At 75.1% G+C, this 172,302-nt stretch carries 164 protein-coding genes, 1 pseudogene and 1 riboswitch (1 of these 166 only partly in view); of the genes and pseudogenes, 86 read left to right on the top strand and 79 right to left on the bottom strand.

Translation table 11 applies throughout. From position 1 onward, the window contains the following. The 6 genes from FB380_RS16025 to FB380_RS16000 form a co-directional block, all read left to right on the top strand. Positions 1-941: heavy metal translocating P-type ATPase (locus FB380_RS16025; protein ID WP_166755912.1), on the top strand; the 941-nt coding region annotated here is incomplete at its 5' end. Between the two features lie 113 nt (positions 942-1,054). After that, positions 1,055-1,327, top strand: coding sequence for a hypothetical protein (locus FB380_RS16020; protein ID WP_208383650.1), 273 nt, complete (start codon positions 1,055-1,057; stop codon positions 1,325-1,327). Then, positions 1,324-2,340, top strand: a complete 1,017-nt coding sequence (locus tag FB380_RS16015; RefSeq protein WP_229681917.1) for a CobW family GTP-binding protein — start codon at positions 1,324-1,326, stop codon at positions 2,338-2,340. Before FB380_RS16020 ends, FB380_RS16015 begins: the two co-directional genes overlap by 4 nt. Then, positions 2,337-3,371: a WD40 repeat domain-containing protein gene (locus FB380_RS26020; RefSeq protein WP_166755911.1), complete on the top strand. Its 1,035-nt coding sequence runs from the start codon at positions 2,337-2,339 to the stop codon at positions 3,369-3,371. Before FB380_RS16015 ends, FB380_RS26020 begins: the two co-directional genes overlap by 4 nt. Further along, positions 3,368-4,531: an FAD-dependent oxidoreductase gene (locus FB380_RS16005; protein WP_166755910.1), complete on the top strand. Its 1,164-nt coding sequence runs from the start codon at positions 3,368-3,370 to the stop codon at positions 4,529-4,531. The genes FB380_RS26020 and FB380_RS16005 overlap by 4 nt, the downstream gene beginning before the upstream one ends. A 41-nt stretch (positions 4,532-4,572) precedes the next feature. Beyond that, positions 4,573-5,286 carry a class I SAM-dependent methyltransferase gene (locus FB380_RS16000; RefSeq protein WP_166755909.1) on the top strand — a complete coding sequence of 238 codons (714 nt, stop codon included), beginning with the start codon at positions 4,573-4,575 and terminating at the stop codon, positions 5,284-5,286. Positions 5,287-5,330: 44 nt separating this feature from the next. Here FB380_RS16000 and FB380_RS15995 read toward each other — a convergent pair whose 3' ends face one another. After that, positions 5,331-6,137 carry a class I SAM-dependent methyltransferase gene (locus tag FB380_RS15995; protein ID WP_166755908.1) on the bottom strand — a complete coding sequence of 269 codons (807 nt, stop codon included), beginning with the start codon at positions 6,135-6,137 and terminating at the stop codon, positions 5,331-5,333. A gap of 79 nt (positions 6,138-6,216) precedes the next feature. Next, entirely contained in the window at positions 6,217-6,561 is a 345-nt protein-coding gene (locus FB380_RS15990) for an ArsR/SmtB family transcription factor (protein ID WP_229681916.1), read from the bottom strand. A gap of 63 nt (positions 6,562-6,624) precedes the next feature. Here FB380_RS15990 and FB380_RS15985 point away from each other — a divergent pair, with 63 nt between their 5' ends. Next, positions 6,625-8,661 (top strand): heavy metal translocating P-type ATPase, encoded by a 2,037-nt coding sequence (locus tag FB380_RS15985; protein WP_166755907.1) that lies wholly within the window; start codon positions 6,625-6,627, stop codon positions 8,659-8,661. Here FB380_RS15985 and FB380_RS15980 read toward each other — a convergent pair. The 6 genes from FB380_RS15980 to FB380_RS15955 are packed head-to-tail and all read right to left on the bottom strand — an operon-like array spanning position 8,568 to position 15,525. After that, positions 8,568-10,331, bottom strand: a complete 1,764-nt coding sequence (locus FB380_RS15980; RefSeq protein WP_208382880.1) for an ABC transporter permease subunit — start codon at positions 10,329-10,331, stop codon at positions 8,568-8,570. The genes FB380_RS15985 and FB380_RS15980 overlap by 94 nt on opposite strands. After that, a complete protein-coding gene (locus FB380_RS15975) occupies positions 10,328-11,806 on the bottom strand; it encodes an ABC transporter substrate-binding protein (RefSeq protein ID WP_208382879.1) in 1,479 nt (492 codons plus the stop codon). The genes FB380_RS15980 and FB380_RS15975 overlap by 4 nt, the downstream gene beginning before the upstream one ends. A gap of 23 nt (positions 11,807-11,829) precedes the next feature. Then, on the bottom strand, positions 11,830-13,143 hold the full coding sequence (locus FB380_RS15970) for an MFS transporter (protein ID WP_208382878.1): 1,314 nt from the start codon (positions 13,141-13,143) through the stop codon (positions 11,830-11,832). Then, positions 13,140-13,907, bottom strand: coding sequence for an ABC transporter ATP-binding protein (locus FB380_RS15965; protein ID WP_229681915.1), 768 nt, complete (start codon positions 13,905-13,907; stop codon positions 13,140-13,142). The genes FB380_RS15970 and FB380_RS15965 overlap by 4 nt, the downstream gene beginning before the upstream one ends. A gap of 11 nt (positions 13,908-13,918) precedes the next feature. After that, complete coding sequence (locus tag FB380_RS15960; protein WP_166755904.1) at positions 13,919-14,716, bottom strand: ATP-binding cassette domain-containing protein; 798 nt, start codon at positions 14,714-14,716, stop codon at positions 13,919-13,921. Further along, positions 14,713-15,525 carry a TauD/TfdA family dioxygenase gene (locus FB380_RS15955; protein ID WP_166755903.1) on the bottom strand — a complete coding sequence of 271 codons (813 nt, stop codon included), beginning with the start codon at positions 15,523-15,525 and terminating at the stop codon, positions 14,713-14,715. The genes FB380_RS15960 and FB380_RS15955 overlap by 4 nt, the downstream gene beginning before the upstream one ends. A gap of 233 nt (positions 15,526-15,758) precedes the next feature. Here FB380_RS15955 and FB380_RS15950 point away from each other — a divergent pair, with 233 nt between their 5' ends. Genes FB380_RS15950 through FB380_RS15920 form a run of 7 tightly spaced genes read left to right on the top strand, consistent with a single transcriptional unit; the run spans position 15,759 to position 23,289 of the window. Next, a complete protein-coding gene (locus FB380_RS15950; protein ID WP_208382877.1) occupies positions 15,759-16,508 on the top strand; it encodes an ATP-binding cassette domain-containing protein in 750 nt (249 codons plus the stop codon). Next, positions 16,505-17,305 carry an ABC transporter ATP-binding protein gene (locus FB380_RS15945; RefSeq protein WP_166755901.1) on the top strand — a complete coding sequence of 267 codons (801 nt, stop codon included), beginning with the start codon at positions 16,505-16,507 and terminating at the stop codon, positions 17,303-17,305. The genes FB380_RS15950 and FB380_RS15945 overlap by 4 nt, the downstream gene beginning before the upstream one ends. A gap of 39 nt (positions 17,306-17,344) precedes the next feature. Continuing rightward, the gene (locus tag FB380_RS15940; protein WP_166755900.1) at positions 17,345-18,853 is read left to right on the top strand and encodes an ABC transporter substrate-binding protein; all 1,509 of its coding nucleotides are present in this window, start codon (positions 17,345-17,347) and stop codon (positions 18,851-18,853) included. 22 nt (positions 18,854-18,875) lie between these two features. Next, positions 18,876-20,648: an ABC transporter permease subunit gene (locus FB380_RS15935; RefSeq protein ID WP_208382876.1), complete on the top strand. Its 1,773-nt coding sequence runs from the start codon at positions 18,876-18,878 to the stop codon at positions 20,646-20,648. A gap of 60 nt (positions 20,649-20,708) precedes the next feature. Further along, positions 20,709-21,734: a metal ABC transporter substrate-binding protein gene (locus FB380_RS15930; protein ID WP_166755898.1), complete on the top strand. Its 1,026-nt coding sequence runs from the start codon at positions 20,709-20,711 to the stop codon at positions 21,732-21,734. Beyond that, a complete protein-coding gene (locus FB380_RS15925) occupies positions 21,725-22,429 on the top strand; it encodes a metal ABC transporter ATP-binding protein (protein ID WP_208382875.1) in 705 nt (234 codons plus the stop codon). The genes FB380_RS15930 and FB380_RS15925 overlap by 10 nt, the downstream gene beginning before the upstream one ends. Further along, positions 22,423-23,289 (top strand): metal ABC transporter permease, encoded by an 867-nt coding sequence (locus FB380_RS15920; protein WP_229681914.1) that lies wholly within the window; start codon positions 22,423-22,425, stop codon positions 23,287-23,289. The genes FB380_RS15925 and FB380_RS15920 overlap by 7 nt, the downstream gene beginning before the upstream one ends. Positions 23,290-23,412: 123 nt before the next feature. On the opposite strand, the gene rpsR is transcribed toward FB380_RS15920, so the two are convergent. The 4 genes from rpsR to rpmB all read right to left on the bottom strand — a co-directional run bounded on the left by rpsR (position 23,413) and on the right by rpmB (position 24,457). Further along, on the bottom strand, positions 23,413-23,637 hold the full coding sequence (gene rpsR / locus FB380_RS15915) for a 30S ribosomal protein S18 (RefSeq protein ID WP_166755897.1): 225 nt from the start codon (positions 23,635-23,637) through the stop codon (positions 23,413-23,415). 79 nt (positions 23,638-23,716) lie between these two features. Further along, positions 23,717-24,004, bottom strand: coding sequence for a 30S ribosomal protein S14 (gene rpsN / locus FB380_RS15910; RefSeq protein ID WP_444543263.1), 288 nt, complete (start codon positions 24,002-24,004; stop codon positions 23,717-23,719). A gap of 16 nt (positions 24,005-24,020) precedes the next feature. After that, complete coding sequence (gene rpmG / locus FB380_RS15905) at positions 24,021-24,188, bottom strand: 50S ribosomal protein L33 (protein ID WP_166755895.1); 168 nt, start codon at positions 24,186-24,188, stop codon at positions 24,021-24,023. Further along, positions 24,188-24,457 carry a 50S ribosomal protein L28 gene (gene rpmB, locus FB380_RS15900; protein ID WP_166755894.1) on the bottom strand — a complete coding sequence of 90 codons (270 nt, stop codon included), beginning with the start codon at positions 24,455-24,457 and terminating at the stop codon, positions 24,188-24,190. The genes rpmG and rpmB overlap by 1 nt, the downstream gene beginning before the upstream one ends. Positions 24,458-24,542: 85 nt before the next feature. On the opposite strand from rpmB, the gene mrf reads away from it, so the two are divergent. The 4 genes from mrf to FB380_RS15880 are packed head-to-tail and all read left to right on the top strand — an operon-like array spanning position 24,543 to position 26,664. Continuing rightward, the gene (gene mrf, locus FB380_RS15895; RefSeq protein ID WP_166755893.1) at positions 24,543-25,853 is read left to right on the top strand and encodes a ribosome hibernation factor-recruiting GTPase MRF; all 1,311 of its coding nucleotides are present in this window, start codon (positions 24,543-24,545) and stop codon (positions 25,851-25,853) included. After that, positions 25,850-26,101: a type B 50S ribosomal protein L31 gene (locus FB380_RS15890; RefSeq protein WP_166755892.1), complete on the top strand. Its 252-nt coding sequence runs from the start codon at positions 25,850-25,852 to the stop codon at positions 26,099-26,101. The genes mrf and FB380_RS15890 overlap by 4 nt, the downstream gene beginning before the upstream one ends. A 3-nt stretch (positions 26,102-26,104) precedes the next feature. Further along, positions 26,105-26,266 carry a 50S ribosomal protein L32 gene (rpmF, locus tag FB380_RS15885; RefSeq protein ID WP_166755891.1) on the top strand — a complete coding sequence of 54 codons (162 nt, stop codon included), beginning with the start codon at positions 26,105-26,107 and terminating at the stop codon, positions 26,264-26,266. After that, a complete protein-coding gene (locus FB380_RS15880; RefSeq protein WP_166755890.1) occupies positions 26,263-26,664 on the top strand; it encodes a hypothetical protein in 402 nt (133 codons plus the stop codon). The genes rpmF and FB380_RS15880 overlap by 4 nt, the downstream gene beginning before the upstream one ends. Before the next feature lie 38 nt (positions 26,665-26,702). Here the strand turns inward: FB380_RS15880 and FB380_RS15875 are convergent, their stop codons facing one another. Then, positions 26,703-28,127, bottom strand: coding sequence for an NADP-dependent succinic semialdehyde dehydrogenase (locus FB380_RS15875; protein ID WP_166755889.1), 1,425 nt, complete (start codon positions 28,125-28,127; stop codon positions 26,703-26,705). A gap of 199 nt (positions 28,128-28,326) precedes the next feature. Between FB380_RS15875 and FB380_RS15870 the strand changes: the two genes are divergently transcribed. Beyond that, positions 28,327-30,120 carry an alkaline phosphatase D family protein gene (locus tag FB380_RS15870; protein ID WP_166755888.1) on the top strand — a complete coding sequence of 598 codons (1,794 nt, stop codon included), beginning with the start codon at positions 28,327-28,329 and terminating at the stop codon, positions 30,118-30,120. A 140-nt stretch (positions 30,121-30,260) separates the two neighbouring features. After that, positions 30,261-31,778, top strand: coding sequence for an acetyl-CoA hydrolase/transferase family protein (locus FB380_RS15865; RefSeq protein WP_166755887.1), 1,518 nt, complete (start codon positions 30,261-30,263; stop codon positions 31,776-31,778). A gap of 93 nt (positions 31,779-31,871) precedes the next feature. Here the strand turns inward: FB380_RS15865 and FB380_RS15860 are convergent, their stop codons facing one another. Together FB380_RS15860 and FB380_RS15855 are read right to left on the bottom strand one after the other, a co-directional pair. After that, positions 31,872-32,222: a hypothetical protein gene (locus FB380_RS15860; protein WP_166755886.1), complete on the bottom strand. Its 351-nt coding sequence runs from the start codon at positions 32,220-32,222 to the stop codon at positions 31,872-31,874. A 220-nt stretch (positions 32,223-32,442) separates the two neighbouring features. Continuing rightward, a complete protein-coding gene (locus tag FB380_RS15855; RefSeq protein ID WP_166755885.1) occupies positions 32,443-32,667 on the bottom strand; it encodes a hypothetical protein in 225 nt (74 codons plus the stop codon). 105 nt (positions 32,668-32,772) lie between these two features. Between FB380_RS15855 and FB380_RS15850 the strand changes: the two genes are divergently transcribed. Continuing rightward, complete coding sequence (locus tag FB380_RS15850) at positions 32,773-33,864, top strand: DUF3616 domain-containing protein (RefSeq protein WP_166755884.1); 1,092 nt, start codon at positions 32,773-32,775, stop codon at positions 33,862-33,864. Position 33,865: 1 nt separating this feature from the next. Here the strand turns inward: FB380_RS15850 and FB380_RS15845 are convergent, their stop codons facing one another. Further along, positions 33,866-34,717 carry a hypothetical protein gene (locus FB380_RS15845; RefSeq protein WP_166755883.1) on the bottom strand — a complete coding sequence of 284 codons (852 nt, stop codon included), beginning with the start codon at positions 34,715-34,717 and terminating at the stop codon, positions 33,866-33,868. 137 nt (positions 34,718-34,854) lie between these two features. On the opposite strand from FB380_RS15845, the gene FB380_RS15840 reads away from it, so the two are divergent. After that, positions 34,855-36,579: an amidase gene (locus FB380_RS15840; protein WP_166755882.1), complete on the top strand. Its 1,725-nt coding sequence runs from the start codon at positions 34,855-34,857 to the stop codon at positions 36,577-36,579. Positions 36,580-36,653: 74 nt separating this feature from the next. On the opposite strand, the gene FB380_RS15835 is transcribed toward FB380_RS15840, so the two are convergent. Further along, positions 36,654-37,484 carry an HDOD domain-containing protein gene (locus tag FB380_RS15835; protein WP_229681913.1) on the bottom strand — a complete coding sequence of 277 codons (831 nt, stop codon included), beginning with the start codon at positions 37,482-37,484 and terminating at the stop codon, positions 36,654-36,656. Continuing rightward, the gene (locus FB380_RS15830) at positions 37,481-39,589 is read right to left on the bottom strand and encodes a putative bifunctional diguanylate cyclase/phosphodiesterase (RefSeq protein WP_166755881.1); all 2,109 of its coding nucleotides are present in this window, start codon (positions 39,587-39,589) and stop codon (positions 37,481-37,483) included. Before FB380_RS15830 ends, FB380_RS15835 begins: the two co-directional genes overlap by 4 nt. Positions 39,590-39,834: 245 nt before the next feature. On the opposite strand from FB380_RS15830, the gene FB380_RS15825 reads away from it, so the two are divergent. From FB380_RS15825 to FB380_RS15805, 5 genes are all read left to right on the top strand, one after another. Then, a complete protein-coding gene (locus FB380_RS15825; RefSeq protein ID WP_166755880.1) occupies positions 39,835-41,010 on the top strand; it encodes an acyl-CoA dehydrogenase family protein in 1,176 nt (391 codons plus the stop codon). Between the two features lie 7 nt (positions 41,011-41,017). Then, entirely contained in the window at positions 41,018-42,154 is a 1,137-nt protein-coding gene (locus FB380_RS15820) for an acyl-CoA dehydrogenase family protein (protein WP_166755879.1), read from the top strand. Positions 42,155-42,329: 175 nt separating this feature from the next. Further along, complete coding sequence (locus FB380_RS15815; protein ID WP_166755878.1) at positions 42,330-43,475, top strand: LLM class flavin-dependent oxidoreductase; 1,146 nt, start codon at positions 42,330-42,332, stop codon at positions 43,473-43,475. Continuing rightward, complete coding sequence (locus FB380_RS15810; RefSeq protein WP_166755877.1) at positions 43,475-44,095, top strand: FMN reductase; 621 nt, start codon at positions 43,475-43,477, stop codon at positions 44,093-44,095. Before FB380_RS15815 ends, FB380_RS15810 begins: the two co-directional genes overlap by 1 nt. A 102-nt stretch (positions 44,096-44,197) precedes the next feature. Continuing rightward, the gene (locus FB380_RS15805) at positions 44,198-45,064 is read left to right on the top strand and encodes an alpha/beta fold hydrolase (RefSeq protein ID WP_166755876.1); all 867 of its coding nucleotides are present in this window, start codon (positions 44,198-44,200) and stop codon (positions 45,062-45,064) included. On the opposite strand, the gene FB380_RS15800 is transcribed toward FB380_RS15805, so the two are convergent. From FB380_RS15800 to FB380_RS15775, 6 genes are all read right to left on the bottom strand, one after another. Continuing rightward, positions 45,049-46,188, bottom strand: a complete 1,140-nt coding sequence (locus FB380_RS15800; protein ID WP_166755875.1) for a serine hydrolase domain-containing protein — start codon at positions 46,186-46,188, stop codon at positions 45,049-45,051. The genes FB380_RS15805 and FB380_RS15800 overlap by 16 nt on opposite strands. Before the next feature lie 84 nt (positions 46,189-46,272). Further along, complete coding sequence (gene mftD, locus FB380_RS15795; protein WP_166755874.1) at positions 46,273-47,505, bottom strand: pre-mycofactocin synthase MftD; 1,233 nt, start codon at positions 47,503-47,505, stop codon at positions 46,273-46,275. Positions 47,506-47,654: 149 nt separating this feature from the next. Further along, positions 47,655-48,254, bottom strand: a complete 600-nt coding sequence (locus FB380_RS15790) for a YceI family protein (protein ID WP_166755873.1) — start codon at positions 48,252-48,254, stop codon at positions 47,655-47,657. A gap of 149 nt (positions 48,255-48,403) precedes the next feature. After that, complete coding sequence (locus FB380_RS15785; protein ID WP_166755872.1) at positions 48,404-49,303, bottom strand: aggregation-promoting factor C-terminal-like domain-containing protein; 900 nt, start codon at positions 49,301-49,303, stop codon at positions 48,404-48,406. 16 nt (positions 49,304-49,319) lie between these two features. Then, positions 49,320-49,467, bottom strand: a riboswitch (cyclic di-AMP (ydaO/yuaA leader). 204 nt (positions 49,468-49,671) lie between these two features. Continuing rightward, the gene (locus FB380_RS15780) at positions 49,672-50,319 is read right to left on the bottom strand and encodes a class I SAM-dependent methyltransferase (RefSeq protein WP_229681912.1); all 648 of its coding nucleotides are present in this window, start codon (positions 50,317-50,319) and stop codon (positions 49,672-49,674) included. Positions 50,320-50,323: 4 nt separating this feature from the next. Next, positions 50,324-50,878 carry a universal stress protein gene (locus FB380_RS15775; protein ID WP_166755871.1) on the bottom strand — a complete coding sequence of 185 codons (555 nt, stop codon included), beginning with the start codon at positions 50,876-50,878 and terminating at the stop codon, positions 50,324-50,326. Between the two features lie 215 nt (positions 50,879-51,093). On the opposite strand from FB380_RS15775, the gene FB380_RS15770 reads away from it, so the two are divergent. Both FB380_RS15770 and FB380_RS15765 read left to right on the top strand, forming a co-directional pair. After that, entirely contained in the window at positions 51,094-51,486 is a 393-nt protein-coding gene (locus tag FB380_RS15770; protein ID WP_036335220.1) for a cupin domain-containing protein, read from the top strand. Between the two features lie 33 nt (positions 51,487-51,519). Next, complete coding sequence (locus tag FB380_RS15765) at positions 51,520-52,431, top strand: Dyp-type peroxidase (protein WP_166755870.1); 912 nt, start codon at positions 51,520-51,522, stop codon at positions 52,429-52,431. A 309-nt stretch (positions 52,432-52,740) separates the two neighbouring features. Here the strand turns inward: FB380_RS15765 and FB380_RS15760 are convergent, their stop codons facing one another. Both FB380_RS15760 and FB380_RS15755 read right to left on the bottom strand, forming a co-directional pair. Continuing rightward, positions 52,741-53,034 (bottom strand): hypothetical protein, encoded by a 294-nt coding sequence (locus FB380_RS15760; RefSeq protein WP_166755869.1) that lies wholly within the window; start codon positions 53,032-53,034, stop codon positions 52,741-52,743. A gap of 198 nt (positions 53,035-53,232) precedes the next feature. Continuing rightward, a complete protein-coding gene (locus FB380_RS15755; RefSeq protein WP_166755868.1) occupies positions 53,233-54,003 on the bottom strand; it encodes an SDR family oxidoreductase in 771 nt (256 codons plus the stop codon). 60 nt (positions 54,004-54,063) lie between these two features. Here FB380_RS15755 and FB380_RS15750 point away from each other — a divergent pair, with 60 nt between their 5' ends. Together FB380_RS15750 and FB380_RS15745 are read left to right on the top strand one after the other, a co-directional pair. Then, the gene (locus FB380_RS15750; RefSeq protein WP_166755867.1) at positions 54,064-54,660 is read left to right on the top strand and encodes a hypothetical protein; all 597 of its coding nucleotides are present in this window, start codon (positions 54,064-54,066) and stop codon (positions 54,658-54,660) included. Between the two features lie 84 nt (positions 54,661-54,744). Continuing rightward, on the top strand, positions 54,745-55,581 hold the full coding sequence (locus FB380_RS15745; protein ID WP_166755866.1) for an HpcH/HpaI aldolase/citrate lyase family protein: 837 nt from the start codon (positions 54,745-54,747) through the stop codon (positions 55,579-55,581). A gap of 78 nt (positions 55,582-55,659) precedes the next feature. Here FB380_RS15745 and FB380_RS15740 read toward each other — a convergent pair whose 3' ends face one another. Then, on the bottom strand, positions 55,660-56,430 hold the full coding sequence (locus tag FB380_RS15740) for a putative protein N(5)-glutamine methyltransferase (RefSeq protein WP_166755865.1): 771 nt from the start codon (positions 56,428-56,430) through the stop codon (positions 55,660-55,662). Positions 56,431-56,513: 83 nt separating this feature from the next. Here FB380_RS15740 and FB380_RS15735 point away from each other — a divergent pair, with 83 nt between their 5' ends. Further along, a complete protein-coding gene (locus FB380_RS15735; protein ID WP_166755864.1) occupies positions 56,514-57,497 on the top strand; it encodes a SigE family RNA polymerase sigma factor in 984 nt (327 codons plus the stop codon). Beyond that, positions 57,494-58,543 (top strand): hypothetical protein, encoded by a 1,050-nt coding sequence (locus FB380_RS15730; RefSeq protein WP_166755863.1) that lies wholly within the window; start codon positions 57,494-57,496, stop codon positions 58,541-58,543. Before FB380_RS15735 ends, FB380_RS15730 begins: the two co-directional genes overlap by 4 nt. A 6-nt stretch (positions 58,544-58,549) precedes the next feature. On the opposite strand, the gene FB380_RS15725 is transcribed toward FB380_RS15730, so the two are convergent. Further along, positions 58,550-59,335, bottom strand: coding sequence for a putative hydro-lyase (locus tag FB380_RS15725; RefSeq protein WP_166755862.1), 786 nt, complete (start codon positions 59,333-59,335; stop codon positions 58,550-58,552). Next, complete coding sequence (locus FB380_RS15720) at positions 59,332-60,045, bottom strand: GntR family transcriptional regulator (RefSeq protein WP_166755861.1); 714 nt, start codon at positions 60,043-60,045, stop codon at positions 59,332-59,334. Before FB380_RS15720 ends, FB380_RS15725 begins: the two co-directional genes overlap by 4 nt. A gap of 141 nt (positions 60,046-60,186) precedes the next feature. Here FB380_RS15720 and FB380_RS15715 point away from each other — a divergent pair, with 141 nt between their 5' ends. The 6 genes from FB380_RS15715 to FB380_RS15690 are packed head-to-tail and all read left to right on the top strand — an operon-like array spanning position 60,187 to position 65,737. Next, a complete protein-coding gene (locus FB380_RS15715) occupies positions 60,187-61,434 on the top strand; it encodes an NRAMP family divalent metal transporter (RefSeq protein WP_188959526.1) in 1,248 nt (415 codons plus the stop codon). 14 nt (positions 61,435-61,448) lie between these two features. Further along, the gene (locus tag FB380_RS15710) at positions 61,449-62,216 is read left to right on the top strand and encodes a LamB/YcsF family protein (protein ID WP_166755860.1); all 768 of its coding nucleotides are present in this window, start codon (positions 61,449-61,451) and stop codon (positions 62,214-62,216) included. Continuing rightward, a complete protein-coding gene (locus FB380_RS15705) occupies positions 62,216-62,830 on the top strand; it encodes a 5-oxoprolinase subunit B family protein (RefSeq protein WP_166755859.1) in 615 nt (204 codons plus the stop codon). Before FB380_RS15710 ends, FB380_RS15705 begins: the two co-directional genes overlap by 1 nt. Continuing rightward, the gene (locus FB380_RS15700) at positions 62,827-63,663 is read left to right on the top strand and encodes a 5-oxoprolinase subunit C family protein (protein WP_166755858.1); all 837 of its coding nucleotides are present in this window, start codon (positions 62,827-62,829) and stop codon (positions 63,661-63,663) included. The genes FB380_RS15705 and FB380_RS15700 overlap by 4 nt, the downstream gene beginning before the upstream one ends. Before the next feature lie 56 nt (positions 63,664-63,719). Then, on the top strand, positions 63,720-64,415 hold the full coding sequence (locus FB380_RS15695; RefSeq protein WP_166755857.1) for a polyamine aminopropyltransferase: 696 nt from the start codon (positions 63,720-63,722) through the stop codon (positions 64,413-64,415). Then, the gene (locus tag FB380_RS15690) at positions 64,412-65,737 is read left to right on the top strand and encodes a DUF2254 domain-containing protein (RefSeq protein WP_166755856.1); all 1,326 of its coding nucleotides are present in this window, start codon (positions 64,412-64,414) and stop codon (positions 65,735-65,737) included. The genes FB380_RS15695 and FB380_RS15690 overlap by 4 nt, the downstream gene beginning before the upstream one ends. A gap of 22 nt (positions 65,738-65,759) precedes the next feature. Here FB380_RS15690 and FB380_RS15685 read toward each other — a convergent pair whose 3' ends face one another. Both FB380_RS15685 and FB380_RS15680 read right to left on the bottom strand, forming a co-directional pair. Further along, complete coding sequence (locus tag FB380_RS15685) at positions 65,760-67,109, bottom strand: MFS transporter (protein WP_166755855.1); 1,350 nt, start codon at positions 67,107-67,109, stop codon at positions 65,760-65,762. Between the two features lie 94 nt (positions 67,110-67,203). Beyond that, the gene (locus FB380_RS15680) at positions 67,204-68,520 is read right to left on the bottom strand and encodes an alpha-amylase family glycosyl hydrolase (protein ID WP_166755854.1); all 1,317 of its coding nucleotides are present in this window, start codon (positions 68,518-68,520) and stop codon (positions 67,204-67,206) included. A gap of 122 nt (positions 68,521-68,642) precedes the next feature. Here FB380_RS15680 and FB380_RS15675 point away from each other — a divergent pair, with 122 nt between their 5' ends. Further along, positions 68,643-70,088, top strand: a complete 1,446-nt coding sequence (locus tag FB380_RS15675) for an MFS transporter (protein WP_229681911.1) — start codon at positions 68,643-68,645, stop codon at positions 70,086-70,088. Positions 70,089-70,140: 52 nt separating this feature from the next. Here FB380_RS15675 and FB380_RS15670 read toward each other — a convergent pair whose 3' ends face one another. Further along, positions 70,141-73,263, bottom strand: a complete 3,123-nt coding sequence (locus tag FB380_RS15670; protein ID WP_166755853.1) for an efflux RND transporter permease subunit — start codon at positions 73,261-73,263, stop codon at positions 70,141-70,143. A 114-nt stretch (positions 73,264-73,377) separates the two neighbouring features. Here FB380_RS15670 and FB380_RS15665 point away from each other — a divergent pair, with 114 nt between their 5' ends. Next, positions 73,378-73,881 carry a MarR family winged helix-turn-helix transcriptional regulator gene (locus FB380_RS15665; RefSeq protein WP_166755852.1) on the top strand — a complete coding sequence of 168 codons (504 nt, stop codon included), beginning with the start codon at positions 73,378-73,380 and terminating at the stop codon, positions 73,879-73,881. Between the two features lie 10 nt (positions 73,882-73,891). On the opposite strand, the gene FB380_RS15660 is transcribed toward FB380_RS15665, so the two are convergent. The 4 genes from FB380_RS15660 to FB380_RS15645 all read right to left on the bottom strand — a co-directional run bounded on the left by FB380_RS15660 (position 73,892) and on the right by FB380_RS15645 (position 76,053). After that, the gene (locus tag FB380_RS15660) at positions 73,892-74,308 is read right to left on the bottom strand and encodes an ankyrin repeat domain-containing protein (RefSeq protein WP_166755851.1); all 417 of its coding nucleotides are present in this window, start codon (positions 74,306-74,308) and stop codon (positions 73,892-73,894) included. A gap of 43 nt (positions 74,309-74,351) precedes the next feature. Then, on the bottom strand, positions 74,352-75,104 hold the full coding sequence (locus FB380_RS15655; protein ID WP_166755850.1) for a dienelactone hydrolase family protein: 753 nt from the start codon (positions 75,102-75,104) through the stop codon (positions 74,352-74,354). A 43-nt stretch (positions 75,105-75,147) separates the two neighbouring features. After that, positions 75,148-75,750 (bottom strand): hypothetical protein, encoded by a 603-nt coding sequence (locus tag FB380_RS15650; protein WP_166755849.1) that lies wholly within the window; start codon positions 75,748-75,750, stop codon positions 75,148-75,150. Between the two features lie 90 nt (positions 75,751-75,840). Then, the gene (locus tag FB380_RS15645) at positions 75,841-76,053 is read right to left on the bottom strand and encodes a hypothetical protein (RefSeq protein WP_166755848.1); all 213 of its coding nucleotides are present in this window, start codon (positions 76,051-76,053) and stop codon (positions 75,841-75,843) included. Between the two features lie 74 nt (positions 76,054-76,127). Here FB380_RS15645 and FB380_RS15640 point away from each other — a divergent pair, with 74 nt between their 5' ends. Further along, positions 76,128-77,672 carry a helix-turn-helix domain-containing protein gene (locus FB380_RS15640; RefSeq protein ID WP_166755847.1) on the top strand — a complete coding sequence of 515 codons (1,545 nt, stop codon included), beginning with the start codon at positions 76,128-76,130 and terminating at the stop codon, positions 77,670-77,672. Positions 77,673-77,742: 70 nt separating this feature from the next. Here the strand turns inward: FB380_RS15640 and FB380_RS15635 are convergent, their stop codons facing one another. The 3 genes from FB380_RS15635 to FB380_RS15625 form a co-directional block, all read right to left on the bottom strand. After that, positions 77,743-78,264 (bottom strand): hypothetical protein, encoded by a 522-nt coding sequence (locus tag FB380_RS15635; protein ID WP_166755846.1) that lies wholly within the window; start codon positions 78,262-78,264, stop codon positions 77,743-77,745. Then, complete coding sequence (locus FB380_RS15630) at positions 78,261-78,845, bottom strand: RNA polymerase sigma factor (RefSeq protein WP_166755845.1); 585 nt, start codon at positions 78,843-78,845, stop codon at positions 78,261-78,263. The genes FB380_RS15635 and FB380_RS15630 overlap by 4 nt, the downstream gene beginning before the upstream one ends. A 75-nt stretch (positions 78,846-78,920) precedes the next feature. Beyond that, the gene (locus FB380_RS15625; protein ID WP_166755844.1) at positions 78,921-79,379 is read right to left on the bottom strand and encodes a PPOX class F420-dependent oxidoreductase; all 459 of its coding nucleotides are present in this window, start codon (positions 79,377-79,379) and stop codon (positions 78,921-78,923) included. A gap of 111 nt (positions 79,380-79,490) precedes the next feature. Here FB380_RS15625 and FB380_RS15620 point away from each other — a divergent pair, with 111 nt between their 5' ends. The 3 genes from FB380_RS15620 to FB380_RS15610 all read left to right on the top strand — a co-directional run bounded on the left by FB380_RS15620 (position 79,491) and on the right by FB380_RS15610 (position 83,287). Then, entirely contained in the window at positions 79,491-80,801 is a 1,311-nt protein-coding gene (locus FB380_RS15620) for an AI-2E family transporter (protein ID WP_166755843.1), read from the top strand. 95 nt (positions 80,802-80,896) lie between these two features. Beyond that, positions 80,897-81,850 carry a proteasome assembly chaperone family protein gene (locus FB380_RS15615; RefSeq protein WP_166755842.1) on the top strand — a complete coding sequence of 318 codons (954 nt, stop codon included), beginning with the start codon at positions 80,897-80,899 and terminating at the stop codon, positions 81,848-81,850. 177 nt (positions 81,851-82,027) lie between these two features. Further along, entirely contained in the window at positions 82,028-83,287 is a 1,260-nt protein-coding gene (locus FB380_RS15610; protein ID WP_208382874.1) for a globin domain-containing protein, read from the top strand. Positions 83,288-83,371: 84 nt separating this feature from the next. Here the strand turns inward: FB380_RS15610 and FB380_RS15605 are convergent, their stop codons facing one another. The 8 genes from FB380_RS15605 to FB380_RS15570 form a co-directional block, all read right to left on the bottom strand. Next, positions 83,372-85,039 carry a catalase gene (locus FB380_RS15605; protein WP_166755841.1) on the bottom strand — a complete coding sequence of 556 codons (1,668 nt, stop codon included), beginning with the start codon at positions 85,037-85,039 and terminating at the stop codon, positions 83,372-83,374. Continuing rightward, complete coding sequence (locus tag FB380_RS15600) at positions 85,036-85,518, bottom strand: Fur family transcriptional regulator (RefSeq protein ID WP_166755840.1); 483 nt, start codon at positions 85,516-85,518, stop codon at positions 85,036-85,038. The genes FB380_RS15605 and FB380_RS15600 overlap by 4 nt, the downstream gene beginning before the upstream one ends. Positions 85,519-85,622: 104 nt before the next feature. After that, on the bottom strand, positions 85,623-86,498 hold the full coding sequence (gene purU, locus FB380_RS15595; protein WP_166755839.1) for a formyltetrahydrofolate deformylase: 876 nt from the start codon (positions 86,496-86,498) through the stop codon (positions 85,623-85,625). 70 nt (positions 86,499-86,568) lie between these two features. Further along, the gene (locus FB380_RS15590) at positions 86,569-87,207 is read right to left on the bottom strand and encodes a DUF6518 family protein (protein WP_166755838.1); all 639 of its coding nucleotides are present in this window, start codon (positions 87,205-87,207) and stop codon (positions 86,569-86,571) included. A gap of 124 nt (positions 87,208-87,331) precedes the next feature. Beyond that, on the bottom strand, positions 87,332-88,249 hold the full coding sequence (gene ligD / locus FB380_RS15585; protein ID WP_166755837.1) for a non-homologous end-joining DNA ligase: 918 nt from the start codon (positions 88,247-88,249) through the stop codon (positions 87,332-87,334). Positions 88,250-88,322: 73 nt separating this feature from the next. Further along, on the bottom strand, positions 88,323-89,807 hold the full coding sequence (gene ligD / locus FB380_RS15580; protein WP_166755836.1) for a non-homologous end-joining DNA ligase: 1,485 nt from the start codon (positions 89,805-89,807) through the stop codon (positions 88,323-88,325). 6 nt (positions 89,808-89,813) lie between these two features. Then, positions 89,814-90,830, bottom strand: coding sequence for a non-homologous end joining protein Ku (ku, locus tag FB380_RS15575; protein WP_166755835.1), 1,017 nt, complete (start codon positions 90,828-90,830; stop codon positions 89,814-89,816). Between the two features lie 195 nt (positions 90,831-91,025). Further along, the gene (locus FB380_RS15570) at positions 91,026-91,616 is read right to left on the bottom strand and encodes a DUF1360 domain-containing protein (RefSeq protein WP_166755834.1); all 591 of its coding nucleotides are present in this window, start codon (positions 91,614-91,616) and stop codon (positions 91,026-91,028) included. Positions 91,617-91,791: 175 nt separating this feature from the next. Between FB380_RS15570 and FB380_RS15565 the strand changes: the two genes are divergently transcribed. Beyond that, positions 91,792-92,310: a hypothetical protein gene (locus FB380_RS15565; protein ID WP_166755833.1), complete on the top strand. Its 519-nt coding sequence runs from the start codon at positions 91,792-91,794 to the stop codon at positions 92,308-92,310. Between the two features lie 249 nt (positions 92,311-92,559). Further along, positions 92,560-92,958, top strand: coding sequence for an STAS domain-containing protein (locus tag FB380_RS15560; RefSeq protein ID WP_166755832.1), 399 nt, complete (start codon positions 92,560-92,562; stop codon positions 92,956-92,958). A gap of 124 nt (positions 92,959-93,082) precedes the next feature. On the opposite strand, the gene FB380_RS15555 is transcribed toward FB380_RS15560, so the two are convergent. Next, positions 93,083-94,090 (bottom strand): DNA topoisomerase IB, encoded by a 1,008-nt coding sequence (locus FB380_RS15555; protein WP_229681910.1) that lies wholly within the window; start codon positions 94,088-94,090, stop codon positions 93,083-93,085. A 273-nt stretch (positions 94,091-94,363) separates the two neighbouring features. On the opposite strand from FB380_RS15555, the gene FB380_RS15550 reads away from it, so the two are divergent. Beyond that, positions 94,364-94,861: an ATP-binding protein gene (locus FB380_RS15550; RefSeq protein ID WP_166755831.1), complete on the top strand. Its 498-nt coding sequence runs from the start codon at positions 94,364-94,366 to the stop codon at positions 94,859-94,861. Continuing rightward, positions 94,858-95,838, top strand: coding sequence for an RNA polymerase sigma factor SigF (locus FB380_RS15545; RefSeq protein ID WP_166755830.1), 981 nt, complete (start codon positions 94,858-94,860; stop codon positions 95,836-95,838). Before FB380_RS15550 ends, FB380_RS15545 begins: the two co-directional genes overlap by 4 nt. 82 nt (positions 95,839-95,920) lie before the next feature. Here the strand turns inward: FB380_RS15545 and FB380_RS15540 are convergent, their stop codons facing one another. Both FB380_RS15540 and FB380_RS15535 read right to left on the bottom strand, forming a co-directional pair. Beyond that, positions 95,921-97,168, bottom strand: a complete 1,248-nt coding sequence (locus tag FB380_RS15540; protein ID WP_166755829.1) for an SPFH domain-containing protein — start codon at positions 97,166-97,168, stop codon at positions 95,921-95,923. Between the two features lie 99 nt (positions 97,169-97,267). Then, a complete protein-coding gene (locus tag FB380_RS15535; RefSeq protein ID WP_166755828.1) occupies positions 97,268-97,699 on the bottom strand; it encodes an NfeD family protein in 432 nt (143 codons plus the stop codon). 112 nt (positions 97,700-97,811) lie between these two features. On the opposite strand from FB380_RS15535, the gene FB380_RS15530 reads away from it, so the two are divergent. Further along, positions 97,812-98,552: a hypothetical protein gene (locus tag FB380_RS15530; RefSeq protein ID WP_166755827.1), complete on the top strand. Its 741-nt coding sequence runs from the start codon at positions 97,812-97,814 to the stop codon at positions 98,550-98,552. Positions 98,553-98,620: 68 nt separating this feature from the next. Here FB380_RS15530 and FB380_RS15525 read toward each other — a convergent pair whose 3' ends face one another. Genes FB380_RS15525 through fabG form a run of 3 tightly spaced genes read right to left on the bottom strand, consistent with a single transcriptional unit; the run spans position 98,621 to position 101,269 of the window. Continuing rightward, positions 98,621-99,790, bottom strand: coding sequence for a ferrochelatase (locus FB380_RS15525; protein WP_166755826.1), 1,170 nt, complete (start codon positions 99,788-99,790; stop codon positions 98,621-98,623). Between the two features lie 7 nt (positions 99,791-99,797). Further along, on the bottom strand, positions 99,798-100,565 hold the full coding sequence (fabI, locus tag FB380_RS15520; protein ID WP_229681909.1) for an enoyl-ACP reductase FabI: 768 nt from the start codon (positions 100,563-100,565) through the stop codon (positions 99,798-99,800). Further along, positions 100,565-101,269 carry a 3-oxoacyl-ACP reductase FabG gene (fabG, locus tag FB380_RS15515; protein WP_166755825.1) on the bottom strand — a complete coding sequence of 235 codons (705 nt, stop codon included), beginning with the start codon at positions 101,267-101,269 and terminating at the stop codon, positions 100,565-100,567. Before fabG ends, fabI begins: the two co-directional genes overlap by 1 nt. Positions 101,270-101,378: 109 nt before the next feature. On the opposite strand from fabG, the gene FB380_RS15510 reads away from it, so the two are divergent. The 5 genes from FB380_RS15510 to FB380_RS15490 all read left to right on the top strand — a co-directional run bounded on the left by FB380_RS15510 (position 101,379) and on the right by FB380_RS15490 (position 105,653). Further along, complete coding sequence (locus FB380_RS15510; RefSeq protein ID WP_229681908.1) at positions 101,379-101,687, top strand: hypothetical protein; 309 nt, start codon at positions 101,379-101,381, stop codon at positions 101,685-101,687. A 197-nt stretch (positions 101,688-101,884) separates the two neighbouring features. Next, a complete protein-coding gene (locus FB380_RS15505) occupies positions 101,885-103,141 on the top strand; it encodes a vanadium-dependent haloperoxidase (protein WP_166755824.1) in 1,257 nt (418 codons plus the stop codon). A 202-nt stretch (positions 103,142-103,343) separates the two neighbouring features. Further along, positions 103,344-104,504: a hypothetical protein gene (locus FB380_RS15500; protein ID WP_166755823.1), complete on the top strand. Its 1,161-nt coding sequence runs from the start codon at positions 103,344-103,346 to the stop codon at positions 104,502-104,504. 367 nt (positions 104,505-104,871) lie between these two features. After that, entirely contained in the window at positions 104,872-105,312 is a 441-nt protein-coding gene (locus FB380_RS15495; RefSeq protein ID WP_166755822.1) for a hypothetical protein, read from the top strand. A 152-nt stretch (positions 105,313-105,464) separates the two neighbouring features. After that, the gene (locus FB380_RS15490) at positions 105,465-105,653 is read left to right on the top strand and encodes a hypothetical protein (protein WP_166755821.1); all 189 of its coding nucleotides are present in this window, start codon (positions 105,465-105,467) and stop codon (positions 105,651-105,653) included. Here FB380_RS15490 and FB380_RS15485 read toward each other — a convergent pair. Further along, entirely contained in the window at positions 105,646-106,833 is a 1,188-nt protein-coding gene (locus tag FB380_RS15485; protein ID WP_166755820.1) for a S8 family peptidase, read from the bottom strand. The genes FB380_RS15490 and FB380_RS15485 overlap by 8 nt on opposite strands. A 140-nt stretch (positions 106,834-106,973) precedes the next feature. On the opposite strand from FB380_RS15485, the gene FB380_RS15480 reads away from it, so the two are divergent. Continuing rightward, positions 106,974-109,709 (top strand): CHAT domain-containing protein, encoded by a 2,736-nt coding sequence (locus tag FB380_RS15480; protein WP_166755819.1) that lies wholly within the window; start codon positions 106,974-106,976, stop codon positions 109,707-109,709. Between the two features lie 13 nt (positions 109,710-109,722). Here the strand turns inward: FB380_RS15480 and FB380_RS15475 are convergent, their stop codons facing one another. Continuing rightward, positions 109,723-110,199, bottom strand: coding sequence for a hypothetical protein (locus tag FB380_RS15475; RefSeq protein WP_166755818.1), 477 nt, complete (start codon positions 110,197-110,199; stop codon positions 109,723-109,725). Then, positions 110,168-110,806 carry an RNA polymerase sigma factor gene (locus FB380_RS15470; protein ID WP_166755817.1) on the bottom strand — a complete coding sequence of 213 codons (639 nt, stop codon included), beginning with the start codon at positions 110,804-110,806 and terminating at the stop codon, positions 110,168-110,170. Before FB380_RS15470 ends, FB380_RS15475 begins: the two co-directional genes overlap by 32 nt. A 201-nt stretch (positions 110,807-111,007) precedes the next feature. Between FB380_RS15470 and FB380_RS15465 the strand changes: the two genes are divergently transcribed. The 6 genes from FB380_RS15465 to FB380_RS15440 all read left to right on the top strand — a co-directional run bounded on the left by FB380_RS15465 (position 111,008) and on the right by FB380_RS15440 (position 117,223). Further along, positions 111,008-111,577, top strand: coding sequence for a DoxX family membrane protein (locus FB380_RS15465; RefSeq protein WP_166755816.1), 570 nt, complete (start codon positions 111,008-111,010; stop codon positions 111,575-111,577). A 103-nt stretch (positions 111,578-111,680) separates the two neighbouring features. Next, on the top strand, positions 111,681-112,316 hold the full coding sequence (locus FB380_RS15460) for a LysE family translocator (protein WP_166755815.1): 636 nt from the start codon (positions 111,681-111,683) through the stop codon (positions 112,314-112,316). A 171-nt stretch (positions 112,317-112,487) separates the two neighbouring features. Further along, positions 112,488-113,996, top strand: coding sequence for an esterase/lipase family protein (locus tag FB380_RS15455; protein ID WP_166755814.1), 1,509 nt, complete (start codon positions 112,488-112,490; stop codon positions 113,994-113,996). A gap of 111 nt (positions 113,997-114,107) precedes the next feature. Beyond that, complete coding sequence (locus tag FB380_RS15450; protein ID WP_166755813.1) at positions 114,108-114,602, top strand: LysM peptidoglycan-binding domain-containing protein; 495 nt, start codon at positions 114,108-114,110, stop codon at positions 114,600-114,602. Positions 114,603-114,634: 32 nt separating this feature from the next. After that, positions 114,635-116,221 (top strand): hypothetical protein, encoded by a 1,587-nt coding sequence (locus FB380_RS15445; protein ID WP_166755812.1) that lies wholly within the window; start codon positions 114,635-114,637, stop codon positions 116,219-116,221. Between the two features lie 3 nt (positions 116,222-116,224). After that, on the top strand, positions 116,225-117,223 hold the full coding sequence (locus tag FB380_RS15440) for a hypothetical protein (protein ID WP_166755811.1): 999 nt from the start codon (positions 116,225-116,227) through the stop codon (positions 117,221-117,223). Here FB380_RS15440 and FB380_RS15435 read toward each other — a convergent pair. The 5 genes from FB380_RS15435 to FB380_RS15415 all read right to left on the bottom strand — a co-directional run bounded on the left by FB380_RS15435 (position 117,177) and on the right by FB380_RS15415 (position 124,430). Then, on the bottom strand, positions 117,177-118,319 hold the full coding sequence (locus tag FB380_RS15435; RefSeq protein ID WP_166755810.1) for an NAD(P)/FAD-dependent oxidoreductase: 1,143 nt from the start codon (positions 118,317-118,319) through the stop codon (positions 117,177-117,179). The genes FB380_RS15440 and FB380_RS15435 overlap by 47 nt on opposite strands. Beyond that, positions 118,301-120,559: a hypothetical protein gene (locus FB380_RS15430; protein WP_166755809.1), complete on the bottom strand. Its 2,259-nt coding sequence runs from the start codon at positions 120,557-120,559 to the stop codon at positions 118,301-118,303. Before FB380_RS15430 ends, FB380_RS15435 begins: the two co-directional genes overlap by 19 nt. 13 nt (positions 120,560-120,572) lie before the next feature. Next, complete coding sequence (locus tag FB380_RS15425; protein ID WP_166755808.1) at positions 120,573-122,144, bottom strand: peroxidase family protein; 1,572 nt, start codon at positions 122,142-122,144, stop codon at positions 120,573-120,575. 127 nt (positions 122,145-122,271) lie between these two features. Continuing rightward, positions 122,272-123,006: an AfsR/SARP family transcriptional regulator gene (locus tag FB380_RS15420; protein WP_166755807.1), complete on the bottom strand. Its 735-nt coding sequence runs from the start codon at positions 123,004-123,006 to the stop codon at positions 122,272-122,274. Positions 123,007-123,302: 296 nt separating this feature from the next. Continuing rightward, positions 123,303-124,430 carry an RNA polymerase sigma factor gene (locus FB380_RS15415; RefSeq protein ID WP_229681907.1) on the bottom strand — a complete coding sequence of 376 codons (1,128 nt, stop codon included), beginning with the start codon at positions 124,428-124,430 and terminating at the stop codon, positions 123,303-123,305. 315 nt (positions 124,431-124,745) lie between these two features. Between FB380_RS15415 and FB380_RS15410 the strand changes: the two genes are divergently transcribed. After that, the gene (locus tag FB380_RS15410; protein WP_166755806.1) at positions 124,746-125,243 is read left to right on the top strand and encodes a hypothetical protein; all 498 of its coding nucleotides are present in this window, start codon (positions 124,746-124,748) and stop codon (positions 125,241-125,243) included. Between the two features lie 191 nt (positions 125,244-125,434). Here FB380_RS15410 and FB380_RS25530 read toward each other — a convergent pair whose 3' ends face one another. Next, positions 125,435-125,569, bottom strand: coding sequence for a hypothetical protein (locus FB380_RS25530; RefSeq protein ID WP_268237712.1), 135 nt, complete (start codon positions 125,567-125,569; stop codon positions 125,435-125,437). 236 nt (positions 125,570-125,805) lie between these two features. Between FB380_RS25530 and FB380_RS15405 the strand changes: the two genes are divergently transcribed. From FB380_RS15405 to FB380_RS15385, 5 genes are all read left to right on the top strand, one after another. Beyond that, entirely contained in the window at positions 125,806-126,768 is a 963-nt protein-coding gene (locus FB380_RS15405) for an MBL fold metallo-hydrolase (RefSeq protein ID WP_166755805.1), read from the top strand. 7 nt (positions 126,769-126,775) lie between these two features. Further along, positions 126,776-128,437 carry an FAD-dependent monooxygenase gene (locus FB380_RS15400; protein ID WP_166755804.1) on the top strand — a complete coding sequence of 554 codons (1,662 nt, stop codon included), beginning with the start codon at positions 126,776-126,778 and terminating at the stop codon, positions 128,435-128,437. A gap of 76 nt (positions 128,438-128,513) precedes the next feature. Continuing rightward, a complete protein-coding gene (locus FB380_RS15395; protein ID WP_166755803.1) occupies positions 128,514-129,719 on the top strand; it encodes a homogentisate 1,2-dioxygenase in 1,206 nt (401 codons plus the stop codon). Then, positions 129,716-130,933 carry a fumarylacetoacetase gene (gene fahA / locus FB380_RS15390; RefSeq protein ID WP_188959525.1) on the top strand — a complete coding sequence of 406 codons (1,218 nt, stop codon included), beginning with the start codon at positions 129,716-129,718 and terminating at the stop codon, positions 130,931-130,933. Before FB380_RS15395 ends, fahA begins: the two co-directional genes overlap by 4 nt. An 84-nt stretch (positions 130,934-131,017) precedes the next feature. After that, the gene (locus FB380_RS15385) at positions 131,018-131,710 is read left to right on the top strand and encodes an IclR family transcriptional regulator (RefSeq protein ID WP_166755802.1); all 693 of its coding nucleotides are present in this window, start codon (positions 131,018-131,020) and stop codon (positions 131,708-131,710) included. Positions 131,711-131,720: 10 nt separating this feature from the next. Here the strand turns inward: FB380_RS15385 and FB380_RS15380 are convergent, their stop codons facing one another. Further along, positions 131,721-134,105, bottom strand: a complete 2,385-nt coding sequence (locus FB380_RS15380; RefSeq protein ID WP_166755801.1) for an ATP-binding cassette domain-containing protein — start codon at positions 134,103-134,105, stop codon at positions 131,721-131,723. A 260-nt stretch (positions 134,106-134,365) separates the two neighbouring features. Between FB380_RS15380 and FB380_RS15375 the strand changes: the two genes are divergently transcribed. Next, on the top strand, positions 134,366-134,656 hold the full coding sequence (locus FB380_RS15375) for a hypothetical protein (RefSeq protein ID WP_166755800.1): 291 nt from the start codon (positions 134,366-134,368) through the stop codon (positions 134,654-134,656). Positions 134,657-134,668: 12 nt separating this feature from the next. Here the strand turns inward: FB380_RS15375 and FB380_RS15370 are convergent, their stop codons facing one another. Then, positions 134,669-135,886, bottom strand: coding sequence for a 3-deoxy-7-phosphoheptulonate synthase (locus tag FB380_RS15370; protein WP_166755799.1), 1,218 nt, complete (start codon positions 135,884-135,886; stop codon positions 134,669-134,671). Positions 135,887-136,109: 223 nt separating this feature from the next. On the opposite strand from FB380_RS15370, the gene FB380_RS15365 reads away from it, so the two are divergent. Beyond that, positions 136,110-138,383, top strand: coding sequence for a diguanylate cyclase domain-containing protein (locus FB380_RS15365; RefSeq protein ID WP_166755798.1), 2,274 nt, complete (start codon positions 136,110-136,112; stop codon positions 138,381-138,383). A gap of 3 nt (positions 138,384-138,386) precedes the next feature. Here the strand turns inward: FB380_RS15365 and FB380_RS15360 are convergent, their stop codons facing one another. Beyond that, the gene (locus FB380_RS15360) at positions 138,387-140,900 is read right to left on the bottom strand and encodes a SpoIIE family protein phosphatase (protein ID WP_166755797.1); all 2,514 of its coding nucleotides are present in this window, start codon (positions 140,898-140,900) and stop codon (positions 138,387-138,389) included. 237 nt (positions 140,901-141,137) lie between these two features. Between FB380_RS15360 and FB380_RS15355 the strand changes: the two genes are divergently transcribed. Next, the gene (locus FB380_RS15355) at positions 141,138-141,578 is read left to right on the top strand and encodes an ATP-binding protein (protein ID WP_166755796.1); all 441 of its coding nucleotides are present in this window, start codon (positions 141,138-141,140) and stop codon (positions 141,576-141,578) included. A gap of 112 nt (positions 141,579-141,690) precedes the next feature. Further along, positions 141,691-142,140, top strand: coding sequence for an ATP-binding protein (locus tag FB380_RS15350; protein ID WP_166755795.1), 450 nt, complete (start codon positions 141,691-141,693; stop codon positions 142,138-142,140). 18 nt (positions 142,141-142,158) lie between these two features. Here FB380_RS15350 and ppsA read toward each other — a convergent pair whose 3' ends face one another. The 4 genes from ppsA to FB380_RS15330 form a co-directional block, all read right to left on the bottom strand. Next, positions 142,159-144,576, bottom strand: coding sequence for a phosphoenolpyruvate synthase (gene ppsA, locus FB380_RS15345; RefSeq protein ID WP_166755794.1), 2,418 nt, complete (start codon positions 144,574-144,576; stop codon positions 142,159-142,161). Next, positions 144,573-145,490: a pyruvate, water dikinase regulatory protein gene (locus tag FB380_RS15340; protein ID WP_166755793.1), complete on the bottom strand. Its 918-nt coding sequence runs from the start codon at positions 145,488-145,490 to the stop codon at positions 144,573-144,575. Before FB380_RS15340 ends, ppsA begins: the two co-directional genes overlap by 4 nt. 191 nt (positions 145,491-145,681) lie before the next feature. Beyond that, positions 145,682-145,942 carry a MarR family winged helix-turn-helix transcriptional regulator gene (locus FB380_RS24805; protein WP_166755792.1) on the bottom strand — a complete coding sequence of 87 codons (261 nt, stop codon included), beginning with the start codon at positions 145,940-145,942 and terminating at the stop codon, positions 145,682-145,684. Positions 145,943-146,132: 190 nt separating this feature from the next. Continuing rightward, positions 146,133-147,785: an FAD-binding protein gene (locus FB380_RS15330; protein WP_166755791.1), complete on the bottom strand. Its 1,653-nt coding sequence runs from the start codon at positions 147,783-147,785 to the stop codon at positions 146,133-146,135. A gap of 52 nt (positions 147,786-147,837) precedes the next feature. Between FB380_RS15330 and FB380_RS15325 the strand changes: the two genes are divergently transcribed. The 6 genes from FB380_RS15325 to FB380_RS15300 all read left to right on the top strand — a co-directional run bounded on the left by FB380_RS15325 (position 147,838) and on the right by FB380_RS15300 (position 153,989). Next, positions 147,838-148,392 carry a TetR/AcrR family transcriptional regulator gene (locus FB380_RS15325; RefSeq protein ID WP_166755790.1) on the top strand — a complete coding sequence of 185 codons (555 nt, stop codon included), beginning with the start codon at positions 147,838-147,840 and terminating at the stop codon, positions 148,390-148,392. Positions 148,393-148,825: 433 nt separating this feature from the next. Further along, entirely contained in the window at positions 148,826-150,970 is a 2,145-nt protein-coding gene (locus FB380_RS15320) for an MMPL family transporter (RefSeq protein ID WP_208382872.1), read from the top strand. Between the two features lie 95 nt (positions 150,971-151,065). After that, positions 151,066-151,533, top strand: coding sequence for an ATP-binding protein (locus FB380_RS15315; RefSeq protein WP_166755788.1), 468 nt, complete (start codon positions 151,066-151,068; stop codon positions 151,531-151,533). Continuing rightward, positions 151,530-152,705 carry a sensor histidine kinase gene (locus FB380_RS15310; RefSeq protein WP_166755787.1) on the top strand — a complete coding sequence of 392 codons (1,176 nt, stop codon included), beginning with the start codon at positions 151,530-151,532 and terminating at the stop codon, positions 152,703-152,705. The genes FB380_RS15315 and FB380_RS15310 overlap by 4 nt, the downstream gene beginning before the upstream one ends. Further along, positions 152,702-153,364: a response regulator transcription factor gene (locus tag FB380_RS15305; protein ID WP_166755786.1), complete on the top strand. Its 663-nt coding sequence runs from the start codon at positions 152,702-152,704 to the stop codon at positions 153,362-153,364. The genes FB380_RS15310 and FB380_RS15305 overlap by 4 nt, the downstream gene beginning before the upstream one ends. Positions 153,365-153,494: 130 nt before the next feature. Beyond that, positions 153,495-153,989: a GtrA family protein gene (locus FB380_RS15300; protein WP_229681906.1), complete on the top strand. Its 495-nt coding sequence runs from the start codon at positions 153,495-153,497 to the stop codon at positions 153,987-153,989. 86 nt (positions 153,990-154,075) lie between these two features. Here the strand turns inward: FB380_RS15300 and FB380_RS15295 are convergent, their stop codons facing one another. After that, positions 154,076-156,283: an ABC transporter permease gene (locus tag FB380_RS15295; RefSeq protein WP_166755785.1), complete on the bottom strand. Its 2,208-nt coding sequence runs from the start codon at positions 156,281-156,283 to the stop codon at positions 154,076-154,078. 186 nt (positions 156,284-156,469) lie between these two features. Between FB380_RS15295 and FB380_RS15290 the strand changes: the two genes are divergently transcribed. Then, positions 156,470-157,129, top strand: a complete 660-nt coding sequence (locus FB380_RS15290; protein WP_166755784.1) for a TetR family transcriptional regulator — start codon at positions 156,470-156,472, stop codon at positions 157,127-157,129. A 90-nt stretch (positions 157,130-157,219) separates the two neighbouring features. Here the strand turns inward: FB380_RS15290 and FB380_RS15285 are convergent, their stop codons facing one another. Genes FB380_RS15285 through FB380_RS15275 form a run of 3 tightly spaced genes read right to left on the bottom strand, consistent with a single transcriptional unit; the run spans position 157,220 to position 159,553 of the window. After that, on the bottom strand, positions 157,220-157,990 hold the full coding sequence (locus FB380_RS15285) for a MerR family transcriptional regulator (protein WP_166755783.1): 771 nt from the start codon (positions 157,988-157,990) through the stop codon (positions 157,220-157,222). Positions 157,991-158,015: 25 nt separating this feature from the next. Next, on the bottom strand, positions 158,016-158,780 hold the full coding sequence (locus FB380_RS15280) for an ABC transporter permease (protein WP_166755782.1): 765 nt from the start codon (positions 158,778-158,780) through the stop codon (positions 158,016-158,018). Then, on the bottom strand, positions 158,777-159,553 hold the full coding sequence (locus FB380_RS15275; RefSeq protein WP_166755781.1) for an ABC transporter ATP-binding protein: 777 nt from the start codon (positions 159,551-159,553) through the stop codon (positions 158,777-158,779). Before FB380_RS15275 ends, FB380_RS15280 begins: the two co-directional genes overlap by 4 nt. Before the next feature lie 154 nt (positions 159,554-159,707). Here FB380_RS15275 and FB380_RS15270 point away from each other — a divergent pair, with 154 nt between their 5' ends. Further along, positions 159,708-160,103, top strand: coding sequence for a DoxX family protein (locus tag FB380_RS15270; protein ID WP_208382871.1), 396 nt, complete (start codon positions 159,708-159,710; stop codon positions 160,101-160,103). 31 nt (positions 160,104-160,134) lie between these two features. Here the strand turns inward: FB380_RS15270 and FB380_RS15265 are convergent, their stop codons facing one another. After that, entirely contained in the window at positions 160,135-161,385 is a 1,251-nt protein-coding gene (locus tag FB380_RS15265; RefSeq protein ID WP_166755779.1) for a PucR family transcriptional regulator, read from the bottom strand. Positions 161,386-161,493: 108 nt separating this feature from the next. Between FB380_RS15265 and FB380_RS15260 the strand changes: the two genes are divergently transcribed. From FB380_RS15260 to FB380_RS26335, 4 genes are all read left to right on the top strand, one after another. Then, complete coding sequence (locus FB380_RS15260; RefSeq protein WP_166755778.1) at positions 161,494-163,005, top strand: flavin-containing monooxygenase; 1,512 nt, start codon at positions 161,494-161,496, stop codon at positions 163,003-163,005. Then, entirely contained in the window at positions 163,002-163,937 is a 936-nt protein-coding gene (locus tag FB380_RS15255) for an alpha/beta fold hydrolase (RefSeq protein ID WP_166755777.1), read from the top strand. Before FB380_RS15260 ends, FB380_RS15255 begins: the two co-directional genes overlap by 4 nt. After that, on the top strand, positions 163,934-164,776 hold the full coding sequence (locus FB380_RS15250) for an SDR family NAD(P)-dependent oxidoreductase (protein ID WP_166755776.1): 843 nt from the start codon (positions 163,934-163,936) through the stop codon (positions 164,774-164,776). Before FB380_RS15255 ends, FB380_RS15250 begins: the two co-directional genes overlap by 4 nt. Before the next feature lie 245 nt (positions 164,777-165,021). Then, positions 165,022-165,396 carry a helix-turn-helix domain-containing protein gene (locus tag FB380_RS26335; protein WP_229681905.1) on the top strand — a complete coding sequence of 125 codons (375 nt, stop codon included), beginning with the start codon at positions 165,022-165,024 and terminating at the stop codon, positions 165,394-165,396. A 68-nt stretch (positions 165,397-165,464) separates the two neighbouring features. Here FB380_RS26335 and FB380_RS15240 read toward each other — a convergent pair whose 3' ends face one another. After that, a complete protein-coding gene (locus FB380_RS15240; protein WP_166755775.1) occupies positions 165,465-166,739 on the bottom strand; it encodes a HupE/UreJ family protein in 1,275 nt (424 codons plus the stop codon). A 172-nt stretch (positions 166,740-166,911) separates the two neighbouring features. Here FB380_RS15240 and FB380_RS15235 point away from each other — a divergent pair, with 172 nt between their 5' ends. Both FB380_RS15235 and FB380_RS15230 read left to right on the top strand, forming a co-directional pair. After that, positions 166,912-167,523, top strand: coding sequence for a hypothetical protein (locus FB380_RS15235; RefSeq protein WP_166755774.1), 612 nt, complete (start codon positions 166,912-166,914; stop codon positions 167,521-167,523). Between the two features lie 130 nt (positions 167,524-167,653). Continuing rightward, positions 167,654-169,009, top strand: coding sequence for an amidase family protein (locus FB380_RS15230; protein WP_229681904.1), 1,356 nt, complete (start codon positions 167,654-167,656; stop codon positions 169,007-169,009). Positions 169,010-169,075: 66 nt separating this feature from the next. On the opposite strand, the gene FB380_RS15225 is transcribed toward FB380_RS15230, so the two are convergent. From FB380_RS15225 to FB380_RS15210, 4 genes and pseudogenes are all read right to left on the bottom strand, one after another. Then, on the bottom strand, positions 169,076-170,578 hold the full coding sequence (locus tag FB380_RS15225; protein ID WP_166755773.1) for a gluconokinase: 1,503 nt from the start codon (positions 170,576-170,578) through the stop codon (positions 169,076-169,078). Between the two features lie 40 nt (positions 170,579-170,618). After that, positions 170,619-171,905: an MFS transporter gene (locus FB380_RS15220; protein WP_166755772.1), complete on the bottom strand. Its 1,287-nt coding sequence runs from the start codon at positions 171,903-171,905 to the stop codon at positions 170,619-170,621. 36 nt (positions 171,906-171,941) lie between these two features. Next, positions 171,942-172,118, bottom strand: coding sequence for a hypothetical protein (locus tag FB380_RS15215; RefSeq protein WP_166755771.1), 177 nt, complete (start codon positions 172,116-172,118; stop codon positions 171,942-171,944). A 171-nt stretch (positions 172,119-172,289) separates the two neighbouring features. Continuing rightward, a pseudogene (locus FB380_RS15210) lies at positions 172,290-172,302 on the bottom strand (CocE/NonD family hydrolase) (its annotated part continues 1,406 nt past the right edge of the window); the annotation flags it as partial.

Genomic DNA, 172,302 nt, shown 5'->3' with positions numbered 1-172,302 from the left:
CGCTGACCATCGGCCGTCCGGTGGTCACCAACGTCGTCTCCTTCTCCGACGACTGGACGCCCGAGCGGGTGCTCGGCTACGCCGCCAGCTCCGAGGTGCACTCCCGCCACCCGCTGGCCCAGGCGGTGATCCGCTCCACCGAGGAGCGGCACGTGTTCATCCCGCCGCACGAGGAGTGCGAGGTGCTGCTCGGGTTGGGCATGCGCACCCAGGCCGACGGCCGCGTGCTGCTGCTGGGCAGCGAGCCGCTGATGGCCAGCGAGGGCGTGGCCGTGGGCGACGCGGCCCAGGGCTGGCTCGACCGGCTGCGGGCCGCGGCGGAGACCCCGCTGCTGCTGGCCGTCGACGGCGAGCTGGTCGGGCTGGTCAGCCTCCGCGACGAGGTGCGGCCGGAGTCCCGGGAGGTGCTGGAGACGCTGCGGGCCACCGGGGTGCAGCGGATCGTGATGCTCACCGGCGACCACGAGAGCACCGCTGCCGCCGTCGCCGCCGAGCTCGGGGTGACCGAGTGGCGGGCCGAGGTGCTGCCCGAGCACAAGCAGGACGTCGTCGCGGCACTGCAGGCCGAGGGGCACACCGTCGCGATGGTCGGCGACGGCACCAACGACGCCCCGGCCCTCGCCGCGGCCGACATCGGCATCGCGATGGGGGTCTCCGGCACCGACGTGGCGGTGGAGACCGCCGACGTGGCGCTGGTCGGCGACGACCTGCGGCACCTGCTGGACCTGCGTGAGCTGGGCCGGCAGACGCTGGGCGTGGTGCGGCAGAACTACGGCATGTCGATCGCGGTCAACGGGGTCGGGCTGGCCGTCGCCGGCGGCGGGGCGCTGTCCCCCGTGCTCGCTGCCGTGCTGCACAACGCCTCGTCGGTCGCCGTCGCGGTCAACTCGGCCCGGCTCGTCCGGCACCGGGGCGCCGGACGACCGGAGCCCGCCCGGTAGCCGGCAGCGCCGCTGCACGGGGACGGTCGGGTGGTGGCCGGACGGCGCCACCCGGCCACCCCTCCGGTCGGCCTCTTGTTGAGAATGATTGTCATCATGGCTAGTCTCCGGCCATGCAACCCCTCGCCGCGCGTCCCGCCCCCGTGCCCCCCGACGTCCTCGACCGGCTGCGCCGGTGGGTGCGCACGACCCTGGGGCTCGGCGCGGACGAGACCGTGCTGGTCTCCCAGCTCCGCTGCCGGGACGCCGGCTGCGCGCCGGTCGAGACCGTCCTCGCCGTCCTGCGCCCGGGCGACCGGCTGAGCCGGACCGTCCCGCTGCCCGCCGACTGGATCTCGGTGGCCGACGTCCAGCGCGCCTTCGCCTCGCCCGGGAGCGACTCGTGACCGGCGGGGTGGTCGGGGCGGCGACGGACAAGGTGCCGGTCACCGTGCTCACCGGCTTCCTCGGCTCGGGCAAGACCACGCTGCTCAACCGGATCCTCACCGAGCAGCACGGCCGCCGCATCGCCGTCATCGAGAACGAGTTCGGCGAGATCGGCATCGACGACGCGCTGGTCATCGACGCCGAGGAGGAGGTGTTCGAGATGAACAACGGCTGCATCTGCTGCACCGTGCGCGGCGACCTCATCCGGATCCTCGGCACGCTGATGCGGCGCAAGGACAGGTTCGACCACATCCTCATCGAGACCACCGGCCTGGCCGACCCCGCCCCGGTGGCCCAGACCTTCTTCATGGACGACGAGATCGGCAGCCAGCTCCGGCTGGACGGGATCATCACCCTCGTCGACGCCGCGCACCTCATCCAGCACCTGGACGACGAGCGGCCCGAGGGCGTGGAGAACGAGGCCGTCGAGCAGATCGCCTTCGCCGACCGGATCGTGCTGAACAAGACCGACCTGGTGGACGCCGACCAGCTGGCCGAGGTCCGCCGGCGGATCGGTGAGATCAACCGGCTGGCCGACGTGCACGAGGCCGTCCAGGCCGCCGTGGACCTCGACGCCGTCCTGGACGTCGGCGGCTTCGACCTGACCCGGGCCCTCGACCTGGACCCGGCGTTCATGACCGACACCGAGCACCAGCACGACCTCACCGTCACCAGCGTCGGCATCGAGCTGCCCGGGGAGCTGGTCATCGAGCAGCTCAACGACTGGCTCGGCGAGCTGCTGGCGGAGAAGGGCGTGGACATCTTCCGCAGCAAGGGCATCCTCGCCGTCCGCGGCATGCCCGAGCGGTACGTCTTCCAGGGCGTGCACATGCTCTTCGACGGCACCCAGGGTGAGCCGTGGGGCACCGCGGAGCGGGTCAGCCGCGCGGTCTTCATCGGCCGCGACCTGGACCGCGCCGAGCTCGAGGCGGGCCTGCGCGGCTGCCTCGCCGTCCCGGTGCCGGCGGCGTGACCACCACCACCGGCGAGCGCACCGCCTGGCGCACCGAGGTGCCCGAGTCGGTCGCCGCGGTGAGCTGGTCGGCCGATGACCGGGTCGCGGTGGCCGACCTGGGCGGTCAGGTCAGCCTGCTGGACGGCCGGGACGGCGGAACGCTGGACCCCGGGCCGGTGCACGAGGGCGGTGCCTTCGCCCTGGCCTGGCAGCCGGGTGGGGACGTGCTGGCCACCGGGGGCGCCGACGGGCGGGTGGGGCTGGTCCGCACCGACCGGGCCGAGCCCGGCTACGTGACGGTCGGCGGCTGGGTGCAGGCGCTGCGCTGGTCGCCCAGCGGCCGCCACCTGGCCGTCGCCGCCGGCCGGGACGTGGTCCTGCTGGACGCGGCCGGCTCGGTGCTGGCCCGATGGGTGCGGCAGCCCAGCACGGTCACCGACGTGGTGTTCAGCCGCGACGGCAGCCGGGTGGGCTGCGCGTCCTACGGCGGGCTGCGCTGGTTCGCCGTGCCGGCCCCGGGCCGGTCGCCGTCCCTCGAACCGGTCCGCGTGCTCGCGTGGCAGGGCTCGCTGCTGCTGGCCCGGGTCACCCCGGACGGTCGCTGGGTCGCCTCGGGCAACCAGGACGCCAGCGTGCACGTCTGGCGGCTGTGGTCCGGGGAGGACGCCGAGATGGCCGGCTACCCGGAGAAGGTGGACGCGCTGGCCTTCGACCGCACCAGCCGGTGGATGGCCAACGGCGGCACCACCGAGGTGCACCTGTGGGACTTCTCCGGCAAGGGGCCGATGGGCCGGGCTCCCCGCACGCTGCCCGGGCACGACGCCCAGGTCAGCGCGCTGGCCTGGCAGCCCACCGGCGACCTGCTGGCCTCCGCCGGCCGGGACGGCGGGCTGGCGGTGTGGGCGCCGTCCGCCGCGGGTCCGGCCCGGCACCGGCCCCGCACCCGGCTGGACGCCGGCGCGCGGGTCACCGGGCTGAGCTGGAGGCCCGACGGCAGCCGGGTGGTGGCGGGGACGACCGGCGGGGACGTCCTGGCGGTGCCCGCATGACCGCACCCGAGGTGCTCGTGGTCGGCGCGGGTCCGCACGCCCTCACCGCCGCCTGCTACCTGCTCGCCGCCGACCCGTCGCTGGCCGGCCGGATCGCGGTGGCCGATCCCCGGCCGTGGCTGTCGGCGTGGGACGCCCGGTTCGCCGCGCTGGAGCTGGCGAGCCTGCGTTCGGCGTGCGTGCACCACCCCCACCCGCGGCCCTACGCCCTGGTCGAGTGGGCCGAGCGGGTCGGCCGACGGGAGCAGTTCTCCGGACCGCTGAGCGCCCCGGCGGCCGGGGTGTTCGCCGACTTCTGCCGGGTCCTCGTCGACGCCTCCGACCTGGCCGCCGCGCGCCTCCCACAGCAGGTGCGGGCGCTGCACCCCCGCGACGACGGGCGGGTCGACGTGCAGCTGACCGACGGCGCCCTCGTGGCCGGTGCGGTGGTGCTGGCCACCGGCGGAGCCCGGCCGCACGCGCCGGTGACCGGCGGCCGGCACAGCGAGGCCGTCGACCTCTCGGTCGTCCGGCCGGGGGACGACGTCGTGGTCGTGGGTGGTGGGCTGACCGCCGCGCACCTCGCGCTGCGCGCCGCCGCGCGCGGCGCCGACGTCGTGCTGCTCACCCGGGCGCCGCTGCGACCGCGGATCATGGACGTCGAGGCCGGCTGGCTCGGCGCCGACCTGCCCGACTTCTTCGTGCAGCCCCCGGCGGACCGCGCCCGGCTGGTGCGGGACGCCCGGCCCGGGACGGTGCCCGAGCCGGTCTGCGCGGCGCTGCACGACCACCCGCGGGTGCGGCTGGCGGTCGCCGACGTCCTACGTGCCGTGCCGGGCGGGGTGGAGCTCACGGACGGCCGCACGCTCGACGCCGACCACGTGTGGCTCGGGACCGGGTACTCGCACGACGTCCGCACCGACCCGCTGACCGCCGGGCTGCTCGCCGAGGCCCCGGTGGAGGTGGTGGCCGGGCTGCCGGTGCTGGCGCCCGACCTGTCCTGGGGTGGGACGTCGGTGTTCCTCAGCGGTGGCCGGACGGCGCTCGGGATCGGCCCCGCCGCCCGCAGCCTCGCCGGCGCCCGGATGGCCGCCGAGCGCTACACGGCGGCCCTCACCGGTGTCGAGCCCGGCCGACGGCAGTACCCGGTCCCCGACGTGCTGACCGGTGCCGGCCGATGACCGGGCACCTGGGGTGGGAGCAGCCGAGGGTCCAGGACTGGGTGGACAGGTTCGACGCGGTGATGCGCGCCCACGTGCCCTGGCGCGACGCAGCGCACCGGACGGCACTCGACCTCGTGTCCGAGTTCGGTGCGACCGAGTCGATCGTCGACCTCGGCTGCGGCACCGGCGCGCTCTGCGCCTGGCTGCTGGAGCAGCTGCCGGACTCCCGAGTCACCGGTCTCGAGCGGGACCCGGTGATGATCGCGGTCGCGCAGGCGCACCTGCGGGGCCGGGCGACCGTCCGGGAGCAGGACCTGACCCGCTCCGGGTGGGGTGCGGCCGGTCCGGCCCGGTTCTCCGCCGCGATCGCGAGCTCGGTCCTGCACATGGTCGACGCCGCCGGCTACGCCGCGGTCGCGGGCGAGCTGGCGGCAGTCCTGCGCCCCGGCGGCCTGTTCGTCGACATCGACGAGATGGCGGTCGACCCGCCGGTCCCCCGGCTGGCGGCGGCGTGCGCCGGGCTGCGTCAGCGCACCCTGGCCGCCCGCGTCGCCGGCGCGCGTGAGGACCACGACGCCTGGTGGGCGGCGCTCCTCACCGAGCCCGAGCTGGCCGCGGCCGTCCGGCAGCGGCAGGAGCGGTGCAGCACCGGCCCGAGCGGACCGCCGGCGTCCGTCGCCCAGCGGACCGCAGCCCTGCTCGGTGCCGGTTTCACCGAGGTGGCCGTGGTGGAGCGACGGCTGGACGTCGCCGTCCTCGCCGCCCTCCGCTGAGCCCCGCCGTCCCACGGCGCACTGCTGGGCCCGCGACCGGCCGGTCAGTCCGGGCGCTGCCCGAAACCGACCAGCGTGGTGGCGTCGATGGCGGGCCCTCCGACCAACTGCTCGAGGTACCGGCCGCGCACCCGGTCCACGGCGGCGTCGTCCAGCTCGGTGAGCAGACCGCGGAAGCCGGACCCGAGGACCAGCAGCCACAGCGCCTCCTCGGTCGCCTCGACCGCGTGCGCCGCCACGGAGACGGCGACCTGCTCCAGCCCGCGGGCGGTGAGCCAGGCGCCGAACGCGTCCGGGTCGCCGAGCTGCTGCACGGCGCTGGAGGCCCGCGGCACCTGCGCCCGCTCCCCGCGTTCGGCGGCCGCGGCGCCGGCGATCGCCCGGCCCGCCGCCACCATCGCGTCGCGGTGCCAGATGGTCACCGCCACCCGGCCGCCGGGGCGGACGCGGCCCACGAGGTGGTCGGTCCCGGCGGCCATGTCGGGGAAGAAGAACGCACCCAGCACGCACTGCACCACGTCGTAGCCGGTCCCCGGCCAGCTGGTCACGTCGGCCTGATGGGCGGTCAGCTGCGGGAGGCCCGCGGCCCGCTCCCGGAGCAGCCCGACCATCGGACCGGAGAGGTCGACGGCGTCCACCGCGCCGGTGCCGCCCACCCGCCGGGCGGCGGGGATGGCCGAGGCGCCGTCCCCGCAGCAGGCGTCGAGCACCCGTTCCCCGGCCGCCGGCGCGCTGACCGCGACGGTCGCTGCGCCCACCGGGTCCCAGAGCAGGGGGGACAACCGGGAGAAGTCGACCGCGGCCCGGTCGAAGGCCGCGGCGGTGACGTCCGCCTCCCGCTCGCCCGCCATGGCACCCCCCGTCCTGGGAACGATTCTCGTCTCTACCAGAGACTAGCCAGGCCGGCCCGGCCCCGGCCAGCCGTCCCGCTCAGCGGGTGGGCGTGCTGTCCGCGGTCTCGGGGTGCCCGGCGTGCGAGAGCGCCTGGCGCAACAGCGCGCCGACGTGCGGGTCGGCGAGCTGGTAGTAGACGAACGTGCCCTCGCGCCGGTTGGTCACCAGGCCGGCCAGCCGCAGCTTGGACAGGTGCTGGCTGACCGCGGTGGGCGAGGTGTCGGCCAGCTCGGCCAGGCAGGCGACCGACGTCTCCCCCTGCATCAGCGCCCACAGCACCTTGAGCCGGGTGGGGTCGCCGAGCATCCGCAGCGCGTCCGCGGCACGCCGGGCCTCGTCGCCGGACGGCATGGAGAAGCCGTCGATGCCGGTGTGCGCCACCCCTGAACATTAGGCCACCTCGCGACCTGCATGCCTGCGCATCTGCGCAGATAGGGTGATCCGGTGACCGTCGCGCAGGCCCCGCACTCCGCCCCGCCCTCCGCTGCTCGACGACCTCTGCTGCCCGGCTGGGCCGAGGTGCCCGAGGTCCGCTGGGCCGCGGCGTCGCTCGCGTTCTTCCTGGCCGGTGGGCTCGTGCAGCTGCTGGACGGGCCGCAGTTCGTGGCGTGGGCCCTGTACCTCTGCTGTTACGGCACCGGCGGGTGGGAGCCGGCCTGGGCCGGGGTCACCGCGCTGCGCGAGCGCACCCTGGACGTCGACCTGCTCATGGTGCTGGCCGCGATCGGCGCGCTGGCGCTGGGTCAGGTGTTCGACGGCGCGCTGCTCATCGTCATCTTCGCCACCTCCGGCGCGCTGGAGACCGTGGCCACCCGGCGCACCGCCGAGGCGGTCCGGGGCCTCACCGACCTGACCCCCGAGCAGGCCACCGTGCTGGCCGACGGGCGGGAGCGGGAGGTCGCGGTCGCCGACCTCGCGGTCGGCGACGTGGTGCTGGTCCGCCCCGGCGAGCAGGTGCCGGCCGACGGCACCGTGCTCGACGGCGGCTCCGACGTCGACCAGGCCTCGATCACCGGCGAGCCGCTGCCGGTGGACAAGGCGCCCGGCGACGAGGTCTGGGCCGGCACGGCCAACGGCACGGGAGCGCTCACCGTCCGGGTCGACCGGCCGGCGGCCGACGCCGTCGTCGCCCGGATCGCCTCGCTCGTCGACGAGGCCAGCGCGACCAAGGCCCGCACCCAGCTGTTCATCGAGAAGGTCGAGCAGCGTTACTCGGTGGGCGTCGTCGTCGCCACCCTCGCCGTCTTCGGCGTGCCCCAGTTGCTGGGCGAGCCGGTGCGGGAGGCACTGCTGCGCGCGATGACCTTCATGATCGTCGCCTCACCGTGCGCGATCGTGCTGTCCACGATGCCGCCGCTGCTGTCGGCCATCGCCACGGCCAGCCGGCACGGCGTGCTGGTGCGCTCGGCGGTGGTGCTGGAGCGGCTCGGGGTGACCACGGTGGTGGGTCTGGACAAGACCGGCACGCTCACCGACGGCACGCCCGCGGTGGTCGCCGTCCGGCCGCTGCCGGGCCGTACCGCCGACGAGCTGCTCGCCCTGGCCGCCGCCGCCGAGGGGCCCAGCGAGCACCCGATCGGCCGCGCGATCGTCGCGGCAGCCCGTCGGCCGCTGGACCGGGCCGAGGACTTCCGGGCCGCGGTCGGTTCCGGGGTGAGCGCCACCGTCGCCGGCCGGCAGGTCACCGTGGCCGCCCCGACGCCGGCGGACGGCGCGGTCGCGGCCCTGGTCACGGAGGAGCAGGCCGCCGGCCGCACCGCCGTCGTCGTCGGCGTCGACGGCCGCCCGGCCGGCGTGCTCGCCCTCGCCGACCGGGTGAGGCCCGAGGCCGCGGCCGCCGTGGCCGCACTGCGGCGGCAGACCGGGACCGAGCCGGTGCTGCTCACCGGCGACAACGCCGGAGCCGCTCGGAGCCTGGCCGACCAGGTGGGGCTGGTCGACGTCCGGCCGGGGCTGCTGCCGGAGGACAAGGCCGCCGCGGTCACCGAACTGCAGCGGGCCGGGCACCGGGTCACGCTGCTCGGCGACGGGGTGAACGACGCCCCCGCGCTGGCCACCGCGGACGTCGGGGTGGCGATGGGCGGGATCGGGTCGGACCTGGCGCTGCGCAGCGCGGACGTGATCGTCGTCCGGGACGACCTGGCGGCGCTGCCCACGGTGATCGCACTGGCCCGTCGGGCCCGGCGGCTGGTGGTGCAGAACCTGGTCATCGCCGGCACGGTGATCACGGTCCTGGTCGCCTGGGACCTGTTCGGCTCCCTGCCGCTGCCGCTGGGCGTCGCCGGGCACGAGGGGTCGACGGTGCTGGTCGCCCTCAACGGCCTGCGGCTGCTGCGCTCCTCGGCCTGGCAGGCCGCCGCCCGGGAGGCCGCCGGCGACCCGCCCGGTCAGCGGCCGGTGCGGACCAGCCCGGCGGCCACCCCGAGCAGCACCAGCCCGGCCGCAGGCACCGCGACCAGCCACGGCGCCCGCTCCAGGTAGGTCACCCCGTCGGCGAGGCTGCGCCCCCACTCCGGTGACTCGGCTCCCGCGCCGAGGCCGAGGAAGGACAGCCCGGCGAGCGCCAGGGCGGTGTGCGGCACGCGCAGCAGCGCGTGCCGGCTCACCGGGGGCAGGACGGCCGGGAGCAGGTGGTGGCGCAGCAGGTGCCAGGAGCCGGCGCCGCTGGTGCGCGCGGCGAGGTGGGAGCCCGAAGCCCGCACCTCGGCGGCCAGCGTGCGGGTGTGCACCGCCAGCGGGATCCAGGCGACCAGGCCCACCGCCACCGCCGCTCCGGCCAGGCTGGGGCCGGCGACCGCGGCCACCGCGATGCCCACCACCACCGCGGGCAGCGCGTTGAGCACGTCGGCCAGCCCGGCCCGCCCGCGCCCGGCCAGCCCGGCCGCGACGCCCACGCCGAGCACAACCGCGCTGATCCCCAGCGCCAGCCCGACCGAGGGCAGCGCGCCGGCGCCGAACCGGGCGAGCACGTCGCGGCCGAGGGCGTCCGCGCCGAGCGGGTGTGCCCAGGACGGCGCGGCCAGCCGGTCGCCGAGGTCCTGGGCGCGCGGGTCGCGCAGCAGGCCGGCGGCGACGACCAGCAGCAGCACGCACAGCAGCCCGACCGCCCAGCGCCCGGTGCCCGGTGCCGGGGGCGGGAGCTCCGGGGAGAGCCCGCCGTCCGTCGCGGCCGGCCCGAGCAGCGCGCGGTGCACCAGCACCCCGGCACCACCGGCGGCCAGGCCGAGCAGCACCAGCAGGGCGACGGCGGCCTGCACCACCGGCAGGTCCTGGGCCAGCGCGGCGGCCAGCGCCACCCGGCCGAGCCCGGGCACGTCGAACACCGCCTCGATCACCGCGCCGGCCCCCAGCAGCCCGACCAGGAGCAGCAGCACCTGCGGGACGAGGACGGTCAGCGCCCGCCGGGTGACCGCGCGCTGCACCGCGGCACGGGAGACCCCGGCGGCCCGCCAGGTGCGCACCCACCCCTCCCCCGCGGTCTCCCGCACGGCCCCGGCCAGCACCCGGCCCAGCAGCCCACCGGCCGGCAGGGCGAGCGCGAGCACGGGCAGCACCAGGTGCTCGGGGCCGGTGAACCCCGAGGTCGGCAGCAATCCCCAGCCCACGGCCACCACCGCGACGCCGACGACGGCGAGGACGAACTCCGGCAGCGCGGCCAGCGCCGCGGCCAGCACCCCGGTGGCGGCACCGCCGTCCACCCGACCGTCGGCGGCCCGGCGCACGGCGGGCAGCGCGAGCAGCACGGCCAGCCCGATCGCCACCACCGCCGCGGTCCCGGCCAGGGTCGCCGACACCCCCAGCGCCGGCGGGACGACGTCGGTGACCGGCTGACCGCTCACCCAGGAGGTGCCCAGGTCGCCGGTGGCGGCGTGCCCGAGCCAGGACAGCGTGCCGCGCACCGGGTCGGCGGGGAGGTCCAGCTGCGCGCGCACCGCGTCCAGCACGGCCGGGTCGGGCTCGCGCTCCACCTCCCGGGCGTGCAGCACGGTGCGGGCCGGGTCGTCGCCGGACAGCCAGGGCAGCGCGCCGACGAGCAGCCCGGTGCCGGCGACGGCCGCTCCCCCGGTGAGCACGGATCGGAGCAGTCCCCGCCCCGGAGCTCGCCGCCGCCGGGCCGGGGCGCTCACCCCGGCCCGGTCGACGGCGGTCACCCCTGGACCGTCGTCTCGACGGTGAGCAGCCGCCGGTCGAACGGGTCGCCGGCCAGGCCGCTGACCCCGGGCGCGTACCCGGTGTGCGTGCGCTCGTGCAGCACCGGGACCACCGCGCCGGTGGACAGCACCCGGGCCTCGGCAGCCAGCGCCGCCGCCCGACGCTCCTGCGGGTCGGCCAGTGCCGCGGCCTCGGCCACGGCGGCGTCGACGGCCGGGTCGCAGAGCCGGGCCAGGTTGTAGCTGCCCTCGCAGGTCAGGTCGGCGGCGAGGTAGCCGACCGGGTCGCCGGTGTCGCCCAGGTAGAGCCGGCTGCCCAGCACCGCGTCGTAGGTGCCGGCGAGCAGGTCGGTCTCCAGGGCGGCGTACTCGGCGACCACGACCTCCACCGTGAAGCCGGCCTGCCGCAGCTGCTCGGCGAGCACCGCGGCCGCCTCCGGCAGCTCCGCCCGGTCGGAGTAGGTGGCCAGCCGGATGCTCGTCCCGGCCGGGTCGGTGGCCGGGGGCAGGCTGACCGCCGGCCGGGACGCCCCGCCGACGGTGTCGTCGGTGAACAGCCCCTCGGCGACGTCGGCCCGGCCCTCGAAGACGCCGTCGACCACCGGCTGCGGGTCGATCGCCGCCGCGGCGGCCGCGCGCAGGCCCGGGTCGGCGAACGGACCGTCCGCGGTGTCCAGGGAGAGGGAGACCAGCCGGGGCAGCGGGACCGAGAGCACCTCCGTGTCGGTCAGGGTGGGCAGCTGGGCGATCGGCAGGGTGACCGCCACGTCCAGCTCGCCGGCGCGCAGCCCGGCGGTGCGGGCGGCCGCGTCGGCGGGGAAGGTGACATCCACGCCGTCCAGCTCGGGCGCCCCGGCCCAGTGGTCGGGGTCGGCGGTCAGGGTGGCGCCGGATGCGCCGCGCAGCTCGGTGAGCTCGAACGGCCCGGTGCCGGTGCCGACCGGGTCCGGCGCCGTGGGGTCGGTGTAGGCGGCCGGCGCGAGCACCACCATGCCCGGGGCGGCCAACCGCTGCACCAGCAACGGATCGGGCTCGGCCAGCTGCACCTGCACCGTGTCCTCGTCCACGGCGGTGGCGGTGAGGCCCAGGCCGTCGATCGACCGCGGGGCGGGGCTGGCGGCGGCCGCCGTGGTCAGCGCGCCGGCAGCGGCCTCGGCGTCCAGCGGCGTCCCGTCGTGGAACCGGACGCCGTCCCGCAGGTCGAGGGTGACGGTCCGGTCGTCGACCCGGTCCCAGCTCTCGGCCAGCAGCGGGGTCGGCGCGCCGGTCTCGTCCAGGCCGACGAGGGTCTCCGCCACCCCCATCCGGGTGAGCAACAGGGCGTCCTCGGTGAACGGGGACAGCGCGGCGACCGGCGGGAAGGCCAGCGCCAGCGCGAGCCGCTGCCCGCCGTCGGTCGGCTCCTCCGCGGCCGGGGCGAAGCAGCCGGCCAGCAGGAGGGGCAGCGCGAGCAGTGCACCAGCGGCGCGGGACACGGTTCCTCTTCTCGGTGGGGTGGTCACGGGTGCGCCGGTTCCTCGGCCGGGACGGCGGGGGCCGGCGGCCGTGCCTTCGGGGTGCGGGCGATCCGCCGGGTGAGCACCGCCAGGCCGACGGCCGAGGCAGCCGGCAGGGTGGCGAGCACCAGCCACGGGACGGCGGCGGCCGGCTGCGGGCGATCGGCGAGATCGAGCAGGGCGCCCACGCCGGTGCTGCCGACGAGCACCGCGGCGCCGCCGGCGGAGGCGAGGAAGCCGAAGTGGGCGCCCAGCCGCCGCTCCCCGGCCAGCCGGGGCACCAGGTCCTGGGCGAGCGGGACGGCGACCATCTGGCCGGTGTAGAGCAGGAGCACCATGCCCACGGCCGGCGCCAGCGCCCAGATCCCGGACGGCGGGGCGAACGGGGCGCACAGCGCGACCAGCAGGAACGAGGCGCTCATCAGTGCGAAGCCGAACGGCAGCGCCCGGTGCGCCCCGGCCCGCCGGGCGCGGGCGGTGACCCGCAGCTGGAACAGCAGCACCGACACCGCGGCCAGCACGAACAGCCAGCCCAGGGCCCCCTGGCCGCCGGTCGCCCGGGACAGCTCCACGGGGAGGGCGAGGTAGAGCTGGTTGTAGCTGAGCAGGTAGGTGCAGTAGCAGGCGGTGAAGGCCAGGAAGGTGCGGTTGCGCAGCACGTGCCCCCAGCCGGCGAGCACGCTCTCCTCACCGCTGCCCTCGGTGCGCAGGTCGCGCGGCAGCCAGCGCAGGTGGGCGGCGAGCACGACGCCGAAGACCCCGGCGGAGATCCAGCAGGTGAGGCTGAACGGCACGGTGAGCAGGACGGCGCCGAGCGCCGGGCCGGTGACCGAGCCGAGCTTGCTGGCGATCGCATCCAGGCCGAACACCTCGGCCCGGGTGACCACCCCGGCGGCCTCCAGCCGGTGCCCCTGGTCGGCGAGCGCCGACTCCACCGCCGGGGAGAACAGCGCGGCCGCGAAGCCGACCAGCACGGTGCCGGCGAGCACCGCGGGCAGCGAGGTGGCTCCGGCGAGCACGCCGAACCCGGCGATCCGGATCAGGCAGCCGATGACCACGACCGGTTTCACCCCGAACCGGTCGGCCAGCCCGCCGCCGAGGAAGAACAGCCCCTGCTGGCTGAAGGTGCGCACGCCGAGCACCAGGCCGACCAGCCCGCCGGCCAGCGCCAGGTCCTCGGTGAGGTGCACCGCGAGGAAGGGCACCACCAGGTAGAAGCCGACGTTGAAGGCCAGCTGGGACAGCAGGAGCAGGCGGGGCACGGCGGGCAGCCGCCGGAAGAGCACGAACGGCGCCCAGCTGATCCGGCCGGTCACGCCAGCACCAGCCGCGGGACGGCGGCGACCAGCGCGTGCGCCTCGCGGCTGACCGGGTCGGTGAGCACCCGGTCGGTCGGCCCGGCCTCGGCGACCCGGCCGCCGGCGAGCACCACGACGTCGGAGCAGAGCGCGGCGACCACGCCCAGGTCGTGCGAGACGACCAGCAGCGCCACGCCCTCGGCGTCGCTGACCTCGCGCAGCAGGTCGACCACCTGGAGCCGGACGGCGGCGTCCAGCGCGCTGACCGGCTCGTCGGCGATCAGCACCTCCGGGCGCGGGGCGAGCGCGCGGGCCAGCGCGATCCGCTGGCGCTGGCCGCCGGAGAACTCGTTCGGCAGCCGCGTCGCGGCGTCCGGGTCGAGCCCGACCGCGAGCAGCAGCTCGGCGACCCGGGCACGGTGGTCCCCGGCCACCCGCAGGCAGCGCAGCGGCTCGGCGACGGCCTCCCCGACCCGCATCCGCGGGCTCAGCGAACGGCCGGGGTCCTGGGGCACCACCTGGACCGCCCGGCGGAACCAGTGCAGCGAGCGCGGCCGGCCCGGGTGCACCGGCCGTCCGCGGTAGGTGACCTCCCCGGCGTCGGGGCGCTCCAGCGCGAGCAGCAGCCGGGTGAGGGTGGACTTGCCGGCACCGGACTCCCCGACCACGGCCACCCGCCGCCCGGCGCCGACCACCAGGTCGACGCCGTCCAGCGCCGGGACGTCGCTGCCCCGGTACCGGCGGGTCAGCCCGCGGGCGGCCAGCAGCGGCTCTGCGCTCACCAGCTCTGGGCTCACCGGGCACCCACCAGGGCCGGCGGGCTGAGCGCGGCGGTGGCCTCGACCAGCGCGCGCACCGCCGGATGGGCGTGCCCGGCCAGCACCTCGCGCAGCGGCCCGTCGGCGAGCAGCCGGCCCTCGTCGAGCACCAGCACCCGGTCGCAGGTGGTCGCCGCGGCGGCCAGGTCGTGGGTGACCAGCAGCAGCCCGGCGCCGCGCTCACGGGTGGCGCGGCCGAGCACCGCGAGCACGCCGTGCTGGGCGGTGGCGTCCAGCGCGGACGTCGGCTCGTCGGCGACCAGCAGCCGGGGTGCCCCGGCCAGCGCCATGGCGAGCGCGGCCCGCTGCCGCTGCCCGCCGGAGAGCTGCACCGGGAACCGCCGCCCGGTGCCGGCCGGCAGCCGCATCTCCGCCAGCAGCTCGTCTGCCCGGGCCGCGGCCGGCCGGCGACCCACGCCGGCCCGGCGCAGCGGCGCGGCCACCTGCCGGCCCACCCGCACCTGCGGGTTGAGCGACGTGCCCGGGTCCTGCGGCACGAGGGCGGTGACCGGCCCGCGCAGCGGACGCAGGTCCCGCTCGGCGGCGCCCACCACCTCGGTGCCGGCCAGCTGGACACTGCCGGACACCTCGGCGTCGGGCGGGAGGAGCCCGAGCAGCGCCAGCGTGGTCAGCGTCTTGCCCGAGCCGGAGGCGCCGACCAGGGCGACCCGTTCCCCCGCGGCGACGTCGAAGGAGACGCCGGCCACCACGGTGCGCCCGGCGAAGCCGATGGTGAGGTCCCGCACCCGCAGCAGAGGGAGGCCGTCGGTCACCAGGCGTCCGCGGTCAGCACGGTCAGCACGTCGACGTCCCGCTGGCCGGTGAAGGGGTCGCGGCCGTGCAGGCAGCGGTAGTTGTCGACGACCAGCACCTCGCCGGCCTCCAGCCGGAAGTGCGGCACCACGTCCACGGCGGTGGCCAGCACGTCGGCCCACAGGTCCAGGTGCGCCTCGTGCTCGGCGGCGCACGGCTCGCGCGGCACCGGGACGGCGGTCTCGCTGGCCCGCACCACGCGGCGGCCGGCCCGGGTGTGCTCGACCAGCCGGCGCACCAAGGGGGTGCGCGGGACCTCGTGGGGTGCGGTCTGCCAGCCGCCGAAGTAGTCGACGTCGGTGCCGGTCAGGAAGGCGTGCAGCTCCGGGCACCCGGTGGCCAGCGCGTCGACCAGGGCGTACCCGTCGACCAGGAAGGAGTCCCCGCCCTCGGGTGCCGGCCGGACGCAGCGCTGCAGCAGCCCGTCCTCGTCCGGGTCGCGCAGGCTGACCGTGCGGCCGTGCACGTCGACCACCACGTACGCCCCGTCACTGTGCAGCCCGAGCAGCTCACCGGCCTGCTGGCGCAGCGGGCGGACGGCGAACAGCTGCCGCAAGCGGTCGCCGTAGACCTGCGCGGCCACCACCGGCAGCGCCTCGGGCCCGGGGCCGGGCTCGGCCACCACGACCGCGCCGTCCCGGGCGAGCAGCTCGCGCGCCTCGGCGACGCTGCCGGCCGACTGCGGGAGCACCCCGGTGGGACGGAGCAGGTCGGCCAGCTCGGGGCGGACGGCGCCCACCCGGCGACCGGAGGGGGTGCGTGCGGCCAAGGGGTTCCTCCTGGTGGGGTCGTGCCGGCGGCGTGGGAGCGCTCGAGCCGGGCCGCGAGGGGGTCTCGCACCGGGAACCGTATTGCAAGCCGTTTGCAGGAAGGCGACCGGCCCGGGGAGGGCAGCCGGCGACCGGGCGAACGTCATCGGCTATCTTGACGACAATGATTGTCGCTCCAGCTTCGTCGCAGGGCCGCTCACCGGCCCTCCTCGTCGACGGCCTCACGGTCGCCGTGAGCGGCCGCCGGCTGGTGCACGGGGTCCGGCTCGAGGTCGCGGGGACCGAACGGGTGGCGCTCATCGGCGCCTCCGGGTCCGGGAAGTCGCTGACCGCCGCGGCGGTGCTGGGCACCCTGCCCGCCGGCGCCGAGGTCGGCGGCAGCGTGCACGTGGCCGGCGTCGACGTCACCGGGCGGGCACCCGCCCGCCGGCCGCCCGCCGCCCGCGTCGCCGGGGTGGGGCAGGACCCGGCGGCGGCCCTGAACCCACTGGTCGCCGTGGGCGCGCAGCTGGCCCTGCCGCTGCGCGCCCACCGTGGGCTCCGCGGCGCCGCGCTCGACCGGGAGCGCGCCGGGCTGCTCGCGACGGTCGGGCTGACCGACTCCCGTCGGGTGCTCGCCAGCACGCCGGGGGAGCTGTCCGGCGGCCAGCGGCAGCGCGTCTGCATCGCCCTGGCGCTCGCCTCCCGCGCCGGGCTCGTGGTCGCCGACGAGCCGACCACCGCGCTCGACCTGGTCACCCAGGCGCAGGTGGTCGCCCTGCTCCGCGAGGCCACCCGGGACACGGCCCTGCTGTTCATCACCCACGACCTCGCGGTCGCGGCCGCGCTGTGCGACCGCGCGGTGGTGCTGCACGAGGGGACCGTGGTCGAGGACGCCCCGATCACCCGGCTGCTGAGCGACCCGCAGCACGAGCAGACCGCCGCGCTGGTCCGCGCCGCCCGCGCCGGCGCACTCCCGACCCCGGTCGGAGCGACGTCGTGAGCGTTCCGGCCGTCGACCCGGTCCTCTCCGCCACGGGCATCGAGCGCAGCTACGCGCTGCCCCGTGCCCGACCCTGGGGCCCACGGGACGTCGTCACCGCCCTGCAGGCCGTCGACCTGCGGGTCGGCGCCGGCGAGCGGGTCGGCCTGGTCGGCACGTCGGGCTCGGGCAAGTCGACGCTGCTGCGCTGCCTGCTCGGCCTGGAGAGCCCCGACCGCGGCACGGTCACCTTCGCCGGCCGCCCCGTCCGGCCGGGCCCGACGGCGTCGCTGCGCTGGTACCGCCGACTCGTCCAGTACGTGCCCCAGGACCCGGCCGGCTCGCTGGACCCGCGCGCGACCGTCCGCGACCTGGTCGCGGTGCCGCTGCGCCACCTGCAGGTGCCCGGCGACCACGACGCCACGGTGGCCACCGCCCTGCGGCGCGTGGGCCTGGACCCCGAGCTCGCCGGTCGGCGGCCCGGGGAGCTCTCCGGCGGGCAGGCCCAGCGGGTCGCCCTGGCCCGGGCACTGGCCCCCGGCCCGGCGCTGCTGCTGGCCGACGAACCGGTCAGCGGGCTGGACCTCCCCGTGCGCGACCAGGTGGTCGAGGTGCTCGCCGAGCTGTCGGCCCGGCAGGGGCTGGGCCTGCTGCTGGTCTCCCACGACCTGGCCGTCGTCGCCCGGCTGTGCGACCGCACGGTGGTGCTGGGCGATGGCCGGGTGCTCGAGGACCGGCCCACCGCCGACCTGCTCGCCTCCCCCGACCACCCGAGGACCCGCGAGCTGCTCGCCGCCGTCCCCACCCTCCCCGTCTGACCCGCACCGCCCCGGCACACCCCAACAGAGATCGGACCGATGTCCCCCTCCCGCACCACCCGCGTACTCGTCCTGGGCGCCTCGGTCGCCCTGCTCACCAGCGGCTGCTTCAGCAGCTCCCCCGCCGGCGGCGGCACCGATGCCGCCGGCGACGCCCGCATCTCCCTGGCCATGCTGCAGCCACCGCGCTCGGGGCTGAACCCGCTGACCGACGACGCCTTCAAGCTGTCCCGGTGGAGCACGGCCGAGACGCTGGTGGTCCTGGACCCCGACGGCGACGCCCAGCCGGCGCTGGCCACCGAGTGGACCCAGATCGACGACCTGACCTGGCGGTTCACCGTGCGCGAGGGGGTCGAGTTCCACGACGGCACCGAGCTGACCGCGGAGCAGGCCGCCGCAGCGCTGACCGCTGCCGACCAGGCCTCGCCCCGGCCGCGGATCCTGGACGGCGTCGAGCTGACCGCCGAGGCCGACGGGCAGGACGTCGTGGTGACCACCGGCGAGGCCGACCCGCTGGTCCCGCAGCGGCTGTCCAGCCCGCAGCTGGCGGTGCTGGCCGCGGCCGCCTACGGCACCGACGGCCGGGTCGACCCGGTCGGGCACGGCACCGGACCGTTCGAGCTCGTCGCCGTGGACGGCACCTCCGGCGCGACCCTGGACCGCTTCGACGGCTACTGGGGCGACCCCGCCGCGGCCGCCGGCATCGACGTCTCCTTCGTCCCCGACGGCACCGCACGGGCCGCCTCGCTGCGCACCGGCACCGCCGACATCGCCGAGGCGGTGCCGGTCTCGCAGGCCGGGCTGATCGACGAGGAACTGGTGCACGAGGTGCCGATGCCGCGCACCAACACCCTGTACCTCAACACCACCTCCGGACCGTTCGCCGACCCGGCGGTGCGCGCCGCGGCCCGGGCCGCCGTCGACCGGGCGACGATCGTGGACACCGTCTACGAGGGCCGCGCCGACATCGCCGAGGGCCTGCTGGGCCCGGCGATCCCCTGGGCCGCCGAGCTGCGCGAGGACCGGGCGGACCCGTCCGCGCCCGCCGTCCCGGCCGGCACCACGATCACGCTGGGCACCTTCACCGACCGGGCGGAGCTGCCCGAGGTCGCCGTGCTGCTGGAGCAGCAGCTGGAGGCCGTCGGGTTCACCGTGGAGCAGGACGTGCGGGAGTACGCGTTCATCGAGGCCGACGCCCTGGCCGGGGCGTTCGACGCGTTCATCCTGTCCCGGGCGACGGTGCTGGACTCCGGCGACCCGGTCGCCTACATGTACAGCGACTTCGCCTGCGAGGGCTCGTTCAACATCGCCCAGCTGTGCGACCCCGCCGTGGACGCCGCCCTGGAGGTGGCCGCGGCCGCGGAGCCCGGCCCGCAGCGCCAGCAGGCGGTGATCGACGCCGAGCGGGCGATCCTGGACACCGGTGCCGCCGTGCCGATGCTGCACGAGCGGGTCATCCAGGGCGAGGCCGCCGGGGTGTCCGGCGCGGTCCGCGACCCGCGGGAGCGGGCGCTGATCACCAGCGAGACCACCCTCGGGGAGGGCTGACCCGGTGCCGCGCCGGGGATGGGTGACCGCTGCGTCCCGGGTGGCCACCGTCCTCGGCGTGGTCGCCCTGGTCGGGGTGCTGCCCTGGCTGTCCGGGCGCAGCCCGGAGCTGTCGATCCTCCGGGCACGCTCGGCCGAGCAGGAGGCGACCCCGGAGGCGCTGGCGGCGATCCGGGCCGAGCTCGGTCTGGACGCCGGGCCGCTGGGACTGCTCGGGCACTGGCTGTCCGGGCTGCTGCGCGGCGACCTGGGCACCTCCTGGATCTCCGGCGGACCCGTGGGCCCGGGCATCATCCGCGCCCTCGGGGTGTCGGTGACGCTCATGGGCTCCGCGCTCGTGGTGGCCCTGGTCACCGCGGCACTGTTGTGCGTGCCCCCGTTGCGCCGGGTCGCCCGCGGCCGGTCCGGGCGGACCGGTGGTGCCGCGGGCGCCGCGCTCACCGCGCTGCCGGAGTTCCTGCTGGCCTCGGTGCTGCTCCTGGTCGGGGCGGTGTGGCTGGGCTGGTTCGAGCCCTACGGCTGGACCGGGCTGCCCTCGGTGGTGCTCCCGGCGCTGGCCATGGGCCTGCCGGCCGGCGGGCTGATCGGCCGCCTGGTGGCCGACGGGCTGAGCGTCACCGGCACCGAGCGCTGGGTGGCCACCTGGCAGGTGGCCGGCGCCTCGACCGGGCAGCTCGCCCGGGCCCTGGTGCGCCGCACGCTGCCCGCGCTGACCACCCAGGTGGCGCTGGTGCTCGTCGGCCTCACCGGTGGGGCCGTCGCCGTCGAGGAGGTGTTCGCCGTCCCCGGGCTGGGACGGGCGGTGCTGGGTGCCGCGCAGGCGCAGGACCTGCCGACCCTGCAGGCGGGCATGCTGCTGCTGCTCGGGGTGTCCGCGGTCCTCGGCGGCCTGGCCGCGCTCACCCGGGCGCTCTTGCTGGGGCGGGCGCTGCGCAGCGGCAGCGTGCCGGTGCCGGCCCGCGCCACCCCGTCCCGCCGCCGCGACTGGTTGCTGCCGGCCGGTGCCGCCGCGCTCCTGGCGGGCGTCGTCGCCGCCGGACTGGGGCGCGACCCCTTCGTCTCCGCACATCCCCGGCTGGCCGCGCCCAGCGCCGCCCTGCCCTTCGGTGCCGACGCGAGCGGGCGGGACCTGCTGGCCCGCGTGGCGCACGGTGCGGTGCAGACCGTCGGGACGGCGGCGCTGGTGGTCGTGGCCACCCTGGTGGTCGGCGTCCTGGTGGGGCTGGTCCCCCGGGCGTCCGTCGGGCCGGTGGAGGTGGCCAACGCCGCTCCCCCGGTGATCGTCGGCGTGCTGGTCGCCGCGGTGCTGGGCACGTCGCAGTCCGGAGCGGCCCTGGCCGTGGCCCTGGTGGCGTGGGCGCCGATCGCCGCCTACGTGGCGGCCGCATCGGAGGAGGTCCGGCGGCAGCGGCACGTGACCGTGCTGCCGGTGCTCGGGGTGGGGCCGGCGGCGATCACCTGGCGCTACGTGGTGCCCGCGGTGCTGCCCGCCGCCGCCCGCAACGCCGTGCTGCGGCTGCCGGGCATCGCCCTGGCGCTGGCCGCGCTGGGCTTCCTCGGCCTGGGGGCGGCGCCGCCGACCCCCGAGTGGGGTCTGCTGCTGGCCGAGGGGATGCCCTACGTGGAGCGGGCGCCGTGGGCGGTGCTCGCCCCGACCGGCGCGCTGGTGACCGCCGCCGTGCTCGCGGTGTCGCTGTCCGGGCTCAGCCGCAGGCAGCGGCGGCCGGCCACACCGGCACCGGTGGCGACCGGGACGACGGCCCCGTCCCCGCAGCAGCCCGCTGCGGTGGGTTGAGCGGCCCTTCCCATGATCGCCTTATTTGACAATGATTCTCATCATGGCGACGATCGGGCCATGCCGTCCTCCTCCCGACGCACCACCTCCCGCTCGCTGTCCACGGTGACCCTCGCCTGCGCCACGGCCGTGGCACTGGCCGGCTGTTCCGGCACCGCCGACGCCGACGCCGGCACCGACGACGGCGGGCTGACGGTCGTGGCGGCGTTCTACCCGCTCGCGTGGCTCAGCGAGCAGGTGGCCGGGGACCTGGCCGACGTCACCTCCCTCACCCCGGACGGCGCCGAGCCGCACGAGTACGAGCTCACCCCACGGGACGTCGCCGCCGTCGCCGAGGCCGACGTCGTCGTGCACCTGCCGACGTTGCAGCCGGCCGTGGACGCCGCGATCGAGCAGCAGGCCGCCGACTCCGCCTTCGACGCCGGCGAGCCGGCCGACCTCTCGCTCACCTACCAGGCCCACGACCACGAGCACGCCGACGAGGACGCCGACGAAGACGCCGACGAAGACGCGCACGCCGACGAGGAGGAGCACGTCGACGAGGAGGGGCACGCCGACGAGGTGGTGACCGACCCGCACTTCTGGCACGACCCGATGCGGATGGCCGACGTCGGTGACGCGTTGGCCGAGCGCCTGGGCACCGTGGACGAGGCCAACGCCGAGGAGTACACCGCCAACGCCGCGGAGCTGCGCGCCGAGCTCGAGCAGCTGGACGAGGAGTTCCGCACCGGCCTGGCCGACTGCGCCAGCCGGGAGCTGGTGACCAGCCACACCGCCTTCGGCTACCTCGCCGGCTCCTTCGGCCTGGAGCAGTTCGGCATCAGCGGGCTGGCGCCGGACGCGGAACCCTCCACCGACGCGCTGACCGAGGCGACCGAGTTCGTCCGGGAGCACGACGTGGCGACCATCTACTTCGAGACGCTGGTCAGCCCGGCCGTCGCGGAGACCGTCGCGCGGGAGACCGGCGCGCAGACCCGGCAGCTGGACCCCATCGAGGGGCTCACCGACGCCTCACGGGGCGAGGACTACCTGGAGATCATGCGGGCCAACCTGGCCAGTCTCCGCGAGGGCCAGCAGTGCTCCTGAGCGCCAGCGCCCCGGCCCGGCCTCACGCGCCCACGTCGGACGCCGTCCTGTCGGTGCGCGGCGGCGCGTTCGGCCACGGCAGGCAGCCGGTGCTCACCGGGGTCGACCTGACCGTCACCCCCGGGGAGGTGGTCGCCGTCCGTGGCCCCAACGGGTCCGGCAAGTCGACGCTGGTCCGCGGGCTGCTGGGCCTGTGCGAGGTGCACGCCGGAGAGGTGCGGTTGTTCGACCGGCCCCGCGCCCGGTTCCGCGACTGGCACCGGGTCGGCTACGTGCCGCAGCGGCACACGGTCGCCGGTGGGGTGCCGGTGACCGTGCGGGAGCTCGTCTCCACCGGGCGGCTGAACCGGCTGCGGCCTTGGCAGCGCTTCGGCGAGGCCGACCGCTGCGCGGTCGACTGCGCCCTGGAGGGCACGGCGCTGGCCGGGTTCGACCGCCGGCCGCTCGCCGAGCTCTCCGGCGGCCAGCAGCGCCGGGCGCTGGTGGCCCGGGCGCTGGCCGGCGACCCGGAGCTGCTGCTGCTGGACGAGCCGACCGCCGGCGTCGACGCGGCCAGCCAGCGGGTGCTCGCCGCGACCCTCGCCGGGCTCGCCGAGGCCGGCACTGCCGTCGTCGTGGTGCTGCACGAGCTGGGCCCGCTGGCCGACGTCGTCACCCGCGTGGTCACCCTCCCGGGTGCGGCGGCCCCGTGCTGAGCTACGAGTTCATGCGGCTGGCGCTGGCGGCCGCGGTGCTCGTCGGTCTCACCGCGCCCACGGTGGGCGTCTACCTGGTGCAGCGCCGGCTGTCCCTGATCGGCGACGGCCTCGGGCACGTCGCGCTGCTGGGGGTGGCGGTCGGCCTGGTCACCCGCTCCGCGCCGGTGCTCACCGCACTGCTGACCACCGTGGTCGGCGCGGTGACGGTCGAGGTGCTGCGCGCGCGGCGGTCGGCCAGCGCCGACGTCGCGCTGGCGATCATGTTCTACGGCGGGCTGGCCGGGGGCGTCGTCGTGGTCACCCGCGCCCCGGCGGGCACGCCGATCACGCTGGACAGCTACCTGTTCGGCGCGCTCACCACCACGACCCGGGCCGACCTGGTGGTGTTCGCCGTGATGGCCGCCGTCGTCCTCGGGGTGACGGTCGGGCTGGGCCGGTCGCTGTTCACCGTTGCGCTCGACGAGGAGCACGCCCGGGCCAGCGGCCTGCCCGTGCTGCCGCTGAACCTGCTGCTGGCCGTGGTCACCGCCACCACCGTCACCCTGTCGATGCGGGTGCTGGGGCTGCTGCTGATCAGCGGGCTGATGGTGCTGCCCGCCGGCTGCGCCCAGCTGGTCGCCCGCAGCTTCCGGTCCAGCCTGGCCGTCGCGGTGCTGATCGGGGTGTCCGTATCGGTGAGCGGCACGGTGGTCTCCTACTACGCCGACACCCCTTCCGGCGGCACCATCGTGCTGATGGCGGTGGCCGCCTACGCCGTCCTCGGCGTCGCGCGGATCGCCCGCCGCCGTTCCCCCGCCCACGCCGGGACCGTCGTCCACGACCGCCCCGCCGCCCTGCCCGCGGAGTCGCTCCCCTGACCCGCCCCCGTTCCACCAGGATGGCCATGTCGGTGGAACGAGGGCAGAGCCGGAACGGGGAGCCGGGTCAGCGGAGGGCGAGCAGCATCCGGTCGTCGCGGTCCCGCCACACGGTGACGGTGGTCAGCGACCGGTGCCCGGGTAGGGCAGCAGGGCCATCTCGCGGGCGTTCTTGATCGCCCGGGCCACCTGCCGGTGCTGCTCAGGGGTCAGGCCGGTGACCCGGCGGGCACGGATCTTGCCGCGGTCGGAGATGAAGGTGCGCAGCTGGCCGACGTCCTTCCAGTCGACCGGGCCGTCGAGCCGGAGCTTCTTGCGGGGCCGCACCGGTCGCGGGGCAGGACTCATCGCTCGACTCCGGAGTCGTTCCGCTCCTCGGTCGCTGGCGCTCCCTGCGATGCTCGCTCCCCCGCCGTCATCGCGGGGCTCACCAGGAGCTCTTCCGGATGCCCGGCAGCTCGCCGGCGTGCGCCATCTCGCGGAAGCGCACGCGGGACAGGCCGAACTTCCGCAGGTGACCCCGCGGCCGGCCGTCGGCGACGTCGCGGTTGCGCAGCCGGGTCGGGCTGGCGTCGCGCGGGAGCCGCTGCAGTGCGGCCTGCGCCTCGGCGCGGGCCTCCGGGGTGGCCGCGGTGCGGGCGGCCTCCTTGAGCTCGGCGCGGCGCTCGGCGTGCCGGGCGACGACCTCCCGCCGCTGCCGGTCCTTGGCGATCATGGACTTCTTGGCCATCTCAGCGCTCCTCGCGGAAGTCGACGTGCTTGCGCACCTTCGGGTCGTACTTCCTGAGCACGAGCCGGTCGGGGTCGTTGCGGCGGTTCTTCCGGGTCACGTACGTGTAGCCGGTGCCGGCCGTGGACGTGAGCTTGATGATCGGGCGGATGTCGTTGCCGCGGGCCATCAGCCGTTCCCCCGCCCCGCACCCAGCCGACGGCGGGCGGCGGGGTCGGTCGCCCGGATGCGGGCCACGACGGCCTCGATGCCCTGGACGTCGATGGTCTTGATGCCCTTGGTGGACACGGTGAGCCGGATCCAGCGGTTCTCACTGGCCAGGAAGAACCGCTTGGACTGCAGGTTCGGGTCGAAGCGGCGGTTGGTGCGGCGGTGCGAGTGGCTCACGGACTTGCCGAAGCTCGGCGTGCGTCCGGTCACCTCGCAGTAGGTGGCCATCGTCGGCTGCCTCCGGGGGTCGATGGGCGGGAGCAGCTCCAGACACTAGATGAACATGATTGTCGTGTGCAGCTAGGGTGTCGGCATGAACACCCGCCGCACCCCCCTGGTGCTCGTCAGCGGCCTGGACCGGCACCTGATCGCGCAGGCCGCCGCCCCCCTGCTGGACCGGCCCGGCACCGTGGTGGTCCACCACGACGTGCGGGCCCTCGGCCAGGGCGTCGTCGTCCGCACCCTCCGCGAGCAGCGGGACACCGGCGTCGTGGAGTCCACCGCCGCGATCGAGCTCGCCCACGGCTGCCTGTCCTGCACGCTCCGGCTGGACCTGCTGCCCCTGCTGCGCACCCTGGCCCGCCGGGACGACGTCCACCGGATCGTGCTGCAGCTGGACCCCGCGCTGGAGCCCGAACACCTGTGCTGGGCGTTCGAGGAGGTGCTGCTGGACGAGGACACCGAACTGGACGGGAGCACCGGGCCGGACGCCGACGGCGAGACCGCCGGTGACTGGGTCGAGGTGGCCGGCGTGCTCGTCGCCGTCGACGCGGGCAGCTGGCTGGACGCCGCCACCGGCGAGGAGACGATGGACGACCGCGGGCTCGCCGCGACCGTCGACGACGAGCGGACGCTGGCGCAGGTCGCCGTCGGCCAGCTCACCGCCGCCGACGCGGTCCTGCTCGCCGGGGCGCCGGACGACGGCTGGGCCGCGGTCCGGCTGACCGCCGTGCTCGACCGCCTCGTGCCCGGCGCGCCCCGGGGCCGGCTCGGCAGCACCCACCCCGACGAGCTGCTCACCGCGCTCCCGGTGACGGCGAAGCGCGGCCGGATGCCCACCCCGCACGACGCCCTGCTGGCCGGTCAGCCACCGCTGGACGCGGTCGCCGACGTGCAACTGGTGCGCTTCTCCGCCACCCGCCCCTTCTCCCCCGAGCGGCTGCACGAGGCGATCGACGTGCTGATGACCGGCGTGGTCTGCAGCCGCGGCCGGCTGTGGCTGGCCAGCCAACCGGACCGGGCGATCTGGCTGGAGTCGGCCGGCGGAGGCCTGCGGATCGGCGACGCCGGCCCGTGGCTGGCCACCCTGGGCGACGACGCCGAGCTGTGGAGCCAGGTCGACCCGGCGCGTTCGGCGGCCGCAGCGCTGCGCTGGGACCCGCTGCACGGCGACCGGGACGTCGAGCTGGTCGTGCTCACCCACGGGCAGCCGGCCGAGTTGATCACCGCCGCGCTCACCGCCGCCCTGCTCACCGACGAGGAGCTGGCCGCCGGTGAGGAGAGCTGGCGCACCCTGCCCGACCCGTTCAGCGCCTGGCATGAGGACCCCTGCGAGGCCGCCGGCCCCGCGGACGCCGCTGACCTGCACACCAGCACCACCGACCGAGAGGACCACTCCCGATGAGAGCCGGCATCCACCCCGAGTACCGCACCGTGGTGTTCCGCGACACCGCCAGCGGCGCCACCTACCGCACCCGCTCCACGATCAGCACCGAGCAGACGATCGACCTGGACGGCGAGACCCTGCCGGTGGTCAACGTGGAGATCAGCGCGGCCTCGCACCCGTTCTGGACCGGCAACCAGCGGGTGCTGGACACCGCCGGCCGGGTCGAGCGGTTCAACCAGCGCTACGGCGCCCGGAAGCGGGGCTGACCGATGGCCGTCCCGAAGCGGAGGACGTCGCGCTCCAACACCCGCTCGCGCCGGTCGCAGTGGAAGGCGACCCCGGTGCCGCTGGTGCCGGTGACCGTGGACGGCGTCGTCCGGCTCGTGCCGCAGCGGCTGCGCACGGCCGCCGAACGCGGGCTGTTGCCGTGACCCGCCGCCCGGTGCCGGGCGGGGACGCAGGTGGGCCGCTGGTCGCCCTGTGCATCGGGCACCGGTGCGCCGCGCTGCGCCGGCTCGCCGGTACCGCCGACGGCGTCGACCAGGTGGCCGAGGCGGTCCGGCACACGACGGGCGCGGTGCTCGTCACCGCCGGCTGCGTCGGCGCCTGCGACCGGGCGGCGGTCGCCGGGCTGGCCTGGCGAGAGCCCGGCACTGGCCGCCCCGGCCCCGCGGTCTGGCTGACCGAGGTGCAGACACCGGAACGGACCGCCGGCCTGGTCGCCTGGGTCAGCGCCGGCGGGCCCGGGGTCACGGGTACGAGCGCCGGGCTGCCGGAGTGCCTGCGCACCGTCGTGGCCGGCGTCGGCCCGGCTCCCCGGCTGAGCTGACCGGAGGGGCCGGGGTCGCGACTCCGGCCCCTCCGGGGTCACTCGTTGGCCGAGCCCGCGGAGTCGCCGGCGCGCTGCTCGCTGCTGGGCGCACCGACCCAGACGGTCTTGGCGTTCATGAACTCACGCATGCCCCGCTCGGTGAGCTCCCGGCCGTAGCCGCTCTGCTTCACCCCGCCGAAGGGCAGCTCCGGGTAGCTGGTCGTCATGCCGTTGACGAAGGCCATGCCCGACTCGATGTCGCGGACGAACTGCGCCCGCTCGGCCTCGTCCTCGCTCCACAGGTTCGAGCCCAGGCCGTAGGGGTGGCTGTTGGCGATCTCGATCGCCTCGTCGAGGGAGTCGACGGTCCACAGCGCCGCGACCGGCCCGAAGACCTCCTCGGCGTAGAGGTCCATCTCCGGGGTGATGCCGGTGAGCAGGGTCGGCTCGTAGAACCAGCCCGGCCGGTCCACCCGCGAGCCGCCGACCACGACGGTGGCGCCCTTGGCCCGGGCGTCGTCCACGTAGGCCTCGACGTCCTGGACACCGGACTCGGTGGCCAGCGGACCGACCTCGGCGCCCTCCTCCATCGGGTCGCCCACGGTCAGCGCGCCGATCCTCTCGGCGAACAGCCGGGTGAACTCCTCGGCGACGTCGCGGTGCACGAAGAACCGCTTGGCCGCGATGCAGCTCTGCCCGTTGTTCTGGTTCCGCGAGGTCACCGCGACCCCGGCCGCAGCCTCCAGGTCCGCCGAGGGCATCACGATGAACGGGTCGGAACCGCCGAGCTCCAGCACGGTGGGCTTGAGCGCGTCCCCGGCGATGGAGGCCACCGACTGGCCGGCCGGCGCGCTGCCGGTCAGCGTCGCGGCGACCACCCGGTCGTCCCGGATGACCCGCTCGATCGTCGAGGACCCGATGAGCAGGGTCTGGAAGACGTCGTCGGGGAAGCCCGCCTTGCGGAACAGCTCCTCCATGTACAGCGCGGTCTGCGGCACGTTGCTGGCGTGCTTGAGCAGCCCGACGTTCCCGGCCATCAGCGCCGGGGCGGCGAACCGCATCGCCTGCCAGAGCGGGAAGTTCCACGGCATGACCGCCAGCACCACGCCCAGCGGCTGGTAGGAGACGTACGCCTGCCGGGCGCCGACCGCGTCGGAGTCCAGCTCCTGCGGCTCGAGCATCGCCGGCCCGTGCTCGGCGTAGTACCGCAGCGCCTTCGCGCACTTGCCGACCTCGGCCTTCGCCGCGGCCAGCGGCTTGCCCATCTCGGTGGTCATCAGCTCGGCGACGGCGTCGGTGTCGGCGTCCAGCACGTCGGCCGCGGCCCGCAGCCAGCGCACCCGGTCCTGCACCGAGGTGCGCCGGTAGCTTCGGTACGCGGCGGCCGCGCGAGCGATCTTCCCCTCGAGCGCGTCGTCGGACAGCGGCTCGTAGGTCTTCAGCGTCTCCCCGGTGGTGGGGTTGATCGTGGCGATGGCCATGGGGTCTCCCGTCGTCGTGCTGGTCGCGGGTCGGTGCCGGACGGCGGCGCCCGCGGAGGGGGCGCTCGGGCGGTCCGGCAGAGCTCGCCTGCCGGTCTCACCTGCCCGTCACCCCCGGAGGGGAAACGGCCGAGCGGGAGACGCCGGGCGTTCACGCAGGCACCGCCCACTCGTCGCCCGGTGCAACCACAGTGCCGGCATGCCCCTCGACGCCCCCCTGTCCCGCCGCACCGTGCTGAAGGGCGGCGCGGTCACCGCCGCCGCCCTGACCTTCGGTGGGCTCACCAGCGAGGCCGCCCGCGCGGCCGTGGCCGAGACCGCCCGCTCCGGCGTCTTCGGCTTCGGCGTCGCCAGCGGCGACCCCACCGCCACCGAGCTGCTCCTCTGGACCCGGGCGACGCCCACCCCCGAGTCGCTGCCCGGCAGCCGCCGCGGGCCGGCCGTCCCGGTCCGCTGGGAGGTCGCCGCCGACGAGGCGTTCACCCGCGTCGTGCGCAGCGGGAACGTCGTCGCCGACGTCAGCCGCGACCACACCGTCAAGGTCGTGGTGAACCGGCTGACCCCGTACACGCGGTACTTCTACCGGTTCACCTGCGCCGGCCAGACCTCCCCGGTCGGCCGCACCCAGACCGCCCCGGACGAGCCCGGGCAGACCCACGCGCTGCGGATGGCCTTCGCCTCCTGCAGCAACTGGACCGGCGGGTACTTCACCGCCTACCGCGGGATCGCCGCCCGCGACGACCTCGACTTCGTGCTGCACCTGGGCGACTACCTCTACGAGTACGGCAACGCCCCGCGGGTCGCCGGCGCCGCCGGCTCCGGCGACCGGTACGGGCCCAACGCGCTGATCGGCATCCGGGACCACGAGCCGGTCCACGAGATGGTGTCGCTGGAGGACTACCGGATCCGGCACGCGCTGTACAAGACCGACCCGGACCTGCAGCGGGCGCACCAGCAGCACCCGTGGATCGTGATCTTCGACGACCACGAGATCACCAACGACGCCTATGACTTCGGGGCGGAGAACCACGAGCGGGACGACGACCCGGACACCCCCTACACCGAGCCGGGCAAGCCCGACGGCATCAAGCCCGAGGGCGACTTCCTCTTCCGCCGGGCCAAGGCGTTCCAGGCCTACCTGGAGTGGATGCCGATCCGCGAGCCCGCGATGTGGCAGCCACGCCCCAGCAAGGGCCGGCAGTTCTTCCGCCGCTTCGGCTTCGGCGACCTGGCCGAGCTGTCGGTGGTCGACACCCGGCAGAACCGCAGCGAGCAGGTGCCCGGCACCGTCGACGGCGCGGTCAACCCGGCGCTGGCCGACCCCCGGCGCCACCTGCCCGAGCCGCCGCAGCTGGACTGGCTGACCAGGGGCATCCGCACCGGCCGCACCGACTGGCACCTGGTCGGCAACCAGACCGTGTTCGCCCGGGTGTTCGCCGTCCCGCGGCCGGGCACCGTGCCCGGCTCGGTGTTCAACACCGACCAGTGGGACGGCTACCAGGCCGACCAGCGCGCGGTGCTGGACGCGATGGCCGCCGCCGGCACCGACCCGGTCGTGCTCACCGGCGACATCCACTCCTCCTGGGCCAACGACCTCCCGACCGACGTCGCCGGCTACCCCACCGACGGCAACTCCGTCGGCGTGGAGTTCGTCTGCCCGTCGGTGACCAGCAACGGGTTCAAGGAGGCCGTCGGCTCCGCGGCCGCGGCGACCGCGACCACCGCCGCGTTCCAGTCGGCCAACCCCTGGGTGCGCTACCTGGAGGGCATCGGGCACGGCTTCGTCGTCCTGGACGTGACGCCGCAGCGGGTGCAGGCGGACTACTGGTTCATCCGCAGCAACGGCGACAAGGGGCTGGCCGTCGACCCGCGGCTGGACCCGCAGGCGACGGTCGGCTACGAGACCTCGTTCGCCACGGTGAAGGGCTCGCGCAGGGTCAGCGGCCCGACGGCCGAGCTGGGCCCGCGCTCGGACACCCCCCGGGGGGCCTGAGCCCGCCAGGCCCGGGCAGCGGGTCCGGCGTGCCCGGACCCGCAGCCCGGGCCCCCGACCTCCCCGGGCAGGACCGTCGTCCCGCCCGTAGCGTCGGGCGCATGGGCCGGACCGGCCCGGGACGACGAGGTCGGAGGACGATGGACACCGGTCGCATCCGCAACGCAGCGCTGGCCCGCAAGGTGGTGCCGGCCGACGCGGCGGCCGCGCTCATCCGGCCCGGCGACACGCTCGGCATGAGCGGGTTCACCGGCGCCGGCCACCCGAAGGCGGTCCCGGAGCTGCTGGCCCAGCGGATCACCGCCGCGCACGCCGCCGGCGAGGAGTTCCGGGTCGACCTGTGGACCGGGGCCTCCACCGCACCGGAGCTGGACGGCGCGCTGGCCGCCGCCGACGCCATCGGGCTGCGACTGCCCTACCAGTCCGACCCGGTCGCCCGGCAGAAGATCAACGCCGGGGAGATCGACTACGTCGACGTCCACCTGTCCCACGTGGCCCAGCTGGCGTGGGAGGGCTTCCTCGGCCCGCTGGACGTCGCCGTCGTCGAGGTCAGCGGGATCACCGAGGACGGGCACCTCGTCCCGTCGTCCTCGGTCGGGAACAACAAGACCTGGCTGGACCTCGCCGACCGGGTCGTGCTGGAGGTCGACAGCTGGCAGCCGGCCGGGCTGGACGGCATGCACGACGTCTACTACGGGACGGCGCTGCCCCCGAACCGCCGGCCGGTGCAGCTCACCCGGCCCGGCGACCGGATCGGGGTGCCGCACCTGCGGGTCGACCCGGACAAGGTCGTCGCCGTCGTCGAGACCCACGCCCCGGACCGGAACACCCCGTTCAGCGAACCCGACGACGTCGCCCGCTCCATCGCCGGGCACCTGATCGAGTACCTGGAGCACCAGGTGGCCCGCGGCCGGCTGCCGGCCGAGCTGCTGCCGCTGCAGTCCGGCGTCGGGAACGTGGCCAACGCCGTGCTGTCCGGGCTGCAGGAGTCCCGGTTCGAGCAGCTGACCGCCTACACCGAGGTGGTGCAGGACGGCATGCTCGACCTGCTGCGCTCGGGCACGCTGGTCTCCGCCTCGGCCACCGCGTTCTCGCTCAGCCCCGCGGCGATCACCGAGTTCGAGGCGCAGATCGACGAGTTCCGCGACCGGATCCTGCTGCGGCCGCAGGAGATCAGCAACCACCCGGAGATAGTCCGCCGGCTGGGGGTGCTGGCGATGAACGGGATGATCGAGGCCGACCTGTACGGCAACGTGAACTCCACGCACCTGATGGGCAGCCGGATCCAGAACGGGATCGGCGGCTCGGGGGACTTCGCCCGCAACGCCTACGTCTCGTTCTTCCTCACCCCGTCGACGGCCAAGGGCGGCGCGATCTCCTCGATCGTGCCGATGGTGTCCCACGTCGACCACACCGAGCACGACGTGTCGGTCGTCGTCACCGAGCACGGGCTCGCCGACCTGCGGGGCCTGCCGCCGCGCAAGCGGGCGCAGCTGGTGATCGACGAGTGCGCCCACCCGGACTACCGGCCGCTGCTGACCGACTACTACGAGCGGGCCGAGCGCAGCGCGTACGGCCGGCACACCCCGCACCTGCTCACCGAGGCGTTGAGCTGGCACACCCGCTACCTCGAGACCGGCAGCATGCTGCCCGGCTGACCTCCGTCCGGCACGGCGCCGAGACCGGGCTGCTGGCGGCCTCCCAGGCCGGGTGACCGCCACCAGCCCGATCTCGGCGGGGGCAGTGCTCGGTCAGCCCCGCTTGGCGTCCAGGCGCTGCAGCAGCTCGTCGGCGGCCTTCTCGATCTCCGGGTGGTCGTTCTGGCTGGCGCGCTGCTTGGCGTGGATCAGCGCCGCCCGGTTGACCTTCGAGAAGTCGCCGTAGGGGAACCGGTAGCGGCCCTTGGTGCCCTCGCCCTTGTCCGGGTCGACGGCCAGGTGCCACTGCGCGTAGCCCTCCTGGCCCTCGTCCTCCCGCTCCTCGTTCTCCTCGTCGGTCGACGGTGCGGCGTCGGACCACTCGGTCTCGTCGTCGTACTCCCCGGCGTCGATCAGCTCCCGGGCGTGGGCGACCCCGGCCTCGTTCACGTCGTAGTCAGGCATGCCGCTCCCCTACCCCGCCCGGACCGGTCGGGCAACACTCTGCGGGACGGCGGGGCCCACCCCGGTTGCGTCGCCGAGATCGGCCTGGTGGTCGTCTCGTCGGCCGGGTGACCGCTCCCAGGCCGATCTCGGCGCGCGCCGCTCGGTCTCCAGGCGGCGTCCGTGCCCGACAGCGGGCCGGCGCACCGGTCAGCGACTGTGGTGCTCGACCAGTTCCGGGTCAGCGCTTGCCGCGCCGCTCGGCCGGGCGGGGCCGGGCCGCCTCCTCGCAGCGTTCCCGGGACCGGGTCTCGGACAGGTAGTGCTGCACCGTCCCGAAGCTGGGCCGGGAGCCCCGGGCCGCGACGTCGTGGCGGGCCTCCCACTCGGCGATCACCTTCTCCGCCGGGGTCATGGTGAGCGGGTCGGGGTGCGGCCGGCGGGCGCGGTCGGCAGAGCTGCTCATGGCACTGTCCTCCCAACAGGGTCCGTGCCCTCCCATGGTCACCCCGGGTGGCGGCCGTGAGAAGACCCCCGTGCGCGGGGTCGCGCCCGTGCCAAGGTGGCGGGCGTGAGCATCGAGCGGACCGTCCTGCTGTCCTTCACCTCCGGGGCCCGGGAGGCCGGCACCCACACCAACCTCTCCGCCGTCCGCAGTGACGGCCCGGTGCTCTGGGTCGCCGGCGACGAGACCGCCACGATCGAGCGGCTGGTCGCCGACGACCCGCACGAGCCGCGGGCGTACGCCGACCAGACCAGCTGCCGGCTCGCCGACCTGGTCGAGCTCCCGGGCGAGGACGCCGACGAGGAGGCCGACATCGAGGGCATCGCCCGGGCCGGCGACTTCCTCTGGGCCGTCGGGTCGCACAGCCTGCGGCGCAAGCGGATCAAGGCCCGGCACGACGGGGACAAGGCGCTGCGCCGGCTCGCCCGGGTGACCGGCCAGGCCAACCGGCAGGTCCTCGTGCGCATGCCGGTCACCGACGTCGACGGGCTGCCCACCCCGGTGCGGGAGGCCACCGTGGCGGGCCGGACCCAGCGGGCCGCCGTCTTCGGGGCGCACGGCCCGGACCTGCGCGACCTGCTCGCCGACGACGAGCACCTGGCCCCGTTCCTGCCCATCCCGGGCAAGGACAACGGCCTGGACGTCGAGGGCATCGCGGTGGCCGGGGAGCGGGTGTACCTGGGCCTGCGCGGCCCGGTGCTGCGCGGCTGGGCGATGGTGCTGGAGCTCCGCCCCGCCGTCGACCCGGCCGATCCCGGACGGCTGGTGCTCGAGCCGTTCGAGGACGGCCGCCGGTACCGCAAGCACGTGCTCGACCTCGCCGGGCTCGGGGTGCGCGACCTGTGCCCGCACGGAGCCGACCTGCTGGTGCTCGCCGGCCCGACGATGGACCTCGACGGCCCGGTGCACGTGTACCGCTGGCACGGTGCCCTGACCGCGGACACCCCGCAGGTGGTCCGGGGCGACCTGCTGACCCGCGAGGTCGACCTGCCGTTCGGCGTCGGGGTCGACCACGCCGAGGGCATTGGCCTGCTGGACGACGACACGGCCGGCCCGCGGCTGCTGGTCGTCTACGACAGCCCGGCGCCCGAGCGGCTGCACGAGCACGGGGTGACCGCCGACGTCGTCCGGCTGCCCCCGCCGGCCACCGCCGGCTGAGTCACGCCCCCTGCCCGAGGGCGGCGATCGTCGCCCGCAGCTCGGCCGCCGTGGCCGGCTCCACCGGGAGGTGCGGCAGCAGCGCGGGGAGCTCCTCGGGCAGCAGTCCCTCGGCCAGCAGCACGTCGAGCAGCCGGTCGGCGGCGGACACCGGGACCGGCAGCGGGAGGCCCGAGGTGCCGATCGCCGCCTCGGCGAGGAACAGCGCACCCGCCAGCTCGTCCGCCGCCGGCCCGGTCTCCGGGACGGCGGGGGGCGCCGCGGCCCGGGTGACCGCCTCCGCCGCCCGCACCAGGGACAGCGGCAGGCCCTCGGCCTCCACCTCGACCAGCGGCACCGTGCCCAGAGCCGCCAGCACCAGGTGCTCGGCGTCGATCCGCAGCGGCGCCTCCCACTCCCCCACCCGGACCACCTCGACCAGGTCGCCGCCGTCCTCGCCGAGCTCGTCGAGGAGCTCGGCCCAGTCGGCGGGCCGGGTCGCCCGGGCGCGCTCTGCGGCGGCGACGCAGGTGGCGAGCACGAACGGCTCGACGACCTCGCGGTCGAAGTGCTCGGCGTAGAGGGTGCCGTCGGCGGTGACCGCGTTGAGCGCGTCCTGGAAGCTGCCGGGCCGGGCGTCCCCCAGCTCGAGGCGGCCGTCCTCCTCCCCGCTCAGCGGCTGCCCGGTGACCGCCCGGGCGCCGAGGGTCAGCCCGGTGGTCGTCACGCGGCCGCGGACCCGCAGGTGGTGGTCGTGGTCGGAGAGCCCGACCGACCAGGCGCAGGCCTCCGCGATCAGGGCGCCGGCGCGCTCGCGGAGCACCTCCCGGCTGAGCAGGGCGATGAGGTCCGGGCCGAAGTCGCTGTCGAACACCCCTCCACCATGCCCTCCCGGGCGGTCCCGGGTGACCCGACGGCGCGTCGCGCGAGTGTCCCCGCGTTGACCGAGCGGGCTCCGGGCGACGGGCCTAGCGTGCACCTACCCCGGCCATGGCCCACTCGGAGGAACCCATGCGCGTACCCGCCCTGCCCCTGCGCCGGAGGGCCGCGGTCACCGCCGCGCTCGCCGCCGCCCTGCTGGTCCCGGCCAGCGCGACCGCTGCCGCCCCGTCGGACCCGGGCCAGCCCGGCACCGGCACCGGGGTGGACGCGGCCGGCTCCGGGACCCTGCCGATCCGCGGCCTCGACCTGAACGCGCTGACCATCCCCGAACTGCAGGCCCGGATGGACGACGGCAGCCTGACCGCCGTCCAGCTCACCACGGCCTACCTGGCCCGGATCGCCGCCGTCAACGACGACCTCGGTGCGGTGCTCAGCATCAACCCCGAGGCGCTGCGCGACGCCGCCGCCAGCGACCGGACCCGGCAGCGCAACCAGGCGCGCGGTCCGCTCGAGGGCATCCCGATCCTGCTGAAGGACAACGTCGACACCGAGCAGCTGCCGACCACCGCGGGTTCCCGGGCGCTGCTGGACAGCCGCCCCGACGACGCGGAGATCACCCGGCGGCTCCGGGACGCCGGGGCGATCGTGCTGGGCAAGGCCAACCTCTCCGAGTGGGCCAACTTCCGCGGCGAGGCCTCGTCCAGCGGCTGGAGCGGCGTGGGCGGGCAGACCGCCAACCCGTACGTGCTGGACCGCAACCCGTGTGGTTCCTCCTCCGGCTCCGGCGCAGGGGTGGCCGCCTCGCTGGCCCAGGTGGCGATCGGCACGGAGACCGACGGCTCGATCGTCTGCCCGGCCGGGGCCAACGGGGTGGTCGGGTTCAAGCCGACCCTCGGCCTGGTCAGCCGGACCGGCATCGTGCCGATCTCGGCCGAGCAGGACACCGCCGGCCCGATGGCCCGGCACGCCGTCGACGCGGCGCTGATGCTGGAGGTGCTCGCCGGCACCGACGACGCCGATGCCGCCACCGCGGAGATCCCCGCCGACCTGGCCACCGACTTCGCCGACCTGGACCTCGACGCGCTGGAGGGGGCCCGGATCGGCGTCTGGACGCTCACGGCCGAGCAGGCCGCGGTGGTGGACGACCGGACCGAGGAGGTGTTCGCGGCGGCGGTGAAGCAGATCGAGGCCGCCGGTGCGACCGCCGTCCCGGTGCAGCTGGCCTACCAGGAGGAGATCGGCGCGGGCGAGTTCCCGGCGCTGCTGGCGGAGTTCAAGCGGGACCTGAACGCCTACCTGGCCGCCACGCCCGGTGACCACCCGGCGGACCTGGCCGGCATCATCGAGTTCAACGAGCAGGACCCGGTCGAGCTCGCCTACTTCGGCCAGGAGCTGCTCGAGCAGGCCCAGGCGACCACCGTGCCGGAGGAGGACGCCGCGATCCGGGAGACCCGCGATCGGATCCGCACGCTGGCCCGCGCCTCGATCGACGAGGTGCTCGCCCAGGGCGCCGGCCCCGAGGACGACCTGGACGCCATCGTCGGCCTGACCAACACCCCGGCCTGGCAGACCCGCTACGAGTACCTGGACGGGGAGGCCGACGCGTTCGTCTACGCCACCTCCACCCCGGCCGCGGTGGCCGGCTACCCGAACGTCTCGGTGCCCGCCGGCTTCGCCGGCCCCCGGGACTCGCTGCCGATCGGGGTCTCCTTCTTCGGGGCCCGTTGGGACGACGCCCAGCTGCTGGACATCGCCGCGGACTTCGAGGACCAGACCGCGGCCCGCGAGGCTCCGGGCTACCTGCCCACGGTCGGTGCGGACCCGCAGCCGGACAACCCCGAGCCCGCCACCTGACGGAGGACCCCTCCTCCCCACCGCTCGCGAGCTCGTGGCGGGCCCCTGGAGGGGGGCCTGACGCGCCGCCCTGCTCACCCGAGCAGGGCGGCGCGCAGCTCCTCCGCATCGGTGCGGACCTGGGCCAGCACCGGGGCGACGTCCCGCTCCCGGAGCTGACCGCAGCTGACCCGCTCGATCGCGGTCTCGGCGTGGTCGCCGTCGGTGAGCCGCCCGGTGACCTCGAAGGCGGACCGGAGCAGGGCGCCGGAGAAGGACGCGTCGTCGTCCACCTGGGTGAGCGGGACGAGCATGCCCGCCGGGAAGCCCCACTGCTCCAGCGCCACGGAGGTCAGCCGCAGCGCCGAGATGCCGTACCGCTGCACCTCCGCCGTGCGGCGGGCGACCGCCGACCGGTGGGTGCTCCACAGCTCGGCGTAGCCGGCGGGGTCGTTGTGGTGCAGCAGCGCCACGCCCATCTGCGCCAGCAGCCCGAGGCAGAGGGCGTCCTGCGGGCGCTCGGCGAACCGGGGCGCCAGGGTGGAGGCGGCCAGGGCCAGGGTCGTGCAGACCTCCCAGAAGTCCTCGGGCAGCAGCGACTCGTCGTCCAGGTCGGTGAGGGCGACCGTGGCCATCGTGCGCACCGTGCCGAAGCCGACGACGGTGACCGCGAACTGCAGCGAGGTCACCCGCCCACGCATCCCGTAGAAGGCGGAGTTCGCCAGCTTCATCACCCGGCCGGCCAGCGCCACGTCGGCGCCGAGCAGCCGGGACAGCTCCTTGGCGCTCGCCCGGTCGGAGTTGGCCTCGGCGACGACCTGGGCGGCGACCGGCCGCTGCGCGGCCATGCTGTCGATGCTGCCCAGCACCCGCTCCAGGTCGAAGACCGGGGCGACGGTCAGGGACGGTGCGGCGGACGGGGTCACGTCAGCTCCAGGTCAGGGGTGTCGGTGGGGGTGGCGGTCCGTGTCCCGGCGAACCAGGCGGCGGCGTCGGCACCAGACAGCGGTGCGGCGAGGCTGAAGCCCTGCAGGTAGGTGGCGCCCAGCCGGGCGAGCTCGTCGGCCTGCTCCTGGGTCTCCACGCCCTCGGCGACGGTGGACAGGCCGAGGCTGCGGGCCAGGGCGATGACCGCGGAGGTGATCTCGGCGTGCCCGTCGGCCAGCTCGGCGACGAAGGACCGGTCGACCTTGAGGCAGTCGACCGGCAGGCGCCGCAGGTAGGCCAGCGAGGAGTAGCCGGTGCCGAAGTCGTCGATGGAGACCTGCACGCCGAGCTCGCGCAGGTCCAGCAGGACGGCGCGGGCGGTGGCCGGGTCGGTCATCAGGGCGGACTCGGTGATCTCGATGGACAGCCGGCGCGCCGGCAGGCCGTGGCGCTGCAGCGCCGAGCGGACGTGGCCGGGCAGGTTGACGTCCAGCTGCAGCGCGGAGACGTTGACGTTGGCCCGCTGCGGGGCGCGGTCGCCCAGCCGGCGGTCCCACTCGGCCAGCTGCCGGCAGGTCTCGTCGAGCACCAGCAGGCCCAGCGCAGACACCAGCCCGCTCTCCTCCGCCAGCGGGACGAACGTGCCGGGCGGGATGGCCCCGCGCTCGGGGTGCTGCCACCGGGCCAGCGACTCCACGGCGACCGCGCTGCCGTCGGCGGTGCTGAAGATCGGCTGGTACATCAGGGTGATCTCGCGGCGGCCGATCGCCTCGCGGAGGTCGGCGACCAGCCGCAGCTTGTCCCGGGCCTGCGCCCGCGCCTCGGCGTCCAGCACGGTGACCCGGCCCTTGCCGCCGGCCTTGGCCTGGTACATCGCGATGTCGCAGTCGCGGATCAGCTCCTCGGCCGCGGCGTGCTCGGCGGTCTGCACGGTGACCCCGACGCTGGCCCGGGGGTGCAGCTCGACCCCGGCGAGGGTGAGCGGCCGGTGCAGCGCCTCCCCGATCCGCTCGGCGAGCGCCACGGCGCCGTCCTCGGAGACCTGCTGGCAGACGACGACGAACTCGTCGCCGCCGAAGCGGGCCACCAGGTCACCCGGCCGCACCGTCGCCCGCAGCCGGTCGGCCACCTCGACCAGCAGGGCGTCGCCGACGGTGTGCCCGAGCGAGTCGTTGACCACCTTGAAGTTGTCCAGGTCCAGGAAGATGCACGCCAGGCCCCCGGCGCCGGGGCGGAAACGGGCGGCCACGTGCTCGGACAGCAGCGTGCGGTTGGGCAGCCCGGTCAGCGGGTCGTGGTTGGCCTGGTGGGCCAGCCGGGCCTCGAAGGCCAGCCGGTCGGTGATGTCCTCAATGGTGCCGATGAAGCCGGCGCCCGCCCCCGGGGTGAACACGTGCGCGAAGCGGATGACGGTGCTGCGCTCGCTCCCGTCCTGCCGGACCAGGCGGGCCTGCGCCTCGCGGTCACCGCCCTCCAGCACCGTGATCGCCTGTTCGACCACCGTCTCGAGGTCGTCGGGGTGCACGGCGTCCAGCCAGCCGGTGCCCAGCAGCTGCTCGGCCTGGCGGCCCACCAGGGCGCAGAACGCGTCGTTGACGTGGGCGAGCCGCATGCCCTGCTCGGACAGCAGCGTGGGCACCGGGGACCGCTCGGTGAGGGTCGCGAACCGGCGTTCGTGCGCGTCGGCGGTCGCCCGCAGCGCCCGCTCGGCCTCGGTGGCGGTGGAGGTCACCCGGAGGGTCCAGCGCCGGCCGGCCGGTGGCGGGACCGGCACCGCGGCGACCACGCACTCCAGCAGGGCGCCACTGGCGCACCGCACCGGCAGCGTCATGTGCACGGTCCGCTCCCGGCGGAGCAGCAGCTTGAGCTCCCCGCCGCCGAGGGTGGGCAGCAGCTGCTCGACCGCCACCGCCCGGAGGTCCTCGGGGCCGTAGCCGAGCAACGTCGCGACCTGCTCGTTGCTCCAGCCGACCCGCGGCACGCCGTCCCGCTGCTCCACCACGAGCACGGCGACGGCGTCGCTGACGGCCACCCCGTGGAAGACAGCGGCGACGATCTCGAGGGTCACCGGTGGCCCGCTCACCGCCTGGGCCCGTGCTGACATCTGGTTCCTCTCCCCGCCGACCACCCGGACGCGTCGGCGCGGCCTTGCCCACAGCGTCGTCCCGCCGGGAGCGGCTCTCCAGCCGAGCGGACCGACTTCCCTCCTTCGGGGCGAGTGGCCCGACCGCGACCACGGCGGGTGACGCCGGGCGTCCGGACCGACCCCCGGTTACTGCCCGGTAGCGGATGTGGGATCTTCGACACCCCACGTCGAGACGGCAGGGTTGCCGTCAGGAATGAGGTCCCATGCGCTTGCACCTGTCGCCGGAGGACCGGGCCTTCCGGGACGAGATGCGCACCTTCTTCACCACCGCGGTGCCGCAGTCGATCCGGGACGCGGTCGCAGCCCACCGGGAGCTGACGAAGGAGCAGTTCATCGAGGCCCAGCGCGCGCTCAACGCCGCCGGTCTCGCCGTGCCGCACTGGCCGGTGGAGTGGGGCGGCCGGGACTGGACGCCGCTGCAGCGCCACATCTGGCGCGAGGAGATGCAGCTGGCCGGCGTCCCGGAGCCGCTCGCCTTCAACACCAGCATGATCGGCCCGGTCATCGCGACCTTCGGCTCGCAGGAGCAGAAGGAGCGCTTCCTCCCCGCCACCGCCAACCTCGACATCTGGTGGTGCCAGGGCTTCTCCGAGCCCGACGCCGGCTCGGACCTGGCCTCGCTGCGCACCACCGCGGTGCGCGACGGCGACGACTGGGTGGTCAACGGCCAGAAGACCTGGACGACGCTGGGCCAGCACGCCGACTGGATCTTCTGCCTGGTCCGCACCGACCCCACCGCGGAGAAGCGGCAGCGCGGCATCTCGCTGCTGCTGTTCCCGATGGACACCCCCGGGGTGACCCTGCGGCCGATCGAGCTGCTCGACGGCGGCTTCGAGGTCAACGAGGTCTTCTTCGAGGACGTCCGGGTGCCGGCGGAGAACCTGGTCGGCGAGGAGAACCACGGCTGGGACTACGCCAAGTTCCTGCTCGGCAACGAGCGGGTGGGCATCGCCCGGATCGGCTCCACCAAGCGGATGCTGATCGACGCCAAGGAGCACGCCCGCGGCATCACGGTCAACGGGGCCCCGCTGTCGGAGGACACGTACATGACGGCCCGGATCGCCGAGCTGGAGAACGAGCTGCTCGCCCTCGAGCTCACCGCCCTGCGGGTGGTGGCCAACTCCGCCGGTGGCCGCCCGCACCCGGCGTCCTCGGTGCTCAAGCTGCGCGGCTCGGAGCTGCAGCAGGCGGCCACCGAGCTGCTGGTGGACATCGCCGGCCCGCTGTCGGTGGCCTCGTTCGCCGACGACGACTCCGACGTGCCGGAGTGGGCTCAGGTGGCCACGCCGTCGTACCTGAACTACCGCAAGGTCTCCATCTACGGGGGCTCGAACGAAGTGCAGCGCACCATCATCGCCGGCTCGATCCTGGGGTTGTGAGGTCACCGTGGAGTTCAGCTACGACGACGAGCAGAACGGTCTCCGGGAGGCGGTGAGCGCACTGCTGTCCCGGGCGTACGGCGACAGCGAGCAGCGCCGGCGGGTGGTCGGCACCGACCCGGGCTTCGACGAGAAGACCTGGGGCCAGCTGGCCGAGATGGGCGTGCTCGGGCTGCCGTTCGCGGAGTCCGACGGCGGCATGGGCGCCGGCCCGGTCGAGGTGTCCATCGTGGCCGAGGAGATCGGCCGGGTGCTGGCACCGGAGCCGTTCGTGGAGGCGGTCGTCCTCGCCGGTGGGCTGGTGGCCGACCTCGGCACCGACACCCAGCGCGCCGAGGTGCTCGGGGCGCTGGCCGAGGGCACGCTGCTCCCGGCGTTCGCGCACACCGAGGTCGGCTCCCGCTGGCAGGCCTCGGCGCAGGCGGTCACCGCGACCGAGGACGGCGGCACCTGGCGGCTGACCGGGGTGAAGGAGCCCGTGCCGCACGGTGCGCGCGCCGACCTGCTGGTCGTCAGCGCACGCGTGGACGGCGCGACCCGGCTGTTCCTGGTGCCGGGCGACGCCGAGGGGCTCACCCGCACCGGGCACCGCAACCACGACGGCACCCGCTCGGCGAAGGTCACCTTCGCCGGCACCCCGGCCCAGCCGCTGGGTGAGGGCACCGCCGACCAGAGCGCCGCCATCGAGAAGGCCCAGGCACGCGCGCGGGTCGCCTACGGGCACGAGGCGCTGGGTGCGATGGAGACGGCGCTGACCACGACGGCGGAGTACCTCAAGGCCCGCAAGCAGTTCGGGGTGCCGCTGAACAAGTTCCAGGCGCTGACCTTCCGGGCGGCGGACATGTACGTCTCCCTGGAGCTGGCCCGCAGCACCGTCATGTGGGCGACCCTGGTCGTCGACGCCGACGGTGACGTGGTCGCCGCGGCCGACCGGGCCCGGCTGCAGGCCAGCCGGGCGTCGCGGCACATCGGCAAGGAGGCCATCCAGCTGCACGGCGGGATCGGCGTCACGGCCGAGTACAAGGTGGGCCACTACACCAGCCGGCTCACCGCGATCGACCACCTCCTCGGCGACGGCGACTGGGCCCTGGCCCGGCTCGCCCGCTCGGTCGACGAGCACGAGACGGTCGACGCACTCCAGTAACCAGGAGGACCCCCGCAGCGCACCGCTCGCACGGGGCCAGTACAGCGCCCCCCGGCCCACCCGGCCGGGGGGCGCTGCCGCGTCCGGGGCGGGGAATGCACCGGGGTGCCGTACGGTTCTCCGTAGCAGTAGTTGCGCTCTCAACCAGTGCGGCTCAGACGAGAGGGAGCACGAGATGCAGTTCGGGATCTTCAGCGTCGGCGACGTCACCCCCGACCCGACCACCGGCCGGGCCCCCACCGAGGCCGAGCGGGTCAAGTCGCTGATCACGATCGCGCTCAAGGCCGAGGAGGTCGGGCTCGACGTCTTCGCCCAGGGGCAGCACCACAACCCGCCGTTCGTGGTCTCCTCCCCCACCACCACGCTGGGCTACATCGTGGCCAAGACCGAGAAGCTGGTCCTGTCGACGTCCACGACGCTGATCACCACCACCGACCCGGTGAAGATCGCCGAGGACTTCGCCACCCTGCAGCACGTCGCCGACGGCCGGGTCGACCTGATGATGGGCCGGGGCAACACCGGCCCGGTCTACCCGTGGTTCGGCAAGGACATCCGGGACGGCATCCCGCTGGCCGTGGAGAACTACCAGCTGCTGCGCCGGCTGTGGCGGGAGGACGTCGTCAACTGGGAGGGGAAGTTCCGCACCCCGCTGCAGGGCTTCACCTCCACCCCTCGCCCGCTGGACGGCGTCCCGCCGTTCGTCTGGCACGGGTCGATCCGCAGCCCGCAGATCGCCGAGCAGGCGGCGTACTACGGCGACGGGTTCTTCCACAACCACATCTTCTGGCCGCCGGAGCACACCGAGCGGATGGTCGAGTTCTACCGCCGCCGGTTCGAGCACTACGGCCACGGCAGCGCCGACCAGGCCATCGTCGGGCTGGGCGGGCAGGTGTTCATGCGGAAGAACTCCCAGGACGCCGTCCGGGAGTTCCGCCCGTACTTCGACTCCGCCCCGGTCTACGGCGGTGGCCCGTCGCTGGAGGAGTTCACCTCCCAGACGCCGCTGACGGTGGGCTCCCCGGAGCAGGTGATCGAGCGGACCCTGGGCTTCCGCGACTACGTCGGTGACTACCAGCGGCAGCTGTTCCTCATCGACCACGCCGGGTTGCCGCTGAAGACGGTGCTCGAGCAGCTGGACATCCTCGGCGAGGAGGTCGTGCCGGTGCTCCGCCGCGAGTTCGCCGCGCTCAAGCCGGCCCACGTGCCGGACGCGCCGACCCACGCCAGCCTGGTCGCCGCCGCCGGCTGCGCGAAGGACGCCACGGTGCCCGCCCCGGCCGACGCCGTCACCGGCCGCACCGTGGAAGGAGCGCAGGCCTGATGGCCACCCGCACCCTGGCCGTCGTCAGCGCCGGGCTGAGCACCCCCAGCTCGACCCGGCTGCTGGCCGACCGGCTCACCGCGGCCACCGTGGACGCGCTGCGTGCCCGCGGGGACGACACCACCGTGGAGGTGGTCGAGCTCCGCGGGCACGCCCGCGACCTCGCCGACGACCTGACCAGCGGCTTCGCCAACCAGCCGCTGCAGACGGCGATCGACACGGTCGTCGGCGCCGACGGGCTGATCGCCGTCACGCCGGTGTTCTCCGCCTCCTACAGCGGCCTGTTCAAGACCTTCTTCGACGTGCTGGACAAGGAGGCGCTGACCGGCAAGCCCGTGCTGCTCGGCGCCACCGCCGGGACGCCCCGCCACTCCCTCGTCGTCGAGCACGCGATGCGCCCGCTGTTCGCCTACCTGCGCGCGGTCGTCGTGCCCACGGGCGTCTTCGCCGCCGCCGAGGACTGGGCCGGCGGTGGGATCGACCGCTCGCTGGCCGGCCGGGTCGAGCGGGCGGCCGGCGAGCTCGCCGGCCTGGTCACCGGGCGTCCGGTGGCCGCCCGCCCGGCCGACCCCTTCGCCGACCCCGCCACCTCCTTCGAGGAGCTGCTCAAGGGCCGCTGACGCCCGCTCGGCTCGACATCGGGCTGGGGGCTGCCTCCGACGTACCGGAGGCAGCCCCCAGCCCGTTCTCGTGGGCCCGGGGCCGTCGGGCAGGATCCGGGGATGACCCCGCCGACGTGGTTCACCCAGGCCCTCGCCCAGCAGCCGGACCACCGGGACGTCGTCGTCGCCGGTGCCCGGGTGCACTACCGGGCCTGGGGGCCGGCCGGGGCGCCGGGTGTGGTGCTGGTGCACGGCGGGGCGGCCCACTCCGGCTGGTGGGACCACGTCGCCCCGCAGCTCACCGGCCGCCGGGTGGTCGCCCTGGACCTGACCGGGCACGGCGACAGCGACCGGCGCGAGCAGTACGACCCGCTGCTGTGGGCGCGGGAGGTGGTCGCCGTCGCGGCCGAGGAGGGCCTGGACCGGCCGGTCGTCGTCGGTCACAGCATGGGCGGCTGGGTGTCGGTGACCGTGGGCGTCGAGCACCCGGCCGAGATCGGCTCGGTCGTCGTCGTGGACTCCCCGCTCAACGACCAGCCCCCGGACGAGCGCCGGCTGCGGGAGCGCCGCCGGCCGCACCGGGTGTACGCGGACCCGGCAGAGGCCCGGGCCCGCTTCCGGACGCTGCCGCCGCAGGACGTGCTGCTCCCCTTCGTCCGCGAGCACGTGGCCGCCGGCTCGCTGCAGGCGGTCGAGGGCGGCTGGACGTGGAAGTTCGACCCGGACTTCTTCGGCACCCGGCTGCGGCTGCGCGACCTGCTGCCGGGCGTCGCCGTCCCGCTGACCTTCCTGCGCTGCGAGCACGGCCTGGTCAGCCCGGAGATGGCGACCGACATGGCCGGCCTGACCCGGGCCGGGATGCCCGTGGTCGACCTGCCCGACAGCGGCCACCACCCGATGCTGGACCAGCCACTGGCCCTGGTCACCGCGCTGCGCACGGTCCTGGCGCTGGGCGCCGACGGGGCGCGCGGTCAGAGGCAGCGGTAGAGCGCGCGCCAGAACCAGTCCAGCCCGTCCTCCGGACCGGCCATGCCGGCGTTGGTCAGCAGCACCCCGACCAGGTCCCGGTCCGGGTCGGCGTAGCCGGTCGTGCCGGTGCCGCCGTCCCAGCCGAACCGGCCCGGCTGGGCCCACGGCGGGCCCGGTTCGACCTGCACGCCGACCTGGAGGCCCCAGGAACAGCCGGGGCCGAGGAACTCGGCGGCCTCCGCCCGCTGCGCCGTGGTGAGCGCGCCGGTGGTCATGGCGGCGACCGAGCCGGGGCCCAGCAGCGGCCCGCCCCCGTCGGCCAGGGCGCTGAGGAGGGTCAGCACGTCCGGCGCGCTGGAGACCAGCCCGGCCGCCAGCCCCTCGAACTCCGGTGGCCGGGACGACCGCCCGTCCGCCGGGTCGAGGAGCTCGACGCCGTCGCCGGCCGGCAGGTACGCGGGCCCGAGCCGGGCGGGGTCGGCCGCCCAGAAGCCGGTGTCGGTCAGGCCCAGCGGGCCGGTGACCCGGTCGCGCAGCAGGTCGTGCAGCGGGCAGCCGGCGACCCGGGTCAGCAGCACCGACAGCACCTCGGTGCTGAGCTGGTAGAGCCAGCTGGCGCCCGGCTGCGCGGCCAGGGGCAGCTCCCCCAGCCGGGCCAGGTACTCCTCGTGCGTCAGCTCCGGCGGCAGGGGCCCCGCCCCGAGGCCGGCCGCGACCACGGCCCGGTCCAGTGGCGAGTCGTCCCAGAGGGCGCCGAAGCCGGGTGTGCTGGTCAGCAGGTGGCGCACGGTGATCGGGCGTTCGGTGGGCACCGTGTCCGCCAGCGCGCCGGCCCGGTCGCGCAGCACCCTCGGCTCGGCGAGCTCGGGCAGCCAGCGGTCGACCGGGGCGTCGAGGTCCAGCAGACCGTCCTCGGCCAGGGACAGGGTGAGCACGCCGGCGAACGGCTTGGACAGCGACGCCAGCCGGTACAGCGAGTCCGGGCCCACCCGCGTGGCGCCCGCCGGGTCGAGGCACCCGCCGGTGCGCACCTCGACCTCGCCGCGGTACCGCACCGCGGCGGCGTAGCCGGGCAGCCGGCCGCTCTCCACCCGGGCCTCGAGCAACGACCAGACGGTGACGAACCGGGACAGGTCCGACATGGGGTCCTCCTGCGTCCGAGGGGTGCACTCAGCAGGGAGGACCGCGGCGGCCGGTCGAAGTCATCGCACCGGCCGCCGGCACCGTCAGGCGGTGGTGCCCTTGCCCGCGGACCGCTGCGCCTCCGGGGCGTCGGCGCCGTCCTCGCCGAGGTGGCGCTCGAAGTGCGGCGGGACGACGAGGTCGGCCGGGCTGAGCTCGTCGATCGAGGTGTGGCCCAGGCCGACGAGGGCCGAGCCGAGGCCGTCGCGCAGGAGGTCCAGCACGTTGCCCACCCCGGCCTCGCCGTTGGCGGCCAGCCCCCACAGGTAGGCGCGGCCGATCATCACCGCCTTGGCGCCCAGGGCGAGGGCCTTCGCGACGTCGCCCCCGCGGCGGATGCCGCCGTCCATCAGCACCTCGACCTGGTCGCCCACGGCCTCGGCGACCGCGGGCAGCGCGCGGATCGCGGCCGGGGTGCCGTCGAGGTTGTTGCCCCCGTGGTTGGAGACCGAGATCGCGGTGACCCCGGCGTCCACGGCGCGCTTGGCGTCGTCCACGCGCATGACGCCCTTGAGCATGAACGGCTGGTCACCCCACAGCTCGCGGAGCCACGCGACGTCCTCCCAGGTGGGCATGGGCGACTGCATCCACTGGCCGTAGGCCTCGAAGAAGGTCGGCGCCTTCTCGCCGGGGGTGCCGACCATGTTCGGCACGGTGAGGTCGGGCAGCTTCCTGGTCTTGGCGAACTCCCACAGCCAGCGGGGCTTCAGCGCGACCTGGGGCGCGTACCGGCGCACCGCCTCGAGGTCGATCCGCTCGGGGATGAAGGGGCTCCCCCAGTCCCGGCCGTAGGCGAACGACCAGTCCAGGGTGGCGATCAGCCCGGCGGCCCCGGCCCGGCGGGCGCGCTCGACCTTGGCGGCCATCAGGTCGCGGTCACCGACCCAGTACAGCTGGAAGAAGGTCTGCGGGTTGGCCGCGATGACCTCCTCCATCGGCTTGCTGGCCATCGAGGACAGCCCCATGGCGGTGCCGCGGGAGGCCGCGGCCCGGGCGACGGCGACCTCACCGTCGGGGTCGACCGCCTGGACGCCGGTCGGGCTGATCAGCACCGGCAGCGCGACGTCCTGCCCCATGACGCGGGTGGCCATCTGCTTGTCGTTGCTCAGCCCGGCGGTGTGCGGCGCGAAGCCCAGCTCGGCGAAGGCGGCGAGGTTGTCCTCCGCGGTGAGCCCCCGTTCGGAGCCGGCGACCAGCGCACCGTAGACGCCCTTGGGCAGCCGGCGCTTCGCCCGCCGCTGTGCCTCCGCCACCGACTCGAACCACGCGTTCGCCATCTGTGGACCCCCTGCTGCTCGACCCGTCCCGGCCGACACCGTCGTCGGCCGGGGTCGCCGCCGCAGGCGTCGTCCGGGACGACGGCACCCTGCGTGGCACTGAGTGCCACCCTAGCGGCAGGGAGTGTGCTGGGACACAGCCCGCGGGGTCAGGAGTCCTTGATCGCCGAGACGTCGAACTCCACCTGGACCCGGTCGCTGACCAGCACGCCACCGGTGTCGAGCATCGCGTTCCAGGTGAGGTCCCACTCGCTGCGCTTGATCGCCAGCGCGCCCTCGAAGCCGACCCGCATGTTGCCGAACGGGTCCAGCGCCGAGCCGGTGAGGGTGAAGTCGATCGAGACCGGCCGGGTGACCGCCTTGATCGTGAGGTCGCCGGTGACCCGGTAGACGTCCCGGTCGACCTGCTCGACCGCCGTGGAGACGAACACCATCTCCGGGTGCTGCTCGACGTCCAGGAAGTCGGCCGAGCGCAGGTGCGCGTCCCGGTCCGGGGTGCCGGTGTCGATGCTCGCGGTCGCGATCCGCAGCTGCACGCTGCTGGCCGCCGGCGTCGCGACGTCCAGGTGGGCGGTGCCGGAGAAGTCGGTGAAGGCACCCCGCACGGTGGTCACCATGGCGTGCCGGGCCCGGACGCCGATCCGGGTGTGCGTGACGTCGACGGTGTAGTCGCCGGTCACGTCTGCCAGGGCGCTGGTGGCGGCGTCGAAGTCCGTCGCGGCGCCCTCGGGTGCGCGGTGCTTGCCCACGGGTCAGCGCTCCTCTTCTCGGTGGTCGAACTGTTCGATCCTCCCCGATGGTCCCGCGCCGGCGCACAGGTGGGCCACCGGTACGCGGCCCGGGCGCAGCGAGGCCCGGGTCCCGCGGGACCCGGGCCTCGCTGCGGAGCGCCGGTGGCTCAGTACCAGCCCTTGGCCTTCGAGTGCGCCCACGCGCCGCACGGCGAGCCGTAGCGGTTCTCGATGTAGATCAGCCCGGCGTCGATCTGCCGGTAGCCGTCGGAGGTCTTGGCGATCCCGGTGCTCGCCCAGGTGGAGTCCAGGAACTGCGGGATGCCGTAGGCGGTGCTGTTCGGGTTCTGGGCGTTGGGGTTCCAGCCGCTCTCCTTGCCCCAGAGGCTCTCCAGGCAGGAGAACTCCGCCTGGTCACCCCCGAGCTTGCCCAGGGCGTAGTCCTGGAAGGAGCCGGAGCCGGACGACGCGGCCGGGGCCGCCGCCGGCGCGCGGGCGGGGGCGGGCGCGGCCGGCGCGGGCGCGCGGGCGGCGGCCCGCTCGGCCGCAGCCGCCTCCTCCGCGGCCTGGGCCTCCGCGGCGGCCTGCGCCTCGGCGGCGATCCGGGCCTCCTCCGCGGCCTGGGCCTCGGCGGCGAGCCGGGCGGCCTCGGCGGCCTGGGCGTCCAGCACCGCCTGGTCGGCGGCGGCCTGCGCCTGCGCGGCGGCGACCTGCGCGGCCTCGCGCTGACTGCGGTTGGCCGCCAGCTGGCCGAGCCGGTCGGTCAGCCGACCGTCGGCGACGGCGGTACCGGTCTGCTGCGAGCCCAGGTCGAGCTGGGAGGCGATGCCGGCGGGCTCGACGGCGGCCTCGGCCCGGGCGTCCGGCTCCGCGCCGACGAGGACGTTGACCAGGATCGCGCCGGCGGCGGCGACGCCGAGGTACAGGGTGGGCCGGCGGAGGCCACCGGGGGGCTGACGACGGGTGCGCCGGGCGATCGGCGCCTCCTCGGCACCGGCCGGGAGCGGGAGCACCTCGGTGGCGGGCAACTGCTCGTCCGACGAGGACACGGTGGTGCGACGGGACATCGAGAGAGGGGCTCCGTGGGTCTTCCGCGGCCGCCTACCGGGTCAGCTGACGGGTTCGGGCGGGAAGGCGCCCTACCCGGCCGGGCGGTGCCCGGGCGGGATTCACCCCAGTGGTGCGGTGGGTCCCCGGTTCGCTGCGAGCAGCGACTCGGCGGCATCCGGTGCGGGCTCCCCGGGTGGGGACGAGACGTCCGACCGGACCCGGCCAAGGTAGAGGCCGTGACCCGCTCGTGACAATGCCCGGCGCCGGACTCGTCGACATCTGCCACGTTCGCCCTGGTCACCGCCGAACCAGTGGGGCACATGTGACGGAGCACCCAGGACAGCCGCCCCGCTGGAGCACCAGGGCGGTCGCCCCGTGGGTGCTCTCAGGGGAGCCGCCACACCGTCGTCCGGCGCACCCCACCCCCGGCGGCGTCGGGCACGTCGTACTCCGCCTGGGCGAGCAGCCCCTCCTTCGGGACGTACGCGCGCCCGGGGTCGCCCAGCAGCACGGTGGCCCCGCGCAGCCAGGCCGCCCCGAGGAAGGGCAACACCCGCGCGGTCATCTCGCGGTCGTAGCAGACGTCGCCGGCCAAGACGACGTCGATCTCCGGCAGCTCCTCGTCGAGCACGTCGCCGACGACCTCGACGCCGGTGACCCCGTTCACCTCGGCGTTCAGCCCGACCGCCGCGTGCGAGTACGGGTCGACGTCGCTGGCCAGCACCCCGCCGGCGCCGGCCAGCAGCGCGGCGACGGCGACCAGGCCGCTGCCGGCCCCCAGGTCCAGGACCCGGCGGCCGGCGACGAGCTCCGGGTAGTCGAGGACGTGCCGGGCCAGGGCCTGCCCGCCCGGCCAGGCCGCGGCCCAGAACGGCGGGTCCTCGCCGGCGCCGCCGCCCTCGGTCTCCATCGCCTCCCACAGGGCGACGACGTCGTCGGCGACGTGCAGCTGCACCTCGGGGACGAGGGAGGGGCGGTCCAGCCGGGTGTGCGCCCGCAGGAAGGCCGGTGGGACGGGCTGCTGGACCACCACGCGGTCAGGCCTTGTGCTGGGTGCGCACGACGGTCACCGGGCACGGGGCGTGCCGGGTGACCTGGTCGCTGACCGAGCCGAGCAGCAGCCCGGCGAAGCCGCCCCGCCCGCGGGCGCCGACAACGAGGAGGTCGGCGTGCTGGGCCGCCTCGATCAGGGAGCGCACCGGCGCGGCGTGCACGACGTGGCAGCTGACCGCACGGGCGCGCTCCGCGCCCAGCGCGGCCCGGACGTCGGCCTCCAGGTCGGCCTGCACCGCCTGCTCGTACTCGCTGATCGGCGGGACGTAGCCCGGCTCCCAGCTGGCCGGCTGCGGTGCGGTGGCGATCCGCCAGCCGCGGACGACGTGCAGCGGCCACGAGGCGCGCTCGGCCAGGCCGGCCGCCCACTGGAGCGCCTCCTGGGCGCAGTCGGAGCCGTCGTGCCCGACGACGACGCCGCCGTCCACCACGGCACGCGTCGAGACCTCACCCTCGACCCCGGCCAGTTCGGTGGCCGCCTCGTCCCGCTCGGCCGTGAGGGCTGCGTCCCCCGGCTGGTCTCCTGGCTGCTGCGTCAACGCCGTCCTCCTGTGCTCGTCCGTCCGTGCTCTGCCGGTACCCGGCACCGGACAGCCTCTCCCACCGGCCGGGAGAACGGCAGGGTCGGAGGGCCTGACCGGCTCGTGTCGCCCGACCGGCGGGCTCGGATCGCGCCGGAGGCCGCACTGCTCTTCACTTCTCCTGGGCCGGCGCACGCCGGCAGGAACGACTGGATCGAGGAGGAACGGCAGCCATGGAGCACTTCACCATCGCCACCGTCGCCGAGGAGAGCGCCGACTTCCGTCGGGTGCTGTGGACCGGCGAGCACACCCAGCTGGTGATCATGACGATCCCGCCGGGCGGGGAGATCGGCGAGGAGGTGCACGAGGAGATCGACCAGATCCTCACCTTCGTCAGCGGCACCGGCCAGGCCGTCGTGGGCGGGCAGAAGAAGAACGTCGCGCAGGGTGACCTCGTCGTCGTCCCCGCCGGCAAGAAGCACAACTTCCTCAACACCGGCGTGAACCCGCTGGTGCTCTACACGGTCTACGGCCCGCCGGAGCACGCCGACAAGGCCGTGCACAAGACCAAGGAGGAGGCCGACGCGCTCGAGGAGGCCGGCAAGGACGAGCCGCCGACCAGCTGAGCCCGGGGTGTGCCGATCGGGCAGGCTGACCGCGTGACGACGCAGCCGGGCATCTTCGCCCTCGGCACCCCCGAGCACTGCTACCTGGAGCTGGACCTCGAGCCCGGCTGCTCCGCGGCGGACCTGGTCCGCGGGGTGGCCGGGCTCACCGGTCCGCTGTCCTCCACCGGCGGGGTGAACCTGGTGGTCGGCTTCCGGCCGGAGCTGTGGGCCGCGGTCGCACCGGACGACGCCCCGGCGGACGCCGCGGGCTGGACCGAGGACCTCGTCGGCGCCGGCCGCTACCGGATGCCGGCCACCCAGCACGACGCCTGGCTCTGGGTCGCCGGCGGGGACCGGACGGCGGTGTTCGACAACGCCCGCGCCGTGCTCGCCGCGCTGGCGGGCGTGGCCCGGGTGGGCGCGGAGGTCACCGGGTGGCTGTACCGGCACGACCGGGACCTGACCGGTTTCATCGACGGCACGGAGAACCCGTCGCTACTGACCGCCGCCGAGGTCGCGGCGGTGCCGGCGGGTGAGCCGGGCGCGGGGGCCAGCATCGTGCTGTACCAGCTGTGGCGGCACGACACCGCGACCTGGGAGAGCCTGGGCGTGCACGGCCAGGAGATGATGATGGGCCGGACGAAGCCCGACAGCGTCGAGCTGCCCGAGGACGTGATGCTGCCCAGCGCGCACGTCGCCCGCACGTCCGTCGAGGTGGACGGCGAGGAGAAGCAGGTCTTCCGGCGCAACGTGGCCTACGGCGGGGTCACCGACCACGGGACGGCGTTCGTCGGGTTCGCCCGCGACCAGTGGCGGCTGACCGAGATGCTCCGCCGGATGGCCGGGGCGACCGACGGGATCCGCGACGGGCTCACCGGCTACCTGACCCCGCTGACCGGCGCCTACTACGTCTGCCCGTCGATCGACGCCCTCGCGCGCTTCGCGCCGCCGGACGAGGACTGAGAGCGGTCGTGCCCACGGAGCCGGCACGCCCCGAGCCGGCGCGACGTGATCCGGAGGGTGGCGACCCCGCGTGCTGGCTGGACCAGGTGTGTCCGGCCTGCGGCCGGCTGGCCGAGCGGACGGCGGCCGGCCGCTGCGCCTCCTGCGGCGAGCCCTGGGACTGACCGTCCACGGCTGGCGCACCGGCCCCGGGCAGCTGTCCGGTGGGCGGCGGTCCGCTGCGCGGCCGTCCGGTGTGCGGCCGTCCGGTGTGACGCGCGGGCACCGGGGCGCCCAGGTCGTCGCCGGCCTGGTGGGCCGGCGCCCAGGTCAGGCGGCTGAGCTCCGGGCGACCTGACTGCCGTACCAGCTGGTCAGCAGGTGCGCGCGCACCGAGCCCGGCAGTGCGCCCCAGCGCAGCAGCGCCGCGCGGGCCGGGAGCGCGCTGGCCGCTGCCAGCTGACCCAGCTCGCGGACCCGCTCCGGCCGCGGGCTGTTCGGCCCGCGATCGTGCAGGCCCGCGGCGAGCTGGCTGTCGAAGGCCGCGAGGATGTCGGCCTGGTGCTCCGGGTCGAACCACTGAGGGCTCCGCGCCGAGCTCGCTGCGAGGTGATGACGGATCACGATGCGTCTATCGGTCCGTCGTGCGCCTGCTGTGACTCGAACCGGGCCACTCGATCCCCGGGACTGCAGTCCTCCCCCTCTGGGCACGCCTGCCCCACCTGCACCAGAGGTCTCGCCCGCCCCTCGCCGCCGGCGAGCCGACCGCGCGGCAACCGGCGGGAGTCCGACCGCGCGACTCGACGGTCCCGACCTGGTGACCTACAGCCCGCCGGCCACCCGCAGCACGGCGCCGGAGACGTAGCCGGCCTCCGGGCCCAGCAGCCAGGCGATCGCCGGGGCGATCTCGTCCGGCTCCCCCGGGCGGCCCATCGGCACCCGGGCGCTCACCCGCTCCAGCCGGCCGGCGTCGCCGGCTCCGGCGTGGATGCCGGTGCGCACCAGGCCCGGCGCCACCGCGTTGACCCGGACCCCGTCGTCGGCGAGCTCCTTCGCCAGCCCCACGGTCAGCGCGTCCACCCCGGCCTTCGCCGCCGCGTAGTGCACGTACTCGTGTGCCGACCCCAGCGTCGCCGCGCTCGAGGAGACGGTGACGATCGCGCCGCCCGGTCCGCCCCGCCGCCGGGACATCACCTGCGCGGCCCGGCGGACGCAGAGGACGACGCCGAGCAGGTTCACGTCGATCACCTGCCGGACGACGTCCACCGGGGTGTCGGCCAGGTCGCCGAGGTGGGCGGTCAGCCCGGCGTTGGCGACCAGCCCGGTGACCGGCCCCAGCTGCTCGGCGGCGGCGGCGAACAGCGCGTCGACGTCGTCGGGGTCGGCGACGTCGGCCCGGACGGCGACCGCCCGCACCCCGTGCGCCCGCGCCGCCGCCACCACCTGCGCCGCCTCGTCGACCCCGGACCGGTGGCCGACGACCACGTCGTGGCCCTGCCGGGCGAGGTGGTCGACGGTGGCGGCACCGATGCCCCGGCTCCCACCGGTGACGACGGTGACCGGACGACCAGCGGGCGACTGTGGGGAGGACACCTGCTGATCCTGCCGCCCGGCGCCGGGGGACTGTCACCCCCGCCCGGCAGACTGCTCGACGTGGACAACAGCCCCGAGGCCGCCTTCCGGCGTCTGCAGCCGCTGCTGGTCGAGGTGCGCGACGCACTGCTCGGCGGCCTGACCGTCAGCCGCGAGATCCACGCGGCGCACGGCTGGCAGCCGGCCGCCGACCGGCACCTGGACCACCAGCTGGTCCGCCGGGAGGCGATGGAGCGGCTGCGCCCCTACGCCGAGCACGACGACCACCCGTTCGGCACGCAGCTGGAGCTGGTCGACCCGGGCAACGAGAACCTCGGGCTGCCGATGAGCGGGTTGATCCTGCGCACCCCCAGCGAGGTGCTGCGGGTGTGGCACTCCGACGACGGCGAGCTGCCGGCCGCCGACACCCAGGGCCTGCGCGACTTCTACCGGCAGGCGCCGGTCGCCCAGCAGCGCCTGCAGCTGGCGATCGACGGTGCCCCCGACCTGCGCCGGCGCGACCACCTGGCGCTGCTGTGGGCCGATGCCCGCACACCCGGCCGGGCGCCGGAACTGGTCCGGTTCGACCTCGTCCGTCCGCGCGATTGGGCCGGGCGGCGGGTGGACGTCGACTGGCGGGTGGGCCTGCTCGACCTCCTCGGCCGGCGCGCAGCCTGACCGGCCGGCGGTGGGCACCGCGACCGACACCCCGGCGGGGACCCCGCGCGGCACGTCCGTGAGCCCGGACACCACAATGTCCCGGTGCACAGAGGCAGGAACGTAGACCCCGGAATCGCGCGCTCGTGGCTGCTCGTCAACGGCGCCCGCACCGAGCTGTTCGACGAGGCGCACCAGTCGCGCGCCGACCAGATCGTGCTGGACATCGAGGACGCGGTCGACCCGGCCCGCAAGCCCGATGCCCGGGCCGACGTCGTCGAGTGGCTCTCCGCCCCCGGCAACCGGGCGTGGGTGCGGATCAACGACCACGCGACCCCCTTCTGGGCCGACGACGTCGCCGCGCTCGCCGGGCTCCCCGGTCTGGCCGGCGTCATGCTCGCCAAGACCGAGGCCGCCGAGCACGTCACCGAGACCTACGACCGGCTGGGTGGCGCCACCCCGGTGCTGGCGCTGGTCGAGTCGGCGCTGGGCATCGAGGAGGCCGTGCGGATCGCCTCGGCCCGCGGTGCGTTCCGGCTCGCCTTCGGCAGCGGTGACTACCGGCGCGACACCGGCACCAGCGCCGACGACCTGGCGATGGCCTACCCCCGCAGCCGCCTGGTCATCGCCAGCCGGGTCGGCGGCCTGCCCGGCCCGATCGACGGCCCCACGGTGGGCACCAGCCACCCGATCCTGCGCGAGCAGTCGGCGCTGACGGTCTCCCTGGGCCTCACCGGCAAGCTGTGCCTGCAGCTGGACCAGCTCCCGGTGATCAACGAGGTCATCAGCCCGGCGCCCTCGGACGTCGCCTGGGCCCGGGACTTCCTGGCCGACTTCGACGCCCGCGGCCAGGTCATCCGCGACGGCAGTGACCTCCCCCGCCTCGGCCGGGCCCGCAAGATCGAGAAGCTGGCCACCGCCTTCGGCGTCGAGCCCGCCTGACGAAGGACCCTCCTGCCCCCGCAGGAGGCCCCAACTGCGAACGGCCCCCTCCCGCACCGGGAGGGGGCCGTTCGCATCTCAGGCCCCGCGGACGGCGACGACCACGGTGGCTGCCAGGTCGTCGTCCTCGACCACCCGGCCGGTCAGCCCGGCGCCGGTGCACGCGGCCAGGGTCGCGGGAGCCTGCTGCCGGCCCGTCTCGATGAGCAGCGCACCACCGGGCGCCAGCCAGTCCGGCGCCCCCGCCGCCACCCGGCGCTGCACGTCCAGCCCGTCAGCCCCGCCGTCCAGCGCGGCCCGCGCCTCGTGGTCACGCGCCTCCGGCGGCATCAGGGCGATCGCCTCGGTGGGCACGTACGGCGCGTTGGCCACCAGGACGTCGACCCGGCCGCGCAGCGCGTCCGGCAGCGGCCCGTACAGGTCGCCCTCGTGGACCGGGCCCGGCACGTTGCGCCGCGCGCAGCGGACGGCGGCCGGGTCGAGGTCGGCGGCGTGCAGCTCGATCGAGGGGACCGCGGCCGCCACCGCCGCCCCCACCGCGCCGACCCCGCAGCACAGGTCCAGGACGACCGACCCCGGGCCGGCGAGGGCCACCGCCTCCCGCACCAGCAGCCGGGTGCGCTGCCGCGGCACGAACACCCCCGGCTCGACGGCGAGCCGCAGGCCGCAGAACTCCGCCCAGCCCAGCACCTGCTCCAGCGGCTCGCCCGACACCCGCCGCGCGACCAGACCGTCGAGCTCGGCAGCCGACGCGGCCTCGGCCAGCAGCAGCACCGCCTCTTCCTCGGCGAACACGCAGCCCGCCGCACGCAACCGGGCGACGACGGCAGGATCCGGGTCCGGGGACATCAGCGGCCAGTGTGCCGCCTGCTGACGGAACACGATCGCCCCGATACGGTGCCGCCATCACCGGCGGGCCGGGAGGGGTGGGCGTGGACCAGCGGCAGGACGGCTTCGCCGCCTTCGTGGCCGAGCACGAGCAGGAGCTGCGCGGGACCGCCCTGCTCCTCACCGGCGACCCCGTCGCCGCCGACGACCTGCTGGTGGCGGCCCTGGCCCGGACCCACCGCCGCTGGCGGCGGCTGGACGCACCGGCCGACGCCCTCGCCGACACCCGCGACGCGCTCCTCTCCGCCACGCTGGGCCGCACCCCCCTCCCCGCGACCGGTCGGGACGGCGTCCTCGTGGCAGGGCCGGCGGACGACCCCGACGACCGGTGGCTGGCGGCGCTCGCCGGGCTGGACCCGCGCGCCCGCGCGGTGACCGTGCTCCGGCTGCACGAGGGCCGGGACGAGGCCGAGGTCGCGACCCTGCTGGACTGCTCCATGGCCGAGGTGGGCGCCGCCCTGGCCGACGCGCTGGAGACGCTGGCGCCCCTGCTGGCGAGCGACCCGGCCGAGCCGGACACCGCGCCGGCACCGTCGGCTGCGGTGGCGCAGGACAGGCCGGTCCCGCACGACGTCACCGCCGACGCGACCCACCGTCGACCGGGGGTCTCCGTCGTCGTCACCGACCCCGCTGCGGTCTACCGCCGCCCGGGGACCTCCGTCGCCGATGGCACCGACCCTCATGCGACCCACCACCGACCGGGGACGACCGACGTCGTCACCGACCCCTACGCGGCCTACCGCCGCCCCGGTACCGCGGACGGCGTCGACGCCTCCGCGACGCATCGCCGACCGGATCCCGCCGACCCCTCCGCGATCTACCGCCGGCCGGGGACCCCAGCCGCCGACGGCGGTGCGATCCACCGCCCCCCGATCACCTCCGACGCCGCCACCGACCCCTACGCGATCTACCGCCGCCCGGGGACCCCGCCGCCCCCGCCCGTCCGGCCGCCGACGCCGCCGGCGCCGGTCGCCGTCCCGCCCTGCCAGGACGACGACCCGGACGCGATCTACCGGCGGCCGACGTGACCGGGGACGTCGCCCAGGCCGTGGCCGCCCGGCTGCACCAGCTCGCCGGGCGGGCACACCCGGTGGACGGCAGCACCGCGGCACGGGCCGTCGCCGTGGACCGTCGCCGCCGTCGGCGCGCTGGGCGCTGGGGCGCCGGCGTCCTCGCCGTCGTGCTGCTGGGCACCGGCGCCTCGCTCGCCCGCTCGGCGGTGACCGACCCGTCGACCGCAGCCCCGTCCCCGTCCCTGTCCCCGGCTCCCCGCACCAGCAGCTACGCCGCGCCGGCGCCCACGCTGTACGACTCCCCCGTCCGCGGTTCCCTCGCCGACGACGAGGAGTTCCTGGCCGCCATGGCGGCCACCCCCTGGACCGGTCCGGCGGGACCGGACGGCGAGATCGGGTACTGGGGTGGACCGACGCCGGACCTGGACACCAGCCGCGTGGTGTACGCCGCCGACGTCCCCGGGGGCCACCGGTGGGCCGTGGTGGTCGCCCGGTCCGGCACGGGCTGGGCCTGGGGGTGGTTCACCGGCGCACGGGGCGCGGAGCCTGCGGAGATGACCCTGGTCTTCGGCTCGATGCCACTCGGCTCCCGGGAGCGGCTCGCGCTGATCGACGCCTCGGCCGAGACGGGCACGCTCGTGGTGCTCGGCGAGCCCGGGCTGGAGGCCGAGTACTCCCCCAGCCTGGACCGGGCGCCCAGCGGCGAACTGGTGCGCGACTTCGACCCGTTGCCGATGATCGACGGGGTGCCGGTGGGCGTGGTCCCCGTCCCCGTGATCTGGAGCGCCGGGGAGGTACGGGTCATCGTCGGCGGTGTCGCCTCGGAGCCGCTGTTCCCGATGCTGGACGGGCAGCCGCCGTCCTGGCCGGAGTACCCGACCGGCCCGGTCGACAACGCCCTCGTCGCGCCCTGCCTGGAGTCGCTCGGGCTCCGCGTCGAGCTGCAGGAGAACGGCGCCTACCTGAACTACGAGGACCCGTCGTACTCCGACAGCAGCAGTGCGGAGCTGGCGGCCCGGGAGCACGAGATCGCCGCCTGCTTCCGCGCCGGCGAGGGTTGAGCCCGCTCAGGGCTGCCGGTACACCGCGTCCGGGACGTCGGTGACGAACATGTGCCCCGGGGCGTGGGTGATCGCGAACGGCGGGCGGGAGGCCATCAGCGCGGCCTGCGGCGTCACCCCGCACGCCCAGAACACCGGGACGTCGCCGTCCTCCGCCTCGACCGGGTCGCCGAAGTCGGGCCGGGCCAGGTCGGCGATGCCGAGCGCCGCCGGCGACCCGACGTGCACCGGCGCCCCGTGCACCTGCGGCATCCGGGCGGTCACCTGCACGGCGGTGGTCACCAGGTGCGCGGGCACCGGGCGCATCGACACCACGAGCGGCCCGGACAGCCGCCCGGCCGGCCGGCACTCCCGGTCGGTGCGGTACATCGACACGTTGCGGCCCTGCTCGATGTTGCGCACCGGCACCCCGGCGTCCAGCAGCGCGGTCTCGAAGCTGAAGCTGCAGCCGATCAGGAAGGCCACCAGGTCGTCGGTCCACAGACCGGTGACGTCGGTGGGCTCGTCGACCAGCTCGCCGTCCCGCCACACGCGGTAGCGCGGCAGGTCGGTGCGCAGGTCGGCGTCCGGGGCGAGCACGGTGCGGTACGAGCCGGCGTCGGTCACGTCCAGCAGCGGCACCGGCTGCGGGTTGCGCTGGCCGAACAGCAGCATGTCCCAGGCCCAGTCCCGGGGCAGGACGACGAGGTTCGCCTGGGTGTGCCCCGGCGCCCAGCCCGACGAGGGCACGGCGAGCCCGGCGCGGAACGAGGCCCGGGCGGCGGTGGGGTCGGCGGCGGGGACGAGGGTCACGAGCTCCTCCGGAGACGGTCGCGGTGGGCGGCGCGCAGCTCGGCCTCCGAGTCGTGCAGGTAGGCCTCGAGCTCCTTGGCGGCCTGCTCGACCTCCCCGGCGGTCAGCAGGTCCAGCAGCGCGCGGTTGCGGCTGACGTAGGGCTCGTGCAGCCGCTGCGGCACCGCGATGGCGGAGAAGGCGAGCCGCAGCTCGGCGAGCACGCGGGCCGTCGTCTCGTCGATCCGCCGGCTGCCGGCCAGCGCGACCAGGTGCTGGTGGAAGCGCATGTTCGCGGTGCCGGCCGCGACCCAGTCGCCGCGCCGGGCGGCGTCCTCCCCGGCGGCGACGGCGTCGTGCAGCGGCCGCAGCCGGACGGCGTCCAGGCCCTCCAGCCGCCGGACGACGTCGCACTCGATCGTCCGCCGCAGCCGGTACAGGTCGACCAGGTCGTCCTCGTCCAGCTCGGGCACGAAGACCCCGCGGTGCAGCCGGTGCACCAGCAGCCCCTCGTGGGTGAGCAGCCGGAACGCCTCGCGGAGGGTGTTCCGGCTGACGTGCAGCACCTCGACCAGCTGCTCCTCCGACAGCCGGGTGCCCGGCGGCAGGTCGCCCTCGATCACCCGGGAGCGCAGCAGCTCGGCCACCCGCTCGGCCGTGCTGGAGCGGTCGAAGCTGCGCACCTCGTGCGCCACGGTGCGCAACCAGGCGGTGTCCTCGGGCTCGGGCATGCCGTCATCCTGCCGTCTCCTGATGTGTCCGCGCAGTTAAATGTCGTCCGATCCCCTTGAGGGATTGTTCAACAACTCCCTAGGTTCGTCGGCCAAGGGCTCCTCCCACCGGCGCCCACCCCACCCGACCCGGGAGCAGCCATGGCCGCCGAACCGCACCGCACCCCCGCCGAGCCCTCCACCGCACCGAACGGGCGGCTGGCCACGAGCACCCGCTCCACCCTGCTCGGCGCGATGTTCCTGATGGCGACCTCGGCCATCGGCCCGGGGTTCATCACCCAGACGACCGCCTTCACCGTCCAGCTGGGCGCCGCGTTCGCCTTCGCGATCGTCATCTCGATCCTGATCGACATCGCGCTGCAGCTGAACGTCTGGCGGGTCATCGGCGTCAGCGGCCGGCGCGCGCAGGAGCTGGGCAACCTGGTCGCCCCCGGGCTCGGCTGGGTGATGGCCGCCTTCCTGCTGATCGGCGGGCTGGTGTTCAACATCGGCAACGTCAGCGGTGCGGGCCTGGGCACCAACGCCATGCTCGGCCTGGACCCGAAGCTCGGCGGGGCGCTGTCGGCGCTGATCGCCATCGGCATCTTCCTGAGCAAGCGGGCCGGGGTGGCGGTCGACCGGATCGTCGTCGTCCTCGGGCTGGTGATGATCGTGCTGACCAGCTACGTCGCGATCACCTCCGGGCCGCCGGTCGGCGAGGCACTGCGCAACGTCGTGCTGCCCGAGGACATCGACGTCCTGGCGATCACCACGCTGGTCGGCGGCACCATCGGCGGCTACATCGTCTACGCCGGCGCCCACCGGCTGCTGGACTCCGGCATCTCCGGCCCCGGCCGGGTCCGGGACATCACCCGCGGCTCGGTCACCGGCATCCTGATCACCGCCGTCATGCGGGTCGTGCTGTTCCTGGCGATCCTCGGCGTGGTCACCGGCGGCGCGGCCCTCGACCCGACCAACCAGGCGGCGTCGGCGTTCGAGCAGGCCGCCGGCGAGGTGGGCCTGCGGGTGTTCGGCATCGTGCTGTGGGCCGCGGCGATCACCAGCGTCATCGGCGCCTCCTACACCTCGGTCTCGTTCGTGACCTCCCGGACGACGACCTCCGATCGCACTCGCAGCCTGCTGGTGGTCGGCTTCATCGCGTTCACCTCGCTGGTCTACGTGCTGATCGGCACCGCACCCACCACGCTGCTGGTGTTCGCCGGGGCGTTCAACGGCCTGCTGCTGCCGATCGGGATCGCCGTCCTGCTCTGGGTGGCCACCCGCCGCACCGACCTGCTCAACGGCTACCGCTACCCGCGCTGGCTGCTGGTGATCGGCTGGGTCGCCTGGCTGCTGACCCTGTACCTGGCCGTCCGGTCGATCCAGCCCGTCATCGACCTGTTCTCCTGAGGAGGATGCACACCATGACGCCAGCACGCGTGGACCTCAACTCCGACCTCGGTGAGGGCTTCGGCCAGTGGACCCTCGGCGACGACGACGCCCTGCTGGGGCTGGTCACCAGCGCCAACGTCGCCTGCGGTTTCCACGCCAGTGACGCCACGATCATGCGGCGCGTCTGCGCCAGGGCCGTCGAGTCAGGGGTGGCCATCGGCGCCCAGGTCGGCTACCGCGACCTGCCCGGCTTCGGCCGCCGGTTCATCGACGTCGAGCCCGAGGCGCTGACCGCCGACGTCGTCTACCAGATCGGCGCGCTCGAGGCCTTCGCCCGGATCGCCGGCGACCGGGTGCGCTACGTCAAGCCGCACGGCGCGCTCTACAACGCGATCGTGCACCACGAGGAGCAGGCGGCCGCGGTGGTGGCCGCCGTCGTCGCCTACGACCGGACCTTGCCGGTGCTCGGCCTGCCCGGCTCGGCGTGGCTGCGGCTGGCCGGCGAGGCCGGGCTCACCGTGGTGCACGAGGCGTTCGCCGACCGCTCCTACACCCCGGAGGGCACGCTGGTCTCCCGGCGGCTGCCCGGCGCGGTGCTGCACGACCCGGCCGAGATCGCCGCCCGGTGCGTGGCGATGGCCGCCGGCGAACCGGTCCGGGACGTCGAGGGCGGCGAGCTCACGATCCGGCCGGACTCCATCTGCGTGCACGGCGACACCCAGGGCGCGGTGGAGATCGCCCGGCAGGTGCGCGCGGCGCTGACCACGGCGGGGGTCGAGCTGGCCCCCTTCGCCGGCTGATGCGCCTGCTCCCCAGCGGGAGCGCCGCCCTGCTGGTCGAGCTCGACGGGCTGGACGACGTCCTGGCGCTGTACGCCGCGCTCAGCGCCGAGCCGCCGCACGGGGTGGTGGACGTCGTCCCGGCCGCCCGCACGGTGCTGCTGATGACCGACCCGGCGGTCACCACGCTGGACGCGGTGGCCGACGCCGTCCGGGCGACGACGCCGCGGCCGGACGCGCAGGCCGTCGGCGACCGCATCGAGCTGCCGGTGCACTACGACGGCGCCGACCTGGCCGAGGCCGCCGAGCTGCTCGGCCTCACGCCGGAGGGGCTGGTCGAGCGGCACACCGGCGCGGAGTGGACGGTGGCCTTCTGCGGTTTCGCCCCCGGCTTCGGCTACCTCACCCAGCCCGGCGAGCAGTGGGACGTGCCCCGCCGGGCGAGCCCGCGCACCAAGGTGCCCCCGGGCTCGGTCGCGCTGGCCGGGGAGTTCAGCGGCGTCTACCCGCGCGAGTCCCCCGGCGGCTGGCAGCTGATCGGCCGCACCGACGTCGCGGTGTTCGACCTGCACCGCGAGCCCGCCGCGCTGCTGCGGCCGGGCACCCGGGTGCGGTTCGTGGTGGCCGGCCGATGAGCCTGACCGTGCTGGCCACCGGGCCGCTGACCACCGTGCAGGACCTCGGCCGCCCCGGGCAGGCCGCCCTGGGCATCGGCCGCTCCGGCGTCTGCGACCGGGCGTCGGCCGGGCTGGCCAACCGACTGGTCGGCAACCCCACCGACGCCGCGGTGCTGGAGGTGACCTTCGGCGGGCTCGCCGTCCGGGCCGAGGCCGACCTGCTGGTGGTCACCACCGGCGCCCGCTGCCCCGGCGCGCCGCACGCCGCGCCGACGGTGCTCCGCCGGGGGCAGGAGCTGCGGCTCGGCCCGCCGGCCAGCGGGCTGCGCAGCTACCTCGCGGTGCGCGGCGGCATCGACGTCCCGCCGGTGCTCGGCTCGCGGGCCACCGACCTGCTGGCCGGGCTGGGGCCGGCGGTGGTCGCCACCGGGGACGTGCTCCCGGTCGGCACCCCCGTCGACCCGGCTCCCGGCGTCGACCTCGCACCGGTGCCCGAGCCGGCCACCGGCGAGGTCGCGGTGGCCGTGCTGCCCGGGCCGCGGGCCGACTGGTTCGGCGACCCCGGCTGGGCCGCGCTCACCGGGCAGGCCTGGACGGTCACCAGCGAGAGCAACCGGGTCGGCCTGCGGCTGGATGGCGCGCCGCTGGAGCGGCTGCGCACCGGTGAGCTGCCCAGCGAGGGGATGGTCCGCGGGGCGCTGCAGGTGCCGCCGTCCGGGCTGCCGGTGCTGTTCCTCGCCGACCACCCGGTGACCGGCGGCTACCCGGTGATCGGGTACGTGAGCGACGCCGACGTCGACACCTGCGCCCAGCTGCGCCCCGGCCAGACCCTGCGGTTGCGCGCCCGCTGACCCGGCCCGCCGGGGTCCGGGTCGCTGCCGGACCGGCGCTGCCGCAGACTCACGCGGTGTTCGACGACGGGCTGGTGGAGCTGGGGAGGGCGTCCGGCGCGCACGGTGAGGTGGTCCTGCGCCGGCGCACGCACCCCGACGGCACCGCGGTGACCGAGCTGATCGTCGACGGCGTCTTCGCGATGGACGACGTGGACACCGCCACCGAGCGGGCGCTGGCCACCGAGGCGCTCGCCCGCTGCCCCGGCGAGCGGCTGCGGGTGCTGGTCGGCGGGCTCGGCCTGGGCTGGACCGCGGCCACCGCCCTGGCCGACCCCCGCGTCGCCGAGGTCGACGTCGCCGAACTGCAGGGCCCGCTGGTCGAGTGGGCCGGCCGGGGCCTGCTGCCGGTCCTGCCGGCGGACGACCCGCGGCTGGCGCTGCACGTCATCGACGTGGCCGACCACCTCGCCGCCTCCCCCGGCCGGTACGACGCCGCGCTGCTCGACGTGGACAACGGCCCGGGTTTCCTGGTGCACCGGACGAACGCCGGGCTCTACTCCCCGGCCGGCCTGACCACCGCGATCGCGGCCCTGCGGGTCGGCGGCGTCCTGGCCGTCTGGTCGAGCGACCCCGCGCCCCAGCTGGCCGACCGGCTCGCCGGGCTGCCCGGCGTCGCCGACGTCGAGCACCTGGCGCTGCCGGTCGAGCGGGACGGCCGCCGGTTCGACTACGCGATCGTGCTCGCCCGCCGCGCCGGAGCGCCCCGGTGACCGGCCGGGGCAGCGCCGAGGGCTCGCGGTCACCGCTGTGGGTCTGGCCGTCCGCGGCCGGGGTCGTCGCGGCGGGCGCCGCGCTCTGGCTGACCACCATCCGGCCCACCAGCGGCTGGCTGACGCACCTCTGGCCGGGTGACCAGAGCGCCGCCGACACCGTGTTCCAGGTCGTCGTCACGTCGGTGATCACGGTGACCACGCTGACCTTCAGCTTGACGGTGGTCGCCCTGCAACTGGCCTCGCAGCAGTTCTCCCCGCGGTTGCTGCGCGAGGTGACCCGGGACCGGGTCTGGAAGGGCGTGCTCGCCGTGCTCACGGCGGCGTTCGTCTACAGCATCGTGGCGATCCGCCAGCTCGACAGCACCTCACCGGTGCCGGTGGTCAGTGCCCTCGTCTCGATGCTGCTCGGCATCGCCGCGTTCGCTGCCGGGCTGACGTTCATCACCCACATGACCCGGCTGCTGCGGGTGGACACCCTCATGCTCAAGGTGCACGACGAGACCCGGACGGCGATCGCGAAGTTCTACCCCCGCCACGACGAGCCGCTCGACGACCCGGACCAGCTGGACCTGGACCCGGCACGGGGCGAGCTGGTGGCCGCGCCGCGGAGCGGGTACGTGCGCCGCGTCGACGTCGAGCGGCTGGTCCGGGCGGCTCGCCGGCACGACGCCGTCGTCCGGATCGAGACCCGGCCGGGCGACCACGTCGTGCAGCACACCCCGGTGGCGACGGTGTGGGCCTGCCGCGGTGGTGAGGTGGCCGGCGCGCTGGCCGGCGAGGTGCGGGCGGCCGTCGACCTGGGGTACGAGCGCACCCTCGACCAGGACGCCGGGTTCGGGTTCCGCCAGCTGGCGGACATCGCGGTCAAGGCCGTCTCCCCGGCGATCAACGACCCGGTCACCGCGAGCACCGCGCTGGGCCACATGGGCGACCTGCTGACCCTTGTCGTGGGCTCGCACACGGGACCGACGCTGCACCGGGACGCCGACGGCGCCGGCCGGGCGATCGTCCCCGACCGGGACCTGCGCTACTACCTGGAGCTGTGCTGCGGGCAGCTGCGCCGGTACGGCGGCAGCGAGCCCAGCGTCCTCGGCTCGGTCCTGCAGATGCTCCGCGACGTCGCGGTCTCCTGCCGGGACGACGCCCAGCGGGCCGAGGTGCGCCGCGCGGCCGACGAGACCCTGGCGCAGCTGCCCGAGCAGGCGGCCGGGGCCGACGCCGAGGCGGTGCGGGACATGCGCCGCCGGGTCGAGCTGGCGTTGACCGGGGAACTCGTCGCCGCCTTCGCCGACCGGGCCGGCGAGACCCGCTCGATGTGACCGGTCAGCCCTCGCGGGGCGGTCAGCCGTCCTCGCGGGGCGGTGCCGGGTAGGCCGACCGTCCCCGCAGCCGGGCGTTGACCGCGGTGACCAGCGGCACCAGGACGACGCCGTCCCGGGCCATCCGCGCACGCAGCTGCCGCCGGTGGGTCAGCACCCCGACCAGGCCGATCGCCCAGAAGACGTACTGCACCGCGAACGCCGCCCGGAACGCGTCCAGCGAGTAGTCCGTGGAGCTGCCGGGGGTCATCGCGTCCAGCACGAAGCCGATCGCCAGCACGGTGCACAGCGAGGCGAAGAACCCGCCGACGTTGACGAAGCCGGTGGCGCTGCCCGACCGCTCGACCGGGTTCTCGGTGCGGGCGTAGTCGAAGCCGATCATCGACCCGGGGCCGTTGGTGCCCAGCACGACCACCAGCACGACCAGCAGCCACATCGGTGCGGGGCCCGGCCACAGCAGCACGACCGTCCAGACCGCCGCCGTGGCGGTGAGGATGCCGAAGACCAGGTTGGACCGGCGCAGCGGCCACTGCCCGACCAGCCGGCCCAGCAGCGGCCCGAAGCCCATGCCGACCAGCACCAGCAGGGTCAGCAGCCCGGCCGCCGTCGCCGGCGCCAGCCCCTGGCCCACGGTCAGGAACGGGTAGCCCCACAGCAGCGCGAAGACGGTGCCGGAGAACTGGGTGACCAGGTGCGTGTAGAGGCCGATCCGGGTGCCCGGCTCCCGCCAAGCGGCGGCCAGGTTCGCCCGGACGGCGGCCATCCCGGCGACCGTCGGGGCCGGCGTGCCGGGCGGGGCGTCGCGCAGCGCGACCAGCACCAGGACGCCGACCAGCACGCTGACCGCCGCGGCCCCCAGGAAGGTGGGCGTCCAGCCGGCGCTGTGCAGCAGCGCGACCAGCGGGTAGGCGGCCACGATCTGGCCCACCTGCCCGAGGATGCCGGTGAGCTGGGTGACCACCGGGACGGTGCGCCCGGGGAACCACAGCGGCACCAGCCGGAGCACGCTGATGAAGGTCATCGCGTCACCGGCGCCCACCAGCACCCGGGCCGCGACGGCGGTCGGCACGTCGCTGGCCAGCGCCAGCACCAACTGCCCGACCGCCATGGTCAGCGCACCGGCGACGATCATCCGGCGGGAGCCGAACCGGTCCAGCAGCACGCCGACCGGCACCTGCAGCCCCGCGTAGACGGCCAGCTGGAGCACCAGGAACAGCGAGATCGCCGACGCGCCGGCGGAGAACCGCTCCTGCGCCTCGATGCCGGCGACACCCAGGGACGCCCGGTGGAAGATCGCGACCGCGTAGGCCACCAGGCCGATCAGCCAGATCACGTAGGCGCGGGACGGCGTCCGGACAGCTGGCTGGGTCACGTACAGGGACGACGCCGTCCCGCCGCCCGTCCTTCCCGGATCGGGCTGTGCACTTGCTCACCCGGAGTCCGGGCGGGGCTCACCCGGTCGGTGCTCACCCCGCCAGGATGGCCCACCCGTGCGCCGGGAGCGAGACGGCCGCGCGGTCGGTGCCCGGCTGCCGGACGGTGCCCACGCCGGCGAGCAGCTCCCCCGCGCCAGCGGCCGGCACCGTCGCCTCGCCGTCGGCCAGGTTGAGGGCGACGACCAGCCGCTGCCCGTCCCCGGCGACCGCGTAGCTGAGCTGGCGGTTGTCCCGGTGCAGCGGCGTGCTGCGGGCGGTGTGCAGCCAGCGGTGCCGCCGGCGCAGCCCGATCAGCTCCTGGTGCAGCCTCCGGGTGGGCTCGCCGAAGGGCGCCAGCTCCGCCGGGGAGCCCGGGAAGGGCGGCCGGACGGCGTCGTCCCCGCCGGCCCGGTCCTCCTTGACCCCGGTGAACGCCTGCTCGTCGCCGGCGTAGACCGACGGCGTGCCGCCCACGGTGAACAGCACCACCAGCGCGTGCGGCAGGTGCGCGGCGTCGTCCAGCCGGCTGGCGATCCGGGTGACGTCGTGGTTGCCGACGAAGGTCAGCGGCACGAACGTGTCCAGGAACCCGTCGTGCCGGCCCAGCGCGTGCGCCAGCTCGTGCAGGTTGCCGTCGTTGAGCGAGCTCCAGATCGCCTTCCACAGCTCGTACTGGGTGACCGCGTCCATCCCCGACTCCCGCACCACCTGCGCGTAGTCGCCGTGGATGACCTCGCCGACGACGTAGGCGTCGGGGTGCCGCTCGCGCACCCGGGGCAGCACGGTGGCCCAGAACGAGCTCGGGACGGCGTAGGCGGCGTCCAGCCGCCAGCCGTCGGCGCCGCGGTCCAGCCAGTGCGTCATCACCTCGGCCACCTGGTCGGCGACCGCCGGCGCGGAGTGGTCCAGGGCGACCAGCTGGCCGTGGCCCTCGAAGGTGTCGTAGTCGGGCTCGGCACCGGGGCCGTGCGGCCAGCGCAGCCGGAACCAGTCGGCGGTCGGGGCGTCCGGCCCCTGCTCCAGCACCGCCCGGAAGGCCGGGTGGTCACGGCCGACGTGGTTGAAGACGCCGTCCAGCAGCACCCGCAGGCCACGGTCGTGCGCGGCCGCGACCAGCGCGTCGAAGTCCGCGTCGTCGCCCAGCCGGGGGTCGATGCGCAGGTGGTCGACGGTGTCGTAGCCGTGCGTGCTGGAGGCGAACACCGGACCCAGGGCCAGGCCGTTGGCGCCCAGCTCGACGGCGTAGTCCAGCCAGGCGGTGATCCGGTCGAGCCGGTGCGCCACGACGTCGGTCGCCTCCCGCTCCGCGCCCACGAAGCCCAGCGGGTAGACGTGCCACCACACCGCGTCCTGCACCCAGTCCGGCATCCCGCTCCCTCGTGATCGACCTGCACCAGCACCGGCGACGCTACCCACCGGCCGGTGCCGGTCGGCCGCTGGGCGGAAGCGGCACCCCCACCCGGGTGCAGACCGCAACTACCGTCGTCGGCGTGAGCGCTCCTCCCGCGTCGCCGGCCCGGCCGGCCCTCGTGCCGGTGCTGATCTACCTGGCCATGCTGGTCGCGGTCATCAGCAGCCTGGGCGCGCCCCTGGTGCCGGCCATCGCCGCGGCCAACGACGTCTCGGTCACCAGCGCGCAGTGGGCGCTGACGATCACCCTGGTGGTCGGTGCGGTGGCCACGCCGGTGATCGGGCGGCTCGGCGACGGCCGGCACCGGCGCACCGTGGTGCTCGTCGTCCTCACGGTGGTGCTGCTGGGCAACGTGCTCGCCGCCCTGCCGCTGGGCCTGGGCTGGCTGGTCGCCGGCCGCGGGCTGCAGGGGCTCGGCCTCGGGTTGACCCCGCTGGCGATCGCCACCGCCCGCACCGCGCTGACCGGGGAGCGGTCCCGGACGACGGTCGCCGCGCTGTCGGTGACCGTCGCCGCGGGCGTCGGGCTGGGCTACCCGCTGACCGGGGCCATCGCCGAGGTCGGCGGGGTGCACGCCGCCTTCTGGTTCGGCGCCGGGGCCAGCGTGCTCGCCCTGGCCGCCGCCGCACTGGTGTACCCGCCCTCGCCGGACGTGCCGCCCCGGCGGCTCGACGTCGCCGGTGCGGTGCTGCTCGGGATCGCCCTGTCCACCGGCCTGCTGGCCCTCGGCGAGGCCGGCACCTGGGGCTGGACCTCCCCCTCGGTCCTCGGGCTGGCCGCCGTCGCCGTCCTCGCGCTGGCCGCCTGGGTGTGCTGGCAGCTGCGCGCCGCGGCCCCGCTGGTCGACCTCCGGCTGGCCCGCGGCCGGGTCCCGGCGACCGCGCACGGCGCCGCCCTGCTCGTCGGCCTGGCCAACTACCTGCTGTTGTCCTCGGTGCCCCGGCTGGCGCAGACCCCGGAGTCCTCCGGCTACGGCTTCGGCACCTCGATCGTGGTCGCCGGGCTGGTCCTGCTGCCGTTCTCGGTCGCCAGCTTCCTGGCCAGCCGGGTGGGCCGGCCGCTGGACCGGGCCGCCGGGCCGCGGGTGGTGCTGCCGGTGGGCGCCCTCGTGCTCCTGCTCGGCACGGTGCTGTTCGGCCTGGTCCGCGACGAGCTGTGGCAGCTGTTCGTGGCCATGGCGGTGGCCGGCTTCGGCGTGGGCCTCACCTTCGCCGCGCTGCCCGGGCTGATCGTCGGCGCCGTGCCGGCCGGGGAGACCGGCAGCGCGATGAGCCTGAACCAGGTGCTCCGCTACGTCGGGTTCGCGCTGGGCAGCGCGCTGAGCGCCACGGTGCTGGAGGCGCTCACCCCCGCCGGTGCGGATTTGCCGCCGTCCAGCGGCTACACCGCGCTGGCCGCCGTGGGCTGCGCGGCGTGCCTGGCGCTGGCGGTGCTCACGGCCCTGCTGCCCCGCCGCGCCGGGGGCCCACCGCCCCCGGCGCCGTCCTCCCCGGCCACCTCCCCCGCCTCCTCCGCCGCCGAGTGAGCGGTCCCGGGCGGAGCCGCCGCCCCCGGCGACCGGGACCGCGCACCGGGCGTCAGGCCGGCTGCAGCTCCTCCGCCGCCGGCTCCGGCTCCCGGGCGGCCGCGCGCTTGGCCGCCCGCCGCTCGCGGCGGGTCTCCAGCGAGGTGTAGAGCACCGGCACCAGCAGCAGGGTGAGCAACGTGGAGCTGATCAGCCCGCCGATCACCACCAGGGCCAGCGGCTGGGAGATGAACACCCCGCCGCCGGTGAGCCCGACGGCCATCGGGGTCAGCGCCAGCACCGTCGCCGCCGCGGTCATCACGATCGGCCGCAGCCGCTGCCGGGCCCCCTCGCCGACCGCCTCGGCCAGCGGCAGCCCCTGCTCGCGGTACTGGTTGACCAGGTCGATGAGGACGATCGCGTTGGTCACCACGATGCCGATCAGCATCAGCACGCCGATCAGCGCCGGCACGCCCAGCGGGGTGCCGGTGACCAGCAGCATCAGCAGCGCACCGGTCGCAGCGAACGGCACCGAGACGAGCAGGATGAACGGCTGGGCGAGGCTGCGGAAGGTCGCCACCATCACCAGGTAGACGATCACCACCGCGATCACCAGCGCCAGGCCCAGGTCGGCGAAGGCCTCGCCCTGGTCGGCGGCGACGCCGCCGACCGACACCTCGGCGCCGGCCGGCAGGTCCAGACCGTCGATCGCCGCCTGCAGCTCGGCGGTGAGGGCGCCCAGGTCGGTGCCCGCCGGGGTCGCCGAGACCGTCGCGCTGCGCTCGCCGTCCACCCGGGTGATCGAGCTCGGCGCCTGCACCTCCTCGATCGTCGCCAGCTGGGTCAGCGGCACCGGGCCCCCGGCCGTCGGCAGGACGACCGCGCGGAGCTGCGCCACCGTCTGCGGGGCCTGCACCGGGTCCAGGTAGACCGGGGTGCTCGCGTCGTCGACGTCGATCTCCCCCAGCGGGACGGCGTTGGTCAGCCCGGCCAGGGTGCGGGTCACCTGCGCCTCGGTCAGCCCGGCCTGGGCCGCTGCCAGCGGGTCGACGTCCACCTGCACCACCGGCAGCCCGGCGGACAGGTCGTTGGTCACGTCGGTGGCCCCGGGCACCCCGGACACCGCCTGCTGCACCTGGTCGGCGGCCTCGGCCAGCACGTCGGCGTCGGCGGCCTGGACCAGCACGTCGACCGTCGAGCTGCCGAACCCGGAGCCGGCCGCCGCCACGGTCACCTCGCCGACGTCGGGGAGCTCCTCGGCGACCGTGCGGATCTCCGCGCGGGTCTGCTCCGGGTCGCCGTCCTCGGCCAGGGTGAGCGAGAACGTCGCCGTGGGCGTGCCGCCGCCCCCGCTGAAGGCGGCGAACCCGCCGGCCGAGCCGACGGTGGTCTGCACGGTCTGCACCCCGGCCACCTCGCCGAGCGCCTCCTCGAGCGCCCGGGCCCGCTCGTCCTGCGCCGCCAGGCTGGTACCGGCCGGGTAGGCGGCGGTGACGGTGACGGTGTCCTCGCCGGCGTCGCCGATGAAGTTGGTCTGCAGCAGCGGGGTGAGCGCCAGGGTGCCGACGAAGACGACGAGCGCGCCGGCGACGGTCCACCGGCGGTGCGCCAGCACTCCGCGCAGCGCCGGCACGTACAGCCGCTGCAGCCAGGTGCGGCGCTCGGCCGCCTCGGCCGCCTCCCGGTCGCGGGCCAGCTCGGCGGTGTCCTCGCGGTCGGTCTCCGGTGCCGTGAGGAACGCCGAGGCGATCACCGGGACGATGGTCAGCGAGACGACCAGGGAGGCGAGCAGGGCGATCGCGACGGTGAGCGCGAACGGCCGGAACAGCTCGCCGACCAGGCCCCCGACCAGTGCGATCGGCAGGAAGACCGCCGCGGTGGCGATGGTCGAGGAGGTGATCGCCCCGGCCACCTCGCGGACCCCGCCGAGGATCGCCCGGGTGCGGGCCTCGCCGTAGGACAGGTGCCGCTTGATGTTCTCGATGACCACGATCGAGTCGTCGACCACGCGGCCGATCGAGACGGTCAGCGCGCCCAGGGTGAGGATGTTCAGCGAGAAACCGGCCACCTGGAGGCCGATGAAGGTGACGCACAGCGACACCGGGATCGAGACCGCCGAGATCAGCGTGGAGCGCACCGAGCCCAGGAACACCAGGATCACGATCAGGGCGAACAGCAGCCCGAGCCCGCCCTCGGTGGCCAGGCCCTCGATCGACTCCTCGATGAAGGGCGCCTGGTCGAACACGACGGCGACCGTGCTGCCCTCGCCCAGCAGCTCGCGCACCTGCGGGAGCAGGTCCGCCACGGCGTGCGAGATGTCGACGGTGTTGCCGTCGGGGGTCTGGGTCAGCCCGACCGAGAGCGCCGGCTGGCCGTCGACCCGGGAGTAGGACGTCGCCGGTGCCGCACCGAGCTCGACCGTCGCGACCTCGCCGAGCGTGGTGACCGCACCGCCGGCGCCGGTCAGCGGGAGCGCGCGGAGCTCCTCGACCGAGGTGAGCCGGTCCCCGGCCTGCACGGAGAGCGCCTGCTCGCCCTCGGTCACCGTGCCGGCGGGCAGCACCACGCCGTTCTCCTCCAGCACGGTGGTCACCGCGGCCGGGCTGACCCCGGCCGCCGCGAGCGCGGCCGGGTCGAGGGTGACCTGCACCCGGGGCTCGCTGGCTCCGGTGACGGTCACGTCGCGGACGCCCTCGACCTGCTCGAACAGCGGGACGACGGCGGCGTCGATGCGGTCGGACAGCGCGGCGGTGTCACCCGGCGCGGCGATCGCCAGCTGCACGACCGGGAGGTCGGCCAGCGACCCGGCGAGCACCTGGGGCTCGACGTCGGCGGGGAGCTGGGCCTGCACCCTGCTGACCGCGGTCTGCAGCGCGGCGGTGGCCCGGTCCAGGTCGGAGCCGTACTCCAGCTCCACGGTGACCGTCGCCAGCCCGGTGCTGGCGGTCGAGGTGGTGGCGACCACGCCGTCCACGGTGCCGATGGCCTGCTCCAGTGGCTGCACCACCTGGCGCGCCACCACGTCGGGCGAGGCGCCCGGCTGGGCGGCGACGACGGCCGCGGCGGGGATCTGCAGGCTGGGGATGAGCTCCTGCTTCAGCGAGCCCGCCGAGATCAGCCCGAACACCAGCACGGCGACGGTGGACAGGGCCACCAGGGCGCGGTTGCGCAGGGACAGGACGGCGAGACGGGACACGCGTTCCTCCACGGCCGGAGCCGGTGACGGGAGTGGACCCGGTCAGCTTGCCCCGAGTACTTAGCGTCGAGCAAACTACCCGTCCCGGCCCACGCCCGTCAGGAGGAGGCGACGATGACCACCGAGGCCCCCCTGCCACACCCGGAGGACGTGCCCGACGACTGGCCCGAGGGGTGGCGGGACCTCCCCGCCGAGGTGCTGGCGGTCCTCTGCCTGGGTGCGGAGATCGGCGACTACGGCATGCGCCACCGTCTCGGCCCGCTGCTGGACACCCCGCTCACCGTGCAGCAGCTGCGCGGGCTCACCTTCCTGGTCATCGAGGGGGCGACGACGCCGCTGCGCCTCAGCGAGCTGCTCGGGGTCAGCGCGGCCACCACGACCGGGCTGGTCGACCGGCTGGTCCGCGCCGACATGGTCGAGCGGACGCCGGACAGCCGGGACGGCCGGGGCCGCGTGCTCACCCCCACCCGGGCCGGGGTCCGGGTGGTCCGGCGGCTGATGGCCTCGGACGTGGAGACCGACGCCGCCGTCCTGCAGGCGCTGCGCCCGGCCGAGCTGGCCGCGCTGCGGCAGGGTCTCGCCGGCGTCCTGCGGGTCCTGCGCGACCAGGGCGACTGACCCCGCCGGCTCAGGCGGTCCGGCCCTCCAGCAGCGCGGTCATCTCGGGCAGGTCGAAGAACTGGGCCGTGGCGCGGGCACTGGGCTGCCCGTCGTCGGGGTCCGCGCCGGCGGCGAGCAGGCTGCGCACCGTCTCCGCCGACTGCTTGAAGACGGCGGCGGCCAGCGCCGTCTGGCCCCGGTCGTTGGCCCGGGTGTGGTCGGCCCCCCGCTCCAGCAGGGCGGCGACCGTGGAGGCGCGGCCCTGGTAGGCGGAGAGGATGAGCAGCGTGTCGCCCTTGTCGTTGGTCAGGTTGGCCGGCACGCCGGCGTCGAGGTAGGCCACCAGCTGGTCGGTGTCGCCCTCGCGCGCCAGGTCGAAGACCTTCGCGGCCAGGGCGATGACGCCGGGGTCGATGGGCTGCGGGGACGGCTCCGGGTCGGTCACGGCACCGAGGGTAGGAGCCCGGCACCGCGACCCGGCCGGCAGCTCAGGCGCGGCTCACCCGATCGGTGAGGGCGAGCACGTGCCGCCAGGCGTCCTGGCAGGCCTCGGCCCACTCGTCGAACGACCGGTCGAAGAAGGAGTGCGGCGCCCCGTCGTAGACGACCTCGTCGACGTCGGCGCCGGCCGCGCGCATCCGGGCGGCCAGCTGCCGCTGCTCCGCGACCGGGGTGGCGCTGTCCGCACCGGCGATGATCATCACCACGGGCCTGCGGGCCCCGTCCGCGGCGTCACCCACCAGGCTCGGGCGACCGTAGAAGCCGGCACTGCCGGCCAGGTCGAGGCCGCCGGCCGACTGCCGCCAGGCGTGGCTGCCGCCGAAGCAGAACCCCACGGTCACCACCGGCAGCGCCGGGTCCGTGCGGCTGCGCAGGTACTCGATCCCCGCGGCGGTGTCCGCGTCGACCCCGGCCGGCGTGGTCTGCGGGATGTGCGCCTGCCAGTCGAAGTCCTCCTCGCGGGTGCCGTCCTCGGCGATCCCCGCGGTGCGGCCGAACCAGTCGATGGCCACCGCCGCCAGCCCGGCCTCGGCGAACCGCTCGGCGAGGGCGACGTAGTACGGGTGCAGGCCACGGACGTCGGGCAGCAGGACGACCCCGGCGCGCGGTGGGGTCGCCGGCGCGGCGTAGGCGGCGGAGAACCGGGTGCCGTCGGCCGCGGTCAGCGTGAGGGTGCCCCGCTCGGCGACCGCCCCGACGGTGGGCGGGGCGGGCGGGCGGCTGTCGTGGTCATGACACATGCCGACGTGTCTACCGCCGGCCCGCCCGCCGCGCAGCGGCAGCTCAGCCCTGGCGGTCCCCCGCCCCGCTGTCGTCGCCCCCGCCGTCGTCACCGTTGCCGCCGTCGGCAGCGGAGTCCGGTGCGGACGGGTCGCCACCGAAGACGCTCGCAGCCACGTCCCGGCGGACCTCGGTGACCCAGTCGTGCTGGCGGTTGGCCTGCCGGATCAGCCGGTCGAGCAGGTCGGCGTCGATCCGGCTGTCGACGGTGGCGGCGATGCGCAGGGTCTCGAAGCCGCTGCGCTTGCCCCGCACGGCAGAGGCGAGGAACTCGAACTCGACCAGGTCGCTGGACGGGGACCGGGTGAGCAGGTGCCCGTTCAGCTTCGCCCGGCTCGCCTTCTCGGCGACCCAGGTGGCCACCTGCTTGTACTGGCGCACCGGGAAGTCCAGGGCCTGCGCGATCCCGGTGATCGCGGCCTTCTCCTCGCGCAGCTCGTCGAGCAGCTGGCGGAGGGGCTGCTCGCGGTCGGTCCCGCGGTGCACGCCGATCATCCGGGAGACGAGCTCGATCCCCCCGGCGGCCGCGGCGAGGTGGTCGTTGACGTAGACGGCCAGCAGCTCCGGGTGGGACACGGAACCGGTCGGCACCGGGGCTTGGGTCACGGGTTCTCCTCGCAGGCATGGGCCGGTCTCCGGCCTCCCCATCATGTCCGGTGACCACCCGTTCGACACCCGCCCCCCTCGATGGAGGGGTCAGCGGCGGTTCCGCCGGTTCCAGCTCGTCCACGAGTTGTCCCGCACGAAGGGGCTGACCACCTCGGCGTCCCGGCGCCCCTCCCGGACCTCGCGCCAGACGTCGGAGTGGTGCAGCGACCGGGACCCGCGGCGCCGGGCCGAGTGGTCCATCCACCAGGACACCGCGAGCAGGACGGTGAGCACGACGCCGATCGCGACCCAGAAGACCATGGCTCATCGTGGCGGACGCCCCACCTCCGCGCCACGATCGTCCGGATATCACTTGTGAGATAGCGTGACCCGCGATGACGCTGACCGAGGACACCACGACCCAGTCCCTGCGCCAGATCGGTGCCCTCGTCCGGGACGCCCGGCGGCACCACGGCCTCACCCAGCTCCAGCTGGCCGAGCGGCTGGGCACCAGCCAGAGCGCCATCGCCCGGATCGAGCAGGGCAACCAGAACCTCACCCTCGAGCTGCTGGGCCGGCTGTCGGCCGCGCTGGACAGCGAGCTGATCAGCGTCGGCCGCAGCGGCCCCACCCACCTGCGGGTCCGCGGTGGCACGCCCCTGTCGGGCAGCGTCACGGTGAAGTCGTCCAAGAATGCGGCCGTGGCGCTGCTGTGCGCCGCACTGCTCAACCGCGGCCGGACGACGCTGCGCAACGTCTCCCGCATCGTCGAGGTCGACCGGATCCTCGACGTGCTCACCTCGATCGGCGTCTCGGCCTCCTGGGACGCCGCCGGCCGGGACCTCACCCTCGTCGTCCCCGAGCAGCTCGACCTGTCCGCGATCGACGCCGACGCGGCCCGGCGCACCCGCAGCATCATCATGTTCCTGGGGCCGCTGCTGCACCGGGCCGAGGACTTCCGGCTGCCCTACGCCGGCGGCTGCGACCTCGGCACCCGCACCGTCGAGCCGCACATGATCGCGCTGCGCCCCTTCGGTCTGGAGGTCGAGGCGCACGCCGGGGAGTACCGGGCGACCGTCGCCCCGCCGGTGGCCCGGGACCGGACGATCGTGCTGACCGAGCGCGGGGACACCGTGACGGAGAACGCCCTGCTGGCCGCCGCCCGCCACGACGGGACGACGACCATCCGCAACGCCAGCCCGAACTACATGGTCCAGGACCTCTGCCTGTACCTGGAGCTGCTGGGCGTGCGCATCGAGGGCTTCGGGTCCACCACCCTGGTGGTCACCGGCAAGCCGGTGCTCGACGCCGACGTCGACTACCCGCTGTCGGAGGACCCGGTCGAGGCGATGAGCCTGCTGACCGCCGGGATCGTGACCTCCTCGGAGCTGACCGTGCGCCGGGCCCCGATCGAGTTCCTGGAGATCGAGCTGGCCATCCTCGCCGAGATGGGCCTGTCCTTCGACCTGTCAGCGGAGTACCCGGCCGACAACGGCCGCACCCGGCTGGTCGACATCACCCTCCACCCCTCGCAGCTGCGGGCGCCCATCGACAAGGTGCACCCGATGCCCTTCCCGGGGCTGAACATCGACAACCTGCCGTTCTTCGCGGTGATCGCGGCGACGGCCACCGGCAGCACGCTGATCCACGACTGGGTCTACGACAACCGGGCGATCCACCTCTCCGACCTGACCCGGCTGGGCGCCGACGTGCGGCTGCTCGACCCGCACCGGGTGCTGGTGGAGGGGCCGACGCGCTGGTCGGCGGCGGAGATCGTCTGCCCGCCGGCGTTGCGCCCGGCGGTCTGCATCCTGCTGGCGATGCTGGCCGCCAAGGGCGACTCGGTGCTGCGCAACGTCGACATCATCGCCCGCGGCTACGAGCAGCTCTACGAACGCCTGGTCGAGATGGGCGCGCAGATCGAGACCTTCTCGGACTGATCGAAGGACCCCCGTGCCCCCCACCACTCGCAAGCTCGCGGCGGGGCCCTGCACGGGGGCCGAAGGACGGCTACACGCTCAGGAGCTGGGCGACGCCGACGCAGGCCAGGGCCCACAGGCCGCTGGCCAGCGTGCCGATGATGAACCGCTCGGACGCCACCGGGGCCTTCAGCTCGTTGAACCGCCCCAGCCCCTTCACCGCGATCAGCACGGCGAGCCCCTCGGCGAACCCGGCGAGCACGGTGACCGCGATGGCGGTCCGCTCCAGCACGCCGATCCAGGCGCCGCCGCGGAGCACCTCCGGGTCCGAGGCGCGACGCCGTCCCGGCACGCGGTCCGGGTCGGCGGCCCGGAGGACGGCGGTGGCCACCGGGCCCCCGCCCAGCGCGGCGGACGCGACCGCCAGCAGCTGGCCGGCGACCGCCACCTCGTCACCCACCCGGCCCGCCCGCCAGGCCAGCGCGGCCGCCGCGGCCAGCAGCAGCACCAGCGCCACTCCCCCGAACCGGCTGCCCCGCCGGTCGGTGTGCGGGGTCAGCGCGGCGCCGACCACCGCCAGCACGCCGAGCACGACCAGCGCAGCGACGCTCATCCGGCCGCCCGGGCCAGCAGGCGGGCCGCCGCGGGGTGCAGGTCCCGCTCGACGTCCCACAGGCCCGCTGCCAGCCGCTGCCCCACCGCCTGGCGGGTGACCCCCAGCTCGGTGGCCGCCTCGGCCTGCGTGCGCCCGGCCTCCACCAGCTCGATCGCCTCCCAGGCCTGGTCACTGCGCCGCTCGACCAGCGCGGCCAGCGCGGTCAGCACCGCCTGCGCATCCGCCGCCGGCTCGGGAGCCACCCCCCGCACGGCGAGCCGGACGGGCCGGCGCTTGGCCGCCTCGACAGCGGCGCGGGCCGCGACGAACGCCGGGCCGGCACCCGCCCGGGTGCTCGCCGGGAGCGGCGTGTGCACCGGGCCGGCCCCGATCCCGACGCTCCACCCGCCGTCGCGCACCAGCCGGCGGACGACGGCGACCACGACGGCCGGGTCGTCGAGCAGGCCCTGGACCTCGTCACCCACGGTGCGCTCGAAGCGCAGGACGGCGGGCACCCCGCCGAGCGCGGACAGCACCTCGGGCACCCGGTCCGGGGAGCTCCGGCTGTCCCGCTGGTCGACCGTCAGCACGTAGGGCATGACGCAAGTTCAGCACCTTGCGCAGCCCAAGGCAAGCTCATGCCCTTGTTGAACTGACCGGACCGTCGCGCCAGGTCAGGACGACGCCGGCGGGAAGCCCCCGGTGGCCACCGGCCCCCAGCGTTCGATGGTGACCCGCAGCAGCGACTTGCCCTGGCGCTGCATCGCCGCGCGGTACTCGTCCCAGTCGGGGTGCTCGCCGCTGATCGACCGGAAGTAGTCGACCAGCGGGTCGAGGGCGGCGGGCAGGTCGAGCACCTCCGCCTGGCCGTCCACCTGCACCCAGGCGCCGTCGAAGTCGTCGGAGAGCACGCAGAGCGAGACCCGGGGGTCACGCCGGGCGTTGACCGCCTTGGCCCGCTGCGGGTACGTGGAGACCACGACCCGCCCCTGGTCGTCGATGCCACAGGTCACCGGGGACATCTGCGGGCTCCCGTCGCTGCGGCGGGTGAGCAGGAGGGCCTTGTGCCGGGGGCGGAGGAAGGCGAGCAGCTCCTCGCGGTCGACCCGGTCGGCGGTGGCGGTCTTCGGCATGCCGGGAACCTACGACGCGCCTCCGACGATCCGCGCGGTGACGGGCGGGACGCCGCACAGATCACGTCCTGTCGCCCGGTGGGACCCGCGCGGGTGTGTTGGGATCACCACATGCCCGACGAACGCCCCGCCGACGCCGCAGCCGAGACCGACGAGGGGCACGGCCAGGACACCGGCGCCCGCCGGGCCGACATCAGCGCCAGCACCGACACCAGCACGGGCACCGACGAGCACGAGATGGCCACCACCCGGGCGCCGGCCCCCGGGCCCGAGCGCGCCCGGCGGCTGCAGGCCGCCACCCGGCGGGTGGCCGTCCTGTCGGCCGAGCTGATCCTCATCGTCATCGCCCTGATCATCGTCGGGCGGCTCATCGGCGAGCTGTGGGTGGTCCTGCTCCCCGTCGTCCTCGGGCTGCTCTTCACCACCGTGCTCTGGCCGCTCGTCCGCTTCCTCCGCCACCACTCCTGGCCACCGGCGCTGGCGTCGCTGGTCGTCCTGCTGCTCTTCCTGGGCGCGTTCGGCGGCATCATCGCCGTCATCGCGCCCCAGGTGGTCGGGCAGGTCGAGGAGGTCGCCGACGGCGTGACCCAGGGCCTGGAGCAGGTGCAGGACTACCTGGCCGGTCCGCCGTTCAACATCGACGACCAGCAGGTCGGCAACGCCGTCGACTCGATCATCAACTCGGTGCAGAGCAACGCCCAGAACATCGCCGGCTACGCCGTGACCACGGCGACCACGATCGGCGGGCTGCTGATCAACGTCCTCCTGGCGCTGGTGCTGACCTTCTTCTTCCTCAAGGACGGCCCCAAGTGGGTGCCGTGGCTGGCCGCGCAGACCGGCCCGCAGGCCGCCCCGCACGTCGCGGCGCTGTCGCTGAAGACGTGGCGCACCCTGTCGGAGTTCATCCGCCAGCAGGCCATCGTCGGGTTCGTCGACGCCTTCTTCATCGGTGTCGGGCTGCTCGTCCTCGGCGTGCCGCTGGTGCTGCCGCTGGCCGTGCTCACCTTCTTCGGTGCGTTCATCCCGATCATCGGCGCCTTCACCGCCGGCGGTTTCGCCGTCCTGATCGCACTCGTCGACAGCGGCCTCACCACGGCGCTGATCGTGCTGGGCCTGATCATCGTGGTGCAGCAGATCGAGGGGAACGTGCTGCAGCCGATCCTGCAGGGCCGCGGGCTCAACCTGCACGCCGCCGTGGTGATCCTCGCGGTGACCGCCGGCGCCAGCCTGGCCGGCATCATCGGGGCGTTCCTGGCGGTGCCGGTGGCCGCGCTGATCGCGGTCGCCTACCGCTACGGCCGGGACGTGCTCGACGGCAACAACCCCGAGGTCGCCGACGACGGCACCCGAGGGCAGCTGACCGGTGACGCCACGGGGTCCCAGCTGGTGCGGGAACCGGCCGACACCACGCCCGGCACCTGACCGAGCTCCTCCGGTGGGAGGACCATGGGAATGCACCGGCCGCCCGCGCGGCTGGTGCTTCCGTGCAGCCCCACCAGCCGTCAGGAGGACGCCCCGTGCCGCAGCGACCGGAGGACCTCGTCGAGGTGCTCCCCGAGGCCGAGCCCTTCCTCACCCGTGAGGCGGCGGTGTCCGGCCCCGAGGAGCGCCGCGGACTGGTGCTCGTCCACCACCTGGCCGGCGACTTCGACGCCGCGCACGCGGGCGCGCTGACCGGCGCCCACCTGCTCGACGCGCTGCCGAACCGGCTCATCGCCCGGTTCGACGTCGACGCGCTCGTCGACTACCGGGGCCACCGGCCGCGGATGACCTTCTCCGGCGACCGCTACGTGTCGATCGCCTCCCCCGAGATCGGGCTGTACGCCCTGGAGGACGACGCCGGGACGCCGTTCCTGCTGCTGCACGGCGCCGAGCCCGACTTCGCCTGGGAGCGGTTCGTCGCCGCCGTGCTGCAGCTGGTCGACCGGCTGGGCGTGACCTCGGCCGTCGCGCTGCACGCCATCCCGATGCCGGTGCCGCACACCCGCCCGGTGACCGTGACCGCGCACGCGACGCGGCGGCAGCTGATCGAGTCCTATCCCCTCTACTGGGGGGAGATGCGCATCCCCGGCAGCGTCGGCGCGCTGCTGGAGCTGCGGCTCGGCGAGGCCGGGGTCGACGCGCTCGGCATCGCCGCCCACGTGCCGCACTACCTGACCCAGGCCACCTACCCGGCGGCCTCGCTCACCCTGCTGGAGCACCTCACCCAGCTCACCGGTCTGCTCGTGCCGACCGAGACGCTCCGTGAGGCGGCCGAGGCGCACCGCACCGAGGTCGACGAGCAGATCGCCCGCTCCAGCGAGAACACCGCCGTGGTCAGTGCCCTGGAGGAGCAGTTCGACTCCTTCGCCGCGTCCCGCGAGGAGACCGGCCTGCTCGGGTTCGGCGGCGAGATGCCCAGCGGCGAGGAGCTCGGCGCGCAGTTCGAGCGGTTCCTCGCCGAGCAGGACGGCGACCGCCCGACGGACTGACGGGCCGACCGGGCCGCTGGTCCGCCGCAGCACGAGCGGGCGTCCACGGGCGAGGTGCCCGCGGGACCAAAGCCCTCCTGCGCTCCTGCAGCCCAGCACGCAGACTCGGGGACGGCCCCCCGCCGGTCGCCCCGCGCACCGGTGGAGGAGGGGAACGTCCACCACTGCAAGGAGCCCATGGTGCTGTCCGATCGATCACGTCCGGTCATCGAGGCGACCCTGCCGGTCGTCGGCGAGAACATCGAGGAGATCGCCCGGCGCTTCTACGCGCACCTCTTCGATGCCCACCCCGAACTGCTCGACGGCACGTTCAACCGCGGCAACCAGGCCGAGGGCACCCAGCAGGTGGCCCTGGCCGGCTCGGTCGCCGTCTTCGCCAGCGCCCTCGTCCAGGACCCCGAGCAGGTGCCCGAGCACCTGCTGGCCCGGATCGCGCACAAGCACGCCTCGCTGGGCATCACCCCCGCGCAGTACGACGTCGTCCACGACAACCTGTTCTGGGCGATCGTCGACGTGCTCGGTGACGCCGTCACCCCCGAGGTCGCCGCGGCCTGGGACGAGGTCTACTGGCTGATGGCCTACGCGCTGATCAACATGGAGCGCGGGCTCTACAGCTCCCGCGGGGTGCGGCCGGAGACGGTCTGGCGCGACTGGGAGGTCGCGGAGAAGACCGCGGAGACCGCCGACGTCGTCACCTTCCGGGTGAGGCGGATCGACGACCGGCTGGTGAAGACGTCTCTGCCCGGTCAGTACGTCTCGGTCAAGGTGCAGATGCCCGACGGCGTCCACCAGCCCAGGCAGTACAGCCTCACCCGGGCCGACGACGGCGAGCACCGCCAGTTCTCGGTCAAGCGGGTGCGCGGCGGGGAGAAGCCCGACGGCGAGGTGTCGAACCTGCTGTGCGACCAGACGCAGGTGGGCGACGTGCTCACCCTGTCCCTGCCCTTCGGGGACGTCGTGCTCGACGACAGCGGCCGCCCGGTGGTGTTCGCCAGCGCCGGCATCGGGATCACCCCGATGGCCGGGATGATCTCGCACCTGACCGCCGCCGGGTCGCGGCTGCCGATCACCCTGCTGCACGCCGACCTCGACGAGGGCTCCTTCGCGCTGCGCGAGCAGGTCAGCGCCGACGTCCGGCAGCTGCCCCACGCCTCGATGCACGTCTGGTACGAGCGCGGCACGGACAGCTCGCTGCCCGCCGACGGCGTGCACGCCGGGACGATGGACCTCGACGCGGTCGACCTGCCCGAGGGCGCGGCGTACTACCTGTGCGGTCCGCTGCCCTTCATGCGCGCGGCGCGCAACGCGCTCATCGACCGCGGCGTCCCGGCCCGGGACATCCAGTACGAGGTGTTCGGCCCCGACCTGTGGCAGGCCGACCTGGCCACCGAGCCGACGCCGGACGCCACGGCCCACCCGGTCGCCGCCCAGGCCTGACCGTCCCGCACACAGCACTGCGGGCCGCGACCGTGGTCGGTCGCGGCCCGCAGTGTGGTGCGGTGGGGCGTCAGCCCCGGTGGCTCACTTGGCCAGGACGACGTGCTCGTTGGGCACGCAGTGCGTCATGGTCAGGCCCGAGACGTCGCGCGGGCCGTTCTTGCCCAGGTTGGCGGCGCGCTGCAGCTCGGCCTCGGTCAGCGTCTGGGTCTGCAGCGGCGGCATGCCCCGGACGTCGTCCGCGCTGATGCCCAGGCCGTCGCCGACCCGCTGGCCCAGCTCGTCCTCGACCATGAAGAGGTGCCACATCATCCGCTCCTGGATCGGCCGGTCGCACTGCGACAGGTTGGCGATCAGGTTGGCGACGAGGTCGTCCTTCTCCCACTGCTCGGACAGCAGGTAGCGCTGGCCGGCCTGGGTGTAGTCGTCGGTGCGCTCGATCCGCTTGCGGGTGAGCCGGCCGTTGATCTCCGGGCCCTGCTCGTCGTGCGTGGGGTACTCGGCCTCACGCAGGCCGCCCAGGATCGACGGCTCGTAGTTGACGTGCGGGTTCTGGCCGGGGCCGAGGTCCACGCCGTAGGCCATCGCCCCGTCGCGCTGGTTGGTGGCGACCTTGGCGCCCTTGGGCTGGTTCACCGGCAGCTGCAGGTAGTTCGGGCCCACCCGGTAGCGCTGGGTGTCGGAGTAGGAGAACGTCCGGCCGACCAGCATCTTGTCGTCGGAGAAGTCCAGCCCGTCGACGAGGACACCGGTGCCGAAGGCGATCTGCTCGCTCTCGGTAAAGAAGTCCTGCGGCGTGCGGTTCAGCGTCATGGTGCCGACCTTGCGCAGCGGGAACTCGTTCTCCGGCCACACCTTGGTGTCGTCCAGCGGGTCGAAGTCCAGCTCCGGGTGGTCGTGGTCGTCCATCAGCTGGACGTGCAGGTCCCAGGACGGGTGATCGCCGCGCTCGATGGCCGCGTAGAGGTCCTTGGTGTGCACGCCGAGCTCCTGGCCCTGCGCCACCGCGGCGTCGGCCTCGGTCCAGGACTTGACGCCCTGCTTGGGCAGCCAGTGGTACTTGACCAGCTTCGTCTCACCGGCGGCGTTGACCCACTTGTAGGTGTTCACGCCGAAGCCCTGCATGGTGCGGTAGCTCGCCGGCAGGCCACGGGGGCTCAGCACCAGCGTCATCATGTGCAGCGCCTCGGGCGACTGCGACCAGAAGTCGAAGACCCGGTTGGCGACCTGGCGCTCGAAGGTCACCGGGTCGGGCTTCTGCGAGTGGATGAAGTCGGGGAACTTGATGGCGTCCCGGATGAAGAAGACGCCCAGGTTGTTGCCGACGAGGTCCCAGTTGCCGTCCTCGGTGTAGAACTTCACCGCGAAGCCGCGCGGGTCACGGGCGGCTTCGGAGGAGTCCCGGCCACCGGCGACGGTGGAGAAGCGCAGCGCGACCTCGGTCTCCTTGCCCTTCTCGGAGAAGAGCTTGGCGCGGGTGTACTTCGCGATCGGCTCGTCGCCGACGGTGCCGTCGGCCACGAAGACACCGAACGCGGTGGCGCCGCGGGCGTGCACGACGCGCTCCGGGATGCGCTCCCGGTCGAAGTGGCTGATCTTCTCGAGGAACTGGTAGTTCTCCAGCGTGGCCGGGCCACGCGAGCCCACCGTGCGCTGGTTCTGGTTGTCGTAGATCGGGTGGCCCTGACGGTTGGTCAGGACGGCCCGGTCCGCCTCGCTCGCTGCGGGGCCCTGCGATGCGACGTCGGTCATGCTGTCACTCCCTCTTCGATGGCACTGCTCGTACCGTGCACGTGCGTCCTGCGCGCGACCGCCGCGTCCTGCTGGCAGTTCGCGCAGAGTCCCCAGAAGACGACCTCGGCCTCGTCGACGGCGAAGCCCGCCGCGTCCGACGGGGCCAGGCAGGGCGCCTGGCCCACGACGCAGTCGACGTCGGCGATCAGCCCACACCCCCGGCAGACCAGGTGGTGGTGGTTGTCACCGACCCGCAGCTCGTACAGGGCAGGCCCACCGGCCGGCTCGATGCGGCGGGCGATCCCGGCACCGACGAGCGCCTTGAGCACCCCGTAGACCGCCTGCGGCGAGATCGAGGGGTGGACGGTGCGCGCGGCGGTGGCGATGGTCTCGGCGTCCACGTGCGGGTGCTCGGCGAGCACCCCGAGGACCGACAACCGCGGCCGGGTGACACGCAGCCCCGCCGTCCGCAGCTGCTCTGCCCAGGTCGTCTCCATCAGCAACCAGTCAACCGGCTTGTCTTGACTCAGTCAAGAGAAAGACCCCGTGCCCCCCACCACTCGCAGGCTCGCGGCGGGCCCCTGCACGGGGCCGTCGAGAACTACGCGAAGACGATGGTGCGGTCGCCCTCGACGACGACGCGGTCCTCCACGTGCCAGGTGACCGCCTGGGCCAGCACCTGGCGCTCGACGTAGCGGCCGATCCGGCGCATGTCCTCGACGGTGGCGCGGTGGTCGACCCGGGCCACCTCCTGCTCGATGATCGGGCCGGCGTCGAGCTCTGCGGTGACGTAGTGCGCGGTGGCCCCGATCAGCTTCACGCCCCGGTCGTGGGCCGCCCGGTACGGGTTCGCACCCACGAAGGCCGGCAGGAAGCTGTGGTGGATGTTGATCAGCCGCTCCGGGAAGCGGCTGCAGAAGTCGGCCGAGACGATCTGCATGTACCGGGCCAGCACGACCAGGTCGACGTCCCCGATCAGCTCCAGGGCGCGCGCCTCGGCGGCGTCCTTGGTGTCGGGGGTGACCGGTACGTGGTGGAACGGCACCCCGTGCGCCCGGGCGACGGGCTCCAGGTCGGGGTGGTTGGAGACGACCGCGGCGATCTCGGCCCGCAGGTCACCCGCGTCGACCCGGTAGAGCAGCTCCTGCAGCACGTGGTCGGCCTTGGAGACGAAGACCGCCAGCCGCGGGGTGTGCGCCGCCTCGGTCAGCCGCCAGGCGAACTGCCACTCCCCCGCCAGCCCGGCGAGCGCCGCCTCCAGCTCGGCGCGGCGGGTGGCCAGGTCGGCGAGGACGAACTCCAGCCGCAGGGTGAACGTGCCGCCCAGCGGGTCCGAGGAGTGCTGCTGGGACTCGGTGATGTTGGCCCCGGCCTCGGCCATCAGCCCGGAGAGCACCGCGACGATGCCCGGCCGGTCGGGACAGCGGACGACCAGCCGTCCGACGTCGGTGAGGCGGGCGTCCTGGGGTGCAGACATGCGCAAGATCGTCCCAGAGCACGCCCGGCCGGCCCCCACCCGGCCCGGCGAGGGCCAGGGCGGCCTGCCGTCACACCGCCGCGAACGCGCCGTTGACCAGGTGCACGCCCAGCCAGCCCAGGGGGACGACGAGGACGAGCAGCCCGAGGACCTGGGCGCGCTGCCGCCAGGTGCGGCCGAGCAGGAGGGCCAGCACCGCACCGGCGACGGCCATCACCACCCCGGAGGCGCCCTGCCACGGGAAGGCCTGCGCCCGGTAGCAGCCCTCCATCACCAGGACCCCGCTGATCAGCGCGGCCCCCACCGTCGCGCCCGGGACGTCGCCGCGCCGCCACCAGGCCCCCGCCGTCCCGAAGACGGCTCCGGCGAGCACCCCGCCGACCAGCCAGATCCCGACCACCGAGCTGCGGACCGGCAGGTCCTGCACCAGCTGGGCGGCGTAGTAGCTGCCGACGAGCAGGAACTCGGTCGCCACCGCCGCCGCCACCGCCGTCCCGGGACGGCGGGCGAGCGCGCCGACGAGGAAGGCCGGCAGGCACCAGGCGGCGATGGAGTTCGCCCACATCGCCCACGGGTCGTCCAGCACGCCCTGCGCCCACTCGGTCAGGACGCCGCCGCCGGCGCCCACGACCAGCACCACCACCAGGAGCAGCCACCACCGCGGGCGGGGGGAGGCGAGGTCGGTGGGCGCCGGTGCGGTCTCGATCATGGGAGCAGGGTCCCGCCCGGGGGCGTGCGCACGCATCGGCCGGCGAGCTGATCCCGGCGTCCACCCACAGGACGATGCCGGCGCCGCCCGGTCGGTCACCAGCAGCGCCGCCGTCGCGCCTCGGTCAGACGGCGGGCAGGACGGCGCGGGTGCGGTCGGCGACGTCGAACAGGTCGCCGTGCTCGGCCACCCGGGTCAGGACGTCGTCGGTGCGGAACCGGACCGACTCCGGGTCGGCGCCTCCGCGCAGCGCGTCGACCTCCGCCCAGCGCAGCGGCGTGGAGACCGTGGCGAGCGGCCGGGCCCGCAGCGAGTAGGGCGCGACCGTCGTCTTCGCGGTGTTGTTCTGGCTCCAGTCGACCAGCACCTTGCCCGGCCGCAGCGCCTTCTCCATCCGCCAGACGACCTCCTCCGGCGTCTGCCGGGTGAGCTCCTGGGCCAGCGCCTTGGCGTAGCGGCTGGGGTGCTCGCGGTCGGCGCACTCGATCGGGGCGTAGACCTGCAGGCCCTTCGAGCCCGACGTCTTCACCACCGGGTCCAGCCCGTCGGCGACCAGTTGGTCCCGCAGCCGGTGCGCCACCTCGGCGCACTCCACGACCCCGGTCCCGGGCCCCGGGTCCAGGTCGAGCACCAGCAGGTCCGGCAGCTGGGCGACGCCGGCGCCGTCCACCTGCCACTGCGGCACGTGCACCTCCAGCGCGGCCAGGTTCGCCGACCAGGCCAGGTCCGGGACGGCGGAGAGCAGGACCATGTCCAGCGTCTCCCGCCCCCGCGAGGAGCCGGGTGAGGGCACCGTCACCGACCGGACCCACTCCGGGGCGTGCCGCGCGCTGTTCTTCTCGAAGAACGCCTGCCCGTCGACCCCGGAGGGCCAGCGGGTGAAGGTCACCGGCCGCTGAGCCACGTGCGGCAGCAGCACCGGCGCGATCCGCACGTAGTAGTCGATCACCTGGGCCTTGGTGAACCCGACCTCCGGGAACAGCACCTTGTCCAGGTTCGACACCTCGAGCTGCCGCCCCTCGATCTGCACCCGCTGCCTCACGCGATCTCCTCGCTGGCGCTCGTCGAACGCCTTCGGCGGGCCGCCCTGCTCATCGGTTCGCTCGCGAGCTCGCTCACCCGGGCTCCACCACGACGTCCCCGGGCCGGACGTCGTCCCGCAGGCCACGCCAGGCGGGGTGGCGCAGCCGGCCCTCCCGCGTCCACTCGCCGTAGCGGACCTCGCCGACCAGCCGCGGCTCGACCCAGTGCGCGTCCCGGGTGACCTCGCGGGGCAGCGTGTCGGTGAACGGTGGGTCGGCCCGCGGGGTGAGCAGGGGCTCGAGGTCGGCCAGGGCCTTCGCCGTGAAGCCGGTGCCGACGTGGCCGGCGAACACCAGCGCCCCGGTGTCGTCGTGCACGCCCACCAGCAGCGAGCCGATGCCGCCGGCCCGCCGGCCCTCCCCCGGCCGCCAGCCACCGACGACGACCGACTGGGTGCGCAGGTTCTTCACCTTGCGCCAGTCCGGCCCGCGGCCACCGGGCCGGTAGGGCGCGTCCAGCCGCTTGACCACCACGCCCTCCAGTCCGTTCTCCCGGCTGGCCGCCTGCACCTGGGCGCCCACCCCAGGGGCGTCGCCCGGGAACCAGGGGGTGGTGACCCAGCGGTCCGAGGCGGGCGCGAGGGCGTCCAGCCGCGCCCGCCGCTCCCGGTAGGGCAGCCCGAGGAGGTTCTCCCCGTCCAGCGCGAGCAGGTCGAACAGCAGGTAGCTGACCGGTGCCGCGGCGGCCCGCCGGGCGACCTCGGGGCCGGTGCGGTGCATCCGCCCCTGCAGCAGGCCGAAGTCCGGCCGGCCACGGGCGTCCAGCGCCACCACCTCGCCGTCCAGCACCGCGTCGTGGCCGGCGAGCGCGGCGGGCAGGGCGTGCAGTTCGGGGTAGGTCGCCGTGACGTCGTTGCCGCTGCGCGCCCGCAGCCGCGCCCGCCCCGACCGCACGTGCGCCAGCACCCGGACGCCGTCCCACTTGAACTCGTAGCCCCAGCGCGGGTCGTCGTCCCGGGGCAGCTCCCCGATGGCGGCGAGCATCGGCACCAGGTCCTCCGGCACCCCGTCGGCCACCGGCGCGTCGGTGACCGGGTCGGCGTCCAGCTTGCGCAGCGCCCAGCTGCCGTCGGGCAGCCGGAAGAGCACGAAGCGGCCGGAGAGCCGCTGCCCGTCGAAGGCCACGGTGACGTGGTCGTCGGTCCACGTCTCGGTGGCGTAGCGGCCGGCGTCCCAGATGGTCGAGACGCCGGCGCCGTACTCACCGGCGGCGATGGTGCCGGAGAAGGAGGCGTACTCCAGCGGGTGGTCCTCGGTGGGCACGGCGAGCCGGTTCACCCCTGGCTCGGTGGGCGGGCCCTTCGGCACCGCCCAGCTCTTCAGCACCCCGCCCCGCTCGAGCCGCAGGTCCCAGTGCACCCGCTCGCCGGTGCGCCCGCGCGGCGTGTGGTGCTCGTGGACGACGAAGGTGTCGTCGTCCCCGGTGGGCAGCGGCTGCCCGGCCGGTGGCACCGGCTCGGCCGTGCGGGACGGGTCCCGCTTGGCCCGGTAGGCGGCCAGCGGGTCGACGGCGGCCACCCCGGGTCAGGCGGTCTTGCGCGGGCGGGAGGTGCGCTTGGCGGGCTTCGCCGGCTCGTCGCCGGCCCCCGCACCCTCCGACGTCTTCGCTGTGGCCTTCTTCGGCGCCGCCTTCCGGGCCGGCGCCTTCTTCGCCGGGGCCTTCTCCCCCTCGGCGGCCTTGGCCGGCTTCCGCGCCGTCGTCTTCTTCACCGGGGCGGCGTCCGGCTCGTCGTCCGCGGTGTCGTCCGGGCCGGCGGCCGGGGCGCTGCCGCCGGCGCGCTCGACGCTGCGCCGCAACGCGCTCATCAGGTCGACCACCGCACCACCGCCGTCGTCGGCGGCCTCGGGCGCGGGCTGCACGTCACCGCCGGACTGCTTGGCCTCCAGCAGCGCGGTCATCGCCTCGCGGTAGTCGTCGGTGAACTGGGTGGCGTCGAAGTCGCCGGCCATCGTGGAGATCAGCGACTCGGCCATCGCGAGCTCCTGCGGCCGGACCGGCACCTCCTCGTCGAGGAAGCTGAAGCCCGGGCGGCGGATCTCGTCGGGCCAGCGCATGGTGTGCAGCACCAGCACGCCCTCGCGCACCCGCAGCGCGGCCAGCGACTCCCGCTGCCGGATGGCGATCTTGGTGATCGCCACCTGGCCGGCGTTCTCCAGCGCGGTGCGCAGCAGCACGTAGGGGCGGGTCGCGACGCCGTCCGGCTCCAGGTAGTAGGTCTTCTCGAAGTGGATCGGGTCGATCTGCTCCTGGTCGACGAACTGGAGCACCTCGATCTCGTGCGTGGTGCCGAGCGGGAGCTGGTCGAAGTCCTCGTCGGTCAGCACGACCAGCTGGCCGTCGGGCAGCTCGTAGCCCTTGGCGATGTCGCCGTACTCGAGCTCCTCGCCGTCGACCGAGCAGACCCGGCGGTACTTGACCCGGCCACCGTCGGCCTTGTGCACCTGGTGGAAGCGGATGTCGTGGTCCTCGGTGGCGGAGTACAGCTTCACCGCGATGCTGACCAGCCCGAAGGAGACCGCGCCGCGCCAGATCGACCGCATGACCGCCTCCTGTCCGCGGGGTCCGGTGACGCCCGCCGCCTCGACAAGATCACAGGATAGGTGCCCGGACGCCGCCGCGGCAGCCCGAGACGGTCACCCAGCGCAGCGCCCCACCCGGTCGAGGGACCCGCTGCCGCCGCCACGCCGCGGGCCGTCGGCAGCCGACGGCCACGCAGCGTGACGCGGAGCTCGCGGTCAGACCTCCTGACCGGTGAGGCTCCCGGCCTCCTCGCCGCCGTCGGACCGCAGCCCGCCGTTCTGGATCGCGTCGTAGACGAACTGCAGCACGTCGGAGCCGGCCACCATCGTCATGGTCAGCGCGGCCAGCCGGGTCGCCCGGGGCGCGGCCACGTAGCCCAGCACGAATCCCGTGCCGACCCACTGGGCCATGCAGAACGGGCAGGTCAGCAGCTCCCCCACGGCGTGCTTCACGCCCCCGTGCTCGCGCACCTCCTCGGCGACCTCGGCCTCGCCCGACGTGCCCTGGTAGCTGACGAACGGCGCGCGCACCGGAGCGGTCACCGGGTCCTTGGCGATCCGCCGGGCCAGCCGGAAGGTGCCGACGGTGAGCAGGACGGCGTCGCCGAGGGGGATCCGGCTGGGCAGCTCCCGCCCGGACGCCCGGACGGCGGTCGCCGCGGCCCCGACCAGGCCCAGGTAGACGCCCATCGCCCCCAGGTCCGCGCCGAGCGGCCGGGCCTCGCCCTGGGTGTACTCCTCCTGCTGGGTGCGTGCCCAGCGACGGACCGGTCGCCCGATCCGCTGCACCTCGTCTGTGATCGCCATGTCGCGCCGGTACCCGGGGCGCCCGGTGCCATGCGGCGGCGGGAGCTGGATCACGCATGCCCGGCACCGGGCCGGGTAGGGCCCGACCACGACGCCGGTCACCCGACCGGCTCCCGCCGTCCACCGGACGGACGAGCGCGCCCACCGCCGAGGCGCGCAGAACGGAGGCACTCCCATGACCGACCCGGACCGCGCTGCCCGCGACTCCGCACTGAACGACGCCGAGTTCCCCGACGACGAGCGCGGGCTCACCGGCACGGCGGACGGCTCCCGCGGCGACGTCGGCCCCGAGGGCCAGACCGCCCGGGACGTCTTCCCCGAGGACAACGGCATCCCCGAGGTCTCCCAGGACGACAGCCCGACCATGGCCCGCGCCGAGGACCCGGAGTTCGCCCCCGAGCCCGGTGACCGCCAGCACCAGGACGTCGACTTCGGCACGACGGCGCGCGAGCAGTCCGAGGGCGAGTCGCTCAGCGGGCGGCTGGAGCGCGAGATCCCCGAGGACGCCCCCGACGTGCGCCCCGCCGAGGACCCCGATCGGGCCTTCGCGCAGCTCGACCAGGACGAGGACACCGATCGGCTGAGCGACTCGGGCACCAACCGCACCGGGGACGACGTCGAGGCGTTCGCCGACGCGCCGGTCGGCGGCGAGGGCCCCGAGGAGAGCGCCGTCCACGTGGTCGAGGGCACCTGAGCCCCGCTGCGCGTCGACCGCCCGGCCGCGTGACCGGGCGGTCGGGCACTGGATTGGTGCCGCGATCATGACCCGACTAGGTTGGGCGCCACGGTTGAGCAGCCAGCCGTGGCCTGCCCGAGAGCTCCTCGGGAGGCGTGTCCGGAACCTCGATGTCCCGGGTCGCGTCGGGTTCGGCGGTGTACCGCAGTACATTGTCCGGGCACCTGCGCACCCGCCAGGCATCGCCGCTGAGAGGAGCTGCAGTCCGTGACCTCACCTGACTCACCCGCCGAGGGCTCGCGCGACGTGTCAGCCCCGGCTGACTCGAACGACGCACCCTTCGACGACGTGATCACGCTGTCGACGTCCACCGACGGCGACGGCACGGTCACCGTGACGGTCGTCGGCGAGGTCGACACCTTCACCGCCCCCGTCCTGCGGGCGTCGCTGGACACCCAGCTCGAGCAGCAGCCGACCGCGCTGGTGATCGACCTGTGCGGTGTCCAGTTCCTCGGCTCGGCCGGCCTGGCCGTGCTCGTGGAGACCCAGAAGTCGGCCCGCTCGCGCGACGTCGGCCTGCGACTGGTGGCCAACACCCGCGCCGTGACCCGGCCGCTCGAGGTCACCGGCCTCATCGACCTGTTCACGATCGCCGAGAAGGCCTGAGCAAGACCCCTCTCGCACACACGACGACGGCGCTCCACCTCCGGGTGGGGCGCCGTCGTCGTTCGGCCCCGCTGCAGGGTCCCGCCACGAGCTTGCGAGTGGTGGGGGGCAGCGGGGTCCTTCATCAGGCGCTGAGCAGTGAGCAGACCGCCGTCTCGATGGTGCGCTGCGCCGTCCGGTCGTCGGGTGCCTTCGCTGCCTCGGCGAGGGCCTCGACGACGGTCTCGCCGTGCTCGTACCGGTCGACCACGCGCGGGTCGACGTAACTGTTCTTGCAGACCGTCGGGGTGTTGCCCAGCTGCTCGGAGACCTTGACGTAGGCCTGCCGCACCAGCTTCTGCCGTGCCGTCTTGCTGCGGGGCGGCGGAGCCTCGGCCAGGGTGGCGGCCATCATCACCGTCGCCGTCCAGGTGCGGAAGTCCTTGGCGGTGATCTCGGCGCCGCTGACCTCCTTGAGGTAGGCGTTCACCTCGTCGCTGGTCACGTCGTGCCAGCTGCCGTCGGCCAGCCGGTAGCCGAGCAGCTCCTGCCCCTCGTCCGCCGGGCGCTCCAGCAGCTGCCGGACGACGGTGGCGGTCGGCCGGTCCAGCAGCTCGACCTCCCGGTCGATGCCGCCCTTGGCGGTGTAGTGGAAGAAGACCCGCTCCCCGCGCACGGACACGTGCTCGCGGCGCAGCGTCGCCAGCCCGTAGGTGCCGTTGTCCTCGGCGTACTGCTCGCTGCCCACCCGGAACGCGCCGAGGTCGAGCAACCGGACAGCGCAGGCCAGCACCCGCTCGCGGTTGAGCCCCCGGGTGCGCAGCGCCGCCACCACCTCGTCCCGGACGTCGGGCAGCTGGTGGGAGATCTCCAGGACGCGCTCGTGCTTGGCGGCGTCCCGCTTGACCCGCCACTCGTCGTGGTAGCGGTACTGCCGCCGGCCGGCGGCGTCGGTGCCGACCGCCTGGATGTGGCCGTTGGGCCACGGGCAGATCCAGACGTCCTTCCAGGCCGGCGGGATGGCCAGGGCCCGCAACCGGTCCAGCCGGTCGTCCTTGATCAGCGCCCCGTCCTCGTCCTGGTAGGAGAACCCCTTGCCCGCGCGACGCCGGGTCCAGCCGGGGGCGTGCACGTCACTGCGCCGGAGTCTCACGCCGGAGGGATGTGCACGACCGGGTGGGCTCAAACACGAGCGGTCACCGGATCCCCCTGGCGGGTGCCGCGGGCCACGTCGCCGGGACATCGGTGTGTGGGGGCGCGCCCCGCTGGGCACCAGAGCCAGGCCGTGCGTCTACCGTCGGACCCGACACCTGACGAGCGACCGCGCGTGGTCCGTGCTCCGAGCGGGCCGCGCGGCGGGTGCGCTGAGAACGGACGCCCGCGCTCTCGTCCGAGGGCGCGGGGACGACGAAGGAGCGAACGACGCATGGTCGACACGACGGGCGCCGCCACCGGCGAGCGGCGCACCGAGCGGCTGGAACTGCGGGTCCCCACCTCGCCGACCCAGCTGCCTGCGGTGCGGGCGATGACCGGTGACCTGGCGATGCGGATGGACTTCGACCTCGACGCGGTCGAGGACCTGCGGCTCGCGGTCGACGAGGCCTGCGCCACGCTGTCCTCCGTCGCCCTGGGCGACGCGCCTCTCACGGTCGTCTTCGAGGCCGCCCGCGACGGTCTGCGGATCGACGCCTGGGTGCCGACGGCGGCCGGTGTCGACGTCCCGCGCGACGGCTTCGGCTGGGCGGTGCTGCACACCCTGGTCGACACGGTCGAGGCCGGGCCGAGCAACCAGGCGACGGTCGCGGCCGGCAGCGGCGAGTCCACGCCGGTCGCCTGCATCACCCTGGTCAAGAAGCTGCGGCGCTACAGCGCGATCGACGCCCTGACCGAGCAGTCCGACCCCGACGTGTCGGTCGCACGGTGACGCGGTCGGCTGCCCCGGACTCCCCGGCTGCCGACGACGCCGTCCTCGGCTCGGGTGAGCCCCTCGGGTCCCCGACCCCCGCCGCCGACGCCCCTCCGGTCGCCGGCGCCGCCGAGGGGTCCGAGACGACGACCGGACCCACCGGCACCACGGAGTCCTCCCCCGAGTCCTCGGCGGCGACGCCGGAGCCCGTTGCCGACCCGGTGCCGATGTCGGACAACCGGAAGCGGGCCGAGCGGACCGCGCCGCTGTTCGCCGAGCTGGCCACCCTGGACAAGGGCGACCCGCGGCGGGAGCGACTCCGCGAGATCCTGGTCGAGGAGCACTTGCCGCTGGTGCGGCACTTCGCCCGCCGGTTCAGCAACCGCGGCGAGCCGTTCGACGACCTGCTCCAGGTGGGCACCCTCGGTCTGATCGCCGCCATCGACCGGTTCGACCCGAGCCGCGGGGTGGAGTTCCTCTCCTTCGCCGTGCCGACGATCACCGGTGAGATCAAGCGGCACTTCCGCGACCAGGGCTGGTCGGTGCGGGTGCCCCGGCGGCTGCAGGAGCTGCACCTCTCGCTGAACGCGGCGGTCAGTGAGCTGTCGCAGAAGAACGGGCACGCCCCGACGCCGTCCGAGCTGGCCGAGCACCTCGGCATCCCCCGGGCGGAGGTCCTCGAGGGCCTGGCGGTGGCCAACGCCTACCGCAGCAGCTCGCTGGACGAGCGGCTCTCCGGTGAGGAGGACTCCCCCACCCTGGCGGCCACCCTCGGCGAGGAGGACGCGGCCCTGGAGGGCGTGGAGTACCGGGAGTCGCTGCAGCCGCTGCTGGCCACCATCCCGCCCCGCGAGCGCCGGATCCTGATCCTGCGGTTCTTCGGCAACATGACCCAGTCGCAGATCGCCGCGGACATCGGCATCTCCCAGATGCACGTGTCCCGGCTGCTCAGCCAGACCCTGGCCAAGCTCCGCGAGGGCCTGCTCAAGGACTAGGCGACGCCTGCCCCGCCGAGGGGGGACGAGACGCCGATGGCCCAGGACTCGATGAGTCCTGGGCCATCGGCGTCTCAGCGCATCAGGACGGCGGCAGCTGCAGCGGGTCGTCGTCCGCGGGGCGGTTGCGCGGGTCGGCGGCGGGGCCGCTCTCCTGCACGTCCTGCTTGACCTGGGACAGCGGTGGCGGCGTCGGGATCTGCGGGGTCGTCTCGCTCGCCGTGTCGGCGATGCTGGACAGCGAGATCTTGGCCTCGGGCTGCTCGGCGGCCGGCGGCAGGTTCGAGTCGAACCAGCTGCTGGTGTCCAGTGAGGACGCCGGCGGCTGGGTCGCCCCGGCGCCCTGCCCGCCGGAGGACGCGTCGACGTCGAGCCAGCTGCGGGCCCCGTCGCCGTCGTCGCCACCACCGAGCTTGGACAGCCCCTCCAGCGCCTTGCTGAACTCGCTGGGCACGATCCACATCTTGTTGGCGTCGCCCTGGGCGATCTTCGGCAGCGTCTGCAGGTACTGGTAGGCCAGCAGGCCCTGGTCGGGCTTGCCGTCGTGGATGGCCTGGAACACCGTCTCGATGCTCTTCGCCTGGCCCTGGGCCTGCAGGAACAGCGCCGCCCGCTCACCCTCGGCCCGCAGGATCCGGCTCTGCCGCTCGGCCTCGGCGTCCAGGATCGCCGCCTGCTTCTTGCCCTCCGCGGAGAGGATCGAGGCTGCCTTCTGGCCCTCGGCGGTGGTGATCGCCGACTGCCGCTGGCCCTCGGCGGTCAGGATGACCGCGCGCTTGTCGCGGTCGGCGCGCATCTGCTTCTCCATCGAGTCCTGGATGGACGGCGGCGGGTCGATCGCCTTGATCTCCACCCGGGCCACCCGCAGGCCCCACGGCCCGGTGGTGCCGTCGAGGACGGTGCGCAGCTGGGAGTTGATGCCGTCCCGGCCGGTCAGCGCGCCCTCCAGGTTCAGCCCACCGACGACGTTGCGCAGCGTCGTGGTGGTCAGCTGCTCCATGCCGGTGATGTAGTTGGCGATCCCGTACACGGCCAGGCGCGGGTCGGTGACCTGGAAGTAGACGACGGTGTCGATGCCGACCTGGAGGTTGTCGGCGGTGATGACCGGCTGCGGCGGGAAGGAGATGACCTGCTCGCGCAGGTCGATCGTCGCGCGCACCCGGTCGACGAACGGCACGAGCAGCGCCAGGCCGGGCGAGAGGGTGCGGCTGTACCGGCCGAGGCGCTCGACCACCTTCGCCTGCGCCTGCGGGACGATCGTCACGCTCTTGGCCAGCACGAAGGCCACGAGGACGGCGATCACGATCAGAGCGATCAGGGCGGGTGTCACGAGGGCGGTGCTCCGTTCCTGGGAGTGGTGCGGGGATCCGATCCTGCCCCGTCCGGAGCCGGACGGGCACCCCTGCGGCGTCCGGTCACCCGGATCGGGTCAGAGGTGGCTGACGTAGGCGATCGGTCCCTCGATCTGCACGATCCGGACCTCGGCGCCGATCTCGTACGCCTCGTCGTCGAGCTGGGTGCGCGCGGTCCACTCGTCGTGGCCCAGCCGGATCCGGCCCGCGCTGTTGTCCACGCGCTGGCTGACCACCGCCTCCCGGCCGACGTAGGTCGCGACGCCGTCGATCTGCTCGGGGGTGCGGTCGACCAGGTGCCGCTTGGCGACGGGACGGACCAGGACCAGCAGCCCGGCCGAGACGACGATGAAGGCGATCACCTGCAGGAGCAGGTCACCGCCCAGCAGGGCGACGCCCATGCCGCCCAACGCGCCGCCGGCGAACATGAGCAGGACCAGGTCCAGGCTGGCGACCTCACCGGCCGCGAACAGGCCTGAGGCGATCAACCAGAGCAACCAGGCGGGCACGTTCCGAGTCTGGCACGCGAAGGCCCCGTCCGGCCGTCGTCCCACGCCCGCGGGACCTCTCCCGGTCGGTCGCGCTCCGGCCGGTGGCGGGGCCGTCGTAGCCTCGTTCACCGTGCACGACATCGCCGCCGGCCGGTTCGCCGTCTGGTCCACCGCCTGGCTCACCGGCCGCAGCTCCTACGACGAGGCGCTCGACGTCCTGCTGGGCGAGACCGCCCATCGGGTGGTCGGGCTGCCCGGCACCGACGAGGCCGTGCCGCTGGGCTGGGCGCTGAGCGCGCTGCGCGGCCTGGGCGAGCAGCGGCTGCGGCTGGTGCTGCCGGTGCCCGGGGACACCCGGGGCCTGCCGGCGGTACCGGAGCTGGTGGCGCTCGGCCTGGAGGCCGGGCAGGCCGCCGTCGGCAGCCGGCTCGCCCTCGTGCCGGAGGCGCTGGGCCCCGAGGCGGTCTCCTGGACGGCCGTCTCCCTCGACGGTGCACCGCCCGTGGCACCCCCGGTGGAGGGCAACCTGCGGGCGGTCTCCGGGGCGCTCGACCTCGCCGTCGGCGACTCCGCCCGCACGCTCGCCTCGCTGGACCTCGCCCGGTGGAACCCCGAGGTCCCCGGGCTGCTGGCCGGGCTGGCCCGGACCGTGCACGCCCCCGGCCTGCCCGCCGACCACGACCCGGTGGCCCTGTCGGTGCTCGGCCGGGCGCAGCGGCTCTCCCAGGTGCTGGACCTGGCGATGGCCGACGCCCCGGGCGCCGCGGTCACCACCGCCCAGGCAGCGGCCCGCGACGAGGCGCTGCGCCCGCTGGCGACCGCCGTCCGCGAGGCGACGGTGGCCGCCTACAACTGGGTCCCGCGGGGCTGAGGAGCGGCGCTCCCGCGCCGTCCCACCCGCGCTGACCTGGCGTCCTCGCGGGTGGGATCGTGCGGGGCTCAGGCCGTCGGGCGGGCCGGGCGCTGGACGAAGCAGCAGGACGCCGGGCAGTTGGTGCCCAGCCGGGGCTCCCCGCCCGCACGCCGCTCGACCAGCAGCTCCCGCAGCGAGGCGACGAACGCCGGGTGCGTGCCGGCGGTCGCCGCCCGGGCGAAGGCCAGGCCCAGCTCGCCGGCGGTCTCCTCGGCCTCGTTGTCCAGGTCCCAGATGACCTCGAGGTGGTCGGAGATGAACCCGACCGGGAAGACGACGACGGCGGTCTCGCCGGACTCGGCCAGCGCGCGCAGGTGGTCGTTCACGTCGGGCTCCAGCCACGGCACCGACGGCGGCCCGCTGCGGCTCTGCCACACCAGGTCGAAGTCGCGGCCCGGTGCCGCCGCCTCGACGACGAGCTGGGCGGCCCGCTGCAGCTCGGCCTCGTAGGCACCGCCCTGCGGCCCGGCCACCGCGGCCATGGCGTTCGGGATGCTGTGCGCCGTGGCCACCAGCCGGGCGGTGTCCCGGACCTCCTCGGGCAGCGAGGCGATCGCGGTGGCCAGCGCCTCGGCGTTGGCCTGGACGAACCCCGGTGCGTCGAAGTAGTGCGGGAGCTTCTCCGCCGTGGGGCCCTGCGGCGCGGACGGGTCGAGCTCCAGCGCGACCCGGGCCCGGGCGACGTCCTCGTGGTACTGCCGGCACCCGGAGAAGGAGGCGTAGGCCGAGGTGGCGAGCACGTAGGCGTGCTCGACGCCGTCGGTGGCCATCTGCCGCCAGGCGTCCTCGACGTAGGGCGCCCAGTTGCGGTTGCCCCAGTACACCGGCAGGTCGATGCCGGCGCCGGCGAGCTCGGCCTCCAGGGCGGCGACCAGCGCCTTGTTCTGGTCGTTGATCGGGCTCACGCCGCCGAAGTGGTGGTAGTGCTCGGCGACGGCCTCCAGCCGCTCGCGCGGGATGCCGCGGCCGCGGGTGACGTTCTCCAGGAACGGCATCACGTCGTCGTGGCCCTCGGGGCCGCCGAAGCCGAGGACGAGCAGCGCCTCGCGACGCCCGGCGGGCGCCGGGTCACGCGAGGGCTCGACGCCGCCGTTGTTGCGGACCGCCAGCGACGGGTCCTGGTCCGGCTGCTGGTCGGGAGGGGTCAGGGAGGCACCCGCGGGGAGGGGGTGCCGAGGGCGCGCGAGGTCGGTCACCAGACCGTCATACCCCCACGGCGTGGAAGCCGCCGTCGACGTGCACGATCTCTCCGGTCGTCGCCGGGAACCAGTCCGACAGCAGGGCGGTGACGGCCTTGCCGGCGGGCTCGGTGTCGGTGACCGACCAGCCCAGCGGTGCGCGACCCTCCCAGGCCTCCTCGAACTGCGCGCTGCCCGGGATCGACTTCATCGCCATGGTGCGCAGCGGGCCGGCGGCGACCAGGTTCACCCGGACGCCCTCGGGGCCCAGCTCGCGGGCCAGGTACCGGGAGGTCGACTCCAGCGCCGCCTTGGCCGCGCCCATCCAGCCGTAGACCGGCCACGCGACGGTGGCGTCGAAGGTCAGCCCGACCACCGAGGCGGTGTCGCCGAACAGCGGGCGGCAGGCCTGGGTCAGCGAGGCCAGCGACCAGGAGGACACCTGGAACGCCGTCGCCGCGTGCTCCCACGCGACCTCCGGGAAGCCCTCGCCCATCGCCTCCTGCGGCGCGAAGCCGATCGAGTGGACGACGCCGTCCAGACCGTCGACGTGCTCGCGCAGCCGGTCGGCCAGCGTGGCCAGGTGCTCCGTGTTCGTGACGTCCAGCTCGACGACCGCCGCCTCCTGCGGCAGCCGCTTGGCGATCCGCTGGCACAGCGACAGGGCGCGGCCGAAGTTGGACAGGACGACGGTGGCGCCCTGCTCCTGCGCGAGCCGCGCGACCGAGAACGCGATCGACTGCTCGGTCAGCACGCCGGCGACCAGGATCTTCTTGCCGTCCAGAATGCCCATCAGTGCCCCATCCCCAGTCCTCCGTCGACCGGGACGACCGCCCCGGTGATGTACCCCGCCTGCTCGCCCGCCAGGAAGCGGACGACGCCGGCGATCTCGTCTGCCTCGGCGAGCCGCCCCAGCGGCACCTGCCCGAGGATCTCCTGCTGCCGCTTCTCGGGCAGCTCCGCGGTCATGTCGGTGGACACGAACCCCGGCGCCACCACGTTGGCGGTGATGTTGCGGCCGCCCAGCTCCCGGGCGATCGAGCGGGCGAGCCCGACCAGGCCGGACTTGCTCGCCGCGTAGTTGACCTGCCCGGCCGAGCCGAGCAGCCCGACCACCGAGGAGATGAAGACCATCCGCCCGGCCCGGGCGCGCACCATCTTCGGCGCCGCCCGCTTGGCGACCCGGTAGGCGGCGGTCAGGTTGGCGTCGATGACGTCGGTGAACGCGTCCTCGCCCATCCGGAGCAGGAGCCCGTCGCGGGTGATGCCGGCGTTGCTCACCAGCACCTCGACCGGGCCCTGGTGCTCCTCGACCTCGGTGAAGGCCCGGTCGACGGCGGCGGCGTCGGTGACGTCGCACTGCACCCCGAACAGCCCCTCCGGCGCCCCGCTGCCGCGGTGCGTCACCGCCACCGAGTCACCCGCCTCGGCGAACGAGCGGGCGATCGCCAGCCCGATCCCCCGGTTGCCACCGGTCACCAGCACCGACCTGCCCACTGCGCCCACCTCATCGAGCCGACCGTGCGTTTCGTCGTGGTGAACCTAGTCGGTGGGCACAGGTCACACCGGGCGAGCCCCGGAGGGCATCCCGTCGCACACTGGCCGGGTGCCCCCCTCCCCGGCCGACCTGCGGCCCACCACCGGCCCGCACGGGGTGGTCCGGTTGCTCAACACCGCCGGTGGGCGGGCGCTGTGCCTGGCCGGTGCCGTGGACGCCGACGTCGTCGACGCGTTCCGGCGCCGCTACGGGCGGGAGCCGGTGCGGGTGGACGTGATCGACGCCGGGTCGGTGACCTCGCTGTCCGGCGCCGCGCTCGAGCTGGTCCGGGACCACCTCGACGTCGCAGCGCTCGGCGGCCGGACGGTCCGGTTGCGCCGGTCCCCCGCCTTCGGCCGGCTGTTCGCGCAGGCCTGACCGACCCGACGCGCGATACGCACGACGGAGACGACCGGGTCGCGGCCCCCTCGTCGGACGACGACGCGCCGGCCGCTGGGGGGGCGGGTCGCCGGTCACGGCACGCCGGACCTCCGCGTCCGCGTATCACGGCACGGCTGCGCTGCTCTTCCCGACGAGCCCGCCCCGCCCGGGCGGGTCCGACAGGAGGAGTGGTCATGGCCGATGCCGTCACCCGGTGGAACGACGTCCTGATCAAGGTCATCAAGCAGGTGGGCGGTCCCCCCGGGCCGATCGCCCGCGGCGGCGCGATGATGCACGCCGCCGTGTACGACGCCGCGATGTCGATCGTCCCGACGCACGAGCCGTACCTGGTGCGCGTGCCCGCCACCGAGTCGGCGTCGCTGGACGCGGCCATCGCCCACGCCGCGCACGACACGCTCGCGGCCGCCTTCCCGGACACCGCGATCGACCTGACCGCGGAACGGGACAAGGAGCTGGCGCTGCTGCCGCCCGGCACCAGCGCCACCCAGATCGCCGCCGGCGCGGCGGTCGGCCGGGCCGCCGCGCGGGCCATGATCGAGGCCCGCCGGCACGACGGCGCCGACCACCAGCAGTACCACGTCCCCGGCAGCCAGCCGGGCGACTGGCGGCCCACGGACTCCACGCGGGCGGCCGCCACCCCCCAGTGGCCGGCCGTCACCCCGTTCTGCATGGCGTCGGGCGCCCAGTTCCGGCCGCCGCGGCCCGGCGGCTACCTGAACAAGCGGCAGATGCTGCGCAGCCCCGAGTACGCCGCGCAGTACGACGAGGTCAAGGAGCTGGGCGGCGCGGACTCGACCGCGCGCACCGAGGAGCAGACGCAGATCGCGCTGTTCTGGGCCAACGACGTCGACGGCACGTACAAGCCGCCCGGCCAGTTGTTCGCCCTCACCCACGCGGTGTCCGCCGACCGCGGCCTGGACGTGCTGGAGAACGCCCGGCTGTTCGCGCTCGTCGGGCTGGCCCTGGCGGACGCGGGCGTGGTCGCCTGGGACGCCAAGTACGCCACCGACCTGGACCTGTGGCGGCCGCAGACCGCGATCGCCCTGGCCGACGACCCGGTCGACGGCGACGACAACCCGGACACCGAGGCGGACAGCGACTGGCTGCCGCTGCTCCAGGACGGGGAGGAGCACTTCTCCCCGCCGTTCCCCGCCTACGTGTCCGGGCACGCGACGTTCGCCGCCGCGCACGCGGCGGTGATGCGCCGGTACTTCGGCACCGACAACGTCTGCTTCGACGCCGTCACGGACGACCCGGAGGTGCCGGCCGGCACCACCAGGAGGTTCAGCAGCTTCACCGAGGCGGCCCGGGAGAACGCCCGCAGCCGCGTCTACCTCGGCGTGCACTTCCAGTGGGACGGCGACCACGGCTTCCTGTCCGGCACCGCGCTGGGCGAGCACGTCGTCGACACCCGGCTCCGGCCGATGTGACCTGAGCCGACCCGGCACGTCCGGCCCCCGGCGACCCGTCCACCGCGGGCCCCGGGGGCCGGACGTCGACCAGCCGGGCACGAACCGTCCCCGCGCCGCCGGCCGGCGGCGCACACTCGCCGCACGCGCCGCGACGGGGTCCCGGGCAGGACGGGCGCAGCACCGGCGGCGCGACGATCCCGGCGGACCGTGGGAGTGGGTCATGCAGGAGCCGATGGGCAGCGGGCAGGACGGCCTGCTCGACGCGATCCGGGCCAGGCGTGCGGGCGTCGACGCCTACGTGCAGGAGCAGGGACCGGCCAGCTCGCGGCTGTCCACGATCAGCATCGTCAGCAGCGCCGTCGCGGCCGCACTCACCGCCGGACCGGCGCTGGGCGGGACGGACTTCGCCGAGACGGTGCAGGACGGGCTGGCCCTGGACCGGTCGCAGACGGTCTGGCGGGTGCTGTGCTTCGCCGCGCTGGCGGTGTCCCTGACGGCCGCGGTGTCGGTGAACCTCCAGAAGGCCAACGACCTGCCCGCCCGGCTCGCCGCGGCCGGCACGGCCGGTGCGCTGCTGGACGGCCTGGAGGCCCGGCTGCGGTTCGGCGGGATGGCGGTCGCCGACGCCGCCGCCGAGTACCGGGAGATCGTGGCCACGGTCCCGTTCGTCCCCCGGGTCCGCCTGGACCGGGAGGGCGGCACGTCCGAGGCCGGGGGCGGCGCTGCGCGGGCCGGCCGGCGGTGGACGGACTCCGCGGTGCGGCTGGCGGTCGTCCCGGTCCTGGGCGCCGTCCTGCTGCTCGCCGTGCTCGTCGGCCTCGCCCGCGGGATGTCCGCGGCACCGGAGCCGGGGGCGGCGGCGCCACCGGCGGCGACCGCCCCGCCGGCCGCGGAGCCCAGCCCCTCAGCGACGGCCGTGGTGGGCCCGGCGGTGTTCGGTGGCCGGACGACGGCGGGCGGCATCAGCCTGGCCATCGTCACCGGCGACGGGGAGGCGGCCGCGTACCTCTGCGACGGCCGGGCGATCGAGGCCTGGCTGTCGGGCCCGGTCGTCGGCGACGGGATGGAGCTCGCCGGGCAGGACGGCGCCACCCTGACCGGCACCGTCCGCGGCGACCTGGTCTCCGGTGAGGTCAGCACGCCGGCGGTGACGACCCCCTTCGTGGCCCGGGCGGCGGAGGAGCCGACCGGGGTCTACCGGGCCGACGTCCAGGTCGGCGGAGCCGATGCCCGGGTCGGCTGGGCCGTCCTGCCGGACGGCAGCCAGGTCGGGATCGTGAACGTCGACGGCGAACTCGATCCCGCCCCACCCCTCGACCCGGCCGACCGCACGTTCCGGTTGGACGGCGAGCTGCACGAGGCCCAGCGCCTGGCCCCCTGAGCGCATCACCGGGCTGCCGGTGGCGCCGCGGCCTGGGTGACCCGGTCGACGGGGCCTGGAACAGGCGCGCGGTGGTGCCGGCCGGGAGCAGCACCTGACCGACGGGGAAGGACGTCCGGCGGGGGGGCTCTCACCTCCCGCTTCTCCCTGCAGCGGACCGAACGGGACGCGACGGGCGCAGCACGGCCGGCTGCTGGCGGGTCACGCCGGTGTGGAGTCGCCGGTGTGCCCCTCGAGGGGAGGAGGCGGCCGGCGCGCCGCTGATACCCCGGGCCACCGGGTCGGGGCCACGAGCACGGCGGGCGTATCTGCCGTCCCCGCCAGACCTCTGGAGGTCCACAGCGTTCCCCGACCGCGGAGGTGCACCATGGACGACCACATCGAGCGCGTGCCCGGCTTCCCGGCGTGCCGGCTCTTCGCCCTCGTCGACTCCGACGCCGCCCTGCGCGGTGCGCTGTCGGCACTGGCACCGTACGTGCAGCCCGGTGCTGCGCGGGTGCTGAGCGGCGAGCCCGGCATCCGGGCCCTGGACGTCGACGGCCGCGCCCGCGGGACCCGGGGCCGGCTGCTGCGGGCCGTGCAGGACGTCTCCCACGGCCGCGGTGCACTGGCGCTGCACGAGGAGCACCTGCGCCGCGGGGGTCACCTGCTGCTCGTCCCCGCCCGTGACTGGGCGCAGTGCCGTCGGCTGGTCGACGTCCTCGGCCCCTGGCGCGCGCACGGGCTGGTCTGGTTCGCCCGGTACAGCGTCGTCGACGTCACCCCGCGCTACTGCGCGCACGACGGCCGAGCACTCGTCGCGGCCTGACCTGCTCCCCCACCCGGCCGGGCCGAGTCGCTGAGAGGCGGCTCCGCCCGGCCGCTACGTGCGCGGGCGCCGTCCGACGATGACCTGGGCAGACCGGTCCGCCGTGCCGGGGTGGGGCGGTATCTGCCCGCCGCAACGGCGCTCCTGACGACATGGACATCCGGCTGAGCACCACGATGGACGACCTCGACAGGCTGGCGCACCAGGAGAAGCTGGCGCTGCTGCACAGCCTCGCCGAGCTCGTCTGGGACATCGAGGACGAGCTGGCACGGGCGAGGGCCGTGCGGGCGGAGCTGATGACGAGCGTGCAGGAGGACCTGCGCCACGCCGGCGTCAGGTGATCCGTGGTACCCCGTCGTCGCCGCGGTGGCACTCCAGCAGCCCCCGCAGCGCGGTGGCCGCGTCGATGCGGCCGGGCACCGTCGCGGCGGCGACCTCACCGGTGAGCCTGGCCGCGGCGAACGAGGTGCCGCTCCAGGACGCCAGGCCGTGGAAGTCCTCCGGCCCGTCGGGGAGCTCGACCGGGCCGGTGACGTAGGTGCTGACGACGTCCTCCCCGGTCGCGAGCACATCGACCCACGGCCACCCGGAGGGTTCCGGGCTCCACGGTGGGACCCCACCTGCTCCGTCGATCGCCCCCACGGCGACGACCCGGGGCAGCGCGGCCGGCCAGAGCGGACGACGCCGGTCCCTCATCTGTGCGGCGTGGTTGCCGGCGGCAGCGATGACCACCAGGTCGGGGTCGAGCCGCTCGAGGGCGGCCTGCAGCACCAGCGGCGGCTTGTCGTCCCCGGTGAAGCAGCCGAGCGACAGGTTGAGCACGTGCACCCCGAGCCGCTCGAAGCGGACCAGTGCCTTCGCCACGTCCCAACTGTCGGCCAGACCGTCGTCGTCGAGCAGACGCCGCACCTCGACGTGCGCTCCCGGCGCCGCCTGCAGGATCGTGCCGACCACGAAGCCGGCGTGGCCGGTCTGGTAAGGCACGGCAGCCGAGCCGCCGGTCCAGAGGGCGGCCGGCGGCGCGTGGTACGAGCCTTCCAGCCACAGGTGCGGGTGCAGGCGCGTGTCGCCGACCGCGACACGGACCTCGGTACCGGGGTCGCCCTCCCGGGGGGCCAGCTGCCGGTCCGTCACCGCGGTCGGCGGGCCCTCGTCCCCGACGCCGATCGTGTGGTTGCCGCCCACCTCGTCGACGGCGCGGTTCTTGCCCATCGTGGGGGTCCACCCGCCGTAGCGGGCCCGGAACTCCGTGTACAGCTGCTCGAGGAGCTGGGACAGCCACGCCCCGTCGTCGGCCTGCTGGGCCGTCGCCCGCCCGGTGGCCCAGGCCTCCAACGGAGCCCGGTGCAGCGTCACCCGGGCCAGCCCCAGGTCCTCGCTGCGCTCCACCTCGGCGGCCGGGTCGCCGCCCCCCAGCTCCGCCGCCAGCTCCGCCAGCACGAGCCGGAGGTGGGGCAGCGCCACCACGACCTGGTCGTCCTGGAACCGGGCCTCACCGAACTCGCGCGCGGGCGTCAGCATCTCGTCCCCCTCCGCAGCCGGTCGCGGCAGATATGGGATAGCGCACCCGCGGGCGTGAGGGGAAGACTCCCGGCACGAGCCGATCGAGCGCGCGGCGAGTCCGCCGCGACACACCGGGCGCACCCCGGGAAGGGGCCGGCATGGGCGCAGCGGAGGACCGCCGGGAGGCAACGGCGGCGCTGTCCCTGGTGCAGGTGGACCCCCGCCGCGCCGGGCAGCTCGCCGCGGCGCTGCTCGACCGCGCCCGGGCCCGGGGAGACCACGCGACCGCCGCGGTCGCCGGCCGCGCCGCCGGTCTGGCCGCGCTGCACACCGCCGACCTGGACACCGCCGCCCAGCACCTGCGCGGGTCGGTGCGCAGCGCTCGGCTGGCCGGGTCCCCGCAGCTGGCCGGGGAGGCCCGGATGAGCCTGGCCGCGGTCCTCCTGCGTCGGGGCGAGGGCCGGGCGGGCCTGCGGACGCTGGACGGCGCGCTGACCGAGCTCAGCGGGGTCGAGCACGCCCGCGCCCTGGCCCAGCGCGGGTCGCTGCACCAGCAGCTGGGCCGGCTCGACGCCGCCCTGGCCGACTACCGGCTCGCGCTGCCCGCACTGCGCCGTGCGGGCGACTGGGTCTGGGTCCAGCGGGTGCACGGCAACGTCGCGGTGCTGGACGTCTACCGATCCCAGCTCACCGCCGCGGCGGCGGAGCTCCGGGAGGCCGAGCAGGTGTGCCTGCGGCACGGCCTCGACCTCGACCTGGCGTTCGTCTGCGACAACCTCGGCTTCCTGCACCTCCGGCGGGGCGACGTCCCGGCGGCCCTGCACTGGCAGGCCGAGGCGGAGCGGCGGCTGGGGCACCTGGGGGCACCGGTCGGGACCGTCCTGGTCGACCGCTGCGAGCTGCTGCTGTCCCTGCGCCTGGTGACCGAGGCCAAGGAGCACGCCACCCGGGCGATCGAGGAGTTCCGCCGGCTGCACCGGGAGATCTCCGTCCCGGAGGCGCAGCTGCTGCTCGCCGAGGCCAGCCTGCTCGACCGGGACCTGGCCGGCGCGGAGTCGGCGGCGCGGGCGGCCCTGCACGCCTTCACCCGCCAGCGCCGGCCGGAGCGGGCGGCGCTGGCCCGGTACGTCGTGCAGCGGTGCCGGCTGGCGCGCGCCGGCGGGCAGGTCTCGGTGGCCGAGCTGGCGCGCACGGCGGCCCGGCTGGACGACGCCGGCTGGACCGCCCAGGCGCAGGACGCCCGGATCAGCGCAGCGAGGCTGGCGCTGGCCCGGGGCCGGGTCGGCCGGGCGGAGGAGCTGCTGCGCACCGTCGCGCCGGGGCACCGCCGGGGCCCCGTCGAGCTGCGGGCGCGCGCGTGGCACGCCCGGGCACTGCTGGAGCTGGCGGCGGGCCGACGGGCCCCGGCGCTGGCGGCGCTGCGCACCGGCGTCCGGCTGGTGGAGGAGCACCAGGCCACGCTCGGGGCCGCGGACCTGCGCACGTCGGCGTCGGTCCACCGCACCGAGCTCGTCGACCTGGGTCTGCACGAGGCGCTGGCCGGCGGGCGCCCGCGGCAGGTGCTGGCCTGGGCGGAACGGGGCCGGGCCACCGCGCTGCTGATGCGCCCGGTCCGGCCACCCGAGGACCCGGACCTGGCCCAGCTGCTGGCCGAGCTCCGGGCCACCGCGCACGCCGTCCAGGAGCACCGGGGTGACCCGCGGGTGCTCGACGGCCTGACCCGCCGGCAGGGGGCGCTGGAACGGGCGGTCCGGGACCACGTCCGCGCGGCGGGCGGGGGGACGCGGACCCAGCACCGGCCGGGGCCGGACCGGCTCGCGGCCGCGCTGGGCGAGGCCGCGCTGGTCGAGTTCGTCGAGCACCGCGGTCAGCTCGCCGCCGTCACCCTGGCCGACGGGCGGGCCCGGCTGACCCGGCTCGGCAGCACCGACGCGGTCCGCGAGCTCAGCCAGCACGTCCCGCACGCGCTCCGGCGGCTCAGCCGGCACAGCGGGACGGCGCTGCGCGAGGCCCGGGACGCCGCGGCGCTGACCGTGCTGCGGGAGACCGCCGGAGAACTGGACGAACGCCTGCTCCGGGCACTGCCCGCCCAGGTCGCCGGACGACCGCTGGTGGTGGTGCCCACGCCGTCCCTGCAGTCGGTGAACTGGCCGAGCCTGCCGTCCTGCGCTGGGCGGGCCGTCACGGTGTCCCCCTCGGCCGCCCTCTGGTACCGGGCCGCGACCGCGCCGCCCCGGCACGGCGGCGTCCTGGTGGCGGCCGGGCCCGGGCTCCCCGCCGCCCCGGCGGAGGCGGCCGCGGTGGCCGAGCTGCACCCGACGGCGACCCTGCTGGTCGGCCCGGGCGCCACGGTGGCGTCGGTGCGGGCGGGGATCGGCCGCAGCGCGGTCGCGCACGTCGCCGCGCACGGCCACCTCCGGGCCGACAACCCGCTGTTCTCCTCGCTGCAGCTCAGCGACGGCCCGCTGACGGTGTACGACCTGGACTCCCTCGCCGAGGTCCCCCGCCTGGTGGTGCTCGCCGCCTGTGACGGGGGGTCGTCGGCGGTGTGCGCCGGGGCGGAGCTGCTCGGGCTGGCCGCGGGGTTCCTCACCCTCGGGACCAGCGCGTTGATCGCCCCGATCGGACCGGTGTGCGACGGCGCGGTGGCCGACCTGATGGTCGAGCTGCACGGCCACCTGCGGGACGGGCTGCTGCCGGCCGCGGCCCTGGCGCGGGTGCAGCAGGACGCCGCCGGCGGGTCACCGGGGACCCTGGCCGCCGCCGCGGGGCTGCTGTGCCTGGGTGCGGGCACGTCCCCCAGCTCGCTGCCGCGGGCCGTGTCCGGTGGTCCTGCTGCCGGCGGCGACGGCACACCCCGTGCCGGGGTCACCCCGGTCGCCGCCGGCGCGTGACGGGAGGCTGCCGCTACAACGGCAGCCACTCGGTGGTCACGCCGGCCCCTGGCGTCCGGCAGGTCAGCCGGAACGGCCCGCGGTCGGGCAGGGGCAGGCGGAAGCAGCCCCGTGGATCGGCGTCCACCTCGACGACGACGCCTCCACCAGCCGTCAGCACCACCGAGCCGGGCTGCGGCGGGATGAGCTGGCCGACGATCTCCCCGGGCCCCTCCCCCTCGACCTCGAGTTCGACCTCGACGGACAGGTCGGTGCCCTCGAACACGAGGGTGCGGGGGCCGGCCGGTGCGGCGTCCCGGACCAGGACGCCGTCCTGCGAGGAGTCGTGCGTGAGGACCAGCAGCTCCAGCTCCCGGTCGACGTCCCGCCAGGCGAAGGCCCCGCGCGCGGCGTCCACCGTGGCCTGCGGCGCCGGTCCCGGGCCGGTCAGCGCCGCCCGGAGCTCGGCGAGGAGCTCGTCATCGTCGTCGTGCCACGACGCGTGGTTCATCTCGTCCACCTCCTGGGTGGTCAGCTGGGTCGTCCTGGAGGAACGCGCGCAGCGCTCCGGTGGCGCGCAGCCGGGCGAGGCAGCGGGCCCGGGTGGGCCCGATGCTGCCGACCGGCATGCCGAGCCGCTCGCTGATCTCCCGGTAGCTGACCGGCGGGTCCGCGACGAGCAGCAGGAGCAGTTCCCGCTGCGCGGCGGGCAGCTCGGCCAGGCCGTCCCGCAGGGCCTGCTGGCGCTCGGCCCGCAGCAGCTCGGCGTCGACGTCGACCCGCTCGCCGGCGTCGTGCGGTTCCGGCAGCGGGTCGAGGGCGACGGCCCGCCGCGTCGAGCCGATCACCCGGAGGCTCTCGTGCTTCGCCGTCGTCATGATCCACTTCGGCAGGGCGCGGGGTTCGCGGATGCTCGCCAGGTGCTCCACCAGCCGGAGCCAGACCGTCTGGCCGACGTCCTCGGCGTCCCGGTCGGGAAGCCGGTACGCGCGGGTGACCGAGCGGACCAGCGGCAGGTAGCGGTCGACCAGGCCGTTCCACCCGGCCTGCTCCCCGCGTGCGGCGGCCGCCACGAGCGCGGCCACGTCGGTGTCGGTGTCGGCGTCCGTGCCACCCACCTCCTCGGATCGAGGCACGCACTGCGCGGGACGGGCCGAGCACCCCGTCCACACGGGTCAAGAGGCGGCTGCACCGCCGAAGATACCGATCAGCGCGGGCCCGTGGACGGTCCGGACCACCGGGTATCAGTGTCGGCCCGGTGCCCTCTTCCCGGCTGCCGACGCCCTCCGGCGCCGTCCCGACCGGACGAGGAGACGACCATGCACCCCACGCAGGCACCACCGGCTGAGCGCACCCACTGGTCCCCGCCCGACGCGGCCGCGACCGCACCGGCCGCCACCCCGGCCCGGCTGGTCCCCCGGGCCGTCGGGCAGGCCGACGCCGTCCTGGGCGGCGTCGCCGACGCCTGCCGGCGCCGCGGGCCGATGGCGCTGCGGTGGTCCCTGGCGGTGGTCTTCGTGTGGTTCGGCGGGCTCAAGCTCGCCGGGGCCACGCCCGTGGAGGGGCTCATCGCCGCGACCCTGCCGTTCGTGAGCCCGGCGGTCAGCGTGCCGGCCCTCGGTCTGGGCGAGGTCGCGCTCGGCGTCGCCGTGGCACTCGGCCTCGCCCCCCGGCTCACGCTGCTCGCGCTCGCCGCCCACCTGACGGGCACCTTCCTGGCGTTCGCCATGGCACCGGAGCTGATGGTCACCGACGGCAACCCGCTGCTGCTGACCGCCGACGGGGAGTTCGTGCTCAAGAACGTCGTGCTGATCAGCGCCGCGCTCGTGCTGGTCGGCCGGTACGCCGACGGCGCCCGCCCGGGCGGGCGGGCCGTCCCGCGCGCCTGACCCGCACCCACCAGGGCGGACCCCGGCCGGGCCCGGGTCCGCCCTCCCGTGTCCCGCCGCGGCGGGAGTCCACCGGCCCGCCACCGTGGGAGGAGCTGACACCGTGGCCGAGAGCAGCCTGCTCGTCTTCCTCCTGCTGACCGTCGCGCTGACGCTGTCCCCGGGGCCGGACGACGTCCTGGTGCTGCGCACCGCGGTGCGGGACGGCCGCCGGTCCGGCACCGCGACCGCCGTGGGCGCGGCGACCGGCTCGCTCGTCTGGGGCGGCGCCACCGCGCTCGGCCTCGCCGCGCTGGTCGCCCGGTCGCCCGGGGCCTACGACGTGCTGCGCCTGGCGGGCGCGGCCTACCTGGTCGGCCTCGGCCTGACCGCCCTGCTCCGGCTCCCCCGCCGGGACGGCGCGCGGTGCACCGGTGCCGGGCCGGGCACGGCTCGCCGGTCGGGGCTCCGGTGGGCGTTCGCGACGGGGCTGGTCAGCGACCTGTTGAACCCGCGGATCGGCCTGTTCTACCTCGCGGTGCTGCCCCAGTTCGTCCCCGCCGGCCGATCGGTGCTGCCGTACTCGCTGCTGCTGTGCGCGATCGACGTCGCCGTCGCCCTCGGCTGGCTGGTCCTGCTCGCCCGGCTGGCGGACGCGGGCGTGACCTGGCTGCGCCGTCCGGTCGTCGACCGCTGGCTGGACCGGCTGCTCAGCGTCTCCCTGGTCGGCCTCGGCGCCGGTGTGGCGCTGGGCCTCTAGTCCGCACGGCACCGGCGGCGGCCGGCCACGTGGTGGGCGGCAGCGTCGACGTCCCACCAGGGTCCCGCCGGACGTGACGCACCGGTGACGGCGGGGACCGAGCATGGCGGCAGCCGTGCCGACCGTCCCGCGTGCTCCGCGCGGCGGCGCCCGGCTGACCGGAGGTGCGCGGTGCCCGGGACCCTGCCGATCATCTACGTCCGCGGCTTCGCCGGGGAGACCTCCGGCATCGACAAGGCCGTCGACGACCCGCTCTACGGGTTCAACCTCGGTTCCACGCACGTGCGGATCGGCGGCGCCGGGGACCCGGTGTTCTACCAGTTCGAGGGGCCGCTGCTGAGGCTGCTCGGCGAGATGGGCTACCGGCTGCACGTCGACGGCGGGCAGGAGGCCTTCCTGCAGAGCCAGCCGGACGGGTCGCTGGCCCCGGCGTCCCTGTGGGTCCACCGCTTCTACGACCGGTCCGCCACGACCTGGGCGGCGCCGCGCCCGCAGCCGTTCTCCATCGAGGAGGCGGCCGAGGACCTGCTCCGGCTGGTGGAGCAGGTGCTGGCCAAGACCGGGGCGCCGCGGGTGCACCTGGTCGCCCACTCGATGGGCGGGCTGATCTGCCGCTCGATGGTCCAGCGGGTGGTCCCCGACCGCCGGACCGGCGTCCGGGCCCGGGACCTGGTGGACCGGCTGTTCACCTACGGCACCCCGCACGGCGGGATCGAGTTCGAGGTCGGTTTCGGGCTGCTCGAGGCGCTGCGGGACGAGTTCGGCATCGGCGGCGGCGACATCTTCGGCCGGGAACGGATGTACGAGTACCTCACGCCCACCGACCGCCGGCAGGCCCGGGTGCCCGACGACTGGGACCCGCGGGACAACCCCGACGAGGACAACTTCCCGGCCGAGCGCATCTTCTGCCTGATCGGCACCAACGCGGGCGACTACGCCGCGGCGCACGGGCTCTCCGCCCGCGTCGTCGGCGTGAAGAGCGACGGCCTGGTGCAGGTGGCCAACGCGCTGGTGACCGGGGCCAACTCCGCGCACGTCCACCGCAGCCACAGCGGCCGGTTCGGGCTGGTGAACTCCGAGGAGGGCTACCAGAACCTGGTGCGCTTCCTGTTCGGGGACGTGCGGGTGACCGCCGACCTGGTGGGCCTGCGCCTGCCCTGCGACGAGGAGCTGACCTGGCAGGCGGAGGCCTGGGTCTCGGTGCGCGGCCTCCCGGTGCTGCTGCACGCCCAGAAGGCCGCGCACCACTGCCCGATCCTCATCGAGCTGCCCGCGCCCGACGACCCCGCGGACCGCCCGGTACCGCTGATCACCACCTACCTGTGGAGCCGCGCCGCCCGCAGCACGCCCCGCATGCGGTACACGATCTCGCTGCGGCTGCTGTCGCTGCGGGAGGACCACCGCATCTTCTCCTGGGCCGACCACACCGAGGGCAGCCTCGACTTCGAGGACCACCTCGTCGTCGACGTCGAGCAGCGGCCCGACGGCGGCCTGGCCGCCTGGGCCGAGTGGGGCTCCCGGATCACCGTCCCGCTGCGGGCCTACCAGGCGGCCGGGGACCCGCTGACCGACCTGGACCCGGCCGCCGACTCGTGGCGCGCCGAGGTGCCGCTGCCCACGGGCGGGGCGTTCCTCGGCCCCCGGGCGGCCGTGGTGCTCACCGTGCGACCCGCCGGATGACGTCCGGGTGACGACCCGGTGACGCAGCCGCCGGACCCTGGTGGCGACGACGAGGACCCAAGTGGCGACGCCGAAGACGAGGTGGCGACGCCGAGGACGAGGAGGTGGACGGTGGTCCGTCTGATCGAGGTGCGGCAACCCCGGGAGCACGACGTGGTGGCCGCCCGGTTCGCCCTGGCCGGCTTCGGCTCCGGCTTCGAGGCGACCGTCTCCTGGCGGCTGCTCGGCGCCGGCGGCGCGCCGCTGGGCGAGGGGCTGGTGCCCGGCGTCGGCTCGATGGGCGTCGTGGACGACTTCGCCCTCGAGGTCGAGCTGCCGGCCGGGGTGGACGCCCGGGGCGAGCACGCGCTGCTCCAGGTCTTCGGTGACGACGCGTCCGGGGAGAACCCGCCGGGCACCGACCTGAACCAGGTGAGGGTCACCCTCTTCACCGGCATGCAGGGCTGGCGGCTGTACGAGGTCGTGCCCGGTGACACCCTCTCGGCGATCGCCCGGGACGAGGGCCAGGGCACCTCCGTCGCCGACGTGTTCGAGGCCAACCGGGACACCCTGATGGACCCGGACCTCATCTTCCCCGGGCAGGTCCTCCGGGTCCCCCTGTTCTGACCACCGGTCGGCGGCCACCTGGAGGCAGCGCCATGGGCTCCCCCGCTCCCCCTGACACCAGCTGCGCCGCCTTCCGGCGACTGCCGCCCGGGTCGCTGCGGCCCGGCGCCGTGCACCGCTTCGTCGTCGGCGAGGACGACGCCGTCCGCGTGCTCACCCCCGAGGAGGCCGCCGGCGAGCTGGCGGACCCCTTCTCGACCCTGCTGCTGCTGCGCGGCGTCTTCCCGCGGACGGCCGGCGAGGTCCTCGACGAGCTGGACCGGGCCACCCCGGCGGATGACCCGCTGCGGCAGGGCTTCTTCTTCCTGGTCGGTGAGGGCAGCCAGATCCCGATGAGCGAGGCGACCGCCTCGGTCGAGCGCCGGTTGCGCTTCCTGGCCACCCGCGGCGCCGGGCCCGACGGGGCGGAGGTCCTCGTCAGTGCCTTCCACCCGGACGAGGGCGACGTCGAGCTGATGGCCTGGGACCAGCGGACCGGCGGCTTCAACTACTTCCAGACCGTGGGGTCGACGTCGGCCTGGGTGTTCGCGGGCAACTCCCGGCACGCGCTGCGCCCGCCCACCCAGGGCAAGGGCCCGTTCGAGAGCCATCTCAGCGGCAACTTCGTGATGAAGGAGCTGCGCTTCCCGTGGCTGCACTGGCACTCGCAGGCGGCCAACATCCTGCCGTCGGTGCTGCCCCGTGACCCGCCGCTGGTCGACCACCCCTGGGTCACCGGCCGGGACCCCCGCGGTGCGCTCACCTGCGAGGTGGCGGTCGCCAAGCCCGGCATCCTGCGGTGGACCCGGACCCGGTTCCAGCAGCTGCTCGCCGACGGCGGCGTGGTCGAGGACCCCGGCCGGGTCATGGTGCAGGTGCTCGGCACCCCGAGCGTCAACGTCATCAGCAGCCACACCGAGGGGCGGGCCGCCGTCGCCGCCGGTGTCGTCGACCTGCCGCAGACCTTCTTCGTCGACTCCGAGGGGCTGACCGAGGTGCTGGGGCTGCGGGAACCGCCGCCGTTCGCCGTCTCCGGCGAGGTCTACGCGGCCAACCTGACCGCCACCCGGATGCGGGTGACCGACGGGCGGGGCTTCGAGCGCGCCGGCGACACGCACTTCGCCTTCGCCGTCCCGGAGCGGGCCTTCGAGGACCGGGCCGTGCTGGAGCAGGCCCTCGCCACCGGCCTGCTGACCCGCCGGCTGGCCGCCTGCCTGCTGATGACCGACTTCCCCAACCCGGTCTTCTCGGCCCGCCGGGAGGCCCTGCTCGCGCACGTGCCGGCGCGGGCGGTCGTGACCGACGGGGGAAGCAGCTTCTCCCAGGAGATGGGCGACGCGGTCGCCGCCGCCGCGGCGGACACCCCGGCGGGCAGCCCGGAGCGGGAGTTCGCGGCGCGGTGGGCGGTCGGCGAGGACTTCCAGGCGTCCTTCGACGCCGAACTGCAGGACTACTACCGGGCGGTGACGGCGCGGCTGGCCACCCAGGACGGCTACGACGACGTCGTCCGGCTGGCCGAGTCGCGGCGGGAGCGGGTGCGGGCGATGCCGATCGCCGAGACGCCGCTGCTGTTCGTCCGGACCGACGTCCCGCCCGGGAACCGGACGATGCGGGCCGACGCGACCATCGTGGAGGGCTGAGCGGTGCCCGTGCTGGACAGGTTCGACACCCCGGCCCGGCTGCCCGAACCCGACGACGCGGGCCGGGCCGCGTGGAGCGCCCGCGTCGCGGACCTGGTGGCCCCGCTGGCCGCCCGGTTCGAGCAGTTCTTCGACCCGACCGCCACCGACGTGCCGGCTGACGCCCAGGCCCCCGCGATCGTGTGGAACGCGTTCCCGGCGACCCTGCTGCAGTCGGCGACCTCTCAGGAGCAGCGCTGGCGGGCCGCCGACGCGAGCCGGGACCGCCAGGACGAGTACTGCGAGTGGAGCGTGGAGCGCGACGGCGCGGGCACGATCACCCGGGTCACCTTCACCACCGAGGTCCCCGAGTACTTCGAGCACCTGGCCGCGCAGGACCCCGACCGGCTGCTCGCGCTGTACCGGGAGCTCGTCGGCCCGCACGTGGAGCTGGACCAGCTGATCGTGGGTGGCCAGTACCGCCGGGACAACGTCCACAACCGCTCGACCGAGGGCCGGCCGGCGCACCTGGTCCAGCGGAACAACACCCTCGGCGCGGCGCTCGTGCTCGCGGCCGAGGCGACCGTGCTGCGGCACGACGCGGCGGGTGACCCGGTCACCACCGCCCAGGCCCTCGTCCGGTGCGGCGGCCTCGGCGAGCCGCTGCGCAACAGCGACCCGCAGATCGCCGCGGCGACCAACGACGCGGCGGCCACCGGCGCCGAGGTGTCGCTGCAGGACCCGATGGGCCTCTACCTCGACGGCCTGCTGGTCGCCGGCATGCGCACCCCCGACGGGGAGGACCCGGCCACCTTCTGGACGATCGAGCGGGGCGACGCCGAGCACGCGGTGCGGGCCCGCTACGCCGTCCCGCCGGAGCGGGGCTACGCGGTCGGTGACATCACCCTCGACGGGCGGCCGATCCGGTTCGGCGCCCAGCTGGCCGACCGGGTCGGTGTCCGGCTCACCGCCCTGGTCAGGCCGGCCGGGCACCGTCCGGTCCGGCTGCCCTGCGTGGCCTGACCGCAGGCCCCGGGGCGCGGCCACCGGGCCCGGGGGCGCCCGACGACCCGTCCGGGACGAGGGCCCAGCCCGGGAACAGGCCGTAGCGCTCGTCGAGCCGGGCGACGTCCGCGCGGAACCAGTCGGCCAGCCACCGCCGGTGCCCCGCGACCGCCGCCTGTGCCGGCAGCAGCCCACGGGCGGCGTCCGCGACCGCCCGCCCGGCCACGGCACCGCTGACCAGCGCGCGCAGCACGCCCGAGCCGGAGCAGGGGTCGAGCACCCAGGCGGCGTCGCCGGCCACGAGCAGCCCGGGGACCGCCGGCACGGCGGCGCAGCGCCAGGTCACGGTGGCCGCGTGCACCCCGGTCACCGGCCGGAGGTGATCGAGGTGCGGCGGCGGCGTCGGCAGCGGCCCGCCCCCGCCGACGTCCAGGCGCACCCAGGCGTGCAGGTCCGGGCGCACCGGTGCGGTCCAGGTCCAGCCGGTCCGGCCCGCCCGCAGGTGCGGCACCGCCCGCTCCGGCCAGCTCCCGCGGAGGTACCCCCAGCCGGCGACGAGCGGCCGGCTGACCCGCTGGACCGGGCAGCCCAGGGCTCGGGCCGCCCAGTGCCGGCCACCGCTGGCGTCGACCACCCAGCCGGCGCCGAGCCGTCCCCGGCTGGTGTGCACCCCGTCGACCCGCCCGGCCGGGGTCATCGTCGGCCGGAGGGCGCGGCAGTCCCGCTGCACGACGACCCCGACCCGGGCCGCCCGGGCGAGGAGGAGCTCGGCCAGCTCCCGCCGCGGCGCCTGGTACCCGGTCCACGGCACCCCGGGCGACCCGCCGTACGCCGCGAAGCTCGCCGGTCCGCCCCACTCGACCCAGTGGCCGGGGTGCCGCAGCCACCCGCTGGCCGCCACCTCCCGGTCGACCCCGAGCTGGCGGAGCACCCCCTCCGCGCCCGGGTGCAGGGTCTCCCCCGGCCGGTCCCGGGTGACCGCTGCGCTCTCGACCAGGACCACCGACAGCCCGGCGACCGCCGCCGTGACCGCGGCCGCGGTCCCGGCCGGGCCGCCGCCCACGACGACCAGGTCGACCGGCTCGGGCCCTCCGGTCAGCCGCTGCTCCCCCACTCCCCCGCCCCCTCCCGGGTGAGCACGAGGACCGGGTCGACGAGCAGGTCGACGCGGCGACGCACCTCGACGTGCACCCGGTCGACCTCGGTGGGGTGCGGCCGCACGGCGCCGGGGAGGACGACGACCAGCCGGTACAGCGGCGCGGTGAGCTGCACACCGGCCGCCCCCGCGGCTGACACCGCCTCCTCGTCGGCCGGGTCCAGGGCGCGGAACGACGACACCGACCACCGCGCCTTGGCCCGGGTGACGGTGCGGGGGTCCTGCGTGGTGTCGACGCCGAGTGCCTCGTAGGCGCGGGCCATGGCCAGCACCCGCGACCGGTACTCGTCCTCGCGGACGGCGCCGGTGAGGGCGAGCGTCATGGCGCCGCGCAGCGAGCTGGCCACGTAGTCGGCGTGGTCCAGGCTCGGGTGGTCGACCATGTCTGCACCGTCCACCCGGACGAGGCGCGGCCCGCGCACCCCGTCCCACGGCAGGTCCCCGACCACCCCGATCTCCTCGTCGGTCAGCGGGGCCACGGTCGGCCAGTCCGGCATCGGCGCGAAGGTGCGCGCGGCGTCCGGTGCGACCGCGGGCCAGAACGCGCTCAGCGCCGCGCACAGCTTCGCGTCCTCGGGGAAGGGGCTGCCCAGGCCGTAGGCAGCCAGGTGCACGGGCCCATCGACCCGGCCGTCGACGCTGACGTCCCAGCCCGGGGCGAAGACACCGGCGGCGTCGTCGGGCAGGTGGGAGTGGCGCTCGGTGTGGGCTCCCACCACCCGGGTGCGCTGTCCCGGGGGGAACTGCGGCAGGCAGACCAGCGCGGTGACCGTGTCGTCGTCGGGCCGGAAGCCGCTGCCCGTCAGGGTCAGGTTGGCCGGGAACCGCTCGTCGGACAGCGGGTCGGGCGGGACCCGCCAGATCGTCGTCCGCAGCCGGCTGGGCACGCGGCTGGCGACCCACTCGGTCAACTCTCGCTGGTCGGTGCTGGGGAAGAAGTCCGGTGCGGCCACCAGGGAGTAGGCGCTGCGCCCGCGGGGCAGGTCGGTCGCCAGCTCGGGGACGACGGCGGCGACCCAGCCGTCCCCGGTGAAGTCGAGGTGGTGGCGGGCCCGGTAGCCCCCGGCGGCCACCGCGGCGGCCACGTCGGGGCGGGCGTTCAGGTCGGTCTCCGTCCCGTCGTCGGCGACCGCCGTGCGCACGTGCACGTACTCCGGGCCGTGCCGCCACAGCCCCTCGGCCGGGATGTTGAGGCTGGAGGACAGCGGGGCGTTCGGCGGCACCCGGAAGGTCAGCGGCCGGCCCTGGTGCTCGGCCGGCTCGACCAGCCGGGGGTGCGGCACCGGGACGACGGTCCCGGGTGCGAGCTCGGGGTCGGCGGCGAGCTCGGCGATGCCGTCGGAGAACCGGAAGGGCGGCCCGTCGATGTCTGGGCGGCCCCAGGAGGCGTCCGGCCCCAGCGCCAGGTGGACCCGGCGGAGCTTCTCGTTGGTGTGCGTGACCGCCAGCCGGACCGACAGGGTGCGCCCGCGGAGGCACTCGTCACCGGGGAACAGCTTGTGCAGCGGCACCCAGAACCGCCGGGCCGCGTCCCCGGGGCCCGAGCCGTCCGCCGGCCGGAACCGCATCGGGACCGCCGACGCCTCGTCCCCGGGCGTCAGCACGGCGAGGTAGGGCGCGTAGCGGGCGGGCAGCACCCGCAGTCCGTGCGGGTCGCCGGCCACGGTGGGCACGAAACCCCGCAGCCGGCCGTCCCAGCGCGGCGGTGCCGTCCCGACCCGGCAGACCCCGGTGCGGGAGAAGACCAGGTCGGCGTGCCGCTGGTGCGGCGTCTGCCCGGACGGCCGGTACTCGGTGGCGAAGACGACGACGGCCACGTTCCCCGGGCCGGCCTCCGCGACCAGCTCGGCCAGCGACGGTGGCCGCACGCCGAACACCTGGTCCTCCACCGCGGCCAGCTCGGCCGGCGTCGCGAACCCCGTGAGCTCCCGGCCGTCCGGACGCCGGGTGACGTTCGGCGAGGCGAGCGCGTGGAAGAGCAGGCTGCGCGCCGGTGACCGGGCCTCCAGCCCGCGTCGCCCCTCCGCCGAGAAGTCCTCGAACCCGGGCAGCTCCCGGTCGATCCCGGGCAGCGGGCGGGCCAGCTCGGCGGCCAGGTCCACCGCGCCGATGTCCAGGCCGTGGGCCGCCAGCAGGTCTGCCCAGCCGTGCGGGGCCAGCCGGTCGCAGACGGCCCGGACGCCGTCGAGCAGGGCCACCGTCCCGCCCGCCTCAGGGCTGCTGGGCGAAGCGGATCAGCTGCGGCATGTCGAACGAGCCGTCGTCCCGGGCCAGGGGCGGCTGCGGCCGCCAGGCCGGCTCGACGTTCAGGTAGGACAGCGGGTCGTGCGCCAGCAGCCCGAGGAGCACCTCGGCGACGATCCGGCCGCCCACCGGCCCCAGCGCCCGGCCGTCCTCCAGCAGCTCGGCCTCCTTGAGCACGTAGAACCACAGCGGCGGGTGCATCGCCAGTTCCGCGTCGAGGTCGTCGATGCCCAGCTCGCTCGCGGTCAGCGGGGTGATGCCCATCGCCCGGGCGACCGTGGTGCCGGCCGGCAGCCCGAGCCGCAGCCCGCGCTGCAGGTTGCGCTCGGCCAGCGAGTGCGGCGGGTCGGCCGCGACCGACGCCGGCAGCGAGGCGAGCGGCCCGGCCAGCGACGTGTCGATCGCCAGGCTCGGCTGCGCCTCCACCTCGGAGCCGGGCATGTCGAACAGCAGGTCCCACTCCACCCCCCACTGCGGCGGGAGGCGGCGGAAGCCGTTGAGGTTGGACAGCTCGTCCGGTGGCAGCTCGGGTCCGAAGACCGGGATCGGCCCCTGGTCGCCGCGGGCGCGCTTCACGAACTGGTTGATGTCGTAGCGGCCGCGGATCATCGAGTGCCCGAAGCGGTAGGCCGCGACCGAGAACTCGACCGGGATGAAGGCGTGCTGCCGCGGCTCGTAGAACCGGAAGTGCGGCCGGGGCACCGTCACCTGCTCCCCCCGCGTGCCGACGACGAGGGTCTCCGGGCGCAGGACGTCGTCCACCACCGCCTGCCCGACGATGCGCCGCAGGAAGTCGTGCACCACGACCCACTGGTAGTGCCAGCGCACCAGCCGCTGGGTCTCCTTGAACGCGTTGTCCCCGGTCAGCGGTGTCGTCGCGGCCACCAGTTCGGCCACCTGGTTGTGGAACCGCAGCATCGTGCAGTGCAGCTGGGAGACCAGGGTGTTCTCGTCGTTGCGCGGGTCCCCGATCAGTGCGCGACCGAAGAAGACCTCCTCCTCACCCCGCCGGCGCGGCTCGTTGCGGGGCAGGTCCGGCCCGGCGCCACTCGGCTCGTCGGGCACCACGCCGACGTCCTCCCCCAGCTTGAACCGCGTGAGCCCGCCGGAGTCGTCGTACAGGTAGGGCTGGTCGGCCGGGCCGCGGCCATAGAGCGAGTCGAGGTCGAAGCGGGGTGTCCGGAAGTTGTGCAACGCGTCGGGGTCGTTCTGCCGCTGCAGGCTGGAGACCGGGTCGAACGTGATGTCGTGGTCGATGAACTGGCCGAGGTAGGTGTAGCCGGAGGGGATGTCCGGGTTCTCGGCCGGTCGCCCGCCGGGGTTCATCCGGGCCGCGAGCGCGGTCAGCGCCTGCGGCTGGTGCTCGAACACCGGCAGGTGGCGGAACATCCGCCCGAACGGCCCGCTGGTGTGCGAGGAGGAGGGCAGCACGTCGACCCCGCGCAGCGGGCGGGCGTGGTGCGTGGGCTCCGTGGGCGTGGTGATCGACGGGAAGATCGTGTCGGGTCGTTCCACGTCGTCGGCGTCGCGGGTGGCCATGACGTCCCCCTCCGGTGGCTGGCTGACGGGTGTCCGTCGCACAGCATCGGCCGGGACCGCCACCTCCCCGTCACCGCGGCGTGATCGCCGCGTCACCCCGTCGTCCGGGCCGCGCGGCCCGGCGGGCTCAGACCGCCGGGGTCCGCACCCGCCGCAGGGCGCCGACCAACTGGTCCATCTGCGGGGTCGGCGCGACGCCGAGCTCGGCGTCGAGCAGCAGCCGGAAGGAGTGGTAGGCGCGCATCGCCTCGGCCACGTTGCCCTCCGCGAGGTGCACCCGGACGACGACGCGGTGCGCGCTCTCCCGCAGCGGCTCGGCCTGGGCGGCGGCGTACGCCGCCTGCGACGCCTCGCCGAAGCGGCCCGCGCTGATCAGCCGGTCGGCCAGTGCCTCCAGGGCGTGGATCCGCAGCTGGCGCAGTCGCTCGCGTTCCAGCAGCACCCAGTCGTCGTACCAGCCCGGCAGCAGCTCGCCCCGGAGCCCGATGTCCGGCACCGCGGCGACGCCGTCCACCGGGACCCGCCGGTCGAGCACCCCCCGCGCCCACTCGGTCAGCTCCCGGACGTCGACGCGGACGCCCGCCGCGAGGCAGAGGACCCCGCCGGACGCCACGACCAGACCCGGGGCGACCTTGTGCAGGCGCCACAGCGCCGAGCGCAGGCTGCCCAGCGCGTGCTCCTCCGGGACGTCGGGCCACAGCTGTCCGGCGACGGCGGTCCGCGCCGACCGACCGGCCAGGCCGAGCCGGGCCACCACCCGCTGGACCCCGTGCGGGAGCTCACCGAGGGCGGAGTCCGGTCCTCCCCGGTACAGGGCGAACCCGTCGAGCAGTGCCACGTGCAGGGGCGGGGAGGCGTCCACGGGTCACTCTCCTCGGCACCTCTCGGAGCTGCGGGAGGGACGTGCGCTGAGATGCCGCAGGACAGGGATCGTCGAGACGTCACCCGTCGCTGTCAATCGACCCGGTCCCGTGACCTGGCGACCCGTCGAGCCAGTCACGCACCGCAGTCGGCAACTCACCCGGGTGTCCACCCGCACGCGCACCAGACACGCCTGCGGCCGGTGACCCTCAGGTCACCGGCCGCAGGCGTGTCTGTCTGGCCCCCTCCAGAGGCTCGTCCCGAGCGTACGAGGGATGAGGAGGAGGGGGTGCTTCCTCAGTCCAGGTAGTCGCGCAGGACCTGGGAGCGGCTGGGGTGGCGCAGCTTGGACATCGTCTTGGACTCGATCTGCCGGATCCGCTCCCGGGTGACCCCGTAGACCTGGCCGATCTCGTCCAGCGTGCGCGGCTGGCCGTCGGTCAGCCCGAACCGCAGCCGGACGACGCCGGCCTCCCTCTCCGACAGCGTCTGCAGCACGCTGGTCAGCTGGTCCTGCATCAGCGTGAAGCTCACCGCGTCCACGGCCACCACGGCCTCGGAGTCCTCGATGAAGTCACCGAGCTGGCTGTCGCCCTCGTCACCGATGGTCTGGTCCAGGCTGATCGGCTCCCGCGCGTACTGCTGGATCTCCACCACCTTCTCCGGGGTGATGTCCATCTCCTTGGCCAGCTCCTCCGGGGTGGGCTCACGGCCCAGCTCCTGGAGCATCTCCCGCTGCATCCGGCCGAGCTTGTTGATGACCTCGACCATGTGCACCGGGATGCGGATGGTGCGGGCCTGGTCGGCCATCGCGCGGGTGATCGCCTGCCGGATCCACCAGGTGGCGTACGTGGAGAACTTGAAGCCCTTGGTGTAGTCGAACTTCTCCACCGCGCGGATCAGCCCCAGGTTGCCCTCCTGGATCAGGTCCAGGAACGCCATGCCGCGGCCGGTGTAGCGCTTGGCCAGGGAGACCACCAGGCGGAGGTTGGCCTCCAGCAGGTGGTCCTTGGCCCGCTCGCCGTCCCGCACGATCCAGGTCAGGTCGCGACGCAGCTGGGTGGCGAGCTTCCCGCCGCCCTCCATGGCCTCGTGCAGCTTGTGCCCGGCGTAGAGGCCTGCCTCGATCCGGCGGGCGAGGTCGACCTCCTCCTCGGCGGTCAGCAGCTTCACCCGGCCGATGAGCTTCAGGTAGGCGCGGACCGAGTCGGTCGACGCGGTGAGCTCGGCGTCCTTGCGGGCCTGCCGGAGGGCGAGGGTGTCCTCCTCGTCGTCCCACTCGGACGCGGCCGCGGCGGCGCCGCCGTCGGTGTCCTCGGGGACGTCCTCCTCGGCGGGCGCGGCCGTGGTGATCACGTCGGCAGCCGTCATGGGGGGCGGGACCTCGGCGGGGGCGGCCGGGTCCTTGATGTCAGCAATGCTCATGTTCGCCTTTCCTGACGATGCCAGTCGGCATCGCACACCGGGGACGGGTGGCGGAGAGGCCGCGGGGGGAGGTGCTGGGCTGGCACCGGCACCTGTCAGCGACCCGGACGACTGCCTGGTGGAGCAGCCGCCGCCCGGGCCGCCAACGGATCAACGCCATGGTAGGCGTCGGTCCGGCCGGAGCAACCCTCGCCCGAGGGAGGAGCCTCCCTGACCCGTGTGCTCTCCCCCGCGGCACGCCCGCCGGTTTGGCCTCGCGGCCCCGATGGGAAGGGGTGACGGAGCCGTCCGCATGCGTCCTCGAGGAGTCCTGCCATGTCGTCGTCCCGCGGCAAGCCGATCGCCCGCACGTCCCTGTTCGGGCTCACCACGGCCCTCCTGCTCGGCCTGTCCGGCTGCGGCGAGGAGGAGCTCGCGGTCGGCGAGACCGACGTCCCCGACATCCGGGGTGAGGACGACTTCACCGACCCCTACACCGGCGAGTACGACGAGCAGTTCCGGGAGGACGTCGACGTCTACGCCGGCACGGAGGTGACCGTGACCGCCCAGGTCGACGACGTGCTGGGCCCCAACTCCTTCACCATCGTCGGCCCCGACGACACCTCGGTCGAACCGCTCCTGGTCCTGGTCGCCGACGAGGTGCCCGACCTCGAGGCCGGCCTGCCGGTCACGGTGGCCGCCACCGCCGCCCAGGAGTTCGACGTCGCCGAGGTCGAGACCCAGCTGGGGGTCGACCTGGAGGACGAGCAGTACGAGGAGTGGGAGGACCAGCCCTTCCTGCTGGCCACGATCGTCGAGGCGTCGGCGGAGTAGCCCGACAGCTCCGTCCCCAGGACGACCACCGCCCCGACGACGCCGCCCCCGGCGACCACGAGAGCCCGCGCCGGGGGCGGCCAGCCGACCCGCGACGAGCGCCCCGACCGCCACGGCCGGCGCGGTGCGCCGCAGGCGAGCGCCGTCCACCCGGCCTGCAGGCCGAGGTCGAGGACGGCGTCGGGCCGGCCTCACCGCAGCAGCAGGCCCCCGAGCACCAGCAGGCCGGCCACGGCGATCCCGGCCGCGAGGACCACGCCCCGGCGCGGCGCAGGGAGCGGACGCCGCGCCGCATCGCCCGCCGGGTGGCCGCCCAGCCGAGCCACGCCCGGACGGGGCGAGCAGCCCGGGCACGACGGAGGCCAGCGCGCCGGCCAGCCGGAGGCCCTCGGCGACGGGCGAGTCCAGCGCCTCCCGTGCCACCCCGGGAGTTCCGACAGCGCAGCGACGACCACCCCCTCCGGATGGGTTGTGTCGCGGACCACACCGCCACTACGCTGAGCCGGTAAGAGAACGCATCGCTCGATATGCGGGCGGGCATCCACCGTGCACGGGAGCTCCCATGGCCGCGAAGCCCTTCGCCTCATCCGCAGACCTCGGCGTCAAGGAGCAGACCCTCGAGGTGCTCGCCGACGGCGTGTACGCGCTCACCGCGGAGGGCGACCCCAACCTCGGCGCCATCGAGGGCGAGGACTTCCTCGTCTGCTTCGAGGCGCTGGCCACCCCGGTCGCGGCCCGCCGCTGGCTGACCAGGCTGCGCGAGCACACCGACAAGCCGGTCCGCCACCTGGTGCTCAGCCACTACCACGCCGTCCGGGTGCTGGGGGCCAGCGCCTTCGACGCCGAGTCGATCATCAGCTCCGAGCAGACCAAGGGCCTCATCGCCGAGCGCGGCCAGCAGGACTGGGAGAGCGAGTACGGCCGGATGCCACGGCTGTTCGAGGAGCCCGAGTCCATCCCCGGCCTGACCTGGCCCACGGTGACCTTCCGCGACAGGCTCACGATCGAGCTCGGCGGTGACCGAGGCGAGCTGGTGCTGGAGTTCCACGGCCGCGGCCACACCGAGGGCGACATCACCGCCTGGCTCCCGAAGCACAAGATCCTCTTCGCCGGCGACCTGGTGGAGTCCCAGGCCGCGCTCTACACCGGTGACGCCTTCCACTTCGACTGGGCCACCGGCACCCTCGACCGGATCAAGGCCCTCGGCGCCGAGCAGCTCATCGGCGGCCGGGGGGCCATCGCCCGCGGCCGCGCCGAGGTCGACGCCGCCATCGAGCAGACCCGCGCCTTCCTGACCACGATGCACGAGACGGTCGGCACCGCCCACCGCGCCGGGGGCACGCTCAAGGAGGCCTTCGAGGCCACCCACGCCGCCCTGGCGCCCCAGTTCGGGCACTGGCCGATCTTCGAGCACTGCCTGCCCTTCGACGTGCAGCGGCTGTGGGACGAGTTCAGCGGCATCGAGCGCCCGGTCATCTGGACCGCCGAGCGCGACCGCCAGGTCTGGGCCGAGCTGCAGGGCTGATCCCGCGATGACCACCCCCGAGAGCCCCGCGCCGGCCCCGGTCGTCGTCATCGGCTGCGGCCCGGTGGGCCAGACGACGGCGCTGCTGCTGGCGCGCTGGGGGCTCCCGGTCGTCGTGCTCGACGGGCGCCCCGCACGGGACCTGGTCGGCAGCAAGGCGATCTGCCAGCAGCGCGACGTCCTCGACGTCTGGGACTCGGTGGGCGTCGGCGCGGAGATCGCCCGCCGCGGCGTCACCTGGACCACCGCGCGGACCTTCCACCGCGACGCCGAGCTGTTCAGCTTCGAGTTCGTCGACCGCGGGCGGTCCCCGTTCCCGCCCTTCGTCAACGTCTCCCAGTGCCTCACCGAGGAGCTGCTCGACGCCGCGATCGCCGCACAGCCGCTGATCGAGGTGCGCTGGGGGCACGAGGTCACCGGCATCGACCAGGACGACGCCGGGGTGACGGTCACCTGCGCCGACGGGACGACGGTCGCCGGCAGCCACGCGGTCGCCTGCGCCGGCCCCCGGGCCGACGTCGTCCGCAGCGCGCTGGGGCTGACCTTCGAGGGGCAGACCTTCGGCGACCAGTTCCTCATCTGCGACATCCGCACCGACCTGCCCGGCTGGGAGACCGAGCGGCGGTTCTACTTCGACCCGGAGTGGAACCCCGGGCGCCAGGTGCTCATCCACCCGTGCCCAGACTCCACCTTCCGGATCGACTGGCAGGTGCCACCGGAGTTCGACCTGGCCGCCGAGGAGGCCTCCGGCGGGCTGGACCGGCGGATCCGCCAGGTCATCGGCGACCGGCCCTACGAGGTCGTCTGGAAGTCCGTCTACCGGTTCCACTCCCGGGTGGTCGACCGGATGCGGGTCGGCCGGGTGCTCGTCGCCGGGGACGCCGCCCACCTGGTCTCCCCGTTCGGCGCCCGGGGCCTGAACTCCGGGGTGCTGGACGCGGAGAACGCCGCCTGGAAGCTGGCCTTCGTGCTGCACGGCTGGGCGCCGGAGACGCTGCTGGACAGTTACCACGACGAGCGGCACGCCGCGGCCCTGGAGAACCTCGACGTCACCGGGGCCACGATGCGCTTCCTGGTGCCGGGCACGCCGACGGAGGCCGCGCACCGGCTCGCCGTGCTGGAGCGGGCCACCACCGACCCCGCGGCCCGGGCGGAGGTCGACTCCGGCCGGCTGGCCGAGCCCTTCTGGTACGTCGACTCCCCGCTCACCACCGCCGACGAGCGGCGCCCGTTCCCCGGCCGGCCGGTGCGCGGCGACGTCCCGGTGCCGGCGCCCGGGGTGCTGGCACCCGACGCACCGGTCACCATCCCCGGGCGGCCGGACGTCGTCCGGCTGCGGCAGCTGGCGCGCGAGGGCATCACGGTCCTCGTCGGCGACGACGCGGCCACCCCCGAGCCGTTCGGCGTCCCTGCAGGGGCCCACCGCGAGCCTGCGGGTGGCCGGGGGCAGGGAGGTCCTCTCACGGTCGCCGTCCACCGGATCAGCGACCTCGACCCCGGCGGCACCCTGCGCGACGCACTCGGGGCCCGCCCCGACGAGATCTGGGTGCTCCGCCCCGACGCCCACGTCGCCGCCGTGCTCACCCGCTCCACCGACGTCGCCCCCGCGGTGGCCCGGCTGCTGGCCAGAACCACCCTCTCCCCCGTTCCCGTGCCCGCTCCCGCCTGAGACCCGACCCGAGCCCTCCCCGGGGCAGAAATGGCCATTTCTGCCCCCGCGGACCCGCACCCAGGAGGAACCACCGATGGCGTTCTACCGGCAGGTGGGCAGCGTCCCGCCCAAGCGGCACACCCAGCACCGCCGCCCCGACGGCGGGCTGTACTCCGAGGAGCTGGTCGGTGAGGAGGGCTTCTCCTCCGACTCCGCGCTGCTCTACCACTCCGGCATCCCCTCGGCCCTGGTCGACGCCCGGCCGTGGGAGCTGCCCGACCAGACGCTGACGCCGAACGCCCCGCTGGTGCCCCGGCACCTGAAGCTGCACGACCTGTTCCCCGGCGAGGAGCACAAGGCCACCGACGCGGTCACCGGACGGCGCCTGGTGCTGGGCAACGCCGACGTCCGGCTCTCCTACGCCGTCTCCTCGGCGACCTCGCCCTACTACCGCAACGCCACCGGTGACGAGTGCGTCTACGTGGAGCGGGGCTCCGCGACGGTGGAGACGGTCTTCGGCGCGCTGGAGGTCGGCCAGGGCGACTACGTGGTCCTGCCGCGGACCACCACGCACCGCTGGATCCCGACCGGCACCGAGCCGCTGCGCACGTACGCGATCGAGGCCAACAGCCACATCGCCCCGCCGAAGCGGTACCTGTCCCGGTACGGGCAGTTCCTGGAGCACGCCCCGTACTGCGAGCGCGACCTCCGCGGCCCCACCGAGCCGCTGCTGGGCGAGGGCACCGACGTCGAGGTGTACGTCAAGCACCGCGGCAACGGGCCCGGCGGGCTGGCCGGCACGGTCCACGTGACCCCGGAGCACCCCTTCGACGTCGTGGGCTGGGACGGCTGCCTCTACCCGTACGCCTTCAACATCGCCGACTACGAGCCGATCACCGGCCGGGTCCACCAGCCGCCGCCGGTGCACCAGGTCTTCGAGGGCAGCAACTTCGTGATCTGCAACTTCGTGCCCCGCAAGGTCGACTACCACCCGCTGGCGGTGCCGGTGCCCTACTACCACTCCAACGTCGACTCCGACGAGATCATGTTCTACGTCGACGGCGACTACGAGGCCCGCAAGGGCTCCGGCATCGGCAAGGGCTCGATCTCCGTGCACCCCGGCGGGCACAGCCACGGCCCGCAGCCCGGGGCGGTCGAGCGGTCGCTGGGTGCGGAGTACTTCGACGAGACCGCCGTCATGGTCGACACCTTCCGGCCCCTGGACCTCGGCGAGGGGGGCCTCGCCGTCGACGACGGGAAGTACGCCTGGTCCTGGTCCGGCCGCGGGCCCTCAGCATGACCGGCACAGCCGTGACCGGCAGCTGGCTGGAGCTGCCGCCCGACACCGGGTACGGGCCGGCCAACCTGCCGCACGGCGTCTTCTCCACCCCCGGCACCGCCCCCCGGACCGGCATCGCGATCGGCGACCGGGTGCTGGACCTCGCGGCCGCCACCGGGGACGACGTGCACGCCACCGGCACCCTCAACGCCTGGCTGGCGCAGGGGCCGCAGGTGTGGGCGGCGCTGCGCGCCCAGCTCGTCGAGTGGTTCACCGACGAGTCGCACCGCGGGGACGTCGAGCCGCACCTCCTGCCGCGGGCCGACGTGACGATGCACCTGCCGATCGAGGTCGCCGACTACGTCGACTTCTACAGCTCCCAGCACCACGCGGAGAACCTCGGGGCGATGTTCCGCCCGGACTCCGCGGCGCTCACCCCGAACTGGAAGCACCTGCCCATCGGCTACCACGGCCGGGCCGGCACGGTGGCCGTCTCCGGCACCCCCGTCGTCCGACCCTGCGGGCAGCGCAAGGCCCCGGCCGAGGACGCGCCGACCTTCGGGCCCTCCCAGCGGCTGGACATCGAGGCCGAGGTCGGGTTCGTGGTGGGCGTCGGCTCCGAGCTGGGCACCGCGGTTCCCGTCGGCCGGTTCGCCGACCACGTGTTCGGGGTGTGCCTGGTCAACGACTGGTCCTCCCGCGACCTGCAGGCCTGGGAGTACGTGCCGCTGGGCCCGTTCCTCGGGAAGTCCTTCCTCACCTCGGTCTCCCCGTGGGTGGTGCCACTGGCCGCGCTCGAGGCGGCCCGCGTCGCCCCGCCGACCCGCGACCCGCAGCCACTCCCCTACCTGCGCGACGACGCCGAGCCCTGGGGGCTGGACATCAGCCTGGAAGTGCGGCTCAACGGCGAGGTGCTCAGCCGGCCGCCGTTCGACCTCATGTACTGGACCCCGGCGCAGCAGCTGGCGCACCTCACGGTCAACGGGGCCTCGCTGCGCACCGGCGACCTGTTCGCCTCCGGCACCGTCTCCGGCCCGCGCGCGGACCAGCGCGGCTCGTTCATCGAGCTGTCCTGGGGCGGCAGGGAGCCGCTGACCCTGGCCGACGGCTCGACCCGCACCTTCCTCGAGGACGGCGACGAGGTGGTCCTCACCGCGAGCGCGCCCGGCCCCGACGGCTCCCGCATCTCCTTCGGCGAGGTCACCGGCCGGGTCGAACCGGCGCGGCGGGACTGACGGCGGTCGCGGTGCCGCCGGTGATCGACGGCCGAGCCGCACCCGCGGCCTAGGGTGGACCACCACGACCACAGGGGGACGGCGATGCCAGCGAACGACAGCGGGGGTGCTCCGCAGTCGCAGACGCTGGACCGCGGCATCCGCATCCTCGAGCACCTGGCCGGTGCGGGCACCCCGCAGCCGGTGACCGAGATCGGCCGTGCCCTGGACCTGCACCGGTCGATCACCTACCGGCTGCTGCGCACCCTGGAGGACCACCAGCTCGTCGAACGCGACCCGCTGGGTCACTACGGGCTGGGCCTCGGCGTCGCCGCGCTGGCCCGCGGCGTGCGCACCGACCTCACCGCCGCCGCGCTCCCCCGGCTCAACGCGCTGTCCACCGAGCTCGGCATGACCGCGTTCCTGGTGGTGCGGGCCGGCGACGAGGCGGTGACCGTGACCAGCGTCGAGCCCCAGGACACCCGGGCGCACATCACCTACCGGCCGGGCACCCGGCACCCGGTCGGCCGCGGCGCCCCCGGGCTCGCCCTGCTCATGCCCGAGGCGCCGGGGGCCGACGACCGCCCGGCCCTGCAGCAGGCCCGCCGGGCCGGCTGGGCCAGCTCGCACGGTGAGGTGATCCCCGGCATCCGGTCGATCGCCGCGCCGGTGCTCGGGCCGGACGGCGGGGCCCGGGCCGCGCTCGCCGTCGTCTTCGTGGACGAGAACAGCGACGTCGAGCAGGTCGGCCGGGCGGTGGTCGCCGCCGCCGGGAAGGTCGCCGCCGTCCTGCGCTGACCCCTGGCGGTCAGCGGCCGACGTAGGCCGCGAGGTGCTCCGCCGTCAGGGTGGACCGACCGGCGACGAGGTCGGCCGGGGTGCCCTCGAAGACGACCCGGCCGCCGTCGTGCCCGGCGCCCGGCCCGAGGTCGATGACCCAGTCGGCGTGCGCCATGACCGCCTGGTGGTGCTCGATGACGATCACCGACCGGCCGGAGTCGACGAGCCGGTCGAGCAGGCCCAGCAGGTTCTCCACGTCGGCGAGGTGAAGGCCGGTGGTCGGCTCGTCGAGCACGTAGACGGTGCTCGCTCCCCCGGTGCCCTTCTCCGCCATCCGGGTGGCGAGCTTGAGCCGCTGCCGCTCTCCGCCGGACAGCGTGGTCAGCGGCTGGCCGAGGGTGAGGTAGCCGAGCCCGACGTCGGCCAGCCGGTCCAGGATCGCGTGGGCGGCCGGCGTGCGGGCCTCGCCGTCGCCGAAGAACTCCTCCGCCTCGGCCACCGGCATGGCGAGCACCTCGGCGATGTCGCGGCCGCCGAGCGTGTGCTCCAGCACCGAGGCCTGGAACCGCTTCCCCTCGCACTCCTCGCACGGCGACTCCACCGTGGCCATGACGCCGAGCTCGGTGTAGATCACCCCGGCTCCGTTGCAGGTCGGGCAGGCGCCCTCGGAGTTGGAGCTGAACAGCGCCGGCTTCACGCCGTTGGCCTTGGCGAACGCCTTGCGGATGGGGTCGAGCAGCCCGGTGTAGGTCGCCGGGTTGCTCCGGCGTGAGCCCCGGATCGCGCCCTGGTCGACGACCACCACGCCGTCCCGGGGCGCGACGGAGCCGTGGACCAGCGAGCTCTTCCCCGACCCGGCCACCCCGGTGAGCACCACCAGCACGCCGAGCGGGATGTCGACGTCGACGTCGCGCAGGTTGTGGGTGTCGGCACCGCGCACCTCGAGGGCACCGGTGGGCGTGCGCACCGAGGACTTCAGGGCGACCCGCTGGTCGAGGTGCCGGCCGGTCAGCGTGCTGCTGGCCCGCAGCCCGTCGACGTCGCCGGCGAAGACGACCTCGCCCCCGCCGGTGCCGGCTCCGGGGCCGAGGTCGACGACGTGGTCGGCGATGGCGATCGTCTCGGGCTTGTGCTCGACGACGAGGACGGTGTTGCCCTTGTCGCGCAGCTGCAGGAGCAGGTCGTTCATCCGCTCGATGTCGTGCGGGTGCAGCCCGATGGTCGGCTCGTCGAAGACGTAGGTGACGTCGGTGAGCGCGGACCCCAGGTGGCGGATCATCTTGGTGCGCTGGGCCTCCCCGCCGGACAGCGTGCCCGCCGGCCGGTCCAGGGAGAGGTAGCCCAGCCCGATCCCGGTGAACGAGTCGAGCAGGTGCCGCAGGCCGGTGAGCAGCGGAGCCACCGACCGGTCGTCGAACTCGCGCATCCAGCCGGCGAGGTCGCTGATCTGCATCGTGCAGAGGTCGGCGATGTTGCGGCCCTCGATCGTCGAGGACCGGGCCTCCGGGGTGAGCCGGGTCCCCTCGCACTCCGCGCAGGTCTGGAAGGTGATCACGCGCTCGACGAAGGCGCGGACGTGCGGCTGCATCGCGTCGACGTCCTTGGACAGCATCGACTTCTGGATCTTCGGGATCACGCCCTCGTAGGTGAGGTTGATGCCCTCGACCTTGATCTTCCTCGGCTCCGCGTGGAGGAGGTCGTGCAGCTCCTTCTTCGTGTACCGCTTGATCGGCTTGTCCATGTCGAAGCCCGCGCCGGCGAAGATCCGCCCGTACCAGCCGTCCATGCTGTAGCCGGGCACCGTCAGCGCCCCCTCGGCCAGCGACTTGCTCTCGTCGTACAGCGCCGTGAGGTCGAAGTCGGAGACCGAGCCCATCCCCTCGCAGCGCGGGCACATGCCGCCCAGGTAGACGGCGTCCTTCACCACGGCCTTCTCGACCCGGCCGTCGGCCTTCTCCGTGCTCATCACCCCGCTCGCCCGGCGGGTCGGGACGTTGAACGAGAACGCCGTCGGCGGACCGATGTGCGGCGTGCCGAGCCGGCTGAACAGGATCCGAAGCATCGCGTGGGCGTCGGTGGCGGTGCCCACGGTGGAGCGGGGGTTGGCGCCCATCCGCTCCTGGTCGACGACGATCGCCGTCGTCAGGCCCTCGAGCAGGTCGACCTCCGGCCGCGCCAGCGTCGGCATGAAGCCCTGCAGGAAGGCGCTGTAGGTCTCGTTGATCAGCCGCCGGGACTCCGCGGCGATCGTGTCGAACACCAGCGAGCTCTTGCCGGAGCCGGAGACGCCGGTGAACACCGTCAGCCGGCGCTTCGGGATTTCGACGCTGACGTCCTTGAGGTTGTTCACCCGGGCACCGAGCACCCGGATCAGGTCGTGGGTGTCGGCAGCGTGCTCCGGTGCGGTGCTCACGTGTCTCCTCGGGGGCGGGCCGTGGGGCGACCGTGCCACACCGGGTCGGTGCCCGGCCAGGCCCCACGTCGCGGCCCGGCCGCACCGGTCCGGCCCGGCGGTTGTGGCGTGGGCCACCTCCGGGCTAGCGTGCAGCCGTGGCTGGGCAGCGGATTCCGTGCGGGCCCGTCGGCGACTGACCCTCGCACCGGCGGGTCCGTGGGCACGTCCATCGAGGTCGCTCCCCCGCTGACCAGGGCCGCCCGGCCCGGAGGCTCCCCATGTCCCCCCGCCACACCACCCACGCCGGCACGACCCACGACGCCGCCAAGGTGCGCGTCGTCGTCACCGACGCGCTCGGCCTGCAGCGCGTCCTCACCCTGCTGACCGGGCGCCACCACGCCTTCACCCGCCTGTCGGCCGAGGAGGCCGGCACCGGGCGCTGGACGGTCGGCGTCGACCTGCTCGCCACCCCCGATGAGGTGGACCTGGTGGTCGCCCGGTTGCACCGGCTCCCCTGCGTCCTGACCGTCGACGTCACCCTCGCCGGGCGGCTGGCCTCGACGGCGTGACGCCGCCGCCGGTCAGGCCGCGCGCCGCGCCCGGGAGGCCTCGGCCAGCTCCGCCAGCAGCTCCTCGGTGGTGCCGAGGTCGACGCAGGCGTCGGTGACGCTCTTGCCGTGCTCGAGGCGCTCGGGGTGCCGGCGGTCGAGGTCCTGCCGCCCGGCCACGAGGTTGCTCTCGATCATCACGCCGCGGATCGCCTGCTCGCCGCCGGCGACCTGCCCGGCCAGGTCGCGCACGACGTCGACCTGGCGGCGGTGGTCCTTCTGGCTGTTGCCGTGCGAGGCGTCGACGACCACGACCTCCGGCAGACCGCGGGCGGCCAGCGCCCGCTTCGTGGCGGCGATGTGCGCGGCCGAGTAGTTGGGGCCGTCCTTGGCGCCCCGCAGGATGACGTGGCCGGTGTCGTTGCCGGTCGTCGACAGCTGGGCGCTCACGCCGTGGTGATCGACGCCGAGGAACTCGTGCGGCGCCCGCGCGGTCAGCACGGCCTGGATCGCCACGTCGACGCTGCCCTCCGGCGAGTTCTTGAAGCCGACGACGGAGGAGAAGCCGGACACGCGCTCCCGGGCGGTCTGGTCGGTGACGTTGCGGGCGCCGACGCCGTTGTAGGTGACCAGCCCGTCGACGTACTGCGGGGTGAGCGCGTTCAGCGGCTCGGCGGCCACCGGGACGCCCAGCGCGGTGATCCGGCCCATCAGCATCCGGGTGGCGACCAGGCCGACGCTGATCCGGCTGGAGCCGTCCAGGAACGGGTCGTAGGCGAAGCCCTTCCAGTCGACCTCGGTCCGCGGCTTCTCGGTGTAGGTCCGCATCAGGATCTCCAGGTCCGCACCGTGCCGTGCCCGCATGTCGGCGAGGAAGGCGGCGTACTCCAGGGCGGCGGCCGGGTCGTGGATCGAGCAGGGGCCGGCGATGACGGCCAGCCGGTCGTCGGCCCCGCCGACGATGGCGGTCGTGGCGCGACGCGCGTCCCGGGTCGTGGTGGCCGACTCCGCCGACAGCGGGACGACGGTGGCCACCGCGGCCGGGGTGACGACGACGCTCAGGCCGGTGATCCGCGCGTTCCCCAGGTCGCTCACGTCGACGTCTCCCGAGGGTGCGGCGCCGAGCCGCTGCTGGACCCCGGGCAGCAGGTCGGTCAGCGCGGCGTCGATCTGGGCGTTGACCCGGGTCTGGACGTCGAGCAGCGCGTCGGCGATCCGCGTCGCCTCGTCCAGCAACTGGTCAACCGGCATGGGGGTCTCCTCCGTCGTTCGTCACTGGCCAGCACCCCGGCCGGGGCCGCGCCCGCTGCGCGAGGCTGACCAGCACAGCATCCCGGAACCGGGGGTCCGGGCGGCATCCCGGGTGCCTCGGGGTGGTGAACTCCGGCGCCGGCCCGGCGGAGCCCCGGGCCACCCCGGAGACGGGTGCGACGCAGGACCCGCGCCGACCGGCCCGGCGTGCGAGGCTCGGCGCATGACGCCACGGGTGCGCCGCGGGCACACCGTGCGGTCGCTGTTCCAGCCGATCGTCGACCTGTCCGACGGCGCACTGGTGGCGGTGGAGGCGCTGTCCCGAGGGGAGCCCGGGCCGCTGGAGTCCCCGGGCGAGCTGTTCGCCGCGGCCGCCCTCGACGGGACGACGGCCGCGCTGGACGCCGCCTGTCTGCGCGCCGCGCTGTCCGGGGTCGCCGGCGCCGAGCAGCCGGCCACGCTGTTCGTCAACATCGAGCCGGCCACGCTGTCCACCCTGTCCCCGGCCGACCTGGCCGCCCTCGCCGAGCTGGTCCCGGCCGGGGTGCAGGTCGTCCTGGAGGTGACCGAGCGGGACCTGCTCGAACGCCCGGCCGACCTGGTCCGCGGCGTGCGGGGCGTGCGCGAGGTCGGCTGGCGGGTGGCGCTGGACGACGTCGGCGCCGAGCCGGCCGGGCTCGCCCTGATCTCGTTCCTGCGGCCGGACGTGATCAAGCTCGACCTGGCCCTGGTGCGCGGCCACACCAGCCTGCAGGCCGCCACCGTGGTCAACGCCGTCCGGGCCGACGCCGAGCGCTCCGGCGCGCTCGTGCTGGCCGAGGGCATCGAGACCCAGGAGCACCTGGACCGCGCGCTGGCGATGGGGGCACGCCTCGGTCAGGGCTGGATGTTCGGGCGCCCCGGGGCCCTGCCGGCGACCGGCATGCGCGCCCTGCCGCTGCGGCCGGTCACCCCGGCGCGGGGCGACGACGGGTCCGGTCCGGCCACCCCGTACGCGGTCCTCGCCGCCGCCTCGGACGCCCAGCGCGCCGGCGTGCCGCTGCTGGCCTCGATGACCCGCCAGATCGAGCGCCAGGCGCTCCTGCTGGACGAGCAGACCGTCGTCCTCGCGAACTTCCAGCACGCCGACCTGATGAGCGGGCGCACCCGCCGCCGGTACGAGACGCTCGGCCGCCTCACCGCCCTGACCGCCGTGACGGGACCGGGGATGCCCGACGAGCCCGTCCCGGGCGTGGTCGGCACCGCCCTCGATGCGGGCGACCCGCTCACCGACCAGTGGGTCGTGACGGTGGTCAGCCCGCACTTCGCCGCGGCGCTGGCGGCCCGGGAGGTGCCGGAGGACGAGCCCGGGCCGGGCGGCACGGGCGGTCGGCGACTGGACTACGTGCTGACCTACGACCGGCCGCGCGCGCTGGAGGCGGCCGGCATGCTGCTGGAGCGGACCCGCCCGGCGACCACCGGGACGACGCCGTCGGCGCCCCGCGCCGTCGCCGCCGGCGGCCCGGTGCCGCGGGTCGCCGAGACCGACCTCCCGGACCTGGTGCTCCGGGCCGTCTCGGTCGCCAGCAACGGGGTCGTCATCGCCGACGCCCGCCTGCCCGACCTCCCGCTGGTCTGGGCGAACGCGGCGTTCCTGCGGATGACCGGCTACACGGAGGAGGAGGTGCTCGGCCGCAACTGCCGCTTCCTGCAGGGGGCGGACACCGACCGCAACCAGGTGCACCCGATCGGGCGGCGGCTGGTCGCCGGCCGGGACGTCGACGCGGTCCTGCTGAACTACCGGCGCGACGGCTCGGCGTTCTGGAACGAGCTGCACATCAGCGCCGTCCGGGACGGGAGCGGCGAGGTCACCCACCTCATCGGCAGTCAGCTGGACGTCACCGCGCGGGTCGACCGGGAACGACGGACGGCGTACCTGGCCCACCACGACGAGCTCACCGGGCTCCCCAACCGGGCCCACGTGCTGGAGCACCTGAACCTGGAGCTGCGCCGGGCCCGCCGGACCGGCGGCAGCGTGGCGGCGGTGCTGCTGGACCTCGACGACTTCAAGACGATCAACGACCACCACGGCCACGCCGTCGGCGACGCCGCGCTCGTCTGGGCCGCCGGCCGCCTGCGCTCCGCCGTCCGCGCCGGTGACCTGCTGGGCAGGCTCGGCGGCGACGAGTTCCTCGTCGTCCTGGCCGGGCTCCCCGCGGCCGGCGGCGCTCAGCCGGACGACGGCAGCCGGCCGCCGGCCGAGGAGATGGTCCGCCGGGTGCAGGAGCACCTGGACGCCGCCCTCGACGACGTCCTCGAGCTGGCCGGGGCCACGCTGCGGATCAGCGCCAGCTCCGGCGCGGCCGTCTTCCCGGCGGACGCCGACGAGCCGGCGGCGCTCATCGCCCGGGCCGACGCGGCCATGTACGTGGCCAAGGCGCGCAGCGGTGACCGCGCGCCCTGGCCGGCGGGCACGGGCGGCCTCCCGCCCCGGCTCCTGCCCTTCGCCGGTGCCTGACCCTCAGGCCGGGGGGCCGTGCGGGCGCAGCCGGAGGGCGATCAGGGCGACGTCGTCGTCGACGTCGTCCGGCAGCAGGCGGGCCAGCAGCTGGTCGCACAGCTCCTCGAGGTCCAGCCCGGCGAGGTCGGCCAGCGCGTCGCGCAGCCGCTCGAGGCCGGCGTCGAGGTCGGAGTCGCGCCGCTCGACCAGGCCGTCGGTGTAGAGCAGCAGCACCGCGTCCGGGTCGAGGGCGACCTCCCGCTCCCGCCGCTGGGCGGTGTCGTCGACCCCGAGCAGCAGGTCCGCCCGCGGCGCGCTCAGCGACAGCACCGTGCCGTCGGGGGCGATCACCATCGGCGGCAGGTGCCCGGCGTTGGACCAGCGGACGGTGCTGGTGCCCCGCTGGGCCTGCTCCGCAGTCTGCTCCAGGCGCAGCACGACGGCGGTCGCGTTCGTCCGGGTCTGCAGGGTGGCCATCGCCTCGTCCACCCGCGTCAGCACCTCGGCGGGGCGGGCGTCGGTGGTGACGGCGATCGCGCGCAGCATCGAGCGCAGCTGGCCCATGGCGGCGGCGGCCTCGGTGTTGTGGCCGAGCACGTCACCGATGGTGACGATCGTGCTGCCGCCGGGCTGCACGAAGGCGTCGTACCAGTCCCCGCCGACCTGCGCCGCCTCTGCGGCCGGGGTGTAGCGGACGACGATCTGGACGTGGTCGGGGACGGCGGGCCCGGTCAGCAGGGACCGCTGCAGGCCCTCCGCCAGCTGCCGCTGCTGCCGGTACAGCCGGGCGTTGTCCAGGGCCAGGCCGGCCCGGCCGGCGATGTCAGCGGCCACCTGCAGCTCGGCCGCCGAGATCGGCGCCCGGGCCCCGCCGTTGAAGAGGCTCAGCAGGCCCACGGTCCGGTCGCGGCCAGGCAGCGGGAGGATGGCGAAGGACTCCGGGGTCAGCTCACCGAGGAGGTCGTGCGCCCGGCCGGGCAGCAGCACGGCCTGGATCCGCTCGGTGGCCTCCGCGGGGACCGTGGCGGGGCGCCCGGTCACGAGCACCCGGCTGACGAAGGACGTGTCCTTCAGGGCCGGGATGCGCTCGCGGGCGTAGGCCTCCACGACCGGGAGCAGCGCCGGGTCGGCGTGCCACCAGCCGACGTCGCGCAGGCCCCGACGGCTGCCGGCCTGCTGGTCGTCGTCGACGAGCGTGACCACGCACCAGTCGGCGAGGGCCGGCACGACCAGGCGGGCCAGCCGGGCGACCGCCTGCTCGGGGTCCAGCATGCTGTTCAGCTCGCGGGACACCTCCCCCAGCAGGTCGCTGCGCTGCTGCACGCGCACCCGCTCGGTGATGTCGGTGAAGTACAGCGCGACCCCGCCGTGCTCGGGGTTCGCCCGCACCTCGTACCAGGCGTTGAGCGGCTCGGGGTACCAGGCGTCGAAGGTGCACGGCCGGCCGGTCTCGGCGGCCCTGCGGTAGCCGGCCTCGAAGGCGGTGCCCAGCGTCGCCGGGAACAGCTCCCAGACGACGCCGCCGACCAGCTCGACCCGCGGGCGGCCGAGGGCGCGCTCGGCCTCCCCGTTGACGTAGCTGACCCGCCCGTCGCCGTCCATCGCCAGGTAGCCGACGGCCATCGACTCCAGGGTCTGCACCGCGAGCTCCAGGCTCCGGCGCCGGGCGGTGGTGTCGTGCACGACGCCCACGAGGCGCGCCGAGGTGCCGTCCTCGCCGCCCGCCACCTGCCCGTGGGCGGACACCCACCGCTCCGCCCCGTCGGGGAGGACGACCCGGTACTCCGCGTCGTAGGCGCCGCCGGTCCGGATCGCCCGCTGGACCCGGGCGACGACGTCGGGGAGCTCGTCGGGGTGCACGTGGGCGTAGACGTCCTCGGGGCGACCGCTGAACCCGGCCCGGGTCATCCCGGACAGCTCGAGCAGCCGGTCGTCCACCGCGAGCTCGCCGGTCGCGAGGTCCAGGTCGAACGTGCCGACCCGGCCTGCCTGCAGCGCCAGCGCCCACCGGGACCGGTCGATCTCCTGGTCGGCCAGCAGCCGCCGCGTCTCCGCCGAGGACTCCTCGGCCAGCGCACCGGCGTCCGCCGCCCGGCGCTGCGCGCTGCGCAGCTGGAACTCCGAGCTGCACGCACCGGCCAGGTCGACCAGCACCGCCAGGTCGTCCTCGGACCACTCGCGCGGGCGGCTGTCGATGGCGCACAGCGACCCGACCACGCGCCCGTCGGCGTCGGTCAGCGGGATGCCGGCGTAGGCGATGACGCCCAGGTCGGGGATGGCCAGGTTGTCGGCGACCAGGGGGTCGAGGCGGGCGTCGGAGACGACCAGCGGCTCGGCCGAGCGCACGACGTGCTGGCAGAAGGAGTGGCTCAGCGGCGTGCGGCGGGTGGACTGCCAGGGCTCGGACAGCCCCAGGGCGCCCGGGAACACCTGCTCGTCGGCCGAGACGAAGGTGACCAGCGCCACGGGCACGCGCAGCTGCCGCCGGACCAGCCGGGCGAAGCGTTCGAATGCCGGGTCGGACCCGGCCGGCACTGCCGGAGCAGGCGGGAGTGAGCTGGGCACGTGTCCCTTCCGTGGCGGGGACACGACGCCGCACGTCCCGATGGCCAGCCGACTGTACGGGGCAGATCGCCCTTCCGGTGCCCCTCGGGCGCCGGAGGGCGGGCCCGCGGCCGGGTGGCCACGCCGCTCCGGTCAGCGCCCGCACGACTCCTGTGGTCCTCTGGGGGCACTGGCCGAGAAGAGGCCCCCACGGACGCGACGGAGCAGATGAGCACCCAGCCCTGGCAGGAGACCCCGCTGCCGGACCTCGGCGACCGAGCCGGCCGGACGTGGCGCTGGGAGATCGACCGTCCGGCGCAGCTCACCGCGGCCCGCGGCGCACTCCGCGACGACCTGGCCGGCGACGGGCTGCCGCCGGGCGCCGAGGCCGACGACGTCGACCGGCTGCTGCTGACCTTCGAGGAGCTGGCCTCCAACGGCCTGCGGCACAGCGGCCAGCCGGTCGTCGTGGTGGTGACCGGGTGCCCCTCGGGCTGGCTCATCGACGTCAGCGACGCCCGCCCCGACCGCCCGCCGGTGCCGGCCGTGGGGCGCGACCCCGCGTACGGGGGGCTGGGCCTGCACCTGATCGCCCGGCTCGCGGCGGCGCACGGCTGGGTGGTGGCGGGGGCGCGCAAGCACGTGTGGGCCTGCCTGACCACCCCCTGATGCCGGTGTCCCCCGCCGTGGCCGTCACCCCCCGCGGTCCGGCTGCCGATGGACGGGGCATGTGCTGCTCGCCGGGCCCGCGCCCTGGACTCCTCGACGCCACGTGGGAGCGATGAGCACCGAACCGCCCGGGCCCTGGGTGCAGCGCCCGCTCCCCGCCGTCACCGCGCCCCGGACCAGCTGGAGCTGGCAGATCACCCGGCCGGCCGAGCTGACGTCGGCCCGCAACGACCTCCGGGCCGGTCTCGCCGACCACGCCGGGCCCGGGGGCGCCGGCGAGGACGACGTCGACCGGCTGCTGCTGGCCTTCGAGGAGCTGGCCTCCAACGGGCTGCGGCACAGCGGCGCCCCCGTGCAGGTCCGGGTCGACGAGTGCGGCGCGGGCTGGCTGATCGACGTCAGCGACGCCCGCCCCGACCGTCCGCCCGTGCCGGCCGTCGACCGCGACCCGGCCCAGGGCGGTCTGGGTCTGCACCTGATCGCCCGGCTGTCGACCACGGTGGGCTGGGTCGTCGTCGGGCCCCGCAAGCACGTCTGGGCGGCCCTCCTCCCGACCGCCTGAGCCCGGGCGCCGCCCCGGTCAGGCCGGGCGCGACGTCCGGGCGAGGTGCAGCCAGGTGTCGACGACGGTGTCCGGGTTCAGCGACATCGACTCGATCCCCTGCGCGACGAGCCACTCGGCCAGATCGGGGTGGTCACTGGGGCCCTGCCCGCAGATGCCGACGTACTTTCCGCGCTCCAGGCAGGCCTTGATCGCCATCTCCAGCACCGCCAGGACGGCGGGGTTCCGCTCGTCGAAGCTGCCGGCCACCAGGCTGGAGTCGCGGTCCAGGCCCAGCACCAGCTGGGTCATGTCGTTGGAGCCGATGGAGAACCCGTCGACGTGCTCGAGGAACTCCCCGGCCAGCAGCGCGTTGGACGGCAGCTCGCACATCATCACCACCGACAGGTCGTTCTCGCCGCGGCGCAGGCCGTGCTCGCCGAGCAGGGCGACGACGCCCTCGATCTCCGCCACCGTCCGGACGAACGGGATCATGATCTTGACGTTGGTCAGGCCCATCTCGTCCCGGACGTACCGGAGCGCCTCGCACTCCATGGCGAAGCAGTCGGCGAAGTCGGCCGACAGGTACCGCGACGCCCCGCGGTAGCCGAGCATCGGGTTCTCCTCGTGCGGCTCGTAGCGCTCGCCGCCGAGCAGGTTGGCGTACTCGTTGGACTTGAAGTCGCTCATCCGCACGATCACCGGCTCCGGCGCGAACGCCGCCGCGATCATCGAGACGCCCTCGGCGACCCGCTGCACGAAGAAGTCCCGTGCCGAGGGGTAGGCGGCGATCCGCTCGGTGATCTCCGCCGCGAGCTCCGGCTCGAGGGTCTCCAGCTCCAGCAGCGCGCGGGGGTGGATGCCGATCTGCCGGTTGATCACGAACTCCAGCCGGGCCAGCCCGACGCCGGCGTGCGGCAGCCGGGAGAAGGCGAAGGCCTGCTCCGGCGTCCCCACGTTCATCATGATCTTGGTGGGGATCTCCGGCATGGCCTCCAGCTCGGTCTCGGCGACCTCGAAGCCCACCTCCCCGGCGTAGACCAGGCCGGTGTCGCCCTCGGCGCAGGAGACGGTGACCGGGTCGCCGTCGTGCAGGGCCCGGGTCGCGGTGCCGGTGCCGACGACGGCGGGGATGCCCAGCTCGCGGGCGATGATCGCCGCGTGGCAGGTACGGCCGCCGCGGTCGGTCACGATCGCCGAGGCCCGCTTCATGATCGGTTCCCAGTCCGGGTCGGTCATGTCCGCGACCAGCACGTCGCCGGGGGTGAAGGAGTCCATCTCGTCGAGGTCGCCGAGCACCCGGACCGCGCCGGCGCCGATCTTCTGCCCGATCGCCCGCCCCTCGACCACGACGTCCCCGGTGCCGGTGAGCCGGTAGCGCTCGGAGGTGGTGCCGGCGCGGGACTGCACCGTCTCCGGGCGGGCCTGCAGGATCATCAGCTCACCGGTGCGGCCGTCCTTGCCCCACTCGATGTCCATCGGCCGGCCGTAGTGCTCCTCGATCTTGAGCGCCTGGCGGGCCAGCTCGAGCACCTCGTCGTCGGTGAGCGAGAGCTTCCGGCGGTCGGCGGGGTCGACGTCGACGAACTCCGTCGTCCGGCCGACCTCGGCGGAGGAGGTGTAGACCATCTTGGTGGCCTTCTCCCCCACGCCGCGCTTGAGGACGGCGGGCCGCCCGGCCCGCAGGGCGGGCTTGTAGACGTAGAACTCGTCCGGGTTGACCGCCCCCTGCACGACGCCCTCGCCCAGCCCGTAGGCCGAGGTGATGAAGACGGCGTCCCGGAAGCCGGACTCGGTGTCCATGGTGAACAGCACGCCCGACGCCCCGACGTCCGAGCGGACCATCCGCTGCACGCCCGCCGACAGCGACACCGACTCGTGGTCGAAGCCGTGGTGCACGCGGTAGGCGATGGCCCGGTCGTTGTAGAGCGAGGCGTAGACCTCGCGGACGGCCTGCAGCACCGCGTCGATGCCGCGGACGTTGAGGAACGTCTCCTGCTGGCCGGCGAAGGAGGCGTCGGGGAGGTCCTCGGCCGTGGCGCTGGACCGCACCGCGAAGGAGGCCTCGGCGTCGTCCCCGGCCAGGCGCTCGTAGGCGGTCCGGATGTCGGCCTCCAGCGCCGGCGGGAACGGCTGCTCGACCACCGCCCGGCGGATCTCCGTGCCGGCGGCGGACAGCGCCCGGACGTCGTCGGTGTCCAGCGTGCGCAGCCGGTCGGCGATCCGGGCGGCCAGCCCGGTGTCGCCGAGGAAGCGCTGGTAGGCCGCGGCCGTCGTGGCGAAGCCGTCGGGGACGCTGACCCCGGCGTCGGCCAGGTGGGAGATCATCTCGCCCAGCGAGGCGTTCTTGCCGCCCACGACCTCCAGGTCGCCCAGCCCCAGCTCGGCGAACCAGCGGACGTTGTCGGCCTCGTCGCCGCTGCCGGCCGGTGCCTCGGGTGCGGTGTCGGTGCTCATGGTCGGGGTGTCCTTCCTCGCCGGAGGTCATGACCGGAGGGTGGGCGTCGGCCGGTCGGCTGCCCCTCGGAGCTGCGCCGCTGCCGGGCCAGGGTCTGGATCACCACGGCGGCGATCTCCTCGACGGAGGCCGCCGAGGTGTCCACCGTGGGCAGGGAGTGCCGCTCGTACATCGCCGTCGCCCGGCGCAGCTCGTAGCGGCACTGGTCCTCCGACGCGTACCGGGAGTCCGGGCGCCGTTCCTGCCGGACCCGGCTGAGCCGGGCGACCGTGGTGGTCAGCCCGAAGCAGCGGTCGCGCAGGTCCTTCACCGGCCGGGGCAGGTCGGTGGTCTCCAGGTCCTCGTCGACCAGCGGGTAGTTGGCCACGAACAGGCCGTGCTGCAGGGCCAGGTACATGGCGGTGGGTGTCTTGCCGCACCGGGACGGCGCCAGCAGCACGACGTCGGCCCGGTCCAGGCCCCGGGGGCTCAGGCCGTCGTCGTGCTCGATGGCGAACTCGATCGCCGCCATCCGGCTGTTGTACCGCCGGACGTCGCCCACCCCGTGCAGCCGGCGGGCCTCCCGCAGCCCGCGGGTGCCCAGCTGGGCCTCCACCCGGTCCATGTGGATGCCGAAGAAGTCGATGATCGGGGCCTTGGTCCTCAGCAGTTCCTCGCGCACCTCGTCGACCGCGGCGGTGGTGAAGACCAGCGGGGTGACCGGGCCGGTCATCGCCTCGTCGAGCTGGGCCACCACCGCGCGGGCCTCCTCGACCGAGGAGATGAACGGGATCAGGGTGCGCTCGAAGTGCACGTCGGGGAACTGGATGAGCAGCGCGTTGCCCATCGTCTCGGCGCTGATCCCGGTGCTGTCGGACAGGAAGAACACCGGGACGACGGCGTCCGCGTCCAGCGCCGGCAGGTCGGCTTCCATCCAGCACCTCGGGTCTTCCGCGTCGTTGCAGAGAGCGAGTCCTGGGGTGAGCATCACACGCCCGGCGGTCCTGCCGCGCGCCGCCCGGCCGCCGGGTGCCGTACCGGGGCTCCCGCCGGGCCGTCATGCGGCGGCGAGCACCCGGCCCGGGTCGGCCAGGTCGGCCTGCCAGCTGGCCCGCCGGAGCGCCCTCAGCCGGACCGGTCGGCGCTGCCCTCCGCCGAGATGGACGACGGCCGCACCCGACCGTCGCCCGGGTGCGGCACCCGCTCGACGAGCCCGAGCGCCACCAGCGAGGCGACCTGCCGGCTCACCGTGCTCATGTCCATGCCGAGCCGGGCGACGAGGTCGGTGGCCCGCGCCGGCCCGCTGGCGTCCCACCGCAGCATCAGAGCGCAGCGACCGCTGTCCAGGCCGGGGTCCACCTGACTGCCCAGCCGGCCCTGCACCACCCCGGGACCGGCGGATCCGCAGCGTCAGCTCCCGTTCCAGCGCGGCGAACCCGGCCGCCCTGCACGCCGGGCTCAGATCGTCGAGCCCGGCGTGCGGGGGGTGACTGCGGCCCGACGGGCAGCTGTCACGGGTCGATGCGTTCTCCTCCTCGGGCAGCCGGCCCGGCCGACGACGCCGGTGGACAGGGGGTCAGCTTCGCGAGCCGGCCATGTGCCGGGCGGCACGCACGCCGAACACCGCAGCCGGGCCGATGGTCGAGCCCGGCCCGGGATAGGTGCGACCCATCACGGACGCGGAGTTGTTGCCGGCCGAGTACAGACCCTCGATGACGGACCCGTCCTCGCGCAGGGCCCGGCCATCACCGTCGGTGACCACCCCGCCCTTGGTGCCCAGGTCGCCGATCACGACCCGGAACGCCGTGAACGGCGCCTTCTCCAGCGGGCCCAGGCACGGGTTGGGCCGGACGGTCGGGTCACCGTAGTAGCGGTCGTAGGCGGAGTCGCCCCGGCCGAAGTCGCCGTCCTTGCCGGCGCGGGCGAAGCCGTTGAACCGCTCGAGGGTGGCGCGCAGTCGAGCCGGCTGGACACCCAGCCCGCGGGCGAGCTCGTCGACGCTGCGCGCCTTGACCATGATGCCGGCCTTGCGCATCGCCTTGTTGGCCCGCGGGTCGAGGGCGAAGGTCCGCAGGTACCGGCGGGCGTGCCGGGCGTCGGCCACCAGCCAGTACGGGCCGTCCTTGTCGTGGGCGAGCATGTGGTGACCGAGGTCCACGTAGGACTCGGACTCGTTGGCGAACCGGTCCCCGTGCGCGTCGAGCATGAGCGAGTACGGCATCGAACGCTCGCCCACGATGAAGGCCGGCGCCGTCCCGGGGAGCGGCGCGATCGACCCGCCCCACCACGCCTCGTCCATGAGCTCGACGGCCGCACCGGCACGCTGGGCGACCGCGATGGGGCCCCCGACGTTGCCCGGGTTGCCCGACGGCGCCCCGTCGATGCCGTGGTGCTTCTGCCGCCAGTCGACGTTGTGCTCGAAGCCCCCACCGGCCAGCATCACGCCCCGGCGGGCACGGATGGTGACCGCCCGGCCGTCGCGGCGGACCCGGACGCCCACCACGCGGCCGTCCTCGACGACCAGGTCCTCCAGGGCTGAGTTGAGCCGCAGCGGAACTCCCTGGTCCACCACGACGGCCTTGCAGAACGACGTGGCGAGGCCGACGCCGATGCCGGCCAGCCGCTGACCGCGCAGCACCCCGCCGAGCGCCCGGAAGACGAACTGCGCACCACGGACGAACCCGCCCGGCGTGGACCAGGCCCGGCCGAGCAGCCACACGTCGTCGGTCTTCGCCGGCAGCGGCACCGCGTTGCGCAGGGTCCGCCACCAGTCCCCGATCGCCTTGGAGTCCAGCGGCTCGACCTCCATCGAGCGCCCGACCTTGCCGCCCGGGCGCTCCGGGTAGTAGTCGGGGTAGTCGGTGGCCCGGGCGAAGCGCATGCCGTGCCGCTCGGCCGTCGTGACGAAGTCCGCCACTCCGTCGACGAAGGCCTCCTGCCGCGCCCGGGAAGCGGCCACACCCTCCTCGCCCACCGTCGCCGCGAGGTAGGTCAGCGCCTCCTCCCGGGAGTCGCCGACCCCGGCACGTGCCATGAGGGGGTTGTCCGGCAGCCACATGCCGCCCCCGGACATCGCGGTGCTGCCGCCCCACTTGTCGGTGCTCTCCAGCAGCACCGCGCTGAGCCCTTCGTCGACCGCCCCGAGCGCGGTGGCGAACGCGGCAGCACCGCTGCCCACCACCACGACGTCGAAGGTCTCGTCCTGCGTCGTCCCGTCAGCCGTGGTCATGCCGTTGCCCCCTCCCACCGGACAGTGTTGTCCGGATGCTTAGGGTGTGAGCATGGTCATACGTGCTGGCGCCGTCAACCGCGGTCCCGCGGCGGCCGGCGACAACCGCCGGGCGATCCTCGCCGCGGCACGCCGGGTGATGGCCGAACGCGGCTACCGGGTGCCGCTCAGCACGATCGTGCGCGAGGCAGGGGTGAGTCAGGGCGTCCTGTACCGCCACTTCCCCACCCGGCTGGACCTGGCCCTCGCCGTCTTCGAGGACAACTTCACCGAGCTGGCAGCCGTCGCCGCCGATCCCGGGCCCGACGCGTTCCCCCGGCTCTGGGCTCGGCTCGTCGAGCTGACCGTCGAGTCGTCCGCCTTCGTGGAGATGGTGCTGGACGCACGCCAGGAGCTGCCGGGGTACCGCGGGAACGCTCGGCTCCTGGAGCTGGTCGAGGCCACCCTGCCGCGGGCGCAGGAGGCGGGATCCGTGGCGGCCGGCCTCACCCCGGCCGACGTCCTCCTGGCGTGGCGGATGGTCTTCGGGGTGGTGGTCACCGCTGCCGATCCCGGCGACATCGCACCCGCCGTCGCGCGGGTGCGCGCCCTGCTGCCCCTCCCCTGACGCCTCCTCCTCCAGCATCCCGGAGGTCCGCGGGGTGCTGGGGCGGGCGTCGCGGCCCTCACGTCCGACGCCGGGACGACCGACGGCAACCCGCTGCGCATCGGTGCAGGGCGGCGCCACGTCCGGCCGCGGCCTGCGCTGCGGTGCGCAGGCGCCCGAGGGCCCAGCTGCCGAGGAGGCCCCGGGTCGACCGGCAGAGAACCGGGTCGCGCACCCGGCCAGCACAGACCACGACCTCGCGGTCCCACGACACGTCGAGCCGGACGCCGCATCCCCGGGCCGGTCGCTACTGCGATCGCAGTAGTCGTGATCGGTCCCCGTGGACGACGTCCGGGGAGGTCCAGCGGCCGAAGCTCACTGCAGTTGCCTGACCGACCCCGGAGGACCTGCCGTGTCTGCTCTTGCTCGATGGTGTGCGCGAGGACGGTTCGCCGTGCTCGCCCTGTGGCTGGTCGCGCTCGTCGGCCTGGGCGGAGCGGTGGGTGGGATCGGATCGGCGTTCACCGACTCCACCGACCTGCCCGACAGCGAGTCCAGCACCGCCTACGCCCTGCTGGCTCAGGCCGGCGCGGACCCCGGCGACGACGCCACCAGCACCGGGAACGTGGTCTGGCAGACCGACGGCGTCCCGGTCACCGATCCTGCCGTGGTCACCCAGGTGCAGGACGTGCTGACGCAGATCGCCGCGACCCCCGGGGTCGAGTCGGTGGTCAGCCCCTACGACGCGGCCGGTGCCGCCCAGGTGAGCGCCGACGGCACGATCGCCTACGCGACCGTGACCGTGACCGAGGACGCCGAGGTCGAGCAGATCACCGAGCTCGCCGACTCCCTGGACAGCAACACCCTGCTGGCCGTGACCGGCGGGTCCGCCTTCGACCCCGGGTTCAGCGCCGGCGGACCGGCCGAGGTCATCGGGGTGCTCTGCGCACTGGTCATCTTGCTGCTGGTGTTCCGGTCGGTGTGGGCCGCCGTGCTGCCGATCGTCACCGGCGTCGCCGGGGTCGGCGTCGCCGCGCTGGTGGTCCTGCTCGGCTCCAACGTCATCGACCTGCCCAGCTACTCGCTGTCCATGGGTTCCCTCGTCGGGCTCGGAGTGGGCATCGACTACGCGCTGTTCATCGTCAACCGGCACCGCAAGGCGCTGCTGTCGGGCCTGCCGCTACGGGAGTCCATCGCCCAGGCCGTGGACACCTCCGGCCGGGCCGTCGTGTTCGCCGGGGCCACGGTCGTGGTGGCGCTGCTGGGCATGACCGTGCTGGACATCGGCATCCTCACCGGCATGGCGCTGGGTGCGGCGGTCACCGTCGGGTTCACGGTGCTGTCCGCACTGACCCTGCTGCCCGCGTTGCTCGCCGTGCTGGGCAACCGGGTGCTCGGCCGCCGCCAGCGCCGCGCCCTGGCCGCCGGCGAGCCGGTCACCGAGCCCGGCGGCGGCCTGTGGACCCGCTGGGCCACCGCCGTCCAGCGCCGTCCGGCCATCCTGGGCGTCGTCGCGGCCGCGCTGGTCGTGCTGCTCGCCGCGCCCGCACTCAGCATCCGACTGGGCACTGCCGACGCCAGCAGCGACCCGGCCGGCTCGGACACCCACGAGTACCACCAGGCGATGGCCGGGGGCTTCGGTCCTGGGTTCGACGCTCCGCTGCTGCTGGTCGGCCAGACGCCCGACGACGTCTCGCGCGCCGCGTTCACCACCCTGGCCGGGCAGCTCTCCTCCGTCGAGGACGTGGCCTCGGTGAGCGCGCCACCGCCGGCCGCCGGGCAGGAGATCGGCGTCATCACCGTGACGCCGGCGTCGACCGCGCAGGCCGAGGAGACCGCCGACCTGGTCACCACACTGCGCGAGGACGTGGTCCCGGCCGCCGAGGACGGCACCGGCCTGCAGGTGTACGTCGGCGGCAGCACCGCCAGCGGCATCGACTTCGCCCAGGCGCTGACGTCGAAGCTGCCGGTCTACCTGGCGATCATCGCCGTGCTGGGCTTCGTGCTGCTGGCTCTCGCCTTCCGCAGCGTGCTGGTGCCGCTGATCGGCGCGGTCACCAACCTGCTGTCCATCGCCGCGGGCCTGGGCCTCGTCACCGCGGTCTTCCAGTTCGGCTGGGGCTCGGCCCTGTTCGGGGTGGGCTCGGCGGCACCGGTGGAGCCGTTCGTGTCGGTGATGGTCGTCGGCATCGTCTTCGGGCTGTCGATGGACTACCAGGTGTTCCTGGTCAGCCGGATGCACGAGGAGTGGACGCACACCTGCGACCACGGCCGCGCCGTCCGGGTCGGCATGGCCGAGACCGGCCGGGTGATCGCCACCGCCGCCGTCATCATGGCCTGCGTGTTCGCCGCCTTCGGGTTCTCCGGTGAGCGGATCATCGCCGAACTCGGGGTGGGCATGGGCGCCGCCGTCCTGGTCGACGCCTTCCTCGTCCGGCTGGTGCTGGTGCCCGCGGTCATGCACCGCGTCGGCGCAGGCACCTGGTGGTACCCGCGCTGGGCGGAGCGGATCACCCCGCGGGTGTCCATCGAGGGGCCGTCGGCCACACCGGCCGAGGACCCGACGGTCCCGGAGCTCGAGACCGCGGGTCAGCGCTGAACACCACTGCCGGCCCGGTCGCACCACGCGACCGGGCCGGCGGCCGTGCACGTCCGATGACCGGTGGACGACGTCCCCTTCCCGAGAGGAGCTCCGTGCTGCCTGGACCGTTGCCCTCCGAGTGGCCGGGCGGACTCCTCGCCCGGTTCCGCGCGGACGGCGCCGCCCTGCGCATCTCGGTGGTGGGCCAGGAGCGACCGCTCTCCGCACTCGGCGAGCTCGCTGTCCGGCAGCTGGCGCAGGACGCGCTGACGGCCGCCACGGCGCGCACGCCCGGTGCTGGTCTCTCCCTGTCCCTCACCTGGTCGGCGCGGCACCTGGACGTGCTCGTGGTCAGCGGGGTCGCCGACGGCGGCTCCGCGCGCCGGCCGGCGCGCTCCCTCGACGAGTGCTTCCGCCGCACCCACGAGCGGGTGCTGGCGGCGGACGGGGCACTGCGGGTGGCAGCACCGCAGGCCGGCGGCTTCGTGGTCGCCGCAACGCTCCCCGCCGGGGAGGAGCAGCGTGCGCTGCCGCCTGTCGGGAGCAGGAGCGAGCCGTTCGGTGCGAGGATCGACCGGTGACCGGGTCCACCTCGCGAGCGGGGGACATGCCCCGTCCCCCGGTGTGGATGCGCCGCTCCCGGCTGCTCGAGGTCAGCACCCCGGTCGTCATCGGCGCGACGTTCGCGGCGGGCATCGCCACCGTGCCGTTCGCGGACCACGGTCCCGGTGGCCTGGCTGCGCTGCTGCTCAGCGCCGCCGGCGTCGTCCTGGGCTACCGGTGGCCGCTGGCCGGCATCGGCCTGCTGGCCCTCGGTCCCCTGGTCGCCCACGCCGCGGGCGCCGAGCCGCTCGTGATGTGGCAGGTCGCGGTGTTCGGGACGTTCCTGCTCACCCTGCGCGGCGTCTCCGGCCTGCTGAGCGGGCCGGTGGTCGGTCTCGCGAACTTCCTCGCCGTCGGCCTCGCCGCAGGCTCGTTCGGCGCGGGGAACCCGATCGCCTGGATCGCCGGGGCGGCCGCCCTCGCGGCGGCAGCCACCGGGAGTGCCATCCGGGGCCAGCAGCAGTACTGGGCGGCGCTCCAGGACCGCACGCACGAGGCGGTCGCGGGTCGGGACGCCGCCGTGCAGCGCAGCGTCGCGGAGGAGCGGTTGCGGATCGCCCGGGACCTGCACGACACCCTCGGTCACGAGATCGCGGTGGTGAGCATGCACCTGGGCGCGGCGGAGGTGCAGCTGCCCGCAGCTGCCGGACCCGCCCGGCAGCACCTCGCCGCCGCCCGGGGCAGTGTGAAGTCACTGCTGGCCGAGACCCAGGAGATCCTCCGGGTGCTGCACACCGGCACGGATGGCACCGATCCGGGTCCGGTGGCCAGCCACCGGGACGTCCCGGACCTGGTCGAGAAGGTGCGCGCCGCGGGCCTGCAGGTGGACGCCGTGCTCGGCGACCTGTCCCGTGAGCTGCCGCCGCAGATCAGCGCGGCCGCCTACCGGATCACCCAGGAGGCACTGACCAACGCCCAGCGCCACAGCCGCGGACGCGTGCGGCTGACCGTCGACGTCTCCGGCCCCACGGTCACCGTGGAGGCGGTGAACGACGTCGGACCGCAGGCCGACGTCGACCGGGCCGGGCGGGGGCTGATCGGGATGCGGGAGCGGGCCTCCGCCGCCGGCGGCCGGCTCGACGTCACGGTCGACAACGGGCGCTTCGTCGTCCGGGCCGAGCTGCCCGTCCTCGACGGGGCGCTGCGGTGACCCGGGTGATGCTGGTCGACGACCAGGAGATGATCCGCGCCGGGCTGCGCGCCATCATCGGCGCCCATCCCAAGCTGGAGGTCGTGGCGGAGGCCGGGGACGGGCTCGCCGTGCTGCGGCAGCTCGACGAGGCACGTCCCGACGTGGTCCTGATGGACATCCGGATGCCCGGCATCGACGGGGTGGAGGCCACCCGGCGGATCCGGCTCACCCGGCCCGCCGAGCAGCTCCGGATCCTGGTGCTGACCACCTTCGACCAGGACGAGAACGTGCTGCAGGCACTGAGGGCCGGCGCCGACGGTTTCCTCAGCAAGGGCGCCGGGCCCACCGAGCTGACCGACGCGATCCTGTCCGTGGCCGCGGGTGCCCGCGCCCTCTCCCCCAGCGCGGTCAGCGCGGTGGTCGAGCACGTCGTGCAGCAGCGCCCGGTCGACGTCGACCCGGCGATGGCCGCCCGGTTCGCCGGGCTCACGCCCCGCGAGCGCGAGGTCGTCGCCGCGATCGCCGCCGGTCTCGACGCCGCCGAGATCGCCGAGCGGTTCTTCCTCTCCCCGTTCACCGTGAAGACGCACGCCAACCGGGCGATGACCAAGGTCCGGGCCCGGGATCGGGCGCAGCTGGTCGCGTTCGCGATCCGGGCGGGCATCAGCCCGCAGTAGCAGCCGGCTACCACGGACGCAGTACTCCACGACGGTCCCTCAGGACGACGTGCGGCAGCGCCGGGCCGGGCAGGCTCAGTGGTGTTCGACCGGCGACCGGCGCTGGTCCAGCCGGAGGGACGACGGCCCCGTGACCAGCGCGAGCGACCAGCGGACGACCGGGCGCGTGCTCGTCGTGCCGGTCCACCGCGCTGCGGACCGGCTGGTGCGCCGGCTCAGCCGGGACGACGGCGGTGGCCAGTTCTTCCGCTTCGTGGCCGTCGGTGGCCTGGCGAACGTCCTGTACGCCCTGCTCTTCCTGCTCACCGCGGGCGCCGGGGCCCAGGCGGCCAACCTGGTGGGGGCGCTCGCCTCCTCGGTCGTCGCCAACGAGCTCCACCGCCGGCTCACGTTCCGGGCCGGCGGCCGGGTCAGCTGGCACACCGCTCAGTGGGAGGGGGGCGGCCTGGCGCTGGCCGGCATGGTGGCGACCTCGGCGGCCCTCGGGTGGGTCGCCACGGTCGCTCCCGGCAGGGGCGCCCTCGGCGACCTCGCCACCGTCGCCGTCGTCACCGGGGCCATCGGGCTGATCCGCTTCGTCGCACTGCGCTGGGCCTTCGGCGCCCGGACCCCCCGCTGCGTCTGAGTCCACCGAGGCCGGGCCGGCTCAACGCCGACCCGTCCCGTACCCGGCCCGGGCTGGACGGCAGGTCGCCGTCCAGCCCGTCGCCCTCACCGCGCCCCGGCACCTTCCAGCCGGTCGGCGTCGTCGCGGTCGGCGTCGCCCCGGTCGGGGTCCTCGTCCGCCGCACCGGGAGGCGAGGGGCGGCCGTCCGGACCGGGGAGGCCGGTGCCGTCCTCCCGGCGCCGCAGCCACCGGTCCACGACGAGGTTCAGCAGCAGACCGGCGCCACCCCAGATCGCGATGACCAGGAGGTCCCGGCCGACCCCGGCGCCGTCGAAGTAGACCAGCGACCTCGCCGCGTCCACCGCCGCCGGCAGGGGCAGCACGTCCGACAGGCCGCGGAAGAGCTCGGGGACCATGTACAGCGAGAGGCCACCGCCCGAGGCGGGGACACCGGCGAGCATCAGCACCACCATCACCGGCACGATCGCGGCCAGTCCCAGGGTGCGGGTGAGGACGCCGGTCACGGCCGCCATGGCGAAGATCGTCGCCGCCCCGAAACCGATCATCTGCCAGGCGTTCCCGTTGACCGCCCCGATGATCACGTCGTAGAGCAGCCACAGCCAGAGCGCCATCCCGATCGACCAACCGGCGAGGTGCGGGAGGAACTGCCGCGTCCGGCGCAGCTCAGGTGCGCCGCCGCGGAAGACGGCCATGATGAGGAAGCCGGCCATGATCCACGACATGCCGACGTACATGCTGTTGCTGCCCATGGTGTCGGAGTCGGTGAGCGGGGTCAGGTCGGTCTCGGTGAGCGGCACCTGCTGCCCGGCGGCGACCTGGCCGAACACCGCGCGGACCACGCTCTGCTGGCTGACGCCGGCTCCCGCCGAGGTGTAGAGGACGGCCTCCTCCCCCGGGCCGGCGGGGAGCACGTAGGCGGCGACGACCTCACCCTCGACGACGGCGTCCGTCGCGGCGTCCACCGAGCCGGCCACCTGGACGTCGACCATGGACCCCAGGTTCGACTGCAGACCGTCGGCGACCTGCGCGGCCTGCTCCTCCGTCGCGCCGACCACGGCGACCGGGAGGTCGCGCACCGTCGGCTCGTGCATCGCGAAGCTCATCAGGCCCACCACCATGACCAGGATGGACAGCGGGAACGCCACTGCGGCGGCGTAGCGGACGCGCAGCGACCGCACCGGGCCGCCGGCCAGGGCCGGCAGCGGCGCGTCCGGGCCGCTGACCGGCGGGGCGCCCGGCACCGCCAGCCCGCTCTTCCGCTCCTTCAGCAGGGACAGCCCCAGCGCGACCACCAGCCAGAGGGCGAGCGTGAGCAGGTGCCTGCCGAGCCCGTCGCCGTCGAAGTACACCAGCGACCGCAGCGCCTCCCCCGCGGCCGGGAGCGGCAGCACCCCGTGCAGGAAGGAGAAGAAGCCCGGCATGACGTCGACCGACAGCGCCAGACCGGAGGCCGGCATGCCCAGCACGACGTAGAGGAGCATGCCGATGAGGACGGCGAGAGGCCCCATCAGCTTGGTGAACAGCAGCTGGGCCGCCCCGACCGCGCCGACGGCCAGCATGCCGACGCCGAGGAAGCCGAGGAAGTGCCCGTCCACGGCACCGACGACCGGCCCCAGGATCAGCCAGATCAGCGCGCTGGTCCCGGCGGCCCAGCCGAGCAGGACCGGCACGAACCGCCGCACCGCCAGCAGGTGCGGCAGGCCCAGCAGGACCACGCTGAGCGGCACGTACCCGGCCAGCATCATGCCCATCGCGGCGAACAGCACCGCCGTGCCCGACGAGTCACCCGGGTCCAGCGGGGCGACGTCCTCGGACTCGATGGTCCAGCCCTGCTGCACGGCGATCGGTGCGAGCAACTGCTGCACGGTCGTGGCCTGCGAGGGCCCGGCCGCGCTCGCGGTGTAGAGGGTCGCCGCGTCGGTCCCCTGCTCCGGGACCGCCAGCGCGCCGACGACCTCACGGCTCTCGAGCAGCGCGACCGCCTCGGCCGCCGACCCGACCGGACGCGGGTCCACGACGTCGTCCGGCACGGCGGCGAGCGAGTCGACGACCGCCTCGGCCTCCGCACCGATCCCGACCACGGCGACCGGCATGTCCCGCGGGTGCGGCGCGTGCATGGTGCCGACGTACGTCGCGTACATCATCGTGACCATGAGGAAGGGGATGAGGAAGAGGAAGACGTAGCGCGCGATGCGGGTCTTCCGGTCCTCGATGGGTGCACCGGCCACAGGGGGACCGGCTGCGGTGGAGGTGGCGGTACCGGCTGCGGTGGACGCGGCGACGGGCTCCATGCGAGTGCTCCAGGTGAGGGCGGGGCGAGCATCGGACGCGGATCGGCCCCGGCTGCGCCGGCGGAGCCAGGGCGCGTGCGCCCGGAAGTGAGACGACCTGAATGTAAGTCAAGTGACTTATAAAGTCAGCGACCAGCTAGCTTGACGCGCATCACATCGGACGACGATCGACGGGGAGACGCTCTGGTGGCACGGTCCGACGCCGCCCGCACGGCCCTGCTGGACGCGGCCGAGCGGCTGTTCGCCGAGTCCGGCCTCGCCCAGGTCTCCGACCGCAAGGTCGCCGAGGCCGCCGGCAACACCAACCACTCAGCGGTGCGCTACTACTTCGACGGCCGGGTCGGGCTGCTCCAGGCGCTGATCACCCGTCACCTCGCCGCGCTGGAGCCGCCGCGACAGGCCATGTTCGCGCGCTCCGACTCCGTCCTGGGCGACGTCCGCAGCCTGGTGGTCCCGTTCACCGACGCACTGGCCGACCTGCCCCAGCCCACCAGCCGCGCACGCTTCCTCGCCCAGGCACTGCACGACCCCACGACCGCGACCCTGCTCCGCGAGTCCGCAGGCCTGGCGCAGTCGGCCTCCGCCATCGCGCACTCCGTGGTCACGCGGCTCGGCCACCTCGACGGGGACGTGGTCATCGGGCGGACCCGGCTGATGACCCGCATCGTCTCGGCGTCGTGCGCGGACGTCGAGACCCAGGCGGCGCGGGACGGCACGGACCCCGCCTGGCAGGCGGTCGGCGACTTCCTGTCCGATGCGATCGCCGGGATGCTGTCGGCTCCGGTCACGCACCGGCACGGCGCCCCCGTGAGCCTGATCGACCCGCGGGCGGCGCCGGTGCTCTGACGGACGGGACCAGGGGTCGGGATGCTCCGCCGCGTCAGCGGCGCGAGGAGGTCCACCGGCCAGCGGAGCGAGCCTCCGAACGGAGGACGGTCAGACGGTCGGGCAGGTGCGCCGGATGTTCGTCCAGCCGGTGTAGCCGCGCCGCTCCAGGATCTGCAGCAGCCGCGACGCCCACGGGAAGGACTGCACGAACGCCGCGTCCAGCAGCGCGACGAGGTCCTCGCTGATCGGCTGCTCCTCAGCACCGGCGGACACCGTGGTCGCCTGCGCGAGGAACGCCTCCACCCGGTCGGCGAGCTCCGGCAGCCGCGGGTCGTCGGGCCCGCAGTCGGCCAGCTCCCCGACGTCCAGGTAGAGCCGGCGCAGCGTCGGGTCCTCGAGCTGCGCGTGCTTGATCGCCATCATCGGCTCGACCTGCTCGGGCACCCGGGCCGCGATCAGGATCCAGCTGTCCCGCTCGATCCGGATCAGCCGCTCGGGGAAGCCCAGCTCGCGCATGCGGTCGAGGTAGGCGACGGCCACCGGCGGGAGCACCAGGCGCTCCCCCGCGGTGAGCTGCGCGATCCGGGTGCGGTGCCGCTGGCGGTCGCGGATCTCGGCGCGCAGGCGGCGGTCGACCGCCTCGACCGCCGCCGCGAACTCCTCCTCGCCGGCCGTCAGCAGCTCGCTGACCCGCGCCAGCGGCACCCCCGCCTCGGCCAGGGTCCGGATCCGGATGAGCTCCACGACGGCCGCCGCGTCGTAGCGCCGGTACCCGGAGGAGTCCCGCTCGGGCTCGGGCAGCAGGCCCGTGGCGTGGTAGTGCCGGACGGCGCGCACCGTCACCCCGGCGTAGGACGCGAGCTGGCTGATGGTCAGCACGGGTGAGCCCCCTCCCTCGTCGTCGTCAGCCGATCTTCCGCCGGTAGGTGCGCACCGCGAGCGCGTAGGCCACCAGGAGGAGAGCGACGCACCAGGCGACCGCGACCCACCCGTCGTCGCCCACGGGCTGCTCGGCGAACAGCGCACGCAGGGTGTTGACGATCGGGGTGACCGGCTGGTGCTCGGCGAACCAGCGCACCGGGCCGGGCATGCCCGCCGTCGGCACGAACGCCGAGCTGATGAACGGCAGGAAGACCAGCGGGTAGGAGAACCCGCTCACCCCGTCGAGGGACGTCGCGGTCAGCCCGGGGATCACCGCCAGCCAGGTGAGCGCCAGCGTGAACAGCACCAGGATCCCGAGGACGGCGAGCCAGGCGAGCGGCCCGGCGCCGGTGCGGAACCCCATCGCCACGGCGACGAGCACGACGAGGACCAGGGAGACCAGGTTCGCCACCACCGAGGTCAGCACGTGGCCCCAGAGCACCGCAGACCGGGCGATGGGCATCGACTGGAACCGCTCGACGATGCCGCTGGAGACGTCGGTGAAGAGCCGGAAGGCGGTGTAGGCGATCCCGGAGGCGATGGTGATGAGCAGGATCCCGGGCAGCAGGTAGTCGACGTAGTCCCCGGCGCCGACCTCGATCGCGCTGCCGAAGACGTAGACGAACAGCAGCAGCATGGTGATCGGCGTGACCGCCGTGGTGATGATCGTGTCCGGGCTGCGCAGGACGTGCCGCAGCGACCGCTTGAGCATCGTCGTGGTGTCGCGGACGACGTAGGTGGTGGTCATCGCTGCGTCTCCTCCTGCGGGCCGCCGCCGACGATCGCCAGGAAGACGTCCTCCAGGGACGGCTGCTTCTCCACGTACTCGACGGTGGCCGGCGGGAGCAGCTGCCGGAGCTCGGCGAGGCTGCCCTCGGCGATGATCCGGCCCTGGTGCAGCACGGCGATCCGGTCGGCGAGGTGCTCGGCCTCGTCGAGGTACTGGGTGGTGAGCAGCACCGTGGTGCCGCGGCCGGCCAGCTCCCGCACGGTCGCCCACACCTCCAGCCGGGACTGCGGGTCCAGCCCCGTCGTCGGCTCGTCGAGGAAGAGCACCGGCGGGTCGCCGATGAGGCTCATCGCGATGTCCAGGCGGCGCCGCATGCCGCCCGACCACGTCGACACCCGGCGTCCGGCGGCGTCGCTCAGGTCGAACCGGGCGAGCAGGTCGTCGGCGACCCGGCCCGGCTCGGTCAGGTGCCGCAGCTGGGCGACCAGGACGAGGTTCTCCCTGCCGGTGAGCAGCTGGTCGACGGCGGCGAACTGCCCGGTGAGGCTGATCGAGCCGCGCACCTGCGCGGGCTGGGTGGCGACGTCGAACCCGTTGACGGTGGCCGTGCCGCCGTCGGCCCGGAGCAGGGTGCACAGGATGCGCACCGTGGTGGTCTTGCCCGCGCCGTTGCTGCCGAGCAGGGCGAGGACGGTGCCGGCGGGGACGGTCAGGTCGACGCCCGCGAGCACGGTGGAGTCGCCGTAGGACTTGGTCAGCCCGGCGATCTCGATGGCTGGTGTCGTGGTCATGGCGGCAGCGTCGTGCCCTGACGCTGCGTCAAGGTCAAGAGCCTCGGCCGGACCCGGGTTTCGGTCGCGCCCCCGGGAGGGGAAGCACCGGACCGACCCGTCGGGAACGCCGCATCCTCGCGCCCGCCGTCCCGACCAGATCCGTGGAGGACCCGTGCCCGACCAGACCCGCCTGCGCTCGATCGCCCGCATCGCCCTGGGGAGCACGCTGGTGTTCGCCGGCACCAGCCACCTGACGTTCGCGCGGGAGGAGTTCCGCGCCCAGGTGCCGCCGTGGGTGCCGCTGGACGTGGACGACGTCGTGCTGATGTCCGGCGTGGTGGAGGTCGGTCTCGGCGCGATCCTGGTCGGCCTGCCGCGCGAGCAGCGCCGGATCGGCGCGCTGGCCGCGGCCTTCTTCACCGCGATCGCGCCGGGCAACATCGCCCAGTACACCCAGCACCGCGACGCCTTCGGCCTGGACACCGACACCAAGCGCGCGCTGCGGCTGCTCGGCCAGCCGGTGCTGGTGGCCTGGGCGTGGTGGTCGACCCGCACGCGCACTCCCTGACCGGCGCGCGCCCGGCGCGGTGCTCCGCCGGTCAGCGGCGGACGCGCTCCGCCGCCGGCGCCGGGCCACGCCAGCGCAGCACCTCCAGGGCGGCGGCGACCGCCACCGGGTCCTCGGCCAGCGGGCGCGGGAGCAGCTCGTCGGCGCGGGCCAGCCGGCGCAGCACGGTGTTGCGGTGGGTGAACAGCCGCGCCGCCGTCCGGGAGGCGTTGCCCAGCTCCCGCACGTAGCCGAGCACCGTGTCCCGGACCTCGGCGTCGGCACCGCGCAGATCGCCGAGGGTGTCGGTGAGGAACTCCTCGACCCGGGTGGGCTCGCTGGTCAGCAGCGCGACCAGCTGCACGTCGGCGAAGCGGGCGACCTGCTGGGGCGAGGTCAGCCGGGCCAGCATCTGCTGGGTGGTCGCCGCGTCCAGGTGGCTGCGCCGGAAGCCCTCCACGTCGGTGCCCGGGCGGCCCACGGCCACCCGGACGTCGGGCGCCCCGGCCAGCCCCTCGGCCAGCGCCTCCGGCTCGGGTGCCCGGCTGACCGGCAGCCACACCCACAGGGCGCCCGCGCCGGCCACGACGGTCAGCCGCCGGGAGGCGCCGCTGGCCCGCATGGTCGCCTCCGCCGCCGCCTCCAGCTGCGCCGGACCGCCCCGGCCGCTGCTCCAGACGATGACGGCGGTGTGCGGCCCGGTGAGCACGTAGCCCAGCTGCACCTCGGCCCGGGCCCGGCCCAGCGGCGCGCCCTCCAGCAGCAGCGAGACGGTGGCGCGCCGCTCCGCGTGGGCGCCACGGGTCAGCTCGGCGCGCTCGGCCGCCATCCGCTGGGACACCGCGGCGACCGTGTCGTCGATGAAGGAGGTGATCGACCGCGCCGAGACGTCCAGCAGCTCGCGCAGCTCGGCGGGGTCGGAGGTGAGGTCGAAGCAGATCTCCATCCAGCGCCGCCACGCCACCCCCTGGGCGGTCCGGTAGGCGTCCAGGCCGACGTGGTCCAGCCCGCGGCGGACCAGGTCCCGGGCCCCCTCCAGCACCTCCGGGCCGAGGGCCACCGGCACCCGCTCCCCCGGGCGCTGCACGTTCGACGCGATCCAGTGCAGCAGGTTGGCCAGGTTCGCCCGCCGGGCGCCCTCGGCGAGCACCGGGTCCTCCGCGACCGGCCGCATCCCGGCACCGCTCAGGGCCGCGGTGTGCAGCTCAGTCACCCAGTCCGCCCGCGGGTCCAGGGCCAGCTCGGCACCGCGCCGGAACAGGTCGCGGACGGGCGGCGAGGGCGGCGGCCAGTCGCGGGTCATGAGGCATCCTGCACCAGCAACGAGCCAGCCGGGTGCACGATGTGCTCGCACGGGGTGCCCCGGGTCACGCATCGTCGGGACGACGGCATCCCCGAGCCTGGAGCAGCGATGACCTCCCCGACCCCGGTCGAGCACCTCGACGTCCTGATCGTCGGCGCCGGCCTGTCCGGCATCGGTGCCGCCTGGTACCTGCAGCGCGACCACCCGCAGCGCAGCTTCGCCCTGCTGGAGGCCCGCGGCGCGACCGGCGGCACCTGGGACCTGTTCCGCTACCCCGGCATCCGCTCGGACTCCGACCTGCACACCTTCGGTTACGAGTTCAAGCCGTGGCGTGAGGAGCAGTCGATCGCCAGCGCCGACCGGATCCTCGCCTACCTCCGGGAGACCGCCAGCGAGAACCACATCGACTCCCACGTGCGCTTCCACCACCGGGTGCTGGCCGCGAGCTGGTCCTCGGCACAGGCGCGCTGGACGGTGGAGGTCGAGCGCGGGGACACCGGCGAGCGGACGACGCTGACCTGCAGCTGGCTGTTCTGCGCCGGTGGGTACTACCGCTACGACGAGGGCTTCACCCCGCAGTTCGAGGGCCGCGACCGGTTCCCCGGCCCGATCGTGCACCCGCAGCACTGGCCCGAGGACCTGGACACCACCGGCAGGCGCGTCGTCGTCATCGGCAGCGGCGCCACCGCGGTCACCCTGGTCCCCGCGCTGGCGGCCACGGCCGGGCACGTGACGATGCTGCAGCGCACGCCCAGCTACGTCATGCCGGTCCCGGCGGTCGACCGGCTGGGCAACCGGCTGCGCCGGCTGCTCGGCGAGGAGCGCGCCCACCCGCTGATCCGGCGGATGAACATCGCCAAGGGCCAGCTGATCTGGCGGTTCGCCCAGCGCCACCCCGACCGGGCCCGGAAGCTGATCCGCTGGGTCAACACCCGGGCGCTGCCCGCGGGCTATCCGGTCGACGAGCACTTCAACCCGCCGTACGGCCCGTGGGACCAGCGGCTGTGCGCGGTCCCCGACGGTGACCTGTTCCGCGCCATCCGGAACGGCTCGGCCGAGGTCGTCACCGACCGGATCGTCACCTTCACCGAGCAGGGGCTGCTGCTGGAGTCCGGCCGCGAGCTGGCGGCCGACGTCATCGTGACCGCCACCGGCCTGAACCTGCAGGCGTTCGGCGGCATCCGGTTCACCGTCGACGGCGCCGAGGTGCGGCTGCCGGAGACCGTGGCCTACAAGGGCATGATGCTCTCCGGCGTGCCGAACCTCGCCTACGCGATCGGGTACACGAACAGCTCCTGGACGCTGAAGATCGGGCTGCTCTGCGAGCACTTCACCCGGCTGCTGACCCACATGGACCGCAACGGGTACGACGCCTGCCGGCCCGAGGTCGGCGACCCGGCCATGCCGACCCGGCCGCTGCTGGACTTCGGCGCGGGCTACGTCCGGCGCTCGGTCGACCAGCTGCCGAAGCAGGGCGACCGGATGCCCTGGCTGACGTCGATGGACTACCGCGCCGACGTCCGGCTGCTGCGCACCGACGACGTCACCGACCCCGAGCTGCACTTCTCCCGCGCGATGACCCCGGCGGCTCCCGGGGCTCCCGCGGCGGTGCCGGCATGACCGCCCCCGCCCCGGACGAGGACCGGTTCGTCGACCTGCCCGCCGGCCCGCGGCTCTGCCACCGGGTCTCCGGGCCGGACGACGGCGTCCCGCTGCTGCTCATCGCCGGCCTCGGCATCGACCTGACCTCGTGGCCGCAGCGGATGGTCGACGGGTTCGCCGACCGCGGCTTCCGCGTGGTCCGGTTCGACAACCGGGACGTCGGCCGGTCCAGCTCGATCGGCACCCCGCCGCCCGGGCGGCTGCGCCAGCTGCTGGCCCGGCCGCGACCGGACGCCTACGACCTGGCCGACATGGCCGCAGACACCCACGGGCTCCTGGAGCACCTGGGCATCGACCGGGTGCACCTGGTCGGCATGTCGATGGGCGGCATGATCGCCCAGACGCTCGCCGCCCGGCACCCCGACCGGGTCGCCAGCCTCACCTCGATCTTCTCCACCACCGGGCACCGGCGGGTCGGCCAGCCGGCCCGGTCGACGCTGGTGCGGATGGCGAAGCGCCCGGCCCGCACGGTGGAGGAGTCGGTCCAGCGGCACCTGGCGCTGCTCGGGCACATCGGCTCGCCGACCTTCCTCCCCGACGACGACCTCGAGCGCGCCTGGGCCATCGGGCTCTGGGAGCGCGGCGGGGGCCTGCGCTCCCGGGCGGGCGTCCCGCGGCAGATCAGCGCGATCCACGCCTCCGGTGACCGCACCGCGGAGCTGCGCCGGATCACCGCCCCCACGCTGGTGGTGCACGGGTCGGTCGACCGGATGGTCCACCCGACCGGCGGCCGGGCCACGGTCGCTGCCATCCCCGGCTCCCGGCACGTGGAGATCACCGGCATGGGCCACCACCTCGCCCCCGGCGTCGTCGACCAGCTGGTCGACCTCACCACCGACCTGGCCCGGAGCACCGGCGCCCCCCTCGACCCGGCAGGAGCCCCCCGATGAGCAGCGTCCGCGGCAAGGTCGCCGTCGTCACCGGCGCCGGGTCCGGCATCGGCCGGCAGCTGGCCTTCGAGCTGGCCCGGCGGGGAGCGCGGCTGGCCGTCTCCGACGTCGACGAGGACGGGCTGGCTGGGACCGCCGCCCGGGCGCGGGCGCTCGGCGCGCAGGTGCACAGCGCCGGGCTGGACGTCACCGACCGCGCCGCCGTGCTGGCCCACGCGGACACGGTCGCCGACCACTTCGGCGTCGTCCACCAGGTCTACAACAACGCCGGGGTGGCTGGCGGCGGCCCGGTGCTGGACAGCGACTGGGCCGACTACGACCGCATCCTGGGCGTGAACCTCTTCGGCGTCCTGCACGGCACGAAGGCCTTCCTCCCCCACCTGGTGGCCTCCGGCGACGGGCACGTGGTCAACGTGTCCAGCCTGAACGGGATCATGGCCCAGGCGTCGATCAACGCCTACAGCGCGAGCAAGTTCGCCGTCCGCGGGTTCACCGAGGCGCTGCGCAGCGAGCTGCTGATCGCCGGGCACCCGGTGCAGGTGACCGTGGTGCACCCCGGCGGCGTGCGGACCAACATCGCGACGGCGGCGCTCGAGCACTCCCGCCAGCGCGGCACGGTCACCGCCGAGGACGAGGCCCGGATGCGCATGTACAACGAGAAGCTGCTGCGGATGCCCGCCGAGCAGGCCGCGCGGATCGTCGTCGACGGCGTCGAGGCGGGGAAGCCGCGCGTCCTGGTGGGCAACGACGCCAAGGCCGTCGACCTGCTCGTCCGGCTCGCCCCCCGGGCCTACCCCCGGCTCGTCGCCGCGCTCCAGCGCCGGGCGCAGCGCGCTTGACCACGGGGCGGCGTCCCGGCGCGGTGGTCGGCTCCGCCCGGGACGTCAGCACCCGCCGCCCCCGGCGCGCCCGGGCCCGCCGGGCGCACGGGGAACTCCTGACGAAGCGGACCGGTTCGTCTCGTCCCGCGTGTCCCCTTGTCAACGGGAGCCACTCCCTTACGGTGAGTACCAGCACGGGAGCGCAGCGTCGCCGGCACTCTGCCGGTCACCGCGCCCCGTGGACCGCCACCGAGAGGAACGACGTGTCCCTGCCCCAGCGCTCCCCCGCTCCGGCCTCCTACCGTCCGGCCGGCTCCGGCCAGCCGCGGCTCCAGCCCGGCGTGCCCGTCCCCCGTCCGGCGGTCCGCCCGGCCCAGCCGGGTGTCGGCGTGCAGCCCGGCACCCCGATGGCCCGGCGCCCGCTGGCTCCCCGGCCGATGGGCCAGCAGCCCCCGCCGCGCCCCGTCCTGTTCCTGACGGTGGCCGAGGTCGCGGCGGCCATGCGCGTGTCGAAGATGACCGTGTACCGCCTCGTCCACGGCGGCGAGCTGGCCGCCGTCCGCGTCGGCCGCTCCTTCCGGGTCCCCGAGTCGGCGGTGCGCGAGTACCTGGCCGGCGCCCGCACCGACGTCGCCTGACCGCCGGGCCGGCCGCCGGGGCTCGACCGCTCGGCTGCGGTGGGACGCAGGCAGGACCGGCGGGTCGGTCACCGGCGGCCGTCGAGGGCCGGGACGCGATGACGCCCCTGGTCCACCACGGCACCGGTGACCGGTCGGTCGGCCGCCCGACAGACCAGGGCCAGGGCCGCCAGCCCGGCGACGACCCACCAGGGGTGGGCCACCAGCACCTCCTCCACCCCGGCCAGCGGATCGGCCAGCCGGCCCAGCCGGTCCAGCGCCCAGGTGGTGGCCGCGACCAGGGCGATCAGCGCCCCGGTGGTGCGCACCTGCGGGTACCAGCGGGTCCGTGACAGCAGGTACAGCGAGGGGAACACCAGGGCGACGGTGAGCAGCTGGGCCAGTTCGACGCCGACGTTGAACGCCAGCAACGCGGGCACCGACGTGGCGCCCGACAGCCCCAGGTCGGTGAGGATGCCGGCGAAGGCCAGCCCGTGCACAAGGCCGAAGCCCCCGGCCACGAGCACCTCGCCGCGGCGGGCGAGCGGACGCAGCGCGTGCACGGCGGCGACGCCCACCGAGACCGCGATCAGCACCTCGACCGGCGCGCTCGGCGCGGTCACCCAGCCCAGCGCCGAGGCCAGCAGCGTCAGCGAGTGGCCGACGGTGAAGGCGGTGACCACCGCCAGGACGGCGCGCAGGGTGGGCCGGACGCCGTCCCGGCGCTGCCACCGGCCGGCGACCGCGGCCACCGGGGCCACGAGCAGCAGGGTGAGCAGGAACAGCAGGTGGTCCGCCCCCGCCAGCACGTGGTGCAGGCCGTGGCCGACCATGTCCAGCAGACCGGTGCCGACGGTGTCGCCCACGATCAGGGTGTCGTCGGTGGCGGTGAGCACCCCGGCGGTGGAGATGTCCCCGGCGGCGTCGGTCAGCACGACCACGGCCTCGTGGGAGCCGTCGGCCTCGATGACCCCGTCGTAGGCCAGCGTGAACGACGACGGGTCCGCGCCGCCGGGGTCCAGCACCACCTCGACGCGGTAGGAGTCGATGCTCTCCACCGCCTCCCGCGTGACCGAGGACCACGTCTCGGCCCACGCGTCCCCGTCCTCGCCGGTGACGCTCAGGTGCTCGGCGAGGTAGCCGACCACCTGCGCGTCGGACGTCGGGTCATCGACCACCGCATCGAGGGTGGCGGCGGCCACCGAGATGGTCGCCTCGACCGACTCCGCACCGACCCGGACGTCCAGCGTGCTGCTGGTCAGGCTGTGGGCCTGGGCGGTGCCGGCGGTGGACAGCGTCAGGCCGGCGGCCACCACACCGGTGAGGGCGGTGGCGACCAGGGCGCGGATGCGGTGCGTCGTCATGGCACCGACCGTGACCGGCCCGGCTGTGCGGACGCCCAGCTCGCACTGTGCGCCTCCCAGGGCGGACTCAGGGACTGCACAGGCAGCAAACCCGGGACGCAGAACCGGCCGGTCCAGCGTGGTCCCCACACCCCCGGTCGTCGCCCGACGACCCCGACCGACAGGACTCCCCGTGACGATCCGCACGGCCGTGGCCGCCCTGGCCCTCACCCTCGCCCTCCCGCTCGCCGCCTGCGGGACCACCGACAGCGCCACCGCGAGCACCTCCACCGCCGACACCTCCACCACCGCCACCGACTCCTCGACGACCACCTCCGGCACGACCGGCTCCGGGACGACCGGGCCCGGCGGCGGCATGCCCGCGGGCGGCGAGGGCGGCCCCGGCGGGTCGGTCGACGTCTCCTCCGTCACCACCGAGGAGGAGCTGGTCGCGCTGGTCCAGGACGCCTACGGCGACGCCGGGCTGGGCCTGCACCGCGGCCATCAGCCGGTCGAGGACGTCCTGGACGAGGTCCTCGGCATCACCCACGACGAGCTGCACGTGCGGATGGACTCCGGGCAGAACCTGGCCACCGTCGCCGAGGACCTGGACATCGACCCCCAGGAGCTCATCGACGCGATGGTCGCGGAGTACAGCCCGGCGATCGACACCCTGCTGGCCGACGGCACGATCACCCAGGCCGAGGCCGACCAGTACCTCGCCGACCTCGAGACGGCCTTCGAGTTCCGCGTCACCTGGGACGGCGAGGAGGCCACGCCGACCTACGCGGGCCTGGACGCCTGACCCGGGGCGTCGGGGCAGGGGCGCCGGGACCAGGGGCTGGTCCCGGTCCCGTCCCAGCCGGTGCACCGCCCCGCCCCGGCCGGTGCGCACCCGGCTGACGATCGCTCGAGGACGTGTCACGATGCCGTCCGTGCAGCCCACAGGGATCACCCAGGTCCGGCAGCAGGTCTCCTCGTCCTCGGCCGAGGAGGTGGTCGCGGCCGCCGTGCAGCGCGCCCGGGACGCCGCAGGGCTCGGCGCCTTCCTGTCCGTCGCCGAGCACGCGGAGTCGGGGACGGGCCCGCTGGCCGGCGTGCCGCTCGCCGTCAAGGACAACCTGGACACCCGCGACCTGCCCACCACCGGGGGGACGCCGGCGCTCCGCGACTCCCGCCCGGGTCGGGACCAGCACGCGGTGGCGCGGCTGCGCGCGGCCGGAGCCGCCGTGATCGGCAAGACCAACCTGCACGAGCTGGCGCTGGGCATCACCAGCAACAACGCCGCCTTCGGCCCGGTGCGCAACCCGCACGACACCACCCGGTCGGCCGGGGGGTCGTCGGGCGGGTCCGCGGTCGCCGTCGCGACCGGCGTCGTGCCCATCGCGCTGGGCACCGACACCGGCGGGTCGCTCCGGGTGCCGGCCGCGCACTGCGGCGTCGTCGGCTGGCGCCCCACCACCGGCCGATGGGGCACCGGCCGGATCGTGCCCATCTCGCGCACCCGGGACACGGCCGGGGTGCTGGCGACCTCCGTGGCCGACGTGGCGCTCGTCGACGAGATCGTCACCGGCCAACCGGCGCCGGCGGAGTCGGGCCGGCCGCTGCGCCTGGGGGTGCCGCGCACCGGCTTCTACGACGACCTGCACCCCGAGGTCGCGCGCTGCACCGAGCGGGCGCTGGAGCGCCTGGCCGCGAGCGGGGTCGAGCTGGTCGAGGTGGAGGTCGCCGGCGGCCACGCCCTCGACGCGGAGTGCGGCTTCCCCATCGTCTTCTTCGAGGTGGCCCAGGACCTGCCGGCGTACCTCGCGACCCTGCCCGGACCCGAGCGCGGACTCACCCTGGCCGACGTGCTGGCCCAGGTCGCCTCCCCCGACGTCCGGGCTGGGCTCGAGGCCGCGGCGAGCGGGGCCGTCACCGAGGACGTCTACCGGCAGGCGATGGCCACGCGGGACCGGCTGCGGGCTGCCTACGCCGCAGCGCTCCGTCCCGCGGACGCCGAACCGCTGGACGCGCTCGTGTACCCGACCGTGCCCCTGCCGCCCCCGCCGCTCGGCGACGACGAGACGACGGAGCTGAACGGCCGGCAGGTGCCGGTCTTCCTGACCACCATCCGCAACACCGGCCCGGGCTCGACCGCGGGCATGCCGGCCATCTCGCTGCCGGCGGGCACGACCGGCGCCGGCCTGCCGATCGGGATCTCGCTGGAGGGCCTGCCGGGGTCCGACACCGCCCTGCTGGCGACCGCCCGCCGGGTCGAGGCCGCCCTCGGCCCGGTCACCTCCGCCTGACGTCCCATCGACGGCGGGACGTCGGGGCCGCGGCCGCTGTCCGCGTGGACAGCGGCCGGTGGGCTCTCAGGCCGGGGCGTCCTGCGCGATCACCGCGCGGTAGAGCTGGTCGTACTCCGCCGCCCGCCGCCGGTAGTGCTCGCGGTGCGCGGGCACCGGGTGCAGCGTCGGCGCGGTCTCGACCGGAGCCCTAGCGATCTCCGGCGCCAGCACCTCCAGCGCGTGCAGGGCGGTGCCGTGCAGCGTCGCCCGCTTGATGGTCACCGGCTCCACCGGGGCACCCAGCACGTCGGCCACGACCTGCAGCCAGCCCGGCAGCTCCTGGGCGACCCGGCCGCTGGCCACGATCCGCTGCGGCTCGCCCCCGGCCGCCCGCAGCTGGTCGGCGATGCGCCCGTAGGAGAGCGCGACGCCCTCCATCGCGCCGCGGAAGAGCGCGGGGCCGTCGGTGGCCGTGGACACCCCGGAGAGCACCGCCCGGGCGGACGCCGCCCAGCCGGTGGACCGCTCACCGGAGAGGTAGGGCAGCACGAGCGGCGTCGCCGGGTCCGGCGCGGCGGCCATCAGCCGGTCGGGGTCCTCCTCGCCGAGCTGCACCGTGCCCTGCAGCCAGGTGATCACCCGGCCGACGTCGTTGAGCGCACCGCCGAGCAGCGAGCGGCGGGAGTCGACGCGGTAGCACCACAGCCCCGGCGGCAGGTGCTCCGGGACGTCGGGCACCAGCACCCGGACGGCCCCGCTGGTGGCCGCGGCCAGCGCGGCGGTCGTCTCGTCGTCGGCCCCGGCACCCAGGTTGCTGGCGAACCCGTCGGCGATCGGTGCGAACCAGCGGGCACCGGCCAGCGCCGGCCACCGCCGCCCGACCTCCGGGTCGACGTCGGACAGCGGGTGGTCGGGGTCGCGGACCTCGGACAGCTGGTCGGGCCCGACCCCGGCGACGTCGAGCATCTCGGGGTCCCAGCGTCCGGTCCTCCGGTCGAGCAGGCCCGTCCACGCGGCGGTGGAGGTGCCGGCCGCCGTCGTCCCCAGCAGCCGCAACCAGACGTACTCCCCCAGCGACGTCCACCGTCGCGCCGCGGCGAACCGGTCGGGGTCGGTCTCCCGCAGCCAGCGCAGCCGGGCCGGGAGGTAGCTGCTGTGCAGGCGGCAGCCGGTGCGCTGCTGCACCCGGGCCTCGTCGAGCTCGCGCCTCAGGGCCGTGACCTGCGGGCCGCACCGGGAGTCGGCGTAGGTGTAGCAGGGGGTGACGGCCCGGCCGTCGGCGCCGACGCCGACCAGGGAGGAGGCGAACGTGTCCAGCGCGACGCCGGCGACCCGTCCCTCCGGCAGCCGGGCGGTGAGGTCGGTGACGACCCGGGCGATCTCGTCGACCACCTGGTCCGGGTCGATCTCGCTGGTGCCGTCGGCGGCGGTCCGGAACTGGTGGGCGACCTTCTGCCGGCCGCCCTCGACCGGCCGGCCGGCCGCGTCGTACACGTCGCCGCGGCTCGCCGTCGAGCCGACGTCGAGCGCGAGGACGAGCGGGTCCAGCGCGTCCGCCAGCACGACCCGGCCTGTGCTGCTGCTCATCCCGCTCCCCGCCCGCCGAGCCTGTACCGAGCGGCCGACGCTACCGGCCACCCGGGGGCGTCGCCGGTCGTCCGCCGGCCGGCGCCGGACCGACCGGCGCCGAGCCGCCGTCCCGGACGGAGGGTGGTCCGCCGACGGTGACCGGTCGCCCGGCCACGGACGCGACCGCGGCGTAGAGGACGCCGATCCCGGCCAGCGTCGCCAGCGGGACGGCCCAGCCGCCGGTCGCACCGTAGAGGCCACCGACCAGGAGCGGCCCCGTGGCGCCGATCCCGTAGCCGACCAGCTGCGCCATCCCGGAGACCCGGCGGGCGGCGTCCGCGTCGTGGGCCCGCAGCACGATCACGGTGAACGACAGGGCGACACCGGCTCCCTGCGCGAGCCCGCCGACGGTCACCCACAGCCCCCAGCCGGCGGGCCAGGCGAGCAGCCCGGCGAAGAGCACCACCCAGCCGGCGCCGACGACCAGGCCGAGCCCGACCTGCCCGCGCCGGCGTCCGATGAGCGCGGGGACGAGCAGGGCGCCGAGGATCCCGACCAGCTGGAAGAGCGACGCAGCGGCCGCCCCCGTCGGGAGACCCGCCTCCAGCCGGTCGACCAGCAGGGTCGGCAACCAGGTGGTGACCGCGTAGTAGAGCATCGTCTGGAGGGCGAGCAGCAGCCCCACGGCCCACGCCACCGGGTGCGGCCAGACCGAGGGACCGGTGGCCGGTCCACGTCCCGCGGCCGCCGGCGTGACCGGCGCGGGCCCCGTCGGATCCGCGGTGCCGGCGGCGGACCGCCACAGCACCGCTGCGGCCAGCGCCAGCAGCGCCCAGCCGGCCAGTCCCACCCGCCAGCCCCACAGCCCGGCGATCGGGGCGGTGAGCGCAGCGGTCAGGGCCGCGCCGGCGGCCAAGGCGGCGGTGTAGAGGCCGGTCACCCGGCCGGCGGCGGCGCCGAACCCGGCCTTCACCACCGGTGGCAGCAGCACGTTGCCGACCGTCATCGCCAGGCCGATCGCGACCGTGCCGGCCAGCAGCACGGCCGGTCCGCCGAGCACCCGCGCCACGGTCGCCACGGCCAGCAACAGCAACGCCCAGGAGATCCCCGGGCGGGCGCCGACCCGCCGTCCGAACCAGGCCGCGGCCGGTGCGGCCGCGGCGAAGCAGAGCACCGGCAGGGTGGTCACCAGGCTGACCGAGGACGGCGACAGGCCCAGGTCGGCGCGCACCTCGGGCAGCACCGGGGAGACGGCGGCGATCGCCCCCCGCAGGTTGACCCCGACCAGCAGGACGGCGGCGAGCAGCAGCGCGGGGGTGCGCTGATCCGCCCCCCGCCCGGTCATCCGCTCACCCTGGCACGCGCGCCGGCCCGGGTCTGCTCAGCAGCTGACCGACCACCGGTGGTCGCAGGTGAGGCAGACGAGCACCGCGACCCAGTCCTGCGGGTCGAAGTCGCCGGGGAGGTCGCCGACGTCCGGTCCGCCGCACGCGACACAGCAGGACATCCGGGCCAGTGCGCTGGCCGGTACGACCGAGTGGTCCAGGAGCTCGGACACGGGAACACCTCCGCGATGAACGGCAGCTGCACTGCTGCCTGGATGAGCGGAGGGTGCTCCCGTGCCCAGCCGGCCGCCGGGTGCCACGAGCCCGGTCACGGGACCTACACCTGATCGCAATGAGTGCGACGCTCGACTGCCCGGAGCCGCACTGGTCGACCAGGCCCCGGACTACGCCCTGGGA

The organism is Modestobacter marinus, assembly GCF_011758655.1.
Taxonomy (GTDB): domain Bacteria; phylum Actinomycetota; class Actinomycetes; order Mycobacteriales; family Geodermatophilaceae; genus Modestobacter; species Modestobacter marinus.
This window is presented reverse-complemented; position numbering and strand designations above follow the sequence as displayed.

Bases quoted from the DNA above. Each gene is read 5' to 3' on its own strand.
- FB380_RS16020 (WP_208383650.1), top strand. From the start codon at position 1,055: ATGCAACCCCTCGCCGCGCGTCCCGCCCCCGTGCCCCCCGACGTCCTC.
- FB380_RS16005 (WP_166755910.1), top strand. From the start codon at position 3,368: ATGACCGCACCCGAGGTGCTCGTGGTCGGCGCGGGTCCGCACGCCCTC.
- FB380_RS15995 (WP_166755908.1), bottom strand. From the start codon at position 6,137: ATGGCGGGCGAGCGGGAGGCGGACGTCACCGCCGCGGCCTTCGACCGG.
- FB380_RS15940 (WP_166755900.1), top strand. From the start codon at position 17,345: ATGTCCCCCTCCCGCACCACCCGCGTACTCGTCCTGGGCGCCTCGGTC.
- FB380_RS15930 (WP_166755898.1), top strand. From the start codon at position 20,709: ATGCCGTCCTCCTCCCGACGCACCACCTCCCGCTCGCTGTCCACGGTG.
- rpsR (WP_166755897.1), bottom strand. From the start codon at position 23,637: ATGAGTCCTGCCCCGCGACCGGTGCGGCCCCGCAAGAAGCTCCGGCTC.
- rpsN (WP_444543263.1), bottom strand. From the start codon at position 24,004: ATGATCGCCAAGGACCGGCAGCGGCGGGAGGTCGTCGCCCGGCACGCC.
- rpmG (WP_166755895.1), bottom strand. From the start codon at position 24,188: ATGGCCCGCGGCAACGACATCCGCCCGATCATCAAGCTCACGTCCACG.
- rpmB (WP_166755894.1), bottom strand. From the start codon at position 24,457: ATGGCCACCTACTGCGAGGTGACCGGACGCACGCCGAGCTTCGGCAAG.
- mrf (WP_166755893.1), top strand. From the start codon at position 24,543: ATGAACACCCGCCGCACCCCCCTGGTGCTCGTCAGCGGCCTGGACCGG.
- FB380_RS15890 (WP_166755892.1), top strand. From the start codon at position 25,850: ATGAGAGCCGGCATCCACCCCGAGTACCGCACCGTGGTGTTCCGCGAC.
- rpmF (WP_166755891.1), top strand. From the start codon at position 26,105: ATGGCCGTCCCGAAGCGGAGGACGTCGCGCTCCAACACCCGCTCGCGC.
- FB380_RS15875 (WP_166755889.1), bottom strand. From the start codon at position 28,127: ATGGCCATCGCCACGATCAACCCCACCACCGGGGAGACGCTGAAGACC.
- FB380_RS15870 (WP_166755888.1), top strand. From the start codon at position 28,327: ATGCCCCTCGACGCCCCCCTGTCCCGCCGCACCGTGCTGAAGGGCGGC.
- FB380_RS15865 (WP_166755887.1), top strand. From the start codon at position 30,261: ATGGACACCGGTCGCATCCGCAACGCAGCGCTGGCCCGCAAGGTGGTG.
- FB380_RS15860 (WP_166755886.1), bottom strand. From the start codon at position 32,222: ATGCCTGACTACGACGTGAACGAGGCCGGGGTCGCCCACGCCCGGGAG.
- FB380_RS15855 (WP_166755885.1), bottom strand. From the start codon at position 32,667: ATGAGCAGCTCTGCCGACCGCGCCCGCCGGCCGCACCCCGACCCGCTC.
- FB380_RS15840 (WP_166755882.1), top strand. From the start codon at position 34,855: ATGCGCGTACCCGCCCTGCCCCTGCGCCGGAGGGCCGCGGTCACCGCC.
- FB380_RS15830 (WP_166755881.1), bottom strand. From the start codon at position 39,589: ATGTCAGCACGGGCCCAGGCGGTGAGCGGGCCACCGGTGACCCTCGAG.
- FB380_RS15825 (WP_166755880.1), top strand. From the start codon at position 39,835: ATGCGCTTGCACCTGTCGCCGGAGGACCGGGCCTTCCGGGACGAGATG.
- FB380_RS15815 (WP_166755878.1), top strand. From the start codon at position 42,330: ATGCAGTTCGGGATCTTCAGCGTCGGCGACGTCACCCCCGACCCGACC.
- FB380_RS15810 (WP_166755877.1), top strand. From the start codon at position 43,475: ATGGCCACCCGCACCCTGGCCGTCGTCAGCGCCGGGCTGAGCACCCCC.
- FB380_RS15805 (WP_166755876.1), top strand. From the start codon at position 44,198: ATGACCCCGCCGACGTGGTTCACCCAGGCCCTCGCCCAGCAGCCGGAC.
- FB380_RS15800 (WP_166755875.1), bottom strand. From the start codon at position 46,188: ATGTCGGACCTGTCCCGGTTCGTCACCGTCTGGTCGTTGCTCGAGGCC.
- mftD (WP_166755874.1), bottom strand. From the start codon at position 47,505: ATGGCGAACGCGTGGTTCGAGTCGGTGGCGGAGGCACAGCGGCGGGCG.
- FB380_RS15785 (WP_166755872.1), bottom strand. From the start codon at position 49,303: ATGTCCCGTCGCACCACCGTGTCCTCGTCGGACGAGCAGTTGCCCGCC.
- FB380_RS15770 (WP_036335220.1), top strand. From the start codon at position 51,094: ATGGAGCACTTCACCATCGCCACCGTCGCCGAGGAGAGCGCCGACTTC.
- FB380_RS15740 (WP_166755865.1), bottom strand. From the start codon at position 56,430: ATGTCCCCGGACCCGGATCCTGCCGTCGTCGCCCGGTTGCGTGCGGCG.
- FB380_RS15720 (WP_166755861.1), bottom strand. From the start codon at position 60,045: ATGCCCGAGCCCGAGGACACCGCCTGGTTGCGCACCGTGGCGCACGAG.
- FB380_RS15715 (WP_188959526.1), top strand. From the start codon at position 60,187: ATGGCCGCCGAACCGCACCGCACCCCCGCCGAGCCCTCCACCGCACCG.
- FB380_RS15710 (WP_166755860.1), top strand. From the start codon at position 61,449: ATGACGCCAGCACGCGTGGACCTCAACTCCGACCTCGGTGAGGGCTTC.
- FB380_RS15705 (WP_166755859.1), top strand. From the start codon at position 62,216: ATGCGCCTGCTCCCCAGCGGGAGCGCCGCCCTGCTGGTCGAGCTCGAC.
- FB380_RS15700 (WP_166755858.1), top strand. From the start codon at position 62,827: ATGAGCCTGACCGTGCTGGCCACCGGGCCGCTGACCACCGTGCAGGAC.
- FB380_RS15680 (WP_166755854.1), bottom strand. From the start codon at position 68,520: ATGCCGGACTGGGTGCAGGACGCGGTGTGGTGGCACGTCTACCCGCTG.
- FB380_RS15665 (WP_166755852.1), top strand. From the start codon at position 73,378: ATGACCACCGAGGCCCCCCTGCCACACCCGGAGGACGTGCCCGACGAC.
- FB380_RS15655 (WP_166755850.1), bottom strand. From the start codon at position 75,104: ATGTGTCATGACCACGACAGCCGCCCGCCCGCCCCGCCCACCGTCGGG.
- FB380_RS15645 (WP_166755848.1), bottom strand. From the start codon at position 76,053: ATGGTCTTCTGGGTCGCGATCGGCGTCGTGCTCACCGTCCTGCTCGCG.
- FB380_RS15640 (WP_166755847.1), top strand. From the start codon at position 76,128: ATGACGCTGACCGAGGACACCACGACCCAGTCCCTGCGCCAGATCGGT.
- FB380_RS15635 (WP_166755846.1), bottom strand. From the start codon at position 78,264: ATGAGCGTCGCTGCGCTGGTCGTGCTCGGCGTGCTGGCGGTGGTCGGC.
- FB380_RS15630 (WP_166755845.1), bottom strand. From the start codon at position 78,845: ATGCCCTACGTGCTGACGGTCGACCAGCGGGACAGCCGGAGCTCCCCG.
- FB380_RS15625 (WP_166755844.1), bottom strand. From the start codon at position 79,379: ATGCCGAAGACCGCCACCGCCGACCGGGTCGACCGCGAGGAGCTGCTC.
- FB380_RS15620 (WP_166755843.1), top strand. From the start codon at position 79,491: ATGCCCGACGAACGCCCCGCCGACGCCGCAGCCGAGACCGACGAGGGG.
- FB380_RS15610 (WP_208382874.1), top strand. From the start codon at position 82,028: ATGGTGCTGTCCGATCGATCACGTCCGGTCATCGAGGCGACCCTGCCG.
- FB380_RS15605 (WP_166755841.1), bottom strand. From the start codon at position 85,039: ATGACCGACGTCGCATCGCAGGGCCCCGCAGCGAGCGAGGCGGACCGG.
- FB380_RS15600 (WP_166755840.1), bottom strand. From the start codon at position 85,518: ATGGAGACGACCTGGGCAGAGCAGCTGCGGACGGCGGGGCTGCGTGTC.
- purU (WP_166755839.1), bottom strand. From the start codon at position 86,498: ATGTCTGCACCCCAGGACGCCCGCCTCACCGACGTCGGACGGCTGGTC.
- FB380_RS15590 (WP_166755838.1), bottom strand. From the start codon at position 87,207: ATGATCGAGACCGCACCGGCGCCCACCGACCTCGCCTCCCCCCGCCCG.
- ku (WP_166755835.1), bottom strand. From the start codon at position 90,830: ATGCGGTCGATCTGGCGCGGCGCGGTCTCCTTCGGGCTGGTCAGCATC.
- FB380_RS15570 (WP_166755834.1), bottom strand. From the start codon at position 91,616: ATGGCGATCACAGACGAGGTGCAGCGGATCGGGCGACCGGTCCGTCGC.
- FB380_RS15565 (WP_166755833.1), top strand. From the start codon at position 91,792: ATGACCGACCCGGACCGCGCTGCCCGCGACTCCGCACTGAACGACGCC.
- FB380_RS15550 (WP_166755831.1), top strand. From the start codon at position 94,364: ATGGTCGACACGACGGGCGCCGCCACCGGCGAGCGGCGCACCGAGCGG.
- fabI (WP_229681909.1), bottom strand. From the start codon at position 100,565: ATGGGCATTCTGGACGGCAAGAAGATCCTGGTCGCCGGCGTGCTGACC.
- FB380_RS15505 (WP_166755824.1), top strand. From the start codon at position 101,885: ATGGCCGATGCCGTCACCCGGTGGAACGACGTCCTGATCAAGGTCATC.
- FB380_RS15500 (WP_166755823.1), top strand. From the start codon at position 103,344: ATGCAGGAGCCGATGGGCAGCGGGCAGGACGGCCTGCTCGACGCGATC.
- FB380_RS15495 (WP_166755822.1), top strand. From the start codon at position 104,872: ATGGACGACCACATCGAGCGCGTGCCCGGCTTCCCGGCGTGCCGGCTC.
- FB380_RS15490 (WP_166755821.1), top strand. From the start codon at position 105,465: ATGGACATCCGGCTGAGCACCACGATGGACGACCTCGACAGGCTGGCG.
- FB380_RS15485 (WP_166755820.1), bottom strand. From the start codon at position 106,833: ATGCTGACGCCCGCGCGCGAGTTCGGTGAGGCCCGGTTCCAGGACGAC.
- FB380_RS15480 (WP_166755819.1), top strand. From the start codon at position 106,974: ATGGGCGCAGCGGAGGACCGCCGGGAGGCAACGGCGGCGCTGTCCCTG.
- FB380_RS15475 (WP_166755818.1), bottom strand. From the start codon at position 110,199: ATGAACCACGCGTCGTGGCACGACGACGATGACGAGCTCCTCGCCGAG.
- FB380_RS15465 (WP_166755816.1), top strand. From the start codon at position 111,008: ATGCACCCCACGCAGGCACCACCGGCTGAGCGCACCCACTGGTCCCCG.
- FB380_RS15445 (WP_166755812.1), top strand. From the start codon at position 114,635: ATGGGCTCCCCCGCTCCCCCTGACACCAGCTGCGCCGCCTTCCGGCGA.
- FB380_RS15425 (WP_166755808.1), bottom strand. From the start codon at position 122,144: ATGGCCACCCGCGACGCCGACGACGTGGAACGACCCGACACGATCTTC.
- FB380_RS15415 (WP_229681907.1), bottom strand. From the start codon at position 124,430: ATGAGCATTGCTGACATCAAGGACCCGGCCGCCCCCGCCGAGGTCCCG.
- FB380_RS15410 (WP_166755806.1), top strand. From the start codon at position 124,746: ATGTCGTCGTCCCGCGGCAAGCCGATCGCCCGCACGTCCCTGTTCGGG.
- FB380_RS15405 (WP_166755805.1), top strand. From the start codon at position 125,806: ATGGCCGCGAAGCCCTTCGCCTCATCCGCAGACCTCGGCGTCAAGGAG.
- FB380_RS15400 (WP_166755804.1), top strand. From the start codon at position 126,776: ATGACCACCCCCGAGAGCCCCGCGCCGGCCCCGGTCGTCGTCATCGGC.
- FB380_RS15395 (WP_166755803.1), top strand. From the start codon at position 128,514: ATGGCGTTCTACCGGCAGGTGGGCAGCGTCCCGCCCAAGCGGCACACC.
- fahA (WP_188959525.1), top strand. From the start codon at position 129,716: ATGACCGGCACAGCCGTGACCGGCAGCTGGCTGGAGCTGCCGCCCGAC.
- FB380_RS15385 (WP_166755802.1), top strand. From the start codon at position 131,018: ATGCCAGCGAACGACAGCGGGGGTGCTCCGCAGTCGCAGACGCTGGAC.
- FB380_RS15375 (WP_166755800.1), top strand. From the start codon at position 134,366: ATGTCCCCCCGCCACACCACCCACGCCGGCACGACCCACGACGCCGCC.
- FB380_RS15370 (WP_166755799.1), bottom strand. From the start codon at position 135,886: ATGCCGGTTGACCAGTTGCTGGACGAGGCGACGCGGATCGCCGACGCG.
- FB380_RS15365 (WP_166755798.1), top strand. From the start codon at position 136,110: ATGACGCCACGGGTGCGCCGCGGGCACACCGTGCGGTCGCTGTTCCAG.
- FB380_RS15355 (WP_166755796.1), top strand. From the start codon at position 141,138: ATGAGCACCCAGCCCTGGCAGGAGACCCCGCTGCCGGACCTCGGCGAC.
- FB380_RS15350 (WP_166755795.1), top strand. From the start codon at position 141,691: ATGAGCACCGAACCGCCCGGGCCCTGGGTGCAGCGCCCGCTCCCCGCC.
- ppsA (WP_166755794.1), bottom strand. From the start codon at position 144,576: ATGAGCACCGACACCGCACCCGAGGCACCGGCCGGCAGCGGCGACGAG.
- FB380_RS15340 (WP_166755793.1), bottom strand. From the start codon at position 145,490: ATGGAAGCCGACCTGCCGGCGCTGGACGCGGACGCCGTCGTCCCGGTG.
- FB380_RS15330 (WP_166755791.1), bottom strand. From the start codon at position 147,785: ATGACCACGGCTGACGGGACGACGCAGGACGAGACCTTCGACGTCGTG.
- FB380_RS15325 (WP_166755790.1), top strand. From the start codon at position 147,838: ATGGTCATACGTGCTGGCGCCGTCAACCGCGGTCCCGCGGCGGCCGGC.
- FB380_RS15295 (WP_166755785.1), bottom strand. From the start codon at position 156,283: ATGGAGCCCGTCGCCGCGTCCACCGCAGCCGGTACCGCCACCTCCACC.
- FB380_RS15280 (WP_166755782.1), bottom strand. From the start codon at position 158,780: ATGACCACCACCTACGTCGTCCGCGACACCACGACGATGCTCAAGCGG.
- FB380_RS15275 (WP_166755781.1), bottom strand. From the start codon at position 159,553: ATGACCACGACACCAGCCATCGAGATCGCCGGGCTGACCAAGTCCTAC.
- FB380_RS15265 (WP_166755779.1), bottom strand. From the start codon at position 161,385: ATGACCCGCGACTGGCCGCCGCCCTCGCCGCCCGTCCGCGACCTGTTC.
- FB380_RS15260 (WP_166755778.1), top strand. From the start codon at position 161,494: ATGACCTCCCCGACCCCGGTCGAGCACCTCGACGTCCTGATCGTCGGC.
- FB380_RS15255 (WP_166755777.1), top strand. From the start codon at position 163,002: ATGACCGCCCCCGCCCCGGACGAGGACCGGTTCGTCGACCTGCCCGCC.
- FB380_RS15250 (WP_166755776.1), top strand. From the start codon at position 163,934: ATGAGCAGCGTCCGCGGCAAGGTCGCCGTCGTCACCGGCGCCGGGTCC.
- FB380_RS15240 (WP_166755775.1), bottom strand. From the start codon at position 166,739: ATGACGACGCACCGCATCCGCGCCCTGGTCGCCACCGCCCTCACCGGT.
- FB380_RS15225 (WP_166755773.1), bottom strand. From the start codon at position 170,578: ATGAGCAGCAGCACAGGCCGGGTCGTGCTGGCGGACGCGCTGGACCCG.
- FB380_RS15220 (WP_166755772.1), bottom strand. From the start codon at position 171,905: ATGACCGGGCGGGGGGCGGATCAGCGCACCCCCGCGCTGCTGCTCGCC.